The organism is uncultured Eubacterium sp. (genome assembly GCF_934525195.1).
GTDB lineage: Bacteria > Bacillota > Clostridia > Oscillospirales > Acutalibacteraceae > Eubacterium_R.
The window spans coordinates 57,672-237,290 of record NZ_CAKSZA010000004.1 but is presented as its reverse complement, the minus strand read 5'-3'; the positions used below and the strand labels follow the sequence as shown (position 1 = coordinate 237,290).

Sequence of the window (179,619 nt, the reverse complement as noted above, 5' to 3'; positions counted from 1 at the left end):
AGCAGGTGATGTAGAACACGCTGGAAATGTAGTTGTGAAAATGAAAAATTGAAGTAGTTCGATAACTTCAAGTTTGTCAACTTGCCCTTTGAGAGAAGAGAAATTCTTTTCTCAAAGGCTTTTTTGATTTTATGGATATTAACAAACCACAAGCCTTATGCACTCGGTGAAGTTGTTGCAAAATATGTCACGGTTGTATAAAGCTTTTTCTTATGGTATAATGACTTTTATTAATAATTAAGGAGACTGAAATGAATTTTTTGTTTGTAGCACTTGGCGGTGCGCTCGGTGCGGTTTTACGCTATGCCATAAGTTTGATACCCGTTAAAACGGATTTTCCGATTTTGACCCTTGTCACAAACATTGTCGGTGCGGTTGCTATCGGCTTTATTGTCGGCATTGTCAGCGAAAAAGAAAACACATCTCCAAACACCGTGCTGTTTTGGAAAACCGGTGTTTGCGGCGGTTTCACAACATTTTCAACCTTTTCGCTTGAGGCTGTCACCCTGTTTGAAAACAAAATGTATTGCTTCGGCGGATTGTATATTGCATTGAGCGTGGCTTTTTGTTTGCTTGGCGTGTTTTGCGGAAAACGGCTTGCAAGCCTTGTTGCATAGCGAAATATGTTTATATCGCTATAATGTTTCTGTTGTACACAAAAAGTAATGTTTTATGATGAAAATATATAATATATGAGTAATCCGTTTAAAAGCTTTAAGAGAAAAGAGTGGGTGCTGTGGATTGTGTCACTCGTGTTGGTAATAATGTCAAATCTCCTGTCGGGAGATGTTGATGTTCTTACGCTGTCGGCGGCGTGCGTGGGTGTAACCTCGCTTGTCTTTGCGGCAATAGGCAATGTGTGGGCACCGATTCTTATGATTGCATTCAGCATATTTTACGGCATTATCTCTTGGAAGTTCAGATATTGGGGAGAGGTAATTACATATCTCGGTATGACGATGCCTATGGCGATTTGGTCAACGATAACCTGGATTAAAAACCCTGCCAAAAACGGAAAAGAGGTTGCAATTCAAAAACTTACAAAAAAGCATTTCTTGTTGGTTGCCCTCTCCACCGTGATTGTTACGGCGGTGTTTTATGTGATTTTGGCAAAACTCAACACGCCTAACATTGTATTCAGCACCATATCAATAACAACAAGTTTTGTTGCGGCGGCACTGACTATGCTTCGCTCGTCATATTACGCCGTAGGTTATGCGGCAAACGATATTGTGCTTATCGTTTTGTGGGTGCTTGCGTCAATAAAAAATCCCGAATACATTCCCGTTGTTGTGAATTTTGCGATTTTCTTTTTCAACGATATGTACGGTTTTGTCAGTTGGAAGAAAAGAGAAAAAACTTGTTGATGTAAATTTCTTAATATTTTGGCTGTTGAGAAAGGTTCTGAATTTCGTTTTCTTGCGAAGGAAGATGTACGGTGGTACCTCGACTGAACAAAAAACGAAAAACGCCAAAAGTACCGCAAATTCGATATTTGCGGTACTTTTACAATCCCTCCGAGCGCGATAAATCGCACCCACCGTCTCACCTGCCGGTTCGGTCGGTGCTTCTGCATTAAAATGCAGAGGTCTCCACAGGAGACCCGCACCCTTTACACAAGGGAGGCATTAAGCGGTTAGTTTATTTTATTGGCGTGGTTCAGGGGCTTTATCGACAGCATAGGCTCTTGATTTTTTCGAGAGCTTTTTTTATAATGAAATTATATTAAGGCGGTGAAAAAATGAACGATAAATGGCTTGATTTTGCAATGCGTATTCAGTTTATTGCGCAGGCGGGTTTGCAATACGGCAAGGATAAGTTTGACAAAGAACGATACGAGGAACTTCGCAGAATATCGGCAGAAATGTTATCGGTTAAAACAGATGTTTCCGTTGAAAAAATAACGGATTTGTTTTGCAATGAAAGTGGCTATCAAACGCCTAAGGTTGACACGAGAGCTGCGGTGTTTGTTGACGGCAAAATCCTTATGGTGCACGAAAACAACGGCACTTGGTCGCTCCCGGGCGGATGGTGTGATGTCGATCAATCCGTTGCTTCAAATACCGAAAAGGAAGTACGGGAAGAAACAGGATTTACCGTTTCCTCTCAAAAAATAATTGCCGTTCAGGATTGGAGACTCCATAATGTGACAAATTATATCTACGGCGTTGTTAAAGTGTTTGTTCTTTGTAAATACGAAGGCGGAAGCTTTCAAGAAAATATTGAAACCACCGAAATCGGATTTTTTGACCGTGAGAATATTCCCGACAATCTTGCCGTGGAGAAAACAACAAAAGAACAGATTTTGATGTGCTTTAGCTCGTACGAAAATATATATTCACCTACACTTTTTGATTAATTAAAGGAGAAATGTCAAAATGAAAAACATTAATTGGGCGGTTCTCGGTACGGGAGTTATAGCAAACGAAATGGCTGTTGCTTTGCGGAAAAACGGCAAAAGCATTTATGCGGTTGGCAACAGAACTCACGAAAAAGCTGTGGCGTTTGCCGAAAAATACGGCATCGGCAAGGTGTACGATGATTTTAACGATATGTTCACCGACCCGAATGTTGATGTTGTTTACATCACAACTCCGCACAATACTCATATTGAATTTATGAAAAAGGCAATAGCAAACGGAAAGCACATTCTTGTTGAAAAGTCTGTTACGCTCAATTCTTCCGAACTCGACGAAGCATTGAAGCTTGCAGAAGAAAAGGGTGTCATCGTTGCCGAAGCCATGACGATTTATCATATGCCGATTTACAAAAAGCTTAATGAAATTCTTGCGTCGGGCAAGCTCGGACGGGTTAATCTTATTACAACAAATTTCGGCAGTTTTAAGGATTATAATATGAAAAACCGATTTTTTAATCGTTCTCTTGCTGGCGGTGCAATGCTTGATATCGGCGTTTATTCGCTGTCGTTTGTTCGTTGGTTTTTCGACTCAAAGCCCGACAGTGTTTTGTCACAAATGAAAAAAGCGCCGACAGGTGTTGACGAGCAGGCAAGTATGCTCCTTACAAACAAAGAGGGACAAATGGCAACCGTTATGCTTTCACTTCATTCAAAACAGCCTAAGCGTGGCATGGTGTCGTGCGAAAAGGGATATATTGAAATTATGGAATATCCGAGAGCGTGGGAAGCAACAATTACTTATGCCGAAAGCGGCGAAACCGAAACGGTATCGGCAGGTAAGCACGAGGACGCCCTTGCCTATGAACTTGAAGATATGGAAAAGGCAATTTTGAGCGAGGCAAACGATATGCACCTTGACTACACCAAGGATGTAATGAATATTATGACCGATTTCAGAAGAAGTTTTGACCTTACCTATCCCGAGGAGGAAAACAAGCAATGATTTTATGTTTTTCGGGCACGGGCAACAGCCGATATGTTGCCGAATTCATTGCCGACAAACTCGGTGATACCGTTGTTGATTTGAACGAAAAAATAAAGAACGGCGACAATTCTCCAATCATCGTGAACGGCAGGTTGGTTATTGCCACACCTACCTATGCGTGGAGACTTCCCCGTGTCGTTACCGAATGGATTGAAAAAACCGATATAACCGCCACCGATGGAGTTTGGTTTGTTATGACCTGTGGCGGTGAAGTCGGCAATGCCGAAAAATTTAACAAGCTCCTTTGCAATCAAAAGGGCTTTGATTACAAGGGTACAGCTCAAATTGTTATGCCTGAAAATTACATTGCAATGTTTGATGCACCGCAGGTTGATGAGGTAAAGCAGATTGTGGCAAATTCAATTCGTGATATTGAAAAAACAGCGGAGCAAATCAAAAACGATAAGCCGTTTAAGACCTTGAAAACCTCGCTGATTGATAAGTTGTACAGCGGAATTGTAAACGATGCGTTTTATCCTATGTTCGTAAAATCAAAGGCTTTTTATGCAACCAATGATTGCGTAGGCTGTGGCAAGTGCGTCAAGCTTTGTCCGCTCAACAATGTCAAACTCGTTGACGGCAAGCCTGTGTGGGGGAATAATTGCACTCATTGTATGGCGTGCATTTGCTATTGCCCAAAGGAAGCGATAGAATACGGACGCAAGAGCCAAGGCAAGCCACGCTATCATATAGAAAATGTGTTTGATAACAGAAATTAACCGCTTTAGGCAATAGCTAAATCATTTAAAAAATAAAAATATATTGAAATTAATCTATATAAATAATATAATATACATAATAAGCATTTATAATTTATTCTATAACAAATAACAAAGAGGTAAAAAAATGAGGTCAGATTTAATCAAAGAGGGACCGTCAAGAGCCCCTCATCGTTCTCTGTTGCGAGCTCTCGGTATTGATGAACTCGAAATGAAAAGACCGTTCGTAGCTGTTGTTAACTCAAAGAGCGACTATATTCCGGGTCATATGCACCTTGACAAAATCGCAGAGCAGGTTAAGGCAGGTATTCGTAACGCAGGCGGTGTTCCGTTTGAATTCAACACAATCGGCGTTTGCGACGGCATTGCAATGAATCACAAGGGTATGAAGTATTCGCTTTGTTCCCGTGAACTTATTGCAGACAGCATTGAGGTTATGCTTACCGCACACCCTCTTGATGCTATTGTTTTTATCCCTAACTGCGACAAAATCGTTCCGGGTATGCTCCTTGCGGCTTGCAGACTTAATCTGCCTTGCATATTCATCAACGGTGGTCCAATGCTTCCGGGTAAAAGCACAGAAACAAAAAATCCTATCGGACTTTCCGAGCAGTTTGAATATGTCGGTGCAAATGCAGTCGGCAAGATGTCACTTGAAAACCTTGAACAAACAGCATTTACCGCTTGCCCGACTTGTGGCTCTTGTTCGGGTATGTACACGGCAAATTCTATGAACTGCCTCACAGAGTCTATCGGTATGTCACTTCCGGGTTCGGGCACAATTCCTGCGGTTTATTCCGCTCGTCTTCGCCTTGCAAAGATGGCAGGCGAAAGAGTTATGGACCTCCTTAAAGAGGACATCAAGCCGTCGGATATTATCACAGAAAAAGCAATCCAAAATGCTATGCGTACCGATATGGCAATCGGTTGCTCAACAAATACAATTCTCCACCTTACGGCTATTGCTCATGCGGCAGGTCACGACATTGATTTGTCCGACCTCAACGAAATGGGCAACACCACTCCGCAGATTTGTAAACTCAATCCGGCTTCGTCTGTGTTCATTACAGACCTTAATGATGTTGGCGGTATGCAGGCTGTTATTAAGGAACTTGCTTCAGGCGGACTCATCAATACAGATTGCCTTACTGTTAACGGTACTGTTGCAGACAGAATTTCAAAAGCTCCGGATGCAGACGGCGTTGTTATTCGTAAGCTTGATGACCCATTCTCAAAGGACGGCGGTATCGCTGTTCTTAAGGGTAACCTTGCCGAAGAGGGTGCCGTTGTTAAAAAAGGTGCTGTTGCTCCTGAAATGATGCAACACAAAGGCCCTGCAAAGTGCTACAACTCCGAGGAGGAGGCTATTGCCGCTATCACAGGCGGTAAGGTTGTTGCGGGCGATGTTGTCGTTATCAGATACGAAGGTCCAAAGGGTGGTCCGGGTATGAGAGAAATGCTTTCTCCAACATCTGCGATTATCGGTATGGGACTTGGTTCAAAGGTTGCACTTTTGACAGACGGTCGTTTCTCCGGTGCTACAAGAGGTGCTTCAATCGGTCACGTAAGTCCTGAGGCTGCAGTCGGCGGAACTATTGCACTTGTTGAAGACGGCGACGAAATTGAAATTGATATTCCTGCAAGAGTTCTCCGTGTGAATGTTTCGGATGAGGTTTTGGCAGAGAGAAGAAATAATTGGTCTGCTCCTGAGCAGAAATTGACAGGTTATCTCAAGAGATATGCACAACACGTAACCTCAGGTTCTCGTGGTGCGGTTTTTGAGGATGATTAATATTTGGTGAGTCCTTTCTATGAAAAAGTCTAAGGCACAAAATAAGAATAAGCCTAAGGGTACGGCATATCCATATTTATACCGCACCGTTTCGTTTGTACTTTTGTCATTACTTTTGTTTGCTCCGCTTATGCTGATTGGTCTTGATGAAGCCAAAAACACTGTTCAGGATGCACAAAACTATTTAAAAATCGGTTATAACGATTTGCAAATTGAAAAAGTTGAAAGCGATAAAATCGGTGAAGATTTTATTGATGACATCGAGTTTGGTTCGTTTGTCGGCACAATCAGTTGTGAGAGAATCGGGTTTAACGAAGATGTATATTATGGCTACAACCGTGTTTCAATGCGCAACGGCGGCGGGTTGGACAGCAGGTCGTATCTTTTTGGTATGGGCGGAGCGACAAAAGTTGCAGGCTATTCGTCCAACTTCGGCTCGTTGTATAATGTCAAGGAAAATGACGTTTTTGATGTGCATTCCAATCTCGGTGATTTTAAGTACAAGGTGTATAAAACCGAATTTGCCGATTCTGCCGAAGATACAAAGGGCGACGTTTTAATTCTTGGCACTGCAAAGTCAAACAAAGCGTTTTCGGCTCTTGCCGATGAACATTATTATGTTTATGCCTCATTGACAGACGGGGAGGTGCAGTGATATGAATAAGGACGCAGTTTCTCGCAGCAAAAAAAGGTCGGTGCTTTCGTTTCTTTTGTATTTGTGTGTCACATTGGTTGCTTTGTGCACTGTGTTTTTGTCAGTCACAGCCAATCCCAATACATTTATAAAAGAATTTACTCAACCGTCGTATATTGCAGACGTCAAGGATGATGTGTTGCAGTTTACACGTGATTTGTGCTTTAATAATTCTTTGCCTGACGATTTTTTAGACACCACTATTACTTATGATAAAATATATAATTTAGAAAATGCCTATGTTTATGGTGAACTTGGCAATTCGCAGGAGTTCACCGCTGAAAGTTATTCGGGATTGCTCAGCCAATTCAAGGATGATGTGGCTGCGAGCGTAAACGATATGGTAAGCACCCAAGGCATTGAGATAGAAGAAACCGTAAAGGATACTGCGGTTGACACCTTTGCTCAGCAAGTTGCGAATTATACCGCAAAAGCTACAAGCTTTGGTTATATGCGACAGGTTAAGAGCTTTTGCAATTTGTCAAAAACCGTATGCAGTATAGTGATAATTGTTTGCTTGATTGCGGGTATAGGATTGGTGATTGCCATATTCTCGGGCACATCACGAAAGTATCGCGCAACAAGGTCTTTGTCGTATGCGTTTTCGTCATCGGCTGTTATGAATTTGATTGTGGCATTGGCTATATATATAGTGAAATTAACAAAAACATTGGTTATTTATCCAACGTATCTTGTGGATGTGTTCTTGAGGTGGGTTGATGATTCGTTCAACTCCGTATTGACATGTGCGGGAATACTCGCTATAATCTTTGTTGCGTTTGCCTGTGTTACATTGAAAATGAAACGTGACAGTCAACGTTAAACTTATACCTATATATTTATATTTAGATATTAGATATTATTAATATAAAACTATCATTAAAGCTATGCTGTATAGCCTTGCAGTGAGAAAAAGAGGTTGAAATATGGAAAAGAATATTGACAATACTGCTATTCCGGAAACTAATCAAGCAGAGGAAAAAATTGACGACCGTCCTGTTGTTATCGATGTTGACCATATCGATATGGAATTTATTCTTAACAAGCAGAAGGTTGACAACTTAAAGGAATTTGTTATTCGTAAAATAAAGGGCAATATCGAGGTCGCTAAGTTTAAGGCTCTTGATGACATCACTTTCCAGGTTAGAAAGGGTGAGCGTCTTGCTATTATGGGACTTAACGGTGCGGGCAAGAGTACGCTCCTCAAGGCAATCGTCGGCGTATATAAGCCAACGGCAGGTAAGGTAACAAAGCACGGCGTTATGGCTCCGCTTATTGAACTTGGCGCAGGATTTGACCCTGAGTATACAGGTAAAGAGAATATTTATCTTTACGGTGCGATTCTCGGATACAGCAGAGAATTCCTTGACACAAAGATTCAGGATATTATTGATTTCTCTGAACTTGGCGATTTCATCAATGTTCCGCTTAAAAACTATTCTTCGGGTATGAGATCCCGTCTTGGCTTCTCAATCGCAACGGCAGTTGAGCCTGATATTCTCATCCTTGACGAAGTTTTGTCGGTTGGTGACGCAAAGTTCAGACGCAAATCTCTTGCAAAAGTTCAGTCAATGTTTGACCACGGTGTAACCGTATTGTTTGTTTCTCACAGCATCGACCAGGTTCTTGCAATCTGCGACCGTGCAATTCTTCTTCAAAAGGGCAAAATTATTGCCCAGGGCACAGCAGAAGAAGTTGCTGCTGTTTATGAAGAAAAAACAGGCAAGGGTCCAAAAAATAAGAATTAATTGGAGTGGTAGGGTAACCTGCCACTTCTTTTACTGTATATAGTATAGAAGCGTACGAGAACTACAATATATAGTTTAAATTTTGCCTTGTGCAAATCTAACAAACTTTAAAAATAAAATTTGTAAAAACAGCCGAAAAATATTTAAAAAAGTTTTAAAAAAGCCTTGACATTGACACCCCTATATATTATAATAGTCGCACGTGTGGTGAACTGCGTATATTGAAGTTATATATTATATATAACATATACGGTTTGACTGCACAACATGATATGCGATGATGTTGGAGGTTGCGCTGAACCCGGCGGTAATTTCAACGGAGTATGTCCGAGTTTTAAACACGGGCGAAACTAATCTAAGCTAAGACTACGACAGGTAACTTGCGAATGCCTGCGTGTGTAGGCTCATTCTGCGCCCGGATGAATATTTCATTCGGCTTTTAAATACAGAGGGGTGGAAACACACGGCTTCGTGGTTAAGGATTAGAACTCGCACCACTAAATTTCAATGGAGGAATTAAAATGGCAGCAAGTAAAGTCAAGATTAGAATCAGACTTAAAGGCTATGATCACAGCATTGTTGATCAGGCTGCAGAAAAGATTGTTGAAACTGCAAAGAGAACAGGCGCTCAGGTAAGCGGTCCTATCCCTCTTCCAACAGAGATTGAAAAGGTTACAATCCTTCGTGCTACTCATAAGTACAAGGACAGCCGTGAGCAGTTTGAACAAAGAACACACAAAAGACTCATTGACATCCTTAGACCTTCAAACAAAACAATTGAAGCTCTTCAGGGTCTTGAGCTCCCAGCCGGCGTAGATTTGGAAATCAAAACAAAATAATTCAAATCAAAAACGGTTGAGGTCATGTTGGGGGTACCCAACCAATAACCAAAGGAGGAAATACAAATGAAGAAAGGTCTTATCGGTAAGAAAATCGGCATGACTCAGATCTTCGACGAAGCAGGCAACGCAGTTCCTGTAACAGTAGTTGAAGCTGGTCCATGTGTGATTACCCAGAAGAAGACAATGGAAAACGATGGCTACGAAGCAATTCAGGTTGGTTTCGGCGACGTTAAGGTTGCAAGAGTAAACAAGCCTATGAAGGGTCACTTCGACAAAGCAAACGTTGCTCCAAAGAAAACACTCAAAGAATTCCGTCTTGACGACATCTCAGAAATGAATGTCGGCGACATCCTCAAAGCAGACGTTTTCGCTGCAGGCGATGTTGTAGATGTTAAGGGAACAAGCAAGGGTCACGGAACAGCCGGCGCAATCAAGCGTTGGAACTTCGCAAGACTCCGTATGAGCCACGGTACAGGTCCTAACCACCGTCACGCAGGTTCACTTGGCGCTTGTTCAAGCCCTTCAAGAGTATTCAAGGGCAAGAAGATGGCAGGTCACTACGGTCACGAAGCAGTAACAGTTCAAAACCTCAAGGTTGTTAAGGTTGATGCAGAATCAAACCTTATCGCAATCAAGGGTGCAATCCCTGGTCCTAAGGGCGGAATCGTTGTTATTGCTGACGCAGTAAAAGCTTAACGAAAGGAGAGGTATAAATGGCACAGGTTCAGGTTTATAACCAAGAAGGAAGAAAGACTTCCAAATTAGAGCTTGCTGATTCAGTTTTCGGTATCGAACCAAACGCTGACGCAATGCACTTAGCAGTAGTTAGCTATCTTGCTAACCAAAGACAAGGAACACAGTCAACTCTCACTCGTTCAGAAGTAAGCGGTGGCGGTGCAAAGCCTTGGAGACAAAAGGGCACAGGTCGTGCTCGTCAGGGTTCAACAAGATCTCCACAGTGGACACACGGTGGTATCGCTCTTGGTCCAAAGCCAAGAAAGTACAAGGTTGAACTTAACAAGAAAGTAAAAAGACTTGCTATGAAGTCAGCTTTGTCAACAAAAGTTGCTGATGAAGAAATGATGGTAGTAAACAAGGTTGAGCTTGAAGGCATCAAGACAAAGGCTATAGTTGAAATGCTTGCAAAGCTTAAGGCTGCAAAGAAGACACTCATCGTTACAGACGGTGTAGATGAAGTAATCTACAAGAGTGCTCGTAATATCGAAGGCGTTAAGGTTGTTACAGTTAACACACTTTGTGTATATGACATTCTTAATTGCGATTCATTCGTTGTTCTCAAGGACGCAGCAAAGAAAATTGAGGAGGTATACGCATAATGAAAGCAGCACAGGATATTATCCTTAAGCCAATCATCACTGAAAACTCAATGATGGGCATTATGGAAAAGAAATATACCTTCAAGGTAGCAAAGACTGCAAACAAAATTGAAATTGCTAAGGCAGTTGAGGAAGCTTTCCCTGGCACAAAGGTTGCTAAGGTAAACACAATGAACGTTCGTGGTCGCAAGCGCAGACAGGGTTACAACGTTGGCTACACTCCATCTTGGAAGAAGGCTATCGTAACCTTGACAGAAGATTCAAAAGAAATCGAATTCTTCAGTGATATGATGTAATCACAATATAATAAGTAATATATACCTATTATATATAAGCAACAGAAACAAATGAATGATGAGGTATGAAAGGTGCCATCCTTTCGCAAAGTTATTCATGGTAAGGAGATTATAATGGCAGTTAGAAATTATAAGCCGACTACCCCTTCAAGAAGAAATATGTCGGTTATTGATTATTCTTCTCTCTCAAAAGTTGCTCCTGAGAAATCACTTCTTGAACCATTGAACAAGAAGTCAGGTCGTAACTCATACGGAAGAATCACTGTTCGTCATCGCGGTGGCGGAAACAGAAGAAAGTATCGTGTAATTGACTTCAAGAGAAACAAGTTTGACGTTCCTGCAGAAGTTAAGACTATCGAATACGATCCAAACAGATCAGCTCATATTGCACTTATTCAATATGAGGACGGTGTAAAGAGCTACATCACAGCTCCTGAAGGTCTTAAAGTAGGTGCAACAGTTGTTGCAGGTACTGATGTAGACATCGTAGTTGGTAACGCTCTTCCACTCGAAAATATCCCTGTTGGTACAATCGTACACAACGTAGAGCTTTATCCGGGCAACGGTGCTCAGCTTGCTCGTTCAGCAGGTAACAGCGCACAGCTTATGGCTCTCGAAGGTCCTTATGCACTTCTCAGACTTCCTTCAGGCGAGTTGAGAAATGTTCCAAAGCAGTGCATCGCAACAATCGGTGCAGTAGGCAACTCAGACCATGCAAACGTTAAAATCGGTAAAGCCGGTCGTAAGCGTAACATGGGTTGGAGACCAACAGTTCGTGGTTCTGTAATGAACCCTAACGATCACCCTCACGGTGGTGGTGAAGGTAAGTCACCTATCGGTCGTCCGGGTCCATGTACTCCATGGGGCAAGCCTGCTCTTGGTTATAAGACACGTAACAAGAAGAAGGCATCTAACAAGATGATCGTTCGTCGCAGAAACAGCAAGTAAGAGGAAAGGAGAAGATTAAATGAGTAGAAGTACTAAAAAAGGCGCATTCGTTGAAGACAGTCTTTACAAGAAGGTTGAAGCTCTTAACGAAAAAGGCGACAAGCAAGTTATTAAGACTTGGTCAAGAAGTTCAACAATCTTCCCTGAATTCGTAGGTCACACATTTGCTGTACACGACGGAAGAAAGCATGTTCCTGTATATGTTACAGAGGATATGGTTGGACACAAGCTCGGTGAATTTGCACCGACAAGAACATTCAGAGGCCACGCAGGCACAAAGACCGGTAAGTAATTGAAAGGAGATTTATGATGGAAGCAAAAGCAAAAGCAACTTATGTTCGTATGTCTCCGAGAAAGGTTCAGATCGTTCTTGATCTTATCAGAAACCAACCTGCAGACAAGGCTATGGCTATTCTTAAGTTCACACCAAAAGCTGCAACAGAGCCTGTATCAAAGGTTCTCAAGTCAGCTATGGCAAACGCTGAGAATAACTACAATATGGACGTAACAAGATTGTATGTAAGCGAAGCACATGTCGCTCCGGGCCCAATTCTCAAGAGAATTCAGCCAAGAGCTCAGGGCAGAGCATACAGAATTAACAAAAGAACATCACACATTACCCTTGTTCTCAAGGAAATGGAAGACTAAGCGAGGAGGAAAAGTTAAATGGGACAGAAATGTAATCCAACCGGTTTAAGAATCGGCGTTATTAAAGACTGGGACTCTCGCTGGTATGCAAAGAAAGGCGAATTCGGCGACATTCTTGTTGAAGATTATAATCTTCGTCAGTATTTGTTGAAGTCACTTTACAGCGCAGGTGTTCCAAAGGTAGAAATCGAAAGAGATACTAAGAGAGTTAGAATCAACATTCACTGTGCAAAGCCTGGTATGGTTATCGGTAAGCAGGGCGCAGAGATTGAAAAGCTCAAGGCAACTTGTGCAAAGAAGCTCGGCAAGGATCCTTCCGAAGTATTCATCAACATTGTTGAGATTAAGCAGCCTGACGTTAATGCTACTTTGGTAGCACAGTCAATTGCTCAGCAGCTCGAACGCAGAGTTGCATTCAGAAGAGCAGTTAAGGGTGCAATCAGAAACACAATGAGACTTGGTGCTCGTGGTATCAAGGTTATGGTTTCAGGCAGAATCGGCGGTGCTGAAATCGCAAGATCTGAAACTTATAAGGAGGGTACAATTCCTCTACAAACAATCCGTGCTGACATCGACTACGGCACAGCAGAAGCTGCTACAACATACGGCAGACTCGGTGTTAAAGTATGGATCTATCAGGGCGAAGTTCTCAGAGAATCTCGCAATAAGAGAAGAAGAACAAATCGCAAGGAAGGGGGAAATAAATAATGCTCTTACCTAAGCGTGTAAAACACAGAAAGCAACACAGAGGTCGTATGACAGGTGTGGCTACAAGAGGAAATAAGGTATCATACGGTGAGTATGGTCTTGCAACAACAGAGCCAGCATGGATTACAGCAGCTCAAATCGAAGCAGCCCGTATCGCTATGACCCGTTACACAAAGCGTGGTGGTAAAGTTTGGATTAAGATTTTCCCAGACAAGCCAATCACAGCAAGACCTGCCGATACTCGTATGGGTAAAGGTAAAGGTAATGTTGACTACTGGGTAGCAGTAGTTAAACCGGGAAAGGTTATGTTTGAACTTGCAGGCGTTAGCGAGGATGTTGCTCGTGAAGCTATGAGACTTGCAGCAAACAAGCTTCCTGTAAAATGTAAGTTTGTTAAAAAAGAAGAGGGAGGAGAGCAGTAATGAAAGCATCAGAAATCAGAGAACTTTCTGCAGAGCAGAGAGCTAAGAAGCTCGTTGAGCTTAAAGAAGAACTTTTCAATCTTCATTTCCAGCAGGCTATCAATCAGCTCGAAAACCCTATGAGAATTAAAGCAGTCAAGAAAGATATCGCTCGTATCAAGACAGTTGAGAGAGCTATCGAACTTGAAAATGCTAATTCCTAATAAGGAGGTAACTGATTAATGGAAAGAAACCTCAGAAAAACTATGATTGGTGTTGTTACATCTGACAAGATGGACAAGACAGTAGTTGTTACTATCAAAGACAGAGTTAAGCACCCTCTTTACAATAAGATTGTTGATAAGTCTGTTAAGTATAAGGCACACGACGAGAAAAACGAATGCGGCGTTGGCGATAAGGTTCAGATTATGGAATGTCGTCCAATGAGCAAGGATAAGAATTGGCGTGTAGTTGAAATTATCGAGAAGGCTAAATAATCGTTACGATTTACAGCTTTTAAGAATATTAGAAAGTCTATTAATTTAGTCAAAAAAATAATAACTGCAACTTAGCAAAGTGTTATTTTGCAGTACGAAGGAGGTAAACACTGTGATACAACAAGAAAGTCGTTTGAAGGTTGCCGACAACACAGGCGCTAAGGAAATCCTTTGCATCCGTGTACTTGGCGGTTCAGGCAGAAGATACGCCAACATTGGTGATGTCATCGTAGCATCTGTTAAAAAGGCTGCTCCGGGTGGTATCGTTAAGAAGGGCGAAGTTGTTAAAGCAGTCATCGTTCGTACAACTAAAGGTGTACGTCGTGATGATGGTCAGTATATTCGTTTTGACGAAAATGCTGCCGTAATTATTAAGGAGGATAAAACTCCTAAAGGCACCCGTATTTTTGGCCCCGTAGCAAGAGAGCTTCGTGAAAAAGATTACATGAAGATTCTTTCTCTCGCTCCGGAAGTACTTTAATGGAGGTGCACAAGATGAAGAAAATGTTTGTTAAGACAGGAGATACCGTTCAGGTACTTTCCGGTAAGTCAAAGGGCGTTCAGGGCGAGGTTATCGCTGTAAGTCCTGCTGAGAACAAGGTTATCGTTAAGAAGGTAAACATTGTTACAAAGCACATCAAGCCATCAAAGGTTGGCGAGACAGGCGGACTTGTAGAGGTTGAATCTGCTCTCTATGCATCAAAAGTTCAATTAGTTTGCCCTAAGTGCAATGAGTCTACAAGAGTAGGCCACAAAAAGGGCGGCATCCGTGTTTGCAAGAAATGCGGAAACGAGTTTTAAGAAAGGGAGGACATAACAAATGGCAGCAAGACTTAAAGAAGTATATAGTTCTGAAGTTGCTCCTGCATTGATGAAGAAGTTCGAATACGATTCTGTTATGCAAATCCCAAAGCTTGACAAGATTGTAATCAATGTTGGATGCGGCGAAGCTCGTGAAAATTCAAAGGTAGTTGATTCTATCATTAATGACCTCACACAAATCGCAGGTCAAAAGCCTATCGTATGTAAGGCTAAAAAGTCGGTAGCTAACTTTAAGCTCCGTGAAGGTATGCCAATCGGCGTAAAGGTAACTCTCAGAGGCGAAAGAATGTATGAATTCCTCGACAGATTTTTCAATCTCTCACTTCCAAGAGTTCGTGACTTCAGAGGTATCAATCCAAACTCATTTGACGGTCGTGGCAACTATGCTATGGGTATCAAAGAGCAGTTGATTTTCCCTGAAATCGATTACGACAAGATTGACAAGGTTCGTGGTATGGACATCATTATGGTTACCACAGCAAACACAGACGAAGAAGCAAGAGAGCTCCTTAAACTTATGGGCGCTCCTTTTGCAGAGTAAGGAGGGATTATCGTGGCAAAGACATCAATGAAAGTTAAGCAGCAAAAGCCTGCAAAGTATTCAACAAGAGAATACAACAGATGCAAGATCTGCGGTAGACCTCATGCTTATCTTCGTAAGTACGGTATATGCCGTATCTGCTTCAGAGAACTTGCTCACAAGGGTGAGATTCCTGGAGTTAAAAAATCATCTTGGTAAATCGAGAATTGCTAAATTTATAAGGAGGAAATATCAATGCATATTACAGACCCAATCGCTGATATGCTTACAAGAATTCGTAACGCGAACTCAGCAAAACACGAAACAGTAGATATTCCTGCATCAAATATGAAGAAGGCAATCGCTCAGATTCTTCTTGATGAAGGCTATATCGCATCATATAAAGTAATCGAAGACGAAAAGCAGGGTGTTATTCGTGTAACACTCAAGTACGGTGAGAACAAATCACAGGTTATCACCGGCTTGCGCAGAGTTTCTAAGCCGGGCCTTAGAATCTACTCAAATGTAGAGGATATGCCAAAGGTTATGAAGGGACTCGGCATTGCAATCGTTTCAACATCAAAAGGTATAATGACAGACAGAGAAGCTCGCAAGCAAAACGTTGGCGGCGAAGTATTAGCATTTGTTTGGTAAGGAGGTGCAGTTAGGATGTCACGTATCGGTTTAAAGCCTATCGTAATTCCTGCCGGCGTTGAAGTATCAGTAGACGCAGAAAACACTGTAACCGTTAAGGGACCAAACGGTACTCTTACTCAGGATGTTAACAAGGACATCACAGTTACAATCAAAGGCAGCGAGATTACATTTTCAAGACCATCAGACGACAAGGATCACAGAGCTATGCATGGCTTGTACAGAGCACTTGTTGCAAATATGGTTGCAGGTGTAACAGAGGGCTTCAAGAAGAACCTTGAAGTTAACGGCGTTGGTTACAGAGTATCAGCTTCAGGCAATACTCTTACAATGAACCTCGGTTTCTCACACCAGGTTATTATGGAAGCTCCGGAAGGAGTTAAGGTAGAATGCCCAAGCGCAAACGCTATCATCATTAGCGGTGCAGACAAGCAGGCTGTTGGTCAGTTCGCAGCACAAATTCGTGAAAAGAGACCACCGGAGCCATATAAGGGCAAGGGCATTAAGTATGCTGAAGAGCATATTCGCCGTAAAGAAGGCAAAGCAGGTAAGAAATAAAGAAAGGAGTGAATTACAATGGTTTCAAGACAAGATTCTAACATCGCAAGAAAGAAGCGTCACGTTCGTGTACGCGGTAAGATCAGCGGTACTGCTGAGTGTCCAAGACTTAACGTATATCGCTCCCTTGCAAATATCTATGTTCAGCTTATTGACGACGTTGCAGGTGTAACACTTGCTCAGGCTTCAACAGTTGAAAAGGACTTTGCACAGTACGGCGGTAACGTTGAGGCAGCTAAGGCTGTTGGTAAGAAATTAGCAGAAAGAGCCACAGAGAAGGGCATCAAGGAATGCGTATTCGATCGTGGCGGTTACGTATATCACGGTCGTGTAGCTGCTGTTGCAGAAGGCGCTCGTGAAGGCGGACTTGAGTTCTAAGGAAGGGAGATTAATTATTATGAACAATAAAATTGATGTATCTTCAATGGAACTTGAAGAAAGAGTAGTTACTATCAATCGTGTATCAAAGACTGTAAAGGGCGGTAGAATTTTTAAGTTCGCAGCTCTCGTAGTTGTTGGTGACGGTAACGGACTTGTAGGCTTCGGTATCGGTAAGTCAGGCGAAGTTCCTGATGCAATCCGTAAGGGTATCGAAGATGCAAAGAAGAATGTAATTAAGGTTTCACTCAGAGGAACAACAATTCCTCACGAAATCAAAGGTAAGTTTGGCGCAGGCGAGGTTCTCCTTATGCCGGCTCCAAAGGGTACCGGAGTTATCGCAGGTGGACCTGTTCGTGCTGTTGTTGAAACAGTAGGTATCAAGGATATTCGTACAAAGGCTATCCGTTCAAACAATCCTTGCAACGTAGTAAGAGCTACAATCAACGGCCTCAGCCAGCTCAGAACTGCTGAAGAAGTTGCAGCTGTACGTGGCAAGAGCGTTAAGGAAATAGTAGGTTAAGGAGGAATTTGATTTATGAAAATCAAGCTTACAAAGAGCTTAATTGGTTGCAAGAAGGATCAAATTGCTACCGCTCACTCACTTGGTCTACGCAAGATCGGTAACGTTACAGAACAACCTGATAACGCACAAACACAAGGTAAAATCAAGAAGATTTCTCACCTTGTTACAATCGTAGAAGAATAAGGGGAGGTGCTCAAATGAAATTACATGAACTTTCTCCTGCAGATGGCTCAAAGAAGGCAGTCAAGAGAATTGGTCGTGGCGCAGGTTCAGGCCAGGGTAAGACAGCCGGTAAGGGTCACAAAGGTCAAAAGGCACGCTCAGGTTACAGCAGAAGACCTGGCTTTGAGGGTGGTCAGATGCCACTTCAAAGACGTGTTCCAAAAAGAGGTTTTAACAACATCTTTGCAACAGAATACGCTACTGTAAATGTTTCAGACCTTGAAAAGAGATTTGAAGCAGGCGCAACTGTTGACGCAGAAAGCCTTGTAGCTTGTGGTCTTCTCAAGAAGACACTTGATGGCGTAAAGGTTCTCGGTAAGGGCGAAATCACAAAGTCTTTGACTGTAAAGGTTGACGCAATTTCTGAGTCCGCAAAGGCAAAAATCGAAGCAGCTGGTGGAACGGTGGAGGTGCAGTAAATGATTAAAACCATCATTAATGCATTCAAAATCCCGGAAATCAGAAAAAAGCTTTTGTTTACTGCTTTTATCATTCTTATTTTCAGAATCGGTTCGGTTATCCCTGTTCCGTTCGTAAATATCGTTGACGAAATCGACGTTGGTAAGGGCAACACAATTATGACTTATTTGAGCTTGATGACAGGTAGTGCTTTCACATACGGAACTATCTTCGCTATGTCAATCACTCCGTACATCAACTCATCAATCATCATTCAGCTCTTGGCAGTTGCCATTCCTGCTTTGGAAAATCTCCAAAAGGAAGGCGAAGAAGGCAGAAAGAAGATTACTGCAATCACAAGATTCTTGACTGTCGCACTTGGTTTGCTTCAGTCACTTGCATATTTCTTCTATCTTCGTGCCAACAACTTGCTTGCAACTGATGCAAGCGGTGCTGCATACACAGGCTTTGACGCTGTATTCCAAGCAGTAGTAATTATTGCTGTTCTTACAGCCGGCACAGCTGTTATTATGTGGCTCGGTGAGCAGGTTTCAATTCAGGGCATCGGTAATGGTATTTCTATCATCCTCTTTGCCGGAATTGCATCTCGTTTCCCAACAATTATTAAGCAGTTGTTCCAATATATCTCAACAGGCAGAACTGTTTATAAAGTTCTCGTTCCTGTTGTATGCGTAATCTTCATTCTTATGATTGCGTATATCGTATTGCTCGACAATGCTGAAAGAAGAGTTCCTATTCAATACGCAAAGCGTGTTGTCGGCAGAAAGATGTATGGCGGTCAAAATACACATATGCCTATCAAGGTTAATATGTCAGGCGTACTTCCAATCATCTTCGCTTCATCAATACTTTCTCTTCCTGGTACAGTTCAGATGTTCCTTGCAAGCAGTAAGTATGAAGGCACTTTCTGGGAGAAGTTCTTTAAGGCTTTCCAGAGTGACTCATGGTGGTATGCAGGAATGTACTTCATTTTGATTATTTTCTTTGCTTATTTCTACAGTACAATTCAGTACAACCCAATCGAAATGGCAAATAATCTTCGTAAGAACAACGGTGTTATCCCTGGCATTCGTCCGGGTAGACCAACATCAGACTACATTTTGAGAATCATCTCAAGACTCACCCTCATCGGTGCGTTGATGATTTCTGTAGTTGCGTTGTTCCCAATCATTTACTCACTTATTTGCGATGCTGCTATCAAGCCTCTCACCGACGCTCCGGACACCACAGGCGGTATGTCCATTACAATGGGTGGTACATCACTCATCATCTTGGTTGGTGTTGCTCTTGAGACAGTTCGTCAATTAGAGTCACAAATGGTTATGCGTCATTATAAAGGCTTCCTTGATTAATCGAAAGGATTTATGATATGAAACTTATTCTTTTAGGAGCTCCGGGTGCCGGCAAAGGTACTCAAGCAGAAAAGATTTGTGAAAAATTAAATATTCCTGCAATTTCAACGGGTAACATTCTCCGTGCCGCTGTTAAGGACGGCACAGAGATGGGTCTTAAGGCTAAAAGTTATATGGATGCCGGTCAGCTCGTTCCTGATGAAGTTGTTATCGGAATTATCAAGGATCGTCTTAATGACGATGATTGTAAAAACGGATTTATTCTCGACGGATTCCCTCGTACAATTCCGCAGGCTCAGGCTTTGCTTGACAGCGGTGTAGATATTGATAAAGTTATTGATATTGAAGTACCGGATGAAGCTATTACAAAGAGAATGTCCGGACGCCGCGTTTGCTCAAAGTGTGCAAACTCCTACCATATTGAGTACAAAAAACCAAAGGTAGACGGAATTTGCGATGCTTGCGGCGGAGAATTGATTCAGCGTAAAGACGACGCTCCTCAGACTGTTCTTGACCGTCTTGTTGAATATCACAAGATGACAGAACCGCTTAAAGGATTTTATGAGAATCTCGGTAAGCTTAAGGTTGTTGAAGGTCAAGAAGATGTAGCTGATACAACAAAGCTCGTTTTTGCCGCATTGGAGGATTAACATGATAGTGCTAAAAAGCAGTCGTGAACTCGAGCTTATGAAAGAAGCTTGTATAATTTCGGCTCAGGCATTACAGGTGGCAGGTGAAGCCGTTAAACCCGGTGTCACAACATGGGAGATTGATAAAATCGCTTATGATTTTATCAAGAAATGTGGGGCTACCCCTAATTTCCTGAACTATGGCGGATATCCTGCTACCGCATGTATATCTATAAATGATGAAGTAATCCACGGTATTCCAAGTAAAGATAGAGTTATAAAAGATGGCGACATCGTTTCTATTGACTTGGGTGCTGCAAAGCACGGATATAACGGCGACAATGCTGCTACTTTTATCTGCGGGACTTGCTCTCCCGAGGTAAAGCGGCTGGTGGACACAACAAGAGAATCTCTTTATAAGGGAATCGAAGCTGCTGTCCCGGGCAACAGAATCGGCGATATAGGCCACGCTGTACAAGAATATTGCGAAGCTCGTGGATATGGTGTTGTTCGTGACTTTGTAGGTCACGGCGTTGGCACAAAACTTCATGAAGAACCAAGCGTACCGAACTTCGGACACGCAGGTCGTGGTATCCGACTATCACCCGGAATGACATTGGCAATTGAACCGATGATAAATCTGGGAACCTATAAGGTTAAACAGCTCTCTGACGGATGGACTGTAAAGACCTGTGACGGCAAACCGGCAGCTCACTTTGAGCACACCATTGCCATTACATCAAACGGTCCGGTTATCTTGACAAGGGCTTAACGGTAGGCGAGTTGAATTGCAGGCGATTACGCCGTAATGTGATTCCAGATAGAAACAACATCATACTAATATAATTAGCGAGGTAAAATGATGTCTAAGTCAGATATGATAGAAGTTGAAGGTACTGTGGTTGAATTGTTACCTAACACAACTTTCAAGGTAGCGTTGCAAAACGACCACATTATTACAGCCCATATCAGCGGAAAGCTCAGAATGAACAACATTCGCATTCTTCCCGGTGATAAGGTAACAATGGAAATGTCACCGTACGACTTAACTAAGGGTCGTATCATTTGGCGTTCAAAGTAAATTTAAGGAGGATATTCAAATGAAAGTTAGACCTTCTGTAAAGAAAATTTGCGATAAGTGCAAAGTTATTAAGCGCAATGGAAAAGTAATGGTTATCTGTGAAAATCCAAAGCACAAACAGCGTCAGGGCTAATCCTGAACTAATAATCGGAGGTAAACTGTAGTATGGCACGTATTTCAGGTGTTGACTTACCTAATGACAAGAGAGTTGAAATCGGTCTTACCTATATTTACGGTATAGGCAAAACAACTTCAGACAAGATCATCGAAGCAACAGGCGTTAATCCAGACACACGTTGCAGAGATTTAACAGAAGAAGATGTAAAGAAGCTTAGCGATTACATCACTCATAACCTTGATGTTGAAGGTGACTTGAGAAGAAAAGTTGCGTTCGATATTAAGAGACTTAAAGAAATCGGTTGCTACCGCGGAACTCGCCACATCAAGGGTCTTCCTGTAAGAGGACAGACTTCTAAGAACAATGCGAGAACACGCAAGGGTCCAAAGAGAACCGTAGCAAACAAGAAGAAGTAAAGTAGGAGGAATATTCAGTATGGCTACTAAGAAGACAGCTTCTCCACGCAAAAGACGTGAGAAGAAGAATATTGAGCGTGGTGTTGCTCATATTCAGTCAACCTTCAACAATACTATCGTAACAATCAGCGACACACAGGGCAACGCAGTATCATGGGCTTCAGCCGGTGAAATGGGTTTCCGTGGTTCAAAGAAATCAACTCCGTTCGCAGCACAGACGGCAGCAGAAACTGCAGCTAAGATTGCAACAGAGCATGGTATGAAAACTGTTGAAGTTTATGTTAAGGGTCCGGGCGCAGGTCGTGAAGCAGCTATCAGAGCACTTCAGTCAGCAGGCCTCGATGTAAGTCTTATTAAAGATGTTACTCCTATCCCACATAACGGATGTCGTCCGCCAAAGAGACGTCGTGTATAATTTATTGGAGGTTACTTGATATGGCAAGATATACAGGACCTGCTTGTAAGCTTTGCCGTCGTGAAGGAAAAAAGCTTTTCCTCAAGGGCGACAGATGTTATACAGGCAAATGTGCATTGGAGCGTCGCTCATATGCACCTGGCCAGCATGGTCAAAATCGTAAAAAGACTTCAGAATATGGTTTGCAGCTTCGTGCAAAGCAGTCTGCTCGTAGATATTATGGTGTAAGCGAAGTTCAGTTCCATAAGTATTTCCTTATGGCTGAGCGTAAGGAAGGCGTTACAGGTACAAACCTTCTTCAACTTTGCGAAAGCCGTCTTGACAATATCGTTTACACAGCCGGCTTTGCAAGCTCAAGAGCACAGGCTCGTCAGCTCGTAAATCATGCTCACTTCACCGTTAACGGTTCAAAGGTTGATATCCCATCATACCTCGTTAAAGTTGGTGATGTTATTGCTGTTAAGGATACAAGCAAGTCAACAGATGAGTTTAAGACTCTTGTTGAATCAAATGCTTCTCGTCCTGTTCCAAAGTGGATTGACGCAGATTCAGCCGCTATGACAGCAAAGGTTGTTGCAGTTCCTGAAAGAGAAGAAATCGCAACACCTGTTGAAGAGCACTTAATCGTTGAGTTCTACTCTAAATAATAAGCTGATTATATTGGTTTGTTATTTAGCGAAAACAAAGCTATATATTTAGGAGGCTTTTAGATGATTGAAATTGATAAGCCTAATATCGAAATAGTAGATTTATCTACTCAGGGAAGCAGAAGCGTAGGCAGATTTGTTGTTGAACCTCTTGAGAGAGGCTTCGGCACAACTCTCGGAAACTCAATGAGAAGAGTTCTTCTCTCATCACTTCCGGGTTACGCAATTACTTCTGTAAAGATTGACGGTGTACAACACGAATTTTCAACAATTCCTCACGTAAAAGAGGATGTTACTGAAATTGTTCTTAACCTCAAAAATGTAATCCTCAAGATTCACGATGAAGAACCTAAGACTCTTTACATCAATGCAAAGGGCGAGGGCGAAATCACAGCTGCTGATATCGAACACGACGGCAGCGTTGAAATCTTGAATCCAGAGCTTCATCTCGCTTATCTTGATGAAGGCGCTGAAGTTGTTATGGAACTCACAGCAGACAACGGTAGAGGATATGTTCCTTGCGACAGAAATAAGCAAATTATGGAACTCCCAATCGGCACTATTGCCATTGACTCTATCTATACACCTGTATTAAAGGTTAATTACACAGTAGAGAATACTCGTGTAGGACAACAAACTGATTTTGACAAACTCATCCTTGATGTTGAAACTGACGGAACTATCCCGGCAGACGAAGCTGTTTCGCTTGCCGCTAAGATTCTCAACGAGCATCTTAACCTTTTTGTTGACCTTTCTGAAGAAATGGGCAACGCTGAAATCATGGTTGAAAAAGACGATGACGGAAAAGAAAAGGTACTTGAGATGACTATTGAAGAACTTGACCTTTCAGTTCGTTCATTCAACTGCTTGAAGAGAGCAGGCATCAACACAGTAGGGGATTTGATTGGCAAATCTGAAGACGATATGATGAAAGTCAGAAACCTTGGTCGTAAGTCACTTGATGAAGTAATTGGTAAGCTTGCTTCTCTTGGTTTCAAACTTAGCAAGGAAGAAGACTAAAGGAGGGAATTTCAATGCCAGGTAGCAGAAAACTCGGTCGTCCAACCGACCACAGACAGGCTATGCTTAGAGGATTGGTTACTTATCTTCTTGAAAACGGCAGAATTGAAACAACCGTTACTAGAGCTAAAGAAGTTCGTGCTATGGCCGACAGAATGATTACTCTCGGCAAGGAGAACACACTTCACTCAAGAAGACAGGCTCTTGCTTATGTTACTAAGGAAGATGTTGTTAAAAAGCTTTTTGATGAAATTGCTCCAAAGTATGAAGATAAAAACGGTGGTTACACTCGTATAATTAAAACAGGTCCTCGTAGAGGCGATGCTGCAGAGATGTGCATCATCGAGCTTGTTTAATTACAAAATAAAAGTCCCCAAAGGCTCGCGCCTTCGGGGGCTTATTATTTTACTTTGTTTGGGTTATCTGTTCTGTCGAGTAAATAATCTATGTTTGTGTCAAAAAAATCTGCCAATAGAATCAATGTCTCTGTCGGAGGTATTCTTTCACCGTTTTCATATTTTGAGATAAGTGCCTGCTCAATCCCTGTTTGCATCTGCATAGCAATTTGGGTTAAGCCTTTTTCTTTTCTTAATTTTTTCAAATTATTACCCACAATATCACCCAATGACATTATGTCATATTTTTTGCTTGACAATTATGACAATATGTCATATAATAAAACTAACAAAAGAAAAGAGGTAATTATCATGAAAAAATTTGTCAGTTTGTTAATGTCTGCAGTAATGCTTTTCGGTGTTGTTGCCGGAACAGGCACTACCGCCTTTGCAGGTGGATGGTTGGATTATGCACAGGATATTGAGCTTGATACTGTATATACAGAGTCATGCTCCACAAGTGAATACAAAGCAGAAGATTCGTGGGGTAGTACACGTTATTATGATGTGTTTCGCTTTTCAGTTCCTGCAAAGGGTGTTGTTACATTCAAAATAGAATCCGAAGCACAACAATACGCATTTGCGAGTCGAAATTTTAGAACACATTATTTCATTTACAGAACTAATGATGTAAATAATTATGTTTGGACTGCAGAAAGTTCTGAAAACTATTATTATAGTTCAGCAACTGATAAGTTTTATAATTTTTTTGATATATCACTAAATCCTGGCGAATATTATTTGGTTGGAGAATATGAATATTCATCAGGCGCAGGCTTTGACGGAACATATGATTTTGAACTTTCATACAAGCCAAGTGTTCCAAAGCCGTCACAAATTAAAGCATCAAAAATCGCACGAAAAAGTGTTAAACTAAGCTGGAGCAAGGCTTCGGGTGCCAACGGCTATCAGCTTCAAAGAAAAACAGGCAGTGGTTGGAAAACCATTGCAAATACAAGCTCATCCGCATTTAATGTAAAAAAACTTAAGTCAAAAACTAAATACCGCTTTAGAGTGAGAGCATATAAGGTTGTTAACGGTAAAAAGTATTATAGCGCTTGGAGCAGTACCAAAACCGTTGTAACAAAGAAATAAATTTGAATAAAAATATCTTTTAAGGAGCTGTTTTTTACGGCTCCTTTTTACTGTGGATAATATGGGTTGAAGCACAAAAATTTTTCAAAATGGTTTTTGGCTCCCCTTGAGGTAAGGAGAGCTGTCACCGCAGGTGACTGAGGGGATAATGAAAAGTATTTAGAATGTATTACTTGTATATCAGACACAATGCACCGTAGAACTATACTCGGGTGTTTTATTATTGTAAACAAATCCGTTATGTGTTATAATATAAAGAATTAATTTTTTGAGGTATTGATATGACTTTATTGGTTCTTGATGGCAACAGTATAATCAATCGTGCATTTTACGGAATAAAACTTCTCACAACAAAGCATGGTGATTATACCAATGCTATATACGGATTTTTGAATATGATGCTTCGCTTTGAAGATATGTGCAAGCCCGATGCGGTTGCGGTTGCTTTTGATTTGCACGCACCGACATTCAGACACAAGATGTATGACGGTTACAAAGCAGGCAGACACGCAATGCCTGATGAACTCCGCTCTCAAATGCCTGTGCTCAAGAACATTTTGCACCTTTTGGGTATCAAAACCGTAGAATGTGAGGGTTGGGAAGCCGATGATATTCTCGGCACTTTTGCAAAGGTTTGCAGAGAAAACGGCGATGCTTGTTTCCTTGCTACAGGCGACAGAGATAGTTTACAACTTGCTCACAACGGAGTTAAGGTGCTCCTTGCAAGAACAAAGAGTACCGATATTATGGACGAAAAGGCAATTCTTGAAGAGTACGGTGTAGAACCGATTGACCTCATCCAAGTCAAGGCTTTGCAGGGCGACAGCTCTGATAATATTCCGGGTGTTCAGGGTGTCGGACCAAAGACTGCGCTCGACCTCATTTCTCGCTTCAAAACTATTGATTATATCTATGAAAATATCGACACAATCGACATAAAAGAGGGCGTTCGCAACAAACTTAAAAATGATAAAGATAATGCCTATCTTTCGCTTAAACTCGGTGAAATTGTAACCGATGCGCCGATTGATACCGATATAAACGATTACAAACTTAATGACGGTGACAAAAAAGGTGCGGCTGCCGAGTTCGCAAGACTCGAACTGTTCAGCCTTATGGACAGATTCAATCTCAACGCAAATGACGCAGTTGTTGCAACCGCCGAGGAGGAAGTTCCACCTCGTGAACTTGAAAGATTAACCTGCGTTGACGCCGATTATTTGCTCGAAAAAATCGGTGATAATGACGCTTATTACTATCCTGAAATTGTTGACAATTCGGTGACCGATTTGTATTTTGCGTTTGGTGACCAAATTATCGTTATGCCGAGCGAAACTCCGGAATTTAAGTGTTTTGTTCGCAAGTTTTTTGAAAATGAAAATTGCAAAAAATACACATATAATTCAAAGTATTCTCACCGTCTTGCAAAGGAATTGGGTGTTGAGTGTAAAAATGTCTGCGGAGACCTTATGCTTTCGGCGTATCTTCTCAAGCCGTCTGACAATAATTATTCAATCGACCATCTTTGCTTGGAGTATGGTGTTGCAATTCCCGAATATAAAAATTCTCTCGGAGGCAGTGATGAAAGAGTAGTCAACGCTTCGGTTCTTATGCCGCTTTTTGAAAAGACAAATTTGCTTCTTCAAGAGGCAAATCAAACCGAACTTCTCAACACAATCGAACTTCCGCTTGCACGGGTTCTTGCAAAAATGGAAATCGAGGGCTTTGCTGTTGACAAGCAGGGCATTGAGGATTTCGGCAAAAGGTTGTCAACACGAATTGATGAACTGACGGAGATGATTTATGGCTTTGTCGGTCACGAATTCAATATCAATTCACCAAAGCAGTTGGGCGTTGCACTTTTTGAGGATTTAGACTTGCCGTGCAAGAAAAAGACAAAGAGCGGTTATTCAACAAATGCAGAAGTGCTTGAGGGCTTGCGCAACGAAAACCCTGTTATCGACTGCATTTTGGAATACAGAACCTTAACAAAATTGAAGTCAACTTATTGCGAGGGCTTGCTAAAAGCTATTCAATCGGACGGCAGAATTCACACATCTTTCAATCAAGTTGAAACAAGGACTGGCAGAATTTCGTCACTTGAACCGAATTTGCAAAACATTCCTATTCGTACCGAACTCGGCAGAGAAATGCGAAAGTTTTTCATTGCCAAAGACGGTGATGTGCTTGTTGATGCCGATTACAGCCAAATTGAACTGCGTGTTCTTGCCGACCTTGCAAATGATGAAAATATGATTAACGCTTTCAACAGCGGTGCGGATATTCACACTTCAACCGCTGCACAGGTGTTCAATATGCCTGAGGAGTTTGTCACAAAACAAATGCGTTCATCTGCAAAGGCTGTCAACTTCGGTATTGTTTATGGCATCGGTGCGTTCAGCCTTGCAAAAGATATCGGCGTTTCACGCAAGGAAGCGCAGGAATATATCGACAATTATCTTGCAACATACAGCGGAGTAAACAAATATATGACCCATGTGATTGACCTTGCAAGAGAAAAGGGATACAGCGAAACTTTGTTTAAGCGTCGCAGATATTTGCCTGAACTCAATGCAACCAATCATATGGTTAAGGCGGCAGGTGAGCGAATTGCAAGAAATATGCCGATTCAGGGCACGGCTGCCGATATTATCAAAATCGCAATGATTAAGGTGGATAAGCGACTTGACGATGAAAAACTTGACGCACGCCTGATTTTGCAGGTGCACGACGAACTTATCGTTGAAGCAAGCGAAGCCGATTCAAAAAAAGTGCTTGAAATCGTGACTGAGGAAATGGAAAACGCATGTCAAATGAAGGTTAAACTTCGTGCAGACGGTGCAATCGGCAAAGATTGGTACACCGCACATTGATTATGAATATAGAAAAATTTGAAGAAAAGCACCTTGACGGTGTTGAAAAAATAGAAAAAACCTGCTTCGCACATCCGTGGAGCAGGGAAGATTTAAAAAATCAAATCGGTCTTGATACATCACATTTTCTTGTTGCAACGGTTGACGGAAATGTTGCGGGATATATGGGACTTCAGATTTTCGGCGGTGAGGGATATGTAACAAATGTTGCCGTCCTGCCCGAATATCGCAAGCAGGGTATCGCCGAAGCGCTGATTAGGGAACAGATGAAAAATGAAATGTTGTTCATCACCCTTGAGGTGCGAGAAAGCAACCTCCCGGCAATTTCACTTTATACAAAATGCGGATTTAAAAATGTCGGCATCCGTCCGAATTTTTATTCCGCCCCAACCGAAAACGCAATAATAATGACATATGAATTTTGACTTTGAGGATAAACAAATGAAAATTTTAGGTATAGAAAGCTCCTGTGACGAAACGGCGGCAGCTGTTGTCGAAGACGGTCGCAAGGTGCTGTCAAATGTAATAGCAACCTCTTTGGAGGAACATAAACTGTATGGCGGTGTTGTGCCGGAAATCGCATCTCGCAGACATGCTGAGAGCATCAGCGGTGTTGTTGAAGAAGCACTTGCACAGGCACAATGTACTATGGATGACATTGATGCAATAGCTGTCACCTATGCGCCCGGTCTTATCGGTTCGCTTCTTGTCGGAGTGAATTTTGCAAAGGGACTTTCCGTTGCAACAAACACCCCGATTGTTCCTGTTCATCACTTGAGGGGTCATATTGCATCTAATTACATTTCAAGTGACATTGAGCCTCCGTTTTTGTGCCTTGTTGTCAGCGGTGGTCACAGTCATATTGTAGCCGTTAAGTCTTATACGGATTTTGAAGTAATCGGAAAAACCCGTGACGATGCAGCAGGCGAGGCGCTTGATAAAGCGGGCAGAACTATGGGGCTTGAATATCCGGGCGGTATCAGCATTGACAGGATTTCACCGAGTGGTGACGAAAACGCTTTCAAATTCCCTGTGCCGAAAATTCACGATGCACCGTATGATTATTCATTTTCAGGGCTGAAAACCGCTGTTATAAACACCATTCACAATTCAAAGCAGAAGAACGAAGAAATCAACATTGCCGATTTGGCGGCGTCATTTCAGAAAAATGTTGTTGACCTTTTGCTTTCGCATTTTGAGAGTGCGGCGGAGAATTTCGGTTATAATAAACTTGTGATTGCAGGCGGAGTTTCGGCAAACAGCAAATTGAGGAGCGAAGCTGAAAAAATGTGCCAAAAGCACGGATGGAATCTTTATTTGCCTGAACTTAAATACTGCGGTGACAATGCGGCGATGATTGCTTCACAAGGCTGTTATGAATACAAGGCTGGCACTGTTGCAGGCGAAAATCTGAACGCTTATGCCACTATGCCGCTTGATGATTTACATTATTGACAAAAAATTGTCAATTTGAAACATATTAATGTGACAAATTAATGAATTTTGCTTTTTTCTATTGAAATTTAATTCAAATATAAGTATAATCAAACTAACAAATCAGTATGCGTTACTGTAACTGATTTCAGGCTGAAAAGCCATATACCAAATGTAAAATATATAAAGGAGAATAGATTATGGAATCAAAACTCACAAAGAATCCATCTTTACTTGCTTGGCTCGACGAAAAAGTTGAACTTTTGAAGCCTTCAAAGATTGTATGGATTGACGGTTCAAAGGAGCAAATCGACGCTCTTAAGGCTGAAGCTGTTGAAACAGGCGAAATGATTAAGCTTAACGAAGAGCTTCTTCCTGATTGCTATCTTCACAGAACAGCAGAGAACGATGTTGCCCGTGTAGAGGATCGTACTCTTATCTGTACAACAAAGGAAGAGGATGCCGGTCCTACAAACCATTGGATGGCTCCTGACAAGGCATACGATATGCTTTATAAAATTGCAGCAGGCTCTTACGAAGGCAGAACAATGTACATCATCCCTTATTCAATGGGTCCTGTAGGTTCTCCTCTTGCAAAGATCGGTATCGAAATCACAGACTCTATCTATGTTGTTCTCAACATGAACATTATGACAAGAGTCGGCGCAAAGGTACTCGATGTTTTGGGCGACAGCAACGACTGGGTTCGCGGTATGCACTGCAAATGTAATGTAGACCCTGAAAACAGATGGATTGTTCAGTTCCCTGAGGACAATACTATTATCTCTGTTAACTCTGCATACGGCGGAAATGTACTTCTCGGTAAGAAGTGCTTTGCTCTCCGTATTGCTTCATATCTCGGCAAGAACGAAGGCTGGCAGGCAGAGCATATGCTCATCCTCGGTCTTGAAAAGCCAAACGGCGAAATCAAGTACATCTGTGCTGCTTTCCCATCAGCTTGCGGCAAGACAAACCTTGCAATGCTTATCCCACCTGAAGGATACAGAAATAAGGGCTACAAGATTTGGACAGTAGGCGATGATATCGCTTGGATTAAGAAGGGCGAAGACGGCAGACTTTATGCTATCAACCCTGAAAATGGCTTCTTCGGTGTTGCTCCGGGTACAAATATGAAGTCAAATCCTAACGCTCTTAAGTCAACAATGAAGGGCACAATCTTTACAAATGTTGCTCACAACCTTGACAACAACACTGTTTGGTGGGAAGGTCTTGATAAGAATCCGCCTGCAAATGCTATTGACTGGAAGGGTAATCCTTGGAACGGTCAAACATCAACAGAAAAGGGCGCTCATCCAAACTCAAGATTTACTGCTCCGACAGCAAACTGCCCATGCCTTTCATCAGAATTCGACAATCCAAACGGTGTTCCGATTTCTGCATTCGTATTCGGCGGTCGTCGTGAGAAGCTCACTCCGCTTGTATATCAGTCAAAGAGTTGGAACAACGGTGTATTCGTAGGTTCAATTATGGGTTCTGAAACAACAGCTGCTGCAACAGGTGCAGTTGGCGTAGTTCGTCGTGACCCTATGGCTATGCTCCCATTCTGCGGTTACAATATGGGTGACTACTGGAAGCACTGGATTGAAATCGGCGAAACTCTCGACGAGGACAAGGCTCCTAAAATCTTCAATGTTAACTGGTTCCGTAAGGATGAAGACGGTAACTTCTTGTGGCCTGGATTCGGTGATAACTTCAGAGTTCTTGACTGGATTATCGACCGTTGCGAAGGCAAGGTTGACGCTCAGGAAACAGCTATCGGTTATCTTCCTTATGCTAAGGATATCAACCTTGAAGGTCTTGATATGACTGAAGAAGAGGTTGACAAGATTCTTGATGTTGATAAGGACGCTTGGGAAGAAGAACTCAAGGGTGTTGATGAACTTTACGCTAAGTTTGGCGATAGGCTTCCTAAGGAGCTTGCAGACGAACTTGCATCTGTAAAGGCTGCACTTAAGGACTAATTCCTAATCGAAAATATTGATTAATTAAATCCCCGGAGTAATCCGGGGATTTTGTGCATTTAAAGATATTTTCTTACATTATTGTAATTGAACTTGTCACCAAAAAATAATTTCCGTGTTGTATTCTTAATATTAGAGAAAAGGTGAATTTGTTTATTCTTTTGTAAGAATCTTTATCAGTTCTTTCCTTTTCTTTAACACAATATGAAAAAAGCAATGTTAAACTTTAGAACATAAAAGGTCATATCTTTTCAACCGATTTCGGTGGCTTATGCTTATATATTTGTGAATTAAGGAGATGTGGATATGAATATGTTGGTAACTCTAAACAGCGGATATGTTTTGCCGTTGTGCACAATGCTCAAATCAATTGCTTGCTCAAATGAGGGAACAAGGATTGATTTGTATATCGTTCATTCATCGCTTACCATTGCGGATTTTAGGGAAATTAATTCGGTGACAAAAAATACAAACATCTGTTTTCATCCTATAAAGGTTGACAACTCTTTGTTTGACTCTGCTCCGACTTGCAAACGAATTTCTAAGGAAACATATTATAGAATTTTTGCAAGCGAACTTTTGCCAAACGACCTTGACCGAATTTTGTATATCGACCCCGACACCGTTGTTATCAATCGTCTTGATGATTTTTATAATTCCGATTTCAACGGCAATGTTTTGATTGCCGCAAAGCATTTTGACGGCACAATGGATTTGTGGAACAGAAAAAGACTTGGCATCAAAAAATCAAAAAGATATGTCAATGCAGGTATAATGCTGTTTAATCTTGACCTTATGCGAAAGATTTTTTCGGCAGACAGGGTGTTTGATATTATAAAAAAGAAAAAGTCAATATTGTTTCTTGCCGACCAAGATGTAATCAATATTATGTATGACGGTTTAATCGGTCTTTATGATGAATATGTCATCAATCTTGACGAGCGTTGCTTTGCACGGCTTTTGAAGAAAATGCCTCTTGAAAAAGCAATGGAATATGCAAATGAACATACGGATATTATTCATTTCAACGGCAAGTACAAACCGTGGAAAAACGGATATAAAGGTGTGTTGGACGGCTATTGGCATTATTATAATCGAATGCCGAGCCTGCAACCGAGGAGGTATTATGATGAAACTGCTTAAAAAATACTTCAAGATTCCGCCGAAAAATGTTTGCATAATTTATGGTGTGGCATTCGCTTTTCTTGTTGCCTTGTTTCTGGCAGTGTATTTCACCGTTGGCAAACAACTGACCGAATTCGTATCCGACACAAAAAGTTTTGATGCTTGGTTGTCGCAATACAAGAGTTTCAGTGCGGTTGTGTTTATATTTATTCGTGCATTTCAAACTGTGATTAAAATTATTCCTGCCGAACCTTTGGAGATTGCGTCAGGTTACGCTTTCGGTACTTGGGGAGGACTTCTTTATTGCTCAATCGGCACATTTTTAGGCTCTCTTGTAATCGTCTTTCTTTCAAAAGCTTTTGGACAGGCGTTCATCGGTGCGTTTGTAAATGAAGAACAAATGAAACAACTTAAAGTTTTGAGCAATACGGATAATCAAAATCTTTTTTTGTGGATATTTTATCTCATCCCGGGAACGCCAAAAGACATTTTTACATATATCGTTTCGGCATCGGATATCAACTTGTTTAGATTTTTTGCAATAACAACAATCGCTCGAATTCCATCAATTATAACTTCGACGATTTGCGGCAATGAATTGATGAACAAAAATATAAAATCTGCTGTGACTATATTTGTTTTGACAGCCGTTGCCTCAGGCGTTTGTGCAATTATCTACAAAAAACATAACGACAAAAAACAAAAACTCAATGCATAAATAAAAAAGTCAGTCCTTTTGAATTCTTTAAGGACTGACTTTTTATTTGTAGTTTTATTTATCGTTTTTGTCAAGCATTCTGATTATGTTGAGATTTGTTTCGAATACTTGTCTGTGTTGTTTGCGGAGAACCGACAGCACAATTCCGGCAAAGAAATTCATTCCCGATACGATGCCGAAAGTAACGGACGCAAGGAAAGTCGGAATTCTCGGAACTAAACCTGTTTTGATGTATTCAACAAATACAGGAATGAAGAAACCGATTGCAACTGCCATAAGTATTGCGGAAATGATTGAGAAAAATGTGAGAGGCTTTGTATCTCTGAACAGCATTCCGATTGTTTTCAGCACCTTGAAACCGTCCGAATATGTGTTGAGTTTGCTTTCACTGCCTTCCTCACGGTCTTGGTAATCAATAGGAATTTCAACAATTCTGAAATTGTTATCAAGTGCAAATATTGTCATTTCTGTTTCAATTTCAAAGCCTTTGCACAGAACAGGGAATGACTTTGCAAAATCACGGCTAAATGCTCTTGCTCCGCTCATTACATCGTTGATTTTTGAGTGAAAAAGGAAGTTGATCATATCTTTAACAAGAACATTTCCGAAATTGTGAAAACGGCGCTTGTTCATTTCAAAATATGTAGAACTCAATCGGTCACCGACTGCCATATCGGCTCTGCCTTCAAGCACTTCTTTTTCAAGAACGGGTGCAAACGATGCAGGGTAGGTGTTGTCGCCGTCTGCCATAATGTAGCAATCAGCCTCAATATCTCTGAACATTGAGCGCACAACATTTCCTTTGCCTTGGCGAACTTCTTTTCTGACTGTCGCACCGGCTTTTTTTGCAATTTCGTATGTGCCGTCGGTTGAATTGTTGTCATAGACATATATGTCTGCGTGCGGCAAATTCTCACGAAAATCTTTTATTACTTTTTCAATCGTTTTTGCTTCATTGTAGCAAGGTATAATTACTGCTGTTTTCATTGTTTGTTTCCTAATTCTGATTTATTTTTTTGAATACTGCATATTCCTTGTTTTTGAATATCAGCTTGTAATCTTTGTCGTTTTTTAGATTGACATATAGCGGTTTTTCAGAACTTTTTTCAATTAATGCATAGTTGAAATTGTATTTGTCAAAAACCTTTTTGTAATACATTTTGCCGTCTGCAATTTTGAAATATTCTGTCAAATAATCAAAATCGTGATTGGCTTCTTCAACAAAAGAATCTGCACGGGCATCAATGTATGTTGTGTAGCCCTTGAATTCAAGATAACCGCCGGCGTTGAAACCGTTAAATAATTTCAAATCTGTGACATTGTTCTCGTCAATATCGTTCTGCATAGCGGTTATTGCGGCATCCATACGCTGAGTTGTCTTGCTTCCGCCGTCATATTTTATGTAGTTTGAAGCTTCGTTATATACACCGCTTGCCAGAGTGCCGACGATTATTATCGAAAAGACAAATATGAGTGCAACGGTTATTTTGATAAGACCCTTTGATTCTTTCTTGTTTGTCTTTTTCTTTGCTTCTTGGTCTTTCTTCACCATTTTTTCAAAAGCACCACGGAAGTCGATGTTGTCAATATATTTAAGCGTTGACGGAACGGCGCAAATGATGAAATACGGTATCAGCTTGATGTACATAAGCATCATAAATGCCGTGCCTGCAGTGAGCAAACCGTATCTTAGATTTGTCTTGCCTTTTTTATAGAAAATATAAATGCAAAGAATTGTGATTAATTCAAGCCATCTGGAAATGCTTGTAATATCAAAAGAAAATACAAGAGGGTTGAGTTCGTTTATAATGCCGTTTACTTTGTTGCCGATTGATGTTGTAAAAAGGAATGTCAAGCCTTTAATTCCGTATGGAGTGATAAGACCGCAAGCAGCCATTACAACTGCTGTTACAATAAGCGGCATAAGCTTGCAACAAGCTATGGACTTGCCTTTGATTTTTATCGGCAGTGCGTTTGCTAAAAATGGCAACAATAATATAAACAGCATTGTCCACATTGACGCATGAAGGTTTACAACCAAAACGGACAAAACGGGCAATACAAATAAATGCTTATATTTGCCGTCTTTTATAAATCTTTCAAGGCAAATCAGTTCGATAAGTGTTATTGAATATGTAAAGATTTGAGGTCTCGTAACCATATATGCCGTCATGGCACTTCCGGCTAAAAATGTTGCAACATTTGCAACAATAGGCTTATCTGAAATTTCAAGACATAGTTTTTTAAACAAAAGCAAAAAAACCGTGAACATTACAAGTACAAGCAGCATAGGACCTAAAAAGCCCATAGAACTGTACAGTTTATAAAATATTACATCCGACAGCCATTGCTGAACAACAAGGTCCATATCGGTGTGGAAAGTAAGGAAGTCTTTTGTAGGTATTCCGTTTTTGCAGATGTATTCACCTGTTTTGATAATCCAGTATGTATCAGAGTCGGTTTTCCACTTCATCATAAACAACGAAATGAAAGGCAAAACCGATATAACCCCTTTTAGCGTTTTCAATATTTTTTCAGAGAGTCGTTTTTCTTTTGCTTCGGTTAATTGTTTCATATTATCTCCTTTTATTTGTGTCTTTAATGTTAATTATACACATATTCAGGGTATAAATCAATATGATATTTGTATAAAATAAACATTAGTATATAAAAGATTACAATATGGTTACCATCCGTTGCTTTTCTCTTGCACATTTAATAATAATTTGTTACAATAAAAGGGAAAATAAATCAGATAATTAGCAAAGGAGCTTTTTTATGGATTCATTATGTAAAAAAGAGCTTGAGATTTATGCCACAAAAATCCGTATGGGTATAATCGAAGGCACTTACAATGCAAAAGCAGGACATCCGGGCGGTTCACTTTCTGCGACAGATGTTTTTGCTTATCTTTATGATAAAGAAATGAGAGTTAATCCTGCCGAACCTAAGTGGGATGACAGAGACAGACTTGTTCTTTCAAAGGGTCACTGTGCACCGGGTTTGTATGCCGCACTTGCATACAAAGGCTTTTTCCCGGTTGAAGATTTAAAAACTCTCCGTCACATTGATTCATATCTTCAGGGACATCCAAATATGAATACTGTTCCGGGTATTGATATGAGCACAGGTTCTCTCGGTCAGGGTATCAGCGTTGCTGTCGGTATGGCAAAGGGCGCAAAGTATCTTGGCAAGGATGTCAATGTTTATTCTGTTCTCGGTGACGGCGAAATCGAAGAAGGTCAGGTTTGGGAAGCAATGATGTTTGCTCATCAGTACAAACTTGACAATCTCTGCATCATTATTGACTGCAACGGACTTCAAATTGACGGCCCTTGCAGCGAGGTTATGTCAGCTGAGCCTATTGACGAAAAAGTTAAGGCTTTCGGTTTTGAAGTTGTTACTATTGACGGCAACGATTTTGATGAACTTGAAAAGGCATTTGACGCTTTCCACAAGTCAAACAAGCCATTTGCAATTATTATGAAAACCGTTAAGGGCAAGGGCGTTTCCTATATGGAAAATCAAGTTGGATGGCACGGTAAAGCTCCAAACGAAGAAGAATATAACATCGCAATGGCAGAATTGAATGCCAAGTTGGCAGAATTGGAGGCGTAAGTATGAGCGAAGTAAAATGTATTGCTACCCGTGACAGCTACGGAAACGCACTTAAAGAGCTTGCAGCAGGCGGAGCAGATAAGCTTGTTGTTCTTGACGCCGACCTTGCGGCTGCTACAAAAACAGGCATTTTCAAAAAAGAATATCCTGACAGACACTTCAACTGCGGTATCGCAGAAGCAAATATGATTTGTGCCGCAGCAGGTATGAGCACTATGGGACTCGTTCCTTTTGCTTCATCATTTGCTATGTTTGCGGCAGGCAGAGCTTTTGAGCAGGTTCGTAACTCAATCGGCTATCCGCATCTTAATGTAAAAATCGGTGCAACTCACGCAGGTATCTCTGTTGGTGAGGACGGCGCAAGCCATCAATGTTGCGAGGATTTTGCACTTATGCGTTCTATTCCGGGTATGGTTGTTATTTGTCCGGCTGATGATGTTGAAGCAAAGCAGGCTGTTAAGGCTGCTTATGAATACGAAGGTCCTGTATATTTGAGATTCGGCAGACTTGCTGTTCCTGTGTTCCACGATGACAGCTATAAGTTTGAAATCGGCAAAGGCGAAATCGTTAAAGAGGGCAAGGATGTAACTATCGTTGCAAACGGTCTTATGGTTGCCGAGGCTATCGAAGCAGGCAAGATTCTTGCAGAAAACGGCATTGATGCGGAAATCATCAACATTGCCACAATCAAGCCTCTTGATGACGAACTCATCGTTGCTTCTGCAAAGAAAACAGGCAAGGTTGTAACAGTTGAGGAACACAATATTATCGGCGGTTTGGGCGAAGCCGTATGTGCTTGCCTTTCAGAAAAGTGTCCTACCCCTGTAAAGCGTATCGGTGTTAATGACGAATTCGGTCATTCAGGCCCTGCAAAAGATCTTCTCAAGCAGTTTGGTCTTTCGGCAGAAAACATTGTAAAGGTTACAACAGAATTTGTTAAATAATTAACATTTTTTATTGATTTATCAATTAAGATACTGTATAATGTTATTGTTAAAAATTCATAAAGGAGATTTATTATGGAAGCACTTAACAAAAAGACTATTGAAGATATTGATGTAAAGGGTAAAAGAGTTCTTGCCCGCTGTGACTTCAACGTTCCTCTTATGGACGGCGAAATCACAAATGATAAGAGAATTGTGGCAGCTTTGCCGACAATCAAGTATTTGATGGAGCACGGTGCAAAGGTTATTCTTTGCTCACACCTTGGCAGACCTAAGGGAGAATACAAGCCTGAGTTCAGCCTCGCTCCTGTTGCAAAGAAGCTCTCCGAGTACCTCGGCACAGAGGTTAAACTTGCAGAAGACCCTGAGGTTGTAGGCGAAAATGCAAAGAAACTTGCAGCTGAGCTTAAAGACGGTGAGGTTATGCTTCTTGAAAACGTAAGATACAGAAAAGAAGAAACAAAGAACGAAGAGAACTTCTCAAAGGAACTTGCTTCTCTTGCAGACATCTTTGTTAACGATGCATTCGGTACAGCTCACAGAGCACACTGCTCAACAACAGGCGTTGCGGCTTATCTTCCTGCTGTTTGCGGTTTCCTCATCCAAAAGGAAATCAAGTTTATGGGCGGCGCTCTTGCAAATCCAAAGAGACCTCTCGTTGCAATCCTCGGCGGTGCAAAGGTTTCTGATAAGATTGGCGTAATTTCAAACCTTATCGACAAGTGCGATACTATCATCATCGGCGGTGGTATGGCTTACACATTTATGAAGTACCTCGGCCACTCAATCGGCGACTCTCTTCTTGAGGCTGACTGGGTTGAAAAGGCAGGTCAAATGATGGCTGACGCAGAGGCAAAGGGCGTTAAGTTCCTTATCCCTGTTGATAATAAGGTTGGCAGAGAGTATGCTGCCGACACTGAAGCAAAGATTGTCAGCTCCGATGAAATTCCTGACGGTTGGATGGGTCTTGACATCGGTCCTAAGTCAATGGAACTTTTCGTTGACGCTATCAAGGGCGCAGGCACAGTAATTTGGAACGGTCCTATGGGCGTATCTGAATGGGATAACTTCGCAGCAGGTACAATCGCAGTAGCAAACGCTGTTGCAGAGTCAGGCGCAGTTTCAATCATCGGCGGCGGCGACTCGGTTGCAGCTGTAACAAAGCTCGGCTTCGCTGACAAGATGAGCCACATCTCAACAGGTGGCGGCGCTTCTCTTGAATTCCTTGAGGGCAAGGAACTTCCTGGTATCGCAGCACTTCAGGATAAATAATAAACAACAATCTGCCTCCTTTTGGGAGGCGGGTTGCCTATAATATAATTGTATAATAAGAGGTAATTGTAATGAATAAAGCAAAGAGAAAAGCTATCATTGCCGGCAACTGGAAGATGAATAACACTCCGGCACAGACAACAGCTTTGATTAACGAAATGAAACCACTTGTTGCAGATGCAGATTGCGAAGTTGTACTTTGCGTACCGTTCGTAGATATCCCTGCGGCAGTTGAAGCAGCAAAGGGCTCAAATATCAAAATCGGCGCAGAGAATGTTCACTTCAAGGACAGCGGCGCATACACAGGCGAAGTTTCAGCTGATATGCTCAACGAACTTGGTGTTGAATATGTTGTTATCGGTCATAGCGAAAGAAGAACATACTTTGGCGAAACAGACCAAACTGTTAACCTCCGCACACTCAAGGCTCTTGAAAAAGGCCTCAAGCCAATCGTTTGCGTTGGTGAAACTCTTGAGCAGAGAGAACTCGGCTACACAGAAACTCTCTTGAAGTTCCAAACAAAGATGGCTCTCACAAACGTAACAGCTGAGCAACTCAAGGACGTTGTTATCGCTTACGAGCCTGTATGGGCAATCGGCACAGGCGTAACAGCAACTGCTGACCAGGCTGACGAGGGCAACGGATTTGTTCGTGCAGCTATCGCAGAAGCTTATGGCGACGATGCGGCTCAGGGCGTAACAATTCAGTACGGCGGCTCAATGAACGCAGGCAACGCTGATGAACTTACATCAAAGGAGAATGTTGACGGCGGTCTTATCGGTGGTGCTTCACTCAAGGCTAAAGATTTCTCTGTAATCGTAAAGGCAGCTTCAAAATAAGATAATTGTTGCAGGCGTTATCGCCTAATCGTAGGGGCGAACTACTGCGTTCGCCTCTGTATTTTTTGTGTTTTTTTGCACGACCGAGAGGTTTGTTTTATAACGCCTCAAATTTCAAACCAAGGAGATTATTTATGAAAAAAACCAATGTACTTTGTATAATGGACGGCTTCGGCCACAATAAAAGTGATTATGGCAACGCTGTTGCGGCGGCTAAAAAACCAAATCTCGATATGCTTATGGAAAAATATCCTTACACCTATATTGGTGCTTCGGGTATGGATGTAGGTTTGCCTGACGGTCAAATGGGCAACTCTGAAGTAGGCCACACAAATATGGGCGCAGGCAGAGTTGTTTATCAGGAACTTACAAGAATCACCAAGTCTATCGATGACGGCGAGTTCTTCGAAAATGAAGCACTCAAAAACGCAGTTCAAAAGTCAATCGATTCAGGCAAGGCACTTCACCTTATGGGTCTTGTTTCCGACGGCGGCGTTCATAGCCACAACAAGCACATCTACGCACTTGTTGAACTTGCAAAGAAAATGGGTCAGGATAAGGTTTATCTTCATTGCATTATGGACGGCAGAGATGTTCCTCCTACTTCGGGCAAGGATTATGTTGCTGAAGCTATCGAAAAAATGAACGAAATCGGCGTGGGCAAGGTTGCTACTGTAATGGGCAGATACTACGCTATGGACAGAGATAATAACTGGGATAGAGTTAAAAAGGCTTATGACGCTGTTGTTTTCGGCGAGGGCATTCAAAATACCGACCCTGTTGCCGCTATCGAGGCTTCTTATGAAACCGTAGACGGCGACGGCAAAAACCTCACCGATGAGTTCATTCTCCCAACCGTAACTCTCGAAAATGAGGGTAGAGTTTCTGAGGGCGACTCTGTTGTGTTCTTCAACTTCCGCCCTGACCGTGCAAGAGAAATCACCCGTACTTTTGTTGACCCTGATTTCTCAGGATTTGAAAGAAAGTTCTTCCCGCTCAACTATGTTTGTATGACTCAGTACGATGCAACAATGCCGAATGTTGATGTTGCTTTCAAGCCTCAGTCGCTCAAAAATACTTTTGGCGAGTATCTTGCAAACAACGGTATGACTCAGCTCCGTATTGCCGAAACAGAGAAGTACGCTCATGTAACTTTTTTCTTCAACGGCGGTGTTGAAGCCGTTAACAAGGGCGAGGATAGAATCCTTATTCCGTCACCAAAGGTTGCAACTTACGATTTACAGCCTGAAATGTCGGCTTATCTTGTTTCTGAAAAACTCAACGAGGCTGTTCGCTCAGGCAAATACGATGTTGTTATCGTCAACTTTGCAAACTGCGATATGGTTGGCCACACAGGTGTGTTCGATGCTGCGGTAAAGGCTGTTGAAGCTGTTGATGAGTGCGTCGGCTCTCTCTATCAGGCTGTTATGGATAATGGCGGAACTCTCTTTATCACTGCCGACCACGGCAATGCAGACCAAATGAAAGAGGAGGACGGCTCACCGTTCACTGCTCACACAACAAACGAAGTTCCTTTCATCGTTTGCAACTGCGGCGATGTAAAACTCCGTGAGGGCGGCAAACTTTCGGATATCGTTCCTACTATGCTCAAAGTTATGTCTATGCCTCAACCTGAGGAAATGACAGGCAAGTCAATTATTGAATAATCAACTTATTAGGCTCCCCTTGTTGCAAGGGGAGCTGTCGTGCTTTAGCACGACTGAGGGGTTAAACAATTGAGGGGGTCAAGATATTAAAACTAAAACCCCACCGCCTCGTTACACTCGACACCTTTACTGCGTAGACGCCCCCTTTTGTCTGCGTTGCAGACATTTCCCCCGATTAACGGGGGAATCCCCTTACATTTAAGGGGAGGCAAAATCGGAAAGAGATTATATTAACATGGATAGAAAATTCAATAGCGACCTTGTTGAAAATTCAAGGGAATTGCGGAAAAATATGACAAAGGAAGAACGACACCTTTGGTATGATTTTTTAAAAGATTATTCCGTTCGCTTTAAAAGACAAAAAATCATCGGCAAATATATCGTTGATTTTTATTGCGCAAGTGCAAATCTTGTTATTGAACTTGATGGCTCACAGCATTTTGAGGATGATGCAATTGCGTATGATAATTCTCGAACCGAATATCTTGAAAGCTTTGGATTGTATATTCTTCGTGTTCCTAATGTTGAAATAAATACAAATTTTGATAATGTATGCGAATATATTGACGCACTCGTTCAATCAAGACTTTAACCTATAGGCTCCCCTTGTTGCAAGGGGAGCTGTCGTGCTTTAGCACGACTGAGGGGTTAAACCAAAAAGTAAAACCCCACCGCCTCGTTACACTCGGCACCTCCCCTTACATTTAAGGGGAGGCAGATATTAAGGCTCCCCTAATGGTTAGGGGAGCTGGCAAACCGCAGGTTTGACTGAGGGGTCAAGATATTATAGCGGTCAAGGCGTTAAACTCGTATGAGTCTAAACCATAATGAACAATTAAGGGTAATTTGCCGAATGAAAAAGCAACCAAATGTTCGTTTTTCGTCTGTGTATTAAGCGTTTGTTAATGTAAACAAAAATTTGCTTTCTATTTTGTGATAATTTATCATTTTTTCCAACAAAAAATGGTTGAAATGTATGTATAATTGTGGTAAAATCCTAATTAGTAAAATTCTGTGCTTATATAGCACACGCACGGGGAAACCCATCGGTCAGGTGTGTAAAATGATTTTGCTGAGGCAAAGCATTTTATGCCACGGAGTTTTGTTTTTTTGCTTCGGGCAATTTTGTTGGTTATCTTTCCGCATAGCACGGTTTTAACCGTCGGATTGGTAATCAATCGGTTATTTATTTTTCATTAATTTAATACTGCGACGCGGCGTCGCAAATTTATAAAAATGGAGGATGATTATGAAAAAATTTATTAAAAAAACAATAGCAGGCTTAATCGCAGGCGTAATGGCAATTTCATCAATGCCGTTCACAGCATTGGCAGCAGAGCCAACTGCTTTGGAACAAGCAAAAGCTGCATTGAATAACTTTAATTACACTGCTCCAACAGGCGATTATGGTTCGTTCAATGAAGATAATCAAGAAAATTGGGCAAAGGGTACAGGATACACAACATATATGCGTAATGTATTATATGGCGAAAAAGGTACAGCTGAAGACCAAGGTAAGCTGACAGATAAAAAGGTTAGTGCAACGATTCATTATCCGCAAATGGTTTTGCTTTATGATGGTGTTGAAGAAAACTACTTGGATATTCCTGTAATTTCTACCGCTCAAGGTACTACTACTAGATATTTATATTCCGCTGTAAATGAAAATACTGAATTTGTTTTCACGCAGCCGGAACATTGGTATGGTCAAGATGATAAATTTAATTGGGCTTGGTTATATTCAAATCAAATTACGAGGAAAGCTGGTAGTGGTGTTGTTTGGAGTAATGCCGGTACTATTGGTACAACAACTTCACAAAACAGCTATTATTCATATATAAAAAATGGAAATGGCAACGGAACTTGGTATAAGTGGGCAAATATGTATAGATTTGTCGGTGGATTTGAAGATGGCACTTTTACAAAATCTGTATGTCCTAAATTGACATTTTATGCCGGTAGCTCAAGTACCTATAATTATAATGATATCAAAATTACTTGTGAGAGTAACAAACCTATTTATTTCATCAACTACAAGGCAGTCCGTGATAGAATTACTGAGGCTAAAGCAAAAATTGCTACTGTTAATTACGATGAGTATACAAAAGAATCTGTAGACGCTTATGCACAAGCAGTAATGGATCTTGTAAACTTAGATTATAATTTTGGCTTTGATAAGGGTGTTACTCAAACTCTTACACAAGACGAAGTAGCAAACAAGGTTCAACTTGCTGGAATAGCTATCCGCAATGCTGTTAACGCTTATGACCATGCTACACTTGTAAAAGTTAACAAGCTTAAGGAAGAAGAGTACAACGCTGCTCTTGCAGATGCAAAAGCTGAAGCTGCAAAGTCTGAAGAATACACAGAAGCCTCATTTAAGGCATTGACTGATGAAATCGCAGCTGTAGAAAAAGCAAAAAAGACTGTTACAGAGCAAAAAGACCTTGACGCATTGACTGCAAGACTTTTGACAGCTGTTAACAACCTCAACAAAAAGCAGTTAACTGTTAAATTGCAGGTTCTTCCTTATGGAAGCGAAACACCTGAAGAAAAAGATCCTGTATCAATAAAATATGGTGAAACTTACACTTCTCCAACTGATGCAATCGGAAAAACTCAAAATGTAGAGAAGTGGGTTGTTGAAACTAATGGTGGAGAAACACTCACAACTCTTAATACATTTGACAAGGTTGTTAATGTTGTAATTACAGAAGATACAACAATCAAAGCATATCTTTCAGACGACGTAGTTGCACCTACTTCAACAAAGGTTACATTCCTTGGCAGACACAACAAAGTTGTAGCTATCAAGTATGTTACGGGAGATAAACCTTTTAAAACTGATACAGTCCCTGTTCCTGAACTTCCTTTCTATACTTCAAAAGGTTGGGATACTGAAAATGTAGTATGTGACGGCAAAGAGCATGTTGTAAGAGCTACTTACACAGCTAAAGAAAGTGAACAAAAGTGCACAGTTCACTTCAACGGTAAAGACAAGGAATATACTTACAACAGCTATGTATATCTCTTTGACGCTGAAAAGGGCAAGAAATATGCTCTTTATGCTGATGAAGCAGGCAATGACCTTCTAGTAGTACTTGACGGTGTAGATTTCTACACACCACAGAGAGATCACATCTATGTTAAGGAATACACAGGCGATGCAGAAGCTAATGTTGCTGTAATGGGTTCATTTGCAACAAAGATAGAAGGTGTGAACACAGCAGTATATAACTGCAAGTTCTCTCTTCCTGAGGGTGCAACAGCAGTTTCTTGGGGTGTTGCAATCAAGTTTGACAACGGCTCAGTTCAGAAGTTCTCAATCAAAGAGAAGTCAAAGAGAAACGAGTACACAGTTAATGTTAAAGCACCTGGTTTTGATAAAATCACTGCTGCTGCTTATGTAACATATAAACAAAACGGAACAGAAAAAACAAAGATGTCTAAAGAGTTTGTTACTGTTAACCTTTCAACACTTTAATTTAAGGAGGAATTGAATAATGAAGAAATTTGAATCACCTGAAATTAATGTGGTAAAGTTTATTAACGATGATGTTATTACAACATCCGGTGATGGTGGATATGAAAATACTGGCGAAGTTATACTCGGCTCAAAATCATTTGCACTTCAACCGGCTTCAGATCAAGGAATCGACGTTCCTTTCTAAAACTAAAAATATTTCTCCTCTTGCTTTGCAAGGGGAGTCAACCTACAGAGCCTCCTCTTATTTATAAGGGGAGGTGTCTGCATTTCATATGCAGACGGAGGGGTTCGATAAGTAAAACCCCACCGCCTCGTTGCACTCAGCACCTCCCCTTGCTTCAAGGGGAGGCAGAGTCGTTCGCAACCTACAGAGCCTCCTCTTATTTATAAGGGGAGGTGGATTTTTGCGAAGCAAAAAGACGGTGGGGTTTTACCGATATACAATTATCTATTTTGCATAAAAAATCATAACAACCCCCTTGCAATATATAGCAATTTAGTGTAAAATGAAAGAAAAAGGGGATGTTTTTATGAACAACGTTTACACAATTACCAATCCTAAAAATGAAAATGTGTTTATTCATGTTATGCCGGGACACTTTATCTCTGCAAACAATCACATAAATTATTATGTCGGCACTTCCGACATCAAGCACAATCTTAATGTTTCTGTTGATGCGGCAAAGCTTATGGCAGAATACTACAACACAAACGGAATTCAGGTTGACACCGTTCTTTGCCTGTACGAAACACAGGCACTCGGCGCTTATTTGGCAAGGGAACTTTCCAATCCGTCTATGATGGCACCGAATCCCGACCAAACCGTTTTTGTTGTCGGCAGTGAATACGATGCTGCAGGCAATCTGATTTTTAGAGATAATCTCCGCAGAATGATTTTTGGCAAAAACGTTTTGCTTCTTATTTCTTGCATCACCTCGGGCAGAACAATTGAGCGTGCTATGGAAAGTGTGACTTATTACGGTGGCAAGGTTGCAGGCATTTCCGCTGCGTTCTCAATGCAGGCTCGCATTTCAAATGTTCCTGTAAACGCATTGTTCACCGAAAAAGACATTCCGGGATATATTTCTTATCCGTCGCACGATTGCCCGTTCTGCCAAAAGGGAATCCCTGTTGACGCAATCAGCAACGGCTACGGCTATTCAAAAATATAAAGGCTTTAAGATTATCGTAGGGGCGAACTGTGTTCGCCTCTTTGTCGTTTTATAAGCTTAGGCGAACGCAGTTCGCCCCTACGGGTAAAAATTTAGCGGTGTACCGATGACGGCGCATTATGCGAGAAATAATTCAAACATTAAATATTTCTCTTGACAAATCATATCAATTTGTTATAATAATATTACTGAAAACTTAACAGTACCCTTAAAGATGTGGAAGCAGAAAAAGATTGTTTGCTTGCTTCAGAGAGTCGATAGTTGGTGTGAATCGGCGGATGGCAAATAGTGCATAGCTCTCTGTGGAGTCGATGACCTGAATAGTAATAAATAGGGTTGTCCGTGTAGCTACGTTATAGGCTGAGGCATTGTTTGATGCTAAAGGGCAGTTCTTTACTGCTGAAATAGGGTGGTACCGCGTATTTTACGCCCCTATACTTTTGAGTGTAGGGGCTTTTTTATATTCCTTTGCACCAAATGAAAGGAGATTTTTATTATGAAAAAAGGTTACGAAAAGTATTTTGGATTCAAGCCGATTGACATTCCGGACAGAACTTGGCCGAGCAAGCAAATCACAAAAGCGCCGATTTGGTGTTCGGTTGATATGCGTGACGGCAATCAGGCGCTTGTTGACCCAATGAATTTGGAAGAAAAACTCGAATTCTTCAAGACAATTCTTGATGTCGGAATCAAGGAAATCGAAGTCGGTTTTCCATCGGCAAGCGAAACGGAATACGAAATTTTGCGCACACTCATTGACGGCGGATATATTCCTGACGACGTGACGATTCAGGTGCTTGTGCAGGCAAGACCGCACCTCATTAAAAAGACTTTTGAGGCTATTCACGGCGCAAAAAATGTTATAGTTCACTTTTATAATTCAACATCAACCTTGCAGAGAAAGGTTGTTTTCAAGACCGATATGGACGGTGTGATTGACATTGCGGTTAAGGGTGCGCAACTCATTTATGAGTTGACCGAGGAGGAAAAAAAGAAAAATCCCGACACCAACATTCGCTTTGAATATTCGCCTGAATCGTTCAGCGGAACAGAGATGGACAATGCGGTTGAGATTTGCAGGCGAGTGATGGAGGAACTTCACATCACAAAGGAAAATCCGATTATCCTCAATCTTCCGTCAACTGTTGAGGGCTCAACGCCAAACGGGTATGCTGACCAAATTGAGTATTTTTGCCGTCATTTGCCAAACAGAGATGCGGCTATCATTTCGCTTCATCCTCACAACGACCGAGGAACCGGCGTTGCGGCTGCCGAGCTTGGTTTGCTTGCAGGTGCGGACAGAATCGAGGGCACATTGTTCGGCAACGGCGAGAGAACGGGTAATGTTGACATTGTAACTCTTGCACTCAATATGTGGACTCAGGGTGTTGACCCACAGCTTGATTTCCACGACATCAAAAAGATAAAAGAGGTTTACGAGCGTTGCACGAAAATGACCGTGCCTCCTCGTCATCCGTATGCAGGCGAGCTTGTGTTTACAGCATTTTCGGGTTCACATCAGGACGCAATCAACAAGGGCAAAATGTATATGGAGGAGAGCCACAGCGATATGTGGGAAGTGCCGTATCTTCCAATCGACCCGGCAGATGTCGGCAGAGAATACGAGCCGATTATCCGCATAAATTCGCAGTCTGGCAAGGGCGGAACAGCTTTCATTCTTGCCAACAATTACGGAATCAAGATGCCAAAGGCTATGCATCCTGAATTTGGTGCGGTGGTGCAAAATGCTTGCGAAGAAAAGGGAAAGGAACTCACCGCAGACGAGGTTTTCGACCTTTTCCAAAAGGAATACAGAAATGTCAACGGCCCTTACAGGCTTGTTAATTACAAGATTACAGAAGAGAAAAACGAGGACGATGCGCTCACAACCGTTCATTTCAGCGGTGCGCTTAAATACAAGGATGAAGCACCTGTGCAGATTGACGGTTTTGGCAACGGTCCTGTCGGTGCATTCTGCGATGCTATGAACAAAACACCGCTTCGTGAGTATGAATTTATTGATTATGACGAGCACGCAATTGCAGTCGGCTCGGATTCAAAGGCTATCAGTTACATTCAACTCAAAACTCCGCAGGGCAAGACGATTTTCGGTATCGGCGTGAGCCACAACATCGGCTACGCTTGTATGAAAGGCGTTATTTGTGCAATCAACCGTGACCAACCGGACACACAGCGTGATGACACTATGCCGGGTATCTTTGATGTTTGCTGATTGATATAATATTTTGGAGGACAATGCTATGAACGAATATAATATTACCGTGTTGAGGGGTGACGGAATCGGCCCTGAAATCGTTGACGAGGCTATCAAAGTTTTGAACAAGGCAGGCGAAAAATTCGGCTTTAAGTTCAATTATAACTATCAGCTTTTGGGCGGATGTGCGATTGACGCAACAGGCGTTCCTTATCCGCAAGAAACAGCAGATGCGTGCAAGGCTTCGCAGGCAGTGCTTTTGGGTGCTGTCGGCGGTCCAAAGTGGGATGACCAGCCGGGCAACAATCGTCCTGAAAAGGGACTTCTTGCAATCAGAGAGGATTTGGGACTTTTCGCAAATCTTCGCCCTGCAAAGATTTTTGCTCCGCTCAAGAGTGCTTCTCCGATAAAAGAGGAAATCATCGGTGACGGCTTGGATATTCTTATTGTTCGTGAACTCACAGGCGGTATTTATTTCGGCGACCGTGGAACTTATGAGGAAAACGGTGTTGTCGGTGCTTATGATACCGAAAGATATACTTATCCTGAAATTAAGCGAATCGTTAAAGCCGGTTTCGAATACGCAATGAAGCGTGAAAAGAGATTGACCTGCGTTGACAAGGCAAATGTGCTTGATTCTTCTCGCCTTTGGAGAAAGGTTATGGAAGAAACTGCGGTTGATTATCCGGAGGTTGAGGTTTCGTATATGTATGTTGACAACTGCGCAATGCAACTTGTCCGCAATCCAAATCAGTTTGACACTATTGTTACATCAAACATTTTTGGCGACATTCTTTCTGATGAGGCTTCAATGATTTCAGGTTCAATCGGTATGCTTGCTTCCGCTTCTCTTGCAGAGGGCACATTCGGTTTGTACGAGCCAATCCACGGCTCTGCTCCCGACATTGCTGGTCAGGGCAAGGCAAATCCGCTCGCAACCATTCTTTCGGGTGCAATGATGCTCCGCTACACATTCGGTGAGTCGGAGGCTGCCGACGCAATCGAAAAGGCGGTTGACACAGCACTCACTCTCGTCAGAACTCCTGATATTTTTGAGGACGGCTTCACACCTGTAACAACTTCTGAAATGGGCGACAAGGTTGCAGAATTATTATAAATAGGTACAAAAATGGCACACCGTATATTTGGTGTGCCATTTTTTTGACTATTTTTTCTTGCTTCTGAGTTCTTTAAAAAATGTTGTCAGCATTGTTTGTGCTTCATCTGCCATAACACCGCCGACAATTTGAGGTTTGTGGTTATATGGCAAGTCGTTAAAATTCACGACAGAACCAAAACTGCCTGCTTTATTGTCGCTTGCGCCGTAGTACACGGTTTTTATCCTTGAATTGATGATTGCGCCTGCGCACATCGGGCACGGTTCAAGAGTGACATACATTTCACATTGCCACAGTCGCCATCCTCCGAGCTTTTTGCAGGCGGAGTCAATAGCTTCTATCTCTGCGTGATAAAGAGCATTTTTGCCGTATTCTCGCCTGTTTTTGCCTGTGCCGACTATTTCGTCATCTTTAACAATCACAGCTCCCACAGGTACTTCACCTTCAAGAGCACTTTGCTTTGCAAGGTCAAGTGCGACTTGCATAAATTTGTTATCTGTCATATTTTTGTTACGTACTGCTTTGTGAAAGCCAAGAGAATTGCAAACGGAATAATCATACCGGGAATCATACAAGCAAGCTTTGTGCCGAAGTTGTTATCATAAAGGCTTTTGATTCTCTTTTCCGTTTTGAATGATTTTGTAATAAGCAGATAAACAAGAGAAATAACTGCAAGCACGGCAAGAATAATCATTATGATTACTGCAACGGTGTTTGCGGTTTTTTCATCTGTTGCTGTTGTAACAATGTCGTTAACAGCCGATCTGCCGTTGTTCAGAGCGTGAATAACCATTGCAATAATTACATTGTCGGTTTGAACGGTGATATAAGCTAAAATAAGACCAACAAGAAAAGCAAATACAAATTGAATAACGTTGCCGTGGATTAAACCAAAAATAATGCTGACCATAAATACAGCAAAGCCTTTGCCATATTTTTTGAGTGCACCGAGAGTGCAACATCTAAATGCGAATTCCTCAAAAATTGCAGGCGCAAAAACAGTTGCCGCAATCATAACAAGGCACGTGAGCGGGTCTTTTGATGTGCCGAGGTCGTTTTGGGTTAATTCGTATCCAAGAACGTTTTTTACAAAAACCATCATTATTGACACAAAGTAGTTTGCCAAGATGGTGCATCCCATTCCAAAAAATACCCAAGCCGAGCCTTTAAGCGCACCGACTTTTTTTGCAGGGAACAATTCACTTGTAAAGTTTCTTTTGAGTATTAATGCAGATAGTCCGAAAGCGGGGAATAATGCAAGCAGGTCAACCGCAACAATGTTAAAGGCATATTTGAACATTGTTGATTCTGTATATAGTTTTGTCAAACCGAGAACATTTATCATACCTGCCCAAAATGTTTGCAAAAATAAATATAGAATTATTGCTCCGCCAAGCACAAAGCCGACTTTTATAAGTTCGCTTCTTTGTTGCTTTTTTGCATATGCAATCTGTCTTTGCATCATGGCATATTGCATGTTTTGTTGTTGGTAAAATTGATTGTTTTGCGGGTTATAGTAGTTGTTGTTCATTCTGTTTCCTTCCAAGGATTACAAGGTTTTTGAAAGTTCCTTTATGTATTCCTTTGTTTTGTCGGACAATTCGGGATGTTTGAGCGCAACCTCAATGTTGGCTTGCAGAATTCCGAATTTGTTGCCCATATCGTATCTTGTGCCGTCGTAGTCAACAGCAACAACACCTTCTTGTTGGGCAAGTGTTCTCATAGCATCGGTGAGCTGAAGTTCGTTGCACGCGCCCTTTGGAGTGTTTTCCAAGATGTCAAAAATTTGTGGAGGCAAAATAACTCTGCCGAGGATAGAAAAATGAGAAAGGATTTCTTCTCTCTTTGGTTTTTCAATCATATCGGTGCAGTTGTAGCAGTTGTTTTCAAGAGGTTCAACTGCAAGAGAACAGTATTTGAGTATAGACTCTGTGTCAACTTCTTTAACTCCTACAACGCCCTTGTTGTATTTTTCATAAGCTTCGATAAGCTGCTTAGTAACAGGGTTGTCAGAAATAATTACATCATCACCGTATAAAACCGCAAAAGGCTCGTCACCTACAAAAGCCTTTGCACACAGCACAGCGTGACCCAAACCACCTGTTTCTTTTTGACGCAAAAAGTAAATGTTGCCAAAATTTGCGCAAGCCTTTACGGACTCCAAAAGGTCTTTTTTGTCAGGGTTTTCCGCAAGCTTTGTTTCAAGTTCAAATGCGTGGTCAAAGTGGTCTTCGATGGCTTCTTTGCCTCGGTTTGTGATAATCAAAATTTCTTCAATTCCGCTGTTGAACGCTTCTTCAACAATGTATTGAATTGCAGGCTTGTCAACAATGTTGAGCATCTCCTTAGGCACTGCTTTTGATGCAGGGAGCACTCTTGTGCCTAATCCTGCAGCCGGGATAATGGCTTTTCTGACTTTTTTCATGCTTCTCTCTCCTAAAATTAAAACATTGACGTTACAATATAAAATACAAAATATGCAACCAGCGGTGCAAAAAATGTCACTCCGCCTTTGTTGCCAAGATACAATCGCTTCATTTGACTTTGGTCAAGGTCTGCATCCATACCAAAAAGTGATGATTGAATGAAGTTTGCACCATTGTCAAGTTGCTCCGATACGCTTTTGATGATGGCGAACACTGTTCCTTTGTAGAAATAATCGGCAAACATTGCGATTATTATTCTTATCAATAGCAGAGCACCGAGCATAATGTACATAATTTTTATAGCCATTTGTGCATCCGATGCGTTCATTATTGACGACATATCGGGCATCGCAGTTGATCTCGGGTCATAGGTTGAAACAAAACTCTGTATTGCACCCATATAGTTTGGTGCAAATTTAAACAGTGCGGCATCACCGACCAAGACTATTGAAAACAGCACGCAGAAGAATGCAACCCCTTGCTTATACATTTTTCTGAACAGCAGGTAATATGAACCAAAGAAGAAAGCGCCCCAGTTCCAACTTATCTTGCTTTTTTTGCTTGAAAAGCCTTTGAACTTTTCAATGAATCTCTGTGGGTTTGTTCTGATTGTAGCGGCAATATCATTTATGTTCACGCCGTCAATTTCGCCCTGTTCTTTGTATTCCGGAATGTCAAACTGAATGGTTTGAAGTGTAGGAAACGGCATTTGAGTTGGTTGATTTCCGCTTTGATTTTGATTTGCCGCACCGTTGTTTCCGTCGGCAGGCGGTGTGTAATATTCACCTGTGTTTGCGCTGTGTTGTTTTGGCGCTTCGGGAATAATCGGCTTGTGTTCATCCATAAAACTGTATCCGGATGCGTGCAAGCCTTTGTTTACACAGTGACCTGTCAATTTGTAGCACTCTCTGTGGTGAGGCGTGCCACATTCGGGACAGGTAACTATATCATCGTCCTTTGTGAATTGCTTGTTGCAAACAGGACATTTATAATCTTCATAATTAGGCATATAATTCTCCTGAAATATAGTTATTATTTTTATTATACTTATATAATCATAAAAAATCAAATATTTAATTAAGAATTGATTAACTGTTTATAAATTGTGGTTGTATTTGTTATGTTACGGCTTACATTGCGAACAAGGGGAATAGCCGTTTTTAACAAGACTTTCTCTATATCCCGTGTATGCCTTTTTGTTTTCGTCTTTGATTTTTTTGGCCGAAGGGCAACTTTCTTTGTGAAATTTTTTTGTGCTGATGTTAACGATGTATTTTTGCTTTTCGCCGTTGTCGGTCGTTTCCGTTTCGTTGCCGACATATTTGCTGTTGCCGTTTTTGTAATCTATTTCTATATCAGGCTGAACATTGTAGCAGTAAACATTGAATTCAACACCTTTTCCGTCATCCTCAACGCTGTATGCCTCCATCTGAACGCCTCGCGCAACAAGTTCGTCACCGTTAAAAATCGGAGTGACTCTGTACAGAACGTGGTTGCTTGTGGTTTTGACATAGCTTGCAACCTTGTTTTCAAACGGCAACATTCCTTCAATGTTGAGGTAGCGTGTGCCCGTGATGAGGTTGTTTGGGTTGGCATTTTCCGCTGTGAGTTGATAGCCGATTAAGTGGCAACGGTTGTATAAATATTTGCCGTCAATGTTGTTGTATTTTGCAATTTGCCAACCTGTCGGTTTAACAGAACCGATTGCTCCGCGTTCTTCGGTCGGCATAAGGTCTGTGCCGATGTTTGCAATACAGGATGTGCATCTGCCGAGAGAATCAAGCTTGCCGTATTTTTCAAACGATTCGGTATAATCTGTCTTTTCAAATTCGGGAATATTGTTGTTGATTATCGTATATGGATAGATTGTGTACGGCTCAACTTCGCTTACACTTTTGCTTTGTGAAATTTCGGTATATTGAGTTGTGGTTTCTTTTTCACTTAATACGGTTTGCTCAATGCTTTCAAATTCACTGCATGCTGTCAGCATCAAAATCGCCAATAGCAGAGAAATTATTTTTGCAAGATTTCTTTTCATTATATCACCGCTTTTATAATAACATATTATATGCACTATATCAAACGTGATTTTTTGTTGTGCAGGTCAACAACTATTATGACACAACTTGCAAGCAACATTATGCTCAGACTGCTGTTGATTTCGCTTGCAATCGGTGTGATTTGTGATATGTTGCTGAACACCTCTTGTTCAGGTGCAAAAGCAAGAATATAGCCTTTTCCCAGGAAATAAGATATAATGCCGCCGGCAAGTCGATGAATGAAAAAATCAAAGTAGCTCATATTTGTTTTTTTAATTATTCCAATCAACTGAAAATGTATGCAAAATCCACCGAAACTCAGAAAAAAGCACAGATAGGGCAGTGAGATAATTTGATTTGCAGAGAATATGCCGTTAGTTATTTCTATCAAAGGCATAAACAGTTTTGGTATAGTAAACAATCCTGATAAAGCTGAAAAAAAGATAATATATCCGCACATCATTGCAATGCTTTTTGTACTTACTTCAACCGAATCAACTAAGGCGGATGATAGATTTTGTTTTGAGGTTCTTGAAAAAATGCAAGGTTTCTTTTTTTCAAACAAGCTTTCAATCACACAAACAATGATTGACGATAGCAAGTTTGTTATGTATATAACAACACCTGTTTTTGTGCTGTTCAATTTGATTGTTCCGACCGCTGTGATGATGAACGCTATTCCTCCGCAGAAGTTAAATCTGAGTAATCTCCTTGCTGTGGAATCATCTATTTCTCCGTGCTCAAGCAGTTGTTCTGCAAGAATAGCTCCTGTCGGATATCCGCCGACTAATCCGAAAATTATTGCACACATTGCAGGCGGCGGAAGTTTCAATATTCCTGCAATCGGTGTTAGGACGAACTCGAAAACTGTCGAAATTTCACTTTTTATAGCCGTGTTGGTTAAAATCAGAATGGGCAGCAGCGATGGAATAATTATGTTCACGCACATCTTCATTCCGTTGATTGTCTGAGGTTTTGCTTTTGCCGAAAAAATAATAAACAGAACTATAAGCAGCATTAAGCCTGTGGTTTGTAAAACGATAACCGCTTTTTTCATATAAATCACCGTTATATTATATTTTGTGCTTTGGCAAAATAAAACCTCGAACCTTAATTCAGTCCGAGATTGCAGACTATCGATAAAGCTCCTGAAACACGCCAAAATATAATCAACCGAATTATGCCTCCCATTGACGCAAGGGGAGGTGGCAACACGAAGTGTTGACGGTGGGGTTTAAAAAATGCTGTAAGTATGAACTTACAGCATTTTTGGCGTTTTTCGTTTTTTGCGAACAAGCATATATAAGGCTTCCAAAAAATCCGTGGATTTTTTGGAAAGAGGAAAAACATATGCAGTATACTTACAAAACTTTGTTTTGTTCTATACGGAATATGTTTTGACGAGGTACAGCAATGTTCGCAAGAAAACGAAATTCAGAAACTTTCTCAACAGCCTGCATCATATTAAAATACATTTTTGATACGCTCGAACATTAATTAGCCCGATGTCAGGATGTTTGCGTTTTTAATGAGAACGTCAACCGCTTCCTGTCCGCTTTTTTTGATGATTTCTTTTATTCCGTTTTCGTATTCCGGTGCTCTGCTTGTCAAATTGTGACAATCAGAACCGATAAGGTGAATATGACCTGTGTTAAGGAGCTTGATAAGTTTTTTCTTCACACTTCTGTGCGAATCGGAAAATGATGAGATGTTGACTTGTGTAAGGCATCCCATATCAATATAATCCTCAAGTTTGTACTGGTCATCCATAAGCGCCGGATATCTTTCGATATGTGCCAAAATAGGTTTCGCACCGTAGTCGCAATACATATTCATTAATCGGTCGTATGTGTTTTCCGAAAAACTGCTTGAAAAAGGATGCTCAATCAAAATATAATTTGAACCCGCAATTTTCAGTTCATCAATGTTGGAATTGTTGAACAAGTATTGGCTGATGTAAACCTCAGCAGCAGGAATAAGTGTCGGACTTCCGCTTGGGAGTGCTCTCAACAGCTCGTTGAATGCTCTGTCACGTCGTCTTAAAAAGTCGTCAAGCGAAATGTTGTCCGAATAATAATGCGGGGTGAGAATTATTTTCTTTGCACCTTGTCTTTGCAACCTTTCAATCATTGCAAGACTTGTTTCAATGTCGGGTGAGCCGTCATCTATTCCCGGAATAATATGACAATGTGTTTCCACAAGATTTTCGATAATCATTTATTTTATGTCCTTTACTACCGCAATAATTATCTTCTGTCCTGTTGTGCGTCATACGGAGGAACGCCGTAGCCATATCCGCCGTAGCCATATGGATCATATCCGCCTCTTGAACTGTGTCCGTATCCGTATCCGCCGTAACCGTATGAGCCGTATCCGTATCCGCTGTAACTGCCATAGCTTCCGTATGAACCGTATGAGCCGTAGCCGTAGCTGTTCTTATATTTGCCGTAGCGATAACGACCGTATTTGCCATAGCCGTATTTTGAACGACCTGAATCTGCGAAGTTAACAACAAATCCAAGAATTTTTGCATCAATAAATTCAAGAGCAGAAATTGATCTTTGAATTTCGGGATGTGTTGATTGATTTGAACGAACAACAAGTATAACGCCGTCACTCTCTCTGATTACAGGAAGCGCGTCTGAAACAACGTTGATTGGCGGTGTGTCGATGATGATGTAATCAAAATCTTTGCCGATTTCTTCCAAAAATTCTGCCATTGGCTCACTGCCGAGGATTTCAGCAGGGTTTGGAGGGATAGAACCCGAACAAAGAACAGAAAGATTCTCAAATTCCGTTGCGTGGATAATTGAGAATAAGTCTGCTTTTTCTGCTGTGTTTGAACCTACCTTGCTTCCGAGATAGTTTGTGAGTCCCGGTGAGTTAGGAACAGAAAAATAGTGGTGGATTTTAGGTTTACGCAAGTCGCCGTCAATCAACAATACCTTTTGGTCAGCCTGAGCAAGAGCGATTGCAATATTGATTGTTGTGGTTGTTTTGCCCTCGTTCGGTGCAGATGAAGAAATAACTATGGTTTTGCAACCTTTTTTCATAACCGAGAACATAATGTTTGTTCTGACACTTTTGTATGCTTCCTCAACTCTGAACTTGAGCGAAGGGTCCATTTCGATATTCTTCAAAAGCTGACGGGCTGTTGTGTTTGATTTAACAGTTTTTTTGTTGTTTTTTTTAGCCATTATTCTTCATCTCCCTTCACGCTTGAACTTACATATGAATCATCGTTGCTTTTTGCTCTTGGAGCTGTTGCATTCTTGATTTCATAATTCGGAATGCTTCCGAGAACAGGAATGTTGTATTTTTCAACAAGTTCCTCGCTTGAACGAATTTTGATGTCAAGAAGGTTGCGCAGAATGATGTAGGCACATGCAATGACAATGCCTGCGACAGCACCGATTGCACACTTCTTCACATATCCCTTGCTTCCGGCGGCAGATGCTTTGATAGGCTTGTCCTCAACACTTGCCAAAACAAGACCGTTGTTTGTTCTCTTCATCATTTGAGGAACTTCGGTTTCGAGCTGGTGAGCAATTTCGTATGCCATATCATTGCTTTGGCAGGTGACCGATATCGTGAACATTGCGGTGTCCTCAATAGCTTCTATAACCATTGATTTTTTGATGAAGTCAGCCGTGCAATTCGAGTTTATTCGGTTGTTCAGGTTTTGAGCAACTGTTGTTGCAAACTCGTTTGTGTTCATAATCTCAACGTAAGTGGCAAGCATCATTCTTGTGTAGTTCATTTTGCTCGTGTTGCTTGTTCTTGTGTCGTCGGGACTTAAAACGTAAGAGCCTTTGATTTCGCTTTTTGTATCTACTGCGTAGGCGAGAAATTCAACCTTTGAGGTGTAGGTGAGTTTTGTGATGTTTGCTGTGTAGAAAAATCCGAGCAATACACCGACAAGTGCAAATGCAACTATAACCTTCCATTTCCTCAAGAGAGATACAAGTATCTTTCTAACATTCTCGTCAATATTCATATATTATCTCCTTTTATAAATACTTCTCAATATATTATAATAACTTTAAATAAATTTTTTGTCAACAATTTAATTGTCAAAAAAAGCAAAAATATGCAAATAAATTTAACTTAATCATTGACAAATTTATACTTTTTGCACATAATAAAAATGATAATTTCTAACAAACTAAGGAGAATAATATGTCGAAGGATATGCTTTCGCCTATGCCGATTTGGGGGCCTTATTCAAAGAAGTATATGGGACTTTCAAGGGTTATGGGCACGTTGAACAACAAAAATGCGAAATCTTATGCAGATGCGGTGCGTTTTGATTTTTCCGTTCATCCCACAATTTGGAACTCGTCAACACCTGTTCCGAATGTAACCGTTCCGTCAAACTATCATTTGTGGAAGTGTGCAACGGACTATTCGTTTTTTTCATACAGATATGAGTTGATGTGGAAAGATATGGTGTATGCCGATGTGTCATTTTCAAAAATAAATGATGAGGCGTATCTTGCAAGGGTAGAATTCGTAAACAACACCGATTTGTCGCAAAATACGGTGCTTAACTTCTTTTCATCACTTGAATTCCCGAATTCAAGGGAATATTACATCAAGGCTGAAAATGAAAATTATAAACTTATTAAAGCGAATGATTATGCGGAATATTCCTACGCAAAAATCAGACCGTGGGAAAACGAAACGCCCGACGGTATGTTCAGAGGAATGTTCAAGAGCGAGGAATTTTATCTCGGCTACGGCTTGGGCGACAGATGCGATAACGCCCATGTTCACTATCTTGGATTGAAACCTTTTGGCTGTGAAGCAGGGGACAAGGTATCTTATCGTTTGTCCTCAGAGGGAATTGAAAATCCTGTTGTTGCTCTCAGATATAAGACTGTAACCGATGGAGATGCAAAATTCGCTTTGAACGGTACGGAAATTACTTTGCCTCACAGCGATACCTTGACAATCATCGAGCTTCCTTTTGCGGAAAATTTTGAACTTGTCAGCCTCGGCGGTGCAGGTGTTGAATTTGATTTTGTAGCTGTTTATGAAAACGGCAACAGTCTTGAAGTTGTTGAAATCAAGCACGATTTTGAACCTGAGATTTCAACAAAGAAAAACGAAAACGGATACATCGTTGATATTGATTATCATTATGACGATTGCAAATTCAGAGTGGTTACATCAAACCCAAACACCCGTTTCCGCACGCTCGACAGCGGAAGCCTTGAGGATGCACTTATCAATCGTCTTTCAAACGGCGACCATACATATGATGATTTAAAAGAAACTTTTTCGGGTTCGTTCAAGCGTAAAACTTCGGATGACGGCTTCTTCCAAAACACTCTTGTGAAGTCGATTTTCATTGAACCGCACAGCACTCACATTGAATATGCGGTTGTTGCAAAGTCTGATTTTGAGCCTTTGAGTTGTGACGAATATGAAAAATTATATAACGAACGCAAGTCGGCAGGCGAAACCGCAAAGTTCAATAAGAGTGGCGAAAAGTACGCTCTTTCAACCGATATTTTGCGTGCAACCTTGTTGACAAACACGGTTTATCCCGTTTACAAGCACGGTGAAAATGTTATTCATCATACACCGGGCAAGCGTTGGGACAGCTTCTATACTTGGGACAGCGGTTTCATCGGTATGGGACTTCTTGAGTTCAGTAACGAACTGTGCCAATATGCGCTTGATATGTATCTTTGCGATGATGACAACGATGATTTTTGCTTCTTGCTTCACGGTTCGCTTGTGCCGACTCAGTTTGTGGAATATCTTGAACTTTTGAAACGTACAAATGACAAGGCGAAACTTGACTTTTTGTATAATAAAATGAAACTGTACTATGAATTTTTGCGTGGCAGAAGTCATAATTCAACCTGTGCAAAGTTTGGCAACGGACTGCTCACAACCTATGATTATTGGTATTCTTGTTCGGGTATGGACGATTATCCGGCACAGGTCAAGATGATTGCCGACAAGGCGGAGGAGTATTCTTGTCCTTGCCTTTCCACAAGCCAAATCATCCGTGCAGGCAAGATTATGAAAATGGTTGCCGATTATCTCGGTAAAACAGATGATATTGCCGTTTACGATGAAGATATAAAACTTTCAACCGATGCGCTCAACAAATTTGCTTGGGATGAGGAGTCGGGATATTTCGGCTATACAATGTATGATAAGGACGCAAATTCTCCTTATATTATGAAAACCGAAAACGGCGAAAATTGGGATAAAGGCTTTGACGGGGTTTATCCTCTTATCGCAGGTGCGGTTGAAGGAGAAAGAAAAAAACGCTTGATTGCTCATATTAAAAATCCAAATGAAATGTGGTCAAACGCAGGCGTTTCCGCTGTTGATATGTCCGCTTCGTATTATTTTGACGACGGCTATTGGAACGGCAATGTCTGGATGAGTCACCAGTGGTTTGTGTGGAAAACAATGCTTGATAACGGCGACACGGATTTTGCTTTTGAAATTGCAAACCGTGCGCTTGAAATGTGGAGAGAAGAAACCGATTTCACCTATTTCACATATGAATGTTTCGGCATCAAAACCCGTCGTGGCGGATGGTTTCATAATTTTGGCGGTTTGTCTGCACCTATCAGCATTTGGGCAAATGCTTATTACAAATCAGGCACGGTTACTACCGGTCTTGATGTGTGGACAGACTATCAAAATGTAACCGATGATGGTGCGGAAATTTCGTTCAAATATTTCGGAAACAACGAAAAATATTCAGTAATAGTAACCCTTAGCGACAAGAATTCCTACAAGGCAACCGTTGACGGCAAAGCTGTTGATTTCAAACTTCGCAACGGCAGTGCTTTGGAATTCACTTTTGACGGTTCGGTCAAAAAGGGCGTGCTCAAAATTGAAATTGCGTGATGAGGTGTGAAATATGGCAGAAAAAATTGTAGGCGCAAATAACGAACCGCTCAAGGTTCAATTCATTACCGATGTTCATTATTATTCAACAAAACTCGGCACTCAGGGCAAGGCGTATGACAAGATGGAATCCAAGTCGCAGATGGTGATTAAGGACAGTTCTCTTGTCATCAAAAGAGCCTTTGATATGCTGTGCGAGGACACCTCAACGGATATTGTTCTTCTTTCGGGAGATACCACCCACGAGGGTGAAATTCAGTCGCACGAGGAGTTTATAGAGATGCTCCGTGACCTCAAAAAAAGAGGCAAGAGGGTTTATGTCTTAACAGCCACCCACGATTATCAGGACGATGGCATTGCATATGCTTATGAGGGTGATGAAAAGGTTGAAGTTCCTGCTGTCGGCGAAAGACACGATTTGTGGGATATGTACTATGAGTTTGGACCAAACGAGGCTATTGCCGTGCATAAGGAGTCTATGTGCTATGTTGTTCAGCTTGCACCGGGATATCGTTTGTTTGCACTCAATGACGACACAAATTACAAGCCGGAGGGTGAGAACGGTTCAGGATTTTCCGATGACTGTATGGCTTGGATTATGGAACAGCTTGAGGATGCAAAAAAGAACGACCAGTTTGTAATTGCAATGACTCATCACCCTATGATTTCACCGTCACCGTTTTATAACATTATCGGCGGCGGCAATATGCAGAGAAATTACGAAACAACACGAGAAATCTTTGCGGATGCCGGTCTTTCCTGTATGCTAACGGGTCACACTCATGTTCACGATATAAGCGATATAACAACCAAAAAAGGCAACAAGTTTTATGACATCACCTGCGGTGCGCTTATCGGCTGTCCGCCTGTAATGAGAAATGTCACCTTTGACCCGAAAAATTCAAAGATTGATGTTGACACGGTTTTTGTTGACAATGTTGACGGACTTGATACCGACGGCAAGAGTTTTCCGGATTATATGAAAAACTTTTTCTTCGGTATGATAAAGGAAGTTTTGTGGGCAATGGGTCACGATATTGACCGCCTTGCAGAAATGACGCCTGCGTTTTCGATTCCGGGCGAAACCGTCAAAAAGTTTGCTTGGATAATAAAACCTGTCGGCAAGTTCCTTGACAAGTTGACTTTCAAGAAAATTTGGCGACTTTGCAAAAAGGAATGCGGTCTTAAAAAGTCCGATATAGCAGATATTGCGAATAACAAGGTTATTGATTTTATTCTCGAACTTATCCAAAACTTGTACTGCGGTGATTCTCCGTATACTCCCGACACGAGGGAATACAAGCTCACCTGCGGATTTCTTAATGTCATTGACAGCCTTTTGGATACCGTTCATTTTTCAATCGGCAAGGTGCTCAAAGGTGCAACTTCGGTCAGAGGTCTTGTTGAACCTCTGCTTTGGAACAGCGGTTATTGCGATGCCGAGGCAACTCTTCCGCTTTATCCGATTTATGATGAGCAAAACCCTGCTCCCGATTCTGCTTTTGAACAAAAGAAGTTTGATGATACAGTCAATAAGAGCAAAAAAGGACCTCTTGTGCTCCTTATTCTCATCCTTGTTGTAATCCTTCTTCTTGCAATACTTGCCGGCATCGTTGCACTTATCGTGTGGGCGGTTATCGCTATTATTCACGCAATTTCGGGCACCGCTATGCTCGGATTGTTGCTCTCATAATTTTTGTATGTTTTTACTAAAATAATTGTTGCATATTGGAATAAAAATTGTTATAATGATTTAGTAAATTCGCTATTTACATAGAAAACATAATTTTTAAGGAGTAAATTTATGGCAGACGAAAAGAAAAAATTCAGTCTTGGCGGCATTGATAACGCTGCCGAAGAAAAGGGTAGTTTCATCAAGACTCTTTGGCAACTTGTAAAGTTCCTTGTTGTATCGGGTCTTGTAACAATCATTCAGTTGGCACTTGCGGCTTTGCTTCCTTTGGTATGCGACCAAATCCACACATTGCTTCCTGAGTTTTTAAGAGGCATTTTCACACCTACAATGTTTACAGCAGGCTCAAAAGAAGCTACAAAGTATGTTATCGACGGTGTAGTAACCTGGGGTTATGTACTTCCGTTCCTTCTTTCAAACCTTGTTGCTAACATTTACGGTTTCTATCAGAATAAAAAGACAACATTCAAGTCTGATTCTGCTTGGTACAACTTTGTTATTTACATCGTGCTTCTTCTTGCACTCATCCTCTTCTCAACTTGGATGCAGGGTGCAATCGTTGGTGCACTTCTCAAGGTAGAGCCAAGCAACTGGTTCCTCAAGATAGTTACAAACGAGTCTATCGCACGTCTTCTTGCTTCTATGGCAGCAGGTTTTGTTCAGATGGTAGTTCTCTTCCCAATGGAAAAGTTTGTACTTATGAAAGAAAAGAAAGACGATACAGCAGAGGAAAAGGCTGCATAAGTCACATTTTTATAGCGAATAGTGTTAAAAGGGCGGTTCGGTGGAATCGTCCTTTTTTGTCCTAATTTAAAAAAAGGGGTTATTATGGACGAAAGATTAACTTATACCAAAAAAGAAGCCGGTATGTTTTTAACCGGTCTTTTCGGTCAAAATCTTATTTACAATGTTGTTACGGCAGGGCTTTACTATTATTTTCAAAATGTAATTTGTCTGCCTGCTGTGGCACTCGGCTGGATTTTTGCAATCGCAAGAATTTGGGATGCAATCAACGACCCGATGATGGGCTCGATTGTTGACAGAACACGAACAAAATGGGGCAAGTGCAAACCTTATCTTCTTTTTGCTCCGCTTGTAATTTGCGTAGTTACCTGCGTTGCATTCCTCAACGGAAATTATGCCGTGGCTAAAGAAAACGGCAATACAACCGCTATGGTATTGATTGTAACTTGGGCAGCTGTGTCTTATGTTCTTTGGGGTATGTCCTACACGGCGGGCGATGTTCCGCTTTGGGGCGTCATCAGCCGTATGAGTGAGGTTGAAAAAGACAGAGCAAATCTTATTGCACTTGCAAGAATAGTTGCTTCCATTGCGTCAGGTCTCGGCATTGTGTCGGTTGTTGCTCTCAGTCAGGTGGCTAACAAAGCATTTGGCGAAAGTGAAAATGCACAAAAGGGCTTTATCGTTGTCGGTATCGCAATGACGATTGTGTCGTCAATTCTTTTTGAATGTGCAGGTTTGGGCGTTAAAGAACGAGTACCTAATACGGATGAAAGAAAAACGATGAAAGAATCATTTGCTCTTATGTGGAACTGCAAACCGTTCAGAAGACTTTTGATTTCCGGTATTCTTCGTGCTCCGCTTCAGCTCCTCGCAACAGTTGTAATGACTTTGTTTACATATTACTATTGCGGCGGCGATTTAACCAATGCGTTCAGCAACGGCAAAACATTCCTTACCGCTGTTATCATTGGCGGTGCGTTCTTTATCGGTCAGTTCGGTGCAACGGCACTTTGCCCTGTGCTTATGAAAAAGATTGATGTAAAAACGCTTTACAATCTTACAGGCTTTTCCGCTTTGCCTATGGCTTTGCTGTATGTTACTTATCTTATCGCTCCTACCGAACTTGCCAAAATAGGTTGGGTAGCCATCGACGGCGTGCTGCTCCTTTTTGCCGGAATCGGCTTTGGTGCGGTTATGGTTTGCCAAAGCGTTATGATAAGCGACTGTATAGACTATGAGGACTATCATCATAACTACCGTCCCGACGGTGTGTTTTTTGCAGGTCAAAGTTTTATCCAAAAGTTTTCAACGGGTATCGCTTCAATTATTTCGGCTTATGTCTATGCCGCAGTCGGCTATTCCGATGTTAACATTGATAAAATGAATACAGCCATTGCCAACGGTGCGTCGTTTGCAACCGATTTTCAAAATTATTCAAAGGCAATGTGGATTTTGATCACAATTCCGCCTGCAATCGGTATGGCAATTTCAATTATTCCTACCATTAAGTATGAGATTACAGGTAAATCTCATCAAGAAATGCTCAATGTTCTTATAGAAAGACATAAAGAAGCGGAATAATAAAAATATAAACGGACTTTCTCGCAATTGTAAGAATGTCCGTTTTTTTATGTTAAAAAGAGTGTGTTTATTGGCTGGTTCAGGGCCTTTATCAATAGTTTACAAGTTTACACAGTAAAAATTGCTTTCCCATGCAGGAATGTATTTTGAATGTCTGAAATAGATTTTGTAGTCGTTGTCGAGTTCCCACACCTTTAACGGCAGGGCAAACAAGTCCTCGTTTCTGTGGTAAGCACATATGTAGAGCTTCGGCAGTTGTGATTTTACGGTTTTTTCCATACCCTCAAGTGCCTTCATTTCGCTTCCCTCAATGTCCATTTTGATGAATGTTGCAGGGATGTTCAGGCTGTCAATGTCCGTCACTTTAACACTTGTTCCGCTTGATGAAAGTTTGCTGTTTCTGCCTGCGTCTGCGCTGAAAATCAGCGTGTCTTTTTTGCTCCACGCACCCATGTTCAGCGTTGTCAAATTTTCCATACCGTCTGTGTTTTTCAGCAGTTTTTTGTAGCTTTTTGCGTCAGGTTCAAGTGCGGTGATGTGCTTGTATTTTCCGCCCGTTGCGGTTGTAAATTCTCTTATTGTGTCGCCGTCATACGCACCCAAATCAACGATTTCTTCGCTGTCGGTCAACTTCAAAATTTCCGAATAAACATTGTCTTTTTCACAGAAAGAGCGTAGCAAATATTCAATCTTGCCCGATACCTTGAATGATAATATGTCGAGATAAACCCTCTTGCTTTCTTCATCTGCAAGTCGAGAATACACCTCGTCAAATTTCGCCTCGTTCTCTGCTATATATTCACGGGTGAACAGTCCTCCGCCTGCCACAGGCACATCGGGAGCAAACACCGTGTGCTCGCTGTTGATTTTTTCGATATTTTCAATAACGCTGTCTATGTGGCTTGCAAAGCAAAGAACAACATTGAAGTCGTCGTATTTTTCGCACACTTCGCTGTATTTGAGCACCTTGTAGCCTTTGAATGAATGACCTCTTACAAATTCGTCACTTGCAAAAACTTCGTCTGCCTTTAGCCCTCTTTGTTCAAGCTCTGCCATAATTTTTTCTGCACCGAGTCCCATTCCGTACAGCACAATAGGCTTTTCGCTGTCTTTCAGGGTGTCCCATATGTTTTTATCTTGTATCTTTTCAAGCATTTTGCCGTCACCTCATTTTGATATATAATAGCATATTACTTTGTACTTTACAAATTAATATTTATATATTATAATATATCAGAATGGATTACTATATAATTTTGTTAATCGGAGGTATTTGCCTTTATGGCTATTGGCAGTTTAAAACGCTTGTTTAAAAAAGAAAGTTCAACCGAGGAAGAAATAAAACAACTTGTTGACGATGACGAGGGCGAACTTGAAAAATCCACAAGAGATATTATTAATAATCTTTTTGAATTTCACGATACTAATGTTGGCGATATTATGACTCACAGAACGGATATTGCCGCTGTTGAAATTACCGAGGAAATAATCGATGTTGTTAAGCTTGCTATTGACGAGGGATTTTCCCGAATTCCTATTTATGAGGAAGACCTTGACAATATTAAGGGTATTGTGTATGTAAAGGACTTGCTCAAATTTGTCGGAACGGAAATTCCAAAGGGCGAAAAAATCGAGGACTATATCCGAACACCGCTCTTTGTTCCGGAAACTATCCCGTGCGGCAAACTCTTTGCTCAAATGACCGAAACCCATATTCAGCTTGCAATTGTTGTTGATGAGTACGGCGGAACAGCAGGACTTGTTACTATGGAGGATATAATCGAGGAACTTGTCGGCGAAATCGAGGATGAATACGATGATGAGGAACAATCGGTTACAAAGATAGATGACGACACCTTTGTTTTTGACGGTGCTTGCGATATAGAAGATGCCGAAGAAGCACTTGGCATTGATTTGCCGGAGGGCGATTACAATACCGTTGCAGGCTTTGTCATCAACAGACTTGGTGCCGTGCCGAGTGAGGAAAGCAAGGGTGAGGCTGTGGAATACGGCGGAGTCAGATTTACCGTGCTTGAAGTTACGGACAGAAAAATAGATTCAATTAAGGCGGAAGTGTATGACAGAACAAATAGTAACGATTGATGCAATGGAACAGGCGGTGTCGCTGTTTGGCTCGTTTGACGAAAATATCCGTATGATAGAACGGGAGTTTGGCGTCAGCATTGTTTCGAGAGGCTCTGATTTAAAAATTATGGGTGATGTCGAGGCTGTGTCAAAAGCAGTCAGAACAATCAAATCTTTGCTTGTGCTCATCGGCAAGGGCGAGGCGCTTACCGACCAAAATGTAAGATATGTTTTGTCTTTGGTCAACGAGGGCAACGAGGACAAAATTTCTTCAATGACCAATGATTCGATTTGCATAACCGCAAAGGGCAGACCCGTCAAGCCCAAAACTCTCGGTCAAAAGAAGTACACTCAGGCTATTGACGACCACACAATCACATTTGGTGTCGGTCCTGCCGGAACGGGTAAAACCTATCTCGCCGTTGCTATGGCGGTGACTGCATTCAGGGCAAAGCAAGTTAACAGAATTATCCTCACACGACCGGCTGTTGAAGCAGGCGAAAAGTTGGGTTTCTTGCCGGGCGATTTGCAAAGCAAGGTAGACCCGTATCTCCGACCGCTTTATGACGCATTGTTTGATATGCTTGGCGCGGAGAATTTCCAAAATTATCAGGAGAGGGGAGCGATTGAGGTTGCACCGCTTGCCTATATGCGAGGCAGAACTCTTGACGACAGCTTCATTATTCTTGATGAAGCACAAAATACAACTCCGGAGCAAATGAAAATGTTTTTGACCCGACTCGGTTTCAGGTCAAAGATGGTTGTTACCGGTGACATTACACAGATTGACCTTCCCGATGGCAAAAAATCAGGACTTAAAACCGTTTTGAATATCCTCAAAGATGTTGACGATATTGAGATTATCAAGTTTACCCAAAAGGATGTTGTTCGCCACAGACTTGTTCAGGATATTATCAAAGCGTATGAAAAATATGACGAAAAGCAAATGAAAAAAAGAAAAGGAGAAGATAAGTAATGAATAAGGTAAAAGTTATAATCTCCGACGAGCAAAAGGAAATTACTGTTCCCAGAGGAATAAGAATGTTGATTCGCCGTTGTTGTAATGCTGTTTTGCAGGCAGAGGAGTTCGGCTCGGATGCAGAGGTTAGCGTAAGCTTCGTTGACAACGAGAGAATTCACGAACTCAATGCTCAGTACAGAAATGTAGACAGAGAAACGGATGTTCTTTCGTTCCCGATGGGCGAGAACGGCGAGTACGACACTAATATGGACACGGGTGCAAAAATTCTCGGCGATATTGTTATAAGTGTGCCAAAGGCTATGGAGCAGGCAAAAGCATACAATCATTCTCTTCAAAGAGAAATCGGATTTTTGACCGTTCATTCAATGCTTCACTTGCTTGGATATGACCACGAAAACGGCGGTATCGAGCAGGTACATATGCGTGAAAAGGAAGAAGAAGTTCTTACCAAAATCGGACTCAAGCGTGACAACAGCTATTATATGGGAGATTAATTAATGACAAAAACAGCATTTATTGCTATTGTAGGCTGTCCAAATGTGGGCAAATCATCAATACTCAACAAAATTATGGGCACAAAGATTGCCATTGTGTCATCAAAGCCACAGACCACCCGCACAAAGATTATGGGCGTTCTCACCGAGGGTGATGTTCAACTTGTTTTCACCGACACTCCGGGTTATCACAAGCCACATAATAAACTTGGCGAAAAAATGAATCAGGCAGTCGGCGACTCAATCGGCGGTGTTGATGCTTGCCTCTTTGTTGTCGAATCAAAGGGCGACATTAAAAAAGGCGAGTACGAGCTTCTTGAAAAGTTCAAAAAACTTAAAGTGCCTGTTATCCTTGCAATCAACAAAATTGATATGATTAAGGACAAAGAGGAACTTCTTGAACGTATTGTTCAGCTCAACGGTTTGTTTGATTTTGAAGCGATTGTTCCTGTTTGTGCCTCGACAGGCGAGCATATCGGCGAACTTGTTGACGAAATGAAAAAACTTGCGTTTGACTCACCTCACTTTTTCCCTGATGACACTCTCACCGACCAACCCGAAAGAGTGCTTGCGGCAGAGATTATCAGAGAAAAGATACTAAGACTTATGGACAAAGAAGTGCCGCACGGTATTGCCGTGTCCATCGAGAAAATGCGTGAGCGTGACAATCAGGACATTCTTGATATTGAAGCAATTATTTATTGCGAAAGAGAGAGCCACAAAGGTATGGTTATCGGCAAAAAAGGCTCAATGCTCAAAAAGATTTCTACATATGCCCGTCAGGATTTGGAAAGTTTCTTTGGCATAAAAGTAAATCTTCAAACTTGGGTAAAGGTAAAGGAAGATTGGCGTAACCGTGAGGGATTGATTCACAATTTCGGTTTGGATTAATTTGGCACAAATCATTTGAAGCACCATAGGATAAAATAGTAACGGTGGTGCTTTTATGGATACTTTATGGCAAAATTTTATGTCAACAGGCAGCGTTTCGGATTACCTGAAATACAAACAATCAGAAAATAAAAACGAGGTTATGCAGACTGATGCAGACAAAAACAAAGGGACTTATAATCAGAGAACAGACGGTGGGGGAGAGCGATAAGCTTGTAACCGTTATCACCGAGGATTTCGGTTTAATCAAAGCCTTTGTTCGCCGTGCAAAGACTATCAAAAGTCAAAATTTATCTGCAACCTCGCTTTTTGCGTACAGTGAGTTTTCGCTGTACAGAAGCAAGGAGGCGTATGTCATTGACAATGCAACCTCAATCGAAGTGTTTTTTAATCTCCGTTCGGATATTGAAACTTTGTCGCTTGCGCAATATTTTGCACAGCTTGCTTGTTTTTTGGGAGCAGAGGAACAGCCGATGCCGGGTATGCTTCGTCTTTTGCTCAACGCACTTTATCTTTTGTGCCAAGGCAAAAAAAGTCATCAGCTAATCAAGGCAACGGTTGAACTTCGTATGCTTGCACTCGGCGGATATATGCCCGATTTGACGGCTTGCTACCGCTGCGGTACATACGAAAGCGAAATTATGTATTTTGACATGGAAGAAGCGTGCATTTATTGCAAGGATTGCTATCGCAACAATGCCGTTGAACTTCCGCTTGCCGTTGTGACCGCAATGAGATTTATCTGCTTTGTTGATCTCGGCAAGGTGTTTTCATTTAATTTGAGCGAGGAAAATATGGCACTTCTTTGCTCAACTGTTGAAAAATATTTGCTTTCCCGAATTGACGGAAGGCTTACTACTTTGGAATTTTACAAAACGATTATTGTATAGATATGGAAAAAAATTATGAAACTCTGGAACTTGACAAGGTTCTGGAAATGCTGAAAAATGAAACTTCGTGTGATGATGCCGCAGAAATGGCACTCAACATCAAGCCGACTTCGGATTTTATTGCTGTGTGCAATATGATTAATCAAACCGAGGACGCTTTTTCGTTGCTTGCTCGATTTGGTGCGCCGTCATTTTCGGGGTTGTATAATGTAAACGGTGCTCTTGCCCGTGCTTCGGCAGGCGGAGAACTTAACACAAGAGAACTTCTAAATATTGCGTCAACGCTTCGTTCAATCCGTATTCTTTATGAATGGCACGGACATTGCAGCGGAGTGCGAACAACTCTTGACAGCTTGTTTGAGAGTATAACCGTGAATAAATATCTTGAGGATAAGATTTTTACCTGCATCATCGGCGAGGATGAAATTTCCGATAAGGCAAGCGAGGCTTTGTATGATATTCGCCGAAAAATCAGGGCGAAGTCATCTTCTATTCGTGAAAAACTTGATGCAATGATTCACTCGCCGCACTACATAAAATATTTGCAGGAAGCTATTGTCACCCAGCGTGACGGTCGATTTGTTGTTCCTGTAAAGAGTGAGTGCCGTGGCAATGTTCAAGGCTTGGTGCACGACACTTCATCGTCGGGTTCAACTGTGTTTATTGAGCCGATTTCGGTTGTTGAGGCGAACAACGACATCAAGGTGTTGCGTGGCAAGGAACGAGAGGAAATCAATCGCATTTTGTTTGAATTGTCGGTTGAAGCAGGCAACTTTGGAGAGAGCATAAAGCATAGCTACGAAGCGGCTGTTGACCTCAATCTAATTTTTGCAAAGGCACATCTTGCCAACAAAATGAAAGCGGTCAAGCCGATAATCAACACCGACGGCGTGATTGATTTGAAGCAGGCAAGGCATCCGCTTATCGACAAAAACAAGGTTGTGCCAATTGATATTTCGCTTGGCGAAAAGTACGACACACTTGTGATTACAGGTCCGAATACGGGCGGTAAAACCGTTTCGATAAAAACTGTCGGACTTCTTACCCTTATGACTATGTGCGGACTTCTCATTCCGGCATATCAGTCAAGCAGGATTTCTGTTTTTGATAAAATCTTGGTGGACATCGGTGACGAGCAAAGTATTCAGCAAAATCTTTCAACCTTTTCTTCACACATCACCAATGTTGCAAATATATTAAAGGTTGCGGATGAAAGTTCGCTTGTCCTTATTGACGAACTCGGCGCAGGCACAGACCCTGTTGAGGGTGCGGCGCTTGCCGTTGCCATTATTGAAAAGTTGCGACAAAAGGGCGCAAAGATACTTTCCACAACTCACTATGCCGAACTAAAGGCGTATGCTCTTGACACCGAGGGCGTTGTGAACGGTTGTTGCGAGTTTGATGTAAACACTCTTTCGCCTACATATCGTTTGCTTATCGGTGTGCCGGGCAGGTCAAACGCTTTTGCAATTTCGCTTCATATCGGAATTGATGAGGATGTTATCGACCGTGCAAAAGAAATTGTGGGTTCGGATAATCGAGATTTTGAAGCCGTGCTTGATAAACTTGAAGCAACAAGACACGAACTTGAAGTTGAGAAAAAAGCCGCAGAAAAGGCAACCGAGCAGGCAAGAAAAATGGCTTCAAAAGCACAGTCCGAAAAGGATAAGATAGAAACCTTGAAGGCTCGTGAACTTGAAAAAGCAAAAAAAGAAGCCGAAAAACTCATCAATCAAGCCAAGAGACAGTCGTCCGATTTCCTCCTTGAACTTGAAAAAATGAAAAAAGAAAAGTCGCCTGAAAATGCAACCGAACTTGCAAAGAAAACCCGCCGTGCCATCAAAAACCAAATGGGCGAGATGGACGACCTTATCAATCCGCAGGAGCTTGCGGATAATTGGGATGAAGATTACAAACTACCTCGTGAAGTCGTAGTCGGTGACGCAGTTGTGATAAGAGGTATCGGCGAGGGCGAAGTAATAGAAGTTAAAAATAATAATGTCACCGTAAAGTCGGGCTTGTTCAAAACAAGAGTGAAAATGTCCGACCTTATGTTGATTGAAAAGAAAAAGAAAAAGCCGACAAAGCCGCAGAGAAATCTTTATCGCACAAGTTCCCGTGCGGATGCGGATGTAAAAACCGAACTTGATTTGAGAGGTCAAACTGCCGAGGAAGCAATCGGCAATCTTGGCATTTTCATCGACAAATGCGTGCTCAACGGAATTACGGAAGTTCGCATAATTCACGGCAAGGGCACAGGCGTGCTGCGCAGTGTTGTCACGGAGGAACTTCGTCATCATCCGAATATTGATGAATTCCGCCTCGGCAAATACGGCGAGGGCGAGGACGGAGTAACAATCGCAAAACTTAAATGATAATAAAAAGGGGAAACTATGAAATTCAAAATCAAGAATGACAATTACAGAAATTTTGATGTGTATAAGGAAAATGTCCTGACTCCTCGTTCGTATTTTATTCCGTTTTCGTCACCTGAGGAAATGGCAAAAACGGACATCAGAACAGAACGATATTCTTCATCAATGGTTGAGGTGTTGTCGGGCGAGTGGGATTTTAAGTATTACAGAAGTGAATCGGCTATGCCGACCGAACTCGATATAGACAGCACTGAGTTTGACAAAGTTCCTGTGCCGTCGGTTTGGCAACACACGGGATACGAAAAGCCGTATTATGTCAACAGCCGTTATCAGTTCAAGCCAAATCCGCCGGAAATTCCCGTTGATTGTCCGGTTGGTGTTTATCATCGAACATTTGAAATTGATGATTTGAATAAGAATTATATCATTTCATTTTTGGGCGTTGCAGGCGGTCTTGATGTGTTTGTAAACGAAAAATATGTCGGCTACAGCGAGGGCAGTCACAACACATCGGAGTTTGAGCTGAACGATTATTTGACAGAGGGCGAAAACCACCTTGTTGTTGTCAATCACAAGTGGACAAATGGCACTTATCTCGAATGTCAGGATATGTTCCGTGACAACGGCATTTTCCGTGATGTTCTTCTTTATAAAAACGAGAAAAACTCGATTTACGATTTTGAGGCAAAAACAAAGTTTAACAACGACCTTACATATGATTTGACGATTTTGCCGTCACTCAAACTTGTTGATGAGTGCGAACTTTCGGCAACTATTTTTGATAACGGCGAGCTTGTTGCCACAAAGTCAATAAATGTTGACTCAAAGCAGATTGACAAAATTACTTTTTCATCACTCGATGTCAAGGAGTGGTCTGCCGAAGCGCCGAAACTTTACACACTTGTTGTTTCGCTTTCAAAGGGCGGAGAGCTTGTTGAGCTTGTTCGCCGACCGATTGGTTTCAAGCATATAAAAATTATCGGTAATGTTTTCACTTTCAACAATAAAAACATCAAACTTTTCGGCGTGAACCATCACGACACAAATCCAAAAACAGGCTATGTTATGACCGTTGAGGATATGGAAAAGGATGTAAGAATTTTCAAGGAGTACAATGTCAACTGTGTTCGTACTTCTCACTATCCACCCGACCCGATTTTCCTTGATTTGTGCGATGAATACGGTGTCTATGTTGTTGACGAGGCTGATATCGAAACTCACGGCTGTGAAGTGGAAAATCACAGACCGGGTTCTTGCTCTCATAATCCTGCTTGGCAACCTCGCTATTGGGATAGGGTGTACAGAATGTATCAGAGAGATAAAAACCATGCAGGCATCACTATGTGGTCACTCGGCAACGAGGCTCACGGATATAAAAATCAGGACTATTGCTATAATGAATTAAAGAAATTTACAGACATTCCTATTCATTACGAGGGCGTTATTCGTACTCGCAGATGGGCGTATGATGTCATTTCTCAGATGTACACTTGGCAGGGTATAGTTAACAGAATCGCAAAAGGTTCGGGACTTCCGAAGAAGTTTTATATAAAACCGTTTTATCTTTGCGAATATGCTCATGCAATGGGCGTTGGTGCAGGCGACCTCGAAAGTTATGTTCAGGCATTTTTGTGCGGAAACAATATGATGGGCGGTTGCATTTGGGAATTTGCAGACCATGCGATTTATCACGAGGATGGTTTGTACAAATACACCTACGGCGGTGACCACGGCGAAAATAAGCACGACAGCAACTTCTGCGTTGACGGACTTTTCTTCCCTGACAGAACCCCTCATTCTGGCGCACTTCAAATGAAAAACTGCTATCGCCCCGTTCGCATCACAAAGCACGATGGCGACAATTTTGAATTTTATAATTACAAATGCTTCACAAAGGCGGATTATACAGTTAAATGGCAGTATCTCCTTGAAGGCAATGTTGCGCAGGAGGGCGAAATCACTCTTGATATAGAGCCACGCTCACATCAAAATGTAAAGCTTGATATTCAGCACGCAAAGGGCGACGAGGCACTCGTGTTCATTTATCTTGACGGCGACTTTGAGGTTGCAAAAGAGCAAATAGTCAACTTCGCCGATGATGTCAAGGTTTATGAGAACACCGAAAAAGATGCTCCGATTGCCGAAGTGAGCGAAAAGAGAATTTTTGTTTATTTCAATTCGGGCGAACTTATTTTTGATACCGTGTCGGGTGAGGTCGTAAGCTACAAAAAGGACGGCAGAGAATATATCAACACCGCACCTTTGGGTGGTTCAAAAGGCTTCGGTATCGGACTTTTCCGTGCCCCGATTGATAACGACCTTTATCTCAAGCGTGCTTGGAAAAAGCTTGAACTTGAAACCGAAAAACTTATGGTTGAAAAGCCGATTTCTCTGTCAAAGGCATTTGCCACAGAGGGCAACAAGGTGGTTATCACTTCAAATCACTATGTTTCGACTGTTAAGAAAAAGAAAGTTTGCAAGGTTACAATCACTTATGAAATCTACAATGACGGTGCAGTCAAGGTTAGCGCAGAGTGCACAAAATCAATGCGTTTGCCAAATGCTCCTCGCTTTGGCTTAACTCTTGAAATGCCAAAGAAATACTCAAATGTTGAGTATTACGGAATGGGCGACAGCGTCAATTTGTCCGATTTCTGCGAGCACGCAATGCTTGGAATTTATAAATCAAAGGTTGCCGATATGCACGAGGATTATGTCAGACCACAGGAATCATCAATGCGTACAGGCGTCCGCTGGACAAAGGTGACCGATGATGACGGCAAGGGACTTATGTTCTTGTCGCTTGACGGAAGAATGACTTTCTCTGCCGACCATTACACTTCACAGCAATGTGCAAAGGCAGAGCATATGGAGGATCTTCAGGAATGTAACACAACATTCTTACACTTTGATTCTTATCATCTCGGCGCAGGTTCAAACGCTTGCGGTCCGACTCCGACCAAGGAACATAAAAAATCATCACTTGCAGGAGAAAAAATCACTCTCATTGTAACCCCTCAATAAACAGTAAAACCGCAAAGAGTTCAATGCTCCTTGCGGTTTGTTTTGTATTATATATGTTATAAGTTTTTATATTATAGCTCCGCCGTTAACACCTAAAATTTGACCGGTGATGTACGGATTTTCTGCAAGAAATAGCACAGCTCGTGCGATTTCATTGGGAGTTCCGAGCCTGCCGAGAGGCACTTCTTCTTTCAGTCCCTCTGCGTCAAACATATTGTTCATTCTTGTGTCGATTATTCCCGGTGCAATGCAATTCACGGTTATGTTGCTTGGTGCAAGTTCCTTTGCAAGCGCCTTTGTCAACCCGATAATTCCCGCCTTTGTCATTGAATACAGGGTTTCGCACGAAGCACCGACCTGTCCCCACATTGAACTGATGTTGATTATCGTACCGCTTTGCTCTTTTATCATTTTCAACGCAGAAAACTTGCTTGCAAAATACACCGCCCTTTCGTTCACGGCGGTCATTTTTTCGTAGTCATCGGCTGTTATGTCGTTTATCATTTTTATGATTGACACCCCTGCGTTGTTCACAAGTAGGTCAACTCTGCCTATTGATTCAACGGCACTTTCGATTTCGTCAATATTTTCAAGATTGCACTTTATTGCGTTTACTTCATAGTCCGGCTTTGTTTGGTTGTATGTGATGTACACATCGTATCCGTTTTGTTGCAACAAAATTGCGGTCGCTTTGCCGATTCCTGTTGCTCCGCCTGTTATTAATGCTTTTTTCATATCGTCACCTGCTTTTTATTATATTATCATTTATTGTTGAAATTTTCAATTATATATTATATAATTTTATATTATACTGATTTTTTCGGAGGTTTGTTATGGACAGAGAGTTTTACACAATTTCGGTCTATGTTGACGAAAACGAAAACTTAATCGGCATCCCTTGCGGCGAAAGTGACAAGTACGGAATTGCTGATATTGATACTGTTTTGCTTCTCAAAGCACCTTATACCGATAAGGCACTTGAAAATTATATTGAAAAGGTAATCGATGCTTGCTATACAAAAAAGCATAACGACAGCGTTGACACTTCAACTATCGAGCGCTACACAAAGAAAAAAGGCTTTGCCAACGCTACCAAAGATTTCACTATGATTTCGATAGTAAAGACAAAGACAAATTATTCGCTCATGCCGACTTTCAACGATTTTGAAAGAGGTCCGCTTGCCATTGATGATGACGAGCACATTCTTCTTCCTAATTACAGAGAGGGCGAAATGGCGGAAGTTATCCGTGGCTTCATTGAAATTTATCTAAAGGCTAATATGTTCTATAAAGAAAAGGCGGAACTTGAGGCTGAAAAGAATAATAAAAATTAGAAGGTAAAATTATGCACTTATTAGAAGTTGACAGAGATAATTATATCGGTCAGGCAGACCCATTTATTTTGAAATCGCGCGGTAGATACTATATTTATACCACGGGGCATAAGGGAATTTATGCCTATTCATCGGATGAATTGACAAAGGGCTGGAAGTTTGAGGGAATGGTTCTCACAGACGGAAAGCACGATTCGTGGTGGGCACCGAGTGTTATAGAACTTGACGGTAAATTTTATATGTACAATTCTTTTGAAATCGAGGGATACACACCCGACAAGGGCGGTCACAGAGGTGCTATGCATGTTTCGGTTGCCGACAATCCGCTTGGTCCGTTCAAGGTTGTAAAGCAACTTATAGAGCCGTTTTCCATTGATTCTCACGTTGTTCAAAATGAAGCGGGACTTTGGATTTTTTATTCAACAAACACCTTTGAGGGCGACCGAATCGGCACATATATTGCGGTTGACAAACTCCTTGACCCTTTCACCGTTGAGGGCAAGCCTGTGCCTGTTGTTGTACCGACTCTTGACGAGGATATTTATTGCCGTGACAGATATAAAAAAGGTCAGCATTGGCATACTATTGAGGGTGCGTTCTATTTTAAAGAGGGTGACTGGCAGTATGTTATGTATTCGGGCAACTGCTTTGAACAGCCGACCTATTATATCGGCTACGCAAGAGCCAAAACAGACGAAACCGACCTTCGCAAAATTAAATTTGAAAAATATCCCGATGACCACACCTATTGTCCTGTGATGAAAGCAAACGATTTTGAGGAGGGTACGGGTCATCATTCTATGATTAAAGAAAACGGTCAATGGTATGCAATTTATCACGCAAGGGATTATGATGACGGCTTGGGAGCAGATGCTTTTGACGCACGCAATGCACGAATTTGCAAGCTGAATGTAAATGACGGCATCATAACCGCCGAGCAATACAAAGACCATATTTAATACAGCTTGAAAATGTAAATTATCAAACCGTATAAAAATGACGATGCCGTGCCGTAAACAATCACGGGTCCGGCAATGGAAAACATCTGTGCCGCAGTGCCGAGGATATACCCTTCGTGCCTGAACTCAAGCGCAGGCGACACAACGGAATTTGCAAAACCCGTAATCGGCACAATTGTTCCTGCTCCGGCATAGCGTGCGATTTTGTCAAACACGCCTATTCCTGTCAGAATTGCCGTTATTATTATGACGGTTGACGGAGTTGCAAGTTTAACTTCGTCTGCATTCAATCCGATTTTCTCATATAGTGTGTTAAGCAGTTGAGCGAATAGGCATATTCCTCCGCCGAACAAAAATGCTCTTATGCAGTTTTGCACAACAGGGGAATTCGGACTTGCTTTGTCTGTCATTTTTGAATAATCGCTGTTTGATATGCTCATGTTTACACCTCATTTTTTGTTTATGTATATAGCATTTGTAAATGCTGTGTGAATATTCGCAAAGTATTGTTGACTTTGTATATTAATAATTGTATAATTCGATTATACTAATCGTAAAGGAGTCACTTTATGGAACATCTTGTTGATGTAAGAAATGTATATAAAATTTATAATCCGGGTGAAAATCAGGTTAATGCGCTTGATGGCGTAAGCCTTACTATCGACCGTGGCGAATTTGTTGCAATTATCGGTCAGTCGGGTTCGGGTAAATCAACTTTTATGAATATGATTGGCTTGCTCGACACTCCGACAGAGGGCGAATATTATATCAACGGCAAGCTTGTTGACGACCTTACAGATGACGAAATGTCAGTTATTCGTAATGAGGAAATCGGCTTTATTTTCCAGGGATTCAACCTCATTCCGTCACTTACCGCACTTGAAAATGTTGAACTTCCTCTTGTTTACAGAGGTATGAAAAAGGACGAACGCAGGAAGATTTCTATCGCTGCACTTGAAAAAGTCGGTCTTGGTTCTCGTATGGATCACTTGCCAAAGGCTTTGTCAGGCGGTCAGCAACAGAGAGTTGCGGTTGCTCGTGCAATTGCCGCTGCACCTCCTGTTATTCTTGCCGATGAGCCGACCGGTAACCTCGACACTCGTTCAACAAAGGATGTAATGAAGATTTTGCACCAACTCAAGGACGAGGGCAGAACTGTTATTGTCATCACTCACGACAATGAGATTGCCATGGAGGCAGAACGAGTTGTTCGTATTCGTGACGGCAGAATCGTTGAGGACTACATCAATCCGGGATTTGAAGAAAAGTATGGCAGAAAAGCGAAGTACGACAATGCAAATCCTATTGACCTCGGCTAATCAAACAATGTAATAAAGTCACCTAAATCGGTTAAAATAGATTTAGGTGATTTTTTATGTTGTTTTTAAAAGCGTTTGTTGTCGGCGGATTAATATGCGTTGTCGGTCAGCTTCTGATTGATTTAACAAAACTCACTCCGGCAAAAATCCTTGTTTCGTTCGTGTGTTTGGGCGTTTTGCTCGGCGGAATCGGGATTTATGATAAATTGATTGATTTTGCGGGCGCAGGTGCAACGCTTCCGCTCACAGGATTTGGCTCTGCTCTTGCAAGCGGCACAAGGGATGCAATCAGAGAAAAAGGCTTTTTGGGCGTTGTGACAGGTCCATTGTGTGCCTCGGCAGGCGGTATAACGGTTGCACTTTTGTCGGCACTTGTTGTCAGCTTTGTAACAAAACCAAAGGATAAGTAATAGTATATCCTGTGGTGATATTTATGCTTAAAATCAAATCAATAAGTACAGTCGGTTTTGTCGGCGAATGTGAGAGCCTTGTGCACGAATTGACTTGTCCGCTCTCTCGAAAAAGAACAGGGGATAGGTTTTATTACAAATCGTCCCTATATCGTGTTGAAGCGCCCGATGATGCAAATGTCAGGGTAGTTGTTTTTTCAGCCGTGGATGTTTTTTGTTGCTTTAAAACTCTTGTTGACTTGGTCGATTTTCAAAAATGTGTTTTGTATCTGACCGATGTTAAAAAAGCAAGACGGATGGGTATAAAAATAGATAAAAAACGCCTCTCCTATGCTCTTGAATGTCCCGTGGTGTTTGCCACAAAATCTGCAAGAGGACTTAACCGTTTGCTCGATGCGGTACATATGGTTTCGCAAACACCGAATTTTATCACGGCATTTGAAAATCCGTCGGTCGCCAAAAAATCTGTAATAAGTTTTAAGCAAAGTAAATTGTCGTTTTTGGCAAGAAAAATATACGATTTGTTTTTTATTATAAAAATCTCTTGTTAATTTATGTATAATCTGTTATTATATATATATTATTTAAAAGGGGTGTAAAAATGAATTCAAAAGCTAAAACCTATACCAAAAAAGAGGCGGCAGGATATCTTGTCGGTATGTTTGGTCAAAATCTTATTTACAACATTGTTGCAACAGGTCTTTACTTCTATTTTCAGAATGTAATTTGTTTGCCGGCAATGGCTCTCGGTTGGATTATGACTATCGCCAGAATATGGGATGCCATAAACGACCCGATGATGGGTACAATTGTTGATAAAACCCATTCAAAATGGGGTAAATGCAGACCGTACCTTATTATTTTTCCTGCAATTATAGGTGTAATCACTATTTTAACATTTGTCAACGGCAACTATGCCGAAGCATCGTCAACCGCACAAAAAGTGCTTATTGTAGGCTGGGCGGCTGTATCTTACATTGCTTGGGGTATGTGCTTCACTGTTTGCGATATTCCTCTTTGGGGTATTACTTCTCTTATGACAGAGGACGAAAACGACCGTAGCAAGATTTTGGGTCTTGCCCGTATGGTTGCAGGCGTCGGCGGTATCGGCGTTCTTGTTGTTCAAGTTGCACAGGCTCTTGCAGGTGCGTTCAACGGCGATATGCAAAAGGCATTTATTGTAACTGTTGTTATTATGACTGTTGTTGCAACAATTCTTTTTGAGTTTGCTGGCCTCTTTACAAGAGAGCGTGTTGAAAAATCCGAAAAGAGTTATACCTTTAAGGAAAACTTCCAAATTATGTTCGGCAACAAACCATTCAGACAAATCCTTATTTCAGGTATCCTCAGAAGCCCGATTCAGCTTCTTATGATTGTTGCAATGACTCTTGTTACATATTATTATGCAAACGGTAACATCATGAACATCCTCAAGACAAATGAAGATGGTTCAATTGCAGGTATTGACTTCAAGATTCTTATCGGTCTCGGCAGCGTTGCAATCGGTCTTTTTGTAGGTCAGTTCGTTGCAATGGGCGTTACTCCGCTCATCATCAAGAAGATGGAAAAGAAAACTCTTTACAATATCTATTCAATCGCAGGTGCCGTTCCGTTTGCTCTTATCTTTGTATTCTTCAAAGTTTCGGGCGGCGACCTTACATCTACAGTTTGGTCAATCGTTATCGGTATTTGCATGCTTTTTGCAAGTGCGGCTTTCGGCGGTATCAATGTACTTCAGTCTGTTATGATTGCCGACTGCGTAGACTATGAGGAATATCACAACGGCGTTCGTACCGACGGTGTATTCTTCTCGGGTCAAAGCTTTATTACAAAGCTTGCAGCAGGTATTTCAACAATCATTTCATCTGCCGTATACGCTTTTGTAGGTTACAGCGGCGTTAATGTTGACAAGCTCAACAAGGCAATCGAAAACGGTGCAAACTTCATCACATATGACGGTGGTTCCGGTGTCGGCAAGTATGCCGAAGCAATGTTCTTCCTCATTTCAATCCCACCTGCAATTGGTATGTTCCTTTCTGCTTTGCCTACTCTTAAATATGCAATGACAGATAAAGAGCACGAGCATATTCTTGCAGAGCTTGTTGCAAAGAGAGGCAATAAGCCACAGGATTGAAAAGTGCTCAATGAAGAAGATGATGAGCAGGCACAAGAGCTTGAACAGAATCTTCTCAACATTGTTGACGAAATAAATAAACTCTAAAATAAAACGCTATCCAAAGGCACATACTGCCTAAGGATAGCGTTTTTTATGATTGTTGATTTAGGAGCCATTCGATCCAATTTTGCTTTTGTAAAAATGCACCTGCAAGTTTGTGTCCGTGCTTGTTCGGTCGTGTGTATTTTACATTTGCATTTTGTTCTTTGAGTTTTTGATAGAACTTGTCGTCGCTGTCAATTGATACCACACGGTCATCGGTTGAATGTGCCATCCAAATAGGAACTTTGGCAATACTTTTAAAATCTATTTCATCGATTGATTTAAAACCGTGGTATTCGCCCATAAGTTCTATTGCACCGGCTATCATATCGCTGTGATTTACAAGCATATTCCAAACAATTCCACCGCCGAACGAACAGCCGTATATGTAAATTCTGCTTGAATCTATTTCGCTTTGCAGTTCCTTGATTAAATCAAATACCGCTTCTGTATATATTTCTCTGACATATGATTCGTTAGTGCTATTATCTCTTACAAATTGCGGCACGAGAATATTGCAATCGGCTCTTAGAAGCTGTAAGGTTTTGCCGAGTGTAAAATGCTCAAAAAATTGTTTAAAGTTATCGTGACCGATTGTCCCCGCACCGCCAAAATAAATTATCAACGGCTGATTTTCTTTGTGAGCTTTTCTGAATCGGCACGGAATTACCGTGTTTGAGGTTTGGGCAATATAAATATATTTGTTATATTTTGCAAACCCGTTGCCTGTTTTGTGTATTTTGTCGGCATTGTATTTTTTGAAAATTCTTTGCCGATAATTTTCACTTTTTATCAAAAGATTTGTGAATTTATATGTGCTTTTAATATATTTTTCAAGCGTTATTGTACCTTTTGAATTCTCGATTTGTTCAAGTCCGCCGAGTGAAAGCCTGTACAGATATTCATCTTCACCAAGCACAATAATACAACTGTCTTTTTCTGTAAAATGCTTGCCGATTTCGGATTTTTCCAAAAATTCCGAAAAGTTGCTGTCGTCAAAACTCAGTTTGGTTATTTCTATTCCGTTTTTCTCTATGCGTTCAGTGATAAATGAAGTGACATTGTCTAAATCAATCGTCATCATTTCACTTATGCAATAATAGTATTTCATATGCTTTCCTCGTTAAAATTCTTAATTTAAGATTATCACAGAAATGGCTTTATTGCAATAAAAAAGTCGTGTCCCAATTGGAACACGACTTTAAAATTTGTATTACTTTCCGAGGTCGAAAAGTTGTTCTCTTGTGAGGTTTGCTGTTCGTGAGGTTTCGTCATCAGGAATTACACGGATAGTTTTGCCGTCATAAGCAGAAACCTTTACCTTTGCGGTCTTGCCGTCAATTGTAACCTCTTTTTCGCTGTATTCCTCTTTGAGCGGAACTTGCTTTGCAAGTGCTGATTTTTCTGTCAAAGCACCTGTCGGGCAAAGTTCAACGCAAAGTCCGCAGTTTGTACACTTCGTTTGGTCAAGCGGAAGATTAAACGCAGGAGCAACTTCTGTTTTGAAGCCTCTGCCCATAAGACCGATTGCGGAGATGTTCATAATCTCCTTGCAGCTTCTTACACATAATCCGCAAAGAATACATTTTGCGCTGTTGCGTTCAATGAATTCGTTTGAATTTGCTGTGTACTTCTGTGGCATTTCGCCCTTGAATCTTTCAGGGTTGATGTCGTATCTCTGTGCAACACTCAAAAGTTTACACTTGAAGTATTCCTTGCATCCGCATTCAAGACAACGGCTTGCTTCAGCCTTTGCTTCTTCCTCTGTGAAACCGAGGCTGACCTCGTCAAAATTGTTTCGTCTGTATTCAGGGTCAAGCACCTTTGGATTGGTTCTTGCACACTTTTCCTTTGCAGAGTAGTCAATGAGTTCTTCATCTCTTCTGCTGATGTATGGCACTCTTGTGTCGATTGCTTCGCCGTTCAAAAATGCGTCAACAGCCTCTGCGCATCTGTCTGCCTCGCCGATTGCCTCAATAGCGATTGATGCGCCTCTGTTTGTTGCGTCACCGATAGCAAACACTCCGTCAAGGTTTGTTTGGAATGTGTCTATATCAGCCTCAATGTTGCCTCTGTCTGTGAGTTTAAGTTCGCTCACATCCTCGCCGACGAGTTTTTGACCGATAGCCATAATAACGCTGTCAACAGCGATTTCTTCAGTCTTACCCTCAACAGGAACAGGCTTTCTTCTGCCCGATGCGTCAGGCTCGCCGAGTTCCATAATTTGAAGTGTAATGCTCTTTACCTTGCCGTTTTCACCGTTGAATGAAATAGGATTTGTGAGGAATTTGTACTGTACGCCCTCTTCCTCTGCCTCTCTGATTTCGAGGTCATCGGCAGGCATTTCGTTTCTTGTTCTTCTGTAAACGACATAAACATTTTTTGCACCAAGACGAACTGCTGTTCTGCAAGCGTCCATTGCCGTGTTACCGCCACCGCAGATAACAACATTGTCGCCGATTTCTTCAGGCTTGCCGAGAATTACGCTGCGGAGAAAATCAATACCGCCGTAAACACCGTCAAGTTCCTCGCCCGGAGTTCTCATTGAACTTGATTTCCAAGCGCCGACAGCAACGATAACAGCGTCGTTTTGCTCTTTAAGGCTTGCGATAGTGAAGTCTTTGCCGAGTTTAACATTGTTAATCATCTTAACGCCGAGCTTTTCAATAATCTCGATTTCGCTGTCAAGCACTTCTTTTGGAAGTCTGTATTGAGGAATACCATAGCGGAGCATACCGCCCATCTTTTCCATCATATCATAGATTGTTACATCGTGGCCTTTTATTGCAAGCTGATATGCAGCTGTAAGTCCTGCCGGACCACCACCGATGACAGCAATTTTTTTGCCTGTTGCCTCTGCTTTTTCAGGAATATATTTATCGCCGTTGAGGTCAAGGTCAGCGGCAAAAGCCTTTAATTGAGCAATGTTGATAGGTTCTTCAACATTCTTTCTTCTGCACGCACTTTCGCATGGGTGCGGACAAACTCTGCCGATTGAAGCAGGGAGTGAAACTTTGTTTTTGACAAGTTTCAATGCAGAATCATATTCGCCGTTTGCAATAAGACCTACATATCCCTGGCAGTCTGTTCTTGCAGGGCAGTTGAGTTGGCACGGAGCAACGCAGTCGCCGTCATGAGCAGACATAAGAAGCTCCATAGCGATTTTTCTTGATTGAACAACTCTGTCGCTTTCTGTATTGATTACCATTCCGTCTGTGCATTTTGCAGAGCAGGAACGCAAGAGTTTTGGAATACCCTCGGCTTCAACAACGCAAAGTCCGCACGCACCGTAAACCTTTACGGCTTCGTCATAGCAAAGAGTAGGAATGTAAATGCCGTTGTCTTTTGCGGCTTGGAGGATTGTTGTACCCTCCTCAACTTGAATGTTTTTTCCGTTAATAGTTAAGTTAAGCATTGTGTTTCCTCCCTCCTATGCCTTGATAATTGCACCGAATTTGCATGATGAATAGCATTTGCCGCACTTGATGCACTTTTCGGTATCTATTTTGTGAGGCTGTTTAACCGTTCCGCTGATTGCATCAACAGGGCAGTTTCTTGCACAAAGAGTACAACCTTTGCACTTGTCCTCAATAATTTTGTATTCGATAAGGTCACTGCATTCACCGGCAGGACACTTCTTTTCGTTGATGTGAGCTTCGTATTCGTTTCTGAAATACTTGATTGTTGTAAGTACAGGGTTTGGCGCAGTTTGACCCAATCCGCAAAGAGCACCGTCCTTGATTGAATGGCAAAGTTCTTCAAGAAGTTCAATGTCGCCGTCTTTGCCCTCACCCTTTGTGATGCGCTCAAGCATTTCAAGCATTCTCTTTGTGCCGATACGGCAATGAATACACTTGCCGCAGCTTTCTTTTGCGGTGAAGTCAAGGAAGAATTTAGCCATACCTACCATGCAGGTGCTTTCATCCATAACAACCATACCGCCCGAACCCATAATCGCACCTGTTGCACCGAGTGCCTTGTAGTCGATTACGGTGTCGATAAGTTCGGCAGGAATACAACCGCCCGAAGGACCGCCCATTTGTACGGCTTTGAATTCCTTGTCGCCTTTCATTCCGCCGCCGATGTCAAAAATAACATCACGCAAGGTCTTGCCCATAGGGATTTCAATAAGTCCCGATCTTTTAACCTTGCCTGTAACGGCGAATACTTTTGTACCCTTTGAATTCTCTGTGCCCATTGCGGCAAAAGCCTCACCGCCGTTGTTGATAATCCAAGACACATTTGCAAAGGTTTCAACATTGTTGATGTTTGACGGCTTGAGCCAATATCCTGCGGCAGCAGGGAACGGAGGCTTCAATCTCGGCATACCTCTGTGACCCTCAAGGGATTCAATAAGTGCTGTCTCTTCACCGCAAACAAATGCGCCTGCACCTGCCTTGATTGTGAAATCACAGCTGAAGCCTGAGTCAAAGATGTTTTCGCCGATTATGCCTTGCTCTTTTGCTTGCTCGATAGCACGGTTAAGTCGTTTGATTGCAAGCGGATATTCCGCTCTTACATAAACAACTGCGTGTTGTGCACCGATTGCATATGCACCGATGAGCATACCCTCAATGAGTGTGTGTGGGTCGGATTCAATAACGGCTCTGTCCATAAATGCACCAGGGTCACCCTCGTCAGCATTGCAGATAAGATATTTTACATCGCCCTCGCTCTGTCTTGCAGCATTCCACTTGAACCAAGTAGGAAATCCTGCACCGCCACGACCTGCAAGTCCCGATGTTTTGATGATGTCGATAACTTCCTCGGGAGAAAGCTCTGTAAGGCACTTTTTGAGTGCTGTGTAGCCGTCTGCCTCCAAGAAAGCAGAAATCTCGTCAGGGTTGATGATACCGCATCTTCTGAGAGCAATTCTTGTCTGCTTTGTCAAAAATTCGCTGTCCTCGTCCGACACGATGAGTTTTTCAATTTTGCTTGTATCGCCTGTTTTTGCATAGTCCGCAATATTCTCTGCATCATCAGGGGATACCTTTACAAGACGGGTGAGCTTTTCGCCTTCGTAAATGTCAACGATAGGTTCAAGATAGCACATACCGATACAACCGGTGATGCTAACCTCTGCACCGCCTAAATCATAATTAAGAAGGGCTTGACGCACCTTTTCTGCTCCTGCGGCAATTCCGCATGAGCCTTCACCGATAACAATTCTCATTGTGCAGCCTCCCTCAATTCCTTCAAGATTTTCTTTGTCTTATCAGGTGTAAGACTGCCGTATGTATTGTCGTTTATCATCATAACAGGTGAAAGCGAGCAACATCCGAGGCATGCAACACATTTGAGCGAGAACAAACCGTCCTCGGTGGTTTCGCCATCCTCAATGTGAAGTTCGTCCTTGATTGTTTGGAGTATCAACTCCGATGAATTAACATGGCATGCAGTGCCTTGGCAAAGCATAATGAGATACTTGCCGACAGGCTGAAATCTAAATTGAGTGTAGAATGTTCCGACACCCATAATTTCGCTTGTTGCAATGCCTGTTGATTCGGATATTTTTTCAATAGCTTCCTTTGGAAGATATCCGTAAATATCCTGTGTATGCTGCAAAATTGTAATCAAACTGCCCGGCACACTTGCGTATTTTTCAAGCACACCGTCAATTAATTCAAGATTAACAGTAGACATTTCTTTTCCTCCCAATAATTTAGTAATAAATATTATAATATATAATATACTATCATATAGTATAATACTACTTTGATTTTTTTTTGGCAAGCAATTATTCCATTTTCATTTATTTTCCACAAAAATATTCCCCATTGTTTCTTGCTGTTTGCTGTTGTTTTGTGTTATTTCTACAAAAAACTATCATTTATTTTATATAAACAATGGGCAGTATTTAACAAAAAGTATTGACATAAGTTCAAAAATACTGTACAATTTTAACAAATGATAAAATTTTAAAGGGGTGTGCTTTATGAGCATAGTTAAGAATGTGGCTGTTGTCGGCCACGCATCTAAAGGTAAAACTACTCTTGCAGAGGCAATGCTTAATGTGGCAGGCGTTACCGAAAGAATGGGCAAAATCGCAGACGGAAACACAGTGTCCGACAGCGATGCTGAAGAAAAGAAAAGAGGAGTTTCTATTTCTTCATCCGTTTTGCAGTTTACATATGATAATGCAAAGATTAATATTATTGACACTCCGGGCCTTTTTGATTTTGCATTAGGTCAGGCAGAGGGACTTCGTGCGGCAGACAGTGCAATTGTTGTTGTTTCTGCAAGGTCGGGCATCGCAGCAGGTGCGGAAAAAGCATTCAAGGATGCCGGCAAAAAGGGAATGGCTCGTATTATTGTTACATCAAAAATGGATGATGACAGAGCTGATTTCTACAAATCGTTCAACGGCTTAGTAGCAAAATTCGGCACAGCTATGTGTCCGGTTGTTGTTCCTGTTTTGAACGGAGGCAAGGTTGTCGGCTATTATAATATGATTGATGACACATCATATGTATATGATGGTGTTCATAGAAAAGTTGCTGATGTGGCTCACGATGACCAAGCTCGTTTTGACGCCATCAAAGAAGTATTTGCCGAAGCTGTTGCAGGCGCAGACGATGAACTTATGGAAAAATATTTTGAGGGCGAACCTCTCACAAAGGAAGATAAAATTAAGGGTCTTTCACAGGGCGTCGCAGACGGAACAGTTGTTCCTGTATTTGCACTTTCGGGTCTTTCGGGTGTCGGCGTTGATATGCTTCTTGATTTCATCAAGGATTGCTGTCCTGCACCAAAGGCTGAATATGCTATTGATTCAAACGGTGAACCTGTTGAAATTACTGTTGATGAAAATGCACCTCTTGCGGCAGTTTGCTTCAAGACAGTTGCCGACCCGTTCATCGGCAAGCTCAACTATTTCAAGGTTGTTGCAGGAAAGATTGTTCAAGGCTCAACTGTTGTGAATTCTCGCACAGGCAAGGAAGAAAGAGTGGGCAAGGTTGTCACTCTCCTTGGCACAAGGCAAACAGATGCAAAGGAAATTCCTGCCGGCGAAATCGGTGCTGTTGTAAAACTTGATGGCTTCAAGACAGGCGACACAATGTGTGCATCATCAAAGGTTGTAACACTCGACGGTGTTGCAATTCCAACCCCTTGTTATTCAATGGCTATTAATGCAACGAAGAAGGGCGAGGAAGAAAAGATTGCAAATGCTATTGCAAAAATGATTGAGGAAGACCCTTCAATCGCATATAAGGTAAATAACGAAACAAGACAAACTGTGCTTTCAGGTTTGGGCGAACAACATTTGGATGTATGCTTGTCAAAATTGGGAGCAAAATATAATGTAACGGCAACACTTTCACAGCCAAAGGTTGCCTACAGAGAAACTATTACTCGCAAGGTTTCTGCACAGGGCAGACATAAGAAGCAATCGGGCGGTCACGGTCAGTTCGGTGATGTATTCATTGAATTTGAACCGTATGATACAGAAAAACTTGAATTTGCAGAAAGAGTTGTAGGCGGTTCTGTTCCTAAAAACTTCTTCCCGGCTGTTGAAAAAGGACTTCAGGAGTCTATGGAAAAGGGCGTTCTTGCAGGATATCCTATGGTTGGCGTTAAGGCAACTCTTTATGACGGCTCATACCATCCTGTTGACTCGTCAGAAATGGCATTCAAGATGGCAGCTTCACTTGCGTTCAAGGCAGGTATTGCAGATGCTTCTCCTGTTCTTCTTGAACCGATTGTAACTCTCAACGCACTTTGCAATGATGAAGCTATGGGCGACATTATCGGAGATATCAACAAACGTCGTGGCAGAGTTTTGGGTATGAATCCTACAGGTGACGGTATGCAGGAAATTCTTGCCGAGGTTCCTGAATCGGAAATGACTACTTTTGCAACCTCAATGCGCCAAATCACACAGGGCAGAGGCTCATTTACCACAGCTTTTGCAAGATATGAAAAGTGCCCTGAACATATTGCACAAAAGGTAATTGCAGAGGCTGCTCAAGAAAACTAACGGTGATTTTATGTTGGACTTTTTAAAAGAACTAAAACGATTTTCAATAGCCACAATAATTGTTTCGGCGATTATGGGCGTGCTGTTCATTGCCTTTCCGAGCAAATGTATTCAGTATATTTCGCTTGTTGTGGGCGTTTCACTGATTGTAACGGGCATAATTTCTGTTGTGTCATACATCATTGAGAGGGATACAAAACTCCCGCTTGTGCTCGGCACGATTTCGTTGATAAGCGGTATAATTGTGTGTGCAAAGTATCGGGCAATCATTTCGATAATCGTTGTGATTTTGGGAATATTCATTCTCACTTCGGGCATTGTCGATATGGCAACCTCAATCCGTTCAATTATGCTTTTCAGAAAATCGGGATGGTTCACAATGCTGTTGTCGGTGATTACGATTGTTTTCGGAATTGTCGCAATAACAAAGTCGGCACAGCTGACAGACGGCATTGTTCGATTTATCGGTGCGGCACTTATTGTGTATGCGGTGCTTGATTTGGTGACTTATATTCAGGTCAACTCAAAGGTCAAGCAGGTCAAAAATGCAGTCGATTCAATCTCCGATATCGAGGTTGAAGCCACCGAACAACAGAATGACGATTAAACAAAAAAACACGCTGTGGATTTGGGGCACACTGCATAAGGAAGTAATTGGTTTAAGCTTTCTGAGTTTTGCCCATTGCACTATTAAAAAATCCCGTTAATACGCAAGTATTAACGGGATTTTGTTAATGCACACTGAACAAAATCAGTTTGCTTAAACTGCTTTGCACTCAAAAATCAAAGGAACAGATGAAAGATAAGGCATAATTTACAGGGCAGGCTTGCCGCCTTCACTGTAAATTTAACGCAGTATTTCGCTGTTTATTTGATTTTTTGAGCATTTATTCTTTATGTAGTGTGCCCCTTCTCCATAGCGTGTTTTTTTATTCTCTTACCATTCACTCTTGGTGTAAGAACGGATGATGTTTGTTATGATGTTATCTCGTTTGAATCCTTTGCCCTTGCCGCCTTTGACTTGGTCTTGAATTTTTCCTGCTCTGATTGTGATGAAATCAGCTTTGTCAATTATTTTGTCAATCGGCGGAATTTCTCCAAAACTGTATTTTTCGTCAGCTTCGTCAATCAGCTTTGTGGCAATCTTGGTGTTTGAGAATTTCTTTATTCCCGTCATTGCAAGGATAACAACCTTGTTGTTTTCAGGCATTGTGACGGTCTTGCAACCTCTAACATCAATTTCGTAAAGATAGAAATATGCCTTGCCGTTTGCAATGTTGCCTTCCGGATGATGCGTATGGGTGAATTCCATAGCAATCGGCTGATGTGTTATTTTTGCAGTCTGTCCAAGTCCTGCCATATCCCATTTCCCAACAGGTTCACTCATCGGATAAATCGTCATATGGCGCTCCTTGTTGTCCGCCATAATAACCATATCCTGCTCGCCGAACACAGAACCGGCAATCATATATAACTTTGTAATGCCTTTCGGGAGCTCGATTTCCTGCTCTCTCGGAATGTAAATATTCTTGCTCATATCCACATTCGGCATTTTGAATGTAATGCCGTGAACCGTGAGGTTGTTCGGAATAAGTTCGTTTGGCAAGCTCATACCACTGCCTTGCATAATGCAGTTAACCTTGTAGTCATCGGCAGTAATGCCGGTAGAATTATATTCGAGGTCGAGTTTTTTGTAATTCTCTTTCGCCTTGTTTCTTTCGTTTGCAAGCTTCAATTTGAATGTCTTAACCTCAAACGGCTTTAGGTCAAATACCAAAGCACCGTCTTTGATTTCGGCATCTTTAATGTATTCTTCGCTTGCGTAGGCTTCGCAGGCTTCCGTGATGTCGCAATAGAATTTGATTCCTGCACCCTTGTGTTCCTTGCCGATTCCCTCGTTGATTCTCACAACAATGCTGTCGTCATCAATTGCCTGCTTAACGGCTCTGACAATGACGCTGTCCGAAGTTGTGCTCATAAGACTGAAACTGTCGCCGAGTGCACCTTCTCGTCTTGACGATGTGGAAAATGCAACCATTTTCTGATTGAAACATTGTGCCTCAATTTGCGTTGCAGAGCCGATTTCACCCTTGTGGCTGAAAATGCCGAAAGAGAATTTGTTTCTGCCAATGTCCTGCAAATCCTGACGAGCATCTTTTGTGAAAGCACCGGCAGGAGTGTGGATACAGGTCAGTCGCAAGGTGTAATCGTTCGGTTTGTCCCATCCGTATTTGCAGTCGGAGAAAATGCTCACGCCGTATCTGCCGAAACGGTCGGTAATGTCTGCCCATTTCTGTGCAGGCACTTCGTATAAATTATCTGTATTGTTGCCTCGCTTGATGTAACCCAAGCCGAGGTCGTAGCTTGCTTCTTCGTTTGAACAGGTAACAGGGAACTGTGCCTTGAGAAGTGTTCTTCTGCATTGCCAGTCAATGTTGTTGTCAACACGGATTGTGTCTGCATATGCGTCAATGCTGACAATCTGCTCAATTTTGCTGTATTCAGCCTCTCGTGTAACCTTGATTGCAATTCTCGCAGGTCCGTTTTCAATCAGTTCAAAGGTAGGCGTGTTGGCATAGCAATACGGCTCTGCGTCAATGTCCTCTTTTCTCATTTCCCACGATGGATAATTAAGTTCGCCAACATCGTGCAAAAGTGCCAATTTGATAGGCGAGGTGAGAAGTTGAATCTTTAACTTTTTGTCAACAATAGAACCGATGTCACCGTTCTTGTTGAACATAAGTTTGTATTTGTCGTTTTCAAGCACGTGTTCGGTAGCTTTGAGGTCGGTTGTGAGCCTGCACTTTTCATCAGAACCTTGTGCGTCATAAACTTTGTAGCCCACGCTGCCGATATTTGCAAGGAAAACAATGTCAAATTCCTTGCCTGTTTTCTTTATAACTTGGCTCGGAATTTCCTTGCCGTTTTTGTCAAACACCTTGACATATTTTGCGTTTCTGCTCAGCTTGATATGTGCCTCAACAGCGCTTTTACGCTTGGTTGCAACCGGATTGTTGACGATTATCGCACATTCCTTGCACCAAGATGTGTCAAGCTCGTTTGCAATCGCACCGACAGCACCCTCGTATTCTGTTTGAAATTGGTTGAGCGAAACAAAGTAATCGTTCCAGCTGTCGTTGTATTGAAGCATTGTTGATGTGCCCGGCAAATCATCGTGGAATTGATGCTGAATAACACGCTTCCAAGCCTTGTCTATAATGCTCTTTGGATATTTGTATGATGTCAAAAGACTTGCCGTAACAGCCGATTTTTCACAGTTGTCCGCAAGAACTTCGTTTTGTGCGTTGAGCCTTTTGCTCATACATCTTGATGTGTAACCGCCTGCACCGTGACTGCGCATAACAAGTTCATTGTTCCATATCGGCAAGCCGTCTTTTTTGCTTTGAGTCAACTTGTCCATCTCAACAAAGATTTCATCAGACGAAGCAGAATAAACGCTTGTGCCGTTATTCTCCTTGTTCGCTTCAACGCTGTTGTTGACCGCCTTTGCGCTTTCGTCATCGGGTGCACCGCCCCAATCGCCTGTGCCGTAGTAGTTCATTGTCCACGGCAAATCGTGGTTTATGCCGTTTTGTGCAAGCTTGTTGATGACTTGCAAATCACCTCGTACATCATCGCTGAACTTGTATCTGTAAGAAAGTGGATTGAGTGAAGCAAAGATTTTGTCACCATTGACGCCTTGCCAAACGCCGATGTCAAACGGCAATTTGTATGCACCGCCCCATCCTAATTTTTGAGAAGAAACACCGAGCAAATTTGAATGCCTTGCCACGCTTGGAAGTGCATAGCCAAAGCCGAAGCAATCAGGCAAAAATACATCCTTTGATGTTTTGCCGAATTTTTCCTTAAAGTAGTGGTTGCCATAGAGGAAATTGCGGAAAAGTGCTTCCGGTGAAGGAATGTTAACATCTCCGTTTTCGTATGCAGAACCGCTGACGCACCATCTGTCCTCGGCAATGTATTCTTTGATTTTTTCAAACGCCTCGGGATAGTATTCCTCAATCAGCTCATATCGAAAACTACCCTCAAAGTTAAAACGGTAGTGAGGATATTTTTCTATAAGTTCAAAGTTTTTTTCAAATGTGTCCGGTATAAATTCTTCAATGGTCTTTGGCAGCTCCCATCTCCACACGGTGTCAAGATGAGCTGTCGCAACTGCAAAAATCTTGTTTTCAGCCATGATGTGTCTCGATTCGTTAATTACTGTACTTCGATGATTTCGTATTCAAAATCGTATTCTTCCTGCAAAGCCTTAACTTTTGCTTCGTTGTCCTCGATGAAAGACGGAGTGCGAACGCTCTTGCCGTCAACAGAGTAGTCCTTTACGATTTGGTTGAGCTTTTCCCAAGCCTCAGCCTCAAGCGGATAGTTGTCAGGGAATTTGATTTGGAATTCTCTGTGCTTTGGAATTATTACTTTCATAGTTATTCTCCTTAAATATCTTAATTTAGTTATAATATTATATAATTATTTCAGTATGATTTCAAGATTATTTTCTACTTTTTTGGCAAGCACTTCGGCAGGGTGTGCGAGTGCCTCATCAAGCGTGGTGTTTTCGTCAACAAGGGTGAGCAATAAGTCGCCGATTTTCACATTGTCCGCACTTCCGCTGATAACAACACATTTCTTGCTGTGCTTTTTACATAATTCGCTGATTTTGTACGGCAATTTTCCCATCAGGGTTTGCTCATCGGTTTTGCCCTCACCGCTTATCACAATGTCAGCGTTTGCGATTTTTTCTTCAAGGTTGCTGTATTCGCTCAAAATGTCAAATCCCGATTTGATTTCTCCGCCGAAAATAGAATATAAACCGCCACAGATTCCGCCGGCAGCGCCTGCACCCTTGACCTTGCTTACATCGGTTTTGAAAAATGCGTTGAGCCTTTGAAGTCCTGCGTCAAGTTCTTCAACATCGGTTTTTCGTGCGCCTTTTTGCGGAGCAAAAACATATGCCGCTCCGTTTTTGCCGTAAAATTCATTTTCAACATCACACGCAAATGTAAAGTTAATGTCTTTTACTTTATCCTTCGTGCTTATGCCAAAGATATAATTCATATCATTGCTTTTCGGCATTTTCATAATGTTTTGATTTTCGTCATATAGCTTGACTCCAAGTGCGGAAAGTGCACCGATACCGCCGTCACAACAACCTGTTCCGCCAAGTCCGAGGATGATGTTGTTGTAGCCGTTTTTAACTGCAAAACGGATGAGTTCGCCTGTTCCGTAGCTTGTGCTTTGCATCACATTTTTGCGTTTTTGCAGTCCGCTTGCCACAGCACATTCAACCACAGCGTTTTTGCCAAAAACGGTTATGTATCCGTCAATTTCCTTGCCGTAAACATCGTGACATTTTGTGTAAAGCTTTTTGCCATTACAAATGCTTTCTATAGCGTCAGAAAAGCCTTCGCCGCCGTCTGCAAATGGCAAGGCGATAACTTTACAGTCTGATGATTTTTCAATCACGGATTTAATTGTTTCGGCAACTTCAACAGAGGTTAAAGTGCCTTTGTATGAATCGGGAACAATCAAAATATTCATATTCATTACCTCGGAAATATTGTATGATATTATTCTATCATAATTTACAGGCTTTGTAAATTATCCATAATCTGCAAAATGTGTTGTTTTTTGTAAGAAATTACATATTTTTATTTTGTTTTTGGTCAAATTTACGGAATTGAAAAATTTTTCTAAAATTTCTTGACAATAAAAAATCATTGATGTAGTATATATGTAACCACTATTAGTGGTCGGCGTGATGGTAATAGCGCCTTGTGTTGTGTCTTTCAGCAACTTCACAACACACGAAATTGTTTTTATTAAACAGCGAAGATGGGTAGTTTAAGAGGACACTTAGGCTACCCGTTCTTTGTTTTTTATGCACTTTTTTATTCTTTTTCAAAAAGTGCAAAAAACCTCTTGACATTCGTAGATTATCTGCTATAATATTAATACGCATTGAGGCAATGCAGTGCACAACTAAATATCGCGGGGTAGAGCAGTTGGTAGCTCGTCGGGCTCATAACCCGGAGGTCGCAAGTTCGAGTCTTGTCCCCGCAACCACCATAGGACACTAAAAATGATACAATTTTTAGTGTCCTACTTTTTTGCCTAAAACCTTGTAAATAAAGGCTTTTCAGCGTTTGTTGATGTTTTGTCTTATCAACAAACACTGTTTTTATATTAGCTTTTAGAGTATAATTAACTAATTTTTACACTCCGTGAAAATTTAATGTTCTATGTGAAAATATACAGATATCTTATATTTATTTCTTGAAAAAAGCTATTTAATACTTTATAATAGAACTATTAGTTGATTTTATAGATGGAGGAGTTATAATGGCACTTTTTTCAAAAGAAAATTTAGAAAACATTAAACAAGGAGCTATAAATACTGTTAAGAAAAGTAAACAGAATTGCCCAGCTTGCAATTCCGAAATTTCAAATGATTCAAACTTTTGTCCCAATTGTGGTTTCAAATTGAATGAATCAAATGATGAAAATGGCGAAAAAGACAATGATGAAAAGAAAAAAGATGAATTTTATAATACACCTTACATACATGAATAGGATAGAAAAGCTATGAAAGCATTAAAAGCTATTCCTGGATTTGCTACGATAATGAAAAATTTCATTAAAGTATTTAATGAAAAGGAATATAGAATTCTTAATCTTTCGAGTAATATAAGAATTGATGAAAATCAAATGCCCGAAATATATAATATGTTACCTCCGATTTGTGAAAAACTAGGTATTGATATTCCTGAAATATATCTTGAACTTGATGTTGTGCCAAATGCTTATACTTATGGAGATACAAAACCGTTTATTGTTATTACATCTGGATTGTTAGAAACTATGCCTATGGAATTATTACCGACTGTTATTGCTCATGAGTGTGGTCATATTGCTTGTCATCATACTTTATATACAACTATCGCTAATTTACTTATTAGTGGTGCTAATTCTGTAGCAAGTTATTTTGGATTAGGAGGAGTATTATCACTCCCTTTGCAAGTTGCTTTGTATCATTGGGAGAGATGTAGTGAATTATCTGCGGATAGAGCAGCGGCATTGTATGATGGAACAGACAAAAACATAATTGAAATGTGCATGCGTTTTGCAGGATATGATAAAGATCTAAATCTTACTGCAAGTAAAGATTTATTTATGAAACAAGCAGATGATTATTTAGAAATGATAAATTCATCAAAATGGGATAAAACATTAGAATTTTTAGTATTAGTTAATCAAACTCATCCATTTAATGCTGTTAGAGCAAATGAATGTAAAAAATGGGTTGAAAGCGAAGATTTTAAATCATTAAGTTAAATAAAATATGTAATAATTACATCTTATATTGGAAAATTCAGCTAATTAAAACTCACACAAAAAGTAATATACAAGTGGTCACATTTTCAAGTGCAGGGTCACATTTTTGGACAGGTGGTCACATTGTATCAAATATGCTGTACAAAGACACAAAATGAAGCCACCCAATTTGGGTGGCTTTCCTTTTGTGCTTTACTCATCAAATCTGTTGACTTGATTTGCATTGTTTGCTAATATGTAAAAAATTATAATTCTAATTTAGGAGGGTATTATGAAAAAGTTTATCAGCGTATTTATTTCATTTGCTATGGTTTTATCCATTGTGTTTGGCTTTAGTTTTTCAGCAAGTGCGAGTGTGTCGAACGGCAAGTGCGGTGCGGATGTGACATATTCATTTGATAAAACAAACGGTGTGCTCACTTTTTCTGGTTCGGGCGAAATAAACGACTATTCTTATAGTAACAACAGTCCTTTTTATAAAAATGCGGATATAAAAACTGTTAAAATAGGCACGGGCATAACAACAATCGGTAACGAGTTGTTCAGCGGTTGCAGTAGCTTAACAGAGGTAGCTATCCCCGATAGCGTAACACGAATCGGTAAAAGTGCTTTTAAAGGTTGTTCAAGTTTATCGAGCGTTGATATTCCAAACAGCGTGACAACTTTGGGCGATTATATATTCGAAAATTGCAAGGGTTTGTTGAACATAACAATTCCTGACAGAGTGACGAGTATCGGCGTAAGAGCGTTTGATAACTGCTCGATGTTGAAAAGTGCTGTAATCGGCAGTAGTGTAACAAGCATCGGCAGTTATGCGTTTTACAACTGTGTGAATTTGGCAGATGTTACAATGGGCGACAATGTAACACAAATCGGGAATTACTCTTTCGGATATTGCAAAGTATTAAAGAACATTGAGTTGCCTAACAGTCTGAATACCATTGGAAAATCTGCGTTTTCCGAATGTAAATCTTTGATAAGTATTTCGTTACCGAATACCGTTACTTCGCTTGGGGAAAATGCTTTTTATAATTGTAATGCGTTAACAAGCGCTACCCTTTCCGATAGTTTGACGAGCATTGAACCGACAACTTTTGCTTCTTGTGTCAATTTGACAAATGTAGTCGTTCCAAAAAGTGTTACAAATATTGAAAATTATGCGTTTACCTATTGCACAAGATTGGTTAGCGTAACAATTCCAAAAGGTATCAAGACTATCGGTAAAAATGCGTTTGCAAATTGCAAGTCGCTAAAAGATTTGTATTATTTGGGCAACGAAAAGCAGTGGAATGATAATGTTTCAAATGATTTCAAAACTTGGGTTTCGACAAATAATATTACACTTCATTTCTCAGTTGATACAGATGCGCTGGATTATTTGAAAACAATGATTTCAGAGTATGCAAGGAACGATTATTCAGATGATACCTATACTGCATTGTTGAATAAGCTTGAAAGTTTCCCTGATGATTTGTCAAACCTCACCCAACAAGAAGTTGATTCACTCACAACAAGTTTGTTGGAAAGTATGTATGACTTGAAACCGTATCTCAATTTGAGCATAACCGCACCGAACGGAACATTTACCGTTGAATATGATAACAATTCAAATGTTCAAAGCAAAACCTCTGTCTTATCAGGCACAACAGTAACTTTGACAGCTGTTCCGAATGACGGCTACAAGTTCGTTGGTTGGTATGATACTGTAAACAATTTGTATTTTAGCAAGGACAGCAAGTATACTTTCAAAATCGTTGCAAACACGGATTTAAAGGCTGTTTTTGTTAAGAATAATTCTGCAACACTCACTTTCACAACATACACAAATTGGGTGAAATCGACTGTAACAAAGACGGTTGATGAATGGCAGAGTGTGACATCAATCGCAGAGCTTGTTCCCGAAGTGCCGTACAGATATGGATATATCAACGGCAGATGGGTGTTCGATGAAGCGGAAGTTCTTGCAAAATTGCAAGCCGGTGAAGATGTTTCTATTGTTGCAGAATACGACAAGGACGGAATAGAACTTCCGACTCCTCCTGTTGCCGAAAAAGGTGTTCTGACACTTGAATTGCATTATAATTATGATGATAACAAACAAACAGGCTCGTTTATAATGGGCGTGGGAATTCCGGAAAACTGCAATGTGGAATCGTTGGGAATTTTGTTTTATTATAAAAATGCAGAAGGTTTTGATCCGACAAACTTCACCTTGTTTATCAACAATAAAATGATGGCAGCCAAGTTTAATGTTGGCGAATCAAATGGAATTTGCATTGCAAATATGCGTAATTTTTCATCAACTTATAATTGGGCTGCAAGAGGCTATATTTCATATTACGATGCTGAAAACAACCTCGTAACGGTATATTCAAATCAAATCAACATTGTTAACAGACAGCAGGTATAAAAATATTTGAGGCTGTTGAGAAAGCTTCTGAATTTCGTTTTCTTGCGAAGGAAGATGTACGATGGTACCTCGACTGAGCAAAAAACGAAAAACGCCAAAAATGCTGTAGGTTCGATACCTACGGCATTTTTAAAACCCCACCGTCAACACTTCGTGTTGCTACCTCCCCTTGCTTCAAGTGGAGGCAAATGAGTTATCTTTTGGCGTGGTTCAGGAGCTTTATCGACAGTCTGAGGCAGTTAGGATTTTCTAACTGCCTGTTATTGTTTTAATAATTCAGATTTTTAATTTTGTATATTTATATAGTAATCGACTATGACTTTACATAACTCTCGTTTTCCTATATAATATATAAAATATACAAATCTAATTGGAGTGTTAAAATGATTAGTGATGCTAAAGTGGTTTCATCTCTTGAAAAGGTTTTTGTTGATTCGTCAATAGATAACCTTGTAGAATTGAAGCAGTTTTCAATGCTGAAAAATGAAAAGAAGTCGTTTCAGATTGCGTTTAAATTGACAAAAAATGAGCGTGTTGCAATCAGCGTTGAGTCGCCGATTGATGACTTTTTGAATGTTTCGGTTGTCAAAAATATTCAAAGTGATTTTCCTGTAATGAAAAACGCAGATGATTATTACATCAAAAAAGAAGCAGGCTTGTATCCTGATTTGCTTTATCCCGTTGACGGCGGTTGCACTTTTGAAACAGACGGTGCTTATGCGTTTTGGATTGAAATTTCACCTGCAAAAGATGATGTTTTGCCTGTAGGTGAACATAAGATTTCAATCACATTGAAAACCGATGATGCAGAATGTAAGTCCGAAGTGTCGGTTGAAGTTATAGACGCACTTTTGCCAAAGCAAACTTTGATTTATACCAACTGGATTCATACTGATTGCTTGATGACTTATTACAATTTTGAAGCGTTTTCCGATGAATATTGGGAGGCGCTTCGCAATTATCTCACCAAGGCGTCGGATTATGGTATGAACTGCGTTTTAACTCCTGTTTTCACTCCGCCTTTGGATACTGAAATCGGCAAGGAGCGACCGACTGTTCAGCTTGTTAAGGTGTTCAAGCAAGGCAAAAATAAATATGCTTTCGACCTTTCTTTGCTTAAAAAATGGATAGATATTTCAAAGGAATGCGGAATTGAATATTTTGAAATTTCGCATTTGTTCACACAATGGGGTGCAAAGCACGCACCGAAAATTGTGGCAGAGGAAAACGGCAAGGAAGTAAAGATTTTCGGCTGGGAAACAAGGGCTTCGTCAAATAAATACAAGCAGTTTTTGAGCCAATTTGCAACAGCACTCAAAGGCTTTTTGAAAGAGGAAAAACTCGAAAAAAATGTGTTTATTCACATTTCGGATGAACCGCCGTTTGGCTATCTTTTGTCATATAAAAAGGCAAGTAAAATTACATATGACCTTTTTGGCGAGTATAGAATTATGGATGCTATGTCATCATATCCGCTTGCCAAGATTTGCAATATTCGTTATCCGATTCCTGCAACCGATTTCATCAATAATTTCATCGGCAAGTTTGATGACCTTTGGACTTATTATTGCAGTGCGCAGTCTTGCAAAAATGTTTCAAATAGATTTTTCTCAAACGCTTCCGTTAGAAACAGAATTATCGGCTACCAGCTTTATAAGTACGGCATAAAGGGATTTCTCCATTGGGGATATAATTTCTACTATACCCGACTTTCAAAGAAAGCTATTGACCCGTACAAGATCACAGATGCCGGCAAGGCTTTTGCTTCGGGCGATTCGTTCATTGTGTATCCGGGTGAAAACTTGAAACCTCTTAATTCACTTCGATTGAATGTCTTTTATGACGGCTTGCAGGATATGCGTGCGCTTCAACTTTTGGAAGAAAAAATCGGCAAGGACGCTGTTGTAAAACTTATGGAAAACGGCACAGACGAGCCTATCACTTTTTCCGAATATCCTCACAATGCTTCGTGGCTTCTTGAAAATCGAGAGATGATAAATCAAGAAATTAAAAAGCATATATAATCGTGTAAAATTTAATAGAATTGTTTTCTGAATGTTCCCGATTGTAAACCTGTTTTAAATTTTAGGTTGACAATCGGGAATTATGTGTTAAAATATAAATCAATTTGGCGAAAGTCAAAAATAATATATCGAGGTATGTGGCTATGGCACAGACAGAAGTAAAAAAGAAAACTAATTCAAAAATAACCGATATGGTTTATATCGGCCTTTCTGCGGCAATTATTGCGGTTTGCTCGTGGATTTCAATTCCGCTCACAGTTCCGATTACATTGCAAACAATGGGCGTGGTGCTCATTTCAGGTTTGTTCGGTGCAAAGAGGGGAACACTCTCAACCCTCCTTTATATCCTCATCGGTGCAATCGGTGTTCCTGTTTTTTCAGGATTTAAGAGCGGATTCGGCGTTCTTCTCGGTTCAACGGGCGGATACATAATCGGCTTTATTTTCACAGCGCTTATTGTTGGCATTGTTTCTGACAAAACAAACAAATTGTGGGCGCTTATTTTGTCAATGGTTGTGGGTATTCTTGTTTGCTATGCTTTTGGCACAGCGTGGTTTGCCGTTGTTTATGCAAAAACAAATGAGCCTGCTTCACTTGCAACAATTCTCGGCTGGTGCGTTATTCCGTTCTTGATTCCCGATGCGATAAAAATAGCACTCGCCGCTGTTCTTACAAACAGACTGAAAAAATTTGTAAAATAATATCCCTATATGGTTGTTTTTGCTCCCGTGATTTGTTATAATATTTGCGACAAATTAGAGAGAGGAAAGCAGAGAACAACTCTGTAAGGTAAAACTATGGGCGGATTTTTCGGTGCAGTTTCAAAAGACGATTGCGTGTTTGACCTCTTTTTCGGCGTAGACTATCATTCTCACCTCGGCACTCGCCGTGCGGGTATGGCAGTTTACGACAGAGAAACAGGCTTCGACAAGGCAATTCATAATATTGAAAATGCTCCTTTCAGAACGAAGTTTACAAAAGAATCAAATTCTATGCACGGTCAGATGGGTATCGGTTGTATCAGTGATTTTGAGGCACAGCCTATTCTTGTGCGTTCACATCATGGCACATTTGCGGTTGCTACCGTGGGTAAGATTAATAATATCGACAGTCTTGTTGATGACATTATCAAAAATAACACTCACTTTTTTGAAATGCACAACGGCGAAATCAACCAAACCGAATTGGTTGCCGCTTTGATTAACCAAAAAGAGAATTTTATTGACGGCATCAGATATGCACAGGAATCCGTTGATGGCTCGATTTCTATCCTTGCACTCACGCCAAAGGGGATTTATGCCGCAAGAGATATGCTCGGCAGAACTCCTATTTCAATCGGCGAAAAAGAGGACGGCTATTGTGCATCTTTCGAGAGCTTTGCTTATCTCAATTTGGGATATAAGAATTATAAGGAGCTCGGTCCGGGTGAAGTTGTGTTTATGGATGAAAACGGTGTAAAAACTCTTATCCAACCCGGCAAAAAAATGCGTATATGCACATTCCTTTGGATTTACTACGGCTATCCGTCAGCTTCGTATGAGGGCATAAGCGTTGAAGAAATGCGTTACAAATGCGGTAAGGCACTCGCAAAAAGAGATAATGTTCATCCCGATGTTGTTGCGGGTGTTCCTGACAGCGGTATCGCTCATGCAATCGGATATTCAAACGAAACGGGTATTCCTTACTCTCGCCCGTTCATCAAGTACACACCGACTTGGCCTCGTTCGTTTATGCCGCCAAACCAAACAAAGCGTAATCTCATCGCAAAGATGAAACTTATCCCTATTCCTGATTTGATTAAGGACAAGAGCTTGCTTCTTATTGACGACTCAATCGTTCGTGGCACACAGCTTCGTGAAACAACCGAGTATCTTTTTGAATCGGGTGCAAAGGAAGTACATATCAGACCTGCGTGTCCTCCTCTTTTCTATGGATGCAAGTATCTCAACTTCTCTCGTTCAACTTCCGATATGGACCTTATCACAAGGCGTGTCATCACCGAACTTGAGGGCAGAGAACCTGATGACGAACTCATCAAGGAGTATGTTGACCCTGACAGCGAAAAGTATCAAAATATGATTGATGTAATTTGCAAACAACTTCACTTTACATCACTTCGTTATCATAGACTTGACGATATGATTTCTGCTGTCGGCATTGATAAAGAAAAACTTTGCACATATTGTTGGGACGGTCAGGAATAAAATTAATTTAATAGACCATATTAATAACGATGGGCTGTGGGTATATTTAACCTTACAGCCCTTTTGTGTTGACATTTTTTGATAATACAAATATAATTGATAATTATAAGGTGGTGTTATTTTGTTATCTTTGGTTGTTCCTTGCTTCAACGAGGAAGATAATGTGGAAAAGCTTTATTCTCTAACTGTTACGGCTTTTGAGAATAATATTGATGAATATGAGTTTGTTTTTGTTGATGACGGAAGTTCGGATAAAACACTTGAACGATTGCACAGCCTTTTTGACAAGGACGGACAAAGGGTTCAGGTTTTGTCGTTCAGCCGAAATTTCGGCAAAGAGGCTGCCATTTATGCAGGTCTGAAAAATGCAAGAGGCGATTTTGCGTGCATAATTGACGCCGATTTGCAGCAAAGACCCGAAGTCGTTGTTGAGATGATGAATGTCATTAAAGAGGACAATACTGTTGATTGCGTCACTGCGTATCAGGCGGAACGCAAGGAAAATAGGGTGATGTCCGCTTTCAAATCTTCGTTTTATAAAATGATAAATCGTATGTCCGAAGTGGATTTTGTAAACGGCGCATCGGATTTTAGATTGATGAACAGAAAAATGATTAATGCCGTTGTCGCTATGGGTGAATATCACCGTTTTTCCAAGGGAATATTCGGCTTCGTCGGATTCAATACAAAATTCATTCCGTACGAAGTGCAGGTAAGGGAAAACGGCGCTTCAAAGTGGAATTTCTTTAAGTTGTTTAGGTATGCAATTGAGGGCATAATTTCGTTTTCGTCATTTCCGCTTAAATTGTCGGCATATGTCGGATTTTTCTCGGCTTTTGTGTCGGTGATTTATCTCATTTTGGTAATCATCAAACGACTTGTTTACGGAGTTGATGTTCCGGGTTATGCGTCCATCGTTGTGCTTGTTTTGTTCCTTGGCGGTTTACAGCTTATGAGCCTTGGAATTTTGGGTGAGTATATGTCTAAGGTTTATGAACAGGTTAAAAACAGGCCGATTTATATTTTAAAAGAACACCTGACAGAAAATAATATTGATAAAGAATAGTTGTGTGACGTGAGTGTATTACTTACGTCACTTTTTGAATGTTGATTAAAAATCGAAAAACATAATATTTTTACAATTTGTTCATTTTGGTGCGTTGACATATGCTTTTATACAATAGTATAATAATATAATAAGCAAAAAATACCAAAGTGGACGGCGCTGTGCCGCTAACACGAAAAGAGTGAGAAAATGCATATTCCAACCGATGATTCTCATTTTATTGAGATAAAGACATTTGATGAAGATTATAATGAGTCGTTGACAGCAACAGGTTTTGATTCAAACAAGTGGATATACGTTCCCGGAGAATATCGTGATTATCGTTATTTGCTCGGAACAAGGGGCGAAAAACCTGTTATATGTATTGGCATAAATCCATCAACGGCAGAACCTGAAAATCTTGACAATACCCTGAAATCTGTTGAGCGTTTGGCACATTTCAACGGCTACGATAGTTTTGTTATGTTCAATGTTTATGCTCAAAGGGCGACAAGACCAAAGGATATGGATGCCGAGGTTAATACTTTTTTACATAATGAAAATATGAAAGCGTTTGAATATGTGCTTTCTCATTCAAAAAATGCAACTGTTTGGGCTGCGTGGGGAAGCATAGTAAATGAACGAGGCTATCTCAAATCTTGCGTCAGGGAAATGATTGAAATCGGCGAAAGATATAATGCAAAATGGGTGCACGCAGGCAAACTTCTCAAGAACGGGCATCCGCACCATCCTCTCTATCTTTGCAAAACAACGGAATTTGAGGATTACGATATAAATACATATGTTGACAGCCTTTGACCGCTGACGAAAAATGAGATAATCAAAACACGAATACTTATTTACAACGGAGTAGATTTTATGAAATTTAATCATAATTTTGATTTGGTGGAATACACAAATAATTACAGACTGTATGCCTGTGATGATGTAAATGCAAGACTTGACTTTGTTGAAGAAAATATTGTCAGAGTTGCAATTTACCGTCACGGCGAGGATATTTTGCCTACTTTTTGCATAAATCCGTACGGTCAGCCTAATTCTCCTGCACGAAACAGACTTGACACAGAGGGTTTCCACTTTGACACACCAAAGGTGGAGGAAACTGTTAACGGTGAAAAAATCACATTGGGTTCAGGCATAGAAATTGATGTTGATTTTCACAATTTCCTCCTTTCGTTCATTGATGACGGCGAGGTGCTTTTTGAGGACAGACGACCTCTTTCGTATAATCTTGAAAACGAATTCGGCAGGGGATACTATCATTATATTTCAAGAGAAGAAGATGAAAAAATATTCGGACTTGGCGATAAAAGCGGATTTATGGACAAATCGGGCAGAAGTTTCAGGATTGAAGCCACCGACGCAATGGGATACGATGCCGAAACTTCCGACCCTTTGTACAAACATATTCCGTTTTATATTTGCGAAAACAGCGTTGGCGATTACGGCGTGTTTTACGATACAAGTGCCGCCTGCTATATGGATTTTGGTGTTGAAATCAACAATTATTATCAGCCGTATAAGTTCTTTAAAACAGAGGATAACTGCATAGTTTATTATGTCATTTTCGGCTCAAAATTAGAGATTTTGCGTTCGTTTGCAAGATTGTGCGGAAAACAGGCATTTCCGCCAAAATGGAGCTTCGATTTTTGTGCATCTGCAACAGAATATGCCTATGCCGAAAATACAGATGAAAAAATGCAAGGCTTTGTCGATAGCCTGAAAAAATACGACCTTTCGTGTTCGGGTTTGTATTCGTCAATCGGGGATAAGGGTTGCGTGTTCAATTGGAATACGGAAAAATTCTCCGACCCTGCAAAATTTGTTAACAGCCTTGAGGAAAAAGACATTCACTTTATTCCAAACATTAAGCCTGCGTTTCTCCTTACTCATCCTATGTATGATTCGATTGCGGACAGGGGATTTTTTGTCAAGAATGATGACGGCACTCCGTTTGTGACCCAACTTTGGGACGGACTCGGTTCGTATCTTGATTTTACAAATAAAGATGCCTATGATTTTTGGTGTGCCCAAGTGACCGAAAAGTTGCTTGATAACGGCGTCGTTGCCACTTGGAATGATAATAACGAGTTTGATATTAAGGACTCGGGAGCTACCGTTAACGGATTCGGCTTCGGCAAAATCAAAGCAAGAGATGTCAGACCGAATTTAACTTATCTTATGGTCAAGGCTTCTTATGAAGCGCAGAAGAAAAAATACCCACAACTTCGTCCGTTTGTTTCTACTCGAAGCGGAAATATCGCTGTCAGAAGAATGGCACAAACTTGGTCGGGCGATAATATGACTTCGTTCCATGATTTGTATTATTGCCACTATATCGGGCTTACTCTTTCAATGTCGGGTATGTTTTTCTATGGTCACGATTTGGGCGGATTTGTTGGCGATATGCCGTCAAATGAACTGTTCCTCCGTTGGCTTCAACACGGACTCTTTGAACCAAGATTTACTGTTCGCTGCCACGATACAGAGGATATGGAGGCAGTTATGCCTTGGGACTATGAGGATGTTATCGGTTCGGTTAGGGATATTTTTGCACAGCGCAAGCAACTTATTCCTTATCTTTACAGCTCGGCATATAACAGCGTTTCGTATGATGAACCGATGAATGCACCGCTGTTTCTTTATTATGATGACGAGGATATTGAGGAGGATTGCGAATCGTTCTTGGTCGGCAGAGATGTGCTTGCAACCTGCGTGCTTGATGAGGGAATAGAAAATATTTCTGCCTATCTTCCTCAGGGTGATGATTGGTATCTCGGAAGCAAACTCTACAAGGGTGGTCAAAATGTCAGCCTCCACATTCCGCCAACCTCAAAAATGCCTTATTTTGTTCGTAGCGGTTGCGTGTTCCCAACCGATGAGGGCAAGTACGGATTTGAAAGCGAACAAAAACTTGTATTCACAGTTTATCCGCAAGAAACCGGCTTTTTCCAAAGTTCGTTCTTTGATGATGACGGCAAGAGCTTTGAATATAAAAAGAATGATTGCACCCGCCTTGTTTTCTCGGTGGTTTGCGAAAAAGATAAGGTGTCTGTTTTCTACAAAAACATCGGCAAGGTTCGCATCACACCTAATATCAAATTGGTTGACGGCGACGACCGCAAACTCGTAATCGAATCAAGAGATTAAAAAACAAGACTGCTTTGCTTGAAACGAAGCAGTCTTTATTAATACGACTTGAATATTTTTTTGTGTTAATGTATAATAATATTAATCTGATAGGAGGTTGATGTTATGTCTGTTGATACAGCTATAAAAAATGCAACTGCTTCGTTAGAAATGGAGGGAATGACCGTTTCTGATGATTTAAAAGAGCTTTGTGTCAGAAAAATAAATAACGAAATTACTATGGATGAATATATCAAACTTGCAATGGCTTTAAAGGGAGTAAAAATGTAATGTCATATAGTATTGATACTTTGCAAAGCGATTGTTACGAGGGAACTTCTTGCCTTATAAATAAATTTGATATTAAAGATGAAGTTATACTTAAAGAACTTGAAACTACAATTACTTTGAATAAAATAACAGAGTATTTACTTAATCCGCTTTTTGACAGTTTTGATGTTCAACATTATAAAAATATTCATAGATATCTGTTCGGCGACATTTATAATTGGGCAGGGGAATACAGAACTGTTGATATGAGCAAAAAAGGCACAATTTTTGCAGAGGCTGAAAATGTTGAAAAGCTTATGTCAAATTGCTTTAAAAGATTGAATGATAAAAATCTGTTTCAAGGCTTAAATTTTGATGATTTTATTGATGATTTTGTTGATTTCTATTGTGTTACAAATATGATTCATCCGTTTAGAGAGGGTAACGGCAGAACTCAAAGGGTTTTCTTAACTCAATTAATAAATAAAAATGGTTATGATATTGATTTTTCCGAAATTGACACCGATGAGTTGATGATTGCCACAATTCAATCTGCAAATGGTGTAACAGATTATTTAAAAGATATTTTTAAATATGCAATAAAAAACAAGACTGCTTAACAAATAAAGTTAAACAGTCTTATTTTTTGTGCTATTTTAACAATGATTTTTGGTAATAGTCGAGGGCGTTGTCGATTGCTTTTTGACCGTATTCGTCAAAGGGGTCGAGCACGCTGAAAACATGTGGCAGTTTTTTACCCTCTCTTAAATCGGTGAAATCCTCAATTTCGCACTCGTAGCCTTTTTCAACAAAATAGTTGTATGCGTTCACTGTTTGGTCGTGTGCAAGAGTGTCGCCCGAACTTGTGATGAAATATGTTGGCGGCATATCGTTTGCAAGTTCCATAATTTCGTTTAAATCCATATAATTGTAGGTGCTCTTGGTTTCGTAATCCTTGCCCCACATCTTTTTTGTGTAAATGCTGAACCATCCGCCCGATTTTGCATATGTAACAGGTGAGGTGAGCAACAAGCATTTGATGTTGAGATTTGTTTCGACTGTGCCGAAAATCTCTCTTGCGTCAGGGTTGTTGTTGAGGATTGTGCTGTAGAGTGCGAGTTGTCCGCCTGCGCTGTCGCCTGTGAGCATAACAGTCTTTTTGTTAGCAGGATAGTCTTTCATATTCGCTCTGATGAATGCAAGTGCGTCTGTGCAGTCCTTGATTTGCTCGTTTACGGTAACATCGGGCACAAGACGGTAGCTTATGCTGAACACGCAATAGCCCTTTTTTGCAAGTTCCATACAGTAGTATTCGTTGAGGTCCTTTGTGGCATACATCCAGCCTCCGCCGTGAATGTCGATGATAACAGGCAAACCCTCTTTGGCAATTTCGCCCTCAGGATAGAATACATCAAATTTGTGGTACGGGTTGCCGTCATCAATGTATGGTATGTCTTTAACCTTAACAACATTTTCGGGCGGTGTTTGTGTTGCCATTCTTTTTTTGTCCGACTTGTCACAGAATTTCCACGAAACCTGCATAATCTTTACAATGAGATCGTTTTCAAGTCCGTCTGTTGAAGCCTCTTTGTAGTCGATGTCTTGTGACAAAAGCATACCGCCGACATTAATTGCCTTGTCGCTTGTGTCGTCAACAGGCTTTGTAAGGTAGTATATAACGCCAAAACCGATGCCGACTATCAATGCAATGATTAGTATAATAACACCCAAAACTTTCAACCCCTTATGCTTTTTCTTTTCTTTTACTTTTTCAGCCATTTTGCACAGCCTCCGTATATTTTATATTTTCATTTTATATTTTTAACTTGTTGTTGTCAACATCACTTTTTCAGCGATTTCAAATACTCTTTTTGTTCGGCTGTTATGCGATAACTTTCCCGTGCTTTTTGAATGGTTTTGTTGTGCACCCATTTGTCAAGCACGCCGTTTTCGATATACACTATTGTGTTGTCCCATTGCTTTGCAAGTGCTGTTGCAAAGAACCACGCAATCATCATATTAATATAGTATTCGTCACTTTTTATTCTTGCGGGGATTTCGAGATATTCCTTTTTGAAATCATTATCCAAAAAATGAGCCATTAGGATTTTCAGTCCAAAACGGATGGTATAGGCTTGGTCGCTGTTCACCCATCGTAGAATGTCACTCATTAATTTTTTGTGTTCGCTTTTAAAAGCCTTTGGCGACATTGTGTCGCAAACCGCCCAGTTGTCAACATACGGCAAAAATTCGTCAATGTATTTTATGCACTCGTTATAGTCTTTTATTTCGCTGATCAAAATTGAGTGCAGAATGTTCTCGTCATAGTATTTGTGTGGCAAACTGTTCAAAAAATCTTTTTGTTCGTTTCTTTTGATGATTTCTTTTGCAAGTTTTCTTGAAGCAGGAATTCGCACGCCTAAAAATTTTCCTCTGTCAATACCGGGTGTCAGTTTTGCCGAAAAATCGGCATTCTTTTCGTCGCTTAATTCAAGCAATCTTTTTTGAATGTTCATAACAATATTTCCTTTTTAAAGTAAAAAAGAACCGAAACAATCGGTTCTTTGTGTGCATTAAGCATCTTTTTTGAGCTGACGCTCAAGCCAAGTAGCTCCGAGGTCAAGGGCTGTGAAAAGACCCTTCTTTTCGCTCTTTTTAACGATTCTGTCCTTTGGTGACAATGTTTCATCTGTGGCAAGCAACTGAATTGTGATGTCACCTGCAAGAGTGATGTCTTTGTATTCTTCGGCATTTTTAATTGTAAGACATACAACGTAAGCATCGTTCATATCTCCGTAGTAAATTGTATTGCCGCTTCTAACCAAAGGTCTTCCTTTGTATTCAAAAAACTTTTCTGCCAAAGGTAACCCTCCTTATATTGTATTAGCTGAGGTAATACTTTACCATTTCTGCCAAAAGCTCATCTCTGTCTATCTTACGGATTAAGCTTCTTGCGTTGTTATGAGTGGTGATGTATGTCGGATCTTCGGATAAAATATAGCCGACTATTTGGTTAATCGGGTTGTAGCCCTTTTCCTTTAATGCGTCATAAACAGCAGTAAGGGTGTCTTTCATAACATCCTCGTTGTCATTCGCAATTCTAAAGGTCATAGTCTTATCTTTCACTTTGATCCACCTCCGCTTAAAGTATTATATACCGCAGTTTTGGTATATGTTAATTCAAACTATATTATATACATTATTGATGATAATTTCAACTCTTTTTTTAGTATTTTATACAAAATCTTGAAAAAACTTGACTTAATTGCCTTTAAGGTTTATAATTTATGCAACAATTAAAGAATTAATGCGATGAACAGGTGTAAGTAGAGTGTCCGTTTGATGAAAGAGAGTGCACGGTCGGTGTGAGTGCATATCGGCGGGGGTTTGAATTTCAGCCTGCGAGCACCCTTCGAGTAACTAAGTAGGGCGTACACCTGCGATAAAGGTAAGAGTGGCATATTTTATGTATGCAATTTGAGTGGTACCACGGAATTTTTCGTCTCATATTTATGAGGCGTTTTTATTTTTTTATGGAGGAAAATCAATGGAACAAAAGATTAAAGACTTAAGATCCAAGTTTGAAAAAGAACTTGAAAATATTAAGGATTTGTCTGAACTTGAGGATGTTCGTGTTGCATATCTCGGCAAAAAGGGAAGTGTAACCGATTTGCTCAAGGCAATGAAAGAACTTTCAGTTGAGGACAAAAAGGCTTTCGGTCAAAGAGTAAACGAACTTAAAGGCGTTGTTGCTCAAAGAATTGCCGAAAAAACCGCAGAAATGAACGAAAGAGAGATTCAAAGGGAAATAGAGCTTATGCCTGAATTTGACCTTTCTCTCCCTGCAAATTTGGCAAGAGGTTCATATCACCCTGTAACAATCGTTCAGCGTCAGTGTGAACAGATATTCAAATCAATGGGCTTTACGGTTGAGGATTATCCTGAAGTTGTAACCGACTATGAGTGCTTTGAATCCGTTAATGTGCCAAAGGATCACCCTGCCCGTGATATGCAGGACACTTATTATCTCACAAACGGTCAGCTCTTGAAGTCACAGACTTCAGCTGCACAAAATGCTATTTTGAGAAAGTATAGGGACGAACTTATCAATAACGGCACACCTATCAAGGCTATTTTCCCTGGCAGATGCTTCCGTAACGAAGCAACAGACGCTTGCCACGAAAACACTTTCTTCCAAATGGAAGGTATGATGGTCGGCAAGGATATTTCTATTTCAAACCTTATTTACTTTATGAAAACTATGCTTTCGGAAGTGTTCCAAAAGGACATTAAGGTTAGACTTCGTCCGGGCTTCTTTCCGTTCGTTGAGCCGGGATTTGAACTTGATATCAGCTGTCTTATCTGTGGCGGTGAGGGCTGCCCAAGCTGTAAGCACAGCGGTTGGCTCGAACTTTGCCCTTGCGGAATGATTCACCCTGAGGTTCTCCGTATGGGTGGCATTGACCCTGATGAATACACAGGCTTTGCGTTCGGTTTGGGTCTTACAAGACTTGTTATGATGAAATACGGCATTAAAGATATTCGTGATTTGAACGGCGGCAGCCTCAAGGCTATGAGCCAGTTCACCGATGATGAATAAGAAAGGGGAGTGACATTATGTTTTTATCTATGAATTGGATTTCGGACTTTGTTGATTTGTCCGGACTTGATAAGATTAAACTTATCAATCAGTTTTCACTCTCTACCGCAGAAGTAGAAAACGATATTTTCTTTAAAGGTTCTGATTTGTCGGGCGTTGTTGTTGCAGAGATTAAGTCTGTGGAAAATCACCCTGATTCAAAAAAACTTCATTTGCTCAAGGTTGACGCAGGTGAGGCAGAACTCACCGATGTTGTTTGCGGTGCACCTAATGTCAGAGTTGGTATGAAAACCGCATTTGCAAAGGTCGGTGCAAAGATTGGCGAGATTGAAATTGCTCCTCGTCCGCTTGCAGGCTATATGTCATACGGTATGTGCTGTTCTGAAAAGGAAATCGGAATTTCCGATGATAACAGCGGTATTATGGAAATTACAGATGACATTCCAAACGGTACAGACCTTAAAGATGTTTATGCTATTGACGATATTATTTTTGAGGTAGACAATAAGTCGCTCACAAACCGTCCTGATCTTTGGGGACATTATGGCATCGCAAGAGAATTTGCCGCACTTTCAGGCAGAAAACTCAAACCGCTTGAAACCGTTGAACTTTCAAAGTACGATAATCTTTCAAAGGTTGATATGAAGATTGAGGACCCGCTTTGCCAAAGATATTCTTGCTTGCAGGTTGAAAACATCAAGCGTTCGGTTTCTCCTGTTGATATGCGTATCCGCCTTTATTATTGCGGAATGAGAGCCATCAACTTCCTTGCAGACCTTACAAATTATCTTATGCTTGAAATGGGTCAGCCTATGCACGCATTTGACAGCCGTAAGGTTGAAAAAATCAGAATTAAGCGTTTCGACAAGCCGTTTACTTTCCAAACACTTGACGGAGTCGAAAGAAATATTGACGAAAATACTCTTATGATTTGCAACGACAACACTCCTGTTGCAATCGCAGGTATTATGGGCGGTCTTGACAGCGAAATTGTTGATGACACAACAACACTCACTCTTGAATCCGCAACATTTGACGCAGCTTCAATCCGTAAGTCAACCGTTCGTCTTTCACACAGAACAGATGCTTCTATGAGATATGAGAAGTGCCTCGACCCTGAAATGACGGTAACAGCTATCGCAAGATTTGTAAATCTTCTTCAAAAGTATGACGCAGAGTCAACAGTTGTTTCTGCTCTTACCGATGATTACGCTTATCATTACGAAAAGGTAGAACTTAACTTTAACAAGTCTTTTGTTGACAAGTACACAGGCATTGAAATTTCAAACGATACTATCATTAAGACTTTGACTTCTCTCGGCTTCACAGCAAGCGTTTACAATGACGAATTCACCGTTGATGTTCCGTCTTGGAGAGCAACAAAGGATGTCACAATGAAAGCTGATATTATCGAGGAAATTACCCGTATTTACGGCTATGATAACTTTGATATTCACACCTGCCTTGCTCCGCTTTATCCTGTTCGCCCTGATGTTGAAAAGACAGTTGAGGACAGAATCAAGGATTTGCTTGTAAAGAGGTTTTCTCTCCACGAGCTTCATTCATATGTTTGGGCTTATTATGATGAACTCAAGGCTCTCGGCATTGATGTAGAGGGTGAAATCAAGCTTGAGGGTGCATCAAATCCTAATATCGAAACAATCCGTAAGTCAATCATTCCTACTCAGCTTTGCCAGGTTAAGCAAAACACTTCATTTGCACTTCGCTTTGGTATTTTTGAAATCGGCAGAGTCGTTACAGGTCTTGACGAAAACAATCTTTGTGTAGAAAAGAAGAAACTTGCTATCACACTTTTCAGCAAAGTTGCTCCTGTGTCTGTGCTTTTCTATAAGCTCCGTGATATTTTGGAGGTTATGTCCGACGATATTAAGCACAAGTCGCTTTCGTTTGAACCGATTGAGGCAACATCAAACTATCAACACCCAAGAAATCTAAACAGAATTATCTGTGACGGTGTTGAAATCGGTCAAATCGGTATCGTTCATCCAACCGTTCAAAAGAAGATTGACAAAAAGGCTGCCATCGTGTTTGCCGAGGTTGATGTTGAAGCATTTGCAAATATCGAAAACGCTTCAATCCAATATGTTGAACCGTCAAAATTCCCTGAAATTGAGGTTGACCTTTCATTTGTTTCACAAAAATTTGCACCTATCGCAAAGGCTATTGCTGAAACAAGAAGTCCACTCATCAAGAATGTTTATGTAACAGATATTTATGATGACGAAAATGACGGCACAAAGTCAATCACAACTCGTATTGTATTCTCTCACTCTGACAAAACTCTTACAAGAGAGGAAGTTCAAGAGGTAACAGACAGCATTATTGAGTCACTCAAGAATGACGGAATCGAGCTTAAAGGCTAAATAATTCAAAAAAATAAAGGTGTTCATTTTGATTAATGAGCACCTTTTTTCTATTGTTATGCGTTAATCTAACGCATCTTTCACCGCATCGCCTGCTTTGTCAACGCTTCCGCCGACACCGTTTGCGATTTTGTCAACACCCTCACCGATGTCGTCGCCCACCTTATTGGCACGGCGAGAAACATCGTTTCCGGCTTTGGATAAATCTTCCTCAACCTTGGTTGTTGTGGTTTCTTTCTTTGTTGTGGTTTCCTTGGTGGTTGCGATTGTCGGCTTTTGTGTGGTTGGTGTGTTGTCCTTTTTGCTCGAACATCCAACAAAAATTATAGCCGACATAATAATTGCAAGTGCAACAATGATTATCTTTTTCATAGTTTGTATCATCCTTTCAGTGGTAGTATTTGCATATCATTTTGTGTTATTCAAATTTATTTGACCAAAGTTCCGTTTGCGGATTTAAGAAGAATCATAATATCCTCCTCGTCACCCGTGTCGCAGTTGATATAAACAAGGGTGTCCTCGCCCGTGTCGTTGCTTTTGCAGGTGAACTCGTAGCACTGAACTTCTTTTCCGCTCTCCTTTGGGATAACGCACATTTTTGAGCTTTTCACTTCAAGGTATCGAGAAAGCTTTTTCTTCGCTTGATTTGTTGATAATTTTGCGATTTTAGGCTCTCTGTTGATGTGATTTGTCAAATATGTTTTTGCGTCAATTCCAATCAATTTGCCGTCGTCCATAGAAATTGCAACCTTGATTAAATCGGGATAGTAGCAGATGTTGTCTTTTTTGTAAGCACAGTTGACCGTGCAAATGTTGTTTTCAACATTGTAGTAGCAAACCGTCATATTGCCGTAGCCTATTTTTTCAAGCGCTTTGACGGCAAGATTGCACGCATTTTCTGCTGTGATGTTGGAACTTTGAATTCTGCCCGAATATAAAATTTCCTTTATATATCCGCCTTGTTTGGTGACAAGTCCCGTGTATCGTCCGCATTTGAAGGTGTAGCACGGAATTTTTGATTTGTCATCCGTTTCGTATGATACGTTCTTGATGGCGATGCCGAGAGCGTCTGCAAAGATTTGTCTGCATTCTTCCCGTGTTTTCACTTCTCCCGATTTTACAAGCCTTGAAGATTTGTTCAGCACTTGGTCGGAAAAAGGACCGTCATACAGCAGGGTGGGGAAATCTTCAAAAATTTCTGCCCCTGTGCTGAAACTGTTTGCAAGCGGAGTGACATTGATTTTGCTTGTACTTTTCACTTCATTGTCGGTAATCATAGCACCCGAATTGACTGTCGCAACCATATTTTTTGCCTGCTCGTTGAATTTTTCCGCATAGCGTAACAATGCTTTCAGGTTGTCGTGCTCCTCGTGGGTGATTTGCTCGCCCTTGTCGATTTTTGTGCCGACATATTGTGCGTAGTCACTGCATTGGCTTAAAAATTTGTATGCGTTGCTTAGTTCCATCTGGTTGATTGGCAGTCTGCTCATTGCATTTTTCGCCGTTGAACACTGTGCATATAAATCTCTGCTTAAATCATAGATTTCTCCGTTTGAATTTGATATCAAACTTTTGTTAATATCCGTGTTCACCTTGTCAAGACATTCGCTCAATTCCGCAAGGCTCTGTTGATACGAAACCTCAAGCTCGGTCTTGTACGCTTTCATATTTGATGCGCTCAAAACACTTGACGCAACGATGATTATCAGCATAAATCCGATGTAGGATACAATCCTGATATAGCTTCTTTTTGTCATATCTATACTCCTTTATCATTTTTCACCTCTATTGTTTACACAATTTAGCCAAAAATACATCTTTTTAATTGCAACGCAAATATTACTGTGCTATAATATTAAACTGAATTATAATATTGGAGCAAAAAAATTATGCAAAAGAAGAGAATTGTAGTAAAGGTCGGAACTTCCACTCTTACTCATAAGACCGGAAAAACAAATATTCAAAAAATCGGTGAACTTGTTTCTGTGCTTGCAGACCTGCACAATATGGGGCACGAGGTTATTCTTGTGTCATCGGGTGCAATCGGAATCGGCACGGCTCGTCTCGGTTTGCATAAAAAGCCCCAAAGCATAAAGGGCAGACAGGCGGCAGCCGCTGTCGGTCAGGGTGAACTTATGTTCCTTTATGACAAGTTTTTCGGCGAATATGATGTTGTTGTTTCACAGCTTCTTTTTACATATGATGCACTTGAAAATAAGGAAAACAAGATGCACCTTACAAACACATTCAATCAACTTATCGAATACGGCGTTATTCCGGTTGTAAACGAGAACGACTCCGTGTCAATCGAAGAACTTTTGAACGGCGACAACGATTGCCTTTCTGCAACGGTGGCAGAACTTATTGATGCGGATTTGCTTGTTATGCTCACCGATACAGATGGTTTGTACGACAGCAACCCGTCAGAAAATCCCGATGCAAAGCTTATTCCTGTTGTAAAAGAAATTACACCTGAGATTGAAGCTGTTGCAGGCGGAGCAGGCGAAAAGGGAACAGGCGGTTTTGCAACAAAGGTAAAGGCTGCAAAAATCGCAAACAATGCGGGTATTCCTGTTGTTGTTATGAACGGTGTCACACCAAAGAAAATTTACAATGTGCTTGACGGCGAAAGTGTCGGCACAAGATTTTTACCTAACTGATTTATTTTTCCGATTGAACGGAGGAGTTTTGATATGACAGTTTTTGAACAGGGCAAAAATGCAAAGCAAACACTTACATTTATGTCGCAGGTCACAACCGAGCAAAAAAATAATGCTCTCGGCATAATTGCTGATATGCTTGAGGAAAATACAGAAAAGATTGTTTCTGCCAATGCGCTTGATATTGAAAACGGCAGAAAAAACGGACTCGGTGACGGACTCATTGACCGCCTTATGCTCAATGCCGACAGAATCAAGGCTATGGCAGACGGTGCTCGTCAGGTGGCTTCTTTGCCTGACCCGTGTGGCAGATTGCTCTCCGAATACAAAAAAGACAATGGACTTGATATTAAAAAAATCACCGTGCCGTTGGGCGTTATCGGCATAATCTTTGAAGCTCGTCCGAATGTTACCGTTGATGCGGCATCGCTTTGTCTTAAAAGCGGAAACGCTGTCATTCTCCGTGGCGGAAAGGAAGCTATCAATTCAAACACAGCACTTGCCGATATTATGCGAGAGGCACTTGCAAAGGCAGGTTTTCCGCAGGATGTTATTCAGCTTGTCAGCGACACTTCAAGGCAGTCGGCAACAGATATGATGCATATGAACGAATACCTTGATTGCCTTATTCCGAGAGGCGGTAAGGGTCTTATCAAGGCTGTTGTTGAGAATTCAACCGTGCCTGTAATCGAAACAGGTTCGGGCAATTGTCATATCTATGTTGACGAAAGTGCAAACATTGATATGGCGGCAAATATAATATTCAATGCAAAAACACAGAGAATATCTGTGTGTAATGCTTGCGAAAGTCTTGTTATCAACAGCAAGATAATCGACAAAGCTTTGCCGATTATTGCAAAAAAACTCAAGGAAAAGGATGTTGAAATTCGAGGTGACGAGCGTGCACAAAAGGCTTGTGAACTTGTTGTGCCTGCAACCGAGGAGGATTTTGCAACCGAATACCTTGATTATATAATCAGCGTAAAAACCGTTGACACCGTTGATGAGGCAATTGCTCACATTAACGCAAATTCAACGGGTCACAGCGAGGCTATTATAACAGAGAACAAGAAGAATGCCGAAAAGTTTTTGAAGTGTATTGATTCATCTTCCGTTTATGTGAATGCATCAACAAGATTTACCGACGGCGGAGAATTCGGACTCGGTGCGGAAATCGGCATTTCAACTCAAAAGCTTCACGCAAGAGGTCCTATGGGACTTGAACAGCTTACATCAACAAAATATTTGATTTACGGAGACGGACAAGTCAGATAATGAAAAAGCAAAATAACGATTATTCATATATTCAACCGCAGGTTGAACGAAAAAGAACAAAGAAAAAGAAAAGAAAGAAAAAAGGCGGATTCGGCAAGGCATTTCTTGTGATTATTGCGGTGCTTGTTGTTTTGATTGCGGGCGGACTCCTTTCCGTAAAATACATCTTCACCGATTTTTATTTCAGCGAAGTTTTGCCAAACAAGGAAGTTGCGGACTTTGTTGACGAAAACATCATCGGCAGAACAACGACTACGACCACAACTCAACCGCCTGTAACGGTTCCGGAGCAAACAACTTTGTCGCAGGTGTCCTATCTTGACCACTCCGATTTTGAGTTTCAAGCAAGCAAAAAAGGCGGAATGATAGGCAATCTTTTGAACGGCGGCAAGGTCGAAAAAAATAACGGAATTGTTTATCATATTGTTGACGGCAGAGGCATTTATAAATTTTTGCCCGAAAGTGAAAGCTATGCTTGTGTTTATAAATCAAATGATGCGTTGTCCTCGTTCAATATCAGAGGCGACTACTTCTATTTTATAAATGACAGAGAAAATTCACTTTACAAAATCACGATGACCGGCAAAAATTTTGCCAAGGTAGCCGAAAATGTAAAACTTGCATATATCTATGACACAACGGCTTACTGCCTATCGACAAACAACGAGGTTGTCGCTGTCAACACGCAGGATTTCACTTCAAAGGTGCTTTATTCGGGTTATGGCGACAAGGTTAATTTGATTGGCATTTCGCTTGACAGAGTGTTCTTTACAAGCGAGGATATGTCAGGAAATGTGGAATATCTTTGCGTACTTTCGGCAGGCGGTGATGAGGAACATTTCAAAGCCGACAGCAAAAACGGTGAGATTGCTTCTATGACTATGGAAAGCGGTTTTATGTATTATTACGAAAAACAGCCGAATGGCAAGTACAACATTATTCGTCAAAAGTACGGTTCACAAAAAACGGTCACATTGGTTGAGGGAGTCAGCCTTTGCAAGCCTGTAGTTGTTGACCAAAACAGAATGTTCTATGCCGACCTTGACGGAAATAAGTTCAAAATGTTTGAGCTGAATATGAACAGCGAAGCGACAAAGATGATGCTTTATTCAGGCAATGTCACAGCAGGCGATGATGTGTTTATTCAGCACGGCGGTGAATATGATTTTATTATCGGCGAGCGTTCAAACGGCGACAAGATTTACCGTGCGTCATCAAATCTCACGGGTTCGTCAAATGTTATGACCTTTGGCGACGGCAAATGGAGTTACTAATTTAAGAGGTAAAGATTTTTGGATAAGTATAAAAAATTAGCCACAAATACAATAATATTTGCAATCGGTACATTTTCTTCAAAGATTTTGTCCTTTTTGCTTATGCCTTATGTCACGAGCAAACTTTTGCCTGAACAGTATTCTACGGGTGATCTTATTCAGCAAACCGCAAATGTGCTCATTCCTATTGTGTTTTTGCAAATTAACAGTGCGGTGCTTCGCTTTGCTCTTGATAAGAATGAGAATAAAAGCGATGTTTTCACCATCGGTGTGCGAACAACACTTAAAGGCTTTTTGGCATTTTTGATTTTCTATTATCCCGTTACCTTGATAAAAATCAACGATATGAAACTTGGCGAATACGCTCCGCTATTGTATCTTTTTGTGTTGATTTCGGGTATGCGTCAACTATGCCAACAGTTCGTAAGAGGTTGCGGACAGGTTAGAATTTTTGCAATAGACGGTATTATAGCAACCGCAACAACTCTGCTCTTTAATCTGTTGTTCCTTGGTCCGCTTAATATGGGCGTAACCGGCTATGTTCTTGCAATTATTGCATCCGATTTTATGTCGGTTGTGTTCCTTTTTGTTGCAACAAAATTGTGGAACGACCTACATTTCCACAAGGTTAACAAAAAAACAAAGATTGATATGCTCAAATATTCTGTTCCGCTTATGCCGACAATTATTTTGTGGTGGATAATCAATGTGTCGGACAGATATATGGTAACAGGCTTTATAGGTTCTGCCGAAAACGGACTTTATACCGCCGCTTCAAAGATTCCGAACTTTGTTATTATGTTCTCGTCAATTTTTATTGATGCGTGGCAGTTGTCCGCTGTTGATGAATACGACAGCGAGGACAAGGCGGATTTCTTCAGCAAGGTGTTCCGTGTTTATTCGGGCGGTATATTTGCCGTTTCTTCGGGTCTTATTCTGTTCTGTCAGTTTATCACCAAAATTTTGGTTAAGCCGATTTATTACGATTCGTGGAAATATGTTCCTGTTCTTATTATCGCAACAACCCTTTCGTGCCTTGTAAACTTCCTTGCATCTGTTTATATGGCGGAGAAGAAGTCGGTTATGGCTATGGTTACTGCTTTGTCGGGAGCATTGACAAATATCGTACTCAATTTGCTTTTGATTCCGAATATTGGTGCAATCGGTGCCGCAATAGCAACTGTTATCGCTTTCGCCGTTGTGTTCATTTTCAGAGGGGCAAACACCAAAAAGTATATCGCAATCAATTTCAATACACCGCTTCTTGTTGTCGAGGTTGCAATTCTTGCGGTTCAATGCGTTGTTATGATAAAACTAAAGTCGGGAGCAATGATGTACGGCATCGAATCGGCTCTTGTTTTGGCTATGCTTTTGGTGAATATTAAGCCTATTAAAGAACTTGCAAACAAGATTTTGGGCAGATTTTTAAAGAAAAGCAAGTGATTTTTGCAAAAAGACTTCTTATTTATACAAGAGGTCTTTTGTGTTTTTGTGTAAAATGTATATATTTGGCTGTGACTATTGAAAAACTTGCATTTTTAGTGTACAATATACAAAAAATTAGAAATAACATATCATTTTTAAATAAATTTTTGGAGGAATTGTATGAAAACGACTATTTCTACAACACATGCAAAGAAGCTTATAACCGATAAGCTCTCTCATTTCTTCGGTGTTGCACCCGATGTTGCGACAGATGAGCAGTTTTACAAGGCTGTTGCTATGATAGTTCGTGACGAACTTTCAAAGAAAAACAGCGATTTCAGACATACGGCAAAAGGACAGGATTCAAAGGAAATTTACTATCTTTGTATGGAATTTCTGATGGGTCGTTCACTCAAAAACAATCTTTATAATCTCGGACTTACAGAAACTTTTGATAAGGCTCTTTCATCAATGGGTGTAAAACTTGACAATCTCTATGAGCAAGAGCCTGATGCAGGACTCGGCAACGGCGGTTTGGGTCGTCTTGCCGCTTGTTATCTTGACGGACTTGCAACAACAGGTTTTCAGTCAATGGGTTATTCACTTCGCTATGAAGCAGGTATCTTCAAGCAGAAGTTAATTGACGGCTGGCAGACCGAACTCCCTGATTTCTGGCTTCCGGGCGGTGATGTTTGGCTCGTTCCTCGTGAGGAGCGTTCGTGCAAAGTTGCGTTTGAGGGCTATATTGAAGATAGCTGGGACGGCGACTTCCACCATGTAAATCATAAGGACGCCAACGTTGTTGAGGCTATTCCGTACGATATGTATGTGTCGGGCAAAGGCGAGGGCGTTTCTCGACTTCGTTTGTGGGCTGCAAAGAAGCCTGAACTTGATATGACTCTTTTCAACGAGGGTTCATATATGAAAGCTATGGAACAATCTGCAATGGCAGAGGCTATCACAAAGGTTCTTTATCCTGCGGATAATTCACCTGAGGGCAAGTCCCTACGCCTTCGTCAGCAGTATTTCCTTGTTTCTGCTTCAATTCAGGATATTATTCAGCGTCACCTCACAAAGTACGGCACTCTTGACAATCTTCCTGACAAGGTTGCAATTCATATCAATGACACTCACCCGACAATGGCTATTCCTGAGCTTATGAGAATTATGCTTGACGAATGCGGATATAGCTGGGATGATGCGTGGTCAATCGTAACTCGCACAGTTGCCTACACAAACCACACTGTTATGAAAGAAGCACTTGAATGTTGGAGCGAGGAACTTTATTCTCGTCTTCTTCCTCGTATTTATCAAATTACCAAGGAAATTGACAACCGCTTCCGTGCATATGTTTGGTCGGCAACCTATGATGCAGACAGAGTTGAGCGTATGGCAGTCGTTTCAAACGGCGTTGTTCGTATGGCAAATCTTTGCGTTATCGGTTCTCACAGCGTAAACGGCGTTTCCGCACTTCACTCGGAAATTCTTAAAGAAACCGTGTTCAACGATTTCTATAACCTCACCCCTGAAAAGTTCTGTAATGTAACAAACGGAATTGCATTCCGCCGTTGGATTTGCCAGGCAAACCCTGCGCTTACAGAATATCTCACTTCTCTTATCGGTGACGGATTTATCACAAAGAGTGATGAACTCGAAAAACTCCGTCAGTTCAAGGATGACAAAAAAGTTCTTGCAAAACTTGATGAAATCAAGCACGAAAACAAGGTTCGTTTTGCAAAGATTATCAAAAAGCGTAACGGTGTTGATATTAACCCTGATTCTATCTTTGATGTTCAGGTTAAGCGACTTCACGAATATAAAAGACAGCAACTCAATATTCTCAACATCATTTCCGAATATCAGATGCTCAAGGAAAATCCAAATGCGGATTATTATCCAAAGACATACATCTTCGCTTCAAAGGCAGCTCCGGGCTACTTTATGGCAAAGAAACTTATTCAGCTTATTGATGCACTTTCAAATGTTATCAACAACGACCCTGATGTAAACGGAAAACTCAAGGTTGTGTTCCTTGAAGATTACAATGTTTCTCTTGCCGAGGTTCTTATGCCGGCTGCCGACATCAGTGAGCAGATTTCTCTTGCAGGCACAGAGGCATCGGGCACAGGCAATATGAAACTTATGCTCAACGGTGCTATAACTCTTGGTACGCTTGATGGTGCAAATGTAGAAATTCACGATGCTGTAGGTGAGGATAATATTTACATCTTCGGCATGAAAACTCCGGAGGTTGAACAACTCAAAAAGGCAGGCTACTTCCCACAGAGCTATATTCAAAACAACGAAGCACTTGCAAAGGCTATGGCATTCTTGCAAAACGGCGTAAACGGCAAGAAGTTTGATGAGGTTTACTATTCACTTGTCAATACCGACCCTTATATGGCACTTGCGGATTTCACCGATTATCAGCGTGCTCAAAGAGAAATTTCAAAGGCTTATGCCGACAGAGAAAAGTTTGTCAAGATGTCTTTGATGAACATTTCGGGTGCAGGCATATTCTCTGCCGACCGTTCAATTATGGATTATGCAAACAACATTTGGCACACAAAGCCTGTTCAGTTTGCCTCTGAAACACCAAAGGCAGCCAAAAAGTCAAAGCCTATGGCTCCAAAGAGCGAAACCAAGGCAGAACCTGAAAAGGAAATAAAACAAGAAGCAAAGGCAGAACCGAAAAAGGCTGAAAAGAAAGCAGAGAAAAAAGTTGCTCCAAAGAAAGAAGCACCAAAAGCTCCTGCAAAAAAGCCGGCTTCAAAATCAAAGAAAAAGTAATTAACTAAAAAGCTCCCCTTATTCAGTAAGGGGAGTTGTCGTGTGAATATATAATATGGTATTTAATTCTCGCAGTAAGGAATATAAAGAAAAAATTCGAGCAATCGCAACCGACGAACCCGTAAAGCTCCGCATAATTGTACCTCGCTCAATGAAATGCAGCGGGGCAACTCTTTGCGTGCATAAGGAAAACGAAAACAATGTCTACAACTCTATGTTCTGGGCAGGTATGTGCGGTGACGACAAGGAGTATTGGGAACTGCATTTTGTTGCCGACACTCCCGGACTATATTGGTATCATTTTGAACTTGATACCCCGTGGGGCAAAAGCTTTGTTCGTAATATGGGTCATGGTCACGGAGAGTTTTCACCTAACGGTGCCGACTTTCAGCAAACGGTTTATGACAAGGATTTTGCTACTCCCGATTGGCTAAAGGGCGGTATAATTTATCAGATTTTTCCTGACCGTTTTTATAATTCGGGCAAGAAAAAAACAGGATACAGAAAAAGTCGTGTTCTTCGCAAATGGGGCGATGAGCCTTTTTGGCGAGAGGAACAGATGAATGGCATTTGGAACAACGATTATTTCGGCGGTGACCTCTTGGGCGTTGAGGAAAAACTCCCTTATTTAAAGGATTTGGGCGTCACTTGTATTTATCTCAACCCGATTTTTGAAGCGAATTCCAACCATAGATACGACACAGCCGATTATGAAAAAATTGACCCGCTCTTGGGAACGGAAGCAGATTTGAAAAGGCTCTGCAAGGTTGCCAAAGAGGAATACGGAATCGGCATAATTCTTGACGGTGTTTTCAGTCACACAGGCTGTGACAGCAAGTATTTTAATTTGTACAATAATTACGACAGCGCCGGTGCGTACAACAGCCAAAAAAGTCCTTATTATTCGTGGTATAAGTTCATCAATTATCCCGACGAATACGATTCGTGGTGGGGTATTAAACTTCTGCCTGAGGTCAGAGAAGAGGACGAAAGCTATCGTGAATATATCTGTGGCAAAAACGGAATTTTACGCAAATGGCTCAGGTGCGGAATTTCAGGCTGGAGGCTTGATGTTGCCGATGAACTTCCCGATGTGTTCCTTGATGATTTGCGCAAGGCGGTCAAGGAAGAAAACAGCGATGCTGTGATTATCGGCGAGGTTTGGGAAGATGCAACCACAAAATTTGCCTACGGTCAGCGCCGTCGCTATCTCCTCGGAGAACAGCTCGACAGCGTTATGAACTATCCGTTTGCAAATGCAATTTTGGATTTTGTCAAATACCCAAATGCGTATGAGTTTTTTGACCGTGTGATGACAGTTGTTGAAAACTACCCGTCACAGGTTACAAATTCGTTGATGAACCATATCGGCACTCATGACACAGAGCGTGCAATCAGTCGACTTGCGGGTGACAGTTGTGAGGGTTACGGCAGACATTGGCAGTATGAACACAACAAATTGTCGGAGTACGATTATCTTCGCGGAATTTCGCTTATGAAAATCGCATCGCTTATTCAGTATACTTTGCCGGGCGTGCCGTCACTTTATTACGGTGATGAAATCGGTATGGAGGGTCGCAAAGACCCGTTCAACCGTGCTTGTATGAATTGGGAAGAACCGAATAACGAACTTCTCCGTTGGTATAAGCGTCTTGGCGAAATTAGGCTCGGTTGCAAGGTGCTTGCCAAAGGTGAGTTTGTGCCGCTATACAGCGAACACAAAACTATTGCTTATCTCCGCAAAGACGAAAATAGTGAACTCTTGGTGGCTGTCAATCTCGATGACACCGATGTTGATATTTTCGTCGGCGAGCAGTGGGATAATTCGTATTGCTTTTTTGACGAATCGGCAACAGACGGCTATATCCACCTCGAACCTATGCGATATACATTATTGACCAGAGTGATAGAATAATGTGATAAGCGTTTTTGTTTACATTTAAAAGTTAATTTTTGTTAAGTATTTATACTATTGAATTAATAAAACAACGGCTTAAATTTAAGCCGTTGTTTTTATCTTTTGTCTGTTCTTTCTAATATATAATCTATACTTGTGTTATAAAAATCCGCAAGTGCAATCAAAACTTCGGGCGGAATTGTACGCTGACCGCTTTCGTAATACGCATATGTTCTTTGCGGCAGATTAAGTTTTTTGCCGAGTTCTGTTTGAGTTAGGTCACAATCTTCTCTCAAATCCCGTATTCGTTTATATTTCATTTAATCACCAAATATTATTATATTAAAGAACAAAATGTTCTATTGACATTTAGAACAGATTGTTCTATAATTAATTTGTGCAAATCATATGTACAAAATGTATTTATTATTAAAGGAGATAATTATGAAAAAATTTTTAAGCTTATTTATGACATTAATTATGGTAATTGGTATCGTTACAGGTACATCAATGATTGCTTATGCAGGCGGTTGGGCAGACCAAGCTATTGATATTGATTTTGACACGGTTTATAATGCTTCACCGTCTTTAGAAGATGCAAGCAAAACCCAAAGCAGTTTTGGAGTAAGAAGTGATTATTATTATGATGCTTTTAAATTCTCTGTTCCGGTCAGCGGTAAGATTACCTTAAATATGGAAGCACAAAGTAAATATTATTTACCGTTGGAATATGAGAGCAGAATAGATTACTTAATTTACAGCGCTGAAAATTTGGATGAAGAATATAATGTTGATTATAATGTAATCAAATCAGGTTTTAGTTCTGCAAGAAATATTTATTATGGCAAATATGAATGGAATTTACCTGCCGGAGAGTATTATATGCTTTTTGAATATGTTTATATTGGGGCTTGGGGCTTTTTTCAAAAGGGGGAGTGTGATTTTTCAGTTTCATATACTCCTAATATTGCAACTCCTTCAAATGTAAAGGCGTACAGTAAAAAATTAAAAACCGTTAAAACTTCTTGGAATGGGGTTTCGGGAACAAATCAATATCAAGTATATTTGTCAACTAATAAAAAGTTTACCTCTTGCAAAAAAGTTAATGTTTATAACAAAAAGTCATTTACTTTTAAAGGCTTAAAGAAAAACAAAACATATTATGTTAAGGTTAGAGCAGTTAAAAATGTAAACGGTAAAATTTATTATGGCAAATGGTCTGCAAAAAAAGTTGTAAAAACTAAATAGTATATTTTAAACTCAGAACTTAAAACGAGTAAAGTGTCATTTATGATTCTTTACTCGTTTTAATTTGTTGGTGAATTATACTTGAATAATGATAAATAATTATTGACAAACGATAATTTTCGTGGTATAACATAAAAAAACGAAAACCAATTTTTTACAGAAAGGCTGTATTTTATTATGAAATCTTCGGCTAAATTTACACAATTTGTTGTTCGTATAGGTTATGTTGGGTTAACCGCCGCATTATTTTTGGTTCCGTATTTCCTCGGAAAAGGAAATATTGAGCAGTATAATTCCTGCGGCAACGCCTTTAACGGAGTTTGGATAACTGCACCGTTTTATTGCGTTGCACCGGCAGGGTATATTGCTCTTGCTTGTATTGATGTCATTATGCAAAATGTAAAAAACGAGAATGTCTTTTGCAATAAAATAGCCAAGTTATTGAAAGTTATTGTTTGGTGCTGTTTTTACGCAGGGTGTGTCGGCTTGATTTCATTTGTTCTGATTCTCGCCATAAACAAGTCTGTTGTTATTTATATGCTTATTCTTGCTCTCGGAGAGTACTTTATGGCACTTATTTGCAATGTGCTCAAGTCTTGTTTTGAAGCCGGCAATCTTATTAAAGAAGAAAACGATTTGACAATATAGGAGGGCAAAATGATTGTAGTTAATTTGGATGTTATGCTTGCAAAACGCAAGATGTCCTCGCTTGAACTTGCCAACCGTGTGGGTATCACACAGGCTAATTTGTCAATTCTCAAAACAGGCAAGGCAAAGGCAATTCGCTTTTCAACGCTCGATGCAATCTGCAAAGAACTCGATTGCCAGCCTGCCGACATTCTTGAATATCAGCCTGATTAAAACTGATTGTTTTTGAGGTGTTATTATGAATAAAAAACAATATTCGCCACTTGACAAAAAAGACAAATTTTTGTTTCCTGTGGCGCTTGCATTGTGCTTTGTGTTTGTTGATTTTGTTCTGTTTGCCAAAGCAATAGGTTTGGGATTTACACTTGCATATGTGCTTTCTTTTGCATTTTCAACGGTGTATTTGCTTGGCAAAAATCAAAAGCCGTCACCGATAGGTGTTGTTTACGGAGCTTTGGGCGTGGCGTCATCAATTCCCGTAACTCTCTATAACGACAGCATAACGCAGTTTTTGATGCCGATTTTGGCACTTGGACTTTATGTGCTCTACTGTGTGTCGTATACAGACGAAAAGCAAAAATTCGGCTCGTATAAAATAATGACCGCTTCGCTCAAAGCCTTAACTTGCGGAGTGTTCAAGGCAATGCCCGATGTTGTCGGCTCGGTCAAAGCAGGGGAGAAAAAAGACAAAAAATCGCTGTCCGCACTTGTAGGAGTGTTGCTTGCAATCCCTGTTTTGTGTGCCGTTGTTCCGCTTCTTGTAAAGTCAGATGCGGCGTTTGAAGGACTTGTCAGCGGTGTGGTTTCAAAATTTGCTTCGTATATGGGCGAACTTGTTGTGACTTTGATTTTGATTCCGCTTTGCTATTCTTATTTGTTTTCTTTAAGACATAAGAATACTGCGAGCGAAAAAGACAAACCGAAAAAGCGTAAAAGTTTGCCGTACACGGTTTGCACTTCGTTTTTGTGCGTGATTTCCGCAACATATTTATTGTATCTATTTTCACAGCTTGCGTATTTCTTCAGTGCGTTTTCCTATATTTTGCCGGAAGGCTACAAAAATACCGCTTCGGAATTTGCCCGCCGTGGATTTTATGAAATGTGCACGGTTTGTGCAATCAATTTAGCTGTTATCGGCATAATCTTTGCTTTTGTAAAGGGCAAAAACGGCAAATTGCTAAAGGCACTTTGCACCTTTGTGTCCGTGTTTTCAGCGTTGCTTGTAATCGTGGCAATGCAAAAGATGGTGATGAATGTTAGCGTTTACGGACTATCGAAAAATCGCATTTTGGTGTTTGCTTTTATGCTTATGATGCTTGTTGTAATCGTGATACTGATTATCCACATCTTTGCTCCGAAAGTGCCGTATATGCAAACGATTATCGTCTTTTGCTCCGCTATTTTGATAGCAATTTCTTATTCAAATGTTGATGCAAGAATTGCAGATTACAACATCAAGGCATACAATAATCACACACTTGAAAATCTTGATGTGGGCAACATTGCCGACCTTTCCGACAGCGCCGTGCCGTATCTCATCTCCCTTGCAAAAAGCGGAAATGCAGATGCCAAAGAAGAACTTTATAAGGTCGTCGGCAATAATTATCACGATGAACTTGTGCTTGATTTGAAAACGATGGAAATCAAAAGCAGCGGTGACATTAGAAGGTTTAACTACTCTCACACTCTTGCCGTAAATGCAATTTATGATTACTATTTGAGCCTTGATGAAAACGGTGCAAAAATATTTGCAAATCATTCTGCGATTGCCGATTATGAAAAGTATTACTATTCAGACGAAGACACATATTGCAAAGTGTCTGATGATTCATACAGCGAAACGACTTACAAACTCAACAAGGCAACCGGTTTATATGAGGTAAGTAAATGATAATTCCGAAATCTAAAAATATAATTGCCTTTTGTACGGCAGTAATTGTTATTATTTTTACTCTTGCGTTCGATTTTTATATGTTCAAATATTATCTTCCGAATTTACAAGTCAAAGAAAACAGAAAAAACGGTGAGATAGTTTCAATTGAATATAATGGAGATGTATATTATCCCACAGAACTTTATTTTGCGTCTAACACCGAATTTATCCTCGGTGACAAAATCTGTGAAAAACCTAATTTGATTTTTCCGAGAGCATATTATTCACTTGAAAATGATGAAGATAATGTGTTTTTATATCAGTCTGTTTTTAGGGATAGCAAAATGTTTACAAAAGACAGAACAATATATAAAACTGATGACTTGAAATGCGGTAATATAACTTCGGTTTTGATTATAAAAAACAGTTCGCCTGCAGTAAAACAATTTGTTGCTGAAGATAATATTGTCTATTTTTGTAAATCTCTTGAAAATTATAAAGATGATGAGTATGAAGCAAAAACATTTACTAAGAATACCGGATATTGGTATTATATTAGTTTTTCATATTCCGGTTCGGCAGTTTGTCCGAATTCGAATATAATTATAGGAATTTATGACGGGGAATATTATTTATCAACCGATATTTCAGATTATACTTTTACAGGTGTGCCGATTAAAAATGAGCAGTTGACACATCTTTTAGATTTAATGTACCATTTATGATTTAAAAAATATCCTATTTTTACAATGGGATATTTTATTTTTCTTAAAATAACTATTAATTTATATATAATTAATATAAAATAGTTGTTGAAGTGGCAAAGTAACTGTGCTATAATATTAGCGTTAATATGGATTTTTATATCTATTCAGAATTTTCCATGAAAGGAATTATATTATGGCATACAGAACACATAACTGTAACGAGCTTACATTTGATAATCTCAACCAAAGAGTTCAACTTGCAGGTTGGGTAGACACAATCCGTGACCACGGCGGTGTTGCATTCATCGACCTCAGAGATGAGTACGGTGTAACACAGGTCGTTGTAAACGATGACGATCTTATCAACCATCTTCGCAAAGAGAGCGTTATCTCTGTTGAGGGTGTTGTTGTTAAGCGTGATGAAGAAACAATCAATCCAAAAATTGCAACAGGCGAACTTGAAGTAAAGGTTGACACTCTTAAGGTGCTCAATCCTTGCACAGAGAATTTGCCTTTTGAAATCAGCGAAAGCAGAGAAACCCGTGAGGATGTTCGTCTTTCTTACCGTTTCCTTGATTTGAGAAACAAAAAGGTTCACGACAATATTATTTTCAGAAGTCAGGTTGTTTCATATCTTCGTCAGAAGATGACCTCTCTCGGCTTTACCGAAATTACAACTCCAATCTTGACTTGTTCATCACCGGAGGGTGCTCGTGACTACATCATTCCATCTCGTAAACACGAGGGCAAGTTCTACGCTTTGCCACAAGCACCACAGCAGTTTAAGCAACTCCTTATGACTTCGGGATTTGACAGATATTTCCAGATTGCACCTTGCTTCCGTGATGAGGACGCAAGAGCAGACCGTTCACCGGGTGAATTCTATCAGCTCGACTTTGAGATGGCTTTTGCAACTCAAGAAGATGTATTTGAGGTTGCCGACGAAGTCCTCTATGATACTTTTGAAAAGTTTGGCGGAGGAAAGAAAATTTCTCCAAAGCCATTTGTAAAAATTCCTTATGACGAGGCTATGCTTAAGTACGGTACAGACAAGCCTGATCTTCGTAACCCTCTTGAAATTGTTGACCTTACAGAATTCTTCTCTGATGTAGAATTCAAGGCATTCAAGGGCAGACCTGTTCGTGGTATCAATGTACCGGGTTGTGCAAAGCAGTCAAAGGGCTGGTTTGAAAAGATGCTCAAGTACGCACTTGAAATCGGCATGAAGGGTCTTGGCTATATTGAAGTTCTTGAGGACGGATCATACAAAGGCCCTATCGACAAGTTCCTTCCTGATGATAAGAAAGAGGAACTTCGCTCAATCTTCAACTTCAAGACAGACGATACATTGTTCTTCATTTGCGACACACCAAAGGTTGTCAATGAACTTGCAGGTATGATCAGAACAGAGCTTGCAAACCGTCTTGACCTTATTGATAAGGACAGATTTGAATTCTGCTACATCACAGACTTCCCAATGTTTGAACGTGACGAAAACGGTCAGCTCATCTTTACACATAACCCATTCTCAATGCCACAGGGCGAAATGGATGCGCTTCTCAACGAAGAGCCGACAAAAATCAAGGCTTATCAGTACGACATTGTTTGTAACGGTGTTGAACTTTCATCAGGCGCTGTTCGTAACCACAGACCTGATGTTATGGTTAAGGCGTTCGAAATGGCAGGATACAGCGAAGATACCGTTAAGGAGAAGTTCGGCGCTCTCTATAACGCATTCCACTATGGTGCACCGCCTCACGCAGGTATGGCACCGGGTGTTGACCGTATGATTATGCTCCTCAAGGATGAAGAAAATATCCGTGAAATCATTGCGTTCCCTATGAACAGCAACGCGCAGGATATGCTCCTCGGTGCACCAAACTATGTAACCGAACTTCAGCTTCGTGAAACTCACATCAAGCTTCGCAGACCTGTTGAAAAGGACAAATAATTTTTGGAGGCAAATATAATGCAAATTACTCCTGATTTAATTAAATATCTTGAAAAATTAGCTCGTATCACATTGACAGAAGATGAGGAAAAGAAAGTCGGCAACGAACTTCAGGATATCCTCACCTATATTGATATGCTAAACGAGCTTGATACAGACGGCGTTGAAGCTATGAGCCACTGCTTCCCTGTAACAAATGTTATGAGAGAAGACGAGGTTCAGCCGTCAATGTCGGCAGACGAAGTTGTTGCCAATGCTCCTGAAAGTCAGGACGGCTGTTTCGTTGTGCCAAAGACTGTGGACTAAGGAGGGAATAGAATGGAAATTTATGAAATGACTGCCCTTCAGGTTGCAGAGAAAATTAAGAATAAAGAAATAACATCTATGGATGCGGTTGAAAGTGTTGCAAAGGCTATTGAGCAAAAGGACGGCACTTATAACTGCTATGTTTCACTCGACAAAGATTCTGCTTTACAGCAGGCTGAGCTTGTTCAAAAGAAGATTGATTCGGGCGAGGCTACATCATTGTTTGCAGGTGTTCCGATTGCTATCAAGGACAATATCTGCGAAAAAGGCAAGTTGACATCTTGCTCATCAAAGATTCTTTCAAACTTCAAGCCTCCGTATAACGCAACCGTTATCAACAAGCTCAATGATGCTGATCTGGTTCCTTTCGGTAAGGTTAATATGGACGAGTTTGCAATGGGCTCAACAACCGAAACATCATTCTATGGTGCAACAAAGAATCCTTGGGATGTAACAAGAGTTCCGGGCGGTTCATCAGGCGGTGCGGCAGCTTCTGTTGCCGCTGACGAAAGCCTTGTTGCTCTCGGTTCGGATACAGGCGGTTCAATTCGTCAGCCTGCATCATTCTGCGGTGTAACAGGTCTTAAACCGACCTATGGTGCTGTATCTCGTTACGGTCTTATTGCATACGCATCATCACTTGACCAAATCGGACCTCTCGGAAAAGATGTTCTTGATGTTGCAGGTGTTTTCAATGTAATCAAAGGCAAGGATGTCAAGGACGGCACTTCAATGGAAAGTGAAGTTTTTGACCTTGCCGATATAAAACTTGATAACCTCAAGGGTAAGAAAATCGGTATTCCAAACGATTACTTCGGTGAGGGTATCAATGCAGAGGTTGCGGCGAGTGTAAGAGCTGCCGCTGAGACTCTCAAAGACCTCGGTGCAGAGGTTGAAGTGTTTGATATGCCAATCGTAAAATACGCAATTCCTACTTATTATATTATAGCTTGTGCAGAGGCTTGCTCAAACCTTTCCCGTTTTGACGGCATCAAGTATGGCTATAAGTCAAAGGATGCGTTCAATCTGACTGATGTATACTTCAAATCCCGTTCTGAGGGCTTTGGTATGGAAGTTAAAAAACGTATTATGCTTGGCAACTTCGTGCTTTCATCAGGTTATTTTGATGCTTATTATAAGAAAGCGCTTCAGGCAAAGGGCCTTATTTGCAAGGCATTTAATGAAGCATTCCAAAAGTATGATTTTCTCCTCGGTCCTGTTGCTCCGACAACAGCGCTTAAAATGGGCGAAGGCCTTTCAGACCCACTTGCAATGTACCTTGGCGATATTTACACAGTAATGATTAATATCGCAGGCTTGCCGTCACTTGCACTTCCTTGCGGTTTTGATACAAATTCAATGCCAATCGGTATGCAACTTATCGGCAAACCGTTTGATGAAAAAACAATTCTTTCAGCCGGCTATGCTTATCAAAATGCAACCGACTGGCATAAAAGAAAACCAAATCTTTAATAGGAGGCAGTAAATATGGATTATATTACCGTTTGTGGTCTTGAAGTTCATACAGAGCTTGCCACTAAAACAAAGATTTTCTGCAACTGCACAACAGAATTCGGCGGAGAACCAAACACTCATGTTTGTGAGATTTGTTCCGGTATGCCGGGCACTCTCCCTGTTGTAAACAAGAGGGTTGTTGAATTTGCGGTTCGCACAGGTCTTGCACTCAACTGCGAGATTACACAGTATAATAAGTTTGACAGAAAAAACTACTTCTATCCCGATTTGCCAAAGGCTTATCAGATTTCACAACTTTATCTTCCGATTTGCAGAAATGGTTGGGTTGAGATTAACGACAGCGTAAACGGCGGCAAAAAGAAAGTCAGAATTCACGAAATTCATATGGAAGAGGACGCAGGAAAGCTTGTTCACGATGAGTGGACAGACAGCACTCTTGTAAACTATAACCGTTGTGGTGTGCCTCTTTTGGAAATTGTGTCTGAACCTGATATTGCAAGCGCCGATGAGGCGGTTGAATATGTTGAAAAGCTCCGTGCTATTCTTCAGTTCTGCGGTGTTTCGGACTGTAAGATGCAGGAGGGTTCACTCCGTGCCGATGTAAATGTGTCTGTTATGGAAAAAGGCGCAACTGAATTCGGCACAAGAACAGAGATGAAGAATATCAACTCGTTCAGAGGTATTCACAACGCCATCGAGGCGGAAACCGAGCGCCAAATCGAACTTATCGAGGACGGTGGCAAGGTCGTGCAGGAAACTCGCAGATGGGATGACAGCAAGGGCGTTTCCACTTCAATGAGAAGCAAGGAGGACGCACAGGACTATAAGTATTTCCCTGAGCCTGACCTTCCTCCGATTGAACTTTCGGATGAGTACATCGAGGGTATCAGAGCTTCACTTCCTGAACTCCCTGAAGCTAAAAAGGCAAGATATGTCAACGACTATTCTCTCACGGAATACGATGCAAACATTCTTTGCTCGGACAAGGCATATGCAAAATTGTTTGATAAGACGGTTGAGATTACAAAGAATCCAAAGGATTCGGCTCACTGGATTATGGGCGACCTTATGAAACTTATGAATGATACCCAGACCTTGCCTGAAAACATTTCTTTCAGAACAGAGAGTCTCGGCGAAATCATCAATCTTGTAAATTCAAACAAGGTTTCTCGTGAATCTGCAAGAAAGGTGCTCAAGGCTGTGTTTGAAGATGATGTAATTCCTGAGGAATATGTCAAGGCAAACAATATGGAAATGGTATCCGACACAGGTGCAATTCAGTCTGTTATTGAGGAAATCATCGCAAATAACGAAAAGGCTGTTGCAGAATATAAAGAGGGCAAGGACAAGTCCTTTAACTTCCTTGTCGGTCAGTCAATGAGAGCACTTAAGGGCAAAGCTCCGTCAAGCGAAGTAACAAGAATTCTCAAAGAATTGCTTGGTTAATTTTAAACCGAATAAAACAATAAAAGCGTATCGAATTTTCGATACGCTTTTTGTTATGCCGTTAAGTATTATTATTCGTTAGTTTCTGCTTCGCTTGCACGCTTTGTAACAATGTGGTCGTGTACTTGGTCTGCAAGGTCACCGTGGAGCTTGAATTTTGCAGTGAACACGATGAGTGAGAGCAAGATAAGTACAGGAGGAACGGCGAAACAAATGATGCCGATTCCTGCTTTTGTTGAATCGTTGATTTGCTTTGTTGCAGATGTGATTTGTTCATTGTAGTTCATAGCTGCCAAACCGCCAAACAAAACGAGAGTTTGAATGGTGTATGCCATCTTCTGCAAAAAGCCTTTCATAGAGAATGTGATTGATTCGTTTCTCTCGGCGTTTTTGAATTCACCGTAGTCAACAATGTCTGCAAGAAATACAGTCTGTCCAACAAACATTGCGGCAATACCTGTTGATGAAATGATGTATGCAATATCAAGTGCGATTGTGTTCTTGAGGATAGGACCAAAGATGTACATCAAAACATAACCGATGATGGTAGCAATGAGTGAAATTTGATAGATAACCTTTTTGTTGAACCATTTTGAGAGAATCGGAATAACCAAAAGACCGAGAACAGAACCGACTGCGCCGATTGTCTGGAACAATGATTGTGCCTTTGGATTGCCGAGTACATCTGTAAAGTAGTAAACAGCAGTTCCCGATGTCAAATACCAGCCGGCATTTGAAAGCATAGCAAATATCATAAATACAACAAGTTGGTCGTTGTTTTTAATAACAGAAAAGATTTTTTTGAATGAAAATTTTGTCTTTTCGCCGTAAACAACATTCTTTTCTTTTGTGGTGAATACGCAGATTGCGGAGAACAGTACAAGCATAATCGCAAGAATTCCTGCCCATCTTGAAAATCCTGTTGCGCTGTAACCCTTGTCGGTCTTTATGCCTGTTGAGAGCAAAGGCAAAATGATAGGGGAAGCAACTGTTACAATACCTTGACCCAAGCCAGAGAATGTTCTTGCAACTGTTGAAACAAGGTTTCTGTCTTTAGGGTCCGATGTGAAACTTGGAATCATACTCCAATACGGAATATCTGCCATTGTGTTTGTCATACCCCAAAGTACATACATAACACCGATGTAAACATAAAGAGCTGTTCCGCTCAATCCGAATTTTGTGAATAACAAGAACAAAACAACCGCGTTAGACATAGCGCCTATCAAAATCCACGGTCTGTATTTGCCGTGCTTGGTACGAGTGTTGTCAACAATCGTGCCCATCATAGGGTCGTTGATGCCGTCCCAAATTCTTGCAAGTGGGGTGAGGAGCAATAAAAATCCCTCTTTAAGACCCAAAACACTTGACAAATAGTAACTTAGAAATGAATAAAACATACCATAGCTTAGGTCAAGACCTATTGCACCTACTCCAAAGCCGATTTTTTCACCCCAGGTGGTTTTTCTTTCTTCCATACAAATCACCATAGCTTTCTTTTAGTTAATAGAATAAATCCATTATATCACATAAAAGTTGGTTTGGCAATTTGAAATATTGTAAAAAAGTATCAAATTGTAAAAAAATATCGTCAAAAATATGGTTATTTTATAAATGCAAAAATTATTTGCATTTATAGAAAAATACTCTTGACTTAGTCGTGAGATACTATTATAATGTAAATAAAGTGGGGCGTAACCCCATAGAGTGTATTGAGAAAACACTTTTATCCCTAAATTTAAAGAATTTGTGGGGAACACAACCGATTTTTGAGAGGAGAAAGCAAAATGGACAACTATTTGTATGGCTATCGTGTGCATAAGCTTGATGCAAAGAGCCGTATTGCCATCCCTTCTCATATGCGTTCCCGCCTCGGCGAGGAATTTGTTGCATCTCTCGGACTCGGTGATTTCATTTCGCTTTATCCGCAAGACCAATGGGAAGAACTTTTGAACAATGTTCAAAGCAGCAAACTTCCTACCGAAAAAAAGAAAAAGATTTCCATGTATCTTGTTTCGTCAGCAGATAAGGTGACCCTTGATTCACAGGGCAGACTCCTTATCGGTGAACGTCTAAAGGATAAGGTTGCACTTACAGGTGAAAAGGAAGCGGTTGTTTTCGGTAACATCAACCATATTGAAATTTGGAATAAAACTAAATTTGAAGATCAGGTTGCTTCTATCAGTCAGGAAGAGGTTATCGATATTATGGACGAGCTCAACGGTATAGGTATCTGATATGGAATTTGTACACAAGAGCGTATTGTTTGACGAATCTATTGATTCGCTCAATATTGACAGCACAAAAACAATAGTTGATGGTACGGCAGGCGGTGGCGGACATTCAAAAGCCATTGCCGCAAAAGCCGGCAGACTCATTGCGATTGACCAAGATCCCGATGCGATCAAGGTCCTTCACGAGCGTCTGGATGATTTGGGAAATGTCACTATTGTTCAAAATAATTTTTTTAATGTTGATCAAGTTTTGAAGGAGCTGAATGTGGCATCTATTGATGGTATGCTGCTTGATTTGGGAGTGAGCTCCTTCCAGCTTGATACAGCAGACAGAGGCTTTTCGTACCACAAGGACGCGCCGCTTGATATGCGTATGAGCAAATCGGGTATAAGCGCAAAAGATGTGGTAAACACTTACGGCGAAGAGGAACTTGCCAATATCTTGTTTAGATACGGTGAAGAGAAGTTCTCTCGCAGAATTGCAAAAAATATTGTTCTTTATAGGCAGGACAAACCTATTGAAACAACGGGCGAGCTTGTGGATATTATCAAAGCATCGTATCCAAAGGCAAAAATGCGTGATTCGCATCCGGCACGAAAAACATTTCAGGCATTGAGAATTGAAGTTAATGCCGAGCTGGATGTGCTTGACAAAACACTCGACAAGGCGATTGAATGTTTGGCTTCGGGAGGTAGACTTTCGGTTATAACTTTCCATTCGCTTGAGGACAGAATCGTTAAGGAGAAGTTCAACAAATGGGCTAATCCTTGTACTTGCCCAAAAGAATTTCCTGTTTGTGTTTGTGGCAAAAAACCACTTGGTAAACTTGTGTTTAAGTCAAAAGCTCCGACAGAAGCAGAACTTGTAGAAAATCCTAGAGCAAGGTCGTCAAGACTAAGATGCTTTGAAAAGTTTTAATTATAATTATTAATTACATTATATATAGCGGGGGTGGATATAGTGACAAATGCAAATGATTTTCGCAGATACTCATATCAAAACGATACATCGTATATGATTAGCGGCTTTAATCTTTCACGCACATCTGCTGCTCCTAAACGCAGAGAAGATGATTTGCCTGAGGAACAGAGAACGCTCAAGGTTCGCGAAAATGACAGCGTAAAGGCTTCAACACAAATCAAGCACGAACAAGCTTTGTGCACAAAAAAGGCAATGGCTCTTGTTTTGGTTGCAGCTATGATTATCGGCTTCGTTGGGTTAACTCTATATTCGTTTGCCGTAAAAAATGAATTGACAAGAAATATTTCATCGGTAAAAACAAGCATTTCAAACGCTCAAAGTGAAAATATCAGTTTGCAAAGCGAACTTGATACAATGGTTTCAATCAGTATGATTGATGATTATGCTGTCAATAAGCTTCATATGACAAAGATGAAATCTAATCAAATTCAGTATATGGATGTAAATCAGTTTAAACAAAAATATATGAAAGAAATAAATCAAAACAAAACTCTTGCCGAAAAGCAGTTGAGTAATAAATAAAATTTTACAGCGTACTATATAAGAGAGTCGGAATTTTCCTACTCTCTAAAATGCTTTTTTATAGGTGTGCAAAAAAACACGATTTTTGACAGGGATGAGGTGAAGATAATGGCAACCGATTTTAAAAAACAAGGATTTAAGCGAATTACCATACTGGCTGTTGTTATCGCCTTTCTTTTTACTCTCGATGCGTTCAGGGTTTTTTATATTTCCACAATCAAGGGTGAAGAATATTCCGCAAAAGCAGAAAGTCAGCAACTTTCCGATACCGAAATTGAGGCAAAACGCGGTTCAATTTTCGATAGTGACGGAAATGTTCTTGCTCAATCGGCAACAACATGGGATATTTTTCTCGATTCAAAAAATATCACAGACAAAAGCAGAGATAAGGTTGTGGAAGGTCTTGCCAAAATTCTGAAACTTGATGATGAAGGCAAGGCAGAACTTTTGGAAAAAAGTAAAAAAGACACCCATTATGTAATAATTGCCGAGCAGGTTGAAAATGATATAAAGGAAGAGATTACCGCTTTCAAAATTAAAAACAAATTTTCAAATATGATTGGTACTGAGCAAAACACAAAGCGTTATTATCCTTATGGCGAATTTGCATCAAACATTCTTGGCTTTACGGGTGATGATAATCAAGGTCTTTATGGCTTGGAATATTATTATGAGGATGAACTGAGAGGTACAAACGGCAGAATTATCACTGTTAAGGATGCTCAAAAACATAATCTTCCGACAGATTACGAAACTTCGATTGATGCAGTTGACGGCAATTCTCTTGTGCTTACGCTCAATCAAAATGTTCAGTATACACTTGAGAAAAATCTTTCTGCAACAATGAATGAATATAAAGCAAAGGGTGCATACGGCGTTGTTATGAATTGCAAAACGGGCGGCGTGCTTGCAATGGCTTCGCTTCCCGATTACGATTGTAACGAACCGTATAAGCTTACATATTCAAAAAATATCAAGGCGATTGAAAAAATAACCGATGAGGATGAAAAAATTGCCGCAAAATCCGAGGCAATTCAAAATCAGTGGAACAACTTTGTTACATCGAGTACATACGAGCCGGGTTCGGTATTTAAAACATTTATCGCCGCGGCGGCTCTTGAAGAAAATATTGTAAATCTCAATACAACCTATAATTGCACAGGCTCAATTCGTGTAAAAGATTACACTATGAGATGTCACTACCATCCGGGACATGGCATGGAAACATTTACTCAAGGTCTTGAGAATTCGTGCAACCCGTTTTTTATTACGGTTGGTCAAAAACTTGGGGTGCACAATTATTTCAAGTATTTTGAAGCATTCGGATTTACTCAAAAAACGGGAATCGACCTTCCGGGTGAGGCAGGCTCACAATATTATAAAGAAAATCAATATGGTATTGTTGAACTTTCATCCGCTTCTTTCGGTCAATCAAACAGTTTGACTCCTATTCAGCTTTGCACGGGACTTTGTGCATTGGCAAACGGCGGAACACTTTTGAAACCATATGTCGTTGACCATATTATTGATGCAAACGGCAACACAGTAAAGAAAACTCAGCCAACCGAGATTAGACGTGTTATCAGTAAGGACACATCTAAAAAGGTTATGGGAATGATGAAGTCTGTTGTTGACAACGGTACAGGTAAAAACGGTTATGTTGCAGGTTACCGTGTTGGCGGTAAAACAGGCACATCAACCAAACTTGCAGAGTCGACAAATGACAAAACAAAATATATCGTTTCGTTTGCAGCAATAGCTCCGTCAGATGATCCGCAAATTGCAATGATAATCATTATGGATGAGCCAAACCAAGATTTGGGCGGCGGTGCTCTTTGTGCCCCTATTGCCGCTCAGGTTGTAGAAACTTGTATGCAGGAAATGAACATCGAGCCTGAGTATGACGAAAAGGAAAGCAAAAATCTTTCTGTTTTCACACCAAATGTAATTGGCAAATCGGTCGGCGAGGCAAAATCGACACTTAATTCAAAGAATCTTAAATGCAAGGTTATCGGCGACGGAAAAAAGGTTGTTCGTCAATCACCTGCATCTTCATCAACAATTCCGACAAACGGCACGGTTGTTCTTTACACAACCGATGAAGAAAAACAAGTCGTTACCGTTCCGGATTTTTCGGGACTTACAATAAGCGAAGCCAATGCTTTGGCAAGCGAAAATAATTTGAATATTGAAATTAACGGTATTAATTTGTCGGCATCAAATGTTGTGGCTTATCGCCAGTCCACCGAAAAAGGTGCAAAGGTTTCTGCCGGCACGGTAATCACCGTATCGTTTAAGAATACAAACTCAGTTCTCGACTGATAATATATAGGAGTGAGAAAATGAAACTTTCACAGGTTTTAAAAGATGTAAAGGTAAAAAATGAATATAAGGATGTTGAAGTAAAGGATGTAACGGCCGATTCCCGTCAGGTCGAAGAAGGCTACCTTTTTGTTTGCATAAAGGGTGCATCGTTTGACGGCCATTCGGTTGCAGAGGAAATGCTCAAAAAAGGTGCAGTTGCAGTTGTGTGCGACCACGATTTGGGTCTTGCAAATCAGGTTATTGTTGATGATACACGCAAGGCTTATTCTCCTATATGTGCTTCGTTTTTCGGTAATCCTGCCGATAGTCTAAAACTTATAGGACTTACAGGCACAAACGGCAAAACAACCACAACATTTTTGATTAAGCAAATTCTTGAAAATGTCGGTAAAAAATGTGGTCTTATCGGCACGGTTCAAAATATGGTTGGTGATGAGATTTACCCTGCACACTACACCACACCTGATCCATACGAACTTCAGTCACTTTTCAGAAAAATGGTTGATGCAAGCTGTGAGTATTGCATTATGGAAGTTTCATCACAGGCTCTTGCTCAAGGCAGAGTAGAGGGAATACATTTCTATATCGGTGCATTCACAAATCTCACACAGGATCATCTCGATTATCACAAAACTTGGGAAAATTACTTTGAAGCAAAGAAGCTTTTATTCAAAGCTTGTGATATTGCCGTAACAAATATTGATGATAAGTACGGAATTAAAATTGTTGACGGTTGCGACTGCAAGGTTGTAACTTACGGTGTTGACAATATGAAAGCAGATTACACGGCAAGAAATGTTCGTTTTTCATCGGAAGGCGTAAAATACGACCTCATCGGCGAAAAAATCGGCAGAGTTAATTGTCCTATTCCGGGCAGATTCAGTGTGTATAATTCACTTTGTGCAACATCTGTGGCACTCACGCTCGGAGTTGATTTTACAGACGTGCTTGAAGCAATAAGCAAATCAAACGGTGTAAAAGGCAGAATTGAAGTTGTGCCAACACCAAATCAGGATTATACTGTTATTATTGACTATGCTCATTCACCTGACGGGCTTGAAAATATTATTTCATCCTTAAAGGAAATCGCAAAGGGCAGAGTTGTTACGGTCTTTGGTTGCGGCGGTGACAGAGATAAAACCAAGCGTCCAAAGATGGGTAAAATCGCAGCTGACTTGTCTGATTTCTGCGTTGTAACTTCCGATAACCCAAGAAGCGAAAATCCAAGCGACATTATCAAAGACATTCTTGAGGGAATGAAGGACAGCAAAACTCCTTATGAGGTTGTTGAAAATAGAAAAGAAGCTATTGCGTGGGCAATGAAAAATGCGAAAAAGGATGATATAATTCTCCTTGCCGGCAAAGGACACGAAACATACCAAATTCTCCCGACAGGCACAATTCATTTTGACGAAAGAGAAGTTGTTGCAGAGGTTTTAGAGGAACTTAACAAATAATGGAAAAACTGAAATTATCAGAAATTGCACCGTATTTGGGTGCAACATATAACAAAGATGCCGAATTTGATTCGGTGTGCATAGATACAAGAAAAATCACAAAGGGTTGCCTTTTTATATGTATTAAGGGTGAACGCTTTGACGCTCATCAATTCGCAGACGAGGCACTTTCACTCGGAGCATCTGCCGTGATGATTCATTCCGATATCGAGCCGAACGGTGCATATATCAAGGTTGCCGATACATCAAAGGCTATGCTCAGCCTTTCGGGATATTATCGTTCAAAGTTTGACATTCCTGTAATCGGTTTGACAGGCTCGGTCGGCAAAACAACAACAAAGGAGTTCACTCACCTTGTTGTGTCGGCAAAGTATAATGCAATCAAAACTCTTGGAAATCTCAATAACGAAATCGGCGTTCCTCAAATGTTGTTCCAAATTGACAACAGCATCGAGGCAGCGGTTATAGAAATGGGTATGAACCATTTTGGCGAAATCTCTCGACTTGTCAATGAGGTTAAGCCGACAATCGGACTTATTACAAATGTCGGAGTTTCGCATATTGAAAATCTTGGCTCTCGTGAGGGAATTCTAAAGGCGAAGCTTGAACTTTGCGAGGGACTTGCAGAGGGTGCACCTCTCATTTTGAACGGCGACAATGATATGCTTCAATCCGTAAAGGATGAACACCATAAGGTTGTTTTTTACGGAATTAAAAACGGTGAATTCAAGGCGGAAAACATTGTTGAAGCAGATAATTCAACATCATTTGATGTTGCATATTACGGCAAAAAACAGCATATTTCTATTCCGACAATCGGAATACATAATGTGTACAATGCTCTTGCGGCTTTTACTGTTGGATATTTTCTTGATATAGACGCTCAACAATCGGCAGATGCTCTTGCAAATTATGTTCCTGCAGGTATGCGCCAAAAGGTTGTTGACATTGACGGCATAACGTCAATCGAAGATTGCTACAATGCTTCTCCGGATTCAATGCGTGCCGCACTTAAAACTTTGAGCGATATAAAAGGTAATAAAAAAATTGCTGTCTTGGGTGATATGCTTGAACTTGGCAATTATTCCGAAATCGCTCATACCGATGTTGGCAAGGCGGTTGCCGAAAATAAAATTGATTATCTTCTTGCTTTTGGCGATGATGCAAAGTTTTATGTTGACGGTGCAAAGCAAGGCGGAGCAGGAAACGCATTTTTGTTTGATGATAAAGAAAAATTGTCGGAAATGCTTTTGAGTATAGCGAAAAAAGGCGACGCTGTTTTATTCAAAGGTTCAAGAGGTATGAAACTTGAGGATGTAATAAATACTGTATATAAAGGATGGAGAAAATAATGAGCATTACTGTTGCATATATTATAACCGCTGTTATAGCCTTTGGCGTTACAGCCGGATTGGGTTTTGTAATCATTCCGTGGCTTCGTAAATTAAAATTCGGTCAAACCATTTTGGACATCGGTCCTTCTTGGCACAAGTCAAAGCAAGGCACTCCAAATATGGGTGGTTTGATGTTTATCATCGGTATTATCGTTGCATTTGTTATCGGTGCAGTTTCGTTCACTCTTGCAGGCGGTAAACTTGAAAGCGACTATGCTTCTGTTCTTGTCGGCAGAGATAAGGTGCTTATCATCGCAGGTCTTTGCTTGGCATTTGGCTGCGGTGTTATCGGATTTACCGATGATTTCATCAAAATTAAGCTCAAAAGAAATGAGGGCTTAACTGCAAAGCAAAAGTCATTCGGTCAGGTCGTTATGGCACTCGGTTATACAGCAACTCTTTGGCTTTCGCACAATACAGTTTGGTATTTGCCTTTTATCGGTAATGTAAATTTTGAAAAGAATTTCATCACAGGCGTTGTTTTTTGGCTTGTTTCGATTTTCATCATCGTTGGTTGTGTAAACAGTGTAAACCTCACTGACGGTATTGACGGTCTTTGCTCAAGCGTAACATTTACGGTTGCAATCACATTTATTATTGCTTCGGTAATGCTCAAATTTGCAGGACTTGGCATTATTTCATCTGCACTTTTGGGTGGAGTTTTGGGCTTTCTTTGCTGGAACTGGAACCCGGCAAAAACATTTATGGGCGACACAGGCTCGCTTTTCCTCGGCGGACTTGTAACTGCACTTGGTTTTGCAATCAAATGCCCGCTTTTGCTTGTGCTCATCGGTCTTGTTTATGTTGGCGAAACTATGAGTGATATTATTCAAATCGGATATTTCAAAATAACTCACGGCAAGCGTATTTTCAAAATGGCACCTATTCATCACCATTTTGAGATGTGCGGATGGAAAGAAAAGAAAATCTGTGTTGTATTTTCAATCGTAAATGCAGTTGGATGTGCAATCGCACTTGTGCTTATGTATTTTGGTCAGTAATCAGTAAAAAATCTGCGAAAGGAGTCAATTATGGCAGGAAGAGATTTAGAGCCTCCACGCCGTTCTTCAAGACAAAATGAAAACTTTGAAGAACAGCCAAGGCGAAAAAAATCAAAAAAGCAACCTAAAAATCCGTTTGATAAAAATTCGGGCTTGTCATTTTTTGTTGCTAACGGCGGCTTTGATTTGCCGTTTTTTGCCGCAACACTTGCCCTTGTAACAATCGGGCTTATAATGTTGTTTTCGGCAACATATCCCTATGCACTTCAAAACGAAGGTGACTCCTATTATTATTTTAAACGTCAGCTCATTTTTGCTGTTGCAGGCGTAATTTTGATGTTGCTTGTGTCAAAATTGAACTATAAGTTCCTTAAAGTAATAGAAAAACCACTTTACGGAATTGCTGTTTTTTTGCTTGTCCTTGTTTTGTTTTATCATGTTGATATAGTACGAAACGGAGAGGAATTCAAGCGTTGGATACCGTTAGGCCCGATTACAGTTCAGCCGTCAGATATTGCAAAATTTGCACTGATACTTGTGCTGGCAGGTTATATAAGTAAAAATTACAGAAAAATGAAGAATTTTAAAGAGGGAGTTTTGTTTCCGGCTCTCTTGATTGGCACTTGTTGTGTGCTGATTTATATGGAAAACCATCTTTCGTGTACACTGCTTGTATTCATGATTGGTCTTGCACTGATGTTCTGCGGTGGCACTCGATGGGAATATTATGTTGCGGGATTATGCTTTGTTGCAGTCGTTGCAATTATCGTAATAAAAAATCCGGATGTTCTTCCGGGATATCAGGGAAATCGTATCAGAGCGTGGACAGATAAAGCTTTTGAACCACGCGGACTGAGATGGCAAACCAACAATTCACTGTATGCTATTGGTTCAGGTGGATTTTGGGGAGTAGGATTGGGCAATTCAAAACAGAAATATCTTTATGTTTCCGAGCCGCAAAACGACTTTATTTTTGCAGTTGTGTGCGAAGAACTCGGCTTCGTTGGTGCAACTTTAATCATTGGACTTTTCGGAATTCTTTTTTGGAGAGGCGTCAAAATTGCCCAGAGATGCGAAGATAGATTTTCTTCACTTGTTGTAATCGGAATTGTTGCGCAGGTTGCAATTCAAACAATTTTTAACATTCTTGTTGTAACCGATACAATTCCAAACACAGGTATTGCATTGCCGTTTTTCTCATACGGCGGTACATCATTGCTTATGCTTTGCTTTGAAATGGGCGTTGTTTTGTCGATTTCTCGTAAGGTAAATACTAAAAATTATTGAGGTAGAAATTATGAAGCTTTTATTTGCAACCGGAGGCACTGCGGGTCATATAAATCCTGCACTTGCCGTTGCATCATATATCAAAGAACAACATCCTGATTGCGAAATTATGTTTATCGGTACTGCTGACCATATGGAATCAAGACTTGTACCGAATGCGGGATTTGAGTTTAAAACTATCGACATCAATGGCTTTAAGCGTTCTTTTTCACCAAAAGCTATTGTTGAAAATGTAAAAACCGTCGGCAAGCTTTTGAAGTCTGAAAAAGAATCAAAAAACATCATCAAGGATTTTCAACCGGATGTAGTTATAGGTTTTGGCGGTTATGTTTCAGGTCCTGTTCTCGATGAGGCTGCAAAGCTTCATATTCCGACTTGTATTCACGAGCAAAATGCTTTTCCAGGTATCACTAATAAACAACTTGCAAAAAAAGTGGACAAGGTTATGCTTACCGTTGAGGACGCAGCAAATCATATGGAAGCTAAGTGTGATGTTGTAATCACAGGACTTCCTGTAAGAGGCGAACTGCTTAAAAAATCAAAGTTTGAGGCAAGAATCGAACTGGGTATTGCAGACGATAAGCCTCTTGTTTTGTCGTTTGGCGGTTCACTCGGTGCAGCTCCGCTGAATGAAGCAATGTTTGATATCATCCTTGAAGATGCCGAAAAGAATGACGTTTATCATATTCATTCAGTAGGCACAAACGGCAAGGAATATCTTGAAAAATTTGAAGCAAACGGCTTTACAAAAAGAGCCGAAAATATATATTATAAAGGCAACGCAGAAGTTAGACTTTACATTGACAATATGGACACTTGTATGGCTGCCGCTGATTTAGTAATCGGAAGAGCAGGTGCTTCATCTTTGTCCGAAATTGAGGCAATGGGCAAAGCGTCAATCCTTATTCCATCTCCGTATGTTGCCGAAAATCATCAGTTCCACAACGCAATGGCTCTTGTAAATCGCAATGCGGCAAGAATTTTGCGTGAAAAGGATTTGACAACAGACTCACTCAAATCACTAATGAATGAACTTATAAGTGATAAAGCAGAACTTGCGGATATAGAAAAGAATGCAAAGTCTATGGCAATTCTTGATTCTCGTGAAAGAATTGCCGATATTATTCTTTCTCTTGCGAAATAATTAACATTTTGCTTGAATAGTTCATAAACTGCCATAGGTGGTTTTATGAAATATTTGCAAATTCAAGGCGGGAAAAAATTAGATGGCACTATTTCTGTTCACGGTGCAAAAAACGGTGTACTTCCGCTTCTTTCAGCCTGTATTCTTGTTGACGGAATTACGGTTTTACATAATTGCCCACGTCTTTCGGATGTTGAAGTAACCGTAAATATTTTACGCTATCTCGGAGCAAGGGTCACACGAAATGATGACACGCTTATCGTTGATGCGTCAAATATTATTCGCAATAACATCCTTGAGGAATATATGAAAGAACTTCGCTCATCGATTATTTTCTTAGGCGCACTTGCTTCAAGAACGGGTGATGCGTGCTTATATCTTCCGGGTGGTTGCGAAATCGGACTTCGCCCTATTGATTTGCATCTTAAAGGTCTAAAAGCACTTGGATACCGTGTCTATACCGATGGACATAATGTGTGCGCCTCAAAAAATAACGTTAAAGGCGCAGAGATTGTTTTGCCGTTTCCAAGTGTTGGTGCAACAGAAAATATCATTCTTGCATCGGTTTTAACACCGGGAACAACAACCATTGTCAATGCGGCAAGAGAACCGGAGATAGCGGATTTGGTTCTGTTCCTTAATAAAGCAGGTGCAAAAATCTCAGGTATTTCAACACCGACTATTGTTGTCGAGGGCGTCAAATCGCTTCATAGTACAGAGCATACAGTTATTCCTGACAGGATTTTGGCAACAACGCTGATGTCTGCTTGTGCTGTTACAGGCGGAAGCATTGAACTTAATGATTTGCGGGTTGAGCATATTATGCCGACAATCCCCGTTTTTGATGAGATGGGTTGTACGGTTATGACAGGTAAAAACTCGGTGTTCATCAAAGCTCCGCCACGACTTAAAAGAGTTAAAAAAATAGAAACTATGGCATATCCTGGTTTTCCGACTGATTGTCAAGCACCTGTTATGGCTGCACTTTCTGTTGCCAAGGGAACTTCTATTATTAAGGAAACAATTTTTGAAAATAGATATAAGCATACCGAGCAACTGAATTTGTTTGGCACGGATATATCTGTAAATGACAGGATAGCCGTTGTAAACGGTGTAAAAAATATTCATTCGGCAGATGTAAGATGTACGGATTTGCGAGGCGGTGCTGCGGTCGTTATTGCGGCATTGAAGGCAGAGGGAACATCAACTGTCAGGGATATTTATCATATTGACAGAGGGTACGAATGTATCGAAAATCAGCTTTCAACTCTTGGAGCTGATGTAAAGAGGTTGTATGATGAAAAAGAATAATATACCAAAAAAAGAAAATAATGATGCAATGAAGCCGCTCAATGATGAACTTGGCTTCTTTGACCTTGAACCTCCAAAGATTTATCGTGAGGGTCAGCAACGTTCAAATCAACCAAAGCAAGAAACCTATCAGAAAAAAACAGTAAACAAAAAGAAAAAAACACTTCCAAAGAAAAAAGGTGTTCAAAAGGCAGAACAAGGCGTCAATGTAAAGAAAAAGCGTAAACTGAAAAAGAAATTCAGAATTGCGTTTACAGCCATCGGATTAGTTTTGCTTATTGCCGTTGTGGTTACCGTTTTGAGTTTAAGTGTGTTCTTTAAAATTGACACCATCAAGGTAAACGGGGCAAAGAAATATACTTCTCAGCAGATTACTGCAGTTTTGCCTATCGAGAAAGAAAAAAATCTTTTTACTATCGACAAAAAAGGTGCAACGCAAAAGTTACAAGAAAATTTACCTTATGTTTATAGTGCAGAGATTACTCGAAAACTTCCGTCAACTGTTGTTGTAAATATAACTGAACCTGAATATGTTTATTATGTAAAGAATAGTAATAACACTTATACTTATTTTGACAACAACTTTAAAATTCTCGAAGCTAATGTTAAAGCAGTGCCAAAAAAAGGGATTGAAGTAAAAAAGATAGCGTTTGAAAATGCCGTTCCGGGCAAAGTAGCTGAATTAACAAACAAAGAACTCGTAGGAGATCTTCAAAAAATAATGCAAACAATAGCTGATTTAAAGCTAAAAAAGATTACGGCAGTATATTCCGAAAGCCTTGTCAGCAACTATGTTGTTTATGATAATCGTATAACGATAAAAATCGGTGAAACAAACGGTATACAAGATAAGATCTTTACAGCTTTAACAGCTATAGAAAAGCTAAATGACAGCAATCCGGGTGCAGAGGGCACTTTGACAGCAACAAATAGCAAGCAAATTTACTTTACAGAGAAAAAATGATTAAATCTTAAAAATTCTGCTGTAAAGTTAAAAACTTACATCACAACTTACAAATTGTATAATTTATGCACTTTGCACAACAATATCAGGTATAAATTTATAAAGGTTGGAAAAAATATTTAGATTATTTTTTAAAAAGTATTGCAAAGTAGTTACAAAACTGTTACAATAACAGTTGTGAAGCACTAAAAAGGTGTTGTACCGAAAAAATAAAGATAAGGAGAATAAAAAAATGGGTAGATATGAAATCGATACTGACGACAACAAGGTTGTTTCAATAAAAGTAATTGGCGTAGGTGGCGGCGGCGGAAACGCTGTAAATCGTATGGTTAAGTGCGGAGTTAAGGACGTAGAGTTCGTAGCAATCAACTCTGATAAGCCTGCTCTTGACAAGTCATCTGCTACACATAAAATTCTCATCGGCGAAAAGGCTACAAAGGGTCGTGGAGCCGGTGCAAGACCTGAGGTTGGTCTCAAGGCAGCAGAGGAATCAAAGGAAGCATTGACAGATGTTCTTTCAGGTTGCGAAATGGTGTTCGTAACAGCCGGAATGGGCGGCGGAACAGGTACAGGTGCGGCTCCTGTTGTTGCAAAACTCGCTAAGGAAATGGGTATCCTTACCGTTGGTGTTGTTACAACTCCATTTGGTTTTGAGGGTAAGCGTCGTATGCAACAGGCTCAAGACGGTATCAATGAGCTTGCTTCAAATGTTGACTCTTTGATGGTTATTCCAAACGAAAACCTCAAACTTGTTTCTAAGGAAAAGATTACTCTTCTCAATGCATTTGAAATTGCAAATGACGTTCTTCGTCAGGGTGTACAGAGTATTTCAGATCTTGTTAATGCAACAGGTCTTGTAAACTGCGACTTTGCAGACGTTACAGAAATTATGAAGGATGCCGGCTACGCACATATGGGCGTTGGTCACGGCAAGGGCAAGGACAAGGCAGAAATGGCAGCTCAGCAAGCTATTTCTTCACCTCTTCTTCAAACATCTATCGATGGTGCTCGCGGTGTTCTTCTTAACATCACTTGTTCAACAGATATCGGACTTGAAGAAATCGATGCTGCATCTAATGTTGTTATGGAAGCAGTTCATCCTGATTGTGAAATCATCTGGGGTGCAAACTTCGATGAGGATCTTGAGGACGAAATGATTATCACTGTTATCGCTACTCGCTTCGGTGAGGACGGTCCGGGTGCTCCAATCAAGTCAACAACAGCTTCAAAGCCTGTAGCACCTCCAACAGAGATTCCTGCAGCTCCTGCAAGCTTTACTTCAAATGATGATGATTCATTCAACGACATTGTTTCATTTTTCAAAAAATAATTAATATAATATAAAGGACTGTTCGCTTTTGAACGGTCCTTTTTGTTTTGTAAAGCAATTTTACTTTTCGATTTGTATATTTGAAAAGTGGAAATTACTGTTTGGAGAATTCAATTTATGTCGCTGTAAAAGTTTAAACTTTACGATTTCAACACTTTCCACCCGCTTTTCCACATTCTAAAGGTGCTAAAAACCGCTGTTTCAACATTCCTTCCACATAGTTTTCAACATTTTTGGCAAATAAATATCGATTTGTAAAGAACTCAACTTTACAAATATTTTAAATAAAAAAGCCGTTGAGTAATAATTTTTTACATTACCCAACGGCTTTACATTTGTTTTATTTCTTTGAAACAATAATTCCGATTTGTTCGATAAACGATTTAACTTTGTTTGCCATTTCTTGAGGCGTTTCTTTCATACCTTTGTCAACCCAGCTGATAATAACTCCACCTAAACCAAAACCGAAGAATTCAGCAACAGCGGAATGGTCGTCATTAATTGGATTGAGATAATTTTTCTTGATGATTTCTTTAACAATCTTTTCAAATTGATTTGTGGCAATTTTAGAAAGATATGAGTAAACATCACCCATATTGATTTTAACTGCATTTTGATAAAACTTCTTGTCGTTGTACATTGTGTTGAATAATGTCAAAAAGTTTTCTTCCATTGTTTCATATGAAAAATTGTTAACGAGATTGCTAATAATTTCGTTATAAAGCAACCAGTCGAGAAGCTCATATCTGTCTTGGAAGTGATAGTAAAATGTTTGCCTGTGCATTTCACATTTGTTTGAAATGTCCGAAACGGTGATTTTTTCAAACGGTGTTGTTTGCATTAATTCTTTCAACGCAGCCGCAATCTTACGCTTTGTGATTTCACTGCATGATAATTGGTCTTTCATATCATAAACCTCTTGTACAAATATTTTAGTATGTCTATTATAACACAATTTCGAATTTATACAAGTGTATATTTAAAAATTAACATTTGTATAATTAAATTTTTACATTATACATCATAATTCCGCTTGGTTCAATGTCAACAATGCCGTAATTTCCGTCACGTGCAGAGCCTGGGTTCATATAATGTATAGAGTCGATTGTCTCAACATACGGAATGTGAGTATGACCAAACAATACAATGTCTGCACCGATTGATTTTGCTTCACTGCAAAGCATGTGGTATCCGTATTTAACATTGTATGGATGACCGTGAGTAAACAGGATTTTTTTTCCTGCAAATTCAATAACCTTGCTTGCCGGATAATCCGACATAAAATCGCAGTTTCCGCTTACCCTGTCAATTTTTATTTCGGGATGCAACGCAAGTGCCGTGTCAAGATCTTTGTTGCCGTCACCTAAAAACAAAAATAAATCTGAATTTTCTTTGTGTCTTTCAATAATGTCGAGTAACGCAGAAACCATTTGATGACTGTCAGACATAACAACTATTCTCATTCATATCCCACCTTATTTAATCATATCTTTAATTAGATTATACTATGAAAGGGCGAGTGTTTCAATGAAAAATATTAACGTTGATGAATTGAAAAAGGCTGTTCAAAGCGGAAATGTTGACAGCTATATGAATAAAAACCTGCCTCCTGATGCACAGCAAAGAGTAAAACAGGTTCTGTCAGATAAAAATGCCACGGAAAAATTACTCAATACCCCCGAAGCAAAAGCACTTATGCAGAAATTTATGAAAAAATAGGTAATGTGATGGATAATTTAAACGATATTATTTCCTCCCTCTCCGAAAATGATATAGAAATGCTCAAAGGTGTTGCCTCGTCGATTTTAGGCGACGGCAATGCCGATGAACAAAAATCAACCGAAAGTGATAAAAATTCTGTTCTTGCAAACGGCTTAAATCTTTCGCAAAGCGACTTGAATATGATGCTTAAGGCAAAAAAGATTTTTGACAAAATGAACAACACTTCATCAAAAGATGCGGATTTGATTATTGCACTGAAACCGCATTTGTCGGAGGAATCTCAACTAAAAGCCGATAAAGCAATCCGTATTTTGAAATTGTTTGATATTCTTCCGTACATAAAGGAATTGTTTTAAATGAACGAATTTAATTCAAATGATATAAATGACGCAAAGCGCCGTGTTGAAGAAATGCGAAAAAAAGCAAATAATTATGTTGATTCAAAGCCTTGCAACGATAACCAAGATAAGACGGAAAAAGAAAACAAAAATGAGTCGCCGCTTTCTTTTTTGGGGGATATAACAGGCTCTCTTTTTTCGTCGTCGGGCAATGACGGCTCGCAGGGACTTATTCTTGCACTTATTTTAATTTTGTCAAAAGAGGGAGCAGACAGCAAATTAATTTTGGCACTTCTGTATATTTTGCTTTGATAGTATGGAAATTTGATATAATATGTGTTATATTATACATTAGATTTATTAGGGAGGAATTAGATGTCTAATATCACACATGTATATTTTGACGGCTTGGGTATAGATTTTAATCTGCCGTCGGTAGCCTTCAGCGTGTTCGGCTACGACATTCATTGGTACGGAATAATTATTGCTTTCGGTTTTGCACTTGCTGTTTTGTACGGCGGTCGTAAGGCTTACAAATGGAAAATGAGCCTTGACGGAATGACCGATGTGCTTATTTGGGGTACACTTTTCGGTATAGTTTGTGCACGGCTTTATTATGTCGCCTTTGAATGGGATTACTATTCACAACATCTCAACGAAATTCCTGCAATATGGAATGGCGGTATTGCGATTTATGGCGGTATTATCGGCGCTCTCATCGGTGCTGCAATAGGCTGCAAGATTGGCAAAATTAATTTTCTTAATCTTCTTGATTTAGGCTCTCTCGGTTTGTTGATCGGACAAGGTATCGGAAGATGGGGCAACTTCTTTAATCAGGAAGCGTTTGGCACTAATACCGACACGGCATTGTTCAGAATGTGGTCGCCTAAGATTCACGACACTTTGGAAAACTCGGCGGCACTCCTTGCACAAAAGGGAATAACTGTAGATCCGAACACAGCAGTGCATCCAACATTTTTGTACGAAAGTGTATGGTGTCTTTTGAGTTTTGTCGTGCTTCATATTGTTGTAACTTATTTCAGAAAATTCAAGGGAGAAATATTTATGCTCTATGGTGTGCTTTACGGTGCGGAACGTATGATTGTTGAGGGTATGAGAACCGATTCATTGTACATCGGATCAACAACTATCAGGGTTTCACAGCTTCTTTCAGCAATAATTGTTGTTGTGGCGCTTGCATTCTTTGTTTACTTTATGACGCTTTATAAGAAAGGTAAATTGCCAAAGGCACTTCAACTTGATGATTTGGATGCTTTAGAAGAAGCAAATAAAAAAGCAAAGGCAGAGCAAAAGGCTGAGCTTGAAGAAAAGAAAAAACAAAAGGCTCTTAAAAAGCAGGAAAAGAAAGATAAGAGGAATAAAAAATGAATATTATCGACGGAAAAGCTGTGTCAAAAAAAGTAAAAGAGGATGTTAAGGCAGAGTGTGAACAACTCAAAGCAAAGGGTGTTACACCGGGTCTTGCAGTAATTATTGTCGGCGACGACCCTGCATCACAAGTTTATGTTCACAACAAAGAGGTTGCGTGCGAGGCTTGCGGATTTTACAGCGTAAAATATGCACTTCCGGCTGAAACTACACAGGAAGAACTCAATGCACTTGTTGACAAACTCAACAAAGATGACAAAATCAACGGTATTCTTTGCCAGCTTCCGTTGCCGTCACATCTTGACGACAAGGAGGTTATTAATCGTATTGACCCGCTCAAGGATGTTGATGCGTTCCACCCTGTAAATGTCGGTGCAATTATGATTGGCGATTACAATTATTTGCCTTGCACTCCTGCCGGAGTAATGGAACTTATCCATTCAACAGGGGTTGATGTTTCGGGCAAAAAAGCTGTTGTAATCGGTCGTTCAAACATTGTCGGCAAGCCTATGGCAATGCTTCTTCTTCACGAAAATGCAACTGTTGAAATCACTCATTCAAGGACCCGTGATTTGGCAGAAATCACAAAAGGCGCAGACATTCTTGTTGCTGCAATCGGCAAGGCAAAATTCGTCAAGGCTGATATGGTTAAGGACGGCGCAGTTGTGATTGATGTCGGTATGAACAGAGATGAAAACGGCAAACTCTGCGGTGATGTGGACTTTGAGAATGTAAAGGATAAGTGCAGCTTCATCACTCCTGTTCCGGGTGGTGTTGGTCCGATGACTATTGCAATGCTTATGAAAAACACATTGACAGCGGCAAAAATCCAAAACGGTATTGAGTAATATGACTATTGAAGAACAGGTTGTAAATAAATTAATTGACAGAGGCTTCCACATTTCTTTTGCAGAATCGTGCACAGGAGGTCTTTGCTGCGGCACGCTCGTAAATGTGTCAAATGCTTCAAAGGTGCTTGATATGTCGTTTGTGACCTATGCAAACGAAGCAAAAGTTGAACTTATAAATGTAAGCCCCGAAACTATCAAAAACTATGGTGTAGTCAGCGAACAGGTTGCAGGGGAGATGTGCAGGGGCGTAGCCGAAAAAGCGTACAGCGAGGTCGGAGTAGGAATCACGGGAGTTGCCGGTCCAACGGGAGGCACTGCCAAAAAACCGGTCGGTATGGTTTGTTTTGGCTTTTATGTCCCGGGAAAAGTTATCACTCGTACGATGCAGTTTGGCAATATCGGCAGAAACGAAGTTAGAGCAAAATCTGTTGATTTCGTTTTCAACACTTTAAATGATTTGCTTGAAAAGTAAAAACCTATGTGCTATAATATCTTCGTTGCATTTGTAAAAATTAAATAAGGTGTATCATTCGATACACCCGATATGCTGATATGGCTCAGTTGGTAGAGCAGCGCATTCGTAATGCGCAGGTCGTCGGTTCGAGTCCGACTATCAGCTCCAAAACCTGCGTAAACACGGCGTTTTCGCAGGCTTTTTCTTTTTCAGAAATGAATTTCAAAATAAACTTTTTCCTATTCTTTGCCGATAAAACCTAAAGCATTATGTACTAAATTTTATTGATGTGTTTTTAGAAAAAATTATAATTTTTTAGATAAGATAAAAAGCGGACATCATTTGAGTTATCATATAAGCAGAAATAAAAAATATGAAATTGCGGACTGAGTTCGTTTTTGTATTCGATATTATATATGAAAGCGGAAAGTGCTCTCACAAATTTTTTTCGGAGGTTTATTATGAAAATCAAAAATCCAAATACAAAGCGTGGCGTACATTCAAAAGATTTAGAGGCTTCGGCACAAAAGAAAATGGATGACGCCTTGGCCGATATGCTCAGCGGTAAAGATTGATGAATGTTGTAATTAACTATTTGGTTTGTTATAATTAGGATGGTGATGAAAATGTTTAAAGGTGTTTATGAAGGTAAAAATGTAAAACATCAAAGTAAAAGAATACTTATATTAGGAGAGTCACATTATGATAAAGATGGGTATAATGATTTTACTACTGATTCAGTAGTTCAAAATTTTTATTCAAATTCAAGTGAAAAGAAATATCAATTTTTTCATAAAATTGCTAAATGCTTTTTTGAAAATGTAAAGGATATTGATGATGAATTTGAATGTTTTTGGAATAATGTGTATTTTGCAAACTATGTTGACGGATTGTGTGGTATAGGTGATTCAAAAGCTAAAAATTTAATTAAAAACAATAAAGAAAAATACAATAATGAATTATTTGAATTTATAAATGAAAATGAAATTGATATAGTATTTGTTTTTGGTAGAACAGTTTATAATAATCTGCCGAGTTATTCCAAAAATAAAACCGTTACTGAAAAACAACCTGATTTAGATAACGGCAATATTTTTGTGGGTAGCAGAAGAGATTTTATAAGTCATTGTGTTTATCTAAAAGGTGAACAACATAAAAATGTAAAAACAGTGTTAAAGAGAGATGTTCATATTTATGGACTTCGTCATCCTTCTGCGAGATGTGGCTTTAATGCTGAAAATTACAAACCGTATTTGAAAAATTTAATCTAACCTTGCTCTATTATAACACATAATTTTTTAATATTAAATAATTAATCTTCTGTTTTAAAAATCACTTTGATAATTATGCTAACTATGATATTATAAATATATAGAAATGATAATTATCAGTTTGTTTTGAGGAATAATATGAAAGAGTACATATGTAAAATCGCTTCTGTTGATGAAGTGATAACAAAATGGAATTATGAAATAAAAAAACAAAAGCGAAGACAAAAGAAATCGGCTTTAGAGTTAGTGAAAAATAATGCAGTTGAGAATATAAAAAACGGTCAAGCTGTTACATATTACGGAAAATTAAATGACAAAATCATTTGTCAAGCGACTGCAATGTTTGATGAAGATATTATTCAAAACAGTGACGGTCTTGTTGGAACTAAAACTGTATATCTGTGTAATTTCAGTACAGATAAAAAATATCAAGGTAAAGGATATTTTTCAAAGCTTTTCAAATTTGTAATTGAGGACTTAAAAAACAAAGGTTACACAAAGTACACTTTAGGTGTTGAACCAAAAGAAACAAAGAATTTACAAATTTATCGGCATTTCGGTTTTAATACACTGATAAAATCAGAGCAATTAACCTATCCGGACGGTACAATTATTGATGTTGATTATTATGAAATGGAGATCTAATGGAATAAAAATATAATTAATAAATATACATAATTAAATTTAAAAAACAGTCATTTCAAACAAAAATTTGAAATGGCTGTTTTTTGTTGGTTTGCTTCGAATTTTAATATAGTTATAATTGATTTCGGAATTTTTTGGGCGTTTTGCCGAATTCTTTTTTGAAGCATGATATAAAATAACTTTCGGAACAAAAGCCTAAATAATATGCAATGTCGGATATTGTATAATTGCCTTTGAGCATTTCTTTTGAAGCTTGAAGTCGTTGACTTCTTATGTATCTTGAAAGATTTACTCCCAAATTCTTTTTGAACAGAAAAGAAAGATAATCGTCGGATAATCCGCATTCGTTTGCAAGTGTTGAAATGTCTAATTTTTCGTGCAAATTAGTGTTGATGTAGTGCATGCACTTCCTTATCGGCTGTGGATATACGCTGTTTTCTCTACTTTCTGCAACCATATCGGTAAGTTTTATGTTGCTTTGAATTATAAAACTTACAATTTCATCTGATTTGGTGAATTTGTCAATAGTCATAATACAGTTGTCGGAATAATTGTAAGCAGTCGTTTCGTCTAATCCGCCTTCAATAGCTGCCCTTGTCATCAAAGTGAATACCGCAACTGCCCAATATTGCATTTGTCTTATGTCATCAGTAGACATTTTGCCAATATTTATGCCGTTTCTTTCTATATTGTTTATTAAATTTTTGACATCTGTGCGACTGCCTTTTTTCACAGCGGATAAGAATTCGATTTCTGCCTTATACGGACTATGCGTCATTCCGTTTTCACGCTCTTCAAAAATATGGCTTTCGTTCAATATGTTGATTTTATATTTGCTCATTTTAATCACCGATTATACAGTATCATATAATTTTAAAATATTCAAGGAATTATTGTATAAATATCGGAATATTTATATTAAAGTGCTGTGACGGACGATAACATAGAGTTATACACGAGGAGGTGTTCGTATGATCAGCAGGACAAAACCTGATGTTTCGGCAGAGCAAATTCAAATAATGTTTGATAATGCTTGCTTGGGCAAAGTGAAAAGCTACAGTAAATTGGGTGATGGTGAGTATAATGCTGTTTTTGATGTTGTTACCGATATGGGAAAATATGTGTTGAAAGTTTCTCCGCTTGATAAAACAGGAATACTCACATATGAACAGGATATGATGAGAGGCGAAGTGTTTTGGTACGCACAAGTCAGAACACATACCGATGTTAAGGTTCCATATGTTTATTACAAAGATTTTTCGCATACTGTTTTTCCGTCGGATTATTTTATAATGGAAAGAATGGACGGCGAACAGTTAAATAACGCCAAGTTATCAGCAGAAGAAAAGCGTTGGTGTAACGAAGAAATAGCGAGAATAACGGCAAAATTTCATAAGGTGTCAAATGATAAATTCGGCTATTTGCAAAATGGATTATATGATAATTGGCATCTTGCATTGAAAAGTATGATAGAACATTTGATTCAAGATATCGAAAGAACAGGCAGGCATACAAAGCGAGGCAAGAAGTTGTTGCTTTACGCAGAAAAATATAAGGATATATTAAAAAATGTTCCTGCATCTATGGTGAATTGCGATTTATGGTATGGTAATATTTTGTGCGTGAAAAACGAAGACAGCTTAAAATTAATTATTATTGACCCCGAGAGAACTTTTTGGGGCGATTGTATGTTTGACTTTGCAAATTTAGAATTTGATAAAATGTTAGACAAAAAAGAAACGACTTTATCTGCATATAATAAAATTGCAAAAACTACGGTGAACTGTTCAAAAGAAGAGATGATTCGCTTTGCATTCGGCATTGGGTATTTGGCTTTGGTGCAGGAAGCAGAAAAGTATTATAGATACACACCGCATCATTTTGGTTGGTGGAGAAATGTTTTTTCTTGCTTATTTTTGTACAAAAATTCCTTCAAAATTTTGAGCCGAGGACTAAAATGAAACAATCGTTAACATCAAAGATTGTAACAAGTGTTTTGTGCTTTGTTTGTCATTCAAAATATGAAAAAAGTGCAACACGCTCTAACACTCTTGCAAATAAATCGAATAATAAAAAATCACATTTTCATCCGATTGGATTCAGAACAGAAAGAGTAAAATGCGGAGAATGTTATCTTGAAAAAATATCACCGAATAAAAATGTGTCAAAAAAAGTGATTTTTCATATTCACGGCGGTAGTTTTAAGGTGAAACTTACGGATTTTTATCGCAGAGAATCTGTTTATTACAGCAGATTATTTAATAATGCAACAGTTTATAATGTGGATTACAGAGTGTATCCCGATGTTAGGTTTCCGATACCGCTTGATGATGTTTATAATTGTTATTTGAGCGTTCTTAAAAATGAAAATGCAAATAATATTGTTGTAATAGGTGATAGTTGTGGTGCAAATATGGCAGTTTCGCTTTGTATGAAATTACGGGATAATGCAAAGCCTTTGCCAAGTTCCGTTATTCTCTTTTCATTTTGGGGTGATATGTCAAACTCGGGTTCGTCATATAAAGAGAATTGCCATCGTGACCCGTTTTACGGTATTCCAAAAAGAATTTCGTATGAAGATGCGAAAGATAAGATTCATAGGATAACGCTTTATGCACAGGGCGAAGATTTATACAATCCTTATTTGTCACCTTGCTTTGGAAGTTTTGCCGATTTCCCAAAAACGATATTGGTTTGCGGTTCTGCCGATTTGGGACAAAGCGACAGCTTTACGGCATATGAAAAACTCAAATCCGAGGGCGTTGAAACTTATCTTTTTGATTATGAAAATATGTTCCATGATTTTCAAATGTTAAGATTTTTGCCTGAATCAAGAAATGTGTTCAAACGAATAAAAGAGATAATTTAGTTAATGTTCTGCCAATTATGATTTGATACTTTTATTTTTTCTTGACACGAACATTCTGATATGTTATATTGAAAACAATTTAATTGTCAAATATTTACTTTAATTTACGAAAGGAGGCGGACAGAATGAAGATGAGATATTATTCAAGACCCTATTATTATGCTAAATCAAAATATGTCCTTTGCATCGGTTCGTCCGCTTGCAGAGGCTTTTCGGAGCCGTAAATTAATTTTGTATCAATGATATTATAAAATTATGCCGTTGGTTTTCCGACGGTATTTTTTGTTTGGAGAGGAGAAACAATGAGATTTATTCAGATTGACAAGGAACAGCAAAATGTTCCTGTGGTTAAAAATGTTATCTATGCCGTAAAACTGTGCTGGCAAGCAGATAAAAAACTGCTTATCGGCTATCTTATGCAAGAGGGAATGTTTTGCGTGTTTTCGTTCTTTATCAGGAATGTTTTATTCCTGAAAATCTTGCTTGAGATTATCACAGGTAATCGTGATTTTGCCACATATGTGCGTGCACTTTTGGCTTTTGCCGCCGTGTCGGTATTGTGTAAGGTTGTCAGTTTTTGGGGTATGAAATTGGAAAAACGGGCAACAAAAAACATCCTAAAAGTGCTTAATAACAAGGTGTTTGACAAAGCACAATCGCTTGATGTCGCTTGTTATGAGGACCCTGCTTTTTATGACAAATATCAGCGTGCAACCCTTGTTTTAACATCGGGATATTTTGATATTATTTGCTATGATTTGGCAAGCATTATTGCCGAAATTACATCCGTAATTTGTGTGTTTGCAACGATTTCCGCAATTAATCCCGTATATCTTTTATTCCTTGTGCCTGTGTTTTTGGTGTTTGTTATCGAAACGGCAAAGAGCAAATATGTTTACAAGCGTGATATGGAAATGACAACGAATAACCGCATAAAAGCCTATGTTCAACGCACCGTTTTTTTGCGTGAATATTCAAAGGATATGCGTACATCAAACATATTTGCAGTGCTGATGAAAAGGTTTGAAGCGGCGATTGATTCAAATATCGTAATTCTTAAAAAGTACGGTGTCGGTCTGTTCCTTTACAGTATGGTAAGTTCGCTTTTTGAGGAATTTATTCCGATTATCGGCAGTTATCTATATGCCGGATATGAGTTTGTTGTCAAGGGTAATTTGACCGTTTCGGGCTTCAGCGTTGTGCTGTCGTCAATAAATTCCGTGCGTGATGTAACACTTGATATTACACAGTGCTTTGATGAAATGAACCAAATGGCTCTGTATTTTCAAAATCTGCGTGAGTTCTTTGAATATGAACCTACCGTTACTTCGGGTACCAAAAAACCGAAATCGTTTGAAAGCCTTGAATTCAAAAATGTCAGCTTCAAATATCCGAGTGCAGACAAATATTCGCTTCAAAATATCAACTTCAAACTTACAAAAGGCGAAACGCTTGCCGTTGTGGGTATCAACGGTGCAGGCAAGTCCACACTTTTAAAATTGATGCTCCGATTTTATGACGCAACCGAGGGAGAGATTTTGTATAACGGCGTAAATATCAAGGAATACGAGCTTGAACCTTACAGAAATGTTTTTGCAACTGTGTTTCAGGATTATAAAAATTTTGCAGTTTCCGTGTTTGAAAATGTTATGTGCCGTCCTTGTACGGATGAGGACAAGGCTTTTGCCGAAAATGCTCTAAAAAACAGCGGTGCGTGGAAGAAGATCAACACATTCGCAAACGGCGGAGATACGGTCCTTACCCGAGAATTTGACGAAAACGGTGCAGGTCTTTCGGGCGGTGAAAATCAAAAAGTTTCAACGGCAAGGTTGTTTGCCCGTGATTTTGATGTTGCCGTTCTTGACGAGCCGAGCTCCGCACTCGACCCAATCGCCGAAAGCGAGATGTACGACAATTTGACCCGTGTAACAAAAGACAAAACCGTTGTGTATATTTCTCACAGGCTTTCAAGTGCCGCTATGGCAGACAGGATTATTGTGCTTGATAACGGTAATATTATTGAAAGCGGAACGCATACCGACCTTATGGCAAACGGCGGAATGTACAGCGAGATGTTTACGCTTCAGGCTTCAAATTACAACAAGGAGGGGATTGAAAATGAATAAGAAAAAAGTAAAAACAGAACATTCGCTTATTTCAAATATGCTGTTTTTCATCAAACTTATGTTCAAGGCTTCGCCACTCCTCGTTATCGGTGAATTTATGTGGGGGATTCTCGCAAATGTGCCCAACAGTCTTATCGGCGTTATCGGTGTAAAGTACATCATTGATGTTATGACTTCGGGCGAAAGACTCAATCGCATTTTTTGGGCAATCGGAGTTATTGCATTTGTCATTATCTTGAGCCGTTTGCTTTCGTGGCTTTTCCGTGAATTTATGTGGAATGTCGAAAAGGAAAAGTGCTACTATGCTCTTAATAAAACTCTGTACGAAAAAGCAAAATCGCTTGACCTTGAATCGTATGACAATCCCGAATTTTACAACAGTTTTATTTTGACTATTGAGTCATCGAGTGATAATATTCAAACCCTTTTGGGACTTGTCCGCAACTATTTCGGCAATGCGGTGTCGCTCATCGCAATATCGGGCGTGCTTCTCACCATTGACCCTTTGTGCTTGGTGATAGTACTTTTGCCTATTGCAATATTTATGCCTTTGTCAAAGGTTATAGGCAATCTTCAAACTCAGCGACAGATTGAAAACACAAAGTATCACCGCAGAAGTGACTATTTTCAGCGTATTTTCTACTTGCAGGATTATGCCAAAGAAGTCAGAATGAACAACATTCATCCGCTTCTTATTGACCGCTACAATGACGCCGCCGATGATGTCATCAAAAATCAGGATAAGTATTGGACAAAGATTTCACGCCTATATTGTGTGCAGGAAATAGGCGTGCAGATTATAGGCTCTATGCTTGCACTTCCGCTGTATCTCGGCTATCTCGTTATGGTCAAAAAAAGCGTGTCGGCAGGTGATTTTGTGGCAACATTCAACGGTGCATATTCAATAGCCATGAGCGTAAATTTCCTTACTGTTTGGGCGATTGCAAGGTTTGAAGAACGTGCAAAAATTATCGAAAAGTTCAGAGGTTTCCTCAAAGCCGACCATAAAATCAAAGACGGCGAAGATGTTGCTGTTTGCGGCGAACCTAAAACGATTGAACTCAAAAATGTGTCGTTCACATATCCGGGCAATGACAAGCCAACGCTTAAAAATATTAACCTGACTATTCATCCAAAAGAGAAAATTGCTCTTGTCGGATATAACGGTGCCGGAAAAACAACCTTGACAAACCTACTGCTTCGATTGTATGATGTAACAGAGGGTCAAATTTTGATTGACGGCGAGGATATTCGCTCTGTGAATGTTCAGTCGCATAGGGACAGATTTTCGGCTGTCTTTCAGGATTTTCAGATTTTTTCTGCTTCTCTTGGCGAAAATGTGGCGCTTGATGTTGATTATGACAAGGGCAGGGTTTTGTCTTCGTTGTCGCACAGCGGATTTGATAAAAAAATGAAGAAATCAACCGAAACCGAGCTTCTTCGTGAGTTTGACGACAACGGTGCAATGCTGTCGGGTGGCGAGAGCCAAAAGGTAGCCGTCGCAAGAACATTTTATAAAAATTGTCCTTATGCAATACTTGACGAGCCGTCGGCAAATCTTGACCCGGTTGCCGAGCACAATCTAAATCAGGCTATGATTGAAGCGTCGGATGACAAAACCGTGATTTTCATTTCGCACAGGTTGTCTACCACAGTCAATGCAGATAAAATTTATGTTATGGAAAACGGCGAAATTATTGAGCAGGGAAGCCATGAAGAATTGATGAACCAAGGCGGAACATATGCGTATATGTTTAATCTTCAAGCAGAAAAATATCAATAAAACTGTCGATATAGTTCCTAAAGCATACCTATAAAATAATTATTCGGAGGATGAAAATGGCAAAACGAAAAAAATCCGCACTCCCGGCAATACTTGCAATTGTTCTTGTTTTAATCATTTTGGCTACGGCTGTATTTTATTTTTACACCAAAATTACCGATGATATAAACGGCAAAAATCAAAGCAACGACACCTACACTCTTGTTATTCAAAAGTCAGATTTTGAGTATGAGGTTGGTCAAAAATTGGCAAACAACAAGATGGTTTGCTCCGATATTGTGTGGACAAATTGGATGAGCAACCACTATCCCGATTTTGAATATATCAACGGTGAGTATAATATGACCGCTTCGATGAGTTATGAGGAAATTGCCGAAAAATTGCAAAATCCCGACATTTCTCACAAGGCGGTTAAGGTTTGTATTCCTGAGGGAACGAACGCTATGCAGATTGCCGACATTCTTGAAAAGAACGGAATTTGCAAGGCTTCCGACTTTCTCGAAGTGTGCAAATCGACAGACGGATTTGATTATGATTTCCTTAAAACCGTTCCCGATTCCGACCTGATTGCATACAAATTGGAGGGCTTTTTGTTCCCCGCAACCTACGATTTTGCAATGAATAGCGAGCCGAGGGACATTGCCGAGCAAATGCTTGATGCGTTTGACTATCGCATAACCGATGATATGGAAAAGTTCTGCACGGAAAACGATATGACTATGTATGACCTTATCACTCTTGCGTCTGTTGTGCAGGAGGAGGCACTCGGTCAAAGCTCCGCAAAGAACATTGCGTCTGTCTTTATGAACAGACTCAAAAAAGGCTCGAAACTTCAATCTGATGTAACATATTTCTATGCCCGTGACTTGCGTGATGACTATGGATTTTCACAAAAAGTATACGATGCGTATTATACTTATCGCTGTTCGGGACTTCCGGCAGGTCCGATTTCAAACAGCGGTTCAGACATTGTTGATGCGGTTGTGAATTATCCGAAAACCGATTATCTCTATTTCTTCTCCGACTTGCAAAAGGAGTTCCATTTTGCAAATGACTACAATGAGTTTGTTGAACTCCAAAAGAAATATCCGTGGAAATAATACAAAATAACGCTATACAATTTTGGCTATCTGCACAAAGCGGATAGCTTTTTTTTGTTGAATATTGTCCCTATAAAACAGCAAAATTTTATGATAGAATAAATGTGTATAAGTTTGTATAAAGATAGGTGATTTATATGAAAAAAATTGGAAAGAGGATATTGTCGCTGATACTCAGTGTTGTACTTTGTTTTACAACATTCTTTTCGGTTGTGTCGGTTGACGCTATTGAGTTGCCGCCAAGTTTAAATCCAATTCAAAAACAACCTGGTCCAAAACTAGTATATACTTTGGATACTGATACAGGTCTTCTTACTATTTCGGGCAGTGGTGATATGCATGACTTTAATGAACTGTCAAAGCAACCGCCTTGGATAAAACAAAAAGAACTGATCAAAAAGGTTGTTGTTGAAGAGGGAGTAACCGGTATTGGCGATTATGCGTTTTATAATTGTACAAATCTAACCACTGTTGTTCTTCCTTCAACCATAAAAAGTATTCGTTCAAACCCTTTGAGCGTTACAGGTTCAGGTGTTGGTGAGGGTACAGGTACAAGTACATTCTCGTATGGTGCGTTTCGTGGCTGTACAAGCCTGACCACAATTAATCTTCCTGAGGGTTTGGAGGAAATCGGAATTGCTGCATTCCGTGATTGTACTTCGCTTAAATCTGTTGTTTTGCCCGATTCGTTGAAGAAAATGGGCAGAGGTGCGTTTATTGGTTGTACAGGACTTAAAGAAGTTACATTTGGAAGCGGATTGAAAGAAACCGGACTTTTGGCATTTTATAATTGCAAAAGCTTATCAACGATTAATTGGCTAAATCCGGCTAAGAATTATGGTAATGACGAGAATGGTAAAAAAATAGAAACGTTTATAGAAAAAGTCAGCGAATGGTCGTTCTATAACACTAATTTTAAATTTGTAAAATTTCCCGAAAAGGTTGCATATATCGGAGCGCGTGCTTTTGCGGATTGCTATTTTCTGAATAAAATAAAAATTTATAATAAAAAATGCGAGATTTCAGAAGTTCTTTCGGTCGGCAGCCATACTGTGGGCAATCCTTTTGATAATGCGGGAATTAAAGGTGATCAAAAGTTTACGGTTTGTGGTTTTAATGGTTCAACTGCCGAAACTTTTGCTCAAAAAAAGAATTATCAGTTTGAATCGCTTGATACCTGTAAACACGAACATACACACGTTAATGTTAAAAAAAAGGTTTCTTGCACAGAGGACGGATTGCAGGATGTATTCTGCGAAGATTGTAACACAGTTATCGATTCTGATGTCGTTATTCCTGCAACGGGTCATGATTTTGAGATAATTTCAACAAGAGATGACACTGCTGTTGACGGTCATATTCGTCAGTATGAAAAGTGCAAAATCTGTAATTCTGAGGATGTAAAACTCACTCATGTTGAGGCAGCGGACAGTGGCACAATCAAAAAATATATTTGGGTGGATGGAAAGTACACCTATACCAATACTGCCACCTGTACTCTTCGGGGTGTGGAAACCTACACTTGTACGGTTGACGGATGTGGCGTTGTTCAAATAAATTATGTTCAAAAAGCAGGTCATAAGGTTGAAAAGTGGACTGTTACAAAAGAGCCAAACTGTGTTGAAGAAGGCTCAAAAACAGGACATTGCTCTGTTTGTGACAAGGATGTAACTGAAACTATTGAAAAAACAGGACATACGTTAGATACCGAAAATCCTGTAAAGGTTGAGGATAAAACCGAAACAGACGGACATATTTATTCGACATATAAATGTACCGTGTGTGGCGAAACCACCGTTGAAACAAAGCATACAGCTTGGGTTGAGGGTCAATATACAACGATTTTATCTCGTGAACCATCTTGTGAAATAGATGGTTACAAGCGCGATAAGTGCGATATTTGTGGCGAAACAAGAAATGTAATTCTTCCGTCAAAAGGCGGACATAGTTGGGAAGCAACCCAAACAATTCCGCCAACTTGTACTTCTGACGGTCATACAAACTACAAATGTACCGTTTGCGGTGCCACAAAGAAAGATGACGTTAAGCAGAAACTCGGACATTCATATGTTCTAAAGCCTGATTTGACAGTTCCTGCCACTTGTACACAAGCCGGTTCAAAAACTTATATTTGCTCTCGTTGTTCCGGTCAAAAAGAAGAACCGATAGCAGCTAAAGGGCATTATCCGACACCCGGTACTAAAAAAATATACAAGGAAGCAACTTGTGAAGAAGCAGGTTCGGGTCATGCAACGTGTGCAAAATGTAAAGAAGAATATGATTTCACTATTGACGCTTTAGGTCACGACTTTAAAAACGAAGAGGTGCCTATTGAAGATAAGCCGGGACACGTTTATTCAACCCCGATTTGCACCCGTTGTTCTTATAAAGAAAACACTACCCTTGTTCATAAAGAATGGGTAGAAGGATATTATGATCATAGGGTTATCACAAACGGAACTTGCCTTACAGGTGAGTTGTATATTGACACTTGCAAATTATGCGACAAAACAACAGGCAACACTCAAGGCCGTGCCCTTGGTCATAAATTTGAAGTTGTGACAATTTATGAAGAACCGGTCGGCACAGCGATTGGTGATAACATAAAGGTTGAGCCGTTCAGCATTGTTTATAAATGCAAGTATTGTCAGACGTTTGAAACTCATACAGGTTTAGAACTTTATAATATGTGGGATATAGGATATTATAATAGACCGTCCGAAAACAGAACTGCTGTTGATTATTCGTCTTATCTGGATGTAAATAAAGATGGTTTCATTAACGCTAAGGACTATGCTACAATTTATAGCTTGAGCAAGAAATATTCAAAATATAAAGCTGAGCAAGAATCAAAACCTGAGAATTCAACAAGTAAATAAGTAACAGAAGCCACAACGGCGGCACATTGCAAATCTAACGGTGTAAGGTGCATTTCGTGTGGCTTCTTTTTGTTGTTACAGATTTGTAATTATTAAATTTTGTTTATTTCCTTTACTTTAAGAGTAATTTATATTATTATATATAAGAAAATATCACAACGGAGGATTTTTATATGGGTATAGCATATAAAAGAATTTTGTTAAAACTCAGCGGTGAAGTTCTTGCAGGCGCCGCAGGAAAAGGTATTGATAACGATACTGTATTGAGCATTTGCAAGGCAGTAAAAAAAGTAGCAGACGAGGGAGTTGAAGTCGGCATCGTTGTAGGCGGCGGTAACTTCTGGAGAGGTAGAACAAGTGAGCATATGGATCGTGCAAGAGCAGACCATATCGGTATGCTTGCAACTGCAATGAACTCACTTGCTCTTTGCGATGCACTCGAACAACTTGGCGCTGATGTAAGAGTTCAAACAGCTATTGAAATGCGTCAAATCGCAGAACCGTATATTCGCAACAAAGCTATTCGTCACTTTGAAAAGGGCAGAATTGTGATTTTTGGTTGTGGCACAGGCTCGCCATTCTTCTCAACAGACACGGCGGCTGCACTTCGAAGCGTTGAAATCAATGCCGATGCGTTGCTCAAGGCAACAAATGTTGACGGCGTTTACGACAAAGACCCTAACAAGTTTGACGATGCGGTTAAGTTTGACAATGTAACATTCCAAGAGGTTATCACTCGTGATCTCAAGGTTATGGATTCAACCGCATTTTCGCTTTGCAAGGACAACGATATGCCTATTATTGTTTTCAATCTTAATGACCCTGACAACATTATGCGTGTCGTATCAGGCGAGAAAATAGGCACAACAGTCAGCAACAATCAATAATTTATATACACATAAGAGAGGTATTTAACAATGGATACAATTTTTGCAAAAACAACAGAGAGAATGGAAAAATGTCTTGACTCTCTTGACAGAGATTTTTCAACAATCAGAGCAGGCAGAGCAAACCCTAATGTTCTCAACAATGTTATGGTAGACTACTATGGCACTCCGACAAAGATTGACCAAATGGCAGCTGTTTCTGTTCCCGAACCAAGAATGCTTGTGATTCAACCTTGGGACGCTTCAATGCTTAAAGAAATCGAAAAAGCAATCAACGTTGCCGAAATCGGAATCAATCCACAAAACGACGGCAAGGTTATCCGTCTTACTTTTCCTCAGCTCACAGAGGAGCACAGAAAGACTCTTGTAAAGGATGTTTCAAAGCGTGGCGAGGAAGCAAAGGTTGCTGTCCGTAATGTTCGCCGTGATTCAATGGACGATGTAAAGAAGCTTAAGAAAGCAAACGAAATCACCGAGGATGAACAAAAAGACGGTGAAAAGAAGCTTCAGGATCTTACTGACAAGTACATCAAAAATGTTGAAGAAATGACAAAGAAGAAAGAGGAAGAAATCCTTTCTATCTAATTTTGTAATTATAATTATCTGTGGGCGATGCTTTTGCTTCGCCCTATAACACTTTTTTAAGGAGACAAAAATATGGCTCTTTTTTCAAAAAAAGAAAATATTACTGCTTCCCAAAGACCGCATTTTGATGTTCTTCCCGAGCATATCGGCATCATTATGGACGGCAACGGAAGATGGGCAAAAAAGCGTGGACTTCCTCGCCCGGCAGGTCACAAGGAAGGTGCCGAAACATTCCGCACAATATCAAAGGAATGTGGCAGACTCGGTATAAAATCAGCCACTTTTTACGCATTTTCAACAGAAAATTGGAAAAGACCCAAGGAAGAAGTGGATGCAATTATGCGTCTGTTCAAGCAGTATCTCCTTGAGGCTAAAGCTGATGTCGGTGCTGCCGAAAACAACAGACTTCGTTTTATCGGTGTCAGAGAGGGCATTTCCGATGAACTCCTTGTTCTTATGGACGAGGCTGAGGAAGAAACAAAAAACAATACCGGCTGCGAGATTATTATTGCTGTCAATTACGGCGGCAGAGAGGAAATTGTCAGTGCGGTTAACAAGCTTATCGCCGAGGGTAAAACAAAGATTACCGAGGATGATATAAGCAATAATATTTATACTGCACCTGATTGCGATTTGATTATTCGCCCGTCAGGTGAGCAAAGATTGTCAAACTTTTTGCTTTGGCAGGCAGCTTACAGTGAATTTTGGTACAGTGATGTTTTATGGCCTGATTTCACCGTGAATGATTTATACAATGCTCTTGCTGATTTTGAAAACAGAAATCGCAGATTCGGAGGTTAAAAAATGAAACAAAGACTTATTACAGCAGGCGTGCTTTTGGCACTTCTTGCAGTTGTTGTTTGGCAAATATACACACCGCTGTTCATTATCGTGATTGCGTTTTTCTCCGCAGTTGCATCAAACGAAATTATGAAATGTGCAAAGGTTTCAAACAAATTTATTCTTGCATTTGGCACTGTTGTCGGTGCAATCATTCCTTTCACATCAAGCGACAGCATTATGCGTCCTTGGATCAGCGAGGTAAAATGGGGGAACTTTATTTCAACAATTCCGCCGCTTGCGTTCATTGTTTTGGTTATCATTGCATTCTTTCTTGCGATGATTTTCGATTATGAACACACAAAGTTTGAGGATGTCGCAATCAGCGTTGTTGCTTCAATCGCCGTTCCTTACGGCTTTTCAATGTTTGCTATGCTTCGTGATATGTATGATTACAAATCACAACTTGGCGTTTATCTTATTTTTTACGGTCTTATTGCCGCACTCGGAACAGATACCGGTGCACAGCTTGGCGGTATGGCATTCGGTAAGCACAAAATGGCACCGCACATTTCTCCTAAAAAGACAAAAGAGGGTGCGCTTTGCGGAATTTGTACATCATTTGTACTTAACGTGTTTGCAATGCTTTTGTTCAACAAATTTGCATATTTTCCTCTCAGCAAAAATATGATTACAACGCTTCTTATTGCAGAACCGTTCATTGCATTCCTCAGTATGATGGGCGACCTTTCTGCTTCTGTACTTAAGCGTAATTTTGATGTAAAAGATTTTGGCAAAATCTTTCCGGGTCACGGTGGTGTAATGGATAGATTTGATTCATCACTTTTCTCAATTCCGCTTACATATTGTGTGGTTGAGATTTTCAACAATGCCATAAGATAAACAAATTTAGCAGGTGAATTGATATGACAAAAAATATTTCACTTTTGGGTTCGACAGGTTCAATCGGAACTCAATCTCTTGATGTTGCAAGACTTCAGGGATATAACATAAAATGCCTGACAGCTAACTCACGTGTTGATGTTATCGAACAGCAAATCAGGGAGTTTAAGCCTGAACTTGTTTGTATGATGAACGAGGAGTCGGCAAAAGAGCTTAAATCAAAAATCGCAGACACCGACACAAAGGTTGTTTGCGGTATGGACGGTCTTATTGAATGTGCAACATATGACGGTGTTGATACCGTGCTTAATTCCGTTGTCGGTATGGTTGGACTTCAACCGACTTTGGAGGCTATCAAGGCAAAGAAAACCATTGCACTTGCAAACAAGGAAACACTTGTTGCAGGCGGTCATTTGGTGACTAATCTTGCAAAGGAAAACGGTGTTTCAATTCTTCCTGTTGACAGCGAACATTCAGCGATTTTCCAGGCTATGCAAGGTTCACCGAATAAAAAAGCAATCAAAAAGATTATACTCACGGCGTCGGGCGGACCGTTTTTCGGTAAAACTCTCAAAGAACTTGAAAATGTTACTCCTGCCGACGCACTCAAACACCCAAATTGGGATATGGGTGCAAAAATCACCATCGACAGTGCAACAATGATGAACAAGGGTCTTGAATTTATCGAGGCTAAGTGGCTTTTTGATATGCCGAATGAAGATATTGAAATTGTCGTTCACAGAGAATCGGTGGTTCATTCCGCCATTGTGTATCAAGACAATTCAATGATTGCTCAACTCGGCGTGCCTGATATGCGTATTCCTATTCAGTACGCACTCACATATCCTGAAAGAGTGGAAAGCCCTGTCGGCGAACTTTCGCTTGCGGATTATGGCAAACTCACATTCTTTGAGCCCGATTACGACACTTTCAAGTGCATTAATGTTTGCAAGGACGCAATCGAAAAAGGCGGACTTCATCCTGCCGCAGCAAACGGTGCAAACGAGGAAAGCGTAAAGCTTTTCTTAAACGGTAAAATTAAATTTACCGATATTGCATATCTTAATAACGAGGCTATGCTCAAGGCAGACAGCAAATCCGATTTTACTTTGGAGGATGTGCTTGAAGCCGACCGCAAGGCAAGAGATTATGTATTGGAGTGCGTGAAGTAATGTCACACATTTGGCAAACTGTTTATCCTATATTGATAGCAATTCTTTTCTTTGAACTCATCATTTTGGTGCACGAGGGAGGGCATTTCTTCGCTGCCAAACTGATGAAGGTCAAGGTTAATGAATTTTCAATCGGTATGGGACCGAAACTTTTTCAATTTCAAAAAGGCGACACCAAATTCACCCTCCGCCTGATTCTCTTTGGCGGCTATTGTGCCATGGAGGGCGAGGACAGCGAGAGCGACGACGAAAATTCTTTTGCCAATAAAAAGGTGATTCAGCGTGTGTTCGTTGTAGTCGCAGGCGCTGTGATGAATTTGATTTTGGGCGTGCTTATCATTCTCGGTATGGTGTGTTCGCAGGAACTTGTAGGCACTCCAGTTGTTGCCGATTTTGACAAAAACGCTGTGTCAAATGCTTATTTACAGCAGAATGACAGAATTTTAGCCATTGACGGTATGCGTGTTTACACAACAACCGACATCACCACAGGCTTTTCAAGAAGTGCTGACGGCGAGGTTGAGTTTTTGATTAAGCGTGACGGCAAAGCAAAAACCGTCAATGTAAAATTCAACACACAGAAAATTGACGGTAAAAATTATATCGATATGGATTTTTACCTCTACGGTGTTGAAAAAACCGTGCCGAATGTTTTGAGGGAAACGGGCAGGCAGTTTATGTCGTTTTGCAGAATGATTTTCCTATCCCTCCACGATTTGATTACAGGGAAATACGGCCTTTCTGATATGAGCGGACCTGTCGGTGCTGTGTCTGTTGTGTCGGGTGCTGTAAAAATGAGCCTGACCTCAACATTCAGGATTATGGCTTTGCTCACGATAAATATCGGACTTTTCAATCTGTTTCCGTTCCCGGCACTTGACGGATGGAGATTGTTCATCCTTCTTTATGAGGGAATATTCAAGAAAAAGCTTCCGCAAAAATTTGAGTGGATGATAAACGCAGTCGGTCTTGCAGTTTTGCTTGGACTGATGTGCCTTGTCACTTTTTCTGACATAACAAAATTGTTTTAACTTCACGGAGTGATGATTATGAGAACTTCTAAAAAAATAAAAGTAGGCAACACATTTCTTGGCGGCGACAGCCCTGTATTGGTGCAAAGTATGCTCAATGTTCCGTCAACAGATATTGACGGCTCTGTAAAGCAGGCAGTTGAGCTTGAAAAGGCAGGATGCCAAATCATCCGCTTTGCTATTCCGAATGAGGAGGCTCTTGCGCTTATTGAACCAATCAAAAATGCAACTACCGTTCCGCTTGTTGCCGATATTCATTTTGATTACAGACTTGCAATCGGTGCCGCCGAAAGAGGAATAGATAAGATTCGTATCAATCCGGGCAACATCGGCTCTGAGGACAGAGTAAAGGCTGTTGCCGATATATGCAAACAAAAGGGACTTCCTATCAGAATCGGTGTAAACAGCGGTTCGCTTGAAAAGCATATTCTTGAAAAATACGGCTCTCCGACTCCAGAAGCTATGGTGGAGTCCGCACTTTTTCACGCTTCACTTCTTGAAAAATTTGATTTTGATGACATCGTGATTTCAATCAAGTCGTCAAATGTAAACACTATGATTAAGGCTTATGAACTTGCCGCAGAAAAATGCGATTATCCTCTCCACCTCGGTGTAACAGAGGCTGGCACAGAGCGTATGGGCATCATCAAATCCGCTGTTGGTATCGGTTCACTTCTCACTCACGGAATCGGCGACACCATCCGTGTAAGCCTTACGGATGACCCTGTGAAAGAGGTTTATGCCGCACAGGATATTTTGAAAGCAATTGGTCTTAAAACCGATTGTCCGTATCTTGTTTCTTGCCCGACCTGCGGAAGAACAAGAATTGACCTTGTAGGTCTTGCAAAGCAGGTTGAGGAGCGTCTTCGTGATTGCAAAAAGCCGATTACCGTTGCTGTTATGGGCTGTATTGTTAACGGTCCGGGCGAAGCAAAAGAGGCAGACATCGGAGTTGCAGGCGGTGACGGTTGCGGACTCATTTTCAAAAAAGGCGAAATTCTCCGCAAAGTTCCTGAAAATGAATTATTAGACGAATTGATGAAAGAGATAGACAAACTATAATGGCGAAAATATACGATTACTTTTCTCAATATATTGACGGCGACGATTTGGCGGTTGTCGGCAGCGGCGAAATAACTCGCTTTGCCGTTTACCGTGAGGAGCGTAGGCTCATACTCGGTGTTTTTCTTGACAAAACCGTTGATTATTCAGTTATTGAGCGTATTCAAAAATCACTTGTAAAAAATCTTCAGCTTGAAAATGCTGAAATTAATATAAAATATCCAAGCAGTCTTTTCAGCACGGAAACCGTACCTGTTGTGCTTTCAAAAATCGGTGCACTCAATCCCGTTGTTAATGGATTTTTTGACAATGCCGATGCCGAAATCGAGGATAATATTCTCACCGTTTGCCTCAAAAACGGCGGAAAAGATTTGCTTGAAGCTCAAAATGTTAATAAAGACATTATTCGTGCCGTGTATGATATGTTTGGCGTTGACCTTGACGATGTTTCATTTTTAGAGGTTGAAACCTTTGATATGGAATCGGCTGTTCGCAAGGCAGCAGAAGCAAAGGCGGCAGAAAAGGCAAAAGAAGAAGCTGAAAAGGAAAAATATGTTCCTCACATTCAGCTTGGAGATTTGCCGCTTTATGCCGACACACGCAAGCAGATTATGGGAAGACCTATCAAGGATTTGCCAAAGCCAATCAAAGAGGTTATGCCTGATGACGGCTTTGTAACCGTTTGGGGCGATATTTTCAACCTTGATGTTCGTGACACAAAGCGTGGCGACTCCCGAATTTTAACTTTCTGTATCACAGACCAAACATCCTCCGTGTCGGTTAAAATCTTTGAAAAAAGGAATATAATTGACCCGATTATCAAAAATCTTGAGTCTGCCCAAACAATTATCATCAGCGGACTTTACAAACTCGATACATATATTAATGAATATATTATTATGCCGAATCATATCGAGTCAATCAAGAAAATTGAAAAGCAGGATAATGCCGAAGAAAAAAGAGTTGAACTCCATATGCACAGCTCTATGTCTGAAATGGACGGCATGACTCCTGTTTCAAAACTCGTTGAGCGTGCGGCAAAGTGGGGGCACAAGGCTGTTGCAATCACCGACCACGGTGTTGTTCAGGCTTTACCGGAAGCATACGCCACCGCAAAATCAAAGGGCATAAAACTTATTCTCGGTATGGAGGGATATTTGGTTGACGACACCCTTTATCCTGATTTTATGAATATGAAGCCGAGGGATTTCCAGCGTCACCACATTATTCTTCTTGTCAAGGCGGACAATTCTATGCCTATGCGACTTGACGAAAATTGGCGACCTGTTATGGACGAGCCGGAGGATGGAATCATTCACCGAGGCAGAAAAAATTTGTACGAGCTTATCTCAAGTTCAAATGTAAAGACCTTTAAAAAACGTCCGCTTATTCCGAAAACTATGCTTGCCGAAAAGCGAGAGGATATTTTGATTGGCTCTGCTTGTGAACAGGGCGAGATTATTCAGGCTATCCTCAGAGGAAAGTCGGATGATGAACTCTTGAAATTGGCGGAATTCTATGATTATTTGGAAATTCAGCCAAACGGAAACAATGAATTTATGCTCCGCACAAGCGACCAAGAGTACACAACGACTAAGAGGGGCGAGCAGAAATACAATCCTTATTGGCGAGTTAACACCGAAGAAGATTTGATTAATATCAACAAAAAGGTTATTGAACTTGCCGATAAACTCGGAAAGCTTGTTGTTGCAACGGGTGACGTTCATTTCCTTGACCCCGAAGATTCAAAGCTCCGTGCTATTGTTATGGCATCAAAGGGATTTGACGATGCCGACAATCAGGCACCGCTCTATTTCAAAACTACCGATGAAATGCTTGAGGACTTTGCTTGGGCAGGCGACAGAGCAAAGGAATTTGTTGTTGACAATCCAAACAAGATTGCCGATATGATTCAGGACAAACTTCCGCCTATTCCTCCGGGAACTTATCAGCCTTACATTGAGGGTGCTGATGATGAACTTACCGAAAAGTGCTGGACAACCGCAAAAGAACTTTACGGCGACCCTGTTCCCGAATATGTTGCTTCCCGCCTTGAAAGAGAACTTAATTCAATTATTTCTCACGGCTACGGCGTGCTTTATGTAATCGCAAAGCGTCTTGTTGAGGAAAGCGAAAGACGAGGATATTTGGTTGGTTCAAGAGGTTCTGTTGGTTCATCTCTTGCCGCCCACTTTGGCGGTATATCGGAGGTTAACCCTCTTGCACCTCACTATTATTGCAAAAAATGCAAGCATAGCGAGTTCTTCCTCAACGGTGAATACGGCTCGGGCTTTGACTTGCCAAAAAAGGACTGTCCTGTTTGCGGTGAACCGATGAAGCGTGACGGTCACGAAATTCCGTTTGAAACCTTCCTTGGCTTTGACGGTGACAAAGAGCCTGATATCGACCTTAACTTCTCAGGTGAGGTTCAAGGTCAAATTCATAGATTTACCGAAACTTTGTTCGGCAAGGAATATGTGTTCAAAGCCGGTACAATGTCCACTATTGCAGAAAAAACCGCATACGGATATGTTCTTAATTATTTCCGTGAGCGAGATAAATACACAGGTGAGCGTGTTGAAAAGGCAAAGGAAAATCTTGCCGAAAGTAACAGTATGCTCTCAACAATTCCGAGAGCCGAGGTTGAGCGACTTGCAACCCTCATTGACAAGGGCAAGATTACAAGAACAACAGGTCAGCACCCGGGCGGAATGGTTGTTGTGCCGGATAAGTACACGGTTGAGGATTTCACACCAATTCAGTATCCGTCAAATGATGAGAAAAAGGGTACATACACAACTCACTTCGACTTTAAGAATTCACTTCACGACACACTTTTAAAGCTTGACGAACTCGGACACGATAATCCGACACTTTATAAATACCTTGAAGATTCAACGGGTATTCCTGTTATGGATGTTGATTTGAGCGACCCGAAGCTGTATGAACTTATAACTTCTTGTGCACCGCTTGGCGTTTCACCTGAAGATATTGATAACCCTACCGGTACACTTGCTATTCCTGAAATGGGCACACCGTTTGTTGTCGGTATGCTCATGGAGGCTCAGCCAAAAACATTTGCCGACTTGCTCCAAATTTCAGGCTTGTCACACGGCACGGATGTTTGGCTCGGCAATGCACAAGAACTTATTGACAATGGCACTTGCACCATTTCAGAGGTTATCGGATGCCGTGACGATATTATGACTTATCTCATCCATAAACTTGAAGCGTACGAAAGAAAAACAGGCAAAGAAGCCCCTCTTACAAAAAAGGATTGCTTCAAAATTATGGAATACACTCGTAAGGGTAAAG

At 40.5% G+C, this 179,619-nt stretch carries 173 protein-coding genes, 2 tRNA genes and 2 other annotated features (1 of these 177 cut by a window edge); of the genes, 143 read left to right on the top strand and 32 right to left on the bottom strand.

The features are described 5' to 3' along the window. Positions 1-251 precede the first annotated feature (251 nt). From crcB to rplQ, 40 genes are all read left to right on the top strand, one after another. On the top strand, positions 252-617 hold the full coding sequence (gene crcB / locus Q0E03_RS06015; protein ID WP_297130382.1) for a fluoride efflux transporter CrcB: 366 nt from the start codon (positions 252-254) through the stop codon (positions 615-617). 75 nt (positions 618-692) lie between these two features. Next, complete coding sequence (pnuC, locus tag Q0E03_RS06010; protein ID WP_297130379.1) at positions 693-1,367, top strand: nicotinamide riboside transporter PnuC; 675 nt, start codon at positions 693-695, stop codon at positions 1,365-1,367. Between the two features lie 374 nt (positions 1,368-1,741). Further along, positions 1,742-2,359: an NUDIX hydrolase N-terminal domain-containing protein gene (locus Q0E03_RS06005; RefSeq protein WP_297130375.1), complete on the top strand. Its 618-nt coding sequence runs from the start codon at positions 1,742-1,744 to the stop codon at positions 2,357-2,359. A gap of 19 nt (positions 2,360-2,378) precedes the next feature. Beyond that, positions 2,379-3,362: a Gfo/Idh/MocA family protein gene (locus Q0E03_RS06000; RefSeq protein ID WP_297130371.1), complete on the top strand. Its 984-nt coding sequence runs from the start codon at positions 2,379-2,381 to the stop codon at positions 3,360-3,362. After that, positions 3,359-4,123 carry an EFR1 family ferrodoxin gene (locus Q0E03_RS05995; RefSeq protein ID WP_297130369.1) on the top strand — a complete coding sequence of 255 codons (765 nt, stop codon included), beginning with the start codon at positions 3,359-3,361 and terminating at the stop codon, positions 4,121-4,123. The genes Q0E03_RS06000 and Q0E03_RS05995 overlap by 4 nt, the downstream gene beginning before the upstream one ends. Before the next feature lie 127 nt (positions 4,124-4,250). After that, complete coding sequence (gene ilvD / locus Q0E03_RS05990) at positions 4,251-5,915, top strand: dihydroxy-acid dehydratase (RefSeq protein ID WP_297130366.1); 1,665 nt, start codon at positions 4,251-4,253, stop codon at positions 5,913-5,915. 19 nt (positions 5,916-5,934) lie between these two features. Beyond that, entirely contained in the window at positions 5,935-6,570 is a 636-nt protein-coding gene (locus Q0E03_RS05985; protein ID WP_297130363.1) for a hypothetical protein, read from the top strand. A gap of 1 nt (position 6,571) precedes the next feature. Next, complete coding sequence (locus tag Q0E03_RS05980; RefSeq protein WP_297130362.1) at positions 6,572-7,432, top strand: hypothetical protein; 861 nt, start codon at positions 6,572-6,574, stop codon at positions 7,430-7,432. A gap of 103 nt (positions 7,433-7,535) precedes the next feature. Further along, a complete protein-coding gene (locus Q0E03_RS05975; RefSeq protein ID WP_367270234.1) occupies positions 7,536-8,357 on the top strand; it encodes an ABC transporter ATP-binding protein in 822 nt (273 codons plus the stop codon). Between the two features lie 521 nt (positions 8,358-8,878). Next, complete coding sequence (gene rpsJ / locus Q0E03_RS05970) at positions 8,879-9,196, top strand: 30S ribosomal protein S10 (RefSeq protein WP_078768230.1); 318 nt, start codon at positions 8,879-8,881, stop codon at positions 9,194-9,196. Between the two features lie 66 nt (positions 9,197-9,262). Further along, positions 9,263-9,895, top strand: a complete 633-nt coding sequence (rplC, locus tag Q0E03_RS05965; RefSeq protein ID WP_294836788.1) for a 50S ribosomal protein L3 — start codon at positions 9,263-9,265, stop codon at positions 9,893-9,895. Positions 9,896-9,912: 17 nt separating this feature from the next. After that, positions 9,913-10,536, top strand: a complete 624-nt coding sequence (gene rplD, locus Q0E03_RS05960) for a 50S ribosomal protein L4 (protein ID WP_297130358.1) — start codon at positions 9,913-9,915, stop codon at positions 10,534-10,536. Continuing rightward, positions 10,536-10,832, top strand: a complete 297-nt coding sequence (gene rplW, locus Q0E03_RS05955) for a 50S ribosomal protein L23 (protein ID WP_177664947.1) — start codon at positions 10,536-10,538, stop codon at positions 10,830-10,832. Before rplD ends, rplW begins: the two co-directional genes overlap by 1 nt. 114 nt (positions 10,833-10,946) lie before the next feature. Continuing rightward, positions 10,947-11,780 (top strand): 50S ribosomal protein L2, encoded by an 834-nt coding sequence (gene rplB, locus Q0E03_RS05950; protein ID WP_294836792.1) that lies wholly within the window; start codon positions 10,947-10,949, stop codon positions 11,778-11,780. A gap of 19 nt (positions 11,781-11,799) precedes the next feature. After that, positions 11,800-12,072 (top strand): 30S ribosomal protein S19, encoded by a 273-nt coding sequence (gene rpsS, locus Q0E03_RS05945; RefSeq protein WP_078768225.1) that lies wholly within the window; start codon positions 11,800-11,802, stop codon positions 12,070-12,072. A 17-nt stretch (positions 12,073-12,089) separates the two neighbouring features. After that, positions 12,090-12,428: a 50S ribosomal protein L22 gene (gene rplV / locus Q0E03_RS05940; RefSeq protein WP_178667029.1), complete on the top strand. Its 339-nt coding sequence runs from the start codon at positions 12,090-12,092 to the stop codon at positions 12,426-12,428. A gap of 18 nt (positions 12,429-12,446) precedes the next feature. Further along, complete coding sequence (gene rpsC, locus Q0E03_RS05935; RefSeq protein WP_294836793.1) at positions 12,447-13,136, top strand: 30S ribosomal protein S3; 690 nt, start codon at positions 12,447-12,449, stop codon at positions 13,134-13,136. Next, positions 13,136-13,558 carry a 50S ribosomal protein L16 gene (gene rplP, locus Q0E03_RS05930; protein ID WP_078768222.1) on the top strand — a complete coding sequence of 141 codons (423 nt, stop codon included), beginning with the start codon at positions 13,136-13,138 and terminating at the stop codon, positions 13,556-13,558. Before rpsC ends, rplP begins: the two co-directional genes overlap by 1 nt. After that, positions 13,558-13,761, top strand: a complete 204-nt coding sequence (gene rpmC, locus Q0E03_RS05925) for a 50S ribosomal protein L29 (protein ID WP_078768221.1) — start codon at positions 13,558-13,560, stop codon at positions 13,759-13,761. Before rplP ends, rpmC begins: the two co-directional genes overlap by 1 nt. Before the next feature lie 18 nt (positions 13,762-13,779). Beyond that, positions 13,780-14,034 carry a 30S ribosomal protein S17 gene (gene rpsQ, locus Q0E03_RS05920; RefSeq protein WP_294836794.1) on the top strand — a complete coding sequence of 85 codons (255 nt, stop codon included), beginning with the start codon at positions 13,780-13,782 and terminating at the stop codon, positions 14,032-14,034. Between the two features lie 112 nt (positions 14,035-14,146). Next, positions 14,147-14,515 (top strand): 50S ribosomal protein L14, encoded by a 369-nt coding sequence (rplN, locus tag Q0E03_RS05915; protein WP_078768219.1) that lies wholly within the window; start codon positions 14,147-14,149, stop codon positions 14,513-14,515. Positions 14,516-14,529: 14 nt separating this feature from the next. Continuing rightward, positions 14,530-14,835, top strand: a complete 306-nt coding sequence (rplX, locus tag Q0E03_RS05910; RefSeq protein WP_294836795.1) for a 50S ribosomal protein L24 — start codon at positions 14,530-14,532, stop codon at positions 14,833-14,835. A 19-nt stretch (positions 14,836-14,854) separates the two neighbouring features. Beyond that, positions 14,855-15,397: a 50S ribosomal protein L5 gene (gene rplE, locus Q0E03_RS05905; protein WP_297130354.1), complete on the top strand. Its 543-nt coding sequence runs from the start codon at positions 14,855-14,857 to the stop codon at positions 15,395-15,397. Positions 15,398-15,409: 12 nt separating this feature from the next. Further along, positions 15,410-15,595: a type Z 30S ribosomal protein S14 gene (locus tag Q0E03_RS05900; protein ID WP_078768217.1), complete on the top strand. Its 186-nt coding sequence runs from the start codon at positions 15,410-15,412 to the stop codon at positions 15,593-15,595. Positions 15,596-15,631: 36 nt separating this feature from the next. After that, on the top strand, positions 15,632-16,030 hold the full coding sequence (rpsH, locus tag Q0E03_RS05895) for a 30S ribosomal protein S8 (RefSeq protein ID WP_078768216.1): 399 nt from the start codon (positions 15,632-15,634) through the stop codon (positions 16,028-16,030). Between the two features lie 15 nt (positions 16,031-16,045). Then, a complete protein-coding gene (gene rplF / locus Q0E03_RS05890) occupies positions 16,046-16,588 on the top strand; it encodes a 50S ribosomal protein L6 (protein ID WP_297130351.1) in 543 nt (180 codons plus the stop codon). 18 nt (positions 16,589-16,606) lie between these two features. Continuing rightward, on the top strand, positions 16,607-16,966 hold the full coding sequence (rplR, locus tag Q0E03_RS05885; RefSeq protein WP_078768214.1) for a 50S ribosomal protein L18: 360 nt from the start codon (positions 16,607-16,609) through the stop codon (positions 16,964-16,966). 19 nt (positions 16,967-16,985) lie between these two features. Then, positions 16,986-17,489 (top strand): 30S ribosomal protein S5, encoded by a 504-nt coding sequence (gene rpsE / locus Q0E03_RS05880; RefSeq protein ID WP_078768213.1) that lies wholly within the window; start codon positions 16,986-16,988, stop codon positions 17,487-17,489. 15 nt (positions 17,490-17,504) lie between these two features. Continuing rightward, positions 17,505-17,675: a 50S ribosomal protein L30 gene (gene rpmD / locus Q0E03_RS05875; protein WP_078768212.1), complete on the top strand. Its 171-nt coding sequence runs from the start codon at positions 17,505-17,507 to the stop codon at positions 17,673-17,675. Positions 17,676-17,689: 14 nt separating this feature from the next. Further along, positions 17,690-18,133, top strand: coding sequence for a 50S ribosomal protein L15 (gene rplO, locus Q0E03_RS05870; RefSeq protein WP_294836797.1), 444 nt, complete (start codon positions 17,690-17,692; stop codon positions 18,131-18,133). Beyond that, complete coding sequence (gene secY / locus Q0E03_RS05865; RefSeq protein ID WP_297130346.1) at positions 18,134-19,486, top strand: preprotein translocase subunit SecY; 1,353 nt, start codon at positions 18,134-18,136, stop codon at positions 19,484-19,486. Between the two features lie 17 nt (positions 19,487-19,503). Then, entirely contained in the window at positions 19,504-20,136 is a 633-nt protein-coding gene (locus Q0E03_RS05860; protein WP_177664964.1) for an adenylate kinase, read from the top strand. 1 nt (position 20,137) lies between these two features. Next, a complete protein-coding gene (gene map / locus Q0E03_RS05855) occupies positions 20,138-20,887 on the top strand; it encodes a type I methionyl aminopeptidase (protein ID WP_297130343.1) in 750 nt (249 codons plus the stop codon). 90 nt (positions 20,888-20,977) lie between these two features. After that, entirely contained in the window at positions 20,978-21,196 is a 219-nt protein-coding gene (infA, locus tag Q0E03_RS05850; RefSeq protein ID WP_078768207.1) for a translation initiation factor IF-1, read from the top strand. Between the two features lie 19 nt (positions 21,197-21,215). Further along, complete coding sequence (gene rpmJ, locus Q0E03_RS05845) at positions 21,216-21,329, top strand: 50S ribosomal protein L36 (protein WP_021951166.1); 114 nt, start codon at positions 21,216-21,218, stop codon at positions 21,327-21,329. A gap of 32 nt (positions 21,330-21,361) precedes the next feature. Continuing rightward, complete coding sequence (gene rpsM, locus Q0E03_RS05840) at positions 21,362-21,730, top strand: 30S ribosomal protein S13 (protein WP_177664968.1); 369 nt, start codon at positions 21,362-21,364, stop codon at positions 21,728-21,730. 19 nt (positions 21,731-21,749) lie between these two features. After that, positions 21,750-22,145 (top strand): 30S ribosomal protein S11, encoded by a 396-nt coding sequence (gene rpsK / locus Q0E03_RS05835; RefSeq protein WP_078768205.1) that lies wholly within the window; start codon positions 21,750-21,752, stop codon positions 22,143-22,145. A 20-nt stretch (positions 22,146-22,165) separates the two neighbouring features. Beyond that, complete coding sequence (gene rpsD, locus Q0E03_RS05830) at positions 22,166-22,792, top strand: 30S ribosomal protein S4 (RefSeq protein WP_297130339.1); 627 nt, start codon at positions 22,166-22,168, stop codon at positions 22,790-22,792. Between the two features lie 63 nt (positions 22,793-22,855). After that, a complete protein-coding gene (locus tag Q0E03_RS05825; protein ID WP_294836802.1) occupies positions 22,856-23,812 on the top strand; it encodes a DNA-directed RNA polymerase subunit alpha in 957 nt (318 codons plus the stop codon). Positions 23,813-23,826: 14 nt separating this feature from the next. Then, entirely contained in the window at positions 23,827-24,168 is a 342-nt protein-coding gene (gene rplQ / locus Q0E03_RS05820; RefSeq protein WP_177664973.1) for a 50S ribosomal protein L17, read from the top strand. Between the two features lie 44 nt (positions 24,169-24,212). On the opposite strand, the gene Q0E03_RS05815 is transcribed toward rplQ, so the two are convergent. Further along, positions 24,213-24,443: a helix-turn-helix domain-containing protein gene (locus Q0E03_RS05815; RefSeq protein ID WP_294836803.1), complete on the bottom strand. Its 231-nt coding sequence runs from the start codon at positions 24,441-24,443 to the stop codon at positions 24,213-24,215. 100 nt (positions 24,444-24,543) lie between these two features. Here Q0E03_RS05815 and Q0E03_RS05810 point away from each other — a divergent pair, with 100 nt between their 5' ends. From Q0E03_RS05810 to Q0E03_RS05780, 7 genes are all read left to right on the top strand, one after another. Then, positions 24,544-25,302, top strand: coding sequence for a fibronectin type III domain-containing protein (locus tag Q0E03_RS05810; protein WP_297130334.1), 759 nt, complete (start codon positions 24,544-24,546; stop codon positions 25,300-25,302). Positions 25,303-25,583: 281 nt separating this feature from the next. Further along, entirely contained in the window at positions 25,584-28,175 is a 2,592-nt protein-coding gene (polA, locus tag Q0E03_RS05805) for a DNA polymerase I (RefSeq protein ID WP_297130332.1), read from the top strand. A 2-nt stretch (positions 28,176-28,177) separates the two neighbouring features. Beyond that, the gene (rimI, locus tag Q0E03_RS05800) at positions 28,178-28,600 is read left to right on the top strand and encodes a ribosomal protein S18-alanine N-acetyltransferase (protein WP_297130329.1); all 423 of its coding nucleotides are present in this window, start codon (positions 28,178-28,180) and stop codon (positions 28,598-28,600) included. 16 nt (positions 28,601-28,616) lie between these two features. Next, positions 28,617-29,630 (top strand): tRNA (adenosine(37)-N6)-threonylcarbamoyltransferase complex transferase subunit TsaD, encoded by a 1,014-nt coding sequence (tsaD, locus tag Q0E03_RS05795; protein WP_297130326.1) that lies wholly within the window; start codon positions 28,617-28,619, stop codon positions 29,628-29,630. Positions 29,631-29,809: 179 nt separating this feature from the next. Next, a complete protein-coding gene (locus Q0E03_RS05790; protein WP_297130323.1) occupies positions 29,810-31,591 on the top strand; it encodes a phosphoenolpyruvate carboxykinase (GTP) in 1,782 nt (593 codons plus the stop codon). A gap of 306 nt (positions 31,592-31,897) precedes the next feature. Further along, positions 31,898-32,734, top strand: a complete 837-nt coding sequence (locus tag Q0E03_RS05785) for a glycosyltransferase family 8 protein (protein ID WP_297130320.1) — start codon at positions 31,898-31,900, stop codon at positions 32,732-32,734. Then, positions 32,718-33,434, top strand: a complete 717-nt coding sequence (locus Q0E03_RS05780) for a TVP38/TMEM64 family protein (protein ID WP_297130319.1) — start codon at positions 32,718-32,720, stop codon at positions 33,432-33,434. The genes Q0E03_RS05785 and Q0E03_RS05780 overlap by 17 nt, the downstream gene beginning before the upstream one ends. A gap of 54 nt (positions 33,435-33,488) precedes the next feature. Here the strand turns inward: Q0E03_RS05780 and Q0E03_RS05775 are convergent, their stop codons facing one another. Then, positions 33,489-34,421, bottom strand: coding sequence for a glycosyltransferase family 2 protein (locus Q0E03_RS05775; protein ID WP_297130317.1), 933 nt, complete (start codon positions 34,419-34,421; stop codon positions 33,489-33,491). 10 nt (positions 34,422-34,431) lie between these two features. Further along, positions 34,432-36,009 carry a hypothetical protein gene (locus Q0E03_RS05770; RefSeq protein ID WP_297130313.1) on the bottom strand — a complete coding sequence of 526 codons (1,578 nt, stop codon included), beginning with the start codon at positions 36,007-36,009 and terminating at the stop codon, positions 34,432-34,434. A gap of 203 nt (positions 36,010-36,212) precedes the next feature. On the opposite strand from Q0E03_RS05770, the gene Q0E03_RS05765 reads away from it, so the two are divergent. The 11 genes from Q0E03_RS05765 to leuB all read left to right on the top strand — a co-directional run bounded on the left by Q0E03_RS05765 (position 36,213) and on the right by leuB (position 49,765). Then, entirely contained in the window at positions 36,213-37,052 is an 840-nt protein-coding gene (locus tag Q0E03_RS05765; protein WP_297130310.1) for a transketolase, read from the top strand. A gap of 2 nt (positions 37,053-37,054) precedes the next feature. Next, positions 37,055-37,996: a transketolase family protein gene (locus tag Q0E03_RS05760; RefSeq protein WP_297130308.1), complete on the top strand. Its 942-nt coding sequence runs from the start codon at positions 37,055-37,057 to the stop codon at positions 37,994-37,996. A gap of 75 nt (positions 37,997-38,071) precedes the next feature. Then, on the top strand, positions 38,072-39,268 hold the full coding sequence (gene pgk, locus Q0E03_RS05755; RefSeq protein ID WP_297130305.1) for a phosphoglycerate kinase: 1,197 nt from the start codon (positions 38,072-38,074) through the stop codon (positions 39,266-39,268). Positions 39,269-39,339: 71 nt separating this feature from the next. Next, positions 39,340-40,107 (top strand): triose-phosphate isomerase, encoded by a 768-nt coding sequence (tpiA, locus tag Q0E03_RS05750; protein WP_297130301.1) that lies wholly within the window; start codon positions 39,340-39,342, stop codon positions 40,105-40,107. 134 nt (positions 40,108-40,241) lie between these two features. Next, the gene (gene gpmI, locus Q0E03_RS05745) at positions 40,242-41,774 is read left to right on the top strand and encodes a 2,3-bisphosphoglycerate-independent phosphoglycerate mutase (protein WP_297130298.1); all 1,533 of its coding nucleotides are present in this window, start codon (positions 40,242-40,244) and stop codon (positions 41,772-41,774) included. A gap of 235 nt (positions 41,775-42,009) precedes the next feature. Beyond that, the gene (locus Q0E03_RS05740) at positions 42,010-42,366 is read left to right on the top strand and encodes an endonuclease domain-containing protein (RefSeq protein WP_297130295.1); all 357 of its coding nucleotides are present in this window, start codon (positions 42,010-42,012) and stop codon (positions 42,364-42,366) included. 657 nt (positions 42,367-43,023) lie between these two features. Then, a complete protein-coding gene (locus tag Q0E03_RS05735; protein ID WP_297130293.1) occupies positions 43,024-45,258 on the top strand; it encodes a hypothetical protein in 2,235 nt (744 codons plus the stop codon). 19 nt (positions 45,259-45,277) lie between these two features. Next, the gene (locus Q0E03_RS05730) at positions 45,278-45,445 is read left to right on the top strand and encodes a hypothetical protein (RefSeq protein ID WP_297130290.1); all 168 of its coding nucleotides are present in this window, start codon (positions 45,278-45,280) and stop codon (positions 45,443-45,445) included. 346 nt (positions 45,446-45,791) lie between these two features. Continuing rightward, positions 45,792-46,433, top strand: a complete 642-nt coding sequence (locus Q0E03_RS05725) for an orotate phosphoribosyltransferase (RefSeq protein WP_297130286.1) — start codon at positions 45,792-45,794, stop codon at positions 46,431-46,433. A gap of 208 nt (positions 46,434-46,641) precedes the next feature. Continuing rightward, positions 46,642-46,870: a binding site (T-box leader), on the top strand. A 59-nt stretch (positions 46,871-46,929) separates the two neighbouring features. After that, the gene (gene leuA / locus Q0E03_RS05720) at positions 46,930-48,666 is read left to right on the top strand and encodes a 2-isopropylmalate synthase (RefSeq protein WP_297130283.1); all 1,737 of its coding nucleotides are present in this window, start codon (positions 46,930-46,932) and stop codon (positions 48,664-48,666) included. A 28-nt stretch (positions 48,667-48,694) separates the two neighbouring features. Further along, positions 48,695-49,765, top strand: coding sequence for a 3-isopropylmalate dehydrogenase (leuB, locus tag Q0E03_RS05715; RefSeq protein WP_297130281.1), 1,071 nt, complete (start codon positions 48,695-48,697; stop codon positions 49,763-49,765). Between the two features lie 48 nt (positions 49,766-49,813). On the opposite strand, the gene Q0E03_RS05710 is transcribed toward leuB, so the two are convergent. The 5 genes from Q0E03_RS05710 to Q0E03_RS05690 form a co-directional block, all read right to left on the bottom strand. Next, a complete protein-coding gene (locus tag Q0E03_RS05710; protein ID WP_297130278.1) occupies positions 49,814-50,269 on the bottom strand; it encodes a nucleoside deaminase in 456 nt (151 codons plus the stop codon). After that, positions 50,266-51,231: a CPBP family intramembrane glutamic endopeptidase gene (locus Q0E03_RS05705; protein ID WP_297130275.1), complete on the bottom strand. Its 966-nt coding sequence runs from the start codon at positions 51,229-51,231 to the stop codon at positions 50,266-50,268. Before Q0E03_RS05705 ends, Q0E03_RS05710 begins: the two co-directional genes overlap by 4 nt. Positions 51,232-51,315: 84 nt before the next feature. Beyond that, entirely contained in the window at positions 51,316-52,191 is an 876-nt protein-coding gene (gene galU, locus Q0E03_RS05700) for a UTP--glucose-1-phosphate uridylyltransferase GalU (protein WP_297130273.1), read from the bottom strand. 17 nt (positions 52,192-52,208) lie between these two features. Then, positions 52,209-53,201, bottom strand: coding sequence for an RING finger protein (locus tag Q0E03_RS05695; protein ID WP_297130270.1), 993 nt, complete (start codon positions 53,199-53,201; stop codon positions 52,209-52,211). A 114-nt stretch (positions 53,202-53,315) separates the two neighbouring features. After that, positions 53,316-54,230, bottom strand: coding sequence for a DNA/RNA non-specific endonuclease (locus Q0E03_RS05690; protein WP_297130267.1), 915 nt, complete (start codon positions 54,228-54,230; stop codon positions 53,316-53,318). A 369-nt stretch (positions 54,231-54,599) separates the two neighbouring features. Here Q0E03_RS05690 and Q0E03_RS05685 point away from each other — a divergent pair, with 369 nt between their 5' ends. After that, positions 54,600-55,202 carry a hypothetical protein gene (locus Q0E03_RS05685; RefSeq protein ID WP_297130264.1) on the top strand — a complete coding sequence of 201 codons (603 nt, stop codon included), beginning with the start codon at positions 54,600-54,602 and terminating at the stop codon, positions 55,200-55,202. Positions 55,203-55,728: 526 nt separating this feature from the next. On the opposite strand, the gene Q0E03_RS05680 is transcribed toward Q0E03_RS05685, so the two are convergent. The 3 genes from Q0E03_RS05680 to Q0E03_RS05670 are packed head-to-tail and all read right to left on the bottom strand — an operon-like array spanning position 55,729 to position 58,228. Then, complete coding sequence (locus Q0E03_RS05680; protein WP_297130260.1) at positions 55,729-56,448, bottom strand: tyrosine-protein phosphatase; 720 nt, start codon at positions 56,446-56,448, stop codon at positions 55,729-55,731. A gap of 29 nt (positions 56,449-56,477) precedes the next feature. Then, a complete protein-coding gene (locus Q0E03_RS05675) occupies positions 56,478-57,428 on the bottom strand; it encodes a CpsD/CapB family tyrosine-protein kinase (protein WP_297130257.1) in 951 nt (316 codons plus the stop codon). Next, positions 57,428-58,228, bottom strand: a complete 801-nt coding sequence (locus Q0E03_RS05670; protein WP_297130254.1) for a YveK family protein — start codon at positions 58,226-58,228, stop codon at positions 57,428-57,430. The genes Q0E03_RS05675 and Q0E03_RS05670 overlap by 1 nt, the downstream gene beginning before the upstream one ends. Before the next feature lie 182 nt (positions 58,229-58,410). Here Q0E03_RS05670 and Q0E03_RS05665 point away from each other — a divergent pair, with 182 nt between their 5' ends. The 4 genes from Q0E03_RS05665 to Q0E03_RS05650 all read left to right on the top strand — a co-directional run bounded on the left by Q0E03_RS05665 (position 58,411) and on the right by Q0E03_RS05650 (position 65,131). Further along, positions 58,411-61,113 carry an MGH1-like glycoside hydrolase domain-containing protein gene (locus tag Q0E03_RS05665; protein ID WP_297130250.1) on the top strand — a complete coding sequence of 901 codons (2,703 nt, stop codon included), beginning with the start codon at positions 58,411-58,413 and terminating at the stop codon, positions 61,111-61,113. 13 nt (positions 61,114-61,126) lie between these two features. Beyond that, positions 61,127-62,806, top strand: a complete 1,680-nt coding sequence (locus Q0E03_RS05660) for a metallophosphoesterase (protein WP_297130247.1) — start codon at positions 61,127-61,129, stop codon at positions 62,804-62,806. Between the two features lie 111 nt (positions 62,807-62,917). Further along, positions 62,918-63,550, top strand: coding sequence for a hypothetical protein (locus tag Q0E03_RS05655; RefSeq protein ID WP_297130243.1), 633 nt, complete (start codon positions 62,918-62,920; stop codon positions 63,548-63,550). An 84-nt stretch (positions 63,551-63,634) separates the two neighbouring features. Beyond that, positions 63,635-65,131 carry an MFS transporter gene (locus tag Q0E03_RS05650; protein ID WP_297130240.1) on the top strand — a complete coding sequence of 499 codons (1,497 nt, stop codon included), beginning with the start codon at positions 63,635-63,637 and terminating at the stop codon, positions 65,129-65,131. Positions 65,132-65,230: 99 nt separating this feature from the next. On the opposite strand, the gene Q0E03_RS05645 is transcribed toward Q0E03_RS05650, so the two are convergent. Next, positions 65,231-66,286 carry an FkbM family methyltransferase gene (locus Q0E03_RS05645; protein ID WP_297130238.1) on the bottom strand — a complete coding sequence of 352 codons (1,056 nt, stop codon included), beginning with the start codon at positions 66,284-66,286 and terminating at the stop codon, positions 65,231-65,233. Between the two features lie 126 nt (positions 66,287-66,412). Between Q0E03_RS05645 and Q0E03_RS05640 the strand changes: the two genes are divergently transcribed. From Q0E03_RS05640 to Q0E03_RS05605, 8 genes are read left to right on the top strand one after another with little or no spacing between them, the layout of a single operon-like run. Further along, positions 66,413-67,234: a hemolysin family protein gene (locus Q0E03_RS05640; protein WP_297130235.1), complete on the top strand. Its 822-nt coding sequence runs from the start codon at positions 66,413-66,415 to the stop codon at positions 67,232-67,234. Continuing rightward, on the top strand, positions 67,209-68,192 hold the full coding sequence (locus Q0E03_RS05635) for a PhoH family protein (protein WP_297130232.1): 984 nt from the start codon (positions 67,209-67,211) through the stop codon (positions 68,190-68,192). The genes Q0E03_RS05640 and Q0E03_RS05635 overlap by 26 nt, the downstream gene beginning before the upstream one ends. After that, a complete protein-coding gene (gene ybeY, locus Q0E03_RS05630; protein ID WP_288527586.1) occupies positions 68,192-68,692 on the top strand; it encodes an rRNA maturation RNase YbeY in 501 nt (166 codons plus the stop codon). Before Q0E03_RS05635 ends, ybeY begins: the two co-directional genes overlap by 1 nt. A gap of 3 nt (positions 68,693-68,695) precedes the next feature. Then, a complete protein-coding gene (gene era / locus Q0E03_RS05625) occupies positions 68,696-69,583 on the top strand; it encodes a GTPase Era (RefSeq protein ID WP_297130226.1) in 888 nt (295 codons plus the stop codon). A gap of 55 nt (positions 69,584-69,638) precedes the next feature. Further along, positions 69,639-69,794: a hypothetical protein gene (locus tag Q0E03_RS05620; protein WP_297130223.1), complete on the top strand. Its 156-nt coding sequence runs from the start codon at positions 69,639-69,641 to the stop codon at positions 69,792-69,794. Then, positions 69,736-70,473: a DNA repair protein RecO gene (recO, locus tag Q0E03_RS05615; protein WP_297130222.1), complete on the top strand. Its 738-nt coding sequence runs from the start codon at positions 69,736-69,738 to the stop codon at positions 70,471-70,473. Before Q0E03_RS05620 ends, recO begins: the two co-directional genes overlap by 59 nt. A 2-nt stretch (positions 70,474-70,475) precedes the next feature. After that, positions 70,476-72,848 (top strand): endonuclease MutS2, encoded by a 2,373-nt coding sequence (locus Q0E03_RS05610; protein WP_297130219.1) that lies wholly within the window; start codon positions 70,476-70,478, stop codon positions 72,846-72,848. Between the two features lie 18 nt (positions 72,849-72,866). Beyond that, entirely contained in the window at positions 72,867-75,872 is a 3,006-nt protein-coding gene (locus tag Q0E03_RS05605) for a glycoside hydrolase family 2 TIM barrel-domain containing protein (protein WP_297130217.1), read from the top strand. Positions 75,873-75,938: 66 nt separating this feature from the next. On the opposite strand, the gene Q0E03_RS05600 is transcribed toward Q0E03_RS05605, so the two are convergent. Then, a complete protein-coding gene (locus Q0E03_RS05600) occupies positions 75,939-76,607 on the bottom strand; it encodes an SDR family oxidoreductase (protein WP_297130214.1) in 669 nt (222 codons plus the stop codon). A gap of 98 nt (positions 76,608-76,705) precedes the next feature. On the opposite strand from Q0E03_RS05600, the gene Q0E03_RS05595 reads away from it, so the two are divergent. Together Q0E03_RS05595 and Q0E03_RS05590 are read left to right on the top strand one after the other, a co-directional pair. Continuing rightward, positions 76,706-77,206, top strand: coding sequence for a hypothetical protein (locus Q0E03_RS05595; RefSeq protein ID WP_297130211.1), 501 nt, complete (start codon positions 76,706-76,708; stop codon positions 77,204-77,206). Between the two features lie 11 nt (positions 77,207-77,217). Continuing rightward, on the top strand, positions 77,218-78,165 hold the full coding sequence (locus Q0E03_RS05590) for a glycoside hydrolase family 43 protein (protein WP_297130209.1): 948 nt from the start codon (positions 77,218-77,220) through the stop codon (positions 78,163-78,165). Here the strand turns inward: Q0E03_RS05590 and spoVAC are convergent. Continuing rightward, positions 78,162-78,605: a stage V sporulation protein AC gene (gene spoVAC / locus Q0E03_RS05585; protein ID WP_297130206.1), complete on the bottom strand. Its 444-nt coding sequence runs from the start codon at positions 78,603-78,605 to the stop codon at positions 78,162-78,164. The genes Q0E03_RS05590 and spoVAC overlap by 4 nt on opposite strands. 129 nt (positions 78,606-78,734) lie before the next feature. Here spoVAC and Q0E03_RS05580 point away from each other — a divergent pair, with 129 nt between their 5' ends. Genes Q0E03_RS05580 through Q0E03_RS05565 form a run of 4 tightly spaced genes read left to right on the top strand, consistent with a single transcriptional unit; the run spans position 78,735 to position 82,028 of the window. Further along, positions 78,735-79,484, top strand: a complete 750-nt coding sequence (locus Q0E03_RS05580; protein ID WP_078768909.1) for an ABC transporter ATP-binding protein — start codon at positions 78,735-78,737, stop codon at positions 79,482-79,484. Between the two features lie 56 nt (positions 79,485-79,540). Continuing rightward, a complete protein-coding gene (gene spoVAE, locus Q0E03_RS05575) occupies positions 79,541-79,894 on the top strand; it encodes a stage V sporulation protein AE (protein WP_294836875.1) in 354 nt (117 codons plus the stop codon). A gap of 23 nt (positions 79,895-79,917) precedes the next feature. After that, the gene (locus tag Q0E03_RS05570; RefSeq protein WP_297130204.1) at positions 79,918-80,445 is read left to right on the top strand and encodes a FeoB small GTPase domain-containing protein; all 528 of its coding nucleotides are present in this window, start codon (positions 79,918-79,920) and stop codon (positions 80,443-80,445) included. Between the two features lie 50 nt (positions 80,446-80,495). Next, on the top strand, positions 80,496-82,028 hold the full coding sequence (locus Q0E03_RS05565; protein WP_297130202.1) for an MFS transporter: 1,533 nt from the start codon (positions 80,496-80,498) through the stop codon (positions 82,026-82,028). A gap of 133 nt (positions 82,029-82,161) precedes the next feature. Here Q0E03_RS05565 and Q0E03_RS05560 read toward each other — a convergent pair whose 3' ends face one another. The 4 genes from Q0E03_RS05560 to nuoE all read right to left on the bottom strand — a co-directional run bounded on the left by Q0E03_RS05560 (position 82,162) and on the right by nuoE (position 87,755). Next, entirely contained in the window at positions 82,162-83,223 is a 1,062-nt protein-coding gene (locus Q0E03_RS05560; protein WP_297130199.1) for a dienelactone hydrolase family protein, read from the bottom strand. A 102-nt stretch (positions 83,224-83,325) separates the two neighbouring features. Beyond that, positions 83,326-85,527, bottom strand: a complete 2,202-nt coding sequence (locus Q0E03_RS05555; protein ID WP_297130197.1) for an FAD-dependent oxidoreductase — start codon at positions 85,525-85,527, stop codon at positions 83,326-83,328. A gap of 15 nt (positions 85,528-85,542) precedes the next feature. Continuing rightward, positions 85,543-87,285, bottom strand: coding sequence for an NADH-quinone oxidoreductase subunit NuoF (locus Q0E03_RS05550; RefSeq protein WP_297130194.1), 1,743 nt, complete (start codon positions 87,283-87,285; stop codon positions 85,543-85,545). Further along, on the bottom strand, positions 87,282-87,755 hold the full coding sequence (nuoE, locus tag Q0E03_RS05545) for an NADH-quinone oxidoreductase subunit NuoE (RefSeq protein ID WP_297130191.1): 474 nt from the start codon (positions 87,753-87,755) through the stop codon (positions 87,282-87,284). The genes Q0E03_RS05550 and nuoE overlap by 4 nt, the downstream gene beginning before the upstream one ends. A 292-nt stretch (positions 87,756-88,047) precedes the next feature. Between nuoE and fusA the strand changes: the two genes are divergently transcribed. After that, on the top strand, positions 88,048-90,090 hold the full coding sequence (fusA, locus tag Q0E03_RS05540) for an elongation factor G (protein WP_297130189.1): 2,043 nt from the start codon (positions 88,048-88,050) through the stop codon (positions 90,088-90,090). A gap of 10 nt (positions 90,091-90,100) precedes the next feature. Next, the gene (locus tag Q0E03_RS05535) at positions 90,101-90,697 is read left to right on the top strand and encodes an HdeD family acid-resistance protein (protein ID WP_297130186.1); all 597 of its coding nucleotides are present in this window, start codon (positions 90,101-90,103) and stop codon (positions 90,695-90,697) included. A 330-nt stretch (positions 90,698-91,027) separates the two neighbouring features. Here Q0E03_RS05535 and Q0E03_RS05530 read toward each other — a convergent pair whose 3' ends face one another. From Q0E03_RS05530 to Q0E03_RS05520, 3 genes are read right to left on the bottom strand one after another with little or no spacing between them, the layout of a single operon-like run. Further along, positions 91,028-94,291 (bottom strand): glycoside hydrolase family 38 C-terminal domain-containing protein, encoded by a 3,264-nt coding sequence (locus Q0E03_RS05530; RefSeq protein ID WP_297130183.1) that lies wholly within the window; start codon positions 94,289-94,291, stop codon positions 91,028-91,030. 20 nt (positions 94,292-94,311) lie between these two features. After that, positions 94,312-94,533, bottom strand: a complete 222-nt coding sequence (locus Q0E03_RS05525) for a methylenetetrahydrofolate dehydrogenase (RefSeq protein WP_078768881.1) — start codon at positions 94,531-94,533, stop codon at positions 94,312-94,314. A 45-nt stretch (positions 94,534-94,578) separates the two neighbouring features. Continuing rightward, positions 94,579-95,649: a glycerate kinase gene (locus Q0E03_RS05520; protein ID WP_297130179.1), complete on the bottom strand. Its 1,071-nt coding sequence runs from the start codon at positions 95,647-95,649 to the stop codon at positions 94,579-94,581. A 449-nt stretch (positions 95,650-96,098) separates the two neighbouring features. Between Q0E03_RS05520 and Q0E03_RS05515 the strand changes: the two genes are divergently transcribed. The 12 genes from Q0E03_RS05515 to Q0E03_RS05460 all read left to right on the top strand — a co-directional run bounded on the left by Q0E03_RS05515 (position 96,099) and on the right by Q0E03_RS05460 (position 109,166). Beyond that, positions 96,099-96,174, top strand: a tRNA-Met gene (locus tag Q0E03_RS05515). A 276-nt stretch (positions 96,175-96,450) separates the two neighbouring features. Further along, positions 96,451-96,681: a zinc ribbon domain-containing protein gene (locus Q0E03_RS05510; RefSeq protein ID WP_297130176.1), complete on the top strand. Its 231-nt coding sequence runs from the start codon at positions 96,451-96,453 to the stop codon at positions 96,679-96,681. 12 nt (positions 96,682-96,693) lie between these two features. Beyond that, positions 96,694-97,443 (top strand): M48 family metallopeptidase, encoded by a 750-nt coding sequence (locus Q0E03_RS05505; protein ID WP_297130175.1) that lies wholly within the window; start codon positions 96,694-96,696, stop codon positions 97,441-97,443. 271 nt (positions 97,444-97,714) lie between these two features. Further along, positions 97,715-99,853: a leucine-rich repeat protein gene (locus Q0E03_RS05500; RefSeq protein ID WP_297130173.1), complete on the top strand. Its 2,139-nt coding sequence runs from the start codon at positions 97,715-97,717 to the stop codon at positions 99,851-99,853. 383 nt (positions 99,854-100,236) lie between these two features. Beyond that, on the top strand, positions 100,237-101,877 hold the full coding sequence (locus Q0E03_RS05495) for a DUF4091 domain-containing protein (protein ID WP_297130170.1): 1,641 nt from the start codon (positions 100,237-100,239) through the stop codon (positions 101,875-101,877). A gap of 143 nt (positions 101,878-102,020) precedes the next feature. Beyond that, positions 102,021-102,578, top strand: a complete 558-nt coding sequence (locus Q0E03_RS05490; protein WP_273338419.1) for a biotin transporter BioY — start codon at positions 102,021-102,023, stop codon at positions 102,576-102,578. A gap of 96 nt (positions 102,579-102,674) precedes the next feature. Then, on the top strand, positions 102,675-104,081 hold the full coding sequence (locus Q0E03_RS05485) for an amidophosphoribosyltransferase (protein WP_297130166.1): 1,407 nt from the start codon (positions 102,675-102,677) through the stop codon (positions 104,079-104,081). A gap of 121 nt (positions 104,082-104,202) precedes the next feature. Beyond that, positions 104,203-105,147, top strand: a complete 945-nt coding sequence (locus Q0E03_RS05480; RefSeq protein ID WP_297130163.1) for a glycosyltransferase family 2 protein — start codon at positions 104,203-104,205, stop codon at positions 105,145-105,147. Between the two features lie 189 nt (positions 105,148-105,336). Beyond that, positions 105,337-105,945 carry a DUF1643 domain-containing protein gene (locus Q0E03_RS05475; protein WP_297130160.1) on the top strand — a complete coding sequence of 203 codons (609 nt, stop codon included), beginning with the start codon at positions 105,337-105,339 and terminating at the stop codon, positions 105,943-105,945. Between the two features lie 60 nt (positions 105,946-106,005). Next, positions 106,006-108,297 carry a TIM-barrel domain-containing protein gene (locus Q0E03_RS05470; RefSeq protein ID WP_297130157.1) on the top strand — a complete coding sequence of 764 codons (2,292 nt, stop codon included), beginning with the start codon at positions 106,006-106,008 and terminating at the stop codon, positions 108,295-108,297. Between the two features lie 105 nt (positions 108,298-108,402). Next, on the top strand, positions 108,403-108,567 hold the full coding sequence (locus tag Q0E03_RS05465) for a hypothetical protein (RefSeq protein ID WP_297130155.1): 165 nt from the start codon (positions 108,403-108,405) through the stop codon (positions 108,565-108,567). Beyond that, positions 108,567-109,166: a Fic family protein gene (locus Q0E03_RS05460; protein ID WP_297130152.1), complete on the top strand. Its 600-nt coding sequence runs from the start codon at positions 108,567-108,569 to the stop codon at positions 109,164-109,166. The genes Q0E03_RS05465 and Q0E03_RS05460 overlap by 1 nt, the downstream gene beginning before the upstream one ends. A gap of 31 nt (positions 109,167-109,197) precedes the next feature. Here the strand turns inward: Q0E03_RS05460 and Q0E03_RS05455 are convergent, their stop codons facing one another. The 4 genes from Q0E03_RS05455 to Q0E03_RS05440 all read right to left on the bottom strand — a co-directional run bounded on the left by Q0E03_RS05455 (position 109,198) and on the right by Q0E03_RS05440 (position 111,672). Next, positions 109,198-110,325 (bottom strand): alpha/beta hydrolase, encoded by a 1,128-nt coding sequence (locus Q0E03_RS05455; protein WP_297130149.1) that lies wholly within the window; start codon positions 110,323-110,325, stop codon positions 109,198-109,200. 62 nt (positions 110,326-110,387) lie between these two features. Further along, a complete protein-coding gene (locus Q0E03_RS05450) occupies positions 110,388-111,062 on the bottom strand; it encodes a DNA alkylation repair protein (RefSeq protein ID WP_297130146.1) in 675 nt (224 codons plus the stop codon). Between the two features lie 57 nt (positions 111,063-111,119). Beyond that, positions 111,120-111,407 carry a hypothetical protein gene (locus tag Q0E03_RS05445; protein ID WP_294836929.1) on the bottom strand — a complete coding sequence of 96 codons (288 nt, stop codon included), beginning with the start codon at positions 111,405-111,407 and terminating at the stop codon, positions 111,120-111,122. Positions 111,408-111,429: 22 nt separating this feature from the next. Further along, entirely contained in the window at positions 111,430-111,672 is a 243-nt protein-coding gene (locus tag Q0E03_RS05440) for an IreB family regulatory phosphoprotein (RefSeq protein WP_078768893.1), read from the bottom strand. 177 nt (positions 111,673-111,849) lie between these two features. Beyond that, positions 111,850-112,056: a binding site (T-box leader), on the top strand. 37 nt (positions 112,057-112,093) lie between these two features. On the opposite strand from Q0E03_RS05440, the gene pheS reads away from it, so the two are divergent. Beyond that, positions 112,094-113,146: a phenylalanine--tRNA ligase subunit alpha gene (gene pheS, locus Q0E03_RS05435; RefSeq protein ID WP_297130143.1), complete on the top strand. Its 1,053-nt coding sequence runs from the start codon at positions 112,094-112,096 to the stop codon at positions 113,144-113,146. 17 nt (positions 113,147-113,163) lie between these two features. Further along, entirely contained in the window at positions 113,164-115,530 is a 2,367-nt protein-coding gene (pheT, locus tag Q0E03_RS05430) for a phenylalanine--tRNA ligase subunit beta (protein ID WP_297130140.1), read from the top strand. Positions 115,531-115,593: 63 nt separating this feature from the next. Here pheT and Q0E03_RS05425 read toward each other — a convergent pair whose 3' ends face one another. After that, complete coding sequence (locus Q0E03_RS05425; RefSeq protein ID WP_297130137.1) at positions 115,594-115,902, bottom strand: hypothetical protein; 309 nt, start codon at positions 115,900-115,902, stop codon at positions 115,594-115,596. Between the two features lie 56 nt (positions 115,903-115,958). Then, positions 115,959-117,287, bottom strand: coding sequence for a PepSY1/2 domain-containing protein (locus tag Q0E03_RS05420; protein WP_297130134.1), 1,329 nt, complete (start codon positions 117,285-117,287; stop codon positions 115,959-115,961). Positions 117,288-117,419: 132 nt separating this feature from the next. On the opposite strand from Q0E03_RS05420, the gene proB reads away from it, so the two are divergent. From proB to Q0E03_RS05390, 6 genes are all read left to right on the top strand, one after another. After that, positions 117,420-118,190 carry a glutamate 5-kinase gene (gene proB, locus Q0E03_RS05415; RefSeq protein WP_294836938.1) on the top strand — a complete coding sequence of 257 codons (771 nt, stop codon included), beginning with the start codon at positions 117,420-117,422 and terminating at the stop codon, positions 118,188-118,190. A 33-nt stretch (positions 118,191-118,223) separates the two neighbouring features. Next, the gene (locus Q0E03_RS05410; RefSeq protein ID WP_297130131.1) at positions 118,224-119,465 is read left to right on the top strand and encodes a glutamate-5-semialdehyde dehydrogenase; all 1,242 of its coding nucleotides are present in this window, start codon (positions 118,224-118,226) and stop codon (positions 119,463-119,465) included. After that, positions 119,465-120,739 (top strand): DUF5050 domain-containing protein, encoded by a 1,275-nt coding sequence (locus Q0E03_RS05405; RefSeq protein WP_297130128.1) that lies wholly within the window; start codon positions 119,465-119,467, stop codon positions 120,737-120,739. Before Q0E03_RS05410 ends, Q0E03_RS05405 begins: the two co-directional genes overlap by 1 nt. 18 nt (positions 120,740-120,757) lie before the next feature. Next, positions 120,758-122,182, top strand: a complete 1,425-nt coding sequence (locus Q0E03_RS05400) for a lipopolysaccharide biosynthesis protein (protein WP_297130125.1) — start codon at positions 120,758-120,760, stop codon at positions 122,180-122,182. Positions 122,183-122,344: 162 nt separating this feature from the next. Then, positions 122,345-124,954, top strand: coding sequence for a glycogen/starch/alpha-glucan phosphorylase (locus tag Q0E03_RS05395; RefSeq protein ID WP_297130122.1), 2,610 nt, complete (start codon positions 122,345-122,347; stop codon positions 124,952-124,954). A 55-nt stretch (positions 124,955-125,009) separates the two neighbouring features. Beyond that, positions 125,010-126,869, top strand: a complete 1,860-nt coding sequence (locus Q0E03_RS05390) for an alpha-amylase family glycosyl hydrolase (protein WP_297130119.1) — start codon at positions 125,010-125,012, stop codon at positions 126,867-126,869. A 98-nt stretch (positions 126,870-126,967) separates the two neighbouring features. Here Q0E03_RS05390 and Q0E03_RS05385 read toward each other — a convergent pair whose 3' ends face one another. Beyond that, positions 126,968-127,171: a helix-turn-helix domain-containing protein gene (locus Q0E03_RS05385; RefSeq protein WP_297130116.1), complete on the bottom strand. Its 204-nt coding sequence runs from the start codon at positions 127,169-127,171 to the stop codon at positions 126,968-126,970. Between the two features lie 124 nt (positions 127,172-127,295). On the opposite strand from Q0E03_RS05385, the gene Q0E03_RS05380 reads away from it, so the two are divergent. From Q0E03_RS05380 to gatB, 9 genes are all read left to right on the top strand, one after another. Next, complete coding sequence (locus Q0E03_RS05380; RefSeq protein WP_297130113.1) at positions 127,296-128,099, top strand: fibronectin type III domain-containing protein; 804 nt, start codon at positions 127,296-127,298, stop codon at positions 128,097-128,099. Between the two features lie 177 nt (positions 128,100-128,276). Next, a complete protein-coding gene (locus tag Q0E03_RS05375; protein WP_297130110.1) occupies positions 128,277-128,747 on the top strand; it encodes a DUF2975 domain-containing protein in 471 nt (156 codons plus the stop codon). A 9-nt stretch (positions 128,748-128,756) separates the two neighbouring features. Beyond that, positions 128,757-128,960: a helix-turn-helix transcriptional regulator gene (locus Q0E03_RS05370; protein WP_078767965.1), complete on the top strand. Its 204-nt coding sequence runs from the start codon at positions 128,757-128,759 to the stop codon at positions 128,958-128,960. Between the two features lie 25 nt (positions 128,961-128,985). Continuing rightward, complete coding sequence (locus Q0E03_RS05365) at positions 128,986-130,638, top strand: DUF4153 domain-containing protein (RefSeq protein ID WP_297130108.1); 1,653 nt, start codon at positions 128,986-128,988, stop codon at positions 130,636-130,638. Continuing rightward, a complete protein-coding gene (locus tag Q0E03_RS05360; protein WP_297130105.1) occupies positions 130,635-131,345 on the top strand; it encodes a hypothetical protein in 711 nt (236 codons plus the stop codon). The genes Q0E03_RS05365 and Q0E03_RS05360 overlap by 4 nt, the downstream gene beginning before the upstream one ends. Positions 131,346-131,520: 175 nt before the next feature. Then, the gene (gene aspS, locus Q0E03_RS05355; RefSeq protein ID WP_294778442.1) at positions 131,521-133,278 is read left to right on the top strand and encodes an aspartate--tRNA ligase; all 1,758 of its coding nucleotides are present in this window, start codon (positions 131,521-131,523) and stop codon (positions 133,276-133,278) included. An 18-nt stretch (positions 133,279-133,296) separates the two neighbouring features. Next, on the top strand, positions 133,297-133,584 hold the full coding sequence (gene gatC / locus Q0E03_RS05350; RefSeq protein ID WP_297130102.1) for an Asp-tRNA(Asn)/Glu-tRNA(Gln) amidotransferase subunit GatC: 288 nt from the start codon (positions 133,297-133,299) through the stop codon (positions 133,582-133,584). 12 nt (positions 133,585-133,596) lie between these two features. Next, on the top strand, positions 133,597-135,057 hold the full coding sequence (gatA, locus tag Q0E03_RS05345) for an Asp-tRNA(Asn)/Glu-tRNA(Gln) amidotransferase subunit GatA (protein WP_297130099.1): 1,461 nt from the start codon (positions 133,597-133,599) through the stop codon (positions 135,055-135,057). Between the two features lie 15 nt (positions 135,058-135,072). Next, complete coding sequence (gene gatB, locus Q0E03_RS05340) at positions 135,073-136,506, top strand: Asp-tRNA(Asn)/Glu-tRNA(Gln) amidotransferase subunit GatB (RefSeq protein WP_297130097.1); 1,434 nt, start codon at positions 135,073-135,075, stop codon at positions 136,504-136,506. 71 nt (positions 136,507-136,577) lie between these two features. Here gatB and Q0E03_RS05335 read toward each other — a convergent pair whose 3' ends face one another. Continuing rightward, entirely contained in the window at positions 136,578-137,984 is a 1,407-nt protein-coding gene (locus Q0E03_RS05335; protein WP_297130095.1) for a glycoside-pentoside-hexuronide (GPH):cation symporter, read from the bottom strand. Positions 137,985-138,293: 309 nt separating this feature from the next. Here Q0E03_RS05335 and Q0E03_RS05330 point away from each other — a divergent pair, with 309 nt between their 5' ends. The 12 genes from Q0E03_RS05330 to ftsZ all read left to right on the top strand — a co-directional run bounded on the left by Q0E03_RS05330 (position 138,294) and on the right by ftsZ (position 152,457). Then, positions 138,294-138,743, top strand: a complete 450-nt coding sequence (locus Q0E03_RS05330) for a division/cell wall cluster transcriptional repressor MraZ (RefSeq protein WP_297130092.1) — start codon at positions 138,294-138,296, stop codon at positions 138,741-138,743. Between the two features lies 1 nt (position 138,744). Beyond that, entirely contained in the window at positions 138,745-139,659 is a 915-nt protein-coding gene (rsmH, locus tag Q0E03_RS05325; protein WP_297130090.1) for a 16S rRNA (cytosine(1402)-N(4))-methyltransferase RsmH, read from the top strand. A 42-nt stretch (positions 139,660-139,701) separates the two neighbouring features. Beyond that, the gene (locus Q0E03_RS05320) at positions 139,702-140,244 is read left to right on the top strand and encodes a hypothetical protein (protein ID WP_297130088.1); all 543 of its coding nucleotides are present in this window, start codon (positions 139,702-139,704) and stop codon (positions 140,242-140,244) included. 108 nt (positions 140,245-140,352) lie between these two features. Then, positions 140,353-142,566: a penicillin-binding transpeptidase domain-containing protein gene (locus Q0E03_RS05315; protein ID WP_297130086.1), complete on the top strand. Its 2,214-nt coding sequence runs from the start codon at positions 140,353-140,355 to the stop codon at positions 142,564-142,566. A gap of 20 nt (positions 142,567-142,586) precedes the next feature. Further along, positions 142,587-144,026: a UDP-N-acetylmuramoyl-L-alanyl-D-glutamate--2,6-diaminopimelate ligase gene (locus Q0E03_RS05310; protein ID WP_297130083.1), complete on the top strand. Its 1,440-nt coding sequence runs from the start codon at positions 142,587-142,589 to the stop codon at positions 144,024-144,026. Further along, the gene (murF, locus tag Q0E03_RS05305; RefSeq protein ID WP_297130080.1) at positions 144,026-145,378 is read left to right on the top strand and encodes a UDP-N-acetylmuramoyl-tripeptide--D-alanyl-D-alanine ligase; all 1,353 of its coding nucleotides are present in this window, start codon (positions 144,026-144,028) and stop codon (positions 145,376-145,378) included. The genes Q0E03_RS05310 and murF overlap by 1 nt, the downstream gene beginning before the upstream one ends. Beyond that, complete coding sequence (gene mraY / locus Q0E03_RS05300; RefSeq protein ID WP_297130077.1) at positions 145,378-146,421, top strand: phospho-N-acetylmuramoyl-pentapeptide-transferase; 1,044 nt, start codon at positions 145,378-145,380, stop codon at positions 146,419-146,421. Before murF ends, mraY begins: the two co-directional genes overlap by 1 nt. Before the next feature lie 30 nt (positions 146,422-146,451). After that, complete coding sequence (ftsW, locus tag Q0E03_RS05295) at positions 146,452-147,708, top strand: putative lipid II flippase FtsW (RefSeq protein ID WP_297130075.1); 1,257 nt, start codon at positions 146,452-146,454, stop codon at positions 147,706-147,708. 10 nt (positions 147,709-147,718) lie between these two features. Further along, positions 147,719-148,852 (top strand): undecaprenyldiphospho-muramoylpentapeptide beta-N-acetylglucosaminyltransferase, encoded by a 1,134-nt coding sequence (murG, locus tag Q0E03_RS05290; RefSeq protein WP_297130073.1) that lies wholly within the window; start codon positions 147,719-147,721, stop codon positions 148,850-148,852. A gap of 45 nt (positions 148,853-148,897) precedes the next feature. Further along, the gene (gene murA, locus Q0E03_RS05285) at positions 148,898-150,163 is read left to right on the top strand and encodes a UDP-N-acetylglucosamine 1-carboxyvinyltransferase (RefSeq protein WP_297130070.1); all 1,266 of its coding nucleotides are present in this window, start codon (positions 148,898-148,900) and stop codon (positions 150,161-150,163) included. After that, positions 150,147-151,127 (top strand): cell division protein FtsQ/DivIB, encoded by a 981-nt coding sequence (locus tag Q0E03_RS05280; RefSeq protein ID WP_297130068.1) that lies wholly within the window; start codon positions 150,147-150,149, stop codon positions 151,125-151,127. The genes murA and Q0E03_RS05280 overlap by 17 nt, the downstream gene beginning before the upstream one ends. Before the next feature lie 232 nt (positions 151,128-151,359). Next, positions 151,360-152,457: a cell division protein FtsZ gene (gene ftsZ / locus Q0E03_RS05275; protein WP_297130066.1), complete on the top strand. Its 1,098-nt coding sequence runs from the start codon at positions 151,360-151,362 to the stop codon at positions 152,455-152,457. 340 nt (positions 152,458-152,797) lie between these two features. Here ftsZ and dhaS read toward each other — a convergent pair whose 3' ends face one another. Then, on the bottom strand, positions 152,798-153,364 hold the full coding sequence (dhaS, locus tag Q0E03_RS05270; RefSeq protein WP_297130064.1) for a dihydroxyacetone kinase transcriptional activator DhaS: 567 nt from the start codon (positions 153,362-153,364) through the stop codon (positions 152,798-152,800). A gap of 94 nt (positions 153,365-153,458) precedes the next feature. Beyond that, the gene (locus Q0E03_RS05265) at positions 153,459-153,920 is read right to left on the bottom strand and encodes a metallophosphoesterase (protein WP_297130062.1); all 462 of its coding nucleotides are present in this window, start codon (positions 153,918-153,920) and stop codon (positions 153,459-153,461) included. 64 nt (positions 153,921-153,984) lie between these two features. Between Q0E03_RS05265 and Q0E03_RS05260 the strand changes: the two genes are divergently transcribed. From Q0E03_RS05260 to Q0E03_RS05220, 9 genes are all read left to right on the top strand, one after another. After that, positions 153,985-154,176, top strand: a complete 192-nt coding sequence (locus Q0E03_RS05260) for a hypothetical protein (RefSeq protein WP_297130059.1) — start codon at positions 153,985-153,987, stop codon at positions 154,174-154,176. A gap of 8 nt (positions 154,177-154,184) precedes the next feature. Continuing rightward, the gene (locus Q0E03_RS05255) at positions 154,185-154,535 is read left to right on the top strand and encodes a hypothetical protein (protein ID WP_297130057.1); all 351 of its coding nucleotides are present in this window, start codon (positions 154,185-154,187) and stop codon (positions 154,533-154,535) included. Then, positions 154,536-154,829 carry a hypothetical protein gene (locus Q0E03_RS05250; RefSeq protein WP_297130056.1) on the top strand — a complete coding sequence of 98 codons (294 nt, stop codon included), beginning with the start codon at positions 154,536-154,538 and terminating at the stop codon, positions 154,827-154,829. It begins immediately after the preceding gene. A gap of 63 nt (positions 154,830-154,892) precedes the next feature. After that, a complete protein-coding gene (lgt, locus tag Q0E03_RS05245) occupies positions 154,893-155,906 on the top strand; it encodes a prolipoprotein diacylglyceryl transferase (RefSeq protein ID WP_297130053.1) in 1,014 nt (337 codons plus the stop codon). Beyond that, a complete protein-coding gene (gene folD / locus Q0E03_RS05240; protein ID WP_297130051.1) occupies positions 155,903-156,754 on the top strand; it encodes a bifunctional methylenetetrahydrofolate dehydrogenase/methenyltetrahydrofolate cyclohydrolase FolD in 852 nt (283 codons plus the stop codon). The genes lgt and folD overlap by 4 nt, the downstream gene beginning before the upstream one ends. A 1-nt stretch (position 156,755) precedes the next feature. Continuing rightward, positions 156,756-157,229 carry a CinA family protein gene (locus Q0E03_RS05235; RefSeq protein ID WP_297130048.1) on the top strand — a complete coding sequence of 158 codons (474 nt, stop codon included), beginning with the start codon at positions 156,756-156,758 and terminating at the stop codon, positions 157,227-157,229. Between the two features lie 74 nt (positions 157,230-157,303). Next, positions 157,304-157,379: transfer RNA gene (locus Q0E03_RS05230), tRNA-Thr, on the top strand. A gap of 458 nt (positions 157,380-157,837) precedes the next feature. Next, on the top strand, positions 157,838-158,482 hold the full coding sequence (locus Q0E03_RS05225) for a hypothetical protein (protein WP_297130046.1): 645 nt from the start codon (positions 157,838-157,840) through the stop codon (positions 158,480-158,482). Between the two features lie 138 nt (positions 158,483-158,620). Further along, the gene (locus Q0E03_RS05220; RefSeq protein WP_297130044.1) at positions 158,621-159,127 is read left to right on the top strand and encodes an N-acetyltransferase; all 507 of its coding nucleotides are present in this window, start codon (positions 158,621-158,623) and stop codon (positions 159,125-159,127) included. A gap of 112 nt (positions 159,128-159,239) precedes the next feature. Here the strand turns inward: Q0E03_RS05220 and Q0E03_RS05215 are convergent, their stop codons facing one another. Then, positions 159,240-159,968, bottom strand: coding sequence for an AraC family transcriptional regulator (locus tag Q0E03_RS05215; protein ID WP_297130042.1), 729 nt, complete (start codon positions 159,966-159,968; stop codon positions 159,240-159,242). A gap of 130 nt (positions 159,969-160,098) precedes the next feature. Between Q0E03_RS05215 and Q0E03_RS05210 the strand changes: the two genes are divergently transcribed. The 14 genes from Q0E03_RS05210 to Q0E03_RS05145 form a co-directional block, all read left to right on the top strand. After that, positions 160,099-161,088 carry a phosphotransferase family protein gene (locus Q0E03_RS05210; RefSeq protein WP_297130040.1) on the top strand — a complete coding sequence of 330 codons (990 nt, stop codon included), beginning with the start codon at positions 160,099-160,101 and terminating at the stop codon, positions 161,086-161,088. Next, positions 161,085-161,996 carry an alpha/beta hydrolase fold domain-containing protein gene (locus Q0E03_RS05205; RefSeq protein WP_297130038.1) on the top strand — a complete coding sequence of 304 codons (912 nt, stop codon included), beginning with the start codon at positions 161,085-161,087 and terminating at the stop codon, positions 161,994-161,996. The genes Q0E03_RS05210 and Q0E03_RS05205 overlap by 4 nt, the downstream gene beginning before the upstream one ends. A 302-nt stretch (positions 161,997-162,298) precedes the next feature. Further along, positions 162,299-164,122, top strand: a complete 1,824-nt coding sequence (locus tag Q0E03_RS05200; protein WP_297130037.1) for an ABC transporter ATP-binding protein — start codon at positions 162,299-162,301, stop codon at positions 164,120-164,122. Then, entirely contained in the window at positions 164,115-165,905 is a 1,791-nt protein-coding gene (locus tag Q0E03_RS05195) for an ABC transporter ATP-binding protein (protein ID WP_297130035.1), read from the top strand. The genes Q0E03_RS05200 and Q0E03_RS05195 overlap by 8 nt, the downstream gene beginning before the upstream one ends. Before the next feature lie 56 nt (positions 165,906-165,961). Beyond that, a complete protein-coding gene (gene mltG / locus Q0E03_RS05190; RefSeq protein WP_297130033.1) occupies positions 165,962-167,005 on the top strand; it encodes an endolytic transglycosylase MltG in 1,044 nt (347 codons plus the stop codon). A gap of 137 nt (positions 167,006-167,142) precedes the next feature. Next, entirely contained in the window at positions 167,143-169,884 is a 2,742-nt protein-coding gene (locus Q0E03_RS05185) for a leucine-rich repeat domain-containing protein (RefSeq protein ID WP_297130031.1), read from the top strand. Between the two features lie 173 nt (positions 169,885-170,057). Further along, on the top strand, positions 170,058-170,771 hold the full coding sequence (gene pyrH, locus Q0E03_RS05180; protein WP_273472314.1) for a UMP kinase: 714 nt from the start codon (positions 170,058-170,060) through the stop codon (positions 170,769-170,771). A 30-nt stretch (positions 170,772-170,801) separates the two neighbouring features. Next, on the top strand, positions 170,802-171,356 hold the full coding sequence (frr, locus tag Q0E03_RS05175; protein WP_294835832.1) for a ribosome recycling factor: 555 nt from the start codon (positions 170,802-170,804) through the stop codon (positions 171,354-171,356). A 72-nt stretch (positions 171,357-171,428) separates the two neighbouring features. Then, entirely contained in the window at positions 171,429-172,157 is a 729-nt protein-coding gene (uppS, locus tag Q0E03_RS05170; protein ID WP_297130028.1) for a polyprenyl diphosphate synthase, read from the top strand. Between the two features lie 3 nt (positions 172,158-172,160). Beyond that, on the top strand, positions 172,161-173,039 hold the full coding sequence (locus Q0E03_RS05165) for a phosphatidate cytidylyltransferase (protein ID WP_297130027.1): 879 nt from the start codon (positions 172,161-172,163) through the stop codon (positions 173,037-173,039). Between the two features lie 23 nt (positions 173,040-173,062). Beyond that, a complete protein-coding gene (locus Q0E03_RS05160; RefSeq protein ID WP_297130025.1) occupies positions 173,063-174,211 on the top strand; it encodes a 1-deoxy-D-xylulose-5-phosphate reductoisomerase in 1,149 nt (382 codons plus the stop codon). Next, a complete protein-coding gene (locus tag Q0E03_RS05155) occupies positions 174,211-175,242 on the top strand; it encodes an RIP metalloprotease (protein ID WP_297130023.1) in 1,032 nt (343 codons plus the stop codon). Before Q0E03_RS05160 ends, Q0E03_RS05155 begins: the two co-directional genes overlap by 1 nt. A gap of 18 nt (positions 175,243-175,260) precedes the next feature. Beyond that, positions 175,261-176,304 (top strand): flavodoxin-dependent (E)-4-hydroxy-3-methylbut-2-enyl-diphosphate synthase, encoded by a 1,044-nt coding sequence (gene ispG / locus Q0E03_RS05150; protein ID WP_297130021.1) that lies wholly within the window; start codon positions 175,261-175,263, stop codon positions 176,302-176,304. Then, positions 176,304-179,619 carry the 5' portion of a PolC-type DNA polymerase III gene (locus Q0E03_RS05145; protein WP_297130019.1) on the top strand. Its footprint extends 623 nt past the window's final position, so only the first 3,316 of its 3,939 coding nucleotides appear in the window; the start codon lies at positions 176,304-176,306; its stop codon lies off the right edge, out of view. Before ispG ends, Q0E03_RS05145 begins: the two co-directional genes overlap by 1 nt.

Excerpts from the sequence above, each read along its gene's own strand:
- crcB (WP_297130382.1), top strand. The coding sequence starts at position 252 with ATGAATTTTTTGTTTGTAGCACTTGGCGGTGCGCTCGGTGCGGTTTTA.
- pnuC (WP_297130379.1), top strand. The coding sequence starts at position 693 with ATGAGTAATCCGTTTAAAAGCTTTAAGAGAAAAGAGTGGGTGCTGTGG.
- Q0E03_RS06005 (WP_297130375.1), top strand. The coding sequence starts at position 1,742 with ATGAACGATAAATGGCTTGATTTTGCAATGCGTATTCAGTTTATTGCG.
- Q0E03_RS06000 (WP_297130371.1), top strand. The coding sequence starts at position 2,379 with ATGAAAAACATTAATTGGGCGGTTCTCGGTACGGGAGTTATAGCAAAC.
- Q0E03_RS05995 (WP_297130369.1), top strand. The coding sequence starts at position 3,359 with ATGATTTTATGTTTTTCGGGCACGGGCAACAGCCGATATGTTGCCGAA.
- ilvD (WP_297130366.1), top strand. The coding sequence starts at position 4,251 with ATGAGGTCAGATTTAATCAAAGAGGGACCGTCAAGAGCCCCTCATCGT.
- Q0E03_RS05985 (WP_297130363.1), top strand. The coding sequence starts at position 5,935 with ATGAAAAAGTCTAAGGCACAAAATAAGAATAAGCCTAAGGGTACGGCA.
- Q0E03_RS05980 (WP_297130362.1), top strand. The coding sequence starts at position 6,572 with ATGAATAAGGACGCAGTTTCTCGCAGCAAAAAAAGGTCGGTGCTTTCG.
- Q0E03_RS05975 (WP_367270234.1), top strand. The coding sequence starts at position 7,536 with ATGGAAAAGAATATTGACAATACTGCTATTCCGGAAACTAATCAAGCA.
- rpsJ (WP_078768230.1), top strand. The coding sequence starts at position 8,879 with ATGGCAGCAAGTAAAGTCAAGATTAGAATCAGACTTAAAGGCTATGAT.
- rplC (WP_294836788.1), top strand. The coding sequence starts at position 9,263 with ATGAAGAAAGGTCTTATCGGTAAGAAAATCGGCATGACTCAGATCTTC.
- rplD (WP_297130358.1), top strand. The coding sequence starts at position 9,913 with ATGGCACAGGTTCAGGTTTATAACCAAGAAGGAAGAAAGACTTCCAAA.
- rplW (WP_177664947.1), top strand. The coding sequence starts at position 10,536 with ATGAAAGCAGCACAGGATATTATCCTTAAGCCAATCATCACTGAAAAC.
- rplB (WP_294836792.1), top strand. The coding sequence starts at position 10,947 with ATGGCAGTTAGAAATTATAAGCCGACTACCCCTTCAAGAAGAAATATG.
- rpsS (WP_078768225.1), top strand. The coding sequence starts at position 11,800 with ATGAGTAGAAGTACTAAAAAAGGCGCATTCGTTGAAGACAGTCTTTAC.
- rplV (WP_178667029.1), top strand. The coding sequence starts at position 12,090 with ATGGAAGCAAAAGCAAAAGCAACTTATGTTCGTATGTCTCCGAGAAAG.
- rpsC (WP_294836793.1), top strand. The coding sequence starts at position 12,447 with ATGGGACAGAAATGTAATCCAACCGGTTTAAGAATCGGCGTTATTAAA.
- rplP (WP_078768222.1), top strand. The coding sequence starts at position 13,136 with ATGCTCTTACCTAAGCGTGTAAAACACAGAAAGCAACACAGAGGTCGT.
- rpmC (WP_078768221.1), top strand. The coding sequence starts at position 13,558 with ATGAAAGCATCAGAAATCAGAGAACTTTCTGCAGAGCAGAGAGCTAAG.
- rpsQ (WP_294836794.1), top strand. The coding sequence starts at position 13,780 with ATGGAAAGAAACCTCAGAAAAACTATGATTGGTGTTGTTACATCTGAC.
- rplX (WP_294836795.1), top strand. The coding sequence starts at position 14,530 with ATGAAGAAAATGTTTGTTAAGACAGGAGATACCGTTCAGGTACTTTCC.
- rplE (WP_297130354.1), top strand. The coding sequence starts at position 14,855 with ATGGCAGCAAGACTTAAAGAAGTATATAGTTCTGAAGTTGCTCCTGCA.
- rpsH (WP_078768216.1), top strand. The coding sequence starts at position 15,632 with ATGCATATTACAGACCCAATCGCTGATATGCTTACAAGAATTCGTAAC.
- rplF (WP_297130351.1), top strand. The coding sequence starts at position 16,046 with ATGTCACGTATCGGTTTAAAGCCTATCGTAATTCCTGCCGGCGTTGAA.
- rplR (WP_078768214.1), top strand. The coding sequence starts at position 16,607 with ATGGTTTCAAGACAAGATTCTAACATCGCAAGAAAGAAGCGTCACGTT.
- rpsE (WP_078768213.1), top strand. The coding sequence starts at position 16,986 with ATGAACAATAAAATTGATGTATCTTCAATGGAACTTGAAGAAAGAGTA.
- rpmD (WP_078768212.1), top strand. The coding sequence starts at position 17,505 with ATGAAAATCAAGCTTACAAAGAGCTTAATTGGTTGCAAGAAGGATCAA.
- rplO (WP_294836797.1), top strand. The coding sequence starts at position 17,690 with ATGAAATTACATGAACTTTCTCCTGCAGATGGCTCAAAGAAGGCAGTC.
- secY (WP_297130346.1), top strand. The coding sequence starts at position 18,134 with ATGATTAAAACCATCATTAATGCATTCAAAATCCCGGAAATCAGAAAA.
- Q0E03_RS05860 (WP_177664964.1), top strand. The coding sequence starts at position 19,504 with ATGAAACTTATTCTTTTAGGAGCTCCGGGTGCCGGCAAAGGTACTCAA.
- map (WP_297130343.1), top strand. The coding sequence starts at position 20,138 with ATGATAGTGCTAAAAAGCAGTCGTGAACTCGAGCTTATGAAAGAAGCT.
- infA (WP_078768207.1), top strand. The coding sequence starts at position 20,978 with ATGTCTAAGTCAGATATGATAGAAGTTGAAGGTACTGTGGTTGAATTG.
- rpmJ (WP_021951166.1), top strand. The coding sequence starts at position 21,216 with ATGAAAGTTAGACCTTCTGTAAAGAAAATTTGCGATAAGTGCAAAGTT.
- rpsM (WP_177664968.1), top strand. The coding sequence starts at position 21,362 with ATGGCACGTATTTCAGGTGTTGACTTACCTAATGACAAGAGAGTTGAA.
- rpsK (WP_078768205.1), top strand. The coding sequence starts at position 21,750 with ATGGCTACTAAGAAGACAGCTTCTCCACGCAAAAGACGTGAGAAGAAG.
- rpsD (WP_297130339.1), top strand. The coding sequence starts at position 22,166 with ATGGCAAGATATACAGGACCTGCTTGTAAGCTTTGCCGTCGTGAAGGA.
- Q0E03_RS05825 (WP_294836802.1), top strand. The coding sequence starts at position 22,856 with ATGATTGAAATTGATAAGCCTAATATCGAAATAGTAGATTTATCTACT.
- rplQ (WP_177664973.1), top strand. The coding sequence starts at position 23,827 with ATGCCAGGTAGCAGAAAACTCGGTCGTCCAACCGACCACAGACAGGCT.
- Q0E03_RS05815 (WP_294836803.1), bottom strand. The coding sequence starts at position 24,443 with ATGTCATTGGGTGATATTGTGGGTAATAATTTGAAAAAATTAAGAAAA.
- Q0E03_RS05810 (WP_297130334.1), top strand. The coding sequence starts at position 24,544 with ATGTCTGCAGTAATGCTTTTCGGTGTTGTTGCCGGAACAGGCACTACC.
- polA (WP_297130332.1), top strand. The coding sequence starts at position 25,584 with ATGACTTTATTGGTTCTTGATGGCAACAGTATAATCAATCGTGCATTT.
- rimI (WP_297130329.1), top strand. The coding sequence starts at position 28,178 with ATGAATATAGAAAAATTTGAAGAAAAGCACCTTGACGGTGTTGAAAAA.
- tsaD (WP_297130326.1), top strand. The coding sequence starts at position 28,617 with ATGAAAATTTTAGGTATAGAAAGCTCCTGTGACGAAACGGCGGCAGCT.
- Q0E03_RS05790 (WP_297130323.1), top strand. The coding sequence starts at position 29,810 with ATGGAATCAAAACTCACAAAGAATCCATCTTTACTTGCTTGGCTCGAC.
- Q0E03_RS05785 (WP_297130320.1), top strand. The coding sequence starts at position 31,898 with ATGAATATGTTGGTAACTCTAAACAGCGGATATGTTTTGCCGTTGTGC.
- Q0E03_RS05780 (WP_297130319.1), top strand. The coding sequence starts at position 32,718 with ATGATGAAACTGCTTAAAAAATACTTCAAGATTCCGCCGAAAAATGTT.
- Q0E03_RS05775 (WP_297130317.1), bottom strand. The coding sequence starts at position 34,421 with ATGAAAACAGCAGTAATTATACCTTGCTACAATGAAGCAAAAACGATT.
- Q0E03_RS05770 (WP_297130313.1), bottom strand. The coding sequence starts at position 36,009 with ATGAAACAATTAACCGAAGCAAAAGAAAAACGACTCTCTGAAAAAATA.
- Q0E03_RS05765 (WP_297130310.1), top strand. The coding sequence starts at position 36,213 with ATGGATTCATTATGTAAAAAAGAGCTTGAGATTTATGCCACAAAAATC.
- Q0E03_RS05760 (WP_297130308.1), top strand. The coding sequence starts at position 37,055 with ATGAGCGAAGTAAAATGTATTGCTACCCGTGACAGCTACGGAAACGCA.
- pgk (WP_297130305.1), top strand. The coding sequence starts at position 38,072 with ATGGAAGCACTTAACAAAAAGACTATTGAAGATATTGATGTAAAGGGT.
- tpiA (WP_297130301.1), top strand. The coding sequence starts at position 39,340 with ATGAATAAAGCAAAGAGAAAAGCTATCATTGCCGGCAACTGGAAGATG.
- gpmI (WP_297130298.1), top strand. The coding sequence starts at position 40,242 with ATGAAAAAAACCAATGTACTTTGTATAATGGACGGCTTCGGCCACAAT.
- Q0E03_RS05740 (WP_297130295.1), top strand. The coding sequence starts at position 42,010 with ATGGATAGAAAATTCAATAGCGACCTTGTTGAAAATTCAAGGGAATTG.
- Q0E03_RS05735 (WP_297130293.1), top strand. The coding sequence starts at position 43,024 with ATGAAAAAATTTATTAAAAAAACAATAGCAGGCTTAATCGCAGGCGTA.
- Q0E03_RS05730 (WP_297130290.1), top strand. The coding sequence starts at position 45,278 with ATGAAGAAATTTGAATCACCTGAAATTAATGTGGTAAAGTTTATTAAC.
- Q0E03_RS05725 (WP_297130286.1), top strand. The coding sequence starts at position 45,792 with ATGAACAACGTTTACACAATTACCAATCCTAAAAATGAAAATGTGTTT.
- leuA (WP_297130283.1), top strand. The coding sequence starts at position 46,930 with ATGAAAAAAGGTTACGAAAAGTATTTTGGATTCAAGCCGATTGACATT.
- leuB (WP_297130281.1), top strand. The coding sequence starts at position 48,695 with ATGAACGAATATAATATTACCGTGTTGAGGGGTGACGGAATCGGCCCT.
- Q0E03_RS05710 (WP_297130278.1), bottom strand. The coding sequence starts at position 50,269 with ATGACAGATAACAAATTTATGCAAGTCGCACTTGACCTTGCAAAGCAA.
- Q0E03_RS05705 (WP_297130275.1), bottom strand. The coding sequence starts at position 51,231 with ATGATGCAAAGACAGATTGCATATGCAAAAAAGCAACAAAGAAGCGAA.
- galU (WP_297130273.1), bottom strand. The coding sequence starts at position 52,191 with ATGAAAAAAGTCAGAAAAGCCATTATCCCGGCTGCAGGATTAGGCACA.
- Q0E03_RS05695 (WP_297130270.1), bottom strand. The coding sequence starts at position 53,201 with ATGCCTAATTATGAAGATTATAAATGTCCTGTTTGCAACAAGCAATTC.
- Q0E03_RS05690 (WP_297130267.1), bottom strand. The coding sequence starts at position 54,230 with ATGAAAAGAAATCTTGCAAAAATAATTTCTCTGCTATTGGCGATTTTG.
- Q0E03_RS05685 (WP_297130264.1), top strand. The coding sequence starts at position 54,600 with ATGCCGTTAGTTATTTCTATCAAAGGCATAAACAGTTTTGGTATAGTA.
- Q0E03_RS05680 (WP_297130260.1), bottom strand. The coding sequence starts at position 56,448 with ATGATTATCGAAAATCTTGTGGAAACACATTGTCATATTATTCCGGGA.
- Q0E03_RS05675 (WP_297130257.1), bottom strand. The coding sequence starts at position 57,428 with ATGGCTAAAAAAAACAACAAAAAAACTGTTAAATCAAACACAACAGCC.
- Q0E03_RS05670 (WP_297130254.1), bottom strand. The coding sequence starts at position 58,228 with ATGAATATTGACGAGAATGTTAGAAAGATACTTGTATCTCTCTTGAGG.
- Q0E03_RS05665 (WP_297130250.1), top strand. The coding sequence starts at position 58,411 with ATGTCGAAGGATATGCTTTCGCCTATGCCGATTTGGGGGCCTTATTCA.
- Q0E03_RS05660 (WP_297130247.1), top strand. The coding sequence starts at position 61,127 with ATGGCAGAAAAAATTGTAGGCGCAAATAACGAACCGCTCAAGGTTCAA.
- Q0E03_RS05655 (WP_297130243.1), top strand. The coding sequence starts at position 62,918 with ATGGCAGACGAAAAGAAAAAATTCAGTCTTGGCGGCATTGATAACGCT.
- Q0E03_RS05650 (WP_297130240.1), top strand. The coding sequence starts at position 63,635 with ATGGACGAAAGATTAACTTATACCAAAAAAGAAGCCGGTATGTTTTTA.
- Q0E03_RS05645 (WP_297130238.1), bottom strand. The coding sequence starts at position 66,286 with ATGCTTGAAAAGATACAAGATAAAAACATATGGGACACCCTGAAAGAC.
- Q0E03_RS05640 (WP_297130235.1), top strand. The coding sequence starts at position 66,413 with ATGGCTATTGGCAGTTTAAAACGCTTGTTTAAAAAAGAAAGTTCAACC.
- Q0E03_RS05635 (WP_297130232.1), top strand. The coding sequence starts at position 67,209 with ATGACAGAACAAATAGTAACGATTGATGCAATGGAACAGGCGGTGTCG.
- ybeY (WP_288527586.1), top strand. The coding sequence starts at position 68,192 with ATGAATAAGGTAAAAGTTATAATCTCCGACGAGCAAAAGGAAATTACT.
- era (WP_297130226.1), top strand. The coding sequence starts at position 68,696 with ATGACAAAAACAGCATTTATTGCTATTGTAGGCTGTCCAAATGTGGGC.
- Q0E03_RS05620 (WP_297130223.1), top strand. The coding sequence starts at position 69,639 with ATGGATACTTTATGGCAAAATTTTATGTCAACAGGCAGCGTTTCGGAT.
- recO (WP_297130222.1), top strand. The coding sequence starts at position 69,736 with ATGCAGACAAAAACAAAGGGACTTATAATCAGAGAACAGACGGTGGGG.
- Q0E03_RS05610 (WP_297130219.1), top strand. The coding sequence starts at position 70,476 with ATGGAAAAAAATTATGAAACTCTGGAACTTGACAAGGTTCTGGAAATG.
- Q0E03_RS05605 (WP_297130217.1), top strand. The coding sequence starts at position 72,867 with ATGAAATTCAAAATCAAGAATGACAATTACAGAAATTTTGATGTGTAT.
- Q0E03_RS05600 (WP_297130214.1), bottom strand. The coding sequence starts at position 76,607 with ATGAAAAAAGCATTAATAACAGGCGGAGCAACAGGAATCGGCAAAGCG.
- Q0E03_RS05595 (WP_297130211.1), top strand. The coding sequence starts at position 76,706 with ATGGACAGAGAGTTTTACACAATTTCGGTCTATGTTGACGAAAACGAA.
- Q0E03_RS05590 (WP_297130209.1), top strand. The coding sequence starts at position 77,218 with ATGCACTTATTAGAAGTTGACAGAGATAATTATATCGGTCAGGCAGAC.
- spoVAC (WP_297130206.1), bottom strand. The coding sequence starts at position 78,605 with ATGAGCATATCAAACAGCGATTATTCAAAAATGACAGACAAAGCAAGT.
- Q0E03_RS05580 (WP_078768909.1), top strand. The coding sequence starts at position 78,735 with ATGGAACATCTTGTTGATGTAAGAAATGTATATAAAATTTATAATCCG.
- spoVAE (WP_294836875.1), top strand. The coding sequence starts at position 79,541 with ATGTTGTTTTTAAAAGCGTTTGTTGTCGGCGGATTAATATGCGTTGTC.
- Q0E03_RS05570 (WP_297130204.1), top strand. The coding sequence starts at position 79,918 with ATGCTTAAAATCAAATCAATAAGTACAGTCGGTTTTGTCGGCGAATGT.
- Q0E03_RS05565 (WP_297130202.1), top strand. The coding sequence starts at position 80,496 with ATGAATTCAAAAGCTAAAACCTATACCAAAAAAGAGGCGGCAGGATAT.
- Q0E03_RS05560 (WP_297130199.1), bottom strand. The coding sequence starts at position 83,223 with ATGAAATACTATTATTGCATAAGTGAAATGATGACGATTGATTTAGAC.
- Q0E03_RS05555 (WP_297130197.1), bottom strand. The coding sequence starts at position 85,527 with ATGCTTAACTTAACTATTAACGGAAAAAACATTCAAGTTGAGGAGGGT.
- Q0E03_RS05550 (WP_297130194.1), bottom strand. The coding sequence starts at position 87,285 with ATGAGAATTGTTATCGGTGAAGGCTCATGCGGAATTGCCGCAGGAGCA.
- nuoE (WP_297130191.1), bottom strand. The coding sequence starts at position 87,755 with ATGTCTACTGTTAATCTTGAATTAATTGACGGTGTGCTTGAAAAATAC.
- fusA (WP_297130189.1), top strand. The coding sequence starts at position 88,048 with ATGAGCATAGTTAAGAATGTGGCTGTTGTCGGCCACGCATCTAAAGGT.
- Q0E03_RS05535 (WP_297130186.1), top strand. The coding sequence starts at position 90,101 with ATGTTGGACTTTTTAAAAGAACTAAAACGATTTTCAATAGCCACAATA.
- Q0E03_RS05530 (WP_297130183.1), bottom strand. The coding sequence starts at position 94,291 with ATGGCTGAAAACAAGATTTTTGCAGTTGCGACAGCTCATCTTGACACC.
- Q0E03_RS05525 (WP_078768881.1), bottom strand. The coding sequence starts at position 94,533 with ATGAAAGTAATAATTCCAAAGCACAGAGAATTCCAAATCAAATTCCCT.
- Q0E03_RS05520 (WP_297130179.1), bottom strand. The coding sequence starts at position 95,649 with ATGAATATTTTGATTGTTCCCGATTCATACAAAGGCACTTTAACCTCT.
- Q0E03_RS05510 (WP_297130176.1), top strand. The coding sequence starts at position 96,451 with ATGGCACTTTTTTCAAAAGAAAATTTAGAAAACATTAAACAAGGAGCT.
- Q0E03_RS05505 (WP_297130175.1), top strand. The coding sequence starts at position 96,694 with ATGAAAGCATTAAAAGCTATTCCTGGATTTGCTACGATAATGAAAAAT.
- Q0E03_RS05500 (WP_297130173.1), top strand. The coding sequence starts at position 97,715 with ATGAAAAAGTTTATCAGCGTATTTATTTCATTTGCTATGGTTTTATCC.
- Q0E03_RS05495 (WP_297130170.1), top strand. The coding sequence starts at position 100,237 with ATGATTAGTGATGCTAAAGTGGTTTCATCTCTTGAAAAGGTTTTTGTT.
- Q0E03_RS05490 (WP_273338419.1), top strand. The coding sequence starts at position 102,021 with ATGGCACAGACAGAAGTAAAAAAGAAAACTAATTCAAAAATAACCGAT.
- Q0E03_RS05485 (WP_297130166.1), top strand. The coding sequence starts at position 102,675 with ATGGGCGGATTTTTCGGTGCAGTTTCAAAAGACGATTGCGTGTTTGAC.
- Q0E03_RS05475 (WP_297130160.1), top strand. The coding sequence starts at position 105,337 with ATGCATATTCCAACCGATGATTCTCATTTTATTGAGATAAAGACATTT.
- Q0E03_RS05470 (WP_297130157.1), top strand. The coding sequence starts at position 106,006 with ATGAAATTTAATCATAATTTTGATTTGGTGGAATACACAAATAATTAC.
- Q0E03_RS05465 (WP_297130155.1), top strand. The coding sequence starts at position 108,403 with ATGTCTGTTGATACAGCTATAAAAAATGCAACTGCTTCGTTAGAAATG.
- Q0E03_RS05460 (WP_297130152.1), top strand. The coding sequence starts at position 108,567 with ATGTCATATAGTATTGATACTTTGCAAAGCGATTGTTACGAGGGAACT.
- Q0E03_RS05455 (WP_297130149.1), bottom strand. The coding sequence starts at position 110,325 with ATGGCTGAAAAAGTAAAAGAAAAGAAAAAGCATAAGGGGTTGAAAGTT.
- Q0E03_RS05450 (WP_297130146.1), bottom strand. The coding sequence starts at position 111,062 with ATGAACATTCAAAAAAGATTGCTTGAATTAAGCGACGAAAAGAATGCC.
- pheS (WP_297130143.1), top strand. The coding sequence starts at position 112,094 with ATGGAACAAAAGATTAAAGACTTAAGATCCAAGTTTGAAAAAGAACTT.
- pheT (WP_297130140.1), top strand. The coding sequence starts at position 113,164 with ATGTTTTTATCTATGAATTGGATTTCGGACTTTGTTGATTTGTCCGGA.
- Q0E03_RS05425 (WP_297130137.1), bottom strand. The coding sequence starts at position 115,902 with ATGAAAAAGATAATCATTGTTGCACTTGCAATTATTATGTCGGCTATA.
- Q0E03_RS05420 (WP_297130134.1), bottom strand. The coding sequence starts at position 117,287 with ATGACAAAAAGAAGCTATATCAGGATTGTATCCTACATCGGATTTATG.
- proB (WP_294836938.1), top strand. The coding sequence starts at position 117,420 with ATGCAAAAGAAGAGAATTGTAGTAAAGGTCGGAACTTCCACTCTTACT.
- Q0E03_RS05410 (WP_297130131.1), top strand. The coding sequence starts at position 118,224 with ATGACAGTTTTTGAACAGGGCAAAAATGCAAAGCAAACACTTACATTT.
- Q0E03_RS05405 (WP_297130128.1), top strand. The coding sequence starts at position 119,465 with ATGAAAAAGCAAAATAACGATTATTCATATATTCAACCGCAGGTTGAA.
- Q0E03_RS05395 (WP_297130122.1), top strand. The coding sequence starts at position 122,345 with ATGAAAACGACTATTTCTACAACACATGCAAAGAAGCTTATAACCGAT.
- Q0E03_RS05390 (WP_297130119.1), top strand. The coding sequence starts at position 125,010 with ATGGTATTTAATTCTCGCAGTAAGGAATATAAAGAAAAAATTCGAGCA.
- Q0E03_RS05385 (WP_297130116.1), bottom strand. The coding sequence starts at position 127,171 with ATGAAATATAAACGAATACGGGATTTGAGAGAAGATTGTGACCTAACT.
- Q0E03_RS05380 (WP_297130113.1), top strand. The coding sequence starts at position 127,296 with ATGAAAAAATTTTTAAGCTTATTTATGACATTAATTATGGTAATTGGT.
- Q0E03_RS05375 (WP_297130110.1), top strand. The coding sequence starts at position 128,277 with ATGAAATCTTCGGCTAAATTTACACAATTTGTTGTTCGTATAGGTTAT.
- Q0E03_RS05370 (WP_078767965.1), top strand. The coding sequence starts at position 128,757 with ATGATTGTAGTTAATTTGGATGTTATGCTTGCAAAACGCAAGATGTCC.
- Q0E03_RS05365 (WP_297130108.1), top strand. The coding sequence starts at position 128,986 with ATGAATAAAAAACAATATTCGCCACTTGACAAAAAAGACAAATTTTTG.
- Q0E03_RS05360 (WP_297130105.1), top strand. The coding sequence starts at position 130,635 with ATGATAATTCCGAAATCTAAAAATATAATTGCCTTTTGTACGGCAGTA.
- aspS (WP_294778442.1), top strand. The coding sequence starts at position 131,521 with ATGGCATACAGAACACATAACTGTAACGAGCTTACATTTGATAATCTC.
- gatC (WP_297130102.1), top strand. The coding sequence starts at position 133,297 with ATGCAAATTACTCCTGATTTAATTAAATATCTTGAAAAATTAGCTCGT.
- gatA (WP_297130099.1), top strand. The coding sequence starts at position 133,597 with ATGGAAATTTATGAAATGACTGCCCTTCAGGTTGCAGAGAAAATTAAG.
- gatB (WP_297130097.1), top strand. The coding sequence starts at position 135,073 with ATGGATTATATTACCGTTTGTGGTCTTGAAGTTCATACAGAGCTTGCC.
- Q0E03_RS05335 (WP_297130095.1), bottom strand. The coding sequence starts at position 137,984 with ATGGAAGAAAGAAAAACCACCTGGGGTGAAAAAATCGGCTTTGGAGTA.
- Q0E03_RS05330 (WP_297130092.1), top strand. The coding sequence starts at position 138,294 with ATGGACAACTATTTGTATGGCTATCGTGTGCATAAGCTTGATGCAAAG.
- rsmH (WP_297130090.1), top strand. The coding sequence starts at position 138,745 with ATGGAATTTGTACACAAGAGCGTATTGTTTGACGAATCTATTGATTCG.
- Q0E03_RS05315 (WP_297130086.1), top strand. The coding sequence starts at position 140,353 with ATGGCAACCGATTTTAAAAAACAAGGATTTAAGCGAATTACCATACTG.
- Q0E03_RS05310 (WP_297130083.1), top strand. The coding sequence starts at position 142,587 with ATGAAACTTTCACAGGTTTTAAAAGATGTAAAGGTAAAAAATGAATAT.
- murF (WP_297130080.1), top strand. The coding sequence starts at position 144,026 with ATGGAAAAACTGAAATTATCAGAAATTGCACCGTATTTGGGTGCAACA.
- mraY (WP_297130077.1), top strand. The coding sequence starts at position 145,378 with ATGAGCATTACTGTTGCATATATTATAACCGCTGTTATAGCCTTTGGC.
- ftsW (WP_297130075.1), top strand. The coding sequence starts at position 146,452 with ATGGCAGGAAGAGATTTAGAGCCTCCACGCCGTTCTTCAAGACAAAAT.
- murG (WP_297130073.1), top strand. The coding sequence starts at position 147,719 with ATGAAGCTTTTATTTGCAACCGGAGGCACTGCGGGTCATATAAATCCT.
- murA (WP_297130070.1), top strand. The coding sequence starts at position 148,898 with ATGAAATATTTGCAAATTCAAGGCGGGAAAAAATTAGATGGCACTATT.
- Q0E03_RS05280 (WP_297130068.1), top strand. The coding sequence starts at position 150,147 with ATGATGAAAAAGAATAATATACCAAAAAAAGAAAATAATGATGCAATG.
- ftsZ (WP_297130066.1), top strand. The coding sequence starts at position 151,360 with ATGGGTAGATATGAAATCGATACTGACGACAACAAGGTTGTTTCAATA.
- dhaS (WP_297130064.1), bottom strand. The coding sequence starts at position 153,364 with ATGAAAGACCAATTATCATGCAGTGAAATCACAAAGCGTAAGATTGCG.
- Q0E03_RS05265 (WP_297130062.1), bottom strand. The coding sequence starts at position 153,920 with ATGAGAATAGTTGTTATGTCTGACAGTCATCAAATGGTTTCTGCGTTA.
- Q0E03_RS05260 (WP_297130059.1), top strand. The coding sequence starts at position 153,985 with ATGAAAAATATTAACGTTGATGAATTGAAAAAGGCTGTTCAAAGCGGA.
- Q0E03_RS05255 (WP_297130057.1), top strand. The coding sequence starts at position 154,185 with ATGGATAATTTAAACGATATTATTTCCTCCCTCTCCGAAAATGATATA.
- Q0E03_RS05250 (WP_297130056.1), top strand. The coding sequence starts at position 154,536 with ATGAACGAATTTAATTCAAATGATATAAATGACGCAAAGCGCCGTGTT.
- lgt (WP_297130053.1), top strand. The coding sequence starts at position 154,893 with ATGTCTAATATCACACATGTATATTTTGACGGCTTGGGTATAGATTTT.
- folD (WP_297130051.1), top strand. The coding sequence starts at position 155,903 with ATGAATATTATCGACGGAAAAGCTGTGTCAAAAAAAGTAAAAGAGGAT.
- Q0E03_RS05235 (WP_297130048.1), top strand. The coding sequence starts at position 156,756 with ATGACTATTGAAGAACAGGTTGTAAATAAATTAATTGACAGAGGCTTC.
- Q0E03_RS05225 (WP_297130046.1), top strand. The coding sequence starts at position 157,838 with ATGTTTAAAGGTGTTTATGAAGGTAAAAATGTAAAACATCAAAGTAAA.
- Q0E03_RS05220 (WP_297130044.1), top strand. The coding sequence starts at position 158,621 with ATGAAAGAGTACATATGTAAAATCGCTTCTGTTGATGAAGTGATAACA.
- Q0E03_RS05215 (WP_297130042.1), bottom strand. The coding sequence starts at position 159,968 with ATGAGCAAATATAAAATCAACATATTGAACGAAAGCCATATTTTTGAA.
- Q0E03_RS05210 (WP_297130040.1), top strand. The coding sequence starts at position 160,099 with ATGATCAGCAGGACAAAACCTGATGTTTCGGCAGAGCAAATTCAAATA.
- Q0E03_RS05205 (WP_297130038.1), top strand. The coding sequence starts at position 161,085 with ATGAAACAATCGTTAACATCAAAGATTGTAACAAGTGTTTTGTGCTTT.
- Q0E03_RS05200 (WP_297130037.1), top strand. The coding sequence starts at position 162,299 with ATGAGATTTATTCAGATTGACAAGGAACAGCAAAATGTTCCTGTGGTT.
- Q0E03_RS05195 (WP_297130035.1), top strand. The coding sequence starts at position 164,115 with ATGAATAAGAAAAAAGTAAAAACAGAACATTCGCTTATTTCAAATATG.
- mltG (WP_297130033.1), top strand. The coding sequence starts at position 165,962 with ATGGCAAAACGAAAAAAATCCGCACTCCCGGCAATACTTGCAATTGTT.
- Q0E03_RS05185 (WP_297130031.1), top strand. The coding sequence starts at position 167,143 with ATGAAAAAAATTGGAAAGAGGATATTGTCGCTGATACTCAGTGTTGTA.
- pyrH (WP_273472314.1), top strand. The coding sequence starts at position 170,058 with ATGGGTATAGCATATAAAAGAATTTTGTTAAAACTCAGCGGTGAAGTT.
- frr (WP_294835832.1), top strand. The coding sequence starts at position 170,802 with ATGGATACAATTTTTGCAAAAACAACAGAGAGAATGGAAAAATGTCTT.
- uppS (WP_297130028.1), top strand. The coding sequence starts at position 171,429 with ATGGCTCTTTTTTCAAAAAAAGAAAATATTACTGCTTCCCAAAGACCG.
- Q0E03_RS05165 (WP_297130027.1), top strand. The coding sequence starts at position 172,161 with ATGAAACAAAGACTTATTACAGCAGGCGTGCTTTTGGCACTTCTTGCA.
- Q0E03_RS05160 (WP_297130025.1), top strand. The coding sequence starts at position 173,063 with ATGACAAAAAATATTTCACTTTTGGGTTCGACAGGTTCAATCGGAACT.
- Q0E03_RS05155 (WP_297130023.1), top strand. The coding sequence starts at position 174,211 with ATGTCACACATTTGGCAAACTGTTTATCCTATATTGATAGCAATTCTT.
- ispG (WP_297130021.1), top strand. The coding sequence starts at position 175,261 with ATGAGAACTTCTAAAAAAATAAAAGTAGGCAACACATTTCTTGGCGGC.